Source organism: Ruegeria sp. AO1 (genome assembly GCF_056535985.1).
In genome coordinates this window covers 1,466,652-1,695,497 of sequence record NZ_JBQFJC010000001.1, presented here as the reverse complement: position 1 = coordinate 1,695,497, position 228,846 = coordinate 1,466,652, and the positions used below count along the sequence as shown (strand labels likewise).

Annotated in this window: 210 protein-coding genes, 6 tRNA genes and 1 pseudogene (2 of these 217 running past the window's edge); 103 read left to right on the top strand and 114 right to left on the bottom strand. The window is 58.4% G+C overall.

What is annotated here, in order from left to right; genetic code table 11:
- Both alaS and recA read right to left on the bottom strand, forming a co-directional pair.
- Positions 1-1,821, bottom strand: partial view of an alanine--tRNA ligase gene (alaS, locus tag ACR3FB_RS08320; protein ID WP_480564729.1) — the 5' portion only. 852 nt of this gene lie to the left of the window's left edge; the window shows 1,821 of its 2,673 coding nt (coding positions 1-1,821); the start codon lies at positions 1,819-1,821; its stop codon lies off the left edge, out of view.
- Between the two features lie 179 nt (positions 1,822-2,000).
- Positions 2,001-3,068 (bottom strand): recombinase RecA, encoded by a 1,068-nt coding sequence (gene recA / locus ACR3FB_RS08315; protein ID WP_480564731.1) that lies wholly within the window; start codon positions 3,066-3,068, stop codon positions 2,001-2,003.
- Positions 3,069-3,260: 192 nt separating this feature from the next.
- Between recA and ACR3FB_RS08310 the strand changes: the two genes are divergently transcribed.
- The gene (locus ACR3FB_RS08310; protein WP_170548800.1) at positions 3,261-3,854 is read left to right on the top strand and encodes a sulfotransferase family 2 domain-containing protein; all 594 of its coding nucleotides are present in this window, start codon (positions 3,261-3,263) and stop codon (positions 3,852-3,854) included.
- A 3-nt stretch (positions 3,855-3,857) separates the two neighbouring features.
- On the opposite strand, the gene ACR3FB_RS08305 is transcribed toward ACR3FB_RS08310, so the two are convergent.
- From ACR3FB_RS08305 to guaB, 3 genes are all read right to left on the bottom strand, one after another.
- A complete protein-coding gene (locus ACR3FB_RS08305; RefSeq protein ID WP_480564734.1) occupies positions 3,858-6,149 on the bottom strand; it encodes an ATP-binding protein in 2,292 nt (763 codons plus the stop codon).
- A 106-nt stretch (positions 6,150-6,255) separates the two neighbouring features.
- Positions 6,256-7,413 carry an RsmB/NOP family class I SAM-dependent RNA methyltransferase gene (locus tag ACR3FB_RS08300; protein WP_480564737.1) on the bottom strand — a complete coding sequence of 386 codons (1,158 nt, stop codon included), beginning with the start codon at positions 7,411-7,413 and terminating at the stop codon, positions 6,256-6,258.
- 75 nt (positions 7,414-7,488) lie between these two features.
- Positions 7,489-8,937 (bottom strand): IMP dehydrogenase, encoded by a 1,449-nt coding sequence (gene guaB, locus ACR3FB_RS08295; protein ID WP_170374314.1) that lies wholly within the window; start codon positions 8,935-8,937, stop codon positions 7,489-7,491.
- Between the two features lie 219 nt (positions 8,938-9,156).
- Here guaB and ACR3FB_RS08290 point away from each other — a divergent pair, with 219 nt between their 5' ends.
- A complete protein-coding gene (locus tag ACR3FB_RS08290) occupies positions 9,157-11,205 on the top strand; it encodes an ASKHA domain-containing protein (RefSeq protein ID WP_480564740.1) in 2,049 nt (682 codons plus the stop codon).
- Positions 11,206-11,419: 214 nt separating this feature from the next.
- Here ACR3FB_RS08290 and ACR3FB_RS08285 read toward each other — a convergent pair whose 3' ends face one another.
- The 7 genes from ACR3FB_RS08285 to ACR3FB_RS08255 form a co-directional block, all read right to left on the bottom strand.
- Positions 11,420-12,355 (bottom strand): glycosyltransferase, encoded by a 936-nt coding sequence (locus tag ACR3FB_RS08285; protein ID WP_425083196.1) that lies wholly within the window; start codon positions 12,353-12,355, stop codon positions 11,420-11,422.
- Between the two features lie 164 nt (positions 12,356-12,519).
- Positions 12,520-12,593, bottom strand: a tRNA-Gly gene (locus ACR3FB_RS08280).
- Positions 12,594-12,657: 64 nt separating this feature from the next.
- Complete coding sequence (locus ACR3FB_RS08275; protein WP_480564743.1) at positions 12,658-13,485, bottom strand: polyphosphate kinase 2 family protein; 828 nt, start codon at positions 13,483-13,485, stop codon at positions 12,658-12,660.
- Positions 13,486-13,611: 126 nt separating this feature from the next.
- A complete protein-coding gene (locus ACR3FB_RS08270; RefSeq protein ID WP_170638737.1) occupies positions 13,612-14,673 on the bottom strand; it encodes a methyltetrahydrofolate cobalamin methyltransferase in 1,062 nt (353 codons plus the stop codon).
- A gap of 9 nt (positions 14,674-14,682) precedes the next feature.
- Positions 14,683-15,609 carry a methylenetetrahydrofolate reductase gene (locus tag ACR3FB_RS08265; protein ID WP_480564746.1) on the bottom strand — a complete coding sequence of 309 codons (927 nt, stop codon included), beginning with the start codon at positions 15,607-15,609 and terminating at the stop codon, positions 14,683-14,685.
- 26 nt (positions 15,610-15,635) lie between these two features.
- The gene (locus ACR3FB_RS08260) at positions 15,636-15,932 is read right to left on the bottom strand and encodes a virulence factor (protein ID WP_170373668.1); all 297 of its coding nucleotides are present in this window, start codon (positions 15,930-15,932) and stop codon (positions 15,636-15,638) included.
- Positions 15,933-16,178: 246 nt separating this feature from the next.
- Positions 16,179-18,065, bottom strand: a complete 1,887-nt coding sequence (locus ACR3FB_RS08255; protein WP_480564749.1) for a PhoX family protein — start codon at positions 18,063-18,065, stop codon at positions 16,179-16,181.
- A 180-nt stretch (positions 18,066-18,245) separates the two neighbouring features.
- Here ACR3FB_RS08255 and ACR3FB_RS08250 point away from each other — a divergent pair, with 180 nt between their 5' ends.
- Positions 18,246-19,358 carry a Ppx/GppA phosphatase family protein gene (locus ACR3FB_RS08250; RefSeq protein WP_170373666.1) on the top strand — a complete coding sequence of 371 codons (1,113 nt, stop codon included), beginning with the start codon at positions 18,246-18,248 and terminating at the stop codon, positions 19,356-19,358.
- Positions 19,358-20,080, top strand: coding sequence for an RlmE family RNA methyltransferase (locus tag ACR3FB_RS08245; protein WP_480564752.1), 723 nt, complete (start codon positions 19,358-19,360; stop codon positions 20,078-20,080). Before ACR3FB_RS08250 ends, ACR3FB_RS08245 begins: the two co-directional genes overlap by 1 nt.
- Here ACR3FB_RS08245 and ACR3FB_RS08240 read toward each other — a convergent pair.
- The 3 genes from ACR3FB_RS08240 to ACR3FB_RS08230 form a co-directional block, all read right to left on the bottom strand.
- Positions 20,077-20,265 (bottom strand): hypothetical protein, encoded by a 189-nt coding sequence (locus tag ACR3FB_RS08240; RefSeq protein WP_480564755.1) that lies wholly within the window; start codon positions 20,263-20,265, stop codon positions 20,077-20,079. The two genes, ACR3FB_RS08245 and ACR3FB_RS08240, sit on opposite strands and share 4 nt — an antisense overlap.
- 101 nt (positions 20,266-20,366) lie before the next feature.
- Positions 20,367-22,256: a cytochrome c3 family protein gene (locus tag ACR3FB_RS08235; RefSeq protein WP_480564758.1), complete on the bottom strand. Its 1,890-nt coding sequence runs from the start codon at positions 22,254-22,256 to the stop codon at positions 20,367-20,369.
- Positions 22,253-23,119, bottom strand: coding sequence for a YihY/virulence factor BrkB family protein (locus ACR3FB_RS08230; RefSeq protein WP_480564761.1), 867 nt, complete (start codon positions 23,117-23,119; stop codon positions 22,253-22,255). Before ACR3FB_RS08230 ends, ACR3FB_RS08235 begins: the two co-directional genes overlap by 4 nt.
- A gap of 139 nt (positions 23,120-23,258) precedes the next feature.
- Here ACR3FB_RS08230 and ACR3FB_RS08225 point away from each other — a divergent pair, with 139 nt between their 5' ends.
- From ACR3FB_RS08225 to ACR3FB_RS08195, 7 genes are all read left to right on the top strand, one after another.
- The gene (locus ACR3FB_RS08225) at positions 23,259-24,344 is read left to right on the top strand and encodes an AI-2E family transporter (RefSeq protein WP_480564764.1); all 1,086 of its coding nucleotides are present in this window, start codon (positions 23,259-23,261) and stop codon (positions 24,342-24,344) included.
- Between the two features lie 166 nt (positions 24,345-24,510).
- Positions 24,511-25,488, top strand: a complete 978-nt coding sequence (locus ACR3FB_RS08220; RefSeq protein ID WP_480564767.1) for an AAA family ATPase — start codon at positions 24,511-24,513, stop codon at positions 25,486-25,488.
- A 20-nt stretch (positions 25,489-25,508) separates the two neighbouring features.
- Complete coding sequence (locus tag ACR3FB_RS08215) at positions 25,509-26,456, top strand: DUF58 domain-containing protein (RefSeq protein WP_480564770.1); 948 nt, start codon at positions 25,509-25,511, stop codon at positions 26,454-26,456.
- A complete protein-coding gene (locus ACR3FB_RS08210) occupies positions 26,453-26,926 on the top strand; it encodes a DUF4381 domain-containing protein (RefSeq protein ID WP_480564773.1) in 474 nt (157 codons plus the stop codon). The genes ACR3FB_RS08215 and ACR3FB_RS08210 overlap by 4 nt, the downstream gene beginning before the upstream one ends.
- A complete protein-coding gene (locus ACR3FB_RS08205; protein WP_480565553.1) occupies positions 26,923-27,909 on the top strand; it encodes a vWA domain-containing protein in 987 nt (328 codons plus the stop codon). Before ACR3FB_RS08210 ends, ACR3FB_RS08205 begins: the two co-directional genes overlap by 4 nt.
- 197 nt (positions 27,910-28,106) lie before the next feature.
- Complete coding sequence (locus tag ACR3FB_RS08200; RefSeq protein ID WP_480565551.1) at positions 28,107-29,408, top strand: VWA domain-containing protein; 1,302 nt, start codon at positions 28,107-28,109, stop codon at positions 29,406-29,408.
- Positions 29,405-30,628, top strand: a complete 1,224-nt coding sequence (locus tag ACR3FB_RS08195; RefSeq protein WP_480564782.1) for a hypothetical protein — start codon at positions 29,405-29,407, stop codon at positions 30,626-30,628. The genes ACR3FB_RS08200 and ACR3FB_RS08195 overlap by 4 nt, the downstream gene beginning before the upstream one ends.
- Before the next feature lies 1 nt (position 30,629).
- On the opposite strand, the gene ACR3FB_RS08190 is transcribed toward ACR3FB_RS08195, so the two are convergent.
- Positions 30,630-31,310: a Crp/Fnr family transcriptional regulator gene (locus tag ACR3FB_RS08190; RefSeq protein ID WP_170373655.1), complete on the bottom strand. Its 681-nt coding sequence runs from the start codon at positions 31,308-31,310 to the stop codon at positions 30,630-30,632.
- A gap of 198 nt (positions 31,311-31,508) precedes the next feature.
- On the opposite strand from ACR3FB_RS08190, the gene ACR3FB_RS08185 reads away from it, so the two are divergent.
- The 3 genes from ACR3FB_RS08185 to cls all read left to right on the top strand — a co-directional run bounded on the left by ACR3FB_RS08185 (position 31,509) and on the right by cls (position 35,603).
- The gene (locus ACR3FB_RS08185; protein ID WP_247748279.1) at positions 31,509-33,119 is read left to right on the top strand and encodes an arylsulfatase; all 1,611 of its coding nucleotides are present in this window, start codon (positions 31,509-31,511) and stop codon (positions 33,117-33,119) included.
- Positions 33,120-33,192: 73 nt separating this feature from the next.
- Complete coding sequence (locus ACR3FB_RS08180) at positions 33,193-34,167, top strand: HAD family hydrolase (protein ID WP_480564785.1); 975 nt, start codon at positions 33,193-33,195, stop codon at positions 34,165-34,167.
- A 23-nt stretch (positions 34,168-34,190) separates the two neighbouring features.
- Positions 34,191-35,603: a cardiolipin synthase gene (cls, locus tag ACR3FB_RS08175; RefSeq protein WP_170665166.1), complete on the top strand. Its 1,413-nt coding sequence runs from the start codon at positions 34,191-34,193 to the stop codon at positions 35,601-35,603.
- On the opposite strand, the gene ACR3FB_RS08170 is transcribed toward cls, so the two are convergent.
- On the bottom strand, positions 35,600-36,034 hold the full coding sequence (locus ACR3FB_RS08170) for a potassium channel family protein (RefSeq protein WP_170373652.1): 435 nt from the start codon (positions 36,032-36,034) through the stop codon (positions 35,600-35,602). The two genes, cls and ACR3FB_RS08170, sit on opposite strands and share 4 nt — an antisense overlap.
- A 159-nt stretch (positions 36,035-36,193) precedes the next feature.
- On the opposite strand from ACR3FB_RS08170, the gene ACR3FB_RS08165 reads away from it, so the two are divergent.
- Genes ACR3FB_RS08165 through ACR3FB_RS08155 form a run of 3 tightly spaced genes read left to right on the top strand, consistent with a single transcriptional unit; the run spans position 36,194 to position 40,273 of the window.
- Positions 36,194-36,841, top strand: coding sequence for an ABC transporter ATP-binding protein (locus ACR3FB_RS08165; protein ID WP_480564788.1), 648 nt, complete (start codon positions 36,194-36,196; stop codon positions 36,839-36,841).
- Positions 36,838-39,243, top strand: coding sequence for an FtsX-like permease family protein (locus ACR3FB_RS08160; RefSeq protein WP_480564791.1), 2,406 nt, complete (start codon positions 36,838-36,840; stop codon positions 39,241-39,243). Before ACR3FB_RS08165 ends, ACR3FB_RS08160 begins: the two co-directional genes overlap by 4 nt.
- Entirely contained in the window at positions 39,233-40,273 is a 1,041-nt protein-coding gene (locus ACR3FB_RS08155; RefSeq protein ID WP_480564794.1) for a lipocalin-like domain-containing protein, read from the top strand. Before ACR3FB_RS08160 ends, ACR3FB_RS08155 begins: the two co-directional genes overlap by 11 nt.
- Before the next feature lies 1 nt (position 40,274).
- Here ACR3FB_RS08155 and ACR3FB_RS08150 read toward each other — a convergent pair whose 3' ends face one another.
- From ACR3FB_RS08150 to ACR3FB_RS08135, 4 genes are all read right to left on the bottom strand, one after another.
- Complete coding sequence (locus tag ACR3FB_RS08150; RefSeq protein ID WP_170641507.1) at positions 40,275-40,706, bottom strand: universal stress protein; 432 nt, start codon at positions 40,704-40,706, stop codon at positions 40,275-40,277.
- On the bottom strand, positions 40,703-43,315 hold the full coding sequence (locus tag ACR3FB_RS08145; RefSeq protein ID WP_480564797.1) for a TRAP transporter permease: 2,613 nt from the start codon (positions 43,313-43,315) through the stop codon (positions 40,703-40,705). The genes ACR3FB_RS08150 and ACR3FB_RS08145 overlap by 4 nt, the downstream gene beginning before the upstream one ends.
- Positions 43,316-43,417: 102 nt before the next feature.
- Positions 43,418-44,386, bottom strand: a complete 969-nt coding sequence (locus tag ACR3FB_RS08140) for a TAXI family TRAP transporter solute-binding subunit (RefSeq protein ID WP_170467054.1) — start codon at positions 44,384-44,386, stop codon at positions 43,418-43,420.
- A 403-nt stretch (positions 44,387-44,789) separates the two neighbouring features.
- Positions 44,790-44,875 (bottom strand) — tRNA-Leu (locus tag ACR3FB_RS08135).
- 145 nt (positions 44,876-45,020) lie between these two features.
- Between ACR3FB_RS08135 and ACR3FB_RS08130 the strand changes: the two genes are divergently transcribed.
- Both ACR3FB_RS08130 and ACR3FB_RS08125 read left to right on the top strand, forming a co-directional pair.
- Entirely contained in the window at positions 45,021-45,599 is a 579-nt protein-coding gene (locus tag ACR3FB_RS08130; protein ID WP_170373645.1) for a YqaA family protein, read from the top strand.
- Entirely contained in the window at positions 45,596-46,090 is a 495-nt protein-coding gene (locus ACR3FB_RS08125; protein WP_480564800.1) for a disulfide bond formation protein B, read from the top strand. Before ACR3FB_RS08130 ends, ACR3FB_RS08125 begins: the two co-directional genes overlap by 4 nt.
- On the opposite strand, the gene ACR3FB_RS08120 is transcribed toward ACR3FB_RS08125, so the two are convergent.
- On the bottom strand, positions 46,060-46,647 hold the full coding sequence (locus ACR3FB_RS08120) for an HNH endonuclease (protein WP_170458136.1): 588 nt from the start codon (positions 46,645-46,647) through the stop codon (positions 46,060-46,062). The two genes, ACR3FB_RS08125 and ACR3FB_RS08120, sit on opposite strands and share 31 nt — an antisense overlap.
- A 213-nt stretch (positions 46,648-46,860) precedes the next feature.
- Here ACR3FB_RS08120 and ACR3FB_RS08115 point away from each other — a divergent pair, with 213 nt between their 5' ends.
- Both ACR3FB_RS08115 and ACR3FB_RS08110 read left to right on the top strand, forming a co-directional pair.
- Positions 46,861-47,466, top strand: a complete 606-nt coding sequence (locus tag ACR3FB_RS08115; protein WP_480564803.1) for an rRNA large subunit pseudouridine synthase E — start codon at positions 46,861-46,863, stop codon at positions 47,464-47,466.
- A gap of 32 nt (positions 47,467-47,498) precedes the next feature.
- Entirely contained in the window at positions 47,499-47,924 is a 426-nt protein-coding gene (locus tag ACR3FB_RS08110; protein WP_480564806.1) for a VOC family protein, read from the top strand.
- Positions 47,925-47,929: 5 nt separating this feature from the next.
- On the opposite strand, the gene ACR3FB_RS08105 is transcribed toward ACR3FB_RS08110, so the two are convergent.
- The 4 genes from ACR3FB_RS08105 to ACR3FB_RS08090 are packed head-to-tail and all read right to left on the bottom strand — an operon-like array spanning position 47,930 to position 50,026.
- Positions 47,930-48,232 carry a putative quinol monooxygenase gene (locus ACR3FB_RS08105; RefSeq protein WP_480564809.1) on the bottom strand — a complete coding sequence of 101 codons (303 nt, stop codon included), beginning with the start codon at positions 48,230-48,232 and terminating at the stop codon, positions 47,930-47,932.
- Positions 48,226-48,729 (bottom strand): N-acetyltransferase family protein, encoded by a 504-nt coding sequence (locus ACR3FB_RS08100; RefSeq protein WP_480564811.1) that lies wholly within the window; start codon positions 48,727-48,729, stop codon positions 48,226-48,228. The genes ACR3FB_RS08105 and ACR3FB_RS08100 overlap by 7 nt, the downstream gene beginning before the upstream one ends.
- Positions 48,730-48,731: 2 nt before the next feature.
- Positions 48,732-49,397 (bottom strand): alpha/beta hydrolase, encoded by a 666-nt coding sequence (locus tag ACR3FB_RS08095; RefSeq protein ID WP_480564814.1) that lies wholly within the window; start codon positions 49,395-49,397, stop codon positions 48,732-48,734.
- Entirely contained in the window at positions 49,394-50,026 is a 633-nt protein-coding gene (locus ACR3FB_RS08090) for a DNA-3-methyladenine glycosylase family protein (protein ID WP_480564817.1), read from the bottom strand. The genes ACR3FB_RS08095 and ACR3FB_RS08090 overlap by 4 nt, the downstream gene beginning before the upstream one ends.
- Positions 50,027-50,123: 97 nt before the next feature.
- Here ACR3FB_RS08090 and ACR3FB_RS08085 point away from each other — a divergent pair, with 97 nt between their 5' ends.
- Positions 50,124-51,350 carry an MFS transporter gene (locus ACR3FB_RS08085; protein WP_480564820.1) on the top strand — a complete coding sequence of 409 codons (1,227 nt, stop codon included), beginning with the start codon at positions 50,124-50,126 and terminating at the stop codon, positions 51,348-51,350.
- Here the strand turns inward: ACR3FB_RS08085 and ACR3FB_RS08080 are convergent, their stop codons facing one another.
- The 3 genes from ACR3FB_RS08080 to cysS are packed head-to-tail and all read right to left on the bottom strand — an operon-like array spanning position 51,351 to position 55,213.
- Positions 51,351-52,133, bottom strand: a complete 783-nt coding sequence (locus tag ACR3FB_RS08080) for a squalene/phytoene synthase family protein (protein ID WP_480564823.1) — start codon at positions 52,131-52,133, stop codon at positions 51,351-51,353.
- Positions 52,130-53,764 (bottom strand): citramalate synthase, encoded by a 1,635-nt coding sequence (cimA, locus tag ACR3FB_RS08075; protein ID WP_480564826.1) that lies wholly within the window; start codon positions 53,762-53,764, stop codon positions 52,130-52,132. Before cimA ends, ACR3FB_RS08080 begins: the two co-directional genes overlap by 4 nt.
- A gap of 57 nt (positions 53,765-53,821) precedes the next feature.
- Positions 53,822-55,213: a cysteine--tRNA ligase gene (gene cysS, locus ACR3FB_RS08070; RefSeq protein ID WP_480564829.1), complete on the bottom strand. Its 1,392-nt coding sequence runs from the start codon at positions 55,211-55,213 to the stop codon at positions 53,822-53,824.
- Positions 55,214-55,426: 213 nt separating this feature from the next.
- On the opposite strand from cysS, the gene ACR3FB_RS08065 reads away from it, so the two are divergent.
- Together ACR3FB_RS08065 and ACR3FB_RS08060 are read left to right on the top strand one after the other, a co-directional pair.
- Positions 55,427-55,771 (top strand): MmcQ/YjbR family DNA-binding protein, encoded by a 345-nt coding sequence (locus tag ACR3FB_RS08065; protein WP_480564832.1) that lies wholly within the window; start codon positions 55,427-55,429, stop codon positions 55,769-55,771.
- A 57-nt stretch (positions 55,772-55,828) separates the two neighbouring features.
- Positions 55,829-57,016: a pyridoxal phosphate-dependent aminotransferase gene (locus ACR3FB_RS08060; protein ID WP_480564835.1), complete on the top strand. Its 1,188-nt coding sequence runs from the start codon at positions 55,829-55,831 to the stop codon at positions 57,014-57,016.
- Positions 57,017-57,022: 6 nt separating this feature from the next.
- Here the strand turns inward: ACR3FB_RS08060 and ACR3FB_RS08055 are convergent, their stop codons facing one another.
- The 7 genes from ACR3FB_RS08055 to purC form a co-directional block, all read right to left on the bottom strand.
- The gene (locus ACR3FB_RS08055) at positions 57,023-57,541 is read right to left on the bottom strand and encodes an outer membrane protein (protein WP_480564838.1); all 519 of its coding nucleotides are present in this window, start codon (positions 57,539-57,541) and stop codon (positions 57,023-57,025) included.
- Between the two features lie 256 nt (positions 57,542-57,797).
- A complete protein-coding gene (locus ACR3FB_RS08050; protein WP_170373631.1) occupies positions 57,798-59,132 on the bottom strand; it encodes a sigma-54-dependent transcriptional regulator in 1,335 nt (444 codons plus the stop codon).
- A gap of 14 nt (positions 59,133-59,146) precedes the next feature.
- Complete coding sequence (locus ACR3FB_RS08045; RefSeq protein WP_170373630.1) at positions 59,147-60,889, bottom strand: sensor histidine kinase; 1,743 nt, start codon at positions 60,887-60,889, stop codon at positions 59,147-59,149.
- Positions 60,890-60,958: 69 nt separating this feature from the next.
- Entirely contained in the window at positions 60,959-61,627 is a 669-nt protein-coding gene (gene purQ / locus ACR3FB_RS08040; protein WP_170467079.1) for a phosphoribosylformylglycinamidine synthase subunit PurQ, read from the bottom strand.
- A gap of 11 nt (positions 61,628-61,638) precedes the next feature.
- Positions 61,639-62,682: a zinc-dependent alcohol dehydrogenase family protein gene (locus ACR3FB_RS08035; protein ID WP_480564842.1), complete on the bottom strand. Its 1,044-nt coding sequence runs from the start codon at positions 62,680-62,682 to the stop codon at positions 61,639-61,641.
- 4 nt (positions 62,683-62,686) lie between these two features.
- Positions 62,687-62,917, bottom strand: a complete 231-nt coding sequence (purS, locus tag ACR3FB_RS08030) for a phosphoribosylformylglycinamidine synthase subunit PurS (protein WP_170374301.1) — start codon at positions 62,915-62,917, stop codon at positions 62,687-62,689.
- Between the two features lie 235 nt (positions 62,918-63,152).
- The gene (gene purC, locus ACR3FB_RS08025) at positions 63,153-63,908 is read right to left on the bottom strand and encodes a phosphoribosylaminoimidazolesuccinocarboxamide synthase (protein WP_170374299.1); all 756 of its coding nucleotides are present in this window, start codon (positions 63,906-63,908) and stop codon (positions 63,153-63,155) included.
- Between the two features lie 275 nt (positions 63,909-64,183).
- On the opposite strand from purC, the gene ACR3FB_RS08020 reads away from it, so the two are divergent.
- Positions 64,184-64,501 carry a DUF1476 domain-containing protein gene (locus ACR3FB_RS08020; protein WP_170548922.1) on the top strand — a complete coding sequence of 106 codons (318 nt, stop codon included), beginning with the start codon at positions 64,184-64,186 and terminating at the stop codon, positions 64,499-64,501.
- A 121-nt stretch (positions 64,502-64,622) separates the two neighbouring features.
- Positions 64,623-65,636, top strand: coding sequence for a betaine--homocysteine S-methyltransferase (gene bmt, locus ACR3FB_RS08015; protein WP_480564845.1), 1,014 nt, complete (start codon positions 64,623-64,625; stop codon positions 65,634-65,636).
- Position 65,637: 1 nt separating this feature from the next.
- Here bmt and ACR3FB_RS08010 read toward each other — a convergent pair whose 3' ends face one another.
- From ACR3FB_RS08010 to ACR3FB_RS07965, 10 genes are all read right to left on the bottom strand, one after another.
- On the bottom strand, positions 65,638-66,414 hold the full coding sequence (locus ACR3FB_RS08010) for an enoyl-CoA hydratase-related protein (RefSeq protein ID WP_480564849.1): 777 nt from the start codon (positions 66,412-66,414) through the stop codon (positions 65,638-65,640).
- 74 nt (positions 66,415-66,488) lie between these two features.
- The gene (locus ACR3FB_RS08005; protein WP_170467085.1) at positions 66,489-66,944 is read right to left on the bottom strand and encodes a cytochrome c-type biogenesis protein; all 456 of its coding nucleotides are present in this window, start codon (positions 66,942-66,944) and stop codon (positions 66,489-66,491) included.
- On the bottom strand, positions 66,941-68,905 hold the full coding sequence (locus tag ACR3FB_RS08000) for a heme lyase CcmF/NrfE family subunit (protein ID WP_480564852.1): 1,965 nt from the start codon (positions 68,903-68,905) through the stop codon (positions 66,941-66,943). Before ACR3FB_RS08000 ends, ACR3FB_RS08005 begins: the two co-directional genes overlap by 4 nt.
- Before the next feature lie 75 nt (positions 68,906-68,980).
- Positions 68,981-69,556, bottom strand: coding sequence for a holin family protein (locus ACR3FB_RS07995; RefSeq protein ID WP_480564855.1), 576 nt, complete (start codon positions 69,554-69,556; stop codon positions 68,981-68,983).
- The gene (locus tag ACR3FB_RS07990; RefSeq protein ID WP_480564858.1) at positions 69,547-70,158 is read right to left on the bottom strand and encodes a holin-associated N-acetylmuramidase; all 612 of its coding nucleotides are present in this window, start codon (positions 70,156-70,158) and stop codon (positions 69,547-69,549) included. The genes ACR3FB_RS07995 and ACR3FB_RS07990 overlap by 10 nt, the downstream gene beginning before the upstream one ends.
- Before the next feature lie 152 nt (positions 70,159-70,310).
- Complete coding sequence (gene ccmE, locus ACR3FB_RS07985; protein ID WP_480564861.1) at positions 70,311-70,757, bottom strand: cytochrome c maturation protein CcmE; 447 nt, start codon at positions 70,755-70,757, stop codon at positions 70,311-70,313.
- A gap of 7 nt (positions 70,758-70,764) precedes the next feature.
- A complete protein-coding gene (gene argC / locus ACR3FB_RS07980) occupies positions 70,765-71,793 on the bottom strand; it encodes an N-acetyl-gamma-glutamyl-phosphate reductase (protein ID WP_480564864.1) in 1,029 nt (342 codons plus the stop codon).
- A gap of 94 nt (positions 71,794-71,887) precedes the next feature.
- Positions 71,888-72,697, bottom strand: coding sequence for a glutamate racemase (locus ACR3FB_RS07975; RefSeq protein WP_170373618.1), 810 nt, complete (start codon positions 72,695-72,697; stop codon positions 71,888-71,890).
- A 7-nt stretch (positions 72,698-72,704) separates the two neighbouring features.
- Positions 72,705-73,583 carry a lysophospholipid acyltransferase family protein gene (locus ACR3FB_RS07970; RefSeq protein ID WP_480564867.1) on the bottom strand — a complete coding sequence of 293 codons (879 nt, stop codon included), beginning with the start codon at positions 73,581-73,583 and terminating at the stop codon, positions 72,705-72,707.
- 80 nt (positions 73,584-73,663) lie between these two features.
- Positions 73,664-77,083 carry an indolepyruvate ferredoxin oxidoreductase family protein gene (locus ACR3FB_RS07965; protein ID WP_480564870.1) on the bottom strand — a complete coding sequence of 1,140 codons (3,420 nt, stop codon included), beginning with the start codon at positions 77,081-77,083 and terminating at the stop codon, positions 73,664-73,666.
- A 169-nt stretch (positions 77,084-77,252) separates the two neighbouring features.
- On the opposite strand from ACR3FB_RS07965, the gene ACR3FB_RS07960 reads away from it, so the two are divergent.
- From ACR3FB_RS07960 to grxD, 5 genes are all read left to right on the top strand, one after another.
- Entirely contained in the window at positions 77,253-78,161 is a 909-nt protein-coding gene (locus ACR3FB_RS07960; protein ID WP_170373615.1) for a LysR family transcriptional regulator, read from the top strand.
- A gap of 300 nt (positions 78,162-78,461) precedes the next feature.
- On the top strand, positions 78,462-80,723 hold the full coding sequence (locus ACR3FB_RS07955; RefSeq protein WP_480564873.1) for a mechanosensitive ion channel family protein: 2,262 nt from the start codon (positions 78,462-78,464) through the stop codon (positions 80,721-80,723).
- A 188-nt stretch (positions 80,724-80,911) separates the two neighbouring features.
- Positions 80,912-83,071, top strand: coding sequence for a phosphoribosylformylglycinamidine synthase subunit PurL (gene purL, locus ACR3FB_RS07950; RefSeq protein ID WP_480564876.1), 2,160 nt, complete (start codon positions 80,912-80,914; stop codon positions 83,069-83,071).
- 138 nt (positions 83,072-83,209) lie between these two features.
- Positions 83,210-83,446, top strand: a complete 237-nt coding sequence (locus ACR3FB_RS07945) for a BolA/IbaG family iron-sulfur metabolism protein (protein WP_170373612.1) — start codon at positions 83,210-83,212, stop codon at positions 83,444-83,446.
- A gap of 249 nt (positions 83,447-83,695) precedes the next feature.
- Complete coding sequence (gene grxD / locus ACR3FB_RS07940; RefSeq protein WP_170458109.1) at positions 83,696-84,058, top strand: Grx4 family monothiol glutaredoxin; 363 nt, start codon at positions 83,696-83,698, stop codon at positions 84,056-84,058.
- 7 nt (positions 84,059-84,065) lie between these two features.
- Here the strand turns inward: grxD and ACR3FB_RS07935 are convergent, their stop codons facing one another.
- The 3 genes from ACR3FB_RS07935 to ACR3FB_RS07925 are packed head-to-tail and all read right to left on the bottom strand — an operon-like array spanning position 84,066 to position 85,653.
- The gene (locus tag ACR3FB_RS07935) at positions 84,066-84,413 is read right to left on the bottom strand and encodes an MliC family protein (RefSeq protein WP_480564879.1); all 348 of its coding nucleotides are present in this window, start codon (positions 84,411-84,413) and stop codon (positions 84,066-84,068) included.
- Positions 84,410-84,802 carry a cell division protein ZapA gene (locus ACR3FB_RS07930; protein WP_425082715.1) on the bottom strand — a complete coding sequence of 131 codons (393 nt, stop codon included), beginning with the start codon at positions 84,800-84,802 and terminating at the stop codon, positions 84,410-84,412. Before ACR3FB_RS07930 ends, ACR3FB_RS07935 begins: the two co-directional genes overlap by 4 nt.
- Complete coding sequence (locus ACR3FB_RS07925) at positions 84,802-85,653, bottom strand: hypothetical protein (protein WP_480564882.1); 852 nt, start codon at positions 85,651-85,653, stop codon at positions 84,802-84,804. Before ACR3FB_RS07925 ends, ACR3FB_RS07930 begins: the two co-directional genes overlap by 1 nt.
- Before the next feature lie 236 nt (positions 85,654-85,889).
- Between ACR3FB_RS07925 and tkt the strand changes: the two genes are divergently transcribed.
- A complete protein-coding gene (gene tkt / locus ACR3FB_RS07920; RefSeq protein WP_480564884.1) occupies positions 85,890-87,911 on the top strand; it encodes a transketolase in 2,022 nt (673 codons plus the stop codon).
- Between the two features lie 50 nt (positions 87,912-87,961).
- Here the strand turns inward: tkt and ACR3FB_RS07915 are convergent, their stop codons facing one another.
- Entirely contained in the window at positions 87,962-88,762 is an 801-nt protein-coding gene (locus ACR3FB_RS07915) for an acyl-CoA thioesterase (RefSeq protein WP_480564886.1), read from the bottom strand.
- A gap of 77 nt (positions 88,763-88,839) precedes the next feature.
- Positions 88,840-89,811, bottom strand: coding sequence for a DUF808 domain-containing protein (locus ACR3FB_RS07910; protein ID WP_170373605.1), 972 nt, complete (start codon positions 89,809-89,811; stop codon positions 88,840-88,842).
- Positions 89,812-89,992: 181 nt separating this feature from the next.
- Here ACR3FB_RS07910 and gap (ACR3FB_RS07905) point away from each other — a divergent pair, with 181 nt between their 5' ends.
- From gap (ACR3FB_RS07905) to gap (ACR3FB_RS07895), 3 genes are all read left to right on the top strand, one after another.
- Positions 89,993-90,994 carry a type I glyceraldehyde-3-phosphate dehydrogenase gene (gap, locus tag ACR3FB_RS07905; protein WP_480564889.1) on the top strand — a complete coding sequence of 334 codons (1,002 nt, stop codon included), beginning with the start codon at positions 89,993-89,995 and terminating at the stop codon, positions 90,992-90,994.
- 71 nt (positions 90,995-91,065) lie between these two features.
- The gene (locus ACR3FB_RS07900; RefSeq protein WP_170458101.1) at positions 91,066-91,209 is read left to right on the top strand and encodes a hypothetical protein; all 144 of its coding nucleotides are present in this window, start codon (positions 91,066-91,068) and stop codon (positions 91,207-91,209) included.
- Positions 91,210-91,291: 82 nt separating this feature from the next.
- Positions 91,292-92,296 (top strand): type I glyceraldehyde-3-phosphate dehydrogenase, encoded by a 1,005-nt coding sequence (gene gap, locus ACR3FB_RS07895; RefSeq protein ID WP_170675977.1) that lies wholly within the window; start codon positions 91,292-91,294, stop codon positions 92,294-92,296.
- Here the strand turns inward: gap (ACR3FB_RS07895) and coaD are convergent.
- The 3 genes from coaD to ACR3FB_RS07880 form a co-directional block, all read right to left on the bottom strand.
- Positions 92,288-92,779, bottom strand: coding sequence for a pantetheine-phosphate adenylyltransferase (coaD, locus tag ACR3FB_RS07890; protein WP_480564892.1), 492 nt, complete (start codon positions 92,777-92,779; stop codon positions 92,288-92,290). The two genes, gap (ACR3FB_RS07895) and coaD, sit on opposite strands and share 9 nt — an antisense overlap.
- A gap of 83 nt (positions 92,780-92,862) precedes the next feature.
- Positions 92,863-93,300: a CBS domain-containing protein gene (locus tag ACR3FB_RS07885; protein ID WP_170659465.1), complete on the bottom strand. Its 438-nt coding sequence runs from the start codon at positions 93,298-93,300 to the stop codon at positions 92,863-92,865.
- 60 nt (positions 93,301-93,360) lie between these two features.
- Positions 93,361-94,263 (bottom strand): LysR family transcriptional regulator, encoded by a 903-nt coding sequence (locus ACR3FB_RS07880; protein ID WP_170373599.1) that lies wholly within the window; start codon positions 94,261-94,263, stop codon positions 93,361-93,363.
- Between the two features lie 103 nt (positions 94,264-94,366).
- On the opposite strand from ACR3FB_RS07880, the gene ACR3FB_RS07875 reads away from it, so the two are divergent.
- Together ACR3FB_RS07875 and ACR3FB_RS07870 are read left to right on the top strand one after the other, a co-directional pair.
- The gene (locus tag ACR3FB_RS07875; RefSeq protein ID WP_480564895.1) at positions 94,367-95,866 is read left to right on the top strand and encodes a CoA-acylating methylmalonate-semialdehyde dehydrogenase; all 1,500 of its coding nucleotides are present in this window, start codon (positions 94,367-94,369) and stop codon (positions 95,864-95,866) included.
- A gap of 202 nt (positions 95,867-96,068) precedes the next feature.
- Positions 96,069-96,653: a L,D-transpeptidase gene (locus ACR3FB_RS07870; RefSeq protein WP_170638791.1), complete on the top strand. Its 585-nt coding sequence runs from the start codon at positions 96,069-96,071 to the stop codon at positions 96,651-96,653.
- 71 nt (positions 96,654-96,724) lie between these two features.
- Here ACR3FB_RS07870 and ACR3FB_RS07865 read toward each other — a convergent pair whose 3' ends face one another.
- Both ACR3FB_RS07865 and ACR3FB_RS07860 read right to left on the bottom strand, forming a co-directional pair.
- The gene (locus ACR3FB_RS07865) at positions 96,725-97,201 is read right to left on the bottom strand and encodes a fasciclin domain-containing protein (RefSeq protein ID WP_170373597.1); all 477 of its coding nucleotides are present in this window, start codon (positions 97,199-97,201) and stop codon (positions 96,725-96,727) included.
- A gap of 71 nt (positions 97,202-97,272) precedes the next feature.
- Positions 97,273-98,124: a class I SAM-dependent methyltransferase gene (locus ACR3FB_RS07860; protein ID WP_480564898.1), complete on the bottom strand. Its 852-nt coding sequence runs from the start codon at positions 98,122-98,124 to the stop codon at positions 97,273-97,275.
- Between the two features lie 139 nt (positions 98,125-98,263).
- On the opposite strand from ACR3FB_RS07860, the gene ACR3FB_RS07855 reads away from it, so the two are divergent.
- The 4 genes from ACR3FB_RS07855 to mmsB all read left to right on the top strand — a co-directional run bounded on the left by ACR3FB_RS07855 (position 98,264) and on the right by mmsB (position 102,552).
- Entirely contained in the window at positions 98,264-99,379 is a 1,116-nt protein-coding gene (locus ACR3FB_RS07855) for a carboxylate-amine ligase (RefSeq protein WP_170675973.1), read from the top strand.
- A gap of 106 nt (positions 99,380-99,485) precedes the next feature.
- Positions 99,486-100,628, top strand: a complete 1,143-nt coding sequence (locus ACR3FB_RS07850; protein ID WP_480564901.1) for an acyl-CoA dehydrogenase family protein — start codon at positions 99,486-99,488, stop codon at positions 100,626-100,628.
- Between the two features lie 7 nt (positions 100,629-100,635).
- On the top strand, positions 100,636-101,676 hold the full coding sequence (locus ACR3FB_RS07845; RefSeq protein WP_480564904.1) for an enoyl-CoA hydratase/isomerase family protein: 1,041 nt from the start codon (positions 100,636-100,638) through the stop codon (positions 101,674-101,676).
- 3 nt (positions 101,677-101,679) lie between these two features.
- Positions 101,680-102,552 (top strand): 3-hydroxyisobutyrate dehydrogenase, encoded by an 873-nt coding sequence (gene mmsB / locus ACR3FB_RS07840; RefSeq protein WP_480564907.1) that lies wholly within the window; start codon positions 101,680-101,682, stop codon positions 102,550-102,552.
- Positions 102,553-102,631: 79 nt separating this feature from the next.
- Here the strand turns inward: mmsB and uvrA are convergent, their stop codons facing one another.
- From uvrA to ACR3FB_RS07825, 3 genes are all read right to left on the bottom strand, one after another.
- Positions 102,632-105,490, bottom strand: a complete 2,859-nt coding sequence (uvrA, locus tag ACR3FB_RS07835; protein WP_480564910.1) for an excinuclease ABC subunit UvrA — start codon at positions 105,488-105,490, stop codon at positions 102,632-102,634.
- Positions 105,491-105,665: 175 nt separating this feature from the next.
- Positions 105,666-105,742, bottom strand: a tRNA-Asp gene (locus ACR3FB_RS07830).
- Between the two features lie 45 nt (positions 105,743-105,787).
- A tRNA-Asp gene (locus ACR3FB_RS07825) sits at positions 105,788-105,864 on the bottom strand.
- Between the two features lie 289 nt (positions 105,865-106,153).
- Here ACR3FB_RS07825 and ACR3FB_RS07820 point away from each other — a divergent pair.
- From ACR3FB_RS07820 to ACR3FB_RS07810, 3 genes are all read left to right on the top strand, one after another.
- Positions 106,154-106,873: a porin gene (locus ACR3FB_RS07820; RefSeq protein ID WP_480564913.1), complete on the top strand. Its 720-nt coding sequence runs from the start codon at positions 106,154-106,156 to the stop codon at positions 106,871-106,873.
- A 91-nt stretch (positions 106,874-106,964) separates the two neighbouring features.
- Positions 106,965-107,039, top strand: a tRNA-Val gene (locus ACR3FB_RS07815).
- A gap of 90 nt (positions 107,040-107,129) precedes the next feature.
- Positions 107,130-108,716, top strand: coding sequence for an APC family permease (locus ACR3FB_RS07810; protein ID WP_480564916.1), 1,587 nt, complete (start codon positions 107,130-107,132; stop codon positions 108,714-108,716).
- Between the two features lie 39 nt (positions 108,717-108,755).
- On the opposite strand, the gene lon is transcribed toward ACR3FB_RS07810, so the two are convergent.
- The 3 genes from lon to ACR3FB_RS07795 form a co-directional block, all read right to left on the bottom strand.
- Positions 108,756-111,164: an endopeptidase La gene (gene lon, locus ACR3FB_RS07805; protein ID WP_480564919.1), complete on the bottom strand. Its 2,409-nt coding sequence runs from the start codon at positions 111,162-111,164 to the stop codon at positions 108,756-108,758.
- Between the two features lie 203 nt (positions 111,165-111,367).
- Positions 111,368-112,498: a tRNA guanosine(34) transglycosylase Tgt gene (gene tgt, locus ACR3FB_RS07800; protein WP_480564921.1), complete on the bottom strand. Its 1,131-nt coding sequence runs from the start codon at positions 112,496-112,498 to the stop codon at positions 111,368-111,370.
- Positions 112,499-112,561: 63 nt separating this feature from the next.
- Positions 112,562-113,473, bottom strand: a complete 912-nt coding sequence (locus ACR3FB_RS07795) for a nucleoside hydrolase (protein ID WP_480564924.1) — start codon at positions 113,471-113,473, stop codon at positions 112,562-112,564.
- Positions 113,474-113,648: 175 nt separating this feature from the next.
- Here ACR3FB_RS07795 and ACR3FB_RS07790 point away from each other — a divergent pair, with 175 nt between their 5' ends.
- The 3 genes from ACR3FB_RS07790 to ACR3FB_RS07780 all read left to right on the top strand — a co-directional run bounded on the left by ACR3FB_RS07790 (position 113,649) and on the right by ACR3FB_RS07780 (position 115,270).
- On the top strand, positions 113,649-114,539 hold the full coding sequence (locus ACR3FB_RS07790) for an SPFH domain-containing protein (RefSeq protein WP_170373587.1): 891 nt from the start codon (positions 113,649-113,651) through the stop codon (positions 114,537-114,539).
- Positions 114,539-114,817 carry an NfeD family protein gene (locus ACR3FB_RS07785; RefSeq protein ID WP_480564928.1) on the top strand — a complete coding sequence of 93 codons (279 nt, stop codon included), beginning with the start codon at positions 114,539-114,541 and terminating at the stop codon, positions 114,815-114,817. The genes ACR3FB_RS07790 and ACR3FB_RS07785 overlap by 1 nt, the downstream gene beginning before the upstream one ends.
- A 90-nt stretch (positions 114,818-114,907) precedes the next feature.
- Positions 114,908-115,270 carry an SUF system Fe-S cluster assembly protein gene (locus ACR3FB_RS07780; RefSeq protein WP_170458085.1) on the top strand — a complete coding sequence of 121 codons (363 nt, stop codon included), beginning with the start codon at positions 114,908-114,910 and terminating at the stop codon, positions 115,268-115,270.
- A gap of 212 nt (positions 115,271-115,482) precedes the next feature.
- Here ACR3FB_RS07780 and ACR3FB_RS07775 read toward each other — a convergent pair whose 3' ends face one another.
- A complete protein-coding gene (locus tag ACR3FB_RS07775) occupies positions 115,483-115,821 on the bottom strand; it encodes a hypothetical protein (protein WP_425082697.1) in 339 nt (112 codons plus the stop codon).
- 207 nt (positions 115,822-116,028) lie between these two features.
- On the opposite strand from ACR3FB_RS07775, the gene ACR3FB_RS07770 reads away from it, so the two are divergent.
- Complete coding sequence (locus ACR3FB_RS07770; RefSeq protein WP_170467154.1) at positions 116,029-116,394, top strand: HesB/IscA family protein; 366 nt, start codon at positions 116,029-116,031, stop codon at positions 116,392-116,394.
- On the opposite strand, the gene ACR3FB_RS07765 is transcribed toward ACR3FB_RS07770, so the two are convergent.
- On the bottom strand, positions 116,391-117,302 hold the full coding sequence (locus ACR3FB_RS07765; protein WP_480565011.1) for an isopenicillin N synthase family dioxygenase: 912 nt from the start codon (positions 117,300-117,302) through the stop codon (positions 116,391-116,393). The two genes, ACR3FB_RS07770 and ACR3FB_RS07765, sit on opposite strands and share 4 nt — an antisense overlap.
- Positions 117,303-117,429: 127 nt before the next feature.
- Here ACR3FB_RS07765 and tpiA point away from each other — a divergent pair, with 127 nt between their 5' ends.
- Entirely contained in the window at positions 117,430-118,179 is a 750-nt protein-coding gene (gene tpiA / locus ACR3FB_RS07760; RefSeq protein ID WP_480565014.1) for a triose-phosphate isomerase, read from the top strand.
- 6 nt (positions 118,180-118,185) lie between these two features.
- Here the strand turns inward: tpiA and ACR3FB_RS07755 are convergent, their stop codons facing one another.
- The 7 genes from ACR3FB_RS07755 to ACR3FB_RS07725 all read right to left on the bottom strand — a co-directional run bounded on the left by ACR3FB_RS07755 (position 118,186) and on the right by ACR3FB_RS07725 (position 125,882).
- On the bottom strand, positions 118,186-118,497 hold the full coding sequence (locus tag ACR3FB_RS07755) for a DMT family transporter (RefSeq protein WP_170373583.1): 312 nt from the start codon (positions 118,495-118,497) through the stop codon (positions 118,186-118,188).
- Positions 118,498-118,651: 154 nt separating this feature from the next.
- Positions 118,652-120,028, bottom strand: coding sequence for a TRAP transporter large permease (locus tag ACR3FB_RS07750; RefSeq protein ID WP_170549035.1), 1,377 nt, complete (start codon positions 120,026-120,028; stop codon positions 118,652-118,654).
- Positions 120,028-120,705, bottom strand: coding sequence for a TRAP transporter small permease (locus ACR3FB_RS07745; protein ID WP_170549038.1), 678 nt, complete (start codon positions 120,703-120,705; stop codon positions 120,028-120,030). The genes ACR3FB_RS07750 and ACR3FB_RS07745 overlap by 1 nt, the downstream gene beginning before the upstream one ends.
- Positions 120,706-120,820: 115 nt before the next feature.
- The gene (locus tag ACR3FB_RS07740; protein WP_170458080.1) at positions 120,821-121,822 is read right to left on the bottom strand and encodes a DctP family TRAP transporter solute-binding subunit; all 1,002 of its coding nucleotides are present in this window, start codon (positions 121,820-121,822) and stop codon (positions 120,821-120,823) included.
- 355 nt (positions 121,823-122,177) lie between these two features.
- Positions 122,178-123,407, bottom strand: coding sequence for a sigma-54-dependent transcriptional regulator (locus ACR3FB_RS07735; RefSeq protein WP_480564934.1), 1,230 nt, complete (start codon positions 123,405-123,407; stop codon positions 122,178-122,180).
- Positions 123,404-125,137, bottom strand: coding sequence for a sensor histidine kinase (locus ACR3FB_RS07730; RefSeq protein WP_480564937.1), 1,734 nt, complete (start codon positions 125,135-125,137; stop codon positions 123,404-123,406). The genes ACR3FB_RS07735 and ACR3FB_RS07730 overlap by 4 nt, the downstream gene beginning before the upstream one ends.
- Before the next feature lie 265 nt (positions 125,138-125,402).
- Complete coding sequence (locus tag ACR3FB_RS07725) at positions 125,403-125,882, bottom strand: Lrp/AsnC family transcriptional regulator (RefSeq protein WP_480564940.1); 480 nt, start codon at positions 125,880-125,882, stop codon at positions 125,403-125,405.
- Between the two features lie 171 nt (positions 125,883-126,053).
- Between ACR3FB_RS07725 and cobA the strand changes: the two are divergent.
- From cobA to infC, 7 genes and pseudogenes are all read left to right on the top strand, one after another.
- Positions 126,054-126,800 (top strand): annotated as a pseudogene (gene cobA, locus ACR3FB_RS07720) (uroporphyrinogen-III C-methyltransferase); the annotation flags it as partial.
- Positions 126,800-127,114 (top strand): DUF2849 domain-containing protein, encoded by a 315-nt coding sequence (locus ACR3FB_RS07715; protein ID WP_170373575.1) that lies wholly within the window; start codon positions 126,800-126,802, stop codon positions 127,112-127,114. The pseudogene cobA and the gene ACR3FB_RS07715, both read left to right, overlap by 1 nt.
- A gap of 65 nt (positions 127,115-127,179) precedes the next feature.
- On the top strand, positions 127,180-128,844 hold the full coding sequence (locus ACR3FB_RS07710) for a nitrite/sulfite reductase (protein WP_480564943.1): 1,665 nt from the start codon (positions 127,180-127,182) through the stop codon (positions 128,842-128,844).
- A complete protein-coding gene (locus ACR3FB_RS07705) occupies positions 128,834-129,595 on the top strand; it encodes a phosphoadenylyl-sulfate reductase (RefSeq protein ID WP_480564946.1) in 762 nt (253 codons plus the stop codon). The genes ACR3FB_RS07710 and ACR3FB_RS07705 overlap by 11 nt, the downstream gene beginning before the upstream one ends.
- The gene (locus ACR3FB_RS07700) at positions 129,592-129,999 is read left to right on the top strand and encodes a DUF934 domain-containing protein (protein WP_170373572.1); all 408 of its coding nucleotides are present in this window, start codon (positions 129,592-129,594) and stop codon (positions 129,997-129,999) included. The genes ACR3FB_RS07705 and ACR3FB_RS07700 overlap by 4 nt, the downstream gene beginning before the upstream one ends.
- A 105-nt stretch (positions 130,000-130,104) precedes the next feature.
- Positions 130,105-130,956, top strand: a complete 852-nt coding sequence (locus tag ACR3FB_RS07695) for a ferredoxin--NADP reductase (protein WP_480564949.1) — start codon at positions 130,105-130,107, stop codon at positions 130,954-130,956.
- Positions 130,957-131,072: 116 nt separating this feature from the next.
- Positions 131,073-131,663 carry a translation initiation factor IF-3 gene (infC, locus tag ACR3FB_RS07690; RefSeq protein WP_480554529.1) on the top strand — a complete coding sequence of 197 codons (591 nt, stop codon included), beginning with the start codon at positions 131,073-131,075 and terminating at the stop codon, positions 131,661-131,663.
- Between the two features lie 54 nt (positions 131,664-131,717).
- On the opposite strand, the gene ACR3FB_RS07685 is transcribed toward infC, so the two are convergent.
- From ACR3FB_RS07685 to ACR3FB_RS07675, 3 genes are all read right to left on the bottom strand, one after another.
- A complete protein-coding gene (locus ACR3FB_RS07685; protein ID WP_480564952.1) occupies positions 131,718-132,107 on the bottom strand; it encodes a hypothetical protein in 390 nt (129 codons plus the stop codon).
- Positions 132,108-132,179: 72 nt separating this feature from the next.
- Entirely contained in the window at positions 132,180-133,496 is a 1,317-nt protein-coding gene (locus ACR3FB_RS07680; protein ID WP_480564954.1) for an aspartate aminotransferase family protein, read from the bottom strand.
- Positions 133,493-134,245: a beta-keto acid cleavage family enzyme gene (locus tag ACR3FB_RS07675; RefSeq protein ID WP_480564957.1), complete on the bottom strand. Its 753-nt coding sequence runs from the start codon at positions 134,243-134,245 to the stop codon at positions 133,493-133,495. The genes ACR3FB_RS07680 and ACR3FB_RS07675 overlap by 4 nt, the downstream gene beginning before the upstream one ends.
- Before the next feature lie 89 nt (positions 134,246-134,334).
- Between ACR3FB_RS07675 and ACR3FB_RS07670 the strand changes: the two genes are divergently transcribed.
- Entirely contained in the window at positions 134,335-135,234 is a 900-nt protein-coding gene (locus ACR3FB_RS07670) for a MurR/RpiR family transcriptional regulator (protein WP_170638819.1), read from the top strand.
- Positions 135,235-135,284: 50 nt separating this feature from the next.
- Here ACR3FB_RS07670 and ACR3FB_RS07665 read toward each other — a convergent pair whose 3' ends face one another.
- The 5 genes from ACR3FB_RS07665 to ACR3FB_RS07645 form a co-directional block, all read right to left on the bottom strand.
- The gene (locus tag ACR3FB_RS07665; protein WP_480565533.1) at positions 135,285-136,076 is read right to left on the bottom strand and encodes an FAD binding domain-containing protein; all 792 of its coding nucleotides are present in this window, start codon (positions 136,074-136,076) and stop codon (positions 135,285-135,287) included.
- An 88-nt stretch (positions 136,077-136,164) separates the two neighbouring features.
- Positions 136,165-138,525, bottom strand: coding sequence for a xanthine dehydrogenase family protein molybdopterin-binding subunit (locus ACR3FB_RS07660; RefSeq protein WP_480565532.1), 2,361 nt, complete (start codon positions 138,523-138,525; stop codon positions 136,165-136,167).
- 25 nt (positions 138,526-138,550) lie between these two features.
- Positions 138,551-139,036, bottom strand: coding sequence for a (2Fe-2S)-binding protein (locus tag ACR3FB_RS07655; protein ID WP_480565530.1), 486 nt, complete (start codon positions 139,034-139,036; stop codon positions 138,551-138,553).
- Between the two features lie 148 nt (positions 139,037-139,184).
- Positions 139,185-140,186, bottom strand: a complete 1,002-nt coding sequence (locus ACR3FB_RS07650; RefSeq protein WP_480565528.1) for a molybdopterin-binding protein — start codon at positions 140,184-140,186, stop codon at positions 139,185-139,187.
- A complete protein-coding gene (locus ACR3FB_RS07645) occupies positions 140,183-141,151 on the bottom strand; it encodes an XdhC family protein (RefSeq protein ID WP_480565526.1) in 969 nt (322 codons plus the stop codon). The genes ACR3FB_RS07650 and ACR3FB_RS07645 overlap by 4 nt, the downstream gene beginning before the upstream one ends.
- Positions 141,152-141,376: 225 nt before the next feature.
- Here ACR3FB_RS07645 and ACR3FB_RS07640 point away from each other — a divergent pair, with 225 nt between their 5' ends.
- On the top strand, positions 141,377-141,877 hold the full coding sequence (locus ACR3FB_RS07640) for a hypothetical protein (RefSeq protein ID WP_480539830.1): 501 nt from the start codon (positions 141,377-141,379) through the stop codon (positions 141,875-141,877).
- A gap of 3 nt (positions 141,878-141,880) precedes the next feature.
- Here ACR3FB_RS07640 and ACR3FB_RS07635 read toward each other — a convergent pair whose 3' ends face one another.
- Positions 141,881-143,140, bottom strand: coding sequence for a vWA domain-containing protein (locus ACR3FB_RS07635; protein WP_170483863.1), 1,260 nt, complete (start codon positions 143,138-143,140; stop codon positions 141,881-141,883).
- Between the two features lie 58 nt (positions 143,141-143,198).
- Positions 143,199-144,107, bottom strand: coding sequence for an AAA family ATPase (locus ACR3FB_RS07630; protein ID WP_480565524.1), 909 nt, complete (start codon positions 144,105-144,107; stop codon positions 143,199-143,201).
- A 135-nt stretch (positions 144,108-144,242) separates the two neighbouring features.
- On the opposite strand from ACR3FB_RS07630, the gene pyrC reads away from it, so the two are divergent.
- Positions 144,243-145,280, top strand: coding sequence for a dihydroorotase (gene pyrC / locus ACR3FB_RS07625; RefSeq protein ID WP_425083216.1), 1,038 nt, complete (start codon positions 144,243-144,245; stop codon positions 145,278-145,280).
- On the opposite strand, the gene ACR3FB_RS07620 is transcribed toward pyrC, so the two are convergent.
- Positions 145,277-146,572, bottom strand: coding sequence for an MmgE/PrpD family protein (locus tag ACR3FB_RS07620; protein WP_480565522.1), 1,296 nt, complete (start codon positions 146,570-146,572; stop codon positions 145,277-145,279). The genes pyrC and ACR3FB_RS07620 overlap by 4 nt on opposite strands.
- A gap of 38 nt (positions 146,573-146,610) precedes the next feature.
- A complete protein-coding gene (locus ACR3FB_RS07615; protein ID WP_170376815.1) occupies positions 146,611-147,057 on the bottom strand; it encodes a type II toxin-antitoxin system RatA family toxin in 447 nt (148 codons plus the stop codon).
- 73 nt (positions 147,058-147,130) lie between these two features.
- Between ACR3FB_RS07615 and hpt the strand changes: the two genes are divergently transcribed.
- The gene (gene hpt / locus ACR3FB_RS07610; protein ID WP_480565520.1) at positions 147,131-147,667 is read left to right on the top strand and encodes a hypoxanthine phosphoribosyltransferase; all 537 of its coding nucleotides are present in this window, start codon (positions 147,131-147,133) and stop codon (positions 147,665-147,667) included.
- A gap of 8 nt (positions 147,668-147,675) precedes the next feature.
- On the opposite strand, the gene ACR3FB_RS07605 is transcribed toward hpt, so the two are convergent.
- Entirely contained in the window at positions 147,676-148,818 is a 1,143-nt protein-coding gene (locus tag ACR3FB_RS07605) for an amidohydrolase (RefSeq protein ID WP_480565518.1), read from the bottom strand.
- Positions 148,815-149,765 (bottom strand): lipoyl synthase, encoded by a 951-nt coding sequence (gene lipA, locus ACR3FB_RS07600; RefSeq protein ID WP_480565516.1) that lies wholly within the window; start codon positions 149,763-149,765, stop codon positions 148,815-148,817. Before lipA ends, ACR3FB_RS07605 begins: the two co-directional genes overlap by 4 nt.
- A 262-nt stretch (positions 149,766-150,027) precedes the next feature.
- Between lipA and ACR3FB_RS07595 the strand changes: the two genes are divergently transcribed.
- On the top strand, positions 150,028-150,576 hold the full coding sequence (locus ACR3FB_RS07595) for a peroxiredoxin (RefSeq protein WP_170718092.1): 549 nt from the start codon (positions 150,028-150,030) through the stop codon (positions 150,574-150,576).
- 47 nt (positions 150,577-150,623) lie between these two features.
- Here ACR3FB_RS07595 and ACR3FB_RS07590 read toward each other — a convergent pair whose 3' ends face one another.
- Both ACR3FB_RS07590 and ACR3FB_RS07585 read right to left on the bottom strand, forming a co-directional pair.
- Positions 150,624-151,547: a LysR substrate-binding domain-containing protein gene (locus ACR3FB_RS07590; RefSeq protein WP_480565514.1), complete on the bottom strand. Its 924-nt coding sequence runs from the start codon at positions 151,545-151,547 to the stop codon at positions 150,624-150,626.
- A 47-nt stretch (positions 151,548-151,594) separates the two neighbouring features.
- Positions 151,595-152,677: a DUF6456 domain-containing protein gene (locus tag ACR3FB_RS07585; protein WP_480565925.1), complete on the bottom strand. Its 1,083-nt coding sequence runs from the start codon at positions 152,675-152,677 to the stop codon at positions 151,595-151,597.
- Positions 152,678-152,918: 241 nt separating this feature from the next.
- Between ACR3FB_RS07585 and ACR3FB_RS07580 the strand changes: the two genes are divergently transcribed.
- Positions 152,919-153,218, top strand: coding sequence for a DUF6477 family protein (locus tag ACR3FB_RS07580; RefSeq protein ID WP_480565512.1), 300 nt, complete (start codon positions 152,919-152,921; stop codon positions 153,216-153,218).
- Here the strand turns inward: ACR3FB_RS07580 and ACR3FB_RS07575 are convergent, their stop codons facing one another.
- Positions 153,219-154,763 carry a trimethylamine methyltransferase family protein gene (locus ACR3FB_RS07575; protein ID WP_480565510.1) on the bottom strand — a complete coding sequence of 515 codons (1,545 nt, stop codon included), beginning with the start codon at positions 154,761-154,763 and terminating at the stop codon, positions 153,219-153,221.
- A 135-nt stretch (positions 154,764-154,898) separates the two neighbouring features.
- The gene (locus ACR3FB_RS07570) at positions 154,899-155,603 is read right to left on the bottom strand and encodes an MgtC/SapB family protein (RefSeq protein WP_480565508.1); all 705 of its coding nucleotides are present in this window, start codon (positions 155,601-155,603) and stop codon (positions 154,899-154,901) included.
- Between the two features lie 165 nt (positions 155,604-155,768).
- Here ACR3FB_RS07570 and guaA point away from each other — a divergent pair, with 165 nt between their 5' ends.
- The 11 genes from guaA to ACR3FB_RS07515 all read left to right on the top strand — a co-directional run bounded on the left by guaA (position 155,769) and on the right by ACR3FB_RS07515 (position 166,843).
- Entirely contained in the window at positions 155,769-157,328 is a 1,560-nt protein-coding gene (gene guaA / locus ACR3FB_RS07565) for a glutamine-hydrolyzing GMP synthase (protein ID WP_480565506.1), read from the top strand.
- A 6-nt stretch (positions 157,329-157,334) separates the two neighbouring features.
- A complete protein-coding gene (locus ACR3FB_RS07560; RefSeq protein WP_480565504.1) occupies positions 157,335-158,378 on the top strand; it encodes a hypothetical protein in 1,044 nt (347 codons plus the stop codon).
- Positions 158,379-158,444: 66 nt separating this feature from the next.
- Positions 158,445-159,140 carry an FkbM family methyltransferase gene (locus ACR3FB_RS07555; protein WP_480565502.1) on the top strand — a complete coding sequence of 232 codons (696 nt, stop codon included), beginning with the start codon at positions 158,445-158,447 and terminating at the stop codon, positions 159,138-159,140.
- A 64-nt stretch (positions 159,141-159,204) separates the two neighbouring features.
- Positions 159,205-160,110 (top strand): DMT family transporter, encoded by a 906-nt coding sequence (locus ACR3FB_RS07550; protein WP_480565500.1) that lies wholly within the window; start codon positions 159,205-159,207, stop codon positions 160,108-160,110.
- Positions 160,111-160,237: 127 nt separating this feature from the next.
- The gene (locus ACR3FB_RS07545; protein WP_170376791.1) at positions 160,238-161,374 is read left to right on the top strand and encodes a porin family protein; all 1,137 of its coding nucleotides are present in this window, start codon (positions 160,238-160,240) and stop codon (positions 161,372-161,374) included.
- 106 nt (positions 161,375-161,480) lie between these two features.
- The gene (locus tag ACR3FB_RS07540; RefSeq protein ID WP_170376790.1) at positions 161,481-162,377 is read left to right on the top strand and encodes a DMT family transporter; all 897 of its coding nucleotides are present in this window, start codon (positions 161,481-161,483) and stop codon (positions 162,375-162,377) included.
- 50 nt (positions 162,378-162,427) lie between these two features.
- Positions 162,428-163,300, top strand: a complete 873-nt coding sequence (locus tag ACR3FB_RS07535) for an ATPase (RefSeq protein ID WP_480565498.1) — start codon at positions 162,428-162,430, stop codon at positions 163,298-163,300.
- Positions 163,301-163,334: 34 nt separating this feature from the next.
- Positions 163,335-164,252: a homoserine O-acetyltransferase MetA gene (gene metA / locus ACR3FB_RS07530; protein ID WP_419739721.1), complete on the top strand. Its 918-nt coding sequence runs from the start codon at positions 163,335-163,337 to the stop codon at positions 164,250-164,252.
- Positions 164,242-165,195, top strand: a complete 954-nt coding sequence (locus tag ACR3FB_RS07525; protein WP_480565496.1) for an alpha/beta fold hydrolase — start codon at positions 164,242-164,244, stop codon at positions 165,193-165,195. Before metA ends, ACR3FB_RS07525 begins: the two co-directional genes overlap by 11 nt.
- A gap of 49 nt (positions 165,196-165,244) precedes the next feature.
- Positions 165,245-166,114, top strand: coding sequence for a polyphosphate kinase 2 (gene ppk2 / locus ACR3FB_RS07520; protein WP_480565494.1), 870 nt, complete (start codon positions 165,245-165,247; stop codon positions 166,112-166,114).
- Positions 166,115-166,225: 111 nt separating this feature from the next.
- Positions 166,226-166,843 (top strand): TetR/AcrR family transcriptional regulator, encoded by a 618-nt coding sequence (locus tag ACR3FB_RS07515; protein ID WP_170487400.1) that lies wholly within the window; start codon positions 166,226-166,228, stop codon positions 166,841-166,843.
- 3 nt (positions 166,844-166,846) lie between these two features.
- Here the strand turns inward: ACR3FB_RS07515 and ACR3FB_RS07510 are convergent, their stop codons facing one another.
- The 15 genes from ACR3FB_RS07510 to pyrH all read right to left on the bottom strand — a co-directional run bounded on the left by ACR3FB_RS07510 (position 166,847) and on the right by pyrH (position 182,048).
- On the bottom strand, positions 166,847-167,905 hold the full coding sequence (locus ACR3FB_RS07510; protein ID WP_480565492.1) for an adenylate/guanylate cyclase domain-containing protein: 1,059 nt from the start codon (positions 167,903-167,905) through the stop codon (positions 166,847-166,849).
- Complete coding sequence (locus tag ACR3FB_RS07505; RefSeq protein ID WP_480565490.1) at positions 167,902-168,270, bottom strand: group I truncated hemoglobin; 369 nt, start codon at positions 168,268-168,270, stop codon at positions 167,902-167,904. Before ACR3FB_RS07505 ends, ACR3FB_RS07510 begins: the two co-directional genes overlap by 4 nt.
- A gap of 124 nt (positions 168,271-168,394) precedes the next feature.
- Positions 168,395-169,234, bottom strand: coding sequence for a glycosyltransferase family 25 protein (locus ACR3FB_RS07500; protein WP_480565488.1), 840 nt, complete (start codon positions 169,232-169,234; stop codon positions 168,395-168,397).
- Between the two features lie 21 nt (positions 169,235-169,255).
- Positions 169,256-170,119 (bottom strand): urea carboxylase-associated family protein, encoded by an 864-nt coding sequence (locus tag ACR3FB_RS07495; RefSeq protein WP_480565486.1) that lies wholly within the window; start codon positions 170,117-170,119, stop codon positions 169,256-169,258.
- Positions 170,120-170,221: 102 nt separating this feature from the next.
- Positions 170,222-170,812 (bottom strand): YrbL family protein, encoded by a 591-nt coding sequence (locus tag ACR3FB_RS07490; protein WP_480565484.1) that lies wholly within the window; start codon positions 170,810-170,812, stop codon positions 170,222-170,224.
- 194 nt (positions 170,813-171,006) lie between these two features.
- Positions 171,007-171,714, bottom strand: a complete 708-nt coding sequence (locus ACR3FB_RS07485; protein ID WP_480565482.1) for an IS6 family transposase — start codon at positions 171,712-171,714, stop codon at positions 171,007-171,009.
- A gap of 245 nt (positions 171,715-171,959) precedes the next feature.
- Positions 171,960-172,049 (bottom strand) — tRNA-Ser (locus ACR3FB_RS07480).
- 108 nt (positions 172,050-172,157) lie between these two features.
- Entirely contained in the window at positions 172,158-174,572 is a 2,415-nt protein-coding gene (locus ACR3FB_RS07475) for a DUF3772 domain-containing protein (protein WP_480565480.1), read from the bottom strand.
- Complete coding sequence (locus ACR3FB_RS07470) at positions 174,572-175,606, bottom strand: cysteine synthase A (RefSeq protein ID WP_480565478.1); 1,035 nt, start codon at positions 175,604-175,606, stop codon at positions 174,572-174,574. Before ACR3FB_RS07470 ends, ACR3FB_RS07475 begins: the two co-directional genes overlap by 1 nt.
- Before the next feature lie 68 nt (positions 175,607-175,674).
- Positions 175,675-176,790 (bottom strand): NUDIX domain-containing protein, encoded by a 1,116-nt coding sequence (locus tag ACR3FB_RS07465; RefSeq protein WP_480565476.1) that lies wholly within the window; start codon positions 176,788-176,790, stop codon positions 175,675-175,677.
- 31 nt (positions 176,791-176,821) lie between these two features.
- Positions 176,822-177,262: a TrgA family protein gene (locus ACR3FB_RS07460; RefSeq protein WP_480565474.1), complete on the bottom strand. Its 441-nt coding sequence runs from the start codon at positions 177,260-177,262 to the stop codon at positions 176,822-176,824.
- A 16-nt stretch (positions 177,263-177,278) separates the two neighbouring features.
- The gene (locus tag ACR3FB_RS07455; protein ID WP_480565472.1) at positions 177,279-178,487 is read right to left on the bottom strand and encodes a class I SAM-dependent methyltransferase; all 1,209 of its coding nucleotides are present in this window, start codon (positions 178,485-178,487) and stop codon (positions 177,279-177,281) included.
- A 69-nt stretch (positions 178,488-178,556) separates the two neighbouring features.
- On the bottom strand, positions 178,557-179,981 hold the full coding sequence (locus tag ACR3FB_RS07450) for a cryptochrome/photolyase family protein (protein WP_480565470.1): 1,425 nt from the start codon (positions 179,979-179,981) through the stop codon (positions 178,557-178,559).
- 48 nt (positions 179,982-180,029) lie between these two features.
- On the bottom strand, positions 180,030-181,256 hold the full coding sequence (locus tag ACR3FB_RS07445; protein WP_480565468.1) for an aminotransferase class V-fold PLP-dependent enzyme: 1,227 nt from the start codon (positions 181,254-181,256) through the stop codon (positions 180,030-180,032).
- Positions 181,257-181,304: 48 nt separating this feature from the next.
- Entirely contained in the window at positions 181,305-182,048 is a 744-nt protein-coding gene (gene pyrH, locus ACR3FB_RS07440) for a UMP kinase (RefSeq protein ID WP_170469717.1), read from the bottom strand.
- An 85-nt stretch (positions 182,049-182,133) separates the two neighbouring features.
- Here pyrH and miaA point away from each other — a divergent pair, with 85 nt between their 5' ends.
- From miaA to ACR3FB_RS07415, 5 genes are all read left to right on the top strand, one after another.
- Positions 182,134-183,027, top strand: coding sequence for a tRNA (adenosine(37)-N6)-dimethylallyltransferase MiaA (miaA, locus tag ACR3FB_RS07435; RefSeq protein WP_480565466.1), 894 nt, complete (start codon positions 182,134-182,136; stop codon positions 183,025-183,027).
- Between the two features lie 351 nt (positions 183,028-183,378).
- The gene (locus tag ACR3FB_RS07430; protein ID WP_170638867.1) at positions 183,379-185,049 is read left to right on the top strand and encodes an ABC transporter substrate-binding protein; all 1,671 of its coding nucleotides are present in this window, start codon (positions 183,379-183,381) and stop codon (positions 185,047-185,049) included.
- Positions 185,050-185,170: 121 nt separating this feature from the next.
- Positions 185,171-186,217 carry an ABC transporter permease gene (locus ACR3FB_RS07425; RefSeq protein WP_170376750.1) on the top strand — a complete coding sequence of 349 codons (1,047 nt, stop codon included), beginning with the start codon at positions 185,171-185,173 and terminating at the stop codon, positions 186,215-186,217.
- A 14-nt stretch (positions 186,218-186,231) separates the two neighbouring features.
- Positions 186,232-187,695, top strand: coding sequence for an ABC transporter permease (locus ACR3FB_RS07420; RefSeq protein ID WP_480565464.1), 1,464 nt, complete (start codon positions 186,232-186,234; stop codon positions 187,693-187,695).
- A 92-nt stretch (positions 187,696-187,787) separates the two neighbouring features.
- Positions 187,788-189,875: a dipeptide ABC transporter ATP-binding protein gene (locus ACR3FB_RS07415; RefSeq protein WP_480565462.1), complete on the top strand. Its 2,088-nt coding sequence runs from the start codon at positions 187,788-187,790 to the stop codon at positions 189,873-189,875.
- Between the two features lie 81 nt (positions 189,876-189,956).
- Here the strand turns inward: ACR3FB_RS07415 and ACR3FB_RS07410 are convergent, their stop codons facing one another.
- Positions 189,957-190,535: a lytic transglycosylase domain-containing protein gene (locus tag ACR3FB_RS07410; protein ID WP_480565460.1), complete on the bottom strand. Its 579-nt coding sequence runs from the start codon at positions 190,533-190,535 to the stop codon at positions 189,957-189,959.
- A 203-nt stretch (positions 190,536-190,738) separates the two neighbouring features.
- Between ACR3FB_RS07410 and ssb the strand changes: the two genes are divergently transcribed.
- Together ssb and ACR3FB_RS07400 are read left to right on the top strand one after the other, a co-directional pair.
- A complete protein-coding gene (ssb, locus tag ACR3FB_RS07405; protein WP_170665265.1) occupies positions 190,739-191,245 on the top strand; it encodes a single-stranded DNA-binding protein in 507 nt (168 codons plus the stop codon).
- A gap of 18 nt (positions 191,246-191,263) precedes the next feature.
- The gene (locus ACR3FB_RS07400; protein WP_480565458.1) at positions 191,264-192,334 is read left to right on the top strand and encodes a site-2 protease family protein; all 1,071 of its coding nucleotides are present in this window, start codon (positions 191,264-191,266) and stop codon (positions 192,332-192,334) included.
- 9 nt (positions 192,335-192,343) lie between these two features.
- Here ACR3FB_RS07400 and aroB read toward each other — a convergent pair whose 3' ends face one another.
- Both aroB and ACR3FB_RS07390 read right to left on the bottom strand, forming a co-directional pair.
- The gene (gene aroB, locus ACR3FB_RS07395) at positions 192,344-193,456 is read right to left on the bottom strand and encodes a 3-dehydroquinate synthase (RefSeq protein ID WP_480565456.1); all 1,113 of its coding nucleotides are present in this window, start codon (positions 193,454-193,456) and stop codon (positions 192,344-192,346) included.
- Positions 193,457-194,044 carry a shikimate kinase gene (locus ACR3FB_RS07390; RefSeq protein ID WP_419739741.1) on the bottom strand — a complete coding sequence of 196 codons (588 nt, stop codon included), beginning with the start codon at positions 194,042-194,044 and terminating at the stop codon, positions 193,457-193,459. It abuts the gene before it with no gap.
- Between the two features lie 79 nt (positions 194,045-194,123).
- Here ACR3FB_RS07390 and ACR3FB_RS07385 point away from each other — a divergent pair, with 79 nt between their 5' ends.
- The 9 genes from ACR3FB_RS07385 (at position 194,124) to ACR3FB_RS07345 (ending at position 205,655) form a co-directional block, all read left to right on the top strand.
- Complete coding sequence (locus ACR3FB_RS07385) at positions 194,124-194,273, top strand: hypothetical protein (protein ID WP_170376734.1); 150 nt, start codon at positions 194,124-194,126, stop codon at positions 194,271-194,273.
- The gene (locus ACR3FB_RS07380) at positions 194,263-195,786 is read left to right on the top strand and encodes a hypothetical protein (RefSeq protein WP_480565454.1); all 1,524 of its coding nucleotides are present in this window, start codon (positions 194,263-194,265) and stop codon (positions 195,784-195,786) included. Before ACR3FB_RS07385 ends, ACR3FB_RS07380 begins: the two co-directional genes overlap by 11 nt.
- Positions 195,786-196,739: a tyrosine recombinase gene (locus tag ACR3FB_RS07375; RefSeq protein ID WP_170376730.1), complete on the top strand. Its 954-nt coding sequence runs from the start codon at positions 195,786-195,788 to the stop codon at positions 196,737-196,739. Before ACR3FB_RS07380 ends, ACR3FB_RS07375 begins: the two co-directional genes overlap by 1 nt.
- A 63-nt stretch (positions 196,740-196,802) precedes the next feature.
- Complete coding sequence (locus ACR3FB_RS07370; protein WP_170376728.1) at positions 196,803-198,110, top strand: HlyC/CorC family transporter; 1,308 nt, start codon at positions 196,803-196,805, stop codon at positions 198,108-198,110.
- Between the two features lie 92 nt (positions 198,111-198,202).
- Positions 198,203-200,620 (top strand): GcvT family protein, encoded by a 2,418-nt coding sequence (locus ACR3FB_RS07365; protein WP_480565452.1) that lies wholly within the window; start codon positions 198,203-198,205, stop codon positions 200,618-200,620.
- Between the two features lie 31 nt (positions 200,621-200,651).
- Entirely contained in the window at positions 200,652-201,251 is a 600-nt protein-coding gene (locus tag ACR3FB_RS07360) for a nucleotidyltransferase family protein (protein ID WP_170551230.1), read from the top strand.
- A 749-nt stretch (positions 201,252-202,000) separates the two neighbouring features.
- Positions 202,001-203,437 (top strand): Do family serine endopeptidase, encoded by a 1,437-nt coding sequence (locus ACR3FB_RS07355; protein ID WP_480565450.1) that lies wholly within the window; start codon positions 202,001-202,003, stop codon positions 203,435-203,437.
- A gap of 180 nt (positions 203,438-203,617) precedes the next feature.
- On the top strand, positions 203,618-204,298 hold the full coding sequence (locus ACR3FB_RS07350) for a response regulator transcription factor (protein WP_480565448.1): 681 nt from the start codon (positions 203,618-203,620) through the stop codon (positions 204,296-204,298).
- On the top strand, positions 204,291-205,655 hold the full coding sequence (locus ACR3FB_RS07345; protein ID WP_480565446.1) for a sensor histidine kinase: 1,365 nt from the start codon (positions 204,291-204,293) through the stop codon (positions 205,653-205,655). Before ACR3FB_RS07350 ends, ACR3FB_RS07345 begins: the two co-directional genes overlap by 8 nt.
- On the opposite strand, the gene ACR3FB_RS07340 is transcribed toward ACR3FB_RS07345, so the two are convergent.
- Genes ACR3FB_RS07340 through ACR3FB_RS07330 form a run of 3 tightly spaced genes read right to left on the bottom strand, consistent with a single transcriptional unit; the run spans position 205,652 to position 208,386 of the window.
- Positions 205,652-206,119: a CYTH domain-containing protein gene (locus tag ACR3FB_RS07340; RefSeq protein WP_480565444.1), complete on the bottom strand. Its 468-nt coding sequence runs from the start codon at positions 206,117-206,119 to the stop codon at positions 205,652-205,654. The genes ACR3FB_RS07345 and ACR3FB_RS07340 overlap by 4 nt on opposite strands.
- Positions 206,116-206,871: a ParA family protein gene (locus ACR3FB_RS07335; RefSeq protein ID WP_425083259.1), complete on the bottom strand. Its 756-nt coding sequence runs from the start codon at positions 206,869-206,871 to the stop codon at positions 206,116-206,118. The genes ACR3FB_RS07340 and ACR3FB_RS07335 overlap by 4 nt, the downstream gene beginning before the upstream one ends.
- A gap of 3 nt (positions 206,872-206,874) precedes the next feature.
- Positions 206,875-208,386 (bottom strand): CHAD domain-containing protein, encoded by a 1,512-nt coding sequence (locus tag ACR3FB_RS07330; RefSeq protein WP_480565442.1) that lies wholly within the window; start codon positions 208,384-208,386, stop codon positions 206,875-206,877.
- Positions 208,387-208,517: 131 nt separating this feature from the next.
- Between ACR3FB_RS07330 and ACR3FB_RS07325 the strand changes: the two genes are divergently transcribed.
- Entirely contained in the window at positions 208,518-208,865 is a 348-nt protein-coding gene (locus ACR3FB_RS07325; protein WP_480565440.1) for a TfoX/Sxy family protein, read from the top strand.
- A gap of 56 nt (positions 208,866-208,921) precedes the next feature.
- Here ACR3FB_RS07325 and ndk read toward each other — a convergent pair whose 3' ends face one another.
- Both ndk and ACR3FB_RS07315 read right to left on the bottom strand, forming a co-directional pair.
- Positions 208,922-209,344 carry a nucleoside-diphosphate kinase gene (gene ndk / locus ACR3FB_RS07320; protein WP_155143779.1) on the bottom strand — a complete coding sequence of 141 codons (423 nt, stop codon included), beginning with the start codon at positions 209,342-209,344 and terminating at the stop codon, positions 208,922-208,924.
- Positions 209,345-209,459: 115 nt separating this feature from the next.
- Positions 209,460-210,662, bottom strand: a complete 1,203-nt coding sequence (locus ACR3FB_RS07315) for a multidrug effflux MFS transporter (RefSeq protein WP_480565438.1) — start codon at positions 210,660-210,662, stop codon at positions 209,460-209,462.
- Positions 210,663-210,770: 108 nt separating this feature from the next.
- On the opposite strand from ACR3FB_RS07315, the gene ACR3FB_RS07310 reads away from it, so the two are divergent.
- The 6 genes from ACR3FB_RS07310 (at position 210,771) to ACR3FB_RS07285 (ending at position 216,480) form a co-directional block, all read left to right on the top strand.
- Positions 210,771-212,624: an ABC-F family ATP-binding cassette domain-containing protein gene (locus tag ACR3FB_RS07310; protein ID WP_480565436.1), complete on the top strand. Its 1,854-nt coding sequence runs from the start codon at positions 210,771-210,773 to the stop codon at positions 212,622-212,624.
- Positions 212,621-213,241, top strand: coding sequence for a MarC family protein (locus ACR3FB_RS07305; protein ID WP_170469775.1), 621 nt, complete (start codon positions 212,621-212,623; stop codon positions 213,239-213,241). Before ACR3FB_RS07310 ends, ACR3FB_RS07305 begins: the two co-directional genes overlap by 4 nt.
- Positions 213,242-213,280: 39 nt before the next feature.
- Positions 213,281-213,862 (top strand): retropepsin-like aspartic protease family protein, encoded by a 582-nt coding sequence (locus tag ACR3FB_RS07300; RefSeq protein ID WP_480565434.1) that lies wholly within the window; start codon positions 213,281-213,283, stop codon positions 213,860-213,862.
- Positions 213,863-213,910: 48 nt separating this feature from the next.
- Positions 213,911-214,522 (top strand): ImuA family protein, encoded by a 612-nt coding sequence (locus tag ACR3FB_RS07295; RefSeq protein WP_170665279.1) that lies wholly within the window; start codon positions 213,911-213,913, stop codon positions 214,520-214,522.
- Between the two features lie 60 nt (positions 214,523-214,582).
- On the top strand, positions 214,583-215,176 hold the full coding sequence (locus ACR3FB_RS07290) for a YceI family protein (protein WP_480565432.1): 594 nt from the start codon (positions 214,583-214,585) through the stop codon (positions 215,174-215,176).
- An 83-nt stretch (positions 215,177-215,259) separates the two neighbouring features.
- Positions 215,260-216,480 (top strand): MFS transporter, encoded by a 1,221-nt coding sequence (locus ACR3FB_RS07285; protein ID WP_170660363.1) that lies wholly within the window; start codon positions 215,260-215,262, stop codon positions 216,478-216,480.
- A 25-nt stretch (positions 216,481-216,505) separates the two neighbouring features.
- On the opposite strand, the gene ACR3FB_RS07280 is transcribed toward ACR3FB_RS07285, so the two are convergent.
- Positions 216,506-217,240, bottom strand: a complete 735-nt coding sequence (locus ACR3FB_RS07280; RefSeq protein ID WP_480565430.1) for an OB-fold-containig protein — start codon at positions 217,238-217,240, stop codon at positions 216,506-216,508.
- A gap of 255 nt (positions 217,241-217,495) precedes the next feature.
- Between ACR3FB_RS07280 and metG the strand changes: the two genes are divergently transcribed.
- From metG to ACR3FB_RS07265, 3 genes are all read left to right on the top strand, one after another.
- Entirely contained in the window at positions 217,496-219,214 is a 1,719-nt protein-coding gene (gene metG / locus ACR3FB_RS07275; protein ID WP_480565428.1) for a methionine--tRNA ligase, read from the top strand.
- A 247-nt stretch (positions 219,215-219,461) separates the two neighbouring features.
- Positions 219,462-220,640 (top strand): efflux RND transporter periplasmic adaptor subunit, encoded by a 1,179-nt coding sequence (locus ACR3FB_RS07270; RefSeq protein WP_480565426.1) that lies wholly within the window; start codon positions 219,462-219,464, stop codon positions 220,638-220,640.
- A gap of 3 nt (positions 220,641-220,643) precedes the next feature.
- Positions 220,644-223,781, top strand: a complete 3,138-nt coding sequence (locus ACR3FB_RS07265) for an efflux RND transporter permease subunit (RefSeq protein WP_480565424.1) — start codon at positions 220,644-220,646, stop codon at positions 223,779-223,781.
- 36 nt (positions 223,782-223,817) lie between these two features.
- Here ACR3FB_RS07265 and glpD read toward each other — a convergent pair whose 3' ends face one another.
- The gene (glpD, locus tag ACR3FB_RS07260) at positions 223,818-225,407 is read right to left on the bottom strand and encodes a glycerol-3-phosphate dehydrogenase (protein ID WP_480565422.1); all 1,590 of its coding nucleotides are present in this window, start codon (positions 225,405-225,407) and stop codon (positions 223,818-223,820) included.
- A gap of 179 nt (positions 225,408-225,586) precedes the next feature.
- Between glpD and ACR3FB_RS07255 the strand changes: the two genes are divergently transcribed.
- The 4 genes from ACR3FB_RS07255 to ACR3FB_RS07240 form a co-directional block, all read left to right on the top strand.
- On the top strand, positions 225,587-226,351 hold the full coding sequence (locus tag ACR3FB_RS07255; protein ID WP_480565420.1) for a DeoR/GlpR family DNA-binding transcription regulator: 765 nt from the start codon (positions 225,587-225,589) through the stop codon (positions 226,349-226,351).
- Positions 226,352-226,459: 108 nt separating this feature from the next.
- Positions 226,460-226,816: a DUF3302 domain-containing protein gene (locus tag ACR3FB_RS07250; RefSeq protein ID WP_170376673.1), complete on the top strand. Its 357-nt coding sequence runs from the start codon at positions 226,460-226,462 to the stop codon at positions 226,814-226,816.
- Positions 226,817-226,837: 21 nt separating this feature from the next.
- Complete coding sequence (locus ACR3FB_RS07245; RefSeq protein WP_170376670.1) at positions 226,838-227,983, top strand: HlyD family secretion protein; 1,146 nt, start codon at positions 226,838-226,840, stop codon at positions 227,981-227,983.
- Between the two features lie 11 nt (positions 227,984-227,994).
- A protein-coding gene (locus ACR3FB_RS07240) for an efflux transporter outer membrane subunit (protein WP_480524430.1) crosses the window boundary here: on the top strand, positions 227,995-228,846 show its 5' portion. 711 nt of this gene lie beyond the right edge of the window; 852 of the gene's 1,563 nt are visible here — the first part of the coding sequence; it begins with the start codon at positions 227,995-227,997; its stop codon lies beyond the right edge, outside the window.

Here is a 228,846-nt window from a genome sequence, read left to right as displayed (position 1 = left end):
CAGAGCCTTGGAATGGCTGAAATCGAACCGCAAACGATCCGAAGCATTCAACGAACCCCGCTGCGCAACGTGGTCGCCCAGAGTCTCACGAAGGGCTTCGTGTAAAAGGTGCGTGGCCGAGTGGTTAGCGCGAATGGCCGAACGTCGCGCATGATCCACCTCCAGCTCGACCGCGTCGCCCTTGGACAGCGTGCCATGGTCCACAGTCACCTTATGTGCATAGACCTTGCCGTCAGCGAATTTCTTGGTGTCTTCAACGCGGGAAATATCCTCACGCGCATCGAGGCGGCGCAGCTCACCACTGTCGCCGACCTGACCGCCGGCCTCGCCATAGAACGGGGTTTGGTTCACGACGACCCAGCCACTGCCACCCTGTTCGATCTTGTCGACCAGAGCGCCATCGACGATCAGCGCCGCGACCTGAGCCTCAGCCTTTTCGGTGTCATAGCCCAGGAAATCGGTCGCGCCAGCGCTGTCGGCCACGTCAAACCAAACAGCTTGATCCGCAGCCTCGCCCGACCCGGCCCATGCCGCTCGGGCCTTGGCTTTCTGCTCGGCCATTGCCGCATCGAACCCGTCGGTATCGACGGTCCGGCCTTTTTCCCGCAGGGCGTCCTGCGTCAGATCGAGTGGGAACCCATAGGTGTCATAGAGCTTGAACGCCGCATCACCAGGGAGGGCCGCGCCTTCGGGCAAGCCTGCGACCTCGTCATCCAGCAGTTTCAGGCCGCGATCCAGCGTTTGTTTGAACCGCGTTTCTTCCAGCAGCAGAGTCTCTTCGATCAAGGCCTGCGCCTGCCCCAGTTCTGAGTATTGCGCGCCCATCAGTTGCACGAGCGAAGGCACCAGCCGGTGCATCACCGGGTCCTTCGCACCCAGCAGATGCGCATGGCGCATGGCGCGGCGCATGATCCGGCGCAGCACATAGCCACGCCCGTCATTGCTGGGCATCACGCCATCAGCAATCAGGAATGAAGTAGACCGTAGGTGGTCTGCGATCACGCGGTGGTGGACGTTCTGATCGCCATAAGGATCAACGCCGGTCGCGTCCGCCGAGGCCTCTATTAGTGTTTTGAACAGGTCGGTGTCGTAGTTGTCATGGCTTCCCTGCAACAGCGCGCCGATCCGCTCCAGCCCCATGCCGGTGTCGATCGACTGCATGTCGAGTTCCACCATCGAGCCGTCCTCGAACTGCTCGTTCTGCATGAAAACGATATTCCAAATTTCGATGAACCGGTCGCCATCTTCATCGGCCGATCCCGGAGGGCCGCCCCAGATGTGATCGCCGTGGTCATAAAAAATTTCGGTACATGGCCCGCAGGGTCCGGTCGGCCCCATCTGCCAGAAATTGTCGCTGGTCGCGATGCGGATGATGCGATCTTCAGGAACGCCGACTTTCTTCCAGATTTCAAAGGCTTCGTCGTCGGTGTGATAGACCGTGGTCAGCAGACGGTTTTTGTCGATGCCGAATTCCTTGGTGATCAACTCCCACGCGAAGGGAATCGCGTCGTGCTTGAAATAGTCACCGAAGGAAAAGTTCCCCAGCATCTCAAAGAAGGTATGGTGGCGCGCGGTATAACCCACATTGTCGAGGTCATTGTGCTTGCCGCCTGCGCGCACGCATTTCTGCGCGGTGGTTGCGCGCTGGTAGTCGCGCGTTTCAACACCGGTGAACAGGTTCTTGAACTGTACCATGCCCGAATTCACGAACATCAAAGTCGGATCATTGCGCGGCACCAGAGGGCTAGACGCCACCACTTCGTGCCCCTGCTTGGCAAAGTAGTTCAGAAAGGTCGATCGGATGTCGTTCAACGTTGGCATGGGGCTCTCTCAGCGCGCAATCATAATGGTCTGCGCAGGTTTATCGCCGTGCCCGCAGAGTGTCCACAGCATTGACCTTCCAAACGAAATAAGGCGGCCCCGACGGACCGCCCTGTTTAAGTTATTCTCAACACTGTCGGAGCGCCGGGAGATTTCTGGTGTTCCCTCTCGCGCGTTCCTTAGGCCTCGAGGATATCGTCATCCTCGGCCGCTCCGGGCGGCATGTCGAAGTCCAGACCATGGGCCGCGCGGATCTTGTCCTCGATATCCAAAGCGATCCGAGAGTGATCGCGCAGATACTGCTTTGCATTCTCACGACCCTGCCCGATCCGCTCATCCCCGTAGCTGAACCACGAACCCGACTTCTCGACCACACCGGCTTTGACGCCCAGATCCAGCAGCTCACCCATTTTCGAGATGCCTTCGCCATACATGATGTCAAATTCCACCTGTTTGAACGGAGGGGCCACCTTGTTCTTAACGACTTTGACACGGGTCTGGTTACCGACCACTTCATCTCGATCTTTGATTGCGCCGATACGGCGGATGTCCAGACGAACCGAGCTGTAGAACTTCAGCGCGTTGCCACCGGTCGTGGTTTCCGGGCTGCCAAACATCACGCCGATCTTCATCCGAATCTGGTTGATGAAGATTACCATGCAGTTCGAACGGCTGATCGAGCCGGTCAGTTTGCGCATCGCCTGACTCATCAGACGGGCCTGAACGCCGACGTTGCTGTCGCCCATATCGCCTTCCAATTCGGATTTCGGCGTCAGCGCCGCCACCGAGTCGACCACGACCATGTTCACCGCACCAGACCGGACCAGCGTGTCGGTGATCTCAAGCGCCTGTTCGCCAGTGTCAGGCTGCGAGATCAGCAGTTCGTCCAGATCAACGCCCAGCTTGCGGGCATATTGCGGGTCCAGCGCATGTTCTGCGTCTACAAACGCACAGACACCGCCGCGTTTTTGCTGTTCGGCAATACAATGCAGAGTCAGCGTTGTTTTACCCGAGCTCTCAGGCCCGTAAATCTCAACAATCCGGCCCATCGGCAGACCGCCGATTCCCAGAGCGATATCCAGACCCAGTGACCCGGTCGAGCTTGCCTCGATATCCTGCTTGGCATCCTCGCCCAGCTTCATGATCGAGCCTTTGCCGAATTGCCGTTCGATCTGGGCCAGCGCGCTATCGAGCGCCTTTTGCTTGTCCGCGTCTTTCTTGTCGCTCATCGTCAGAAGATCCGCCATTGTCCTGTCGCCTTCCCTTTTGTCATACCCTTTGCCGGGCGGCAATCGCTGCTTTGTTCGCCTCTTGTTCCTTATGGGACCAAAAAGAGAACATTTCAACTAAAACTTACAGAACTTACTCTTGGCCAATTGTGTTAAAGATCCGTTTACGCCAATCTGTTATCCGAACTATCATCGACGTGGGAACACTAAATGCTTGTTTTCTATAAGGAACGCCTTGCGTTTTTATCTGTTCCCAAAACCGGCAGCACCGCATATCACTCCGCGTTGCGCGCCCGAGCCGATCTTGTGATCACCCACCCGCCCGAGCTAAAACACGCACCGGTGCGCCGATATGACCGTTTTATTCAGAACATGTTCCGCAAAATGTACGACACCGAGATGGAGATCATGGCCGTTGTCCGTGAACCCATTGATTGGCTGGGCAGCTGGTACAGGTTTCGTCGGCGCGAAGATCGCATAGGTCATCCGCATTCTACGCGCGATGTTAGCTTCGACGCCTTCGTGCAGGCCTATATGCAGACCCCTCAGCCCGAATTTGCCAATGTCGGCAGTCAGAGTCAGTTCTTCCGCCCCCGAAACAACGGCGTTGGGGCCAGTTATGTTTTCAAATACGACCATCAGGACAGAATCGTGGAATTCCTGCAAAGCCGATTGAACTACGACTTCACTTTGCAGCGCGAGAACGTCTCGCCACCCGCAGAGACAATTCTGTCTTCTGAAACCGAAGCGGCATACCGCAAGCATTCTAGGGCCGATTTTGCGGTCTATGACGCGGCGCAATAGGCGTCAGTTCATCTGCTGAAAAACGGCCTCAGTCAGTTGCGTCAAAGAGAATGGTTTGGGCAGAAAGGTCGAGTTCGGAACCTGGGGGCCCGAGTCGCCAAACGCGCCCTCGGTATAGCCCGAGACAAACACGACCCGGACATCGGGCCTTGTCTCCATGGCTTTGGCAACCCAGGTCGGGCCGTCCATTCCGGGCATGACCACATCCGTTACGAACACGTCGACATTCAGGTCGGAATCTTCCAGCAAGGTCAAAGCATCCTCGGCGGATTCCGCCTCGAGCACCGTATAGCCCTTCAGGCGCAACGCACGGGTCGCGAAGGCGCGTACCGGTGCTTCATCCTCGACCAGAAGCACGACGCCCTCACCCTGACGCGCGGTTTTGGAATCCGGCACATCTTCGGGCTGAACCGCGACGGGCTTCGCTTCGACGCAAACCGGCAGGAGCAGGGAAAACTCGGTGCCGCGACTGACAGCGCTATCTACGAATATAAAGCCTCCCGTCTGTTTGACGATCCCATAAACGGTGGAAAGGCCAAGCCCAGTCCCCTCGCCCGTGCGTTTGGTCGTGTAGAACGGCTCGAATACTTTTTGCAGTTTGTCGGCGGGAATACCGACCCCACTGTCGATCACCTTGACGGTCATGTAATCGCCGGGCGGAACCGTGGCCCGGTCTTGGCGTAAGGGCTCGGTCAGGCCCAGCAACTCGGTTTCGATGCGAATCTCACCGCCTTCAGGCATCGCATCGCGCGCATTAACGACGAGATTCATCAACACCTGCTCCAACTGCCGTTTATCAGCACGCACAGGCTTAAGGACAGGATCATGGCTGAGCGTCAATTGAACTTTCTCACCGACCAATCGATTCAATAGGTGGATGAGGTCCGAGATGGTGTCGCGCACGTCCAGAACCTCAGGCCGCAAGGTCTGTTTGCGCGAAAAGGCCAGAAGCTGGCTGACCAGAGCCGCCGCGCGATTGGCATTCTGATTGATTTGAACGAGGTCACCATAGTTGGGATCGTTTTGATCATGGCGCAGCAGCAGCAGATCGCAATGACCTGATATCGCGGTCAATAGATTGTTAAAATCATGCGCAACCCCACCGGCCAACTGGCCGACAGCCTGCATCTTCTGTCCCTGAACAAATTGCGCCTCGAGTGTTTTCAACTCGGTCGCGTCGTTCAGAACCGCGATGAGGTGGGTTTTCCCGTCGATCTGAACACGGTCCAGAGTGACCTGCACAAACAGTTCTTTGTCGTCGCGGGTCAGTCGCTGGAATTCGGATCGGGCGGAATCCTCGCCCGATGCCGTTTGCGCCAGCCACTCGAGAATTGGATGGTTCAGCCCCTGCAGGATCTGGTCAATATTGGTCTCGTTTAGGCAGAGATCACCCAAGAGAGCCAGCGCCATCTGGTTTGCCTGCAGTATGGTCCCCTCGGGCGTCATGCAAATGATCGGCACAGGCAGTTCGGCAAGTGAGGATCCATGCTCCGGATGAACAGGTTGAGAAACCGGCATCAAAACGAGGTGCCGTTCAGCCCCCGACGCCGATACGCCAGTGACTGCGACGCGCGTTTCACCCTCATAAGCAGGGACCGAGCAGATTTGACCATCATGTGGCAATCCGTTCGGAAAGATATTGTCAATCGAACCCGGTGCCGTGCCGAAAAAGGCCCTCGCGGCAGTATTAAGGTGTAAAAGGCGCCCACCCCGGCCGATGGTCAGTATGGGAAGGGCGATTTTGTCCCACTGCCCTTGGTGACCAAGTTTGAACCGCCAGCAGAACAGATGGTCTCCCAATCGAACAACCGAAACCGGGACATTCTCGCCAACTTTGATGATGTCCTCATCCGCTGAACCATTTGCTTGGGCCAGTGTCTGCAACCTCAGTAGAAGGCTCGACGGGTTGGCGAAGACCGAGCGCAGAACCTCGGGCAGCGTTGCCTCCGGGCTGGCTTTCAACTGTTCGCGCGCAATTGGATTGGCGACCAGAACAGTGCCCTCTCCATCGGCAATAACGCTTGCGCAATCGTCGTGATCTACAAAAGCAGCCAGCACATCAAGGGTTTGATGAGCAGCTTTGTCGGCAAAGAGGCCCCCGATCAGACTCCAGAGAGTCGCAAACAGGACCGAGACTCCTACGACGATCATGCCCTGCGTCCAGTCCGCAGGCACCCGGCCCGTATATGGCGCCACGTATAAAAGACCGGCCAGTCCAACCAGCGCCAAAACACGCGCCGCTGACGGCGTTCTACGCGAGCGGGAACCGAAGAACGGATATGTAGAATCGGACATGGACGACACTGGTAGCTTTTTTGAGAGCAATAACGATCCAAAATAGTTAATGCCCGCTTAACAGAGTTAAGAGGCTACGAAAACTACCTTAGGTTGTTTTGAGTGGCTACTTTGTCAGATGCGCAGTGAAAAACCCGTCAACGCCATCGGTGATGCGCCAATTCCGCTCTAGCGTCGCTATCCAATCGGGGTTCTCCGACACAAAGCTTTCGACAACCTGCGCGTTTTCGTCCTGAAGCATCGAACAGGTTGCATAGGCGAGAAGACCTTTGGGATGAACCAGTGCCGCGACCTCACCCAGAATCGCGCGTTGCAGCTTGGTCAATTCGATCAAACGCTCTTCGGTCAGAGCCCATTTCCCGGCCGGAGCGCGCCTCCACGAGCCGCTGCCGGAACAGGGCGCATCGACCAGTACGATGTCAAAGGGCGCGAAACCGGCTAGTTCCGCGGTCTCAACGCAGGTTACTCTTACGCCCGCGCGGTCAGCACGGTTCGGCAGGTCCTGCATGCGCCTCGGGTTGATGTCATGTGCAAACACCTCGACCCCACGATGGGCCGCGAGGGCCAGTGATTTCCCGCCACCGCCGGCACAATAGTCAAGAACGCGCAGACCGGGTTTGAGCGGTAAAGCCGCCACAACCGCCTGACTGGCTGCATCCTGTAGCTCGACCAGACCGTCCAGATAAGCCCAGCTTTGAGCAACCTTGCGTGCGCCCTCAATCACGGTCAGAGCCGTCTCGCAGGCGGGATGGAGGTCAGTTTGAACCCCGTCAGCCGCCAAAGCACGGGCCGCGCCTTCCACGTCTGTTTTGAGCAAATTGACCCGAAGATGCACCGGAGCTCGGCTTTGCAGCGCCGCCGCGGCTTCCGTGGCCGCATCGCCCAAAGACGCCGAAAATCGGGGCCAGAGCCAGTCAGGAATATCAAACTGCTCGGCCAGTGACACGAAACCGCGACCCTGCTCAGACGCTTCAATCGGCTCAGGCGCGTGGCGTTCGCCGGTGAAGAGAGTGTCAGGCGCCTGCTCCGCAGCACGCATCGCTCCGATCATCAGGCCGCGACCCGTCTCAGCCCCCCCAAGCGCCGCAAAGGACCGTTTGCAGCGCAAGGCCGTAAAAACGTGATCCCGCACCGCTGCGCGATCCTTGGAGCCTGCGAACCGGCTGCGCCGCGCCCACCCAGTCAGGGCTTTTTCAACGGGCGCGCCGTCCAGAATTTGGTCAAGGATCTCGATTGAGGCCTGAACACGGGCTGCCGGCGTCATCTTTCCCTCCGTCGGGTTTTCCAAGAACGCAAAACGGCGCCCGCGTCGGGGCGCCGCCTACAACAGATCACCAGATCACATAACCCGGTAGTTCGGGCTTTCGCGCGTGATCTGCACGTCATGCACGTGGCTTTCCTTCAGACCCGCCCCGGTGATTTTGACGAAATTGCAGTTCTTGCGCATCTCTTCGACTGTGGCACAGCCGGTATAGCCCATGGCCGCGCGCAAACCGCCGACCAGTTGGTGAACAACCGCTCCTGCAGAGCCTTTATAGGGCACCTGACCTTCGATCCCCTCCGGCACCAGCTTGTCATTGGCGGCATCCTTCTGAAAATAGCGATCCGCCGAACCGCGCGCCATTGCACCCAAGCTGCCCATGCCGCGATAGGATTTGAAAGAGCGGCCCTGATACAGGATCACCTCACCCGGGCTTTCATCCGTACCCGCGATCATCGAGCCGACCATGGCGCAGGACGCACCCGCCGCGATGGCCTTGGCGAAATCACCCGAGAACTTGATACCACCATCGGCAATCACCGGCACATCTCCGGCGGCTGAGGCGCAGTCCATGATCGCCGTCAGCTGAGGCACCCCGACACCGGCCACCATCCGCGTGGTACAGATCGAGCCCGGCCCGATGCCAACCTTGATCGCATCCGCGCCCGCATCAATCAGCGCTTTGGTAGCATCCGCGGTGGCGACGTTGCCCGCAATGATCTGAACTTCGTTCGACAGCGTTTTGGCGCGCTTGACCGCCTCCAGAACACCTTCGGAATGGCCGTGAGCGGTATCGACGACGATAATATCGACACCCGAGTCGACCAGCAGTTCTGAGCGCTCAAACCCTGCATCCCCGACCGAGGTCGCGGCGGCGACGCGCAGACGGCCCAGGTGGTCCTTGCAGGCCGTTGGGTTCAGAACGGCTTGTTCAGTGTCTTTCAGGGTAAGCAGACCGGTCAGCTTGCCTTCGCCATCAACGACCAGCAGTTTTTCTATCCGGCGGGCGCGCATCAGGGATTTGGCCTCTTCCAGATCGGCGGGCTCCTGCAACATCGCCAGATTGTCCGAGGTCATCATGGCCTTGATTGGCGTGTCGTCCGACGTGGCAAATCGCATGTCCCGGTTGGTCACGATGCCGACAACGCGGCCCTGCTCGTCCACAACCGGGAAACCCGTGAAGTTGTAGCGCTGAACCAACGCCTGCGCGTCTGCAAGCGTCTGATCGGCGCGCAGCGTCACTGGGTTGTAGACGATGCCCGATTCGAACCGCTTCACCCGGCGTACCTCGCGGGCCTGTTCCTCGACCGACAGGTTCTTGTGGATCACACCGATCCCACCGGCCTGCGCCATGGCGATGGCCATGCGCGCCTCGGTCACAGTATCCATGGCCGAGCTGAGCAGCGGGATGTTCATGGAAATCTGACGCGTCACGCGCGTCGTCGTATCCGCCGTTGCCGGCAGCACCGAAGATGCGCCCGGAACAAGAAGTACGTCGTCAAAGGTAAGTGCCTCACGAATCTGCATCATCAAACCCCATGCAAAAGCCCGTTTGGCGGTGACCCTATTGCATGGATTGACCCGAAGGAAAAGCCCCAGAACCCAAGTTGTTTGCCCTTGGGTGGGAATAGCACGTCACAAAACGACGCTCGTTGTACAAAACGTGCCGCTGTCAGGGCTTTCCCTTTGTGAATAAACTCATATCTTCCCCGGCATACGCGCGAACACAATTTAGGCAGGCCGACCATGACCACCGACCCCCTTGTCGTCTTTACCCCCTCGGGCAAACGCGGGCACTTTCCCGTTGGCACCCCGATTCTGACCGCCGCCCGACAGCTGGGCGTTGACCTGGATTCGGTTTGCGGAGGGCGCGGCATCTGCTCGAAATGTCAGATCACGCCTAGCTACGGCGAGTTCCCCAAGCACGGCGTGACGGTCTCGGAAGACGCGCTGAGCGAATGGAACGCGGTCGAGCAGCGCTATGACGACAAACGTGGCCTGAAACCCGGTCGTCGTTTGGGCTGTCAGGCCTCGGTTCAGGGTGATGTTGTGATCGACGTGCCGCCCGAAAGTCAGGTTCACCGCCAGGTTGTACGCAAGGCCGCAGCTGCGCGCGCCATCACCATGGACCCGGCCACGCGGCTCTATTTCGTCGTAGTCGAGGAACCCGATATGCACTCGCCCACCGGCGATCTGGAGCGTCTGGAACGTGCCCTGCGCGAGCAGTGGAAGATCGAGGCCGTCACCGCAGATCTGTCCCTGATGTCGAAGCTGCAACCGGTTCTGCGCAAAGGTAAATGGGAAGTCACTGTTGCCGTTCACAAAGGTCATAAGGACCCGGTGGCCCGCATCGTCGAAATCTGGCCCGGCCTGCACGAAGGGGGTCTCTTTGGTTTGGCCATCGACCTCGGCTCGACAACGGTTGCCGCGCATCTGACCGACCTGGAGACAGGTGAGGTCAAGGCATCCTCGGGCCTGATGAACCCCCAGATCCGCTTCGGCGAAGACCTCATGAGCCGCGTTTCCTACGCCATGATGAACCCCGGCGGCGATCAGGAGATGACCAAGGCCGTGCGCGAGGCGATCAATGACCTGACCACCTCGATCGCGGAAGAAGCGGGCATTGACGCAAGCCTGATCGTTGAGACGGTGTTTGTTTGTAACCCGGTCATGCACCACTTGCTGCTGGGTCTGGACCCGGTCGAACTGGGGCAAGCTCCGTTTGCGCTGGCGACTTCGGAAAGCATGTCCCTGCCCGCGCGTGAGATGGACCTGACCACAATGAACCCGCGCGCGCAGATCTACATCCTGCCCTGTATCGCCGGTCACGTGGGCGCCGACTGTGCCGCCGTTGCCCTGTCGGAAGAGCCCGGCAAGTCCGAAGACCTCGTGCTGATCGTGGACGTGGGCACCAATGCCGAAATCCTGCTCGGCAATACCAGCCGTGTTCTGGCTTGCTCGTCGCCTACAGGGCCAGCGTTCGAAGGCGCGCAGATAAGTTCTGGCCAACGCGCCGCCCCTGGTGCGATTGAGCGGATCGAGATCGACCCCGTCACCAAGGAACCCCGTTTCCGCGTGATCGGGTCCGAGAAATGGTCGAATGAGGACGGGTTCGATCAGGACATCGCCACCACCGGAATCACCGGCATCTGCGGGTCCGGGATTATCGAGGCCGTGGCCGAAATGCGCATCGCGGGTCTGCTGGACGAAAGTGGGTTGATCGGATCGGCGGAGCAAACCGGCACCCCTCGCTGTGTTCCTGAAGGGCGCACACACGCCTATCTGATCTATGATTCCAGCGCGGAAGGTGGCCCTCGGATCACCGTCACTCAAGGCGATATCCGGGCCATCCAGCTGGCGAAATCGGCACTTTATGCGGGTGCGCGCCTATTGATGGACGAGATGGAGGTCGACCGAGTGGATCGCGTGGTTCTGGCCGGGGCCTTTGGCGCGCATATCTCGACCAAGCACGCGATGGTTCTGGGCATGATCCCGGATGCACCGCTCGACAAGGTCTCCAGCGCGGGCAACGCGGCTGGCACCGGCGCCCGGATTGCACTGTGCAACATCGGCTCGCGCGCCGAGATCGAGCGCGTCGTGCGCGAGATCACCAAGATCGAGACCGCCATCGAGCCGAAGTTCCAAGACCACTTCGTCGCCGCCAATGCGATCCCGCACAAAACCGACCCATTCCCGGAACTCGCACAGGTCGTCACCCTTCCCGCACCGTCCTTTAACACCGGTGGTAGGGAAACCGAAGCCGGCGGAGGACGTCGTCGTCGCAGACGATCGTAAGTTGAGGTTTTAAAGCAGCGGAAGGCTCACATCAATTTGTGGGCCTTCACTTGAACGAAGAGCCGAATTCAGCGTTTTCGGGCCCACCGAACTACATTTCGAAGAACAGCAAAAAAGCAGAACGCAACTACGGCCAATATTCTTGTAAAACAACGGCAGACGACGGGAGTTTGCGTCAACCATTTCGCCAGAGATGAGAGGTGTGCGTCGTAGACTAGGCGGCACCAAACAGTCTCCGCGCTTGGCCGCGCAATCTCCGCCATTCACGAGCAAGCTTCTGCGTCTTAGTCAGTTTGGGGTCTTTGTATGCCCGCAAACGTTCCAGAGCCGTTCCATCTTCGGCGATAATATCGGGGAAATGCGGCGACCCATCGGTATTCAACGCTCGTTCTGGGCGATTTAGATCCTCGCCACAATGCACCCCGGATCCGTCGAGACCGATGTTTTCAGCGTAGCTTTCGTGGGGCGAAAGGCAAAGCCCGCGATTCCGGAAAATCGTGGCGTACCAGAAGATGGCCCATGTGTTGATTTCGCCTCGTGCGTTGTCCAACACTTGCACCCATAAATCTGCCGCGCCATCCAGATTGAACCTGAAAATCTCCTCGTCAGAGAAGCTTGAGATCAACTCTTCGGGATTCTTTTCGAAGTGCGACCAACGGTTTGCCCAAGTAGCCCAACCCCAGCAACTCATGAAACGCAGGAAGGACAAACCGCGCTGGGTGTCCTCTTTTGAGTATGGCTCACAGTAGGCTGAAATGTGCCAGACATTCGCATCAGTTTCATAACGTTGTAGTGCTTTATTCATGTAACTTAGGAAAGCTGGTGACGTAACGATGTCATCCTCCAGAACAATGACCCGACCATGCGTTTCAACAACATGCGAAACGCCTTCGATGATCGAGGTCGCTAGCCCAGCATTCGCTTCGCGTCGTGACAGATGGACCTTGGCAAACCCCTGCAAGTCAGAGAACAGTCCTGCAACCTCATCAACCAATGCGCGTTCATCCCCAGACCGGGGGCCGTCTATAAAGACGTAAACTTCAGTTTCTTTGGCCAAAGGCGAGGCCTTCAGAGTTTCGATCACCGAAAGGGTATGTTGTGGTCTGTTGAACGCAAAAAGGCACACAGGTGCCAATTTTTCAGAAGACATCGTGTTCGGCGACATATTCCATTACCTTTCAAACGGTATTGAACCCGCTTACGCCTTGTACCTTAGCGCGTGAGGCGCGACAAATTTTCGAGCCCGCCTAAGACGCACCTACTTCGATCATCGGTACATTTACATAACGCGATGCTTTCTAAAGTACATTGTTATGGAGCGGGTAGCGGGAATCGAACCCGCGCGTTCAGCTTGGGAAGCTGACAGGCTACCATTACATCATACCCGCCGCGAGGTTTGAGATACCATCGCCACCTGAAAAACTGCAAGCGCCTTTCGATTGGGCAATTGGATTACTCTGTCCGCGCCCGCAGGGAGTCGATCAATGATTGGTCAACATCCAATGCCTCGCACGCCGCGTCCAAAGTTCGTTTGTCCAAATGCTGTGGGTTTAGATCTATGTCCTTTGAGAACGCATCAACGATGGCTTGCATTGCTTTGATTCTCGCAGATTTTTTGTTGTTGGCCGGAATAACGTGCCACGGTGCAATCGCCGTTGACGTACGCGCCAGCATCTCATCGACGGCGATCCCGGCCTCGTCCCAACGCTCGCGATTGCGGAAATCCTCATAAGTCAGCTTCCAGCGCTTCAATGGGTTGCGCAGGCGTTCGGTGAAACGCGCCATCTGTTCGTCTTGTGAGATATGAAAGAACAGCTTTACGATCCGTGTGCCGTCATCAACAAGCATACGCTCGAAATCGTTGATCTCTCGATATCCCGCGCGCCACCGTTTCTCAGGTGTGAACTTCTCGATCCGTTCCACCAGAACACGCCCGTACCAACTGCGGTCAAAGGCCGAGATTGCACCTTCTGGCGGCAAACGTTCCCAAAACCGTAGCAGATAGTGGCGATTGAGATAGTAGTTGCGCGGCGCGCCGATCGGCCAGACTTTGAAACTGCGCGGATCAAGCGCCTGGCTGATACGGCGGATGGTGCCACCTTTGCCAGCGGCATCCCAACCTTCAAAGACGATTACGCCCTTGGTTCCATGGAATAGGAAAGCTTGCTGAATACGCGCCAGTTTCGCCTGCAGATCAATCAGCTTGTCGAAATAGTCCTTCTTGCCCAACTTCTCACTCAGGTCTGCGTCGGCCAGTTTTGGAGGGTGATGTTTGGACATGAAAGCACCTGATCGTTGCGGAAGGGACCGCCCCAGTCTCTACGATATCACGCTTGCTGCATTGATCAGGGTCAAACGAAAAAGGCCGGGCGTAATGCCCGGCCTTTGATCTGATAGCTCAAAAAATCAAGCGCGACGACGACGGCCACCGCCGCGACGACCGCCTGCTCCACCGGCCGCAGCCGCTTCCTCAGGCGATTTGTTGAACTTAATCCATGCGCCGCCATGCGGGTCGTTGTTGGTCAGCAGGTTGGCGGCACGGATGGCCTCCATCTCCTTACCGGCACGCGGCAGGGTCGAACCCAGACCGAACATCTGAACGAAGGCCTCATCATCCATGCCTTCGGGCAGGATGATACCAGCTGCGGCAACGGCCTCTTTCTTCTCGGCGATTTTCTTCTGTGTCGTGGGCAGAGCAACCGGGTTCATGATCGCGGACGTCATGCCAGCACCCATCGCCATCGGCAGGAAGGCGTTGTTGATGCCGTGACGGTTCGGCAGGCCAAATGAGATGTTGGACGCACCACAGGTGGTGTTCACGCCCAGCTCTTCGCGCAGACGACGGACCAGAGCGAAGACCTGCTGGCCAGCGGTTGCCATCGCACCGATCGGCATAACCAGCGGGTCAACCACGATGTCATGCGCCGGGATGCCGAAATCGGCAGCGCGCTCAACGATCTTCTTGGCCACGTCGAACCGCACATCGGGGTCTTCCGAGATGCCGGTGTCGTCGTTCGAGATCGCAACAACCGGAACGTTGTATTTCTTGACCAGCGGCAGAACCAGTTCCAGACGCTCTTCTTCGCCAGTAACCGAGTTCAGCAGCGGACGGCCCTCAGCCGCTTCAAGACCGGCCTCCAGCGCGCCGGGAACCGACGAGTCGATGCAGAGCGGGACGTCAACCAGACCCTGAACCAGCTCTACGATCTGGCGCATCAGCGGCGGCTCGGTCTCGTTCGGGTTGGGGTTCGAGTTGTAGACAACGCCTGCGTTGATATCCAGAACGGTCGCGCCTGCAGCGACCTGCGCCAGAGCATCTTTCTCAACGGTCGAAAAGTCGCCCGCCTCAAGCTCAGCGGCCAGTTTCTTGCGGCCCGTGGGGTTGATCCGCTCGCCAATCACGCAGAACGGTTCGTCAAAGCCCAGAACGGCGGTTTTTGTTTTTGATTCTACGACTGTACGGGTCATGTCCGTTCCTTAAGCGTTAACCGGCTTCGCCGAAGCGCCGCCGTTGTTGATGGCCCAGTTGGCGTTGGTCTTGATGCCGCCAAGGGGGAAGAAGTGTACGTTGGTGATGTTGAAATCCGGGTTCGCCGCTTTGTATTCGGCCAGTTCGGTGATCACATCATTCGGCTCATAAGGCAGCAGCAGCTTGGAGACATCCATCGCGCGCTTTTGCAAAACTTTCAGCGACGGGCCAACGCCACAGGCGATGGCGAACTTGATCAGGGTCTGCAGCTTGGCAGGGCCTGCGATACCGATATGAACCGGGATGTCGATCCCCGCCTCTTTCAGGCTGTTCGCCCATGCGATGATCGGCTTTGCGTCAAATGCAAACTGAGTGGCCAGCGCCATCTCGGCGTCGGTGGTTTCGCTGAATTTCTGTTTCCAGCGCAGCGCGTCGTCAACGTTCTTGGTCGAGCCGTCCGGGTCGATGTCCTTGTTGCCCTCGGGGTGACCGGCAACGTGCAGACGCTTGAAACCGGCTTTGTCGAACAGCCCGGACTCCATCAGCTGCATCGAGCTGTCGAAATCACCATGGGGCTTGGCCACACCACCGGCCAGCAGTAGCGCCTGATCAACGCCCGCTTCGCCTTGATACATCGAGATCCAGTTCTCCAGCGTCGCGGCATCCTTGATGATACGCGCCGGGAAGTGCGGCATGACCGGGTAACCCTCGGCGGCGATGCGCTTGGCGGTTTTCACCATGTCTTCGATCGGCGTGCCCTCGATATGGGCGATGTATACACGGGTGCCTTCGGGCAGCAGCGCGCGGAAATCTTCGACCTTTTCGGCGGTGCGCGGCATTACCTCGATCGAATAGCCCTGCAGAAAGGCTTCGACGGTCGGATTTACAGGGCCGTTTTCGGCGGCATCACGTTTCTTGAAGTTCAGCAAAGCCATTGCGGCCTCCCATATAGATTTCGGGCTCATGCCCAACCGTCATTCGCGATCAGTGCCTTGATGCGGTCCTGATCGTATTCCGTTTCCAGACGCACAGCCTGCGCTTCGGCAATCTCGGACGGGTCGCCCTCAACCGCGAAAGGCTCGGCCTTGCGCCATTCAGCCAGGTAGGCATCACTGTCCTTGGCGTTTACCTTCATGGCGGCGCGGTCGATGGCCTGTTCAAACCGTTCTTCCAACTGCCGCTTTGCGCCACGACGGCCTTTGCCGACGATGACCTGAGCGGGAATGTCGCGCCAGTACACGATGGTGACGTCAGGCATAGCTGTGATTCCTCCTAACCAATGGGGCGGTTCTAAACGTCTATATTGGGCTAAGGAGGTCGGTTTTCGACACCCAGCGCCTTCCAAGCGACCTTTTTGCCTATGACGGTGTACAGTGGTTTTAGCCGGGTTTCACAGAAAACCAGATATCAAAACTTTCAACGCTTGTATGAGGATGGCTCAACACAAGCAAAAACCCCGGGCGGCAACACCGTCCGGGGCTTGTTTTTAAGGGCGTTTTCGGCCTTAGCCGACCAAACCGCCATCGTCACGCGTGACCGCGATGATAGCCGAGCGTGGCACGGCATCGCCGCCTTCGGGCCAGTGGCTATTGCCGTCCTCACCCGGGTGCTGGACGCCTACGAACATGGTGCGGCGATCCGGCGACCAGCTGAGGCCGGTGATCTCGCACTCATTCGGGCCGACCAGGAAGCGGCGGATTTCACCGGTGACCGGGTCGCCTGCCAGCATCTGGTTGTTGCCCTGACCTTCGAAATCACCTTCGTTGCCATAGTTGCCGTCGGTCTGGATCCACAGCAGGCCGTTGCTGTCGAATTTCAGACCATCGGGTGAGTTGAACATGTTCTCGGCATTGACGTTATCCGACCCGCCATAGGCGTCCTGATGAACATTCGGGTTACCTGCCAGCACATACAGATCCCAGGCAAAGCCGGGCGCGGTATGATCGCCACCTTCGGGACGCCAGCGCACGATCTGGCCATAGTTGTTGGCCTCGCGCGGGTTCGGACCGTTGACCGAGGTGTCATCCCCACCGGCATTCGGCTTGACGCCCCGGTTCTTGTTGTTGGTCAGACAGCAGTAGACCTCGGCCACGTTCGGGTTGGCCGCTACCCATTCGGGGCGGTCCATGGTGGTCGCGCCCACAGCAGACGCGCCCTGACGGGTGTGGATGCTGATTTCAGCCTGCGAAGCCAAACCGGTTGTTTCAGGCGTCAGGTCCAGCCACTCACCAGTGCCGTCATCGTTGAACTTGGCAACCGACAGCGTGCCGTTTTCCAGAAGCGCGTTGGTGTCAACACCCGCCGCATAGACACCGTCCGAGACGAAACGGTACAGGAACTCGCCGCGCTCATCATCGCCCATGTAGACGACAACGCGACCATCGTTGTTGACCACAGATTCGGCGTTCTCGTGCTTGAAGCGGCCCAGAGCGGTCAGTTTGCGCGGTGTCGAGGTCGGGTCGGTCGGGTCGATCTCAACCACGTAACCGGCGCGGTTCGGTTCATTGGGGTTTTTCGAGACGTCAAAACGCTCGTCGATCTTGGCCCAGCCATAACCCCAGTCCTTGGACGAGACGCCATAGCGCTTCAGTTCGGCGCTGACTTCATGCGCTTCGTCTTCCGCCGAGAAGTAGCCGTTGAAGTTCTCTTCACAGGCCAGATAGGTGCCCCAAGGCGTCATGCCGTTGCCGCAGTTGTTCCAGGTGCCCTTGGAGGTCGTGCCGGTCGGATCAGCGGCGGTTTTCATCAGGTCGTGGCCCGCAGCCGGTCCGGTGATTGTCATGTCGGTCTGTGGCGTGATGCGGCGGTTATATGGGCTGTCCTTGACGATGCCCCATGTGCCGTCGGTATTGGCAATCTCGACCACCGTCACACCATGGGCCATCATGCCCTTGGCGACATCATCGTCCGAGGCCGCCTTGGCATCGGGATTGTTGCCCCACAGGATATCGCGGTTGGTGTATTCGTTGTTCACGACCAGCAGAACGTGACCGTCATGGAAGAAAACGTCCTGACCGTCGGTGTTGTCGCCAAAGGCGCGTTCCTGGCTGGCGGCGGTGCCACGGGTCGCAGGATCGAATTCAGGTGCGTCGGACCACAACGGATCGCCCCAGCGTACCATGACTTCGGCCTTGTAGCCTGCGGGCACGACCACCTCATCGGCAGTTGAGACCGGAATCGCCTCGAACGAGAACCGATCAGCTGACGCGCGCGCACCTGTGGGCAGAAGCGAGCCGCCGACTGCGGTAAAGCTGCCCATGGCCAGAACGCCCCCCAGAAAGCCACGTCGTGACAAGGCGCGCTCGACCACGCGGTCGAATTCACATTCCTCGGGGCGCGGATTTACGACTTCATCAAATTCATCGAAGGACAGGGTGCGCTCATCTTTCATGGCAGTCTCCGTATCTGGCTGTAAGCTTGTAGAGAATCCCGAAATAGGGATCGGCACGGGAATTGCATTTCAGTATGAACGCTGTGTGACACTCACGTTAAATTCAAAATTGAAATCACTTGCGCGTCGGCGAGACCCCGCCTAGGGTCAACGTAACTCGAAAATCGGAGGGCGTTACAAATGGCGCCCAAGCGTCCCAAAGGTGCGGGCGCGTTCCCGAAGGCGGTCGAAAGCCCCGCGCCGGCAAGACCCGATCCAGATGCACTCTATGCGGCGTTGGATCTGGGGACAAATAGCTGCCGCATGTTGATAGCCCAACCCAAGGGGAGCGGGTTCCATGTGGTCGATAGTTTCTCCAAATCCGTGCAGTTGGGCGCGGGTCTGGAACGCACGGGACGTTTGTCCCGGGCGTCGATGTCGCGAACCGTTCAGGCACTGCGAATCTGCCAGCAAAAGCTGAAGCGCAACAAGGTCAAACGGATGCGTCTGGTCGCAACCGAGGCCTGTCGGCGCGCCAAGAACTCACGCGATTTCATCCGGCAGGTGCGGCGTGAAACCGGCCTGAACCTTGAGATCATCCAGCCCGAGGAAGAGGCTCGTCTGGCCGTCATCTCCTGCGCGCCGCTGGTGTCGACCAAGACCGAGCAATTGCTGGTCGTGGATATTGGCGGCGGCTCTACAGAGCTGGTGTGGATCGACATCTCGTCCGTGCCGCGCCGCGATCGGCCAGCAGCGATCATGCGTCTGCACAACGGATTTCACACCGCCGACAGCCCCTTCCCGGCCGCCAAGGTCGTGGACTGGATTAGCGTCCCGCTGGGCGTCGCAACCCTGCGCGACCAGTTTCATGACGTTGAGGATGACTCGGCCCGGTTTGCGTTGATGAGCTGGTTTTTTGAAGAAAACCTTGCTGATTTCGCCCCTTACAAGGACGAACAGACCCGAGCGGGTTTTCAGATCGTCGGCACCAGCGGCACGGTGACAACCGTAGCCGCCTCGCATCTGGGCCTGAAGCGCTATGACCGGACCAAGGTGGACGGTTTGCGTATGACCAGCGATCAGATTGACAAAGTCATACGCGGGTATTTAGAACTCGGCCCTCACGGGCGACGCCGGGACCCTCGGATTGGGGATGACCGGCAGGCCCTGATCATGTCCGGCTCGGCCATTTTGCAGGCCCTTTTGCGTTGCTGGCCTACCGACCGCCTTTCCGTGGCGGACCGCGGGCTGCGTGAAGGGTTGCTTTATGCGCAGATGAGCGCGGACGGCGTATTGGAAGACGGACCGTTCTGATGGCGAAAACACCGAGTGGAAAAAACACCTCAGGCCGTGGACAGCGTGACCTGAAGGTTAAGGTGAAGACGGCGCGTGGGCGCAAGCTCAGCTCGACCCGGTGGCTCGAGCGGCAGTTGAACGACCCCTATGTCAAGCGCGCGAATGCCGAAGGCTATCGTGGGCGCGCTGCGTTCAAGATCCTCGAACTGGACGACAAATTCCGCTTTCTGGTTCCCGGTGCGCGCGTCGTTGATCTGGGCTGTGCGCCCGGTGGCTGGCTGCAGGTCGCCGTCAAGCGTGTGAATGCACTGGGTGAGAAAAGCGGTAAACGCATTGGCACCGTTCTGGGTGTTGACCTGCAAGAGGTTGAACCGGTTGCAGGCGCCACGGCCCACGTGCTGGATTTCATGGAAGATGACGCGGACCTCAAGGTCAAAGAGTTGCTGGGCGGCAAGGCTGACGTTGTGATGTCTGACATGGCCGCCGCGTCCTCGGGTCACAAGCAGACCGACCATTTGCGGATCATGGCCCTGTGCGAAACCGCCGCTTACTTTGCCTTTGATGTTTTGGAAGAGGGCGGCACTTTTGTGGCCAAGGTTCTTGCCGGCGGCGCCGAGGGCGATTTGCAACAGCTGCTCAAGCAGAAGTTCGAAAAAGTCGCAAACGTCAAACCGCCTGCATCGCGTTCGGACAGTTCCGAGAAGTTCGTGGTTGCAACAGGGTTCCGAGGCGGCGCCTAGTCCTCGAGCGCGATCTGACCGGCCAGCCGCTGTTCGCGTAACGACGCGGCTGCAATGCCTTGCAGCATCAGCCCCTCACCATGGTTCAGGTCAACCGGCTTGCGGTTCCGAAGTTCCGCGATCCGTTGATCCAATGAGACCTGCCTGCCCCGTGAGACAGGATGTTTCAAAACATGTTTCGACATGTGACACCTTTTACGACCTGTTGGCCTGACACCCTCAGACACAGGTCTACGTGTGAAATCTGCCGGGATGATGGCGCGAAACGGGCGCGCAAAGGCCGTTCTTATGGCCCGAGTTGCCGGGACAGCTCTTGAAGGTTCGGATCATTTGGAATGCGCTGTAGACCTTCCTGTACGATTTCACGCGCAGCTTGCGGCCCGCGATTGATCTGCGCCAGCTGCACCAGCATCGGCCAGGCTTCGACGCGTTGCGGGTCGAGGGTCACAACCTCACGAAAGGCACGCTCGGCTGCTGGAGCGTTGCGAAAGGTCAGCGCCATGCCGCCCAGCACCATATGGGTTTCTGGGAAATCCAGACGGTTGGAGATTGCCCCCTGCCATTCGGCGGTGGCCTGCCCTGCCAAGACCCGCTGTTCCTCGGTCATCGCCTCCGGCGGGATTGTCAGGACTTCTTTCGCAGCCGAAATCCGGACGTTGCGCAGCGGGTCCGAAAGCAATGGTTCCAATCGCTGAACCTGATCGCGGGGAGAGGCCTGGCGTTGCAACGTCACAGCGTTGGCCCTAACCAGCGGGTCGGCATCCGTCAGCAACTCAGCCGTGGCGTCGGCCACCTGACGCGAGCCGAAGGGCTGAAGGAGATACGCCGCTGTCGCGCGCACGATCCCGGCCTGAGACGGATCGTTGGCAATCGCCAGTAGCCCTTCCGGACTGTCCGCCTGCCCCGCCATTGCCGGAGCGAAGACCGAACCGAAATGCGGGCCTCGATGGGTTGAGTCTGGAAACCAGCCCTCGATTTGCGCCGCAGCCCATGGCTGGTCTTTGTCGGTGTGGCAATCGGTGCAGGCATCCTGCCCAAGCCTCAGATCAGGGCGCGGCACACGGAAACTGTGATCCCGCCGACCGTCGACGCCCATATAGACACGCTCGATCATGTGGCAGGTCTTGCATTGCGCACCTGCGCTGTCTTCGGGGTGGTGGTGATGATCAGGGGTGTCATAGTCCTTGCGGGCCAGAGTTGGGAAATCCGGATTGCCCGCCGGAGAATGGCATTGCGTGCAGACCCCATTGCCATCGGCCCTCAGCGTCGCGCTATGGGGTTCGTGGCAGTTCATGCAGCCCACGCCTTGCGCATACATTTTGGACTGCAGGAAGGACCCGTAAACATAGACCTCATCCAGAATCTGACCGTCGGGGTGATAGGCCCCCGGTCGCAGAAGCGCAAGATTGTAGGCGTCGTGATAGGGCGTTCCGGGCAAAGGGTTGCCCTGCTCATGCGCCTCGCGACGGGAATGGCACCCTGCGCATTGCTGAATTTGCGCCTCGGTCTGGCCTTTGCCCCATGACATCGCGAAGCCGGCCTCACCTACCCCTTCGGGCAATATACGGCCATTGACCCAGTCGATATGCGCCGAACCGGGGCCGTGGCAGGCCTCACACCCGACACCGATCTCAGCCTGGCGAGACTGGTAGCTGCGGGTTTGCGCGTCGTAGTTCTTTTCAAATCCCGTTGCGTGGCATTCGGCGCAGCGGGCGTTCCAGTTCTTGTAGGGCCCGGTCCAGTGCAGCCCGTCATCAGGGGGCAAATCCTGATCCGGATAGAGGTGGAACCAGCGTTTGTTTTCCGTGTCCCAGACCACATCAAAGCTCTGCAGTCGGCCGGGATCGGTTTCGAACAGGTATTGCTGCAAGGGTTCAATACCGACGACCGAGTGGACGTCATACTCGGTCATCACACCGTTTTTTTCAGTGACCTGAGCGGTTGGGACCTCGCCGCTATGGTCGAACAGGACCGACATACCGTCATGCTCAAAGCGGGTGCCATCAAAATCGGCAACCATCTTCCCTGCCCCGACCTCGGTCCAGGCCAGCGCGTGGTGAGAGTTGGCCCAGGCCTCGGCCTCCTCCACGTGACAGTCAGTGCATTGATCCGAACCGACATAGGACTGCGCGTTGGCGGCCCCGGCAAATGCAACAAAGAGCAAAACCCACCTCATGCCGAAGCGCTTTCTTGGTCGCGCTGCAAATCCATCAGGGCGCCGTTATACTCGGCACCCAGGATCAGGATCGCCGCGCAAAGGTATAGAAAAATCAACGCCGCCATGGCTCCTGCCAACCCGGCATAGGTGGCGCTGTAGCTGGCGAACTGGCCGATATAGATGGAAAACCCCCACCCTCCGGCCCCCAACAGAACAAGGGTCAGCACAACACCAGGCAGAATTTGCATCACCCGATGTCGACCGGTCGGCAGGATCAGATGTGCCAGCAGGATCGTGCCCGCCGGAACCGCAACCGTGAAGGTCCAGCGCAGCCGGTCCACCGACAACCAGTTCGAGACATCTACATCCGTATGCTCGGACACGAGCTGAGTATATACGGGCAAGACAACCTCGACCGCGGCGATGATCAGGATCGCAGCGCCACCCAGAATAACCAGGCCAATGCACAGCAGCCGCGTTTTCCAGAACGGCCAGCTGTCCCGATCGTGATAGGCCTGATTCATCGCCGCCCGAACCGCTGCCACCCCGTTCGACGCAAAATAAACCGCCAGCAGACCGCCGATGGTGATCACGCCCGAGCTGGAGCTCTGTAACACCGCGCGCAACTCAGACACGATCGGTGCAGCCACATCCTGTGGCCACGCGCCGAAAATCAGCTCGATCAATTCGTCATTCACATAGCCCTGAGACAAGGCGCCCGCCAGCGCCACGGTGAACAGAACAAAGGGAAAGAGCGCCATCATCATCGACATGGCGACATGGCTGCTCATGACAAAGCCGTTCTTCTCGCCAAAGCGCCGAACGGCCAGGAAAAGCGCCTTTATCAAACGGCTTGATATGGGATTCGCAGCACTGGACATACGGAACTCTAACCTGCGTACCCTACAGGTAGAAGCCACCCAAGCGGAAAATCAATCATATAAATAATTGAGCGCATTGCATAAACTCTTTGCCCTGTGCAGGATCGTGCTAAGCAACTTTTGCCAAACTGGTTTGCACATGCCTCTGGACCCGAACACAACCACGGACGTACCCCGCGCCACACTGCCTGTGGTGCGTGACACCTGTATTGTCGCAACCCTTGTGGTTTTGGGGTTATACGCCGGGGCCGCATTCCTGATCCCGTTGACCATGGCTCTGCTGGTCAACGTGCTGATCATCGCGCTGAGCGACTGGATCGCCGCTCTGACACGTGTCCCCGTCTGGCTCGCCAACATCGCAGGCGTCACCGTCGTTCTGGCTGGCCTGTTCATGATCATGTATATCCTCGGCAGTCAGGCCACCCAATTCGCCCGCACCGTCGGCACCTATGAGGAGCAATTCGACAATGCCGTGAACCGCGTCGCCGGATTGGTCGGCAGCGACGTGACGCGTTTTATCCGGGATAATCTGGTCAGCATCGACATGTCCTATGTCGCCCGCATCCTACTGGGCAGCGCGACATCGTTGCTGAACCAGTTCTTCCTGATCAGCCTCTATGTTGCGTTTCTGATGGCCGAGCGTCTGGCGTTTCGAAAGAAGATCCAGATGGCCGCCGGCAACCCTCAGACTGGTCGAGAATTCGCGGCCATGCTGGATGCGATCTCATTCAGTCTGCAGCGCTATGTCGGGGTCAAAACCCTGATCAGCCTGATCACTGCTGGCATCAGCTACAGCATTTTTCGCTTGCTGGGCCTTGAATATGCCGAGACATGGGCCGTGCTGACCTTTGCGCTGAACTTCATCCCCTCGATCGGGTCGATAATTGCCGTCATCTTCCCCGCGATGATCGCCCTGGTACAATTCGAAAGCATCGCTCCGTTTCTGGTGGTGGTTCTGGGTTGCGGCACCATCCAGTTCCTGATCGGCAATTTCCTCGATCCGGCGTTGCTGGGTCGGTCGCTGAACATGTCGACTTTTCTGGTCATCCTTGCCCTGATGTTCTGGACCACCGTATGGGGCCTGATCGGAGCCTTCTTGAGCGTCCCCCTGACCGTCTGTATCTTGATCGTCTTCAGCCACATTCCCGCGCTGAGGCCTGTTGCGATCCTGATGTCTCTGGATGGCAGGCTTGGAGATGAAAGCAACGGCGCGGTTTCCGGCTAGCTCTGCCACCGCGCGAAAACAATCAAATATAAGGAAGTTGGAATTCCTGTTGGTCTGCGTGGTATAGCGCTGATAACATGTTCTCATTACTTGAAAATCCCGAATCCGGGCCTTTGCGGGCACTAGTCTGCATGGTCTGCCTTTCGGGCCGTAACGGGGTATTTTTATGAGCGCACTCAATCAGATCATGGATCTCAGATCCCGCATGGCGCAGTCGATCATTGGACAGACCGAGGTGATTGATCGCCTTTTGATCGGTCTTCTGGCCAACGGCAACCTGCTGATCGAAGGGCTTCCGGGTCTGGCAAAAACGCGCGCGGTCAAGGCCATGGCCAAGAACATGGACGCTCAGTTCAGCCGCATTCAGTTTACGCCGGACCTGCTGCCCTCGGACGTGACCGGGACCGAGATTTATCAGCAGACGGACAAAGGCAGCGAATTCAAATTTGAACCCGGCCCCATCTTTGCCAACATCGTCCTCGCCGACGAGATCAACCGTGCGCCCGCCAAGGTTCAGGCCGCTCTGCTTGAGGCGATGGAAGAACGGCAGGTCACCGTGTCCGGCACCACCCACAAGATGGAGCCGCTGTTCATCGTCATGGCCACCCAGAACCCGATCGAGCAAGAGGGCACCTACCCTCTGCCCGAGGCGCAGATGGACCGGTTTCTGATGCATGTGCAGATCACCTACCCTCCGGTCGAGGATGAGGTTGAGGTCATCCGCCTCGTACGTGGCGAGGACATTGCCGCAGGCAAAGATGCCCCCAAAGAGCATCCGCCAGCGATCCCGCAAGACGCGGTCTTTGACGCACGATCTGAGATCGGACAGATTCACGTTTCGGATGCGATGGACCGCTACATGGCCGATATCGTGCAGGCCACCCGCACACCCGAAGCACTCAGCCCCGAACTGGCAAGTTGGATCGAGATCGGCGCCAGCCCCCGCGCCTCACTTGCGTTGGACAAATGCGGGCGCACACATGCGTGGATGAACGAACGCGACTATGTCGACCCCGCCGATATCCGCGCCATCGCCCATGATGTGCTGCGCCATCGCGTGACCCTCAGCTTCGAGGCGCAAGGATCCGGCAAATCCGCAGATGACGTGATCGCCGAGCTGTTGCGTTTGGTTGCATTGCCCTGACCCTTAAGGATACCGGCCGCATGAGTCAGACTGCGCCATATTCCAAAGACCCGCGCATTCATGTGGATGCCGACCAGCTTGTGCGTCTTGGCCCCCGCGCCCGAGCGCTCAGCCTGTTGCCCCGTCAACCTGCGCGGTCGATCCTGAACGGCCGCCATGCCTCGCGCCTGCGCGGACGTGGCCTGAATTTTGAAGAACTGCGCGGCTATCTGCCCGGTGACGACATCCGGACCATCGACTGGAAGGTTACCGCCCGCACCGGAGACCCTCATGTTAGGGTCTATACCGAAGAGCGCGACCGCCCGGCCCTATTGCTGGTCGATCAGCGTGTTTCGATGTTCTTTGGAACCGTCGCCTATATGAAATCCGTCATCGCCGCCGAGGCCGCAGCGATTGCAGCGCATCGCGTATTGGGCCAGGGAGACCGCGTAGGCGGCCTCGTCTTCAGCGACACCCGCGTGGCCGAACATCGCCCTCAGCGCCGCGCGACCGCCCTGACGCGATTGTTGTCTTCCATAGCGGCGGCCAACTCCGCGCTGCATGCGGGCCTGACGCCGAAACCGACAGTATCATTGAACGATATGCTGACCGAAGCAGCGCGCGTCTGCCAGACTAGCGGCTTGATCTGTTTATTCTCGGACTGCGACGGGCTGGATGACCGGTCGGAAGCCCTGCTCCGCCGTCTTGCAGCGTCGAACGATCTGATTGTGTTCAACATTGCCGATCCGACATCGCGCAGCTTGACGCCTGATCTCAAATTGACCGTCTCGGACGGGAATGCGCAGATTGAAATTGACAGCTCCGATCCCGAGCTTTCCGCGAAAATCCGCGCCTCCATGGAGGACCGCCTTTCGCAGCTCCACAAATGGTCGCGCCGATACGGGTTCCCTGTGGTTCCCCTGACAACCTCGGAACCGGCACTGGATCAGTTGCTGCGCTTGTTCGGACATGGCGGAGCACGGCTATGAGCATCGACACCACCGGGAAATCTCTGGTCGATTTACTGAACATGCTCGAACCCGCGCCCGAGCCTTCGCCCATTTCTATGACGCCCCAAACATGGGGTTGGGCTGCTTTGGCGATCTTGTTGCTGATCGTCTTGTTCGTCGCGGTCTCGGTCGTTCGTAAACATAGACGCGCAAACGCCTATCGACGGGCTGCTCTGGCAGAGCTGTCGGTGCCAGACATCCCTTCCGCAAAGATCGCCGAGGTGCTACGGCGGGCGGCTTTGGCCGCATACCCGAGGGACCAGGTCGCAGGTCTATATGGTGACGAGTGGATCAAGTTTCTAAACCAATCCTCTGATATGCCACATTTAAACCAAGCATTGAGCCATGCGCTGACCGAAGCGCCGTACAAGACAACACCCTCGAACGAAGACCTCAGGCAAATGGCCCGGCACTGGGTCAAGTCTCACAAACCGTATCGGAGCGCATGATGTTTTCCTTCGCCGCTCCTTGGATCTTTCTCCTGCTGCCGTTACCCGCAGCCGTGTTTTTCCTCGCTCCACCTCGGCGTGAGAAGACGGCTTCGGTTCGCATTCCCTTCTTTCGCCGCGTCGCGCAAGCCGCTGGTGTTGAGCCAAAATCCGGCTCCGTGATCCGCAACCGCGCCAGACTGCAAACAGCCAGTGTCATCGTTATTTGGGCGCTTTTAGTTCTGGCCCTCGCCAGGCCGGAGCGTTTGGGCGAGCCTATAGTGATCGAGAAGTCCGCCCGAGATGTTGTTCTTGCCTTAGACATCTCAGGCTCGATGGATCAGCGCGATTTTGAGACTGACACTGGCGCGCCGATGCAACGGCTGGACGCTGTCAAAGGCGTCTTGAAACAGTTCATTGCCGAACGCGATGGCGACCGGATGGCCCTGATCATCTTTGGCACTCGCGCATTCATTCAGGCCCCCTTCACCGAAGACCTCCATAGTTTGAATGGGTTCCTGGATCAAACTCAAGTCGGCATGGCCGGTCCAAACACGGCGCTCGGCGATGCGATTGGCCTTGGAATACGCACGTTCGAGTCCAGCGAAGTGGATCAGCGCCTGATGATCGTTCTCAGCGATGGGGCCGATACGTCAAGCCGCATGACGCCGGTAAACGCCTCAGCCATTGCTGCCGAGAAAAACGTGGTCATCTACACGATCGGGGTCGGAGATCCGAACGCCTCGGGCGAAGATCGCGTCGACCTGCAGGCCCTGCAAGACATAGCTGACCGAACGGGCGGAGAGTATTTCTTTGCCGACGACACAGCAGCTTTGGCGCAGACCTACGCCCGCATTGATGAGTTGAACCCGCGAACCGTTGAAACCCAAAGCTATCGCCCCCGTCAAAGCTTGTCCCATATTCCTTTGCTGCTGGCGCTGATGACCATTCTGATCAGCACAACCGGGTTCCATTTCTCCCACCGAAAGAAGGGAGTGAGCTGACAATGGACTTAACGGATTTCCATTTTATTCGAGTGTATTACCTAATACTCCTCATCCCTATGGCGTTCCTATGGTGGCGGATCAGACCCAAGCCCTCTCGTCAATCGGCTCATACTGCAGGGATCGCGCCACATCTTGCTGCCGCTCTGCAATTGGGCGCGGAGGAGAACCGTCGAATTCATCCCATAGACGTTGCCATGATCATCGCCACGCTCATCACCTTCGCGGCGGCGGGGCCGACGTGGTCGCGCGCACCCAATCCGCTGATCGCGGATACTGCGCCGCTGGTGATCGCTCTTAAAGTCAACGAAAGTATGGAGACCACCGATCTTGCGCCGTCGCGCCTGGACCGGGCCAAGTTCAAAATCGCCGACCTGATCACCGAACGCGCTGGAGCACGCACCGCCCTGATCGCCTATGCCGGTACCCCACACCGCGTCGCGCCTCTGACCGAAGACGCCAACATTCTGCGCCCGTTGCTTGAGGGGCTGACGCCAGCCGTGATGCCCAAACAAGGTGATGCCGCCGCTGATGCCCTGACGCTGGCGCAATCCATTTTGGACGAAAGCGAGAGCCCGGGGGCAGTTTTGTTCGTTCTGGACGATCTCGATCCATCTCAGGTTCCTGCTCTAAGCACCTCAACCCATGAACTTTTTTTCCTGGCCATGCTGCCCGACGGCGACCGGATTGCGCAGTTGGGAAATGTCCAAGATGCTTCGACTGTTGCGTTCACGGATGACGACCGGGATATCTCTCGGCTGCAACGCCAGATTCAGTCGGCCTATACCGCAGCCCTGGACGATGACGATCGGCTGGACTGGCAAGACAAGGGTTGGATGCTGGCCTGGCCCGCCGCGCTGCTGTCGCTTTTGTGGTTCCGCAAGGGTTGGGTGATCCGATGGGCGTTTTTGGCGCTGTTCGTCCTTCCGCCCTCTGGCGCGCGTGCCGAGGGATTGCATGATTGGTTCCTGACACCGGATCAGCAGGGGCAAATTGCGATGAACCAGAAGCGGTTTGGAGACGCGGCCCAACTGTTTGAGGACCCATATCACAAGGGCTATGCGTATCTAAAAGACGGTCAATATGAACAGGCCTCTGAGATTTTCACCGGTTTGAACACGGCCGAGGCCGCTTTTGCCGAAGGTATGGCCCGTATCCGAAATCGCGAATACCGCCCGGCAATTGCAGCGTTTGAAACCGCTCTGGAACGTCGCCCGGATTGGCCAGAGGCGCAACATAACCTTGAGGTCTCCAAGGCCATCTTGGACTATGTCGAAACGACCCGGGAACAGTCTGACACGGGCGAGGAAGCTGGCATCGGCGCAGACGATACGGTGTTCGACAATGACGACGCGCGCGGTAGCGAAACCACGGTTCAAGCACCCAAGGACGGACCGCAAACGCTGAATGCGGAGCAATGGATCAGCACCATTGATACCGACATGCAGGATTTTTTGCGCAACCGCTTTCTTTTGGAAAATCAGGTGCGAACGGAATGAGATACGCGCTCCTCTTCATTCTTCTCTTCCCCGTTTCCGTCTTCGCGCAAGGCAACGAAGAAACCGCTCCGCAGATCACGGTGGAGGCTCCGGAAGAGCCCGTCATCGTCGGCCAACCAGCGATTGTTCGGATCAAGGTTCTGGTGCCGACTTTCATGCCGCAACCGCCGGAATTTCCCTCTCTGGAACAACAGAACCTCTTGGTACGCCTTCCCGAACGGGCCTCGGGGCCGGTCAGTGAGACCGTGAACGGAGAGACTTGGTCGGGTGTTCAGCGTAGCTATAGGGTGTATCCGTTGATCGCCGGCGACATCACCTTCGATGCGCAAACGGTTGCGGTGACCTATGCCGATCCCAACACAAGTGCCCCGGTTCAAGCCACGGTCGACCTGCCTCCGGTCAAGATAACGGCCGAAATTCCGGCTGGCGCAGAAGGTCTTGATCCGTTGATCATCGCAACTGGGTTTACCCTTGAGCAGAAACTCGAAGGCCCGACCGACATGCAAGCCGGTGACGCCATCACGCGCGAATTGACTGCGCGTATCTCTGGCACAACGCCGCTGTTGATCCCGGTTCTGACACCGCGACAGCAAAGCCCGCTGTTGCGCGCCTATCCCAAAGAACCCCGGATTTCAGAATCCGAGGAACGTGGCGTGTTGTCCGGCCAACGTCAGGAAGAGGTCGTTTATATCGCGCAGCAAGAAGGTGAAGCGCAGTTGCCCGAGGTTTCCATCGACTGGTTCAACCTGCAGACCAACCAGATCGAAACAGCCTCAGTTCCCGCGACGGACTTGACGCTTGCGCCACCGAAATGGCAGCCGCCCAGTCTGGACGAAGTTCTGAAGTTCGCTGCGTTCGCCGCAATCACCCTTTTCGCGTTTGGTGCTTTGTGGCGTTTTCTTTCCCCAGGCATCCGCGATTTGAGAGAGGCACGCCGTGATCGCTATCTGGCGTCGCCGAGATTTGCGGTGGACGCCTTGAAGACCGCCGTTCAAGCGCATGATTTAAATGCCACTTATACCGCATTGGAGCTTTGGAGATCGCGTGGCGGCGACTCTAAGAATGCAGCCAAGCTAGAGGACTGCCTGACCCGTATCGGCGCTGCACGGTATTCGGAACGAGATCAAACGGAAGATTGGAGTTCCGCCTTGCAAAGCCTGACTTCGCTGCAAGACGCGGCAGCGCGCGACAAGGATGCTTTGCCTCCACTCAACCCCTAAATCAACTCTGGCAATTGGCAATCAGTTTGCTGCGGTCGATCAGGCGCAGTCGCCCATAGCCGAGCTCGACCAGTCCCAGATCCACCAGACGATGCAGATTGCGATGCAAGGTCGGCTGAGAAACCGCAACCATCGCGGCCAGCTCCTCTTGCGATACGATGATCCATCCGTCGGCTTTCGCGGCCCCTTCGTCCAGATGCAACAGACGCAAAACGAGGCGTTTCTCGGTGCCCGTTACGGCAAGATTGGCCATGATGCGCAGGGAGGTTTTCATGTTCTCGCGCGTCAAGGCGTAGAAATCGCGGATGTATTCCGGGTTGTCTTGAACCAGCCTCTCGACCCGTGAGGTGGGAAAGAACAAGGCCCGGGTTTTTTGGGTCGCCATCACACTGATCAGACGTCGCGCTTCGGCGAACAGCGCCAAATCACCAACCCAAAACCCGCGTCCATCGCGATGAACGACAAATTCCTGCCCGTCATCGGCCGGGGCGGTGATCTGAACAGCGCCGCTGAGAACCGCGTGAATTCCATTTGCTTCATCGCCGTAGAGATAAAGCGTTTCCCCCGCATCAAAGGTTTTTCGAACGGCGCAGGTCATAAGATCGCTTTGAAATTTGTGGCCGCGCGCGCCAAACCAATCTGACTGTGTCAGGGTGCGGATATCCTCATCGACATCAAACATTAGTATCTTTCAAAGCGATCATATGATAAGTTTTCGATACGTTTCATAGCCTAATCTAGTTCTGTTCGATTCTCGGACCAATAGATAGTTTTTTGTCCGACAATCAACACTTTGCTCGCGGTCTTTTCCTTAAGTCGGCCGCTGCCATTAACGATAAAATTACCGGGCCATTAATTCCCGTTTACTGAGGAGTACTACATGTCACCTCCACGAATGATTGCTAACAATTGGCGCAGTGCGGTGCGCAGGGTCGCTGTTGCCACCGTAGCCGTTGCCCTTGCTCTGCCGGCTTGGGCGCAGGATCAAAAGCCCAATATTCTTGTGATATGGGGCGATGACATTGGTCAGTCGAATATCTCGGCCTACACGATGGGCCTAATGGGATATCAGACACCCAATATCGACCGCGTCGCCAAAGAAGGCATGATCTTCACCGACTATTACGGTGAGCAGTCCTGCACCGCGGGCAGGTCCTCCTACATCATGGGTCAGTCCGTGTTCCGGACCGGTTTGTCCAAGGTTGGACTTCCCGGTGCTGATCTGGGAATGCAGGTCGAGGATCCGACCATTCCCGGCCTGCTCAAAGACCATGGCTATGTGACGGGTCAGTTCGGTAAGAACCATCTGGGTGACAAAGATGAACATCTGCCAACAAACCACGGATTTGATGAGTTTTTCGGGAATCTTTACCACCTGAATGCCGAGGAAGAACCGGAAAACGAAGACTATCCCGGTGATCGCGTGTTGGCCGATGGTCGCACCTTCCGCGAAGCGTATGGCCCACGTGGCGTGATCAAATCCAAATCCGATGGCACGATCGAGGACACCGGTCCTCTGACCCGCAAGCGCATGGAAACCGTGGATGATGAGACCGTGGCCGCCGCCATCGACTTCATCACTCGCGCGCACGAGCAGGGTCAGCCCTTCTATGTCTGGTGGAACGGTACTCGTATGCACTTCCGGACCCACGTCAAGGACGAGATGCGCACCAAGGCCAACGAAATCTCGGGTCGTGTGGCCGATGAGTACACCGCAGGCATGATTGAACATGACATGCATGTCGGGCAACTGCTCGATTTGCTGGACGAGCTTGGCATCGCCGACAACACGATCGTTCACTACTCCACCGACAACGGTCCTCACATGAACACGTGGCCAGATGCCGCCGCAACGCCATTCTGGGGTGAGAAGAATACCAACTGGGAAGGCGGATGGCGTGTGCCCTCGATGGTGCGCTGGCCGGGCCAGATTGAGGCCGGTTCTGTCACCAACGAGATCGTTCACCATATGGACTGGCTGCCCACCTACCTTGCAGTTGCCGGCGATCCGGACATAAAGGAAAAGCTGAAAGCGGGCTATAGCTCGTCTGGTATGGGCCGTGACTACAAGGTGCATCTGGATGGCTACAATATCCTGCCCTTGCTGACCGGTGAGTCCACCGAAAGCCCCCGGAAAGAGATCTTCTACTTCTCGGATGATGGCGACCTGACGGCGCTTCGTTTTGAGGACTGGAAGCTGATCTTCCTGGAGCAGAAAGCATGGGCAACCCTGCGCGCCTGGATCGAACCCTGGACCGAGCTGCGCATCCCGTTGATCATCAACCTGCGCCGCGACCCGTATGAGCGCGCATACCGGACCTCGAACACATACTATGACTGGCTGTTGGATCGGGCCTATTTCCTGGTTCCCGCCCAGCAGTATGTCGGTACGTTCCTGAGCACGTTTGAGGAATTCCCACCGCGCCAGAAAGCGGCAAGCTTCAACCTGGATCAGGTTATGGAGAAGCTGACAACGCCGACCAACAACTAAAACTGGCGTTCAAATATACCGGGCCGCCCGTCATGGGGCGGCCCTTTTCCATTCCAAAACCACCGAGAATTTCATGAAACACGCTGTTCTAGGCGCCCTTTTGTCCGTCGCCCCTTTTTCATTGTTGGCGGACCCTCTGCCCAGTTGGACGCAAAGTGAATCGAAGGCGGCGATTGTAGAGTTTGTCGAGGCCGTGACCGACCCTGACGGCCCGGATTATGTCACCCCTGCGGACCGGGTTGCGGTCTTTGACAATGACGGCACGCTTTGGGCAGAACAGCCTGTCTATTTCCAGTTCATCTTTGCTATGGATCGGCTGGCCGAGTTGGCTGAGCAGGACCCAGGCATCCTGGCCACTCCGACCTTGAAAGCTGCCGCAGAGGGTGATCTTGCTACCATCCTAGAAGGCGGTCACGACGCGTTGATCGAGGTCGTCAACGCCTCGCATTCCGGCGTCAGCGTCGAGGCGTTTCAGGCCGCGGTAGCCGATTGGCTGGACAATACGCAGCACCCCGATACCGGTTTACCCTTTGATCAGATGACCTACCAACCAATGGTCGAGTTGTTGCGCTATCTGCGTGATGAGGGGTTCACGACGTACATTGTCTCGGGCGGCGGTCTTCATTTCATGCGCGTCTTTGCCGAACAGGCCTATGGCATCCCGCCTGAACAGATCCTTGGCACTTATGGCACCACTAGCTATGCGCAGGTCGATGGCGTTCCGACCATCGTCAAGGAACCGGGGATCGCCTTTATCGACGACAAGGAGGGCAAGCCGATCAACATCGAACGCAACCTCGGCAAACGTCCCATTCTGGCCGGAGGGAACTCGGACGGCGATTTCGCCATGATGGAGTGGACCACGGCCGGTGATGGTCCGCGTCTGGGGGTCCTTGTCCACCACACGGATGCGGAACGGGAATGGGCTTACGATCGCGAAAGCCCGATTGGTCGCTTGGTCGATGGGCTGGATAAAGGCCCCGACATGGGTTGGGTCATTGTGGATATGGCGCAGGACTGGTCTCGCATCTACACTGGCGCTAACTAACCTGCGCCGGAGGCCCTAAGCCCATGTGGACATTGCTTGTTTCTGCCCTCGTTTTTTGTCTCTACGTGACAGCAGGCGTGTTCTCGCTACGCGCGGCGCAGACCGCGCGTACCCCTCAGGGGGCTGTGGGCTGGGTGGTCTTCCTTATCTCGGCCCCCTTCTTTGCGGTGCCAATGTATCTGTTTCTCGGCCACCACCGCTTTCGCGGCTACCGCATCGCGCGGCAGGAAAGCGAGCGCGTCGTCGAAGGCATCAAGACCTTTGCCGACTATTCGAAACCCGATCCCTCGACCATGACACTCAACCCGCGCCCGTTCGAGGTTCTGGCCCACCTGCCCGTCTCGCGTGGGAACGGGGCTGAGTTGCTGGTCGATGGGCAGGCCACGTTTGATGCGATTTTCAAGGCCATTGACGCCGCTAAAAACTACATCCTGATTCAGTTCTACATCGTCCGGGATGATACTCTTGGGCAAGAGCTGCAGAAAAAGCTGATCGCCGCGGCCAAGCGCGGGGTACACGTTCGGTTCATGACGGATGCCGTCGGCAGCTACGGCCTTCCTCCCACATATCTGGAAACGATGCGCGAGGCTGGGATAGATGTAGCCGACCCCAAAGAACAACGTGGCCCGAACTTCCGGTTTCAGCTGAACTATCGCAATCACCGCAAAACGGTAATCATTGATGGCGAAACCGGATTCATCGGCGGCCACAATGTAGGGGTCGAGTATCTGGGCCAAAGCGAGCGTTTCGGCCATTGGCGAGATACCCACCTGAAAATGACCGGCCACATCGTGCGGCAGCTACAGCTGATTTTCTGCGAAGACTGGCACTGGGCGCGCGATGAGGATCTGATTGACCACCTTGATTGGGCAGGAAGCGAGGCCGAGCAGGACATGAACGCCCTATTGGTGGCAACCGGGCCGGGAGATGACACCGAAACCGGTGCCATGCTGTTCTTTGCTGCGATCGCAGAGGCCAAGGAAAGGCTGTGGATCGCCTCGCCCTATTTCGTGCCGGACATCGATATCATGACCGCCCTGCAGCACGCGGCCATGCGCGGGGTCGACGTCCGTATTCTTTTACCAGACGTGATCGACCACCGCCTGCCCTGGCTGGCCGCCTTCGCCTATTTCGATGAAATCCGAGACTGCGGCGTGCGGGTGTTCCGCTACACTGACGGGTTCATGCATCAAAAAGCGTTTGTGGTCGACGATGCCCTGGCTGCGGTTGGAACGACAAATCTGGACAACCGCTCATTCCGGCTGAATTTTGAGGCGATGGCGCTGTTCTTCGACCCACGCGCGGCGGAAGCCGTCAGTGAGATGCTCTCAGCCGATTTCGAGAACTGCTATGAGCTAACGCGATCCATGCCCCAGCAACCAGCCCATATCCGTTTTGGTGCCCCTCTGGCGCGGCTCTTTGCCCCTATTCTTTAAGAGAAAATTCGGTCCTGAAATACGCGCGTCATCATGGCAACCATGTAAGCGGTCGACAGGCCAAAGGCCAACAGCCCCGCCACAGAAGCGAAAGACCCGAAAATCCGAAGTGCCTCACCCAGAACAATGTCGCCGTAGCCCAGGGTCGTGAAGGTCACCAAGGAAAAGTAAATCGCGGTGTTCCAATCCGGCAGAACGTCGAGCAACACCCAGACGATCGCCCAAATCCAAACCTGAATGGTGTGGATCGCGACAATGAAAACGAGAGCCACCGCAATCGGCATCGCCGTGCCCATAAACACGCCTCTCTTTTCCAGATTGGTTTCCATCTTCATGATCACCACGGTACACCATGTCAAAAGCAGGATTTCGACCAGAAAACAAAGGCCCAGAAACGTGCTTCCCCAGACAATCTGATGTAGCAAGGTCATGTTTTTACGTCCTGAATCAAGCTGCGGTAAGGTCGTCTCAGCATGACCTTTGCGGCCCGCAAGCACAAGGGCACAGGCCGATGTCAGATATCAAGACCCAGTCGGCACTGGACAGCGGGTCAAACAGTTGCACATCTAGGACGAAAAGCGAGGCGGATCATGCTGTTGTCGATTGAACATGTTCACAAGACCTATCCCGGTGGACGGCCTGTGCTGCAGGATGTTTCGCTGTCGCTGGACCACGGCCAAACCTTGGCGCTAACCGGTGAAAGCGGCAGTGGCAAATCCACCCTGCTGAACCTTTCGGCTGCGCTGGATCATTTTGATGCCGGAGAGATCACGCTGGACGGTATTGCTCTGTCACATCTGGATGATGCCGGGCGCGCCGGGCTACGACGGAAACACGTCTCGCTGGTATTTCAGCAGTTCAACCTGATCCCATCGCTGACGGTCGCCCAGAACCTGTCCTTCCACGCGCGGTTGGCTGAGTGCCACGACCCCGAATGGGAGGTTCATCTAGCTGATCGCCTCGGCCTAAGTGATCTTCTGTGCCGCTTCCCTGAGCGACTGTCCGGCGGTCAACAACAACGCGTCGCCATAGGGCGCGCGATGGCCGTCAGACCCAACTTACTGCTCGCGGATGAGCCAACGGGAAATCTGGATGAAACCGCCAGTGCGGCCGTTCTGGATCTGATGCTGTCCCTCGTGACTGAGTCAGGTGCCGCGCTGCTATTGGTGACGCATTCGCAAGATATCGCAGGCCAACTGGATCGCAGAGTTCATCTGGCAGGCGGGCGTATTCAATGACGGCTGCCATAATACAGGCGCTGTTATCTCATTGGCGAAGCCATTGGTTGCAGCTTGCAACGCTTCTAATTGGGATCGCGTTGGCAACCGGGCTTTGGTCGGCGGTTCAGGCGATCAATGCTGAGGCCCGCGCCAGCTACGCCCGTGCCAATGCGCAGCTTGCCCTCGGCCAGTTTGATGAGCTGCGCGATCCTTCGGGCGGGATCCCTTTGGCCCGCTATGCCGACCTGCGCCGCGCCGGTTGGCAGGTCGCAGCGGTGCTCGAGGGGCCCTATCGCATCCACGGCCGAACGCTGCGCGTGTTAGGCGTCGACATGGTCGCCTATCCGGCCCTCCCTGCGATCACCGAGGCTGAGGCCGAAACGGATCCCGCTGATATCCTGACGGCGCCAGGTCGCTTGCTGGCCTCGGCTGAGTTGGCCACCCTATTGCAGGCACAAGACGATCTGCCGCAGGTCCTGATCACAACCGAACTTCCACCCGATGTCATACTGACCGACATTGGAGTTGCCGAAACCTTGCTCGAGGCGCCCGGTCAGATCTCTCGCCTTGTCGTTCTACCGAACCAACCTCGCTCGGTCCCTCCACTGTCCGAAATCGCGCCAGAGTTGGAGCGGGTCAGCCCCGCCTCACAAGTCGATACCGCGCAGCTGACCGACAGTTTCCACCTGAACCTGACCGCGTTTGGAATGCTGTCCTTTGCCGTGGGGCTGTTCATCGTGAACGGCACGGTTGGTCTGGCCTTTGCACAGCGTCGCGGCATGATCCGAACGTTGCGGGCGCTTGGTGTCTCGATGCGGCGGCTGGTCTGGTTGATCCTGGCTGAGCTGACCCTGCTGGCCCTGATCGGAGGCATCATCGGCTTGATCCTAGGCTTCTTCCTCGCCGGAGCGCTTTTACCAGATGTGGCCGCCACATTGCGCGGCCTCTACGGCGCACCTGTGACCGGGCAATTGACCCTCCAACCCGCATGGGCGTTGGCCGGATTAGGAATGGCGCTCGGAGGCACTCTGATCGCGAGCGCACAAGCCCTTTGGCGCCTGTCACGAATGCCGTTATTGGCTGGCCCGGGCGTGCAGGCCTGGCGCGGAAGCGGGCAAGGCCAACGGCTAGCGGCCTACTGCGGCTTGGCGCTGCTTGTCTTCGGGGGCCTCGCTTACACCACGGTCGGAGGCCTCCTCGGCGGTTTCGCACTATTGGCGGGCCTGTTGACGGGGGCGGCCTTGCTGTTGCCGATTAGCCTGTCTGTAGCGCTAAACCTCTGCGCCCGTCGCGCCCACGGCCCGGTGGCGCAATGGGTCTGGGCAGACATGCGCGCGCAACTGCCCGGTCTGTCGCTCGCATTGATGGCCCTACTGCTGGCCCTCGCGGCGAATATCGGCGTGGGAACGATGGTCTCCAGCTTCCGCCTCACCTTTGTCGGCTGGCTGGATCAACGACTAACCTCCGAGCTTTACCTGACCGCCGAAAGCGACCAACAAGGGCGTGAGATCACCCAGTGGCTAGAGCCGCAAGTCACAGCTACCCTCCCCATCCGCAACGTGGAACTGGCGCATGAAACCGGGCCGTTGTTCCTGTATGGCGTGGTCGACGACCCGACCTACCGCCAGTATTGGCCATTGATCGCGCGCACAGATGATAGTTGGGATCGGGTCATGTCGGGTGATGCGGTTTTGATAAACGAACAGCTTGCACGACGCGCCGACCTTTGGCCCGGTGACGTGCTACGCCTTGGTCCGAACCACCAACTGCCAGTCGCAGGGGTTTACTCGGACTATGGCAACCCGACCGGGCAAGCGATTGTTTCGATGGCGCAACTGGACCAAATCGCACCGGGGCAAGAGGCGCGCCGGTTCGGCATTCGGCTCGACCCAAACCGCGCGACCGAGTTGGCGCAAACCCTGCGCGAGCGGTTCGATCTTGCGCCTCAGGCCGTCGTTCAACAGGCCGCGATGAAAGCCCAATCGCGCGCGATTTTTGAAAAGACCTTTGTAGTTACCTCGGCCCTCAATGTCCTAACGCTTGGAGTTGCCGGGTTTGCCATCCTCACCAGCCTCCTGACACTTTGGACGCAGCGTCTGCCCCAGATCGCCCCGGTTTGGGCGCTTGGACTAGACCGCGCGCAGTTGGCGCGGCTGGAGCTATCGCGCAGCGCCATTCTGGCCGCGATGACGGCTTGCCTTGCGCTTCCGCTTGGGCTGGTCCTCGCATGGGTGCTGCTGGCCGTAATCAATGTCGAGGCCTTCGGCTGGCGGCTGCCCATGTATGTCTTCCCATGGGACTGGCTGGTTCTCTTCCTGCTGACCCTCGTTGCCGCGCTGGCCGCGGCCGCCCTGCCCGCCCTGCGTCTGCTACGGCTGCCACCAGCCGACTTGCTGAGAGTATTTGCCAATGAACGCTAAGGCCATTTTTATAACCCTGTTGCTTCTTTTTCCCCTCGGTGCCTTGGCTCAGGGGTATGCAGGGCTTGGCGGTTCCGCCGAAGGATTCGAAGTCCCTCAGCGCGGCTACATGTTCGAATTCCCCGCAGATCATGGCCCTCATCCCGCGTATCGGATCGAATGGTGGTATTTGACGGCTAATCTGAAAGGCGACGACGGGAAGGACTATGGCATTCAATGGACCTTGTTCCGATCAGCCCTGAAACCCTTTGAAACCGAAGGCTGGCAGAGCCCTCAGATCTGGATGGGCCATGCGGCCGTCACCACGCCCGAACGCCATTTCTTTGCGGAACGCCTGTCGCGCGGTGGCGTAGGTCAAGCCGGTGTCATCGCCGAACCATTCGCGGCGTGGATTGACGAATGGCGGATGAGTGGACCTGACTTTGATACTCTGTCCCTGACGGCCAATGGCGCAGATTTTGGCTATGCCCTTGCGCTAAAAGCCCAAGGGCCGTTGGTCTTTCATGGGGACGATGGCTATTCGGTAAAATCCGCCGACGGACAGGCGAGCTACTACTACTCGCAACCGTTCTACACAGTCGAGGGCACATTACACCTGCCGGACCGGGACGTCACGGTCACCGGTCAGGCGTGGTTGGATCGTGAGTGGTCCTCGCAACCGCTGGCCGAGGACCAGAGTGGTTGGGATTGGTTCTCGCTCAGCTTCGACACCGGCGAGAAGCTGATGGGTTTTCGCCTGCGCGGCGATCGTCAGGACTATACGGCCGCCACCTGGATCAACGCGGATGGCAGCACGCGGGCGTTGCCCGACGGGTCCGCCTCCTTCACGCCGCTTGAAACCGCACCGGTTGCCGGGCGAGACGTGCCGATACGCTGGAACGTCTCACTGCCGGATTATGACTTGGATGTTGAGGTCGCGGCCCTGATCCCCGATGCGTGGATGGGAACGCGATTTGAGTACTGGGAAGGTCCGGTTACCGTCTCAGGCAGCCACGCCGGGCGCGGCTATTTGGAGATGACCGGATACTGATCTACCGCACAACGTAGACCGAGACGTTTGCGTGCCGCACCACACGGGCGGCATTCGGTCCCAGAAGATAGTCTTTCAGGTCCGGCTTGTGCGCACCGATAACGATCAGGTCCGACCCTGCACTTTCTGCTGTTTTCAGGATCTCTTGATAGGCTGTCCCGGTGGCGACGACATGTCGGACGGAGGCATTACGCTCAGCGCCCAAGGTCGCCACGCATAGCTCGGTCAACTCAACCTGTGCCTGCTCCAACGCTTTTTCGTGGTGGTCTGCCTCGAAGAACCCCGAGACCCAGCTTTCACCATAGTCCGGCAGGACGGTCACCACATCCAGTTGCGCGCCGTCCATATTCGCCAGTGCGGCCGCTTTCTGCAATACAGGGCTGTCCAGATCACCATTGCTGATATCTACTGCGCAGAGAACCGATTGTGTCATGCCGCCACCTCTTCTTGTCTAGCGGCCCGGCCGCGTTGCAGGAAGGCGATCAGGCCCAACAAGAGCATCGCCGGGATATAGATCAGCTGTTTTGGAGGCTGACCGGACGGCAGGCTGACCGAGCTCAGACGCACCGCGTCATCGCCGTAATAGTCGAAAATGCCCAACTCATCCGCGACGGGCGAACCGAAAAGCGGCTCTTCGAGTTTGACCAATCCGTCCTCTTCCAACAGCAGCAGACCCATGGCGTCAACACGCGCGGCTCCGCCCTCTTCGTCGCCGACAGTAACGACAACGGTAGTGTCGGTCATCTCGAGCGTGTCGAAGTCAGGACCGCTGACAACAACGCGGACCTCGGTGCCCGGAGGCGTTTCTCCGATGGTTTCCACGAAGGCGGCTGGCTCGACTGAGCTAAAGGGTGGTGAGATGCGGTCCATGAAGAAGTCTGGCCGGAACAGCGCAAAGGCTACCGCGATCAGGGCAACGCTTTCGTAAATGCGGTTATGGGTCAGGAAATAACCCATTGTGCCCGCTGTGAAGACCAAAATCGCAATCGTAGCGAATATGGCGACGGTGATCCCTTCGACCCATGTCACGTCGATCAGCAGCAGGTCTGTGTTGAAGATGAACACAAACGGCAGCGCTACGGTCCGCAGGCTGTAGAAGAAGGCCGTGAAGCCGGTTCGAATCGCGTCACCACCGGACACGGCGGCCGCCGCAAAGCTCGCCAACCCGACCGGAGGCGTCACGTCCGCCATGATCCCGAAGTAGAACACGAACAGGTGAACCGCGATCAGCGGAACGATCAGCCCGCTTTGCGCGCCCAGTTCGACCACAACGCCTGCCATCAGTGAGCTGACGACAATGTAGTTCGCCGTTGTCGGCAGGCCCATCCCCAGGATCAGGCTGAGGATACCGACCATGATCAACATCAGGATCAGGTTGCCGCCCGATAGGAACTCGACCAGATCGGCCATCACTTGGCCCACACCGGTCAGCGTCACGGTGCCCACGATCACGCCCGCAGTGGCCGTGGCCAGTGCGATCCCGATCATGTTGCGCGCGCCGTCGATCAGGCCTTGCCACAGATCTGCAACACCGTCGATGAAGCGGTTGTAGACCTCGCTCTCTCCCCGGAAAATCGCTTTGAGTGGCTTCTGCGTCAGCAGGATCACGAACAGCAGCGCCGTTGCCCAGAAGGCGGACAGACCGGGTGATTTCTGCTCGATCATCAGGAAGTAGACCAGCACGATGATCGGCAGCAGATAGTGCAGACCGGCCTTGTAGATGTCCGCGATGACGGGAAGTTCAACCTCTTTGGCGTTGGGATCATCCGGCTCAAGATCCGGGACCTGCGCAGCAAGATAAAGCAGCGCTACATAGACCGCACAGACGATCAGGCTCAGCACCATGCCAGCGGCCGTTGGCACCATGCTGGTGACCGCTTCGACCGGGTATTGCGAGCCGTAGCATAGGCCAGCAAAGACGATGAAAAAGGACAGCATTCCGACCACGGTCCGCGCGAGGTGAACCTCACGGTTGCCCAGCGTCGGCATGTTCCGCTTCACGGCTTCCAGATGTACGATATAGACCAGCGCAATGTAAGAGATCGCCGCCGGCAGGAAGGCATGGGTGATGACCTCAACATAGGAAATGCCCACATATTCCACCATCAGGAAGGCTGCGGCCCCCATGACAGGTGGCATGATCTGGCCGTTCACGGATGAGGCGACCTCGACCGAGCCGGCTTGTTCACTAGAGAAGCCGACGCGTTTCATCAGCGGAATGGTGAAAGTACCGGTGGTCACAACGTTTGCAATCGACGAGCCCGAGATCAGACCGGTCGCCGCCGAACCAACAACAGCCGCTTTGGCCGGACCACCGCGCAGGTGGCCGAGGGCGCCAAAGGCCATCTTGATAAAGTAATTCCCTGCCCCGGCTTTATCTAGCAACGCCCCGAATAGCACGAACAGGAAGACGAATTTCGTCGACACACCAAGCGCGATGCCGAACACGCCCTCAGACGTGATCCACATATGGCTCATTGCTTTCTTCAGGCTCGCGCCTTTCCAGCGGATCACCTCAGGCACCCATTCGGACGAGCCGAAGAAGACATAGGCAAGGAAGATCGTCGCGATGATCGCCATGGCCGGGCCAAGCGCACGACGTGCGGCCTCGAACAGCAACAGCAACCCACCCAGCGCGACCCATTTATCGGTGTCGTCCGCCAGACCGCCCGCGTTCACGATCTTGTCGTAGAAGAAATAGCCGTAAAGCGCCACAAACGCGCCCAGAAGGCCCATGATCCAGTCCTGCACGGGGATATAGTTCCGAGGGCTGGATTTCAGCGCCGGATAAGCCGCAAATGCCAAAAACATCGCAAAGGCCAGGTGGATCTGGCGCGAGTTGTTGACCACGCTGCCGGGCAAAACGACGTTTGATACTGGCGAGGCCAAAACGACCTGAAACACCGACCAAAGCGCGGCGACAATCGCCAGAAATATCCCGACACTACCGACCGGGTTACGACCGCCGGCATCGGAAGAGGCTACAAGCTCCTGCAGCTCTTCTTCGGATAGCGGTCGGTTGGATTGCGTGTCGGAACTCATATAAATGTCTCCCCGTCATGTGGCCTTTTTGGCCTTATTTTTGCCCGTTCGATCCGGGCTTGGGTTGCAGGGCGCCCTTGGGCACCCTGCTTCAGGTCTGGTTTACTGAACCCAGCCTTTTTCTTTGTAGTACTTTTCAGCACCCGGATGCAGCGGAGCCGACAGACCGTCCGCGATCATCTCTTCCGGCTTCAGGTTTGCAAATGCAGGGTGCAGCTTTTTGAAGTCGTCGAAGTTCTCGAAGACCGAGCTGACAACTGCATACACAGCATCTTCCGACACATCTGCCGACGTCACGAAGGTTGCGCCCACACCAAAGGTGGTGGTGTCACCGTCCGAGCCACGGTACATGCCACCCGGAATGGTCGCGGTACGGTAGTACGAGTTGCCATCGATCAGGCCGTCAATCGCGTCGCCAGTGACGTTCACCAGAACGGAGTCACATGCGGTGGTCGCTTCCTGGATCGAACCCGACGGGTGACCAACAGTGTAGATCATCGCGTCGATCTGGTTGTCGCACAGAGCCGCCGACTGCTCGGCCGCTTTCAGCTCGGATGCCAGTTCGAAGTCGTCCAGAGTCCAGCCCATGGCTTCCAGAACGACGTCCATGGTACCGCGCTGACCGGAACCTGGGTTACCGATGTTAACGCGCTTGCCTTTGAGGTCTTCAAAGCTGGCGATGCCGGAATCGGCACGGGCCACAACGGTGAAGGGCTCGGGGTGTACCGAGAATACGGCGCGCAGATTTTCGAAGGGGCCAGCCTCTTCGAATTTCGATGTGCCGTTAAATGCGTGGTACTGCCAGTCGGACTGGGCCACACCAAACTCCAGCTCACCCTCGCGGATGGTGTTGATGTTGTAGACCGAGCCGCCGGTCGATTCGACCGAGCAACGTACGCCATGTTCCTTGCGGCCTTTGTTGACCAGACGGCAGATCGCACCACCGGTAGGATAGTACACGCCGGTTACGCCACCAGTGCCGATGGTGATGAACTCTTCCGCATAGGCGGCAGGCGCCATCATTGCAGCGGTCACAAACGCGCCGAGGCTAAGCTTGCTGCTGTTTTTCATTTAAGAACTCCCATTATTATGACTTGGGCGGGAAAAGGCTGACGCTTCCCTTCCGGGACCCGCATTGGGGATTGTGCCGATAGGTCAGATCAATCCGCATTGCAACAGGGCCAGCTGTATAGATTTTCCGATATCTCCCAACAGGTCCGAGGTTTCATTCAGATACGCTGAAAGTCAAGGCCAGCCCTTCAACAGAACGCCTCTCGCATCAGATATGAGGTTGTTTTCAAATCTTTCCCCATCGAGCGGCGGCTTCTAAGCCATTTGACCCGCAGCGAGGTAAAACGCATTTTATTCAGAGGATCGCGGGTTAAATGCCCAATAAGGGTGCACATGCGTAGCAAGACATCACCTGAAAAAGAAAAAACAGAGAGCAGGTTCCCCTAACCCTCTGTTTTTACATTGGTACCCAAGGCCGGACTCGAACCGGCACGGTATCACTACCGGGGGATTTTGAATCCCCTGCGTCTACCATTCCGCCACTTGGGCCACGGACATTGGATTAGCGTCCCTGACTGGGAAGGTCCAGAGGCAAAAACACACTGCCCCGTCGATTGTTGGCCGCACGGCAGTTGACCCTTCCGCACGCCCGTGGTTTGCCTGTCACGACCTGAGACGCGACTGTGAGAGTGTGATGCTGCGATCCCTGTATGACTGGACCATTCGGCTGGCCGAGCACCCTCATGCCCTATGGGCGCTTGCTGTCGTGGCCTTTATCGAAAGCTCGTTCTTTCCGATTCCGCCTGATGTTCTGATGATCCCGATGATTCTGGCGCGCCCCTCGAAGGCGTGGCTGATTGCAGGCGTGGCCTTGGTGGCCTCGGTCCTGGGCGGCATGCTGGGCTATGCGATTGGCGCCTTTGCCTATGAAAGCATCGGACAACCCATTCTCGAGTCAATGGGCAAGGCCGACGCGATGGAAGAGTTCAACACCCGCTTCAACGATTTCGGCTTCTGGGCCGTGCTGGCGGCCGGTGTGACCCCCTTCCCCTACAAGGTGATCACCATCATGTCCGGCTGGACCGGCATGCCGCTTGGTACCTTCATTGCGACCTCGATTCTGGCGCGTGCGTTGCGGTTCTTCCTTGTGGCAGGCCTGCTGTGGAAGTTCGGAGAGCCAATCCGGGATTTCATCGAAAAGCGCCTCGGGCTTATGTTCACCTTGTTCATCATCCTGCTGTTTGGTGGGTTTCTGGCGGTTAAATATCTATGACAAAACGATCAACTTACGTGATCCTGGCAGCCGGAGGGTCGGCGGCCCTGTTGTTGGGCGCCTGGGGATTTCAGCATATTGGCGGTCTCGCGCCCTGCAAAATGTGCATCTGGCAACGCTATCCCCATGTTGCTGCAGTCGTGATCGGCGCTCTGGCCTTGGTGCTGCCAAAACTCAACCCGCTACCACTGATAGGAGCCTTGGCCGCGATGATCACAGCCGGAATTGGCTTCTTTCACGCGGGTGTTGAGCAAGGATGGTGGGAAGGCCCCTCAACCTGCACCTCCGGCGACATCGGAGGGTTGTCGGCAGAAGAGCTGATGAACCAGATCATGGCAGCCCCGCTGGTGCGATGCGATGAGATTCCGTGGGAAATGTTTGGTCTGTCCATGGCCGGATGGAACGCAGCCATATCTGCGGTTTTGGTATTGCTCTGGCTGGCCGCGTGGCGGGCGAAGGCTTATGCCTCGTCCAGTTCCGCGTCCCAATAGAGGAAGTCGATCCAGCTGTCATGCAGGTGGTTCGGCGGGAATTTCCGTCCGATATTGCGCAAGGCCTCGGCATCGGGCTGACGCGGTGGTTTGCGCAGGTTCATGCCCGCCTGACGCAACGACTTGGAGCCTTTCCGCAGGTTACACGGGCTGCACGCGGCAACCACGTTCTGCCAACTCGTTACCCCTCCAGCGGCGCGCGGCACCACGTGGTCAAAGGTCAGGTTGTCCCGGCTTCCGCAATACTGGCAGCGGAATTCATCCCTCAGAAATAAATTAAAGCGCGTGAAGGCCACGCGCTTTCTGGGTTTTACATAGTCTTTGAGGACAACCACCGACGGTATTCGTATCTCGGTACTCGGGCTGCGGACCACTTCGTCATATTCAGCCACGATGTCGACCCTGTCCAACCAGGCCGCTTTGACCGCCTCCTGCCACGGCCACAGAGACAAGGGGTAGTAGGATAAAGGGCGGTAATCGGCATTCAAAACCAAGGCCGGATGCTGTTTGAGCATACCCGGCTCTCTTACAAAATCGGTCCTGAAGTCTCCGTCCATCACAGAATCGCTCCTCGCTCTCAGCTGCCCGTTTGTGACACCAGAGCGGAGAGCACCCGCTCCGGCCTTAAGATAACTATATATCGTGTTAAAACTCTGACAAGCCCTGAGTTTCCACAATATGTCGCAGACTGGGTAAGCCGAATCCGTAACAGACAGATGACAGTTATCCACAGGTTGCACACAGCGTGTTTTGCAGGCTATGGCGGAGGTATGAGCTGGTTCATTCGATTCAACAAACCCTTTGACGTGCTGACGCAGTTCACCGACCGCGCAAACGCCGAGTCGCCGCGTAGTACCCTGTCGGACTTCATCGACCTGCCCGGCGTCTATCCCGCCGGTCGGTTGGACCTTGACAGCGAAGGGCTGATGTTGCTGACCGACAATGGCAAGCTGCAGGCGCAGATATCAGACCCCAAGCACAAGATGGCCAAAACCTATTGGGTACAGGTCGAGGGCGAGCCGGATATGGCGGCCCTCAAGGCCCTGCGCGATGGGGTCGAGTTGAAGGATGGCCTGACCCGCCCCGCCAAGGTGCGGGAAATTGATGAGCCCGAAGACCTCTGGCCCCGCACCCCTCCAATCCGCGAACGCAAGGCCGTGCCGGACAGTTGGATTGAGCTGACGATTCGGGAAGGCAAGAACAGACAGGTGCGCCGGATGACAGCGGCGGTTGGTCTGCCGACCCTGCGCCTGATCCGCTGTCGCATCGGAGACTGGACGCTTGAAGGGCTCAAGACGGGTCAGTGGGACAGCCTGCCGATGCCGCAGATACAGGCTACGGCACAGCGCAAACGGGATCGACGCCCCCGACGGTGACAGACCACGCGGGTCGGGTTAGACTAAATCGCATGAAGGTGACACCCGAGATACCGGCCCCCTCTGCCATCTTGGAAGCGGCGCTTTATGTCGACGATCTAGACGCTGCTGAGCGGTTCTATGGTGAGGTTCTGGGGCTGGAACAGATACAGCGCATTGAAGACCGCCACGTGTTTTATCGGGTCGGAGCCTCTGTTCTGCTGATATTCAATCCTGAAAAGACCCAGCAGCCGTCACTGAACCCAGACCTGCCTGTCCCTCCGCACGGCGCGCTTGGGCCGGGGCATGTGTGCCTAGTCCTGACAAGGGATGAGATGGCTGCAATGCGAAAGCATCTGCTGGATTGGAACATCCCCCTGGATGCCGAGTTCGATTGGCCAAACGGCGCGCGGTCCCTTTACGTGCGCGATCCTTCTGGCAACTCAGTCGAATTTGCCGAAGGGTACCTTTGGGCCTGAAATTGTCAGCGCAAAGGCTGCTTTTCCCCACCCACAACGCGATAGATCTCACTTGAGATCAAACCGACCTCAGCCAATGCGGCTTGGAACGCCGCCATATGCGGGGCGGCGAAATGCGCCTCCAGCGACGCCTGATCCTGCCATTCCTCATAAACCCGGAAGAGGTTCGCATGGCCCAGTACCTGGCTGAACTCATAGATCAGGCAGCCCGGCTCTTTCACCGTTTCTGCGACCATCACCTTTGCAGCCTCGGCCGCCTTTTCCACATGATCGGCCGAGACTTCGACGGTTCCAGTGACAATCAACATGCATTGCCCTTTCCAAGATCAAAGCGTTTCGAAATTCGATTGACCGGTGTGCCATTCCGCAGTGGGCGGCCATAATCCACAGAATAGTCTTGGAACCCCATTTTTCCGTAGTAGCCAAGGCCCGGCGAATTGTCCGCGCGTATGGTGGCGTTGATCGCCTTGAACCCCAAGGTCGCCGCTGTTTTCGAGGTTTCTTGAAACAACGCACGCCCTGCACCACGCAATGGAGGATCGCGCCGGGTAAAGGTGGCAATATCCGCACAATCCTCGGGCAAGGCATCATGAGTTCCCAACCACTGAAACCCGGCCACCATGCCTTGGTCGTCCAAAGCGACATGACAGCAGATCTTATCGGCCCCTGTCAGATAGCTCTCTACAAACAACGCCTCCGAGAACGGAATTTCATGTGCGGTTGTCCCACCCGCCGCGATGATATCGTTGAGGATGCGGCAGGCGCCAGCCACATCCTCGGGCATCATGGGGCGAACCGCGATCATGCCTACAGACTCAGCTTGTCGCGCATGAAGGCCAGCGCCACGCTCAGGCCGTCCGGCGCGATGCCGTGGCCGGTGCCTTTCATGACATGGGCGTATATCTCTTTGAAATCAGCCGCTTGCAGGGCTTCGGCCGCCTCGGGCAACGATTGCGGAGGCACCACGTCATCTGCATCACCGTGGACCAAAAGGATCGGCATCCGGCTGACCGTTTCGTCTGGCAATAAATCCGGCTCCAGCAGACGTCCCGAGAACGCGACAATCCCAGCCACGGGGTCCTCACGGCGTGGGGCGACGTGCAAGCTCATCATCGTGCCCTGGCTGAACCCGAACAGTACGACCTGCTCGGGCAGCACGTCTTCGTCCACCATCAGCGCGTCAAGGAAGGCGTTGAAGTCGTCGATTGCCATCTCCATGCCGCGGCGCGCCTCTTCCTCGGACGAGCCGTCGATCCACGGGATCGGGAACCACTGAAACCCGTTTGGCATTCCGGGGATTTGTTCCGGCGCATCGGGGGCTACGAACAGAGTGTCGGGCAAATGCTCGCCCAATGGGTCGGCAAGGCCCAACAGATCGGCCCCGTTCGCCCCGTAGCCGTGTACGAACACCACGACCGAGCGTGTGTCACCCGAAACCGGCTCTTTCCTGAGCGCGTTCAAAACCCGTGTCATCTGATCCCTTCTCTTTGCTTGGCCACCCGGTAATAGGCCCACAAAACCCGCGCCGCAACCGACCGCCACGGAGACCAGGCCTCGGCCATCTGCCTGAGTTCCTTGTCCGTCGGACGTTTGGGTAAGTCGTAGAGAACGCGCGCGGCCTCTTGCAGGGCCAGATCGCCCGGAGCGATCACATCGGCGCGGCCAAGCGAAAACATGGCGTAGATCTCGGCGGTCCAGACACCGATGCCGGATACTTCGGTCAGAATCGAGATGACCTCTGCATCAGGCGCGTCGCGTAACGCCCTGTAATCAATGCGCGCTTCGGCCAGAGCACGGGCATAGCGGATCTTCTGGCGACTTAGCCCAACGGCCCGCAAATCCTCATCAGTCGCCCAAATGATCTTGCGCGGGCCGGTCAATTTCGCGTCCTGCAGTCGCTTCCAGATCGCATTTGCCGAGGCCACGCTGACCTGCTGACTGACGATTGCGCTCAACAATTGCGCAAAACCATCCGGTTTACGACGCAGAGGCAGCGGCCCCGTCTGTTCCATCGCATAGGCCATACGCGGGCAGGATTGGGCCAGCCACTCGGCCCCTTCGGACACACAGGCGTTGGTTTCGATGATGCGTCCGACGGACATGTGCGCTCCGGTGTTCTTAGTCACTTGCACGTTAGGGCGCTTTGCCGCGTATGCAACCCGCTTGTGCAAGCCGCAGATCGCCGATACGCATGGCGTCATGACTGTGATTTCAGAGACTCCGAACGACTATCAGGCCAAGCGCAACGTTGCAGTCCTTGTGGCAGCGCAAGCTGTTCTGGGCGCGCAGATGCCGATGATGTTCATTGTCGGAGGGCTGGCCGGCCAATCGCTGGCCACAAACGCCTGCCTTGCGACGCTGCCAATATCGCTCATCGTTCTGGGGTCGATGCTGGCGGCCACGCCTATCTCTGCGATCATGCAACGCTGGGGCCGCCGCGCCGGGTTTCTGGTCGGTACAACCGCCGGTGCGCTTGGCGGTTTGATCGGAGCATATGGTCTGTACCTGGGCTCTTTCCCGGTCTTCCTGATAGGTAGCCTGTTGACCGGCATCTATATGAGCGCACACGGGTTCTACCGTTTTGCGGCGGCGGATACGGCATCAGACGCGTTTCGACCCAAGGCCATCTCTTACGTGATGGCGGGTGGACTAGCGGCTGCCATTATTGGCCCGCAGATAGTCAAGCTGACCTCAACGGCCTATGTCATTCCGTTCCTGGGCACCTATCTGGCCGTGATCGGCATCAATGTCATCGGCTCGGCGCTGTTCTTCTTTCTCGACATCCCCACGCCTCCGCGCGCGAGCGAAGACAGCCCCAAAGGCCGGTCGCGGATCGAGATGTTGAAGACCACTCGGATCGCCGTCGCCATTATTTGCGCCATGGTGTCCTACGCGCTGATGAACCTCGTGATGACCTCGACCCCTCTGGCTGTGGTTGGGTGCGGATATACAGCCAATGATGCAGCAGATGTAGTTACTGGCCACGTACTGGCTATGTATATCCCCAGCTTCTTTACCGGCCACTTGATCGCCCGTTTCGGCGTTGAAAAGATCGTTGCGCTTGGCCTTGCCATTCTCGGCGCCGCAGGCGTCGTCGCCCTCCAAGGGGTGGAGCTTGGCAACTTTTTCGTCGCGCTGATCCTGCTTGGGATCGGCTGGAACTTCGGCTTCATTGGCGCGACCTCAATGCTAGCCGATTCTCATGACGTGAGCGAGCGTGGCCGGATGCAGGGCATGAACGACCTTCTGGTGTTTGGCGGCGTGACCTTTGCCTCGCTGGCCTCGGGCGGATTGATGAACTGCTCGGGTGGGTCCCCGGTCGAGGGGTGGACGGCTGTGAACCTCGCTATGGTCCCCCTCCTTACGCTGGCCGGTGGCGCGCTGTTGTGGCTCGTCATGCGTCCGGCCGAGCCTGACACGGTCTGATCACCAAGGGCCCGTGCTGACCGTCCACATCAGAGATATTCTGCGCCCGAGTTCCCCCTGCGAAAGATCCCCGCGCGCGACTCGTGCGGGAGTGGCCAGAACCCTCCGCAGAACCCACTCGGCCTGCCACCCGGCATAGAGCGCCGGGCGAGCAGCGCGGGAAACCTCCGATCGCCTGCTGCGCGCCGATTTCAACCGCCTCAGCGCAGTGTCCCCCAACGCGCGTACTCCGTCCTCAGTGCCGTCAAGCAAGGGAATCCGCCCTCGGGCCTCCAGTTCCGGAATGGCCCGAAACCAGTTTGCGACACCGACTGCGTAGCCGAAATCGCGCAAAACGCCCTCATCCGCAGCCCCGAGGGATTGCGCAGCGACTACCATCAACGTTCCAGCGCTTTGGTCGATGTACTTCTCGAAATGCTCTGTATCCTCGAACGGATCTCGGTAGATATCCCACCGCCTGACAGCCACATATTCATCCAGCAAACCGGCCAGATGTGGCGACAACACACGGGACAGAGGGGTCACCACCTCATGCCGCCGCACCTGTTGCCCTTCGGCAATCTCCTGCAGCGCATCGCGCCACCATTGCAGGCGCATTTCGGCAATCATCGCCTCTTGTGTGACCCATGGTGCGCGCGCAATTTCGGCATTCAACGCATAGATCGGAAACAGAACTGCCCGCGCTTCGACGGGGGACGCCATGGTGGCAAGAAAACGGTCCGGATCGGCCTTTTGCACAAGGGCCGCACAAGCCTTTACGTCTTCGTCAAAGACGGCGGTCACTCGGCCGCCGCTTTCCGATGCCCACTATCGCGGACCAGTTTCCACTGGATCGCCTCCAGCAGCGCTTCGAACGAGGCGTCGACTATGTTGGCACTTACACCCACGGTCGACCAATGCCGCCCCTGCCCGTCTTCGCTGTCGATGATGACGCGGGTCACCGCCTCGGTTCCGCCTTGGGTGATCCGCACTTTGAAGTCCACCAGCCGCATATCCGACAGCACCTGCGAATACTGCCCCAGATCCTTTGCCAGCGCCCTGGAGAGCGCGTTCACCGGCCCTCGGTCGCTGCCTTGGTCATCCACCGATTCACTGACCGAGAGCTTCTTTTCACCGTCCACTTTCACCACAACAACGGCCTCGGACAGGCTGACCATCTTGTTGTACTTATTCTTGCGGCGTTCAACGGTGACCTTGTAGCGCTTGACCTCAAAGAACTCGGGCATCTGCCCCAGCTCATCACGCGCCAGCAGCTCAAAACTCGCCTGAGCGGTATCGTAGGAATACCCCTCAGCCTCGCGCTGTTTGATCCGATCGAGAATACGGCCAAGGGCGGGATCGCCCTTTTCAACCATCAGGCCAGCGTCGTTCAGCCGTTTGCGCAGATTCGACTGCCCGGCCTGGTTCGACATCGGAATGATCCGCGTGTTCCCCACCGTCGCTGGGTCGATGTGTTCGTAGGTTGACGGGTCCTTGAGGATCGCACTCGCATGAAGCCCCGCCTTGTGCGCAAAGGCCGAGGCCCCAACGTAAGCCGCTTGCTTGCTGGGCACCCGGTTCAGGATATCGTCCAACATCCGGCTCACCCGCGTCAGACCGGCCAGAGCCTTCGGATCGACACCGATCTCGAACCCCGAGGCATAGGGCTCCTTCAATAGCAAGGTCGGGATCAGAGCGGTCAGGTTGGCATTGCCACAGCGTTCTCCCAACCCGTTCAGAGTGCCTTGGATCTGGCGTGCGCCTGCGTCGACAGCCGCCAGTGAACACGCCACGGCGTTTTCCGTGTCGTTATGGGTGTGAATACCCAGCCGATCCCCAGGCAGACCTGCGGCAATCAACTCGGACACGATGCGCCCGATCTCGGATGGCAAAGCACCGCCATTCGTGTCACACAAAACCACCCAACGTGCGCCCGCGTCCAACGCGGCCCGGCAGACCTCGGTCGCATAGGCCGGGTTGTCCTTGTAACCGTCAAAGAAATGCTCGGCATCGAACAGCGCCTCACGCCCCTGCGCCACAAGATGCGCGACCGAGGCCCGGACGTTCTCGACATTCTCCTCCAGCGAAATACCAAGCGCATGGGTCACATGGTAGTCATGGGATTTACCCACCAAACAGACCGCCTGCGTCCCGGCATTCATAACGGCCGCCAGCACATCGTCATTCTCGGCAGACCGTCCGGAGCGCTTTGTCATCCCAAAAGCTGTCAGCAGGGCCGAAGTCTTCGGAGCAACCTCGAAAAACGCGCTGTCCGTGGGGTTCGCCCCGGGCCAACCACCTTCGATATAGTCCACCCCCAGCTCATCTAAAGCCTGCGCAATCTGCACTTTCTCCGCCGTCGAGAACTGCACACCCTGCGTCTGCTGCCCGTCACGCAGGGTCGTGTCATAGAGATAGAGGCGTTCCTTGGTCATGGCTTGCTCCCGCTGGCCCAGAGTAGTCGATCTTTCCACGTGGCGCGCGGATTTCCTTCAAACATCTTCCAGTTTCGACGCATCAAATCCCGCAGCCGGAACCAGTTCAACGCCTTCTTTGCTCATGCGCACTTCCAGACCTGCGGCGACAAAAGCGGATTTCAAACGGTCCACTTCTGAGAAGTCCTTGCTTTGCATCGCTTCGGCCCGTGCTTCAGCCAACCGGGCAGCGAAAGTGCTCAGATCCATCGCTTCGGCCCAAGCGCCCATATCATTGCCCAAAAGCCCGAGAACTTGTGCGCTGGCAAGCAGAGCCGCCGCATCTCCATCCGCAGCCAAACGGTGCAGTTCCGCGATGGCACCCGCCGTGTTCAGGTCGTCCGCCAGCGCCTCGATGACCGAGGGGGCCGCGCTGGCGGCGGGCTCGATGCCCGCTGTCAGCGCCCGCCACTTGCGCAAGGTGGCCTCGGCTTCACGCGCCTTTTTCTCAGTCCAGTCCATTGGCTTGCGATAGTGGGTCTGCAGGAAAACAAAGCGGATCACCTCACCCGGCACGCCCTGTTCCAGCAAGTCATGCACAGTGAAGAAGTTGCCCAGAGACTTGGACATCTTCTTGCCTTCGACCTGCAGCATCTCGTTGTGCAGCCAGACGCGCGCAAACTCACCCTTCGGATGAGCGCAGCAGCTTTGGGCGATTTCATTCTCATGATGTGGGAACATCAGATCATTGCCGCCGCCGTGAATGTCAAAACTCGCCCCCAGCAACTCATAGCTCATGGCCGAGCATTCGATATGCCACCCCGGACGGCCCCGACCCCAAGGCGAGTCCCACCCTGGCAGCTCATCGGTCGAGGGCTTCCACAGCACAAAATCCATCGGGTTCTTTTTGTAAGGCGCAACCTCAACCCGCGCACCGGCAATCATGTCATCGACCGAGCGACCGGAAAGCTTACCGTACCCCGATTTCCAGCTATCGACAGCAAACAGCACATGACCTTCAGCGGCATAGGCATGACCCTTCGCGATCAGCCCTTCGATCAATTCGATCATCTGCGCGATATACTCGGTCGCGCGCGGCATCGCGTTAGGCTCCAGCGCCCCAAGCGCACCCATGTCATGCAGATACCAGCCGATAGTCTCATCGGATCGTTCCTGCACCAACTGCTCCAACGACCCCTCGGCGCCAGCCTGTTTGCGGGCCAGAGCGGTGGCGTTGATCTTGTCATCCACGTCGGTGAAATTGCGCACATAGGTGACCTGATCCGCACCGTAGACATGGCGCAGCAACCGGTACAGGACATCGAAAACCACCACGGGCCGAGCATTTCCCAGATGGGCCCGGTCATAGACAGTGGGCCCGCAGACATACATCCGCACGTTGTCGGAATCGATCGGAACGAAGTCTTCCTTCGTCCGCGTCCGTGTATTGTGCAGCTTGATTGTCGTCATCACTCGGGCTCCTAAAGCTTGCGCGTTGGCGCGGGCTTAGCAACTTGTCTCAGGGATGAAAACGAAAGAAACCGGCCCGCTTGAGAATTCAGCAGGTAATGCAGCAAATAATGGTGCAGATCATCCGGTTCATTTGCTCGGCATATCATGCGTCATGCGTCATGCGCCAAGCCAAGGCTTGAGTTCGCGCGTCTTCTCCAGCACTCTGCGCGCATGAGCAGGGATTTCGTCAACTCAATCTGCCGCGACCTGCCGGGAGCCGAATGGTCGGACCCCTGGGGCGGCGGGCATGATGCGTGGAAGGTCGGCGATAAGATGTTCGCCTGTATCGGGACCGCAAATGATGGCGTTTCGGTCAAAACACCCGATATCGAAACCGCGCAGATGCTGATCGATGCAGGTGTCGGTGTGAAAGCCCCGTATTTCCACCGCAGCTGGGTTCGCCTGCCCTTTGACGCGGATGAGGAAGAAATGCGCTACCGCCTTGCCGCCTCTTACGATCTGGTGCGTGCATCGCTCACGAAAAAGGTTCAGGCCACCCTTCCTGCGCGAAGCTGATTGACAATTTCGGATCGCTCTGTCCCTGTCGCCACAAATACAAACCGAGGCAAGATCATGAAACTGTCAGATCGCATCACGCAGATCACCGGAGGCGGCAGCGACGGGTGGGATGTGTTCTATCGCGCGCGTCGCATGGTCGCCGAAGGCCACGCCGTGACGCAGCTGACAATCGGCGAACATGACATCGGCACCGATGCCTCGATCCTGGATGCGATGAACCGATCGGCCCGCGACGGCCATACCGGTTATGCCATGGTGCCGGGCACCGATCTACTGCGTGACACGGTCGCCGCGCGGGTTCAGACCCGGACCGGAGTATCAACCACCCGAAACAATGTCCTGATCACTCCAGGCGGACAGGCGGGGTTGTTTGCGGCTCATATGGCTGTGTGCAACCCCGGCGACGTCGGGCTGTTCCTTGACCCCTACTACGCCACCTACCCTGGAACCATTCGCGGAACCGGCGCTGTAGCGCGGTCGGTTCAGACCACAGCCGAAGATGCCTTTCAACCGCGTGCCGAACAGATCGAGGCCAAGGCCGATGGCGCTGTGTCGTTGCTGATCAACACGCCGAATAACCCAACCGGAGTGGTTTATTCACCCGAGACACTGAAGGACATCGCTGAACTGTGCCAGAGGCGCGACCTGTGGCTGATCTCGGATGAGGTCTACGACACGCAGATATGGAAGGGTACGCATCTGTCTCCGCGCGCCCTGCCCGGTATGGCCGACCGCACGCTGGTCGTCGGGTCCATGTCGAAATCCCACGCCATGACGGGATCACGTTGCGGCTGGATCATTGGCCCGGAAGAGGTCATCAGCCACCTCATCAATCTCGCCACCCACACCACCTATGGCGTTCCGGGCTTCATTCAGGATGCCGCGAGCTTTGCCCTAAGCGCGGGTACAACGCTCGAAGATGAAATTGCAGCCCCCTTCCGTCGTCGCCGGGCCCGCGCGCTAGAGGTGCTGGCCGAACAGAATACCATCGGCCTCGTCCCCGCGGATGGCGCGATGTACCTGATGTTGGATATCCGTGCGACCGGTCTGACCGGTGAGGGGTTTGCAAATGCCCTTCTCGATAAACACACGATTGCCGTCATGCCCGGAGAGAGCTTCGGTACAGCCGCTGCGGGACACGTCCGCGTTGCCATGACTGTCGATGACGATCGTTTCGAAACGGCTCTGAAGACGATCTGTACCTTCGCATCCGAAATGGCAGGTCAGCAAGCCGCCGAGTGAAGGCGCTTAGAACCGGAACGTTGTCCGCAGGTTGAAGATATTCGTGTCCAACCCACCGCCCGAGCGTGTGACATCGTCAAAATCCTGCCGCAACGCTTCGCCACTGATCACGAAGTTGTCGCCGATGGGATAGGCAATGCCGATTCCATAAACCGCCGCTGTGTCGTTCTCTTCCGAGGTTTCAACACGCGCAGCGCCGACCACAACATAACCCATTGCCGCGCCAAAATCATACCCGCCGCGAAACTTCAGCCGGGTGATACTGTCGACGCTGCCCTGATCCTGACCAAGGTTGAGGGACAGGCGGTTATACTCCAGCTCACCGCCCAGAACGAAGGCGCCGAAATCGCGGTCATACCCGACAAGAGGCCCGAAAACGGTATCGTTGCCACCTGCGCCACCAGACCCGTCCGCATCCGCGTAGCCAAAGCTGAACCCCGCATAGGCCCCCGTCCAGTCCTCGGCCGAGACCGAGCTGGTCATCGCCATCGTCGCAGCGACAATGAGGGCCGAGAGGGGCTTCATACACGTCTCCAAATCAGGCGCATCGCCGGTTTCTTTGCGGACCAAACACCCGCTTATTTGAGTGTTTAACCTAGTAACGCCACTGCTAAATTCAAATCTGCATCAACGATAAGTGAATGCAGTATAACAGATTTCCCCTATAACGGGTTAAAATCTCTTTAAGATACGTTCAAAAACCCAGAGCGGGCCTTTTCACCAAAAAAAAAGCCCCGACCACTTGCGTGATCGGAGCGTTGAATAAGCGCCTGCGTGGTTCTTAAAGATAGTCAGACCGCTGCAGACCGTATTTGGCCATCTTCTCGTTCAGCGTCCGGCGCGGCAGGCAAAGCTCATCCATCACCGACGCGATCGAGCCCTTGTGGCGACGCATGGTGTTGTCGATCAGCATCCGCTCGAACGCTTCAACATATTCCTTCAGTGGTTTGCCCTCGGTGGTCATGACCGGCTGCATTTCCTCATGATCGGACATCAGCAAGGATGCAATCGTACCGGAACCACGTCGCGATTGCAGCACCGCGCGCTCGGCGATGTTGATCAACTGCCGCACATTGCCCGGCCACGGGGCTTGCAACAGCTGCGCCGCTTCCTGCGCACTGACCTGCGGGGCATCACAGCCATATTCCTCGGCGAATTGCTCACTGAGGCGGGTGAAAAGGGTCAGGATATCCTCACCCCGCTGTCGCAGCGGCGGCATGGTGATCCGAAGGGCGGCCAAACGGTAGAACAGGTCCGGGCGCAGAACGTCTTCGGAGGTTTTGCCGGCCTCTTGCAAGTTCGAGATCGCGACAATCCGCGTTTCCGCAGGAGTGCCCTGCTCGTTCATCACGCTTAGCAAACGGGCCTGCAACGTGTCGCTCAACGCCTCAACATCTTCCAGAACCAGTGTCCCGCCACGCGCCTCTTCAATCGCGGGAAGCTGCGCATCCTCGGGCATCATCGGGCCAAACAGTCGTTTCGACAGCACTTCTTCTTCAAGCGCCGCGCAGGACACCAGAACGAATTTCTTGCCCGCTCGGCTGCCAACGGCGTGCAGAGCATGCGCGACAAGCGTCTTGCCGGTACCAGTCTCTCCGTCAATCAGAACATGGCCGTCCGCCTGCCCCAGATCGAGGATATCCTCGCGCAAACGCTCCATCACCGGGCTAGCACCGATCAGTTTGTTCATGATCTGCGTACCACCGGACAGCTCACGCCGCAGGGCCCGGTTGTCCAGCGTCAGCCGCCGTGCGTTGCTGGCGCGTTTGGCCAGTTCTGACATGCGGTCTGGGTTGAAGGGTTTTTCGAGGAAATCAAACGCGCCAACGCGCATCGCCTCAACCGCCATCGGCACATCGCCGTGGCCGGTGATCATGATAACGGGCAGCGTGCTATCCGCCCCCATCAGTTTTTTCAGCAATTGAATGCCGTCCATGCCCGGCATCTTGATGTCCGAGATCACGATCCCCGGATAATCCGGCCCGAGAACCTTGAGTGCATCTTCTGCGCTGGCAAAGGTTTCGGTGTCATATCCCGACAGCGCCAGCCATTGGCTGATCGACTGGCGCATGTCCTGTTCGTCATCGACAATGGCGATTTTCATGGCCTGTGCCATAGTATTCCCTCGTGTTATTCAGCGGCCTGGAGGCCGTCGCTTCCCAGTGGCAGTTGCATCTCGAAGACCGCGCCACCCTTCTGGCCGTTGCGTGCGGTTAGCCGTCCGCCATGGTCGTTCACGATCCCTGACGAGATAGCAAGCCCCAGCCCGACTCCGTCGCCGGGCTGCTTGGTGGTGTAGAAAGGCTCAAACAGGCTTTCGATATCCTTGATACCATACCCGTTGTCGCGCACGGTAAGCACCGCCATGTCGCCCGCCGCCAGGATGATCTCAACATCCGGCTCTGCTACAGATTTGGTGGCGTCCAGTGCGTTGCGCAAGAGGTTGACCATCACCTGCTCAATCCGCATCCGGTCGCCCATAACAATGACAGGGTCTTCGGGCAGGATCTGCGTGATCTTCACATGGCGCTGCCGCAGCTGAGGCTCCATCATCGACAGCGACGAGGCCAGCGCTTCGCCAAGGTTTACTGGCGAAAACGCATCCGCCCCCTTACGCGCGTAAGACTTTAGCTGCCGGGTAATCGCGCCCATCCGCTCGATCAGACCATCAATGCGACCAAAGCTAGCGAGGGCCTCTTCCGGTCGGTTTCTGCGCAGCAGCAGACGTGCCCCGGCAAGATAGGTTTTCATTGCAGCCAGAGGTTGATTAAGCTCGTGACTTACCGCCGCTGACATCTCGCCCAAGGCGGCCAGTTTCGAGCTTTGCGCTAGCGTCTGCTCCGCCAAATCCAACGTCTTTTCAACCCGTTCGCGCTCAGCGATTTCCCGCTGCAGCCTTGCGTTCAATGCGCGAAGCTCTGCCGACTCGCGTTGAAACAAAACCACACGCGACGCGGCGCGACGGCTAAGCAGATAGAACGCCGCCGCCAGAAGAATCGCAAAGCCCATGATTTCCAGCGCCAGTACGCTGTTCACCTTTTCGCGGATGGAGTCATAGGTGGTAAACGAGGCCATTTGCCAACCGCGGAACGGTATGCGGGTCTCAAGCCTTATGACGGCCTCACCTTCCAGATAGCCATCCGGCGGCAACGCAGACCAGTCGGCCGTTGCCCGCAGTGCGCGTTGGATCGCGCTTTCCGGCGTCTGCCGCAACATGGCCGAGCTTTCGTCCAGCCCCCGCCATTGCGGCTCGGTCGACAGGATGATGTTACCGGTGCTGTCCCGGACAAGCACGGCGTCGGAAATCCCGGCCCAGGCGCGTTCGAATTTCTGTAGGTCAACCTCAACCACGATCACGCCGAGGATCTCGGAATTCGCCTCAATCCTGCGGGAATAGATAAAGCTGTAGTCACCGGTTTCGCGCGGGCTGACCGTAAATATCGTCGCGTTCGAGCGGATTGCGTCCACAAAATAGGGCGCATTGCGATGCCCTTCGAGCAGGCGATTGCGGTCAGTAGCCGCCACCGTCACGCCATCCCCGTCCATAAGCATCAAGGATGCAGCTCCAATCTCTTCCACGAAAGAGATCAGGCGCTGGCTGGACAACAGGTAGTCGCTGGATTGCAGCGCCGAAATCAGCGTCGGGTCCCGAGACAGAAGCTGCGGCACAATCGCGTTGCGCCGCAATTCGCTGAGGAGGTTGCCGGAATACAGAGCAAGGCGCAGTTCGGCGCGGTTACGGGTCGATTCAGTGAAACGGTCGGTCAGCAACCGGTTCGTCACCCAGATCGTCGCAACAGCGGTCAAAAGGACGAGAATAACAGCCACACGCAGCCGCCACCCCAAAGGGGCGCCGCGAAATGGACGGGTCATTTTGTCCTTAATCGAGTGAAGGCCTGAACTCATTCCCGAAAGTTACGCGGGCTGAGCGGCGACCTCAAGTCACGCCGGGGCCAGAACGCCCGACAATGCGCGGAACAATGCCGTCCCGTCGGTGCCGCCATGTCCCTCATCCGCTGCGCGTTCGGGGTGCGGCATCATGCCAAGAACGCGGCGGTTTTCCGACAGGATGCCCGCGATATCCCCGACCGAGCCATTTGGATTCTCGGTATAGGTGAACGCGATCCGGTCCTGATCCTTCAGCGCGGACAAGGTGGCGTCATCGGCGAAATAGTTTCCGTCGTGATGCGCTATCGGAATGCCGATCACGTCTCCTGCATTGTAGCCTTGGGTAAAGGCGCTGTCGCTGGTTTCGACCTTCAGGCCAACCGTTTTGCAGATGTATTTCAGACCGGCATTGCGCAGCAGCGCGCCGGGCAGGATTCCGGTCTCCGTTAGGATCTGAAACCCGTTACAGATGCCAACCGCATAGCCGCCTCGCTCGGTATGATCGACCACGGCTTTACAAATCGGCGATTGCGCCGCGATGGCCCCGCAGCGCAGGTAGTCGCCATAAGAGAAGCCACCGGGAACGCCGACGATGTCGACCCCCTCGGGCAGCGCGGCATCCTTGTGCCAGACCATGTCAACGGCGAAGCCGGCCTGTTCAAAGGCCACGGCAAGGTCCCGGTCGCAGTTTGATCCGGGGAATACGATGACGGCTGCGCGCATGGCGGACCCTCCTAGCAAGTAAAATCAGTGACCACCGCCACACCGGGAGGTGCAGGAGCGTCGAAAGCGGCAAGTTCTTCACTCACCTGGTTCAAAGATACGTGTCGTGTCACGAGCGGGCTGAGATCAAGATCCGATCCCGTGATCAACGACAGAAGCGATGGATAGCGCCAACTGGGCATCCCTCGTGTTCCAAATACAGAAAGCTGACCGGAATAGAGAACATCCATCGGCAGCGTCATAGCTGCATGATCGCCCGCAGGCATGCCAATCTGAACCATCCGGCCCAGTTTGCGCAAGGACCGCATCGACGCTACGGTCGTGGCTTCAATCCCCAGCGCCTCGATCGCCACATGGGCACCGCCGCCAGTGATATCTTTTACCGCTTCGGGCGCGTCACATGTTGCCGCGTTCACAACTGCATCCGCGCCCAGAGATTTGGCGTAGCTCAGCTTGTCTTCCGAAATATCGACGACAACCACCCGTGCGCCAAGCGCCTTGCCCAACAACAGGGTTGAGACGCCTACTCCGCCCCCGCCGAATACGGCAAGCCATTCTCCGCCCTGCAGCTGAGCGCGTCCAACCAACGCCTGCCATGCTGTCGTGACCCGACATCCCAGCGCCGCCGCGATCTCGGGCGCGAGTGTCTCGGGCAGTTCTGTCAGATTGGCATCCGCATGCGCAACCGCGATGTACTCGGCGAACGCACCATCACAGGTAAACCCCGGCACGACCTGGTCGGCGCAGGTGGTTTGATTGCCTTGGGCGCAGTCCTGGCAATGACCACAGGCCAGAATGAAAGGCGCAATCACCCGATCACCGATTTTCCAGCGGTGGACGCGGCTGCCCACCGCAACCACCTCGCCGCAATATTCGTGGCCGGGTGTCATCGGGAGGATCACATCCGGGTCCGACCCCGACCACGCATGCCAATCTGACCGGCAGACGCCGCAGGCCAACACTCGGACGACAACGCCATCCTCGGCCGGTTCAGGGTCGGGAATGGTGGTCAGCTCCAGCGGCTGGCGATAGGTGATCAGACGCGCTGCCCGCATCCAATCAGACCAGTTCGATCTCGTAGCGTTCGATGACGGTGTTGGCCAACAGCTTTTCGCACATCTCGGTCACGTCCGCCTCAGTCGCGCCTTCGGCCAACTCCAGATCAATGACCTTGCCCTGGCGCACACCTTCGACCTGATCAAAGCCCATGGCACCCAATGCGTGGCGGACCGCCTCACCCTGAGGGTCCAGCACCCCGTTCTTGAGCATCACATGCACCCGTGCCTTCATCTTCGCAACTCCACCTGAGGGCCACGATCGCAGGCCCATTTCGTTGCGCGGGGGATAGCGCGGTTGTGCCTTTGGGACAACCCTGTTTGCGGCGAAGATTGAAAAGCTATGAAAGGGCGTGACCCAAAACGGACCGGACGGGTGATGCGGGTCGAACGGCATACCCTGCGCTCGCACGAAAAACGCCGCCCAGATCGGGGCGGCGCTTTGCAAATCTTTTAGATGGAGGCCGAGATCAGTTGATCAGCGTCGGCTTGGTCACATTGCTTTGCGGCAGAACACCCAAGCGGCGCGCGACCTCGGAATAAGCGTCGGTCAGGTTGCCCAGATCGCGGCGGAAGACATCCTTATCCAGCTTCTGGCCGGTTTCGATATCCCACAAGCGGCAGCTGTCGGGGCTGATCTCATCAGCGACAATCAGACGCTGGTAGTCACCGTCGAATACGCGGCCGATCTCGATTTTGAAATCTACCAGTCGGATGCCCACGGCCAGCATGACACCGCTCATGAAGTCGTTCACGCGCAGTGCGAGGCTGAGGATATCGTCCATGTCCTGCTGGCTGGCCCAGCCAAAGGCCGCGATATGCTCTTCGGTGACCAGCGGATCACCCAGCGCATCGTCCTTGTAGCAGTATTCGACAATCGGACGCGGCAACTGCGTGCCCTCGGCAATGCCCAGACGTTTGGACATCGTACCGGCCGCATAGTTGCGCACGATCACTTCGAGGGGGACAATCTCACAATTCCGCACCAACTGCTCGCGCATGTTCAGGCGGCGGATGAAGTGGTTCGGCACACCGATCTGGGTCAGACCATTCATGAAGAACTCGGACAGGCGGTTGTTCAGAACGCCTTTGCCGTCGATCACGTCTTTCTTTTCCGCGTTGAACGCGGTTGCGTCATCCTTGAAGTACTGCACGATTGTGCCCGGCTCGGGGCCTTCATACAGAATCTTGGCTTTGCCTTCGTAGATTTTCTTGCGACGCGCCATCGGGGCCCCTTCCATATCGGCAATACGCGCAGATCGCGCGGCTGCGGCCCTCATAGAACAGCCCGCCCCAACCCGCAAGTTGTCTGGTTGCTTTCCATCAGAGCATCCGCTTTCGAAAGGTTCCTCATAGGTATTGCGCACCCTTAAGACCTGCCAACGAAGCCTGCGTGCAGCAACACAGCGCATTTGGTCGCGCAAGGCCCATTTTCGCTATACATTCCGAAATTCGTTTCTTATCTAGATTAGGAATGTCCACGCTATGAGGTCCCAATAAAATGACCACGTTCGACGAACGCGAAAACGCCTTTGAAGCCAAGTTCGCCCATGACGAAGAAATGCAGTTCAAGGCCCAGGCCCGCTGCAACAAACTGCTGGGCCTTTGGGCGGCGGCAAAGCTGGGGAAAACCGGCTCTGAAGCGGACGACTACGCCAAAACCGTCGTGATCGCCGATATGGAAGAGGCAGGTCACGAAGACGTCGTGCGCAAGGTCTCTGCCGATCTGGGCGGTCTATCCTCAGATGACGAAATCCGCGCCAAAATGGCCGAGCTTCTGCCCGAAGCCAAAGCTCAGGTCATGAGCGAGACGGACTAAGCCACCGGCCACCTCATGATCTTCATGAGTAATATGAATTTGATTTGACGCCCCGGTCATGAGACACGGGGCGTCTCATATTCATACGGGCGCTTTGCGCCTAATACGTCGGACCAAGCCCATGACAAACACCTTGACCCAGCTTCTCGAGACCAAAGAGGCCATTCTGGCCGATGGTGCGACCGGAACCAATCTGTTCAACATGGGTCTGCAATCCGGCGACGCACCCGAGCTGTGGAATGTGGATGCGCCGGACAAGATCCGCGCGCTGTATCAGGGCTCGGTCGATGCGGGCAGCGATCTGTTCCTGACCAACACCTTCGGCGGCACCTCGGCTCGGCTCAAGCTGCATGACGCGCAAAACCGCGTGGGTGAGCTGAACCGCATTGGCGCTGAACTCGGGCGTGAGGTCGCGGACAAATCCGGACGCACCATCGTGGTTGCCGGCTCGGTCGGTCCCACCGGGGAGATCATGGAGCCAGTCGGAAGCTTGTCGCATTCCGAAGCGGTCGAGATGTTCCACGAACAGGCTGAGGCCCTCAAAGAAGGCGGCGTCGATGTTTTGTGGGTCGAAACGATCAGCGCCCCCGAAGAGTTTCGCGCCGCGGCCGAGGCCTTCGCTCTGGCCGATATGCCCTGGTGTGGCACCATGAGCTTTGACACTGCCGGGCGCACCATGATGGGTGTCACTTCGGCGGATCTGGCCCTTCTGGTCGAAACGCTGCCCAACCCTCCGATAGCGTTTGGCGCGAATTGCGGTACCGGAGCGTCGGATATCCTGCGCACTGTACTTGGGTTCACCGCACAAGGAACCGAACGGCCCTTGATCTCGAAAGGCAATGCCGGAATTCCGAAATATGTCGACGGCCACATCCACTATGACGGCACGCCTGATCTGATGGCCAACTATGCCGTGATGGCTCGTGACGCAGGTGCAAAGATCATCGGTGGTTGCTGTGGCACCATGCCCGCTCATCTTGAGAAAATGCGCGCCGCTCTGGACAGCACAGAACGTGGAGCACGCCCGACGCTCGATCAGATCACGGATGCGCTTGGACCGTTCTCATCCGCCTCGGATGGGACCGGCGACGATGCCGCGCCCGAGCGGCGCACCCGCCGCCGCCGCCGCGCCTGAGTTAGCGCCCCTCGAATTTCGGGGGGCGTTTTTCCATGAAGGCCACCACGCCTTCGGCAAAGTCGCGTGAGCGTCCACATTCACCTTGCAAATGCGCCTCGGTCGCCAATTGCTGCGGCAAGGTTTTTTCGTAAGTACCGCGGAGCGCCTGTTTGATCGCGCCATAGGCCGCCGTCGGACCTTGGGCTAGATGCGCGGCCCGGCTGCGCCAATGGGCTTCAAACGCATCATCGGCGACTGCTTCCCAGATCAGACCCCAATCATCGGCCTGACGCGCGGTGATCTTGTCAGCAAACAACGCGGCTCCCATGGCCTTGGCCAGCCCCATCTGACGCGGCATGAACCACGTACCGCCAGCGTCCGGCAGCAAGCCGATGCGGGAAAAGGCCTGCAGGAAATAGGCGCTCTCGGTCGCGATCACCACATCGGCACAGAGCGCAAGGTTGGCCCCCGCCCCGGCTGCCGGTCCGTTGACGGCGGCAATTGTGGGCACCGGGCTGTTATGGATGGTCTCGAGCATCGGCTCGTATTCATCGCGCAGCGAGCGTTCCAGATCGATCTTTCCGGTCGAGGACGCATCGCCCAGATCCTGCCCGGAACAAAAGGCTGGTCCGGCCCCGGTCAACACGATGCATCGCGCATTTCGGGCTGCGTGTTTCATCGCGTGGGTGATCTCGGCCCGCATCTGCGTGGTCAGCGCGTTCATCTTGTCAGGGCGGTTCAGCGTCAGCACTGCCAGCCCATCCGTAATGTCCAGCAGGATCGTTTCGTAGTCCATTAAAGCTCTCCCTCGCGCCTCTGCGTGAACGGACACTGCCGCATTCACAGGCCGAGGAAAAGCGGAACCACGCGTCAGTCTTTCAGAATTTGGCGCAGGCGCTCTTTTTCGGCGTCGCTCAGCCCGTCGCTTTCACCCAGCGCTTGCGCCTTGGCCCGGTTGCGCAAAAAGACCAAGCCGACACCGGCGGCAATCAGCAACATGATCGGCCCGGCCAACCACAGCATCAGGTTCGAGCCCGTAACCGTCGGCTTCAGCAGCACATATTCACCATAGCGGTCGACGATGAAGGCAATCGCTTCTTCATCCGTATCCCCGGCCACCAGCCTTTCGCGTACCAGCAAGCGCAGGTCGCGCGCCAGATCGGCATTGCTTTCGTCGATGCTCTCGTTTCGGCACACCAGACAGCGCAACCCGGTACTGAGGTCGCGGGCGCGTTGCTCCAGCACTGGATCGTCAAGCACTTCATCCGGTTGCACAGCAAATCCCGGAGCCGCCAAAAGCATGAGGATCAGGATCAGACGTTTCATTCTGCGGGTACTCCGGCAGAGGGGGCTTTGCGTGCGCCAGCCGCCACCCGGAACCGACGATCGCAGAGGCTGAGGACGCCCCCCAATGCCATCATGAGGCATCCGGCCCAGATCCAGTTGGCGAAGGGTTTGATATAGGTCCGCAAGACCCAGCCCCCATCCGCCTGCTGATCCCCGATCACCACATAGAGATCGCGCATGACCCGGTAGTCAATCGCCGCCTCGGTGGTGGGCATTCGCGCAACCGGATAGTCACGTTTTTCGGGATGCAGCGTCCCGATCATGCGCCCGTTGGTTTCCACCTTCACATCCGCCATGGTCGAAAAGTAATTCGGCCCTTGCACGCGATTGACATCCTCGAGCGTCAAGGTGAATTGGCCAACCTCGAAGGGCTCACCCGGTTGGGCGACGCGGATATCCTCAACCTCCCACGCGGTCAGACCGGCGATGGCGAAGATGGTCACACCCAGACCCGTGTGGGCAACCGCCTTGCCCCAATCGGCCCCTGGCAGGCGGAACAGGCGTTTCAGACTACCGTTGCGTCCCGTCCGGCTCCATAAATCAAGAACGGCGCCGAAGGTGATCCATGCACCCAGAAACAGACCCACAGGTCCTAAAGCGCTACGCCCTGTCTGCATGGCCCAGACCAGCACGCCAAGAGCAACGGCCAGCACAAACGCATAGCGCAGCGACCAAGCTGTCTTGCCCAGTTTGCCGCGCTTCCACGGCAACATCGAGCCAACCGGCAGGACCAGCCCTAACAGCACCATGAATGGCGTGAAGGCCGCGTTAAAGAACGGAGGTCCGACCGAGAGTTTCCGGTCAAACATCATCTCGGCCACCATCGGCCACATGGTGCCTACGAACACCACGAAACAGCTGACGGCCAACAGCACGTTGTTCACGACCAGCGCGCTTTCCCGGCTGACCATGCCAAAGACGCCCTTCGCCTCCATCGCCTGCGCCCGCGCCGCGAACAGCGTCAGCGCACCGCCGATAAAGAACACAAGGATCAACAGAATGAACACGCCCCGCTCTGGATCTGTCGCGAAGGCATGTACCGAGGTCAGAAGCCCCGAGCGCACGATAAATGTCCCAATCAGCGAGAACCCGAAGGCGATGATCGCCAGCAGGATTGTCCAGCTCTTCAGCGCCTCGCGTTTTTCCACGACAATGGCCGAGTGCAAAAGCGCCGCCGCCAGCAGCCATGGCATGAAAGAGGCATTCTCGACCGGATCCCAGAACCAGAAACCGCCCCAGCCCAACTCATAATAGGCCCACCACGACCCCAGAGCGATCCCAATGGTCAGAAACACCCAGGCGGCCAGCGTCCACGGCCGTACCCACCGGCCCCAGGCGGCATCGATACGGCCCTCGATCAACGCGGCCACGGCAAAGCTGAACGCCATGCTCAGGCCGACATAGCCTAGATACAGAAACGGCGGGTGGAACGCCAAGCCCGGGTCTTGCAACAGCGGGTTCAGGTCTCGCCCATCGAACGGCGCAATCGCCAGCCGGTCGAACGGGTTCGAGGTAAACAGGATGAAGGCGAAGAACGCCACGGCAACAGCCGACTGCACAGCCAACACGCGCGCTTTCAACGTTGGCGGAAGGCCAGCGCCAAAAAACGCAGCCATTGCGCCGAACAGGGTCACAATCAACACCCACAACAGCATCGAGCCTTCGTGGTTCCCCCATGTCCCACTGATCTTATAGATCATCGGCTTCGCCGAATGGCTGTTCTCAACCACGATCCGCAGCGAGAAATCAGACGTGGTGAACGCCCAAACCAGCGCTCCGAAGGAGAAAGCCGTCAGTAGGAATTGTGAGATTGCCGCCGGTTCCGCAAACGCCATCCATCCAGCCCAGCGTTTCGATGCCCCGATCAGGGGCACCACGCTTTGCACGATAGCGACGAAAAAGGCGAGGATTAGCGCGAAGTGACCTAGCTCTGTAACCATAGGGCAGGATATATGCCGGAGGCACGGTAATCGCCAACCACTTTCGTTTGATTTCGGGGCACATAGTGTCGCAACTCAGCCCCGTTCGCGTCGCCAATCCTCTAACGCTGGGTTCGCATCAGCCAGCAGGCTCTCTTGCGCCAAGCGCGCATCCGACCCCGTATCTGCCACACCGGCTCGGTCGCTGCGCATATTTCCAAGCGCATCAAGGTTGGCCAAAACTGTCGGAGTCCGCTCCATCACGGCCGAGATCTCGCGCTGCAAATCCTGCGATTTCGCCTGATGCCGCGCGCCGAAATAGAACGAGACAATAACGCCCAGCAACCACCACAACGGTTCGGGCACGAGCGCAATCCCCTGCATTCGCGCCGAAAACCAGATCGGATCGATCATGGCGGCAACAAACAAGCCCAACGTTCCCAGCGCCAAAGCCGGACGCGGAAGCCGGTTCAACCCGTCCATGAACCGGTCGAACATGCCTTTGGGCGGCCTTTGAAACTCGGCTCCGAACTGCGTCATGGCCTGAGTTTGCGCCACCATTCGGCGCTGGGCACCCGCATCGGCGTTTTCCCGAAAGACCTCTACGGTTTCGCGCACCACGTTGCGCCCGCCACCGAACAAGAACCCCAATACGCCCGAGATCAATCCCATTCCGCAACCCTCCTCTGAAACGCCTCATCGCTCAGGTGATAGCGATCAGACAGGAACTCTTCCGCCCGTCTGATCCAACCTCCTTTTCCGCCCGCACGGGTACGCGCATACTTTCGCGACGCGGGACGCCGATCTGCGAGCCGAAAGTAATAGTTCCGCCGCGCCACCCCATAAGCGTCCCGCAACTGAACCGGGTTCGGGTGCGCCGCGTCCTGACTGGCGCCTACGGTCTGCGGGCCGATGACCCCGTCCACCACAACAGCAAAAGCCATCTTCACCAACAGCGATTGCAAAATGCGCACCGCCTGCGCGCCCGCATTCACATACATGTCGAACGCACTGGCCTGAAGCGCCTCGGGCAAAGCGGCGATCCCCGGTTTCTCAAAATAATGCTGCACAAAGATATCAACCGCCTGCGCGCGGCTGAGGGCCCGTACATCCGCGGCGTCAACCACCCCGTCCCGCGTCAAATCCAGCCCCAAACGTCGCATCGTGTGAATGGTCACGCCGAAATTGGTGGCTCCTCCTGGATCATCCGGGTCATCCACAAACCCGCCTTCCCGACGCACAATCTCTTCGGCAATTTGTCGAACCGTCTGCATCACGACCCCCACCTGCATCAGTCGATGGGAACGATCCTGCAAACTCCTTAACAACCCCAAATGAAACCGAGCGCCACCTGCCACCCGCACGCAACGCCCCTGCTTCTTCTGTTCAAAAATACCTCCGACGGAGGCACGCAGCGCAGCTGCGTTCAGCTTTCGCCAGGATCTTTGTAAACGCCCTGTTCTTTCAAAGCGTCCATGACCTCTTTCGGCATATAGGTCTCATCATGTTTAGCAAGGATTTCAGTCGCTTCAAACACACCGTTCACATAGCGACCCGTCCCGACCATTCCTTCGTTTTCCGAGAAGAGATCCGGCAGAACCCCGGTAAAAGCCACGGGAACGCTCTCTCCGCCATCGGTGACCACAAAGCGCACCGTTTCACCCTGCCCTCGGACAATCGAGCCCTCTTCGACCAGACCACCAATCCGAAATACCTCGGTCGGCGCGGGCGGCTCGGCGATCACCTGACTGGGCGAGCGGAAAAAGTTGATGCCATCGCGCATCGCATACCCAATCAACGCCGTCGACACCACCAGCGCCGCTACGGCCACCAGAATGATCTGAACTCGACGACGTTTCTTGAGCGTTTTCATACCGTCCTCACGGGAACAAGGGGGCCATCATCAGCCCTCGGGTTTCATCCTCACCTAACATCAGGTTGGCATTCTGCAAGGCCTGCCCACTGCTACCTTTTGTCAGGTTATCCAAAGCGGCGACCACAATCGCGCGCCGTTCAATCCGGTCCGCAACAACACCTATGTGGCAGAAATTCGATCCCCGCACATGGTGGGTCGAGGGCGCCTCGCCCATCGGCAAAACCTCAATGAAAGGCTCGTCAGCATAGGCTTTTGCCAGCGTTTCGTACACGCTCTGCGGGTCGCCCTTCACGTAGGAGGTTGCCAGAATACCCCGGTTCGCTGGGATCAGGTGCGGCGTGAATTGGATATGCACCGTGCGCCCGGCCAGTTTTGAAAACTCCTGATCGAACTCTCCTAAATGGCGATGCGTACCACCTATGGCATAGGCATTCGCGCCTTCGCTCAGCTCGGCATGCAGCAGGTTTTCTTTCAACGACCGGCCAGCGCCCGACACGGCGCATTTCAGATCGAGGATGATGTCGTCCAGATCAATAACCCCAGCCGAAATCAGCGGCCGCAGCACATATTGTCCGGTCGCCGCGTTGCAGCCCGTACCCGCCACCAGTCGTGCGGTCCGGATGTCGTCACGATAGAACTCGGTCAGGCCATAAACGGCCTCTTCCTGTTGCTCCAACGCGCTATGCGGATTGCCGTACCACTTTTCGTACTCATCGGCGTCCTGCAGCCGGAAATCGGCAGAAAGGTCGATGATTTTCAGGGTCTTCGGCAGGTCCCGGATCACTTCCTGACTGGTTTTATGCGGCAAGGCGCAGAAACACAGGTCGATCCGGGAAAAGTCGATCTCAGAAATCTTGCACAGATCGGGCAAGTCCATATGGCGTAAATGCGGGAAGACCTGAGCCATCGACAGACCCGCCTTACGTTCCGCCGCCAGCGCAACGATCTCCATGTTCGGGTGCTCGGCGATCAGCCGCACCAGTTCAGCGCCAGTATAGCCTGAGGCGCCCAGAATTGCGATTTTATGGGTCATGTCAGACCTCTTCTTTGCATGTGTCACATATCATGACCGCCACTGTGACGGTCTTGGATTTAGAAAATCGGAGGGGTGGCGTCCTTGACCTAAATCAGGCCGCCTCAAACGAGATTTGTCGTCGGAGGAACTGCGTCGCCCGATCACTGACAAAACCGGGCTTGCCGGTGGTCAGATAGCCACCTTCCCCTTCACCCAGCATGGTCGGGTGGCGTTGAAGATAATCGGCGAGGCTTTCAGCCACCAGATCGCCTTGGCTGAACACCTGAACATCCGCACCCAGAGCGGCCTGAAACGTCTCGGCCATCAAGGGGTAGTGCGTGCATCCCAAGATGGCCGCCTGAGGTTCGGGCATCTTGCGCTTCAACGCATCCACATGGCTGCGCACAAGGGCTTCGGCCAGAATCAAATCGCCGTCTTCAATGGCATCGACCACGCCGCCGCAGGCCTGCGCCTCGACATCCACACCAATCGCGCGGAACGCCAGTTCCCGCTGGAAGGCGCGGCTGGAGACAGTTGCGGGCGTTGCAAACAAGGCCACATGCTTGACCGCCACTTCTCGCGGAGGCGAGTTGTCACCCCATTGCCGCTCGGTCAGCGCCTCGATCAGAGGGACAAAGACGCCCAGAACCCGTTTGCCTTCCGGCACGCCTTCCTCCTGCATCCGACGCAGGGCAGCCGCGCTGGCGGTATTGCAGGCCAGAATCACCAGATTGCAGCCGCGATCCCACAGGTCGTAAACCGCCTTGCGGGTTAGCTGATAGATATCCTCGGCATCGCGCACGCCATACGGCGCATGCGCACTGTCCGCGTAATACAGGAAATCCACGTCGGGCAGCCGTTGCTGCGCGGCGTTCAGGACGGTCAATCCGCCCAAACCGGAATCAAAGATACCTACTGCCATTAGCCCTTCAGGCGCGATGCCGTTCCTCAAATTCATAGCCGTAGTCAAAAGACTTCAGCGGTGTCGGAGACAGCTCATACGTGGCTTTGCGCAGGAAATCCATCATCTTGCGCGTATCCTTGCTGAGTGGGTCCAGAACATCACGGCCAATCGGCTCGCCGATCACAACTCTCACAGGTGTATCGACGCGTTTCTTGAACTCCTTGATCAGCAAACCCATCCGCAGAGTATTGTGCAAATGGCTAGCGATCTGGAATAGACGAGAAGTGTGGCCGTCGAAGAAAACCGGCACCACGGTCGCGTTCGATTTGGCGACCATCCGAGCGGTAAAGCCCCGCCAGCCGGGGTCCATCGGGTGGTCGAACGGCGTAAGGGCCGTGCTGACGGTACCACCTGGAAAAATCCCGATCGCCCCACCGTCGCCGAGATAGTTCAAGGCTGTCTTGCGGGTTTCAAGGTTCAGCTTCATTGCCTCTTTCGTCTCATCAAAAGAGATCGGCAGGATGATGCGGTTCAGATCTTCTGCCTTGCGGAACACGCGATGGGCCAGAATCCGGAAATCGCCACGAGTTTCAGACAGGATATGCCCCATCATCAAACCGTCCAGAATGCCGTAAGGGTGATTGGCAATCAGGATCAGAGGGCCGTCCTTCGGGATATTCGACAGCGCCCCGCCCACAACATCTAGCGTCAAACCGTAGCGTTCGACCATGACATCCCAGAAATCGCGCCCCTTGGCGACGTCTTGTTCGTACCCGTCCGCACGCTTGATCAGGCGCATGCGGCCTGTGGTGTTTTCCATCAGCTTGATGACCATCCGACCGCCCTTGGTTTCGGCGGAATGGGCATAAGAAATGTCTCGAACGACTTGACGGCGCGAGGGCATCTGAGGACTCCGGAACTAACTGCCTGCATTATACGTTAAGCGGAGATTTTGCCTAGCGAAGGTGACAGGTTTGTGACGCCTCATTCCGCCGCAGCACGCATCTCGGGACCACCGCTGCGGATCGTCGCCAGCAGCTCCTCGCGACGCTTGGCAGCTTTGGCTTCGTTTTGCATCAAAACTGGGCCGAAACCGCGGATATCCAGTGGCAAACGGGCCAATGCAACAATCGCCTCCTGCGTGTCTTCCGTTGCCAGAGGCAGTACCTCTTTCATGTCCTGTTCGTACTGTTTGATCAGCGCGCGTTCCATCCGCCGCTCGGCTGAGTAGCCGAAGATATCCAAAGGCGTGCCGCGCAAACTCTTCAACTTGGCCAACAGCTTTAAAGGCCCAAGCATCCATTCCCCAAAGGCGCGCTTTCGCGGTCTGCCATTGCTGCCCTCCCCACCAAAAATCGGCGGGGCCAGGTGGAAGGTCATGTTGAAATCACCGTCGAACTCGGCTGCGGCCTTGTCCCGGCTGGTCAGTAAAAGGCGCGCGACTTCGTATTCATCCTTGTAGGACAACAGCTTGTGATAGCCTTTTGCTACAGCCTCGCGCAGCGTTTCATCTGCTATACCGCCCACCAGCTTGCGGTAGCGTTTCGCCAATCGGGCCGACTGGTAGTCGGTCAGGTGCTGCGCCCGGAAGTCGATCATTTGGTCCAGGGTCTTGGGCAATTCCGAGACGGAAGGTGCCAGTATCGCCTGTGCCTCCTCCGGGTGTAGAACAGCCCAGCGACCCACGTCAAAAGCCCGTTTGTTGCGTTCCACGGCGGTTCCGTTCAGCTCAATCGCGGTCATGATCGCCTCATGACTAACAGGCAGAGTACCGCGCTGCCATGCCGCGCCGAAGACCATCATGTTGGAGTAGATCGAATCGCCCATCACGATCTTGGCCAGATCGGTCGCATCGAACAGGCTCACCCCGTACTTCAGCCGCGCTTGCAGCGCCAGCTCCAACTGGTCGCCCGGAATACGGAATTCTGTATCGCGGGTAAAATCGCCGGTCACCGTGTTGTGGTTGTTGACCACCGCGCCGGTCTGTCCGGCCCGTGTCAGGCCCAGAGTTTTTGCCCCGGCCGAGACCACGAGGTCGCCGCCGATCAGCGCATGCGCCTCGCCGGTTGCGACGCGAATGGCGCTAATATCTTCCGGTCTGTTCGCCAGACGGCAATGGATGTGCACCGCGCCGCCTTTTTGGGCGAGGCCGGCCATCTCCATCATACCCGCGCCTTTGCCGTCAATCTGTGCCGCTTGCGCCAGAATCGCCCCGAGGGTCACAACACCTGTGCCACCAATTCCGGTGATAACCACATTATGCGTACCCTTGATTTGCGGCAGATCAGGCATCGGCAGATCAGGCAGATCAAGCTGTTTGGTCGCCTCTTTCCGGATCTTTGCCCCTTCCAAGGAAACAAAGGACGGACAGAACCCGTTCAGGCACGAGAAATCCTTGTTGCAGCTGGATTGATCAATCGCGCGTTTACGGCCCAGTTCGGTCTCCTTGGGCACGATCGAGACGCAGTTCGACTGCACACCGCAATCGCCGCAGCCTTCACAAATATCGGTATTGATGAAGACGCGCTTGTCCGGGTCCGGGAACTCACCACGCTTGCGGCGACGGCGTTTCTCAGCCGCGCAGGTCTGGACATAGACGATGACCGAGACGCCTTCGATCTCGCGGAACCGATCCTGCACTTTCATCAACTCGGCGCGCTCAAAGCTCTCTACACCCGAAGGCAGAGCCCCAAGGTTCACGTCTTCCTTCTCATCATAGACCAGCGCCACATGCTGCACGCCCATGGCCTTCACCTCGGCCACGATCCGTTCAGCCGTCAAATCACCTTCGTTCCCTTGCCCACCGGTCATCGCAACAGCGTCGTTGTAAAGGATTTTGAAGGTGATGTTTGTGCCCGCCGAAAGCGCCGCCCGGATCGCTTGCACGCCCGAGTGGTTATACGTCCCGTCGCCCAGGTTCTGGAACACGTGATTTGTGGTCGAGAACGGAGCCTCACCAATCCAGTTCGCGCCCTCACCGCCCATTTGGGTGAAGCCAGTGGTCTCACGGTCCATCCACTGCACCATGTAGTGGCACCCGATACCCGCATAGGCACGGCTGCCCTCGGGCACTTTGGTTGAGCTGTTATGCGGACAGCCCGAACAGAAATACGGCAAACGCGTTGCGATTTCTTGTGCGTTGTCAGCCCGTCGCGCCTCGGACAGTTTGGCGAGGCCTGCGCGGACGCCATCCGTATCGCGCCCCTCTTCGATCAGGATGTCACCCAGCTTTTCGGCAATCATGATAGGGTCCAATGCGCCGCGTGTGGGGAACAACTCCTCACGATGCAGCGTTCCGGCGCCGCCCTTGTACCAGCCATAAACGCGGCGACCCCGGCGGTCGTCAAAAATTGCCTCTTTGACCTGCACCTCGATCAGCTTGCGTTTTTCTTCAACGATCACAATCAGGTCCAGACCTTCGGCCCAATCGTGGAACCCGGCCATATCCAGCGGAAAGGTTTGCCCGATCTTGTAAGTTGTGATGCCCAGACGTTCTGCTTCGGCCTCATCAATGTTCAGCAAAGAGAGCGCGTGGGTCAGGTCCAGCCAGTTTTTACCCGCCGCAACGAACCCGATCTTGGCCCCCGGCTTGCCCCAAACACGTTTGTCCAGCTTGTTGACATGCGAGAACGTCTCGGCCGCGAAACGCTTGTAGTCGATTACGCGGGCCTCTTGCAGATGCGGCGTATCACCAAGGCGGATGTTCAACCCACCCTTGGGCATGTCGAACTCGGGAATCACGACGCCCATCCGGTCCGGCCTGCCATCGACGACCGATGTCACCTCAATCGTGTCCTTCATCGTTTTCAGACCAACCCAGACACCCGCGAACCGGCTAAGCGCAAAGCCGTAAATGCCATAGTCCAGAACCTCCTGCACGCCTGCAGGGCTGACCACGGGCATATACATATCGACCAAAGACCATTCCGATTGGTGCAACACGGTCGAGCTTTCGCCTGTGTGGTCATCCCCCATCGCCATCAGCACACCGCCATATTGCGCGGTGCCCGCCATATTGGCGTGACGCATCACATCACCCGACCGGTCAACCCCCGGCCCCTTGCCGTACCAAAGGCCAAACACGCCGTCATACCGGCCATCGCCGCGCAGGCCCGCCTGCTGGCTGCCCCAAAGCGCAGTGGCGGCCAGATCCTCGTTCAAGCCGTATTGAAAGGTCACATCGCTTTCGGTCAGATAGCGCTGGGCGCGCATCATCTGCTGATCCACCGCACCCAGAGGTGAGCCACGATAGCCGGTCACCAGTCCGGCGGTGTTCAACCCGGCCCGTTGATCGCGGGCCTTCTGCATCAGCATCAGACGCACAAGCGCCTGCGTTCCGTTCAAAAGAACGGGTGATTTCTCAAGATCGAAGCGGTCGTTCAGCGTTATGTGTGGCTGACTCATCAGACGTCTCCCCTCGTCAGATCAGTGTGCTTTATATTCACGCATTTTAGGTCATAATTATTGACCTGTATAGCCACTATCCCCTGAATTCCAAGGATTTCATGGTTTGATTGTGGAACTTGTTACCTATTTCATATAGGGCTTCACGAGGATAACGAAAGTTGCGGCGATGGATTGGGACAAGCTTAGAATATTTCACGCGGTGGCCGATGCCGGTAGCCTGACCCATGCGGGGGACAGGCTCAATTTATCTCAATCCGCCGTGAGTCGTCAGATCCGCGCGCTGGAAGAATCGCTCGATGCAACCCTGTTTCACCGCCACGCACGCGGTCTGATTCTAACCGAACAGGGTGAGTTGCTGTTTGATGCAACCTCGGCCATGTCCAAACGTTTGGACGCCGCCGCCGCCCGCATCCGCGACAGCGAAGAGGAAGTGTTCGGCGTCCTGCGCGTGACCACCACATTCGGCTTCGGCACCCTGTGGCTCGCCCCACGCCTGCCTAAGCTCTACGAACAGTACCCCGATTTGAACATCGACCTGATGCTCGAGGAACGTGTTCTGGATCTGCCCATGCGTGAGGCCGATGTCGCCATCCGCATGAAGGAGCCCAGCCAGGCCGATCTGATCCGTAAACGCCTGATGACCGTTCAGATGAAGCTCTATGCCACGCAGGAGTATCTGGAATCCCATGGCGGGATGCTGAAATCGCTCGAAGAGATCAAGGAACACCGTCTGATCAGCCAGACCCCTTCTGCCCCGCAAGTGGGCGCAAGTGCGGCGATGGTGCGTCATCTGATGACCTTCAATCCGGGGTCCCTGCTGACAGTGAACAATTATTTCGGCGTGCTTCAGGGCGTATTGCACAACCTGGGAATTGGCGTCCTGCCCGACTACGTGACGCAGGACTTCCCGCACCTCGTTCCGATCTTGTCGGAAATTGAAAACGCGGACGTTCCCGTATACCTCGCTTATCCGGAAGAATTGCGCCATTCCAAGCGGGTCGGAGCGTTCCGCGACTTCGTTCAGGACGAGATCATCGCGCAACGCAAACAACTGAAAATGATGGGTAAACTCTAGCTATGCACTCGCAGCATAGCAGCAATGCTGAACGATCAGATTAAAACTTCTTGAACGTTCACAAACCGACCCCTAAATGAGCACTCGAAGGCGGTGATGCTGAAACGCTCATCATCTTCATACCTCCCTGTTGGACTATGGCCGAGCTTAGTGCTCGGCCTTTTTTTTTGGGCTTCTCCCGGATTCATTTTTTAGTTTTGCCCAAACTCACCGTCCAGAGCGATGAAATTTCTGGGAAAATCTCCGACACCTGCCTATGATCTGAAAAAAAGTTCAAAATTCGTGTTCGAGGACAGAACCATGATAAGCCCCCTCCGCCTTCTGGCGGCGATTTGTTCACTATTTTTACTGGTCGGACCCCTGCATGCCCAAGTTGCAGGCACGTCGACCTCCAGCGCGCCTGCCACCGTCGATATCCCCGAGGACCTCACGCCCGAACAAGTGGACGATCTGGTCGCCCGTATGTCGGATGATCAGGTCCGCTCAATCCTGTTAGAGCGTCTGGACGCAGTGGCCGAGAAAAACGCAGCCGCTGCAGAGGATCGCGAGGATCCGATTACCGAGTTGAATGAAGTCTGGAGCGAAATGGTCGCCTCGTGGACGCATGTCATAACGACCGTCCCCAATCTCTTCAGCGCGCAAGCCACCGCCATCAAGAACTTTGCGACCACGTTCACTTCATATGGTGCGTTGGTTCTGATGGGGCTGGTTGCAAGTGTTCTGGTTGTGGGCTTCATCGCGGAAAAACTGTTCGAGATTCTGACCCGCCGCTGGCATGTCCAGACCGAGGCCGAAGCCGAAGGCGATCTCTGGGGCGCTGCCCGCTATCTTTTCGGTCGTTTCTGTCGGGAAATCGCGGGGCTTGTAGTTTTTTACGTGGTCATCCGCGCGGTTGGGCGTGGCCTGCTGACGCCCGAGCAAATCACCTATGCCGGGCCGTTTGTGTTCTACCTGATCTGGGTGCCACGGCTGGGTGCCGCCGCCTCGCGCTTTGTGCTGGCGCCGAACAAACCCCATTACCGTCTGGTCAATATCGACGATCACTGGGCCAAATACCTTCATCGCAACCTGATCGGGTTGCTGATCCTGATCGGTTTCACCCTTTTCCTGCTACACTTCAACAGCCTGAACGGCATCACGGGTGATGATACGCGTATCGGCTTCTGGCTGAACGCAGGCATTCACATTTATATCGGCCTGATCGCGTGGAAAGCGCGCGAAGGTCTGTCGCAGATGATGCTGGGAACTGACCCGGACCACACCAAGTTCGACGAGGAAGTGGCACATTATTACCCCTACTTCGCCATCGCGGTCTCGGCAGCGACTTGGCTGCTGGTCGAGTTCCTGGTGGCTCAGCGCAACCCGGCATCGCTGGCTCTGCTGGTTCAGGGCGCGCATTTCACGACCATGTTCTGGCTGTTGATCGCCCCGGCGCTCGACACACTGATCCGAGGGCTTGTCCGGCATCTGCAACCGCCGATGCAGGGCGAAGGTTCGGTGGCTGAACGCGCCTATAAGTCAACCAAGCGCAGCTACATCCGTATCGGTCGGGTTCTGGCGGGCATTCTTGTCATCTTGATGATCGCCAATGCCTGGGATCTCGATCTGCAGGAAATCGCTGGTGGAGACGCGGATTCAGGCAGCAAACTGGTGCAGTTCTTCATCATCATCGCCGTCGGCTACATCCTCAATGAGGTCGTCTCGCTCTGGATCAACCGCCGACTGGCGAAAGAGATGACCGCCGCGCAAAGCCCGGACGAAGAAGCTGGCGAAGGCGGCGGTGCTGGTGGCTCGCGTCTGGCAACGGTTCTACCGCTGCTGCGCGTAACGGCTCAGGTGGCGATTGCCGTGATCTTCGTTTTGCTGGCACTCGGCGCCCTTGGGCTGGATATCACACCGCTTCTGGCTGGTGCCGGTATCCTGGGTCTGGCCATCGGTTTCGGTGCGCAAAAACTGGTGTCTGACATCGTTGGCGGCATTTTCTTCCTGATCGACGATGCCTTCCGCGTGGGTGAGTATGTCGATGTGGGTGGCACCACCGGCACGGTCGAGAAGATCTCGATCCGCTCTATGCAGCTGCGCCACCATCGCGGTCCGGTTCACACTATCCCCTATGGTGAGATTCAGAAGCTGACCAATTACAGCCGCGACTGGGTCATCATGAAGCTAAAATTCACCGTGCCTTTCGACACCGATCCCAACAAGGTGAAGAAGATCTTCAAGAAGATCGGTGCCGAGATGATGGAGGACGAGACCCACAAGGATGGCTTCCTGCAGCCGTTCAAATCTCAGGGCGTGTTCGACTTTGACGATGTTGGCATGATCATCCGGGGCAAGTTCATGGCCAAACCCGGCAAACAGTTCACGCTGCGCAAAGAGATCTTCAACCGGGTCAAGGCGGCCTTCAAGGAGAACGGCATCGACTTCGCCCGCCGCGAAGTGCGCGTTGCCATACCCGGTCTGGATGACGCTGAACACCTGAGTGAAGACCAGAAAGCAGCCGTTGGCGCCGCCGCTGGAGCGGTCGCGCAGCAAGCGCAGCAACAAGACCAACAGAAGTAAACTCACCCGGCACGCGGCTGTCTCTGTCGCGTGCCGGTACCTCATTTGAGGCTCTGTACGATCCGCACAATTTGCACCTTTGTCCGGTTTGCAACAGGACAGCGCGCGGAAAGTGCCTTTTCTCTTCCCCCCGGCGGTCCCTTCCCCTAAAAGGCGCCAAACATTGCCATCTCGGGGACCGAAACAGGATGCAAGAGCCAGCCATCACACCTGATCTGATTGCCGCCCACGGGTTGAAGCCCGAGGAATACGACATGATCCTCGAGATCATCGGGCGTGAGCCGAGTTTCACCGAGCTTGGCATTTTTTCGGCCATGTGGAACGAGCATTGCTCTTATAAATCCTCCAAGAAATGGCTGCGCACCCTGCCTACATCCGGACCTCAGGTGATCTGCGGCCCGGGTGAGAATGCGGGCGTGGTCGATATCGGCGACGGGCAAGCCGTTGTTTTCAAGATGGAAAGCCACAACCACCCGTCTTACATCGAACCCTATCAGGGTGCGGCAACCGGCGTTGGCGGCATTCTGCGCGACGTCTTCACCATGGGCGCGCGCCCGATCGCCTCGATGAACGCCCTGTCCTTTGGTGAGCCCGGCCACCACAAGACCCGCCAGTTGGTCAACGGCGTGGTCGAAGGTATCGGCGGCTACGGCAACTGCTTCGGCGTGCCCTGCGTCGGTGGCGAGGTCCGCTTCCACCCGGCCTATAACGGCAACTGCCTTGTGAACGCCTTTGCCGCAGGTTTGGCGGACAGCGACAAAATCTTCTACTCGGCGGCCTCTGGCGTCGGCATGCCCGTCGTTTACCTCGGTGCCAAAACAGGACGTGACGGCGTGGGCGGTGCGACCATGGCCTCGGCCGAATTCGACGATACCATCGAAGAGAAACGCCCCACCGTTCAGGTCGGCGACCCCTTCACCGAAAAGCGCCTAATGGAGGCCACGCTGGAGCTGATGAAAACCGGCGCCGTGATTTCGATCCAGGACATGGGCGCGGCAGGCCTTACCTGCTCAGCCGTTGAGATGGGCGACAAAGGTGGTCTGGGTGTCCGTCTGGACCTTGAAAACGTACCGCAGCGCGAAGAGAATATGACAGCCTACGAGATGATGCTGTCTGAGTCTCAGGAACGCATGCTGATGGTTCTGAAGCCCGAGCTTGAGGCCGAAGCCCGCGCCGTATTTGAAAAGTGGGATCTCGACTTTGCCATCGTCGGCGAAACCATCGCCGAAGACCGTTTCCTGATTATGCACAATGGTGAGGTGAAGGCTGATCTGGTCCTGTCGAAACTCTCGTCGACCGCGCCGGAATATGACCGCCCATGGGTTGCGACGCCCGAGGCTGCGGAATTGGCCGACGTGCCGCAGATCGACCCGATTGACGGTCTGCGCGCCCTGCTCTCTTCGCCCAACTATGCGGGCAAGCAGTGGGTTTATGAGCAGTATGATACCATGGTCATGGCTGACAGCGCCCGTACGCCGGGTCTGGGTGCCGGTATGGTGCGTGTTCACGGCACCGATAAGGTACTTGCCTTCACTTCAGACGTGACACCGCGCTATGTCCGCGCCAACCCGATCGAAGGCGGCAAGCAAGCGGTGGCCGAGGCTTATCGTAACCTGACCGCTGTCGGGGCCAAGCCGCTGGCCACAACCGACAACTTGAATTTCGGCAACCCCGAAAAGCCCGAGATCATGGGCCAGTTCGTCGGCGCAATCCAAGGCATCGGAGCCGCCGTTGGCGCGCTGGATGTGCCCATCGTGTCCGGCAACGTCTCGCTCTATAACGAGACCGACGGTCAGGCGATCCTGCCCACCCCGACCATTGGCGCTGTTGGCCTGCTCAACCACACTGATGAGATCATCGGAAACGAGGTGCGCGAAGGCCACGTGGCCCTTGTGATCGGTGAAACCAAAGGCCATCTGGGCCAATCCGCCCTTCTGGCAGAGGTGTTCAACCGTGAAGAAGGCGACGCACCCCATGTGGATCTTGAGGCCGAGAAACGTAACGGCGACTTCATCCGCGCCAACCGCGAGATGATCAAGGCCTGTACCGACCTAAGCGACGGCGGCCTGGCGCTTGCCGCGTTTGAACTGGCCGAAGCAGCGGGCGTCGGCGTTCACCTCGACGATGCCTCGACCGAGGTTCTGTTCGGCGAAGATCAGGCCCGATATCTGGTCGCCTGCAACTTTGATCAGGCCGAAGCACTGATGATTGCCGCAGGTCAGGCCGGCGTCCCATTGACCTCGGTTGGCCGTTTCACCGGCGATAGCGTGAAGATTGGCAATTCCGAGGCCCCTCTGGCCGAATTGACTGAGGTTTTCCGCCAGAGCTTTGCCACCGCGGTCGCCTGACCTCGCTTCTGGTTCTGCAAAGGAATAGTCCCGCGCCCTGATCGGTGCGGGATTTGCATATCTGAAAGACCTTCCACATCTTGCACGCGCCTTCCCATCGCTCTACATCTTGGGAAAGACCTTCAGGAGTAAGCCTAGATGCCAATGAGCGCCCACGAGATTGAAACCCTGCTGCGCGAGAGCTTTCCCAACGCGGAAATTCAGGTTGGCGGCAGCGATGGCGTTCACATGTCCGCCATGGTCGTGGACGAGAGCTTTCGCGGCAAGAACCGCGTCCAGCAACAGCGCGCTGTTTATGCGGCCCTGAAAGGCAAAATGGACGGCCCGGACGGTGACCTGCACGCGCTGGCGCTGACCACCAAAGTGCCGGAGTAGGATGGAACATGCGATTGTAATCTCAATTGCGGTTTCCGTCTTTGTTCTGCTCATCACTCTGTTGGCGCGGAACAAATCAAAGACTGGGCGCAAGACGAGGCGTGGATCGCCGCCCGGACAGGGATAACACCTCCTATATTCCTCCTATCAATCACATGACGCTACAATTAGCTCGGCAGAGACCCATATCCCCAAGGATACGCAAGATTACGCCAAAGCTATGATGCCGAAGAGCAAAGGAAACGCGAAATGACCGACGTGAAGACCCAGATCGACGAAACCGTCAAAGCCAATGACGTGGTGCTGTATATGAAAGGCACCAAAGAGATGCCTCAGTGCGGTTTCTCATCCCGTGTGGCAGGTGTGCTGAACTACATGGGCGTGGACTATGCCGATGTGAATGTTCTGGCCGACGAAGCAGTCCGTCAGGGTATCAAGGACTATTCGGACTGGCCGACAGTGCCGCAGCTTTATGTCAAAGGCGAATTTGTCGGTGGTTGCGATATCATCACTGAAATGACCCTGTCGGGTGAATTGGACACGTTGTTTGACGAAAATGGTGTCGGCTACAACAAGGACGCAGCCGACAAAATCCGTGAGGCCAACGCCTGATCCGGCCTTAACGGCTGGAACAATCCTGAAAAATGACCTGCTCACTGGCGGCGTTTGTCGCCAGGAAGCTTACTGTGGCATTCCACCCTTTTGACCGCAGGATATAGGTTCCGTTCGTATCCACCGATTCGTACCGAATGCCCGAGCCGCCCTCGACCTGACGCATCGCTACCAAAGAATTGTCGACCATCGTTGCCGCGGCGCCCGAGCCGTCCGATGCGTTGAAATAGGTCACTGGCAACGGAATACCGTTCTCGCAGTTGAACGTCACCGTCAGTATGTCGATCTCGGCAATTGCCTTGGATGCACATACAAGGGCCACGGCCCCGCAGATCAAGCCGCATGCTCGTTTCATTTTGCTTTGTCCTCGATATCTGATGCCAGGGCTTCTGCCCGTGCGGCCAGTTCGGCCAGTGTATCCGTGACCGAAGGCGGCACGACAGCGACTTCGATCCGTTCGGGTTCAGGTGCCGGCGCGCTGCGTAGCGTTTGAAGCTCGGCCTCGGTTTCGGCCAGCTTCGCCTCAAGCGCTTTGACTTTGTCATCAGTCGCGGCTGTTTTATCCGCCAACATTAGACCGGCCATCAACAACATGCGGGATTCGGGCATACGCCCAATCTGATCCGAAAGCACCTGCGCTTCGTCATCCAGCATTTTCGCGGCGGCCTGCAGAAAACTTTCTTCCCCGTCCTGACAAGACACGTCAAACCCGCGCCCGCCGATATGAATGGTCACTTCGGGCATTACTCAACCTCACCTTCTGCCAGTTTCGCCTGCGATAGCAGAGGCTCAAGGCGCGCTAGAACGGCCCGAGCCTCGGCCGCATCGGTCGCTTGGGCCGCTCGCGTTGCTTCCAACTCCGCCACAGTCGCCTGATTCAATAGCTCTGCATCCTGAACCCCCTCTTGCGCCGCAGCGCGCAGGGCATCAACCGAGTTGCGGAGTTGTTCATTTGCCTGCCGCATTCTCTGCAGGTCGTCATCAAGACGTGACATGGCAGCCCCGTGGCTTGCACGCTCAGCCCTCAGCATCTCCAGCTCCGCGTTCAGCTCGGCCACCCTTTCGCTATCGGCCAATTCGGCCCGCAAACGGCTATTTTCGGCCTCGATGTCTCCAGCCCGCAAAATAGCAGCCCTCATCTCTTCAATCTCGGCCCGCAGCGCGGCCGGGTCTTCGTGACCTTCCAGATCGGCACGCAATTGCGCGTTTTCGGCTTTCAGAGCGTCCAGTTCTTCTGTGTTTTCCAGTGCCGCCTTCGCCTCAGCCAGTTCCGCCCGCGCAGCCTCGACCGCTGAAAGCTTGGTCGCAGCTTCGGCCAACTCAGCCCGCAGCGCGTCGACATCGGCCGTAGGCTCTGGAGCAGCACGCAGCGCCTCCATATCGGCGCGCATACCGTCAACTTCCTGCTCGTGGCGTTCCTTTAACGAAGTCAGGCGCTCTTGCAGCTGTGCGTTGGCAACACGTTCATCGTCCAGCGCCGCTTGCAACCCTTCATCTGCATCGCCCGCTGGCGCGTTTTGCAGTGCGGTCACGCCTGTGCCAATACGCTCCATCGCGGCGAGAATGCGTTGCTGTAACTCTTCAATCTGGCTCATGCCCCTGTCACCTCTTAACCAAGGTTCATTCTGTTGCCGAACCGTCCGAATCAAGAATCGGTCCCGCTTGGCCCCAGTCTAACGGAATGTGACGGAAAATACCCACTGTTTGGTTTCAAAGGCTTGGACAGCTCTCTTCAACCGGTGCGACCTTGTTTCGCCCGGTTCTGCTTGCACTTTGAGGGCTGAATGCTATTGAGCGCGCAATCTGCTTCAAACCCAAAGGAACAACGCCCGTGGACCTGACTGCGCTGCGCAATGCAAACCCCGAACACTGGGACAAAGCTGCGGCCATCCGCACCCTGACCCTTGACGCCGTCGCTGCCGCCAATTCCGGCCATTCCGGTATGCCAATGGGCATGGCCGATGTTGCGACCGTCCTGTTCGAAAAGCACCTGAAATTCGACGCCTCGGCCCCGAACTGGCCCGACCGCGACCGGTTCATTTTGTCGGCGGGCCACGGCTCGATGCTGATCTATTCGCTGCTTTATCTCACCGGCCACGCGGATGTGACGCTGGACGAGATCAAGAGCTTCCGTCAACTGGGCGCGAAAACTGCGGGTCACCCGGAGAACTTCCTGGTCGACGGAATTGAAACAACAACTGGTCCTCTGGGTCAGGGCATCTCAAACGCTGTGGGCTTTGCCATGGCCGAGGAGATCCAGCGCGCGCATTACGGCAAGAAGATCGTTGATCACTACACCTACGTGATCGCAGGCGACGGCTGCCTGATGGAAGGCGTCAGCCAAGAAGCGATCACTCTGGCCGGTCGTCATGAGCTGGGCAAGCTGATCGTCTTCTGGGACGATAACAACATCACCATCGACGGAACTGTGGACATTGCCGATCGCACTGACCAGGTGCGCCGTTTTGCCGCCTCTGGCTGGCATGTTATCGAGATCGACGGCCATGATCCGCAAGCCATCGACGCGGCGATCACGCAGGCGAAAAAGTCGAAAAAGCCTTCGATGATTGCCTGCAAAAGCCACATCGCTCTGGGTCACGCCGCACAAGACACCTCGAAAGGTCATGGCGCGCTGACAGATCAGGAGCAGCTGAAAGCCGCCAAAGAAGGCTATGGCTGGCCGCATGACGCGTTCGAAATCCCTGCCAACGTGAAATCCGCTTGGGAAGCCATCGGTGCCCGTGGCGCCGCCGAGCGCGCGGAATGGGAAGAGCGTTTCGCGCAAATTTCGGAGCGTAAACAGGCCGAGTTCAACCGCGCCTATGCGTTTGAAGCGCCAAAGAAACTGGCCGGTGCGATCCGTTCATTCAAGAAACAGATGTCGGAAGATCAGCCCAAGCTGGCCACCCGCGCCTCTTCCGAAAAGGTTCTGAACGTTGTGAACCCGATCATGACAGAGACCGTTGGCGGCTCGGCCGACTTGACCGGTTCGAACAATACCAAATCGGCTGATATGGGTGTGTTCCTGCCGGAAAACCGCAAGGGTCGCTACATCCACTATGGTATCCGCGAACACGGCATGGCCGCGGCGATGAACGGCATGGCGCTGCACGGTGGCATCCGTCCCTATGGTGGCACCTTCATGGCCTTCACCGACTATGCGCGCCCGTCCATGCGTCTGGCGGCGCTGATGAAAATCCCGTCGGTTTTCGTGATGACCCATGACTCGATCGGTCTGGGTGAAGACGGCCCGACCCACCAGCCGGTCGAGCATCTTGCGATCAGCCGCGCGACTCCGAACACCTATGTGTTCCGCCCCGCTGACACCGTTGAAACCGCCGAAGCCTGGGAACTGGCGCTGACCTTCAAGGACAGCCCCTCGGTCCTGTCGCTGACCCGTCAGGGCGTACCGACCGTTCGTAAGGATCACAAAGCCAAGAACCTGACCGCTCAGGGCGCCTACGTTCTGGCGGAAGCCGAGAGCAAGCGTCAGGCGATCCTGATCGCCACGGGCTCTGAGGTTTCGCTGGCGATGGAAGCTAAAGCGATGCTTGAAGCCGAAGGCATCGGCACCCGCGTCGTCTCCATGCCGTGCATGGAACTGTTCGCCGAACAAGACGAAGCCTACCGCAAACGCGTTCTGCCCGCCGGTGCTGTCCGCATAGGAATCGAAGCGGCCGTGCGCGCCGGTGGTTGGGATCGCTGGTTGCTGGGTGAGCGTGGTCGTGAAGCCAAGGCAGGTTTCATCGGCATGTCGAGCTTTGGTGCCTCTGCCCCGGCTGGCGAGCTGTACAAGCATTTCGGCATCACCGCCGAGGCCACCGTTGCCAAGGTCAAAGAATTGCTGGGCTAAAACATCCTGCCACAAAATGAAAAGCCCCGGTCCACACCGGGGCTTTTTTCTTAGACAAAGATGATCACAGACTGCATTCCCTCCACGATCAAATCGCCTTCTGTGTTCCAAACGCGCATGACCTGCGAACTATAGCCATCGCGGCCTGCAGTCAGTTGATGCTCCAGTAAAAACCAACCGTCGCGTGTTTGAAAATCCTCGGACAACACGTTGAAAATCCAGTTCATTGACGAATTTGGCCCGGGTTTCTTTAGCGTGGGGTAGATAGCTGGCGGTGGCAGGTCAGCGATTGAAATCAACCCCTCCGTCCTATTCCACATCCGAGGATCGTTGTGTCGGGCCCAAAGGCGCAGATACCCGCGATCTGCCCCCATGAAAGGCAATTCACCCTCGACCTTTCTGACGTCAAAGTTTGTAAGGAAAGGTATCGGCGGTCGTGGCAAATCTGGAGAGAAATAATACTCCGTCATCTCGGGCGAATCTGCGGGCTTGGCCGGGCAGTCGAACGCGACATGGCTGTCTTGCGCGCGGCCAAAGGAAAATGTCGCTTGCGCCGCAACACTGCCACCGATTTCGGCAAGAGCGTTGATGGTCGTTACATTGCGCCCCTCGCGCAAGATTTCCGTTCTGACTTGCGGCGGATCGCTAATCGGCGCCGTGAAATTGACCAGCGCCGATCTAAGGGGCGGTAGATCGGCGTGCCGATTGTAAACCGTTGACAACATTAAGGCTGACGAAAACCCACCGAATGTTGTGCGGCCTTGCTTCCAGTTCTGCGGTATTGGGTAGCTGAGGCAATCGTCTTGCGCCTTAGCGGCGCTGAGGACATCGAACAGGGATGGCTCGGACATGGGAATTCCACTTAACTATTGTCATGTCGAGGATAATCTGACCGCAGAGAGAAGCCAGTAGGACCTGACGTCATCGCCTAGTGTTCTTTGGAAGAACCTGAAAATGCTCCCATCACGGGCCCAATGACTTTGGTTGCCAGGGGGATCAAGACCATCCCCCAGGCCAGACCAAAGATGCCGTCCATCGTCGCCTTGGCGATCCACTCCGCCGCGGCCTCCCATTGCGCCGAGACCGAATGACCAACCGCATAAGCCCAGTCATGGATATGATGCCCAAGCCAGCCAAAGCCCAGAACCTCCATCCCGTGGATGACGATGGACCCGCCCACCCACAGCATGGCCGCCGTTCCGACGATCGACAGGGTTTTCATCACCGTGGGCATGGCCTTGACCAATCCGCGCCCCAGACCTCGGCCCACCGGCGTCGGAGCGTTTCCGGCCAGATACAGCCCGACATCGTCCATCTTCACGATCAAGGCGACCGAGCCATAAACGGCCACAGTCACCCCAAGCCCGACAACGGCCAAAGTCGCCGCTTGCATCCACACATTCGGGGCCTCAATCGCGGCCAGCGCAATGGTCATGATCTCAGCCGACAGGATGAAATCCGTCTTGATTGCGCCCTTGACCTTCTGTTCTTCAAGATGGCCCGGATCACGCACATCCATGTCCTTTTCGATGGCGTGGCTACCATGCGGGAACAGAACATGGAAAATTTTCTCGGCCCCTTCAAAACACAGATATGACCCACCCAGCATCAGCAAAGGTGTGATCAGCCACGGCGCAAAATTCGCAAGCAACAAGGCGACTGGTAGTAGCAGAATGAGTTTGTTGAAAACCGACCCACGGGCAATGCGCCAAATGATCGGCAACTCACGCGCGGGCGCGAAGCCCTGTACGTATTTCGGCGTAACCGCAGCGTCGTCGATAATCACCCCGGCCGTTTTGGCCCCCGCCTTGCCTGCGGCTGCCACTACATCATCCACCGAGGCCGCAGCCACCTTGGCAATCCCCGCCACATCATCCAAAAGGGCCAACAGTCCGCTCATCGCGTGTCCTTTCCTGTCACCTGCCGCAACCGGACCCTACCCGATCCAACAGCTAGCGCAAGCGTTAGCGCAATCTGTCCAGGTTTGCGCTAACACCTTAAAAATATACCGCTTTTGCCCTTTTGAGATTCCAGTTTCAAGGCTATATGGCCTCAAACGCAAGCGCATTTGGAGACGTCACATGACCATCAAGGTCGGTATCAATGGTTTTGGCCGCATTGGCCGCTGTACCCTGTCGCACATTGCCGCCTCGGGCCGCAACGACATCGAAGTGATCAAAGTCAACGCCACCGGCCCGCTCGAAACATCGGCGCATCTGCTGAAGTATGACAGCATTCACGGCCGTTTCCCGCGCGAAGTATCGATTGAAGGCGACACCATGGATCTGGGCCGAGGCCCGATGCAGATGTTCTCGACCTACGACATGAACGAACTGGATTGGGAAGGCTGCGACGTCGTTTTGGAATGCACCGGCAAGTTCAACGACGGCACCAAGGCAAAAACCCACTTGGATCGCGGCGCGCGAAAGGTTCTGCTGTCGGCCCCCGGCAAGAATGTCGACAAGACCATCGTGTTCGGCGTGAACCACAACACCCTGACCGCGAATGACAACATGGTCTCGAACGGCTCCTGCACCACCAACTGCCTTGCTCCGCTTGCCAAGGTTCTGGACGAAGGTGTTGGCATCGAACACGGTATCATGACCACCATCCACGCCTATACCGGCGACCAGCCAACACTGGACCGTCGCCACAGCGACCTGTACCGCGCTCGCGCGGCGGCGATGTCAATGATCCCGACCTCGACCGGTGCAGCTGCTGCCTTGGGCGAGGTTCTGCCCAACTTGAAAGGCCGTCTGGACGGCTCGGCGATCCGCGTCCCTACTCCGAATGTTTCGGCCGTAGACCTGAGCTTCCGCGCTTCGCGCGATGTGACCGTCGAAGAGGTCAACGCAATCGTTGAAGAGGCCGCAAAAGGCCCGATGCAGCGCGTCCTGGGCTATGAGCTCGCGCCGCTGGTCTCGACCGATTTCAACCATACCGAGGAAAGCTCGATCTTTGCTCCTGACCAGACCCGCGTGGTCGACAACCGCATGGTCCGCGTTTTGGCGTGGTATGACAACGAATGGGGCTTCTCGGTTCGTATGGCCGATGTCGCCGTTGCCATGGGGCGCCTTAACTGATTTCCCCATGATCGCTTGAACAGCTTCGCCCGCTCAGGTTATCTGAGCGGGCGTTTTTGTTCGGGGCCCTCATGACAAATCAAATCGCCATCTGGCTGGCGCTGCTGATCCTTGGCGCAATCATGCTGGACTATGCCCTGTTTGGGACCGAGCATTTTCTGTTCCTCGGCAAGAAACTTTACGACTTTCTCGACTGGCTCGCCTTCTGGCGCTGAGCAAGGTTTTACTTGACTTTCTCGTCGATCTCGCTTTGTTAGCGCTAACTCATTTCGAGCAGAGACTCTGACGGAGCAGGACATGACACTTAAACTGGCCATTAACGGATTTGGACGTATCGGACGCGGCGTTTTGCGCGCGGTTATGGAGTCGGGACGGACCGACGTAGAAATCGTTGCGATCAACGATCTAGCCAAGCCGGAAATGAACGCCCACCTGTTCGAATTTGACAGCGTTCATGGCCGCTACTCCAAACCTGTCACACTGTCCGAGGCCGGTCTCGACGTCGGTGCGGGTCCGATCCGACTGACGAGCGAACGCGATCCCGAAGCGTTGGACTGGTCGGATGTCGATGTCGTGCTAGAATGCACTGGCGTATTCCGGACCCGGGAAGCGGCTGAGCGTCACCTGAAGAACGGCTCCAAGAAGGTTCTGATCTCGGCCCCGGCCCGTGGAGACGGCGGCGTCAAGACGATCGTGTTTGGCGTGAACGATTCCGAACTGACCGCCGAGGACACGATCGTGTCTAACGCCTCATGCACAACCAACTGCCTGTCGCCTGTTGCTGCGGCGCTGGATGCCGGGTTGGGGATCGTGCATGGAAACATGACCACCGTTCACGCCTATACCGCAAGCCAGCCGGTGCATGACACCGCAGGTAAAGACCCCTACTTGTCGCGCGCGGCAGCTCTGTCGATGATTCCGACAACCACTGGTGCTGCTGCAGCCGTGGGGCTGGTTCTTCCTCAGCTGGCGGGCAAACTGACCGGTCAGGCGATCCGCGTGCCGACCCCAAATGTTTCGGTGGTTGATCTGGTGGCCGAGGTGTCGCGCCCGACGACCGAGGAGGAGGTCAACGCCCTGTTTGTTGAGGCCGCCGCCAAAATCCCTGGCGTGCTGGCCGCAGAAAATCGACCGCTGATCTCGATCGATTTCAACCACGATGCCCATAGCTCGACCGTGTCGCTGGCGGAGACCAAGGTCACAGATGGCACGCTGGTGCGCGTGCTGGCATGGTATGACAACGAATGGGGTTTCTCGAACCGGATGCTGGACACAGCAGCCGCGATGGGCGCGTTATCCTAACCGCTCTTTAAGGGCCACATTCACGCGGGGCGTGACGAATTTCGACACGTCCCCGCCTAATCGCGCGATCTCTTTCACCAGTTTCGAAGCAATGGCCTGATGCCGCGCTTCGGCCATCAGGAACACGGTCTCGATGGAATCGTCCAGAGCCCGGTTCATGCCAACCATCTGGAATTCATACTCAAAATCCGCGACGGCCCGCAGCCCACGCACGATAACCTGCGCGCCCACATCCCGCGCGCAGTCGATCAGCAGGTTCTCGAACGGATGCGCCACGATCTGGGTTCCGGTCTGTTCCGACAGATGCGCGCATTCCACCTCAATCATGGCAACGCGTTCTTCCAGTGAAAACAGAGGCCCCTTGTCACGGTTGATGGCCACGCCGATCACCAGTTTGTCTACCAGCGCCGAGGCCCGACGGATGATGTCGATATGCCCCAAGGTGATCGGGTCAAAAGTTCCGGGATAAAGGCCAACCCGCATCACGCTCTCCTGCGTTCAAAAAAACTCGGCGACAGCAAACACAATCATGCTGCAGGCGCAAGAGGGCGTTTTGCCCTGCCCCCTCAATGCCCCATGATCATGCCCTGCAGGGCGTCTTTTTCCATCGCAAGCTCGGTCAGTTGCGCCTTGACCACGTCCCCGAGGGTGACGATGCCGACCAGCTTGCCATCCTCGACAATCGGCATGTGGCGGAACCGGCCTTCGGTCATGCGGGCCAGGATATCTTCGACCGATTCCTGACGTGTCGCCGTGATCAGGTCCTTGGTCATATAGCTATCGACCGATTGGTTAAGGCACCCGCTGCCGCTGGCCGCCAGTTCTCGGACGATGTCGCGTTCGGACAGGATACCGACGGCCGTGCTGCCTCCGTCCTCTGAGACAACAACTGTACCGATGCGTCTTTCCGCCAGTATCTTCGCCGCCTCGGACACAGTCGCGGATGGAGCGACGGTCACCACCTCATCAGTGGCTTTGGATGTCAGAATGGCTTGAACGAGCATAAAAAAACCTCCGGCAATAACGTACTGTTTTCCAAAGCGTTGCCGGAATGGTCATGTGTGTCAAGTTCCGGCTTCCGCCTCAAGCCGTGCAACTTCGTCGCGAATCCCACGGGTCAATGCCTGCGCAAAGCGGTTGAGGCGTTCGTTTCGCTGATCGCCTTGATGCCGAACCAAATGAAAACTGCGGGTCAGACTGACCTGATCGGTCAACAACCTGCGCAGGTTCGGATGAAACGGAAGCGTGAAGTCATGCGCAACGCAGATCCCCGCCCCAAGCGCCGCCTGACGCAACTGAACAGGTACCGAGTTCGATGCAAGCGCCACCCGGTCGATCCCCAGATCGTTGAGGTAGTCCAACTCGCGATCGAAGATCATATCCGGGATATAGCCGATCAAACGGTGGGCTTTCAGGTCCTCGACTGTCTGGATCGGGGCGTGCCGGTCCAGATAGTCCTGCGCTGCAACCAGATGCAGTTTATAGTCGCTGACCTTTTGCACCAGCAGTTTGCCTGCGGTCGGAGAGCTGACCGTGACAGCCATATCCGCCTCACGCCGCGACAAGTTAATGATCCTCGGCAGCGCCAGGATCTGAATATCCAAATCTGGATTGGCATCGCTGATCTTCGCGCAGACCTGAGGCAACAGGTAGTTCGCTGAGCCGTCCGGAGCACCGATCCGAATCTGACCACTCAGCGACTCGGTCGACCCAACCACTGCGCCAGCGGCAGCGCGCATCGCCTCTTCGGCTTGCAGGCCGTGATCCAGCAGGCGTTCCCCGGCGGTTGTCAGAATGTAGCCTTGTTGCGACTTGGTGAAAAGCTGCGCGTCCAAGCTGCCCTCTAACCGTGCGATCCTCCGGCCAACGGTAGCGGGGTCGATCTTGAGGATCCGCCCCGCCGACGACAGGCTTTCCTCACGCGCGACGGCGAGAAAAACGCGCATATCATCCCAATTTGGCGTCATCCCACCCCTCTTGCATTTTTGCAAAGCTCTTTTGAGACATTGCCTCTGTTCAGGTTATTTCTGCAAGCCTATTCTGCGCGCAAACATATCGGAGGAGTTTGCAATGCAAGATCTGACTCATTTCATCAATGGCGAGAACGTGGCCGGAACCTCGGGCCGTTTTGATGACGTTTTCAATCCGGCAACGGGTGAAGTTCAGTACAAATGCCCAATGGCAAGTGCGGCCGAAACCACCGCCGCGATCGAGGCCGCCGCAGCCGCACAACCCGCATGGGGCGCGACCAACCCGCAGAAGCGCGCGCGCGTCATGATGGCCATGGTCGGCCTGATGAACCGCGACATGGACAAGCTGGCCGAAGCGCTGAGCCGTGAGCATGGCAAGACCATCCCTGACGCCAAGGGCGACCTGCAACGTGGTCTGGAGGTGATCGAATATTGCATCGGCGCACCACAAATGCTGAAGGGTGAATTCACCGACAGCGCAGGTCCCGGTATCGACATGTACTCGATGCGTCAGCCTCTGGGCGTTGTCGGTTCGATCATGCCGTTCAACTTCCCGGCGATGATGCCGCTGTGGCATGTTGGTCCGGCACTGGCCTGCGGCAACGCCGTAGTTCTGAAACCTTCCGAGCGTGACCCCTCGGTTCCGTTGATGCTGGCCGAACTGTTCATGGAGGCCGGTCTGCCCAAGGGCGTCTTCCAGGTCGTCAATGGCGACAAAGAGGCCGTGGACACAATCCTCGACAGCGAAATCATTCAGGGCGTCAGCTTTGTCGGCTCGACCCCGATTGCGCAATACATCTACAGCCGCGCGACGGCCAATGGGAAACGTGCGCAGTGTTTCGGTGGTGCCAAGAACCACATGATCGTCATGCCCGACGCGGATCTGGACCAAGCCGCAGACGCGCTGGTCGGCGCAGGCTTCGGCGCGGCGGGCGAACGCTGCATGGCGATCTCGGTTGCCGTTCCTGTGGGCGAAGAAACAGCGGACCGTTTGATCGAGAAGCTGATCCCGCGCGTCGAAAAGCTGAAAGTCGGCCCTTACACTGCCGGAGACGACGTAGACATGGGCCCCGTTGTGACCGGTGCTGCGAAAGAGCGCATCCTCGGCCTGATCAACTCGGGCGTTGAGCAAGGCGCGAAGCTGGTCGTCGACAACCGCGATTTCAGCCTGCAGGGCTATGAAGACGGTTTCTTCGTCGGCCCGCACCTGTTCGACCACGTGACGCCTGACATGGATATCTACAAGCAGGAAATCTTCGGCCCGGTTCTGTCGACCGTTCGCGCGGGCTCCTACGAAGAGGCAATCGGTCTGGCGATGGACCATGAATACGGCAACGGCACCGCGATCTTCACGCGCGATGGCGACACTGCACGTGACTTCGCGAGCCGGATCAACATCGGCATGGTTGGCATCAACGTCCCGATCCCGGTTCCGCTGGCCTACCACACCTTTGGCGGCTGGAAGAAATCCATGTTCGGTGACCTGAACCAGCATGGCCCGGACAGCTTCAAGTTCTACACCCGCACCAAGACTGTCACGGCCCGCTGGCCGTCGGGCATCAAGGAAGGTGGCGAGTTCAACTTCAAAGCGATGGACTGATCCAAAGTCAAATCTGTTCAAACCCGGCCGCTCTGGCCGGGTTTTTCATTGGCAGGGTTCCGCCAAAAGCCTCCAAAACCCGGATTCTCACGATAAATTCAAGCCGTATGGGCTAGCCATTGGCGAGGCTGGCAAATATTTTCGGCGCAACTATATATTCGAGCAGATTGAACCTCCGGAGGTCGCCTTGCCCAAATTCAACATGACTCGCCGTTCGGCCCTTTTGGGGGCTGCATCCGTTCTGGCCACCCCTGCCCTTGTCCGCGCGCAAAGCTCCGATGCGTTCCCGCAAAGCGAAGACGCTATCAGCACGCAACTGCCGGTACGCCGAAATGTCTCGTCGTTCTCGCAGCAGAACTGGCAAGACCATTTTGATCAGTTGGGTGCGGGCTGCCTGTTGGCCGACATCACCAGCCGCGCGGTTCACTATTGGGGACCGGACGGGACGTATAAACTGTATCCCAGCTCGGTTCCGATGAGTGAAGAGCTGACCAGGCGCGGTTACACCAAGGTCGTCCGCAAGGCCGAAAACCCGACATGGACACCGACCGCCTCAATGCGGGAACGCGATCCGTCTCTGCCCGTGCGGATGGAGGGTGGTGACCCCGGCAACCCGCTAGGCACGCGCGCGATGTATCTGGGCTGGCCAGCTTATCTGGTCCATGGAACCCACGACACCCGCAAGATCGGACGGCAGAGTTCCTCCGGCTGTATAGGCCTTTACAACCAACATGTGGAAGAGCTGTACCCGCTGGTCCAAATCGGTACGCAGGTACGTTTGGTCTGAGGTTCAAAACCCAGGAACAGCAAAGCCCCGGCCATCAGGACCGGGGCTTTTTGTTTAGCGGGGCGCCAAGGTTATTCGGGCAGAATAACCTCATCGACCACATGGATAACGCCATTGCTGGCTTCGATGTCGGCCTGCACCACATCAGCGCCATTCACGCGGACGCCATTTTTAGCGTTGACGCTCAGGCGATCGCCCTGAACGGTCAGAACCTTCGCGCGCTTGCCCGCGATATCACCCGACATCACTTTGGCAGGTACAACGTGGTAGGTCAGAATCTCAACCAGTTTGTCCTTGTTTTCCGGCAGCAGCAGGCTTTCCACCGTGCCTTCGGGCAGAGCAGCAAACGCCTCATCTGTCGGTGCAAAAACGGTGAACGGGCCGTTGCCCTTCAGAGTGTCGACCAGACCGGCAGCCTGAACGGCTGCGACCAGTGTGGTGAACGATCCCGCAGATACGGCGGTGTCAACGATGTCAGCAGCCTGAGCCTTGATCGGCATGGCAAGTGCAACGGCGGCGGCAGCGCCCATCAATGTGCGACGAAACATGGCTGTCTTCTCCTCTCCAGCTTGTTATGGAAAGGGGTACGGCGCATGCTTCGCGCCGGATCACTTTGGGATTACCGGTTTTTGATCTGCACCCAGATACTCTGCGCCCGGCCATCGTTCAGAAACGGCAGCGCTGCGCAGGCATCGGGGCGGTCCTGTTGCAGGTAGTAGCCCGGCCAAAGCATTGAAAACGCGTCGGATTGCAGCAAAGCGTGCAGCATGTACTGCTCACCCCAACCGGGGCAATCATAGAAGAACCGCTTTGGATATTCGTAGGGCAAAAAAACGTCATGCACGTGGATGACAACGCCCGGTTTCAGCGTCGGGATGATGCGGCAGAACAGATGCGCGACGTCATTGCTCATCCTGACAACATGGCTGGAGTCGATGAACAGAACGTCCCCGGCCTCAAGCTGTTCGAACAGAGCCGGATCGACCTCCTCAAGCCGTTTTTGCTCGAACGTATCGACCACATGGGCGATATCCGCCCGCGGAAACGGGTCGATGGCTGTGATCTGCGTGTCCAACCCTCCGTCAAGGATGGCTTGCCGCGTCACGCGAGTTGAGTTGCCGCAACCGACCTCGATCACGCGTTTCGGTTTGAACCTGCGGATCATCAGATACAGAGCGTCGGCATCGGGGCTGTCATAATAGCCGTTGCCCAGCCGGTAACCGGTCTGGTTCCGGGCCGGGTCCTTGAGGGCCTCCAGCGCATCCTTGTGTTGGCCGTATTCGGCGACCAGTTCTGCGATGTCGACACCTTCCATACCCGGTGACAGCGCGTAAGCGGGGCGCTCCAGCCCGCCTGCCCGCTCGAAGGCCTCAAGCCGGGCACGTTCGTCCTGTTCGGTCACCTTGTCGACCAGCTTCACCCCCAGCTCATCAAGGGCTGCGTTGATCTGTGGGAATTTTCTGGGTTTCACGAGGCCAGCTCCGTTATCGCATTGCTGTCCGTTCCTTAGCGCTGCTTGTGGTCGCTCTGCAAGCCGCCCCACGGCAAACCCTTGGCAAAACGTTGATTTAAGTATTCACTGATTGCATTGAAAAACGGCAGGTAGGCCCATGCAACAAGATTTCACGATCGGCATTGAAGAAGAATACCTGCTGGTCGACCGCGACAGCCTGCATCTGGCTGAGGCCCCGGCCGCGTTGATGGAGGCCTGCCAGGCGGATTTTGAAGGACAGGTCAGCCCCGAGTTTCTGCAATGCCAGATCGAGGTCGGCACCCGCCCCCACACGACGGTCAAAAGCGCGCGCGAAGATCTCAGGCGTCTGCGGTCCTGTGTGTCAAAGCGGGCCGCCGAGTATAACCTCAGCCCGATCGCTGTGTCCTGCCACCCCTTCGCCGATTGGAAAAAACAGCACCACACGAGGAAAGAGCGTTACGATGCGCTGCAACACGCTTTGGGCGGCGTTGCACGGCGGATGCTGATTTGCGGGATGCATGTGCACGTAGGGGTCGAAGACCCTGCCCTGCGGGCGGACCTGATGCCGCAGCTTAGCTATTTCCTGCCGCATCTCCTGGCACTTTCGGCATCCTCCCCATTCTGGAATGGGGAGGATACAGGGCTTTCCTCCTACCGCCTAACCGTGTTCGACAACCTACCGCGCACGGGATTGCCGCCGGTCTACAACAGTTGGAGCGAGTACGAACGCACAACCGGCGTGTTGGTTGAGCTGGGCGTGATCGAAGACACCTCGAAAATCTGGTGGGATCTGCGCCCCTCTCATCGGTTCCCGACGCTGGAAACGCGCATCATGGACGTCCAGCCGCGGCTTGAGCACACCTTATCTCTGGCCGCTCTCGTGCAGGCCCTGACCCGTATGCTGTGTCGCCTGAAGGCCCGCAATCTGCGCTGGCGGCAATATGACCGCTTCCTGATCGGTGAAAACCGCTGGCGTGCGCAACGCTATGGGGTCGGCGAAGGGCTGATTGATTTTGGGGATCGGTCGATCAAACCCATGGCCGAGCTGATCGGCGAACTCATGGGAATGTTGGCTGAAGATGCTGAGGCGTTGGGGACCATGACCGAACTCGCCCGCCTGCGTCAGATCGCCGAGACAGGCACCTCGGCCACCCGCCAACGGCGCGTCCATGCCGAAGCTGTCGCGAAGGGCGAAGACCCAGGCCAAGCCGTTGTCCGTCATCTGATCGAAGAGTTTCACGCGGACCTTTAGCGAACTCTACACTCAAACAGCTCTCAGGATTGCTCATCCTGAAATAGTTCTGTAACGATTGCGAAATAAACAATCGTTCAATTCTTTGCCTGTGGGAGGGTGCGCAATGGATTTCGGGCTGACCGAGGAACAAACGGCCATTTTCGATATGGCCTATGGATTTGGGCAGGACAACATCGCCCCATTCGCCCACCAGTGGGAGGCCGAAGGCACAATCCCCAAAGAGCTTTGGCCCCGTATCGGAGAGCTTGGCTTTGGCGCGCTCTACGTCTCGGAAGACAGCGGCGGAGCCGATCTCAGCCGTCTCGACGCAACCCTCGTGTTCGAGGCGCTGTCCATGGCCTGCCCCTCGGTCGCGGCGTTCCTGTCGATCCACAATATGTGCGCCAAGATGCTGGACAGTTTCGCCAGTGATGAGCTGAAATCACGGGTCATGCCCGATGTACTGAGCCTGAATACAGTGCTGAGCTATTGCCTGACCGAACCCGGCTCCGGCTCGGACGCCGCCGCGTTGAAGACGCGGGCTGAGCGCACGAACGAGGGCTACACTCTGAACGGTACCAAGGCCTTCATCTCTGGTGGCGGATACTCGGATGCCTATGTCTGCATGGTCCGCACGGGCGCGGAAGGTCCAAAAGGAATCTCGACCGTCTATGTCGAAGACGGCACGCCGGGTCTGAGCTTTGGAGCGCTGGAACAGAAGATGGGCTGGAAAAGCCAACCCACCGCGCAGGTCCAGTTCGACGATTGCAACATCTCCGCGGGCAATTTGGTCGGTTCCGAAGGCGACGGCTTCAAATACGCCATGATGGGCCTTGATGGAGGGCGTCTGAACATCGCCTCCTGCTCGCTTGGGGCTGCGCAGGCCGGGTTGGACATGACCCTGCAATACATGTCCGAGCGTAAGGCGTTTGGGCAATCCATCGACCAATTTCAAGCCTTGCAATTCCGCCTTGCCGATATGGAGATCGAATTGCAGGCCGCGCGCACCTTCCTGAGGCAGGCTGCCTGGAAACTGGATCAAGGCGCGCCGGATGCGTCGAAATTCTGCGCAATGGCGAAGAAATTCGTAACCGAGACCGGCTCAAATGTCGTGGATCAATGCCTGCAGCTTCATGGCGGCTACGGATATCTTGCCGACTATGGCATCGAAAAGCTTGTGCGCGACCTACGGGTGCATCAGATACTCGAAGGCACAAACGAAATCATGCGCGTGATCGTGGCGCGCCACCTGCTGGCCGGAACCTGAGGGGATCATGCCTGACATCGACATTCGCACGACCGGTCGCGCCGGGCGCATCACCCTGACCCGCCCAAAGGCTTTGAACGCCCTGAGCTATGAGATGTGCATGGCCATCGACACCGCCCTGCGCAACTGGCGCGAAGACGACGAGGTCGACCTGATCATCATCGACGCCGAGGGCGACAAAGCCTTTTGCGCAGGCGGCGACATTGCCAAACTCTATGAAACCGGACTCGCAGGGGATTTCTCACACGGGCAAACCTTCTGGCGCGATGAATACCGCCTGAATGCGCTGATCTTCGCGTACCCCAAACCCGTCATCAGCTTTCTACAGGGTTTCACAATGGGCGGCGGAGTCGGCATCGGCTGCCACGGAACCCATCGCGTGGTCGGAGAGACGTCGAAAATCTCGATGCCGGAATGCGCGATAGGGCTGGTTCCGGATGTCGGTGGCTCGTTGATGTTGGCCCTGGCAACTGGGCGGCTTGGCGAATATCTAGGCCTCACAGCATTCCGGATGGGACCAGCGGATGCCATTTACGCCGGTTTCGCCGATCACTTCATCCCTCAGGCCACGTGGCCGGACCTGATCGAACTGCTAGAGGCGTCGGGCAATGCCGAGCTTGTCACCGATCACGCCCAACCCGCACCCGACGGGAAACTGCAGCAGATGCAACCCGAAGTCGACCAGTATTTTGCAGGCGAGACACTCGAGGATATCCTCATAACCCTTCGCTCAGAGAATACTGATTTTACGTCGAAAAATTTGGACATGATGGGTAAACATTCCCCGCTTTCCATGGCCTGCACGGTTGAGATGATCCACCGCCTGCGCGGCCCCTCCCTGACCATGCATCGCGCATTGGATATGGAGTATCGCTTCACCTATCGCGCGCAGGAACACGGAGATCTCATAGAAGGTATTCGCGCGCTGATCGTAGATAGGGATCGCAGCCCCAGCTGGCAGTACCCGGACATGAAAGTACCCACTGTCGCGGTCTCGAAAATGCTGCAACCGCTTGGCGCAAACGCACTGACTTTTCAGGAGGATTAAGAGATGCAAATCGGTTTTATTGGCTTGGGCAATATGGGCGCGCCGATGGCGGCCAACCTTGCGAAAGCCGGGCATCAGGTGACAGGTTTTGACACGGCGGGTTTAAGCGTTGATGGCGTGACGCAAGCGCAATCCGCGACAGAGGCCGTCTCAGGCGCCGATGCCGTCATCACCATGCTGCCGAACGGCGACATCCTGCGCGCAGTCGCCAACCAGATCATCCCGACGATGCAACAAGGCGCGGTGTTAATAGACTGTTCGACCGTCGACGTGGACAGCGCCCGAGCCGTGGCAGAACAAGCCATCGCAGCCCAGCTTCTGTCCGTGGACGCGCCAGTCTCCGGTGGGATCGGAGGGGCCTCGGCCGGTACCCTAACCTTTATGGCTGGCGGATCATCCGACGCCTTTGCCAAAGCCGCCCCTCTGTTCGACATTATGGGTCAAAAAGCCGTGCATTGCGGTGAGGCAGGTGCCGGACAAGCGGCAAAAATCTGCAACAACATGATCCTCGGCGTCACCATGATCGCAACCTGCGAAGCCTTCGCCTTGGCCGACAAATTGGGCTTGGATCGGCAAAAGATGTTCGACGTGGTCAGCACATCCTCCGGCTATAGCTGGACCATGAACGCCTATTGCCCCGCTCCCGGAGTCGGCCCCACCAGCCCTGCGGATAATGACTATCAGCCAGGCTTCGCCGCCGAATTGATGTTGAAAGACCTGCGCCTCAGCCAACAAGCTGCCGAAAGCGCCGATGCCGACACCCCGATGGGCCAAGCCGCAACTGCGCTCTATCAGCAGTTCGTTGAAGCCGAAGGTGGTTTGGGCCAGGACTTCTCAGCCATGCTGCCCAGATTTGAAAAACGCAGCCGAGAATAAGGCACAAGGATCCTTCATTCATCTGGCTAATAATATCCCGGAGCGCGAGGCAGAGCCTCGCAAAAAACCGTGTCGCAGCCTATTCAGCCGCGACACGGGTGCCTGAAAGCATCGGTTTGAGGTAGCGCCCCGTGTGGCTCCGCTCGACCTCAGCCACTTCTTCCGGTGTTCCGGTGGCAACAATCTCACCACCGCCATCGCCACCTTCCGGGCCGATATCAATGATGTGGTCCGCGGTTTTCACAACGTCCAGATTGTGTTCGATCACGACAACCGTGTTCCCCTGGTCGACCAGTTCATGCAGAACTTCCAACAACTTACGTACGTCTTCGAAATGCAGTCCCGTGGTCGGCTCGTCCAGAATATACAGCGTCCGCCCGGTTGAGCGCTTCGACAACTCCTTCGACAGTTTGACCCGTTGCGCCTCACCTCCGGACAGCGTAGTCGCCTGCTGACCGACCTTAATATAGCCAAGCCCAACACGCGCCAGAGCATCCATCTTGTCGCGGATCGACGGCACGGCCTTGAAGAACTCCTGCGCGTCTTCGACCGTCATATCGAGCACATCCGCGATGGACTTGCCTTTGAATTTGATCTCCAGCGTTTCTCGATTGTACCGCGCGCCCTTGCAGGTCTCACAAGTGACGTAGACATCCGGCAGAAAGTGCATCTCGATCTTGATGACACCGTCGCCTTGACACGCCTCACATCGACCGCCCTTAACGTTGAAACTGAACCGCCCAGGCTTGTAGCCGCGCGCCTTGGCCTCGGGCAATCCTGCGAACCAGTCACGGATCGGCGTGAACGCCCCGGTGTAAGTCGCTGGATTCGAACGCGGAGTCCGCCCGATGGGGCGTTGGTCGATGTCGATGACCTTGTCCAGATGCTCCAACCCTTTGATCGTTTCGCAGGGCGCAGGCGTCTGGCGCGCACCGTTCAACCGCATCGAGGCCGTTTTGAACAGCGTCTCAATGGTCAGCGTCGACTTGCCCCCACCCGACACGCCGGTCACACAGACGAATTTCCCCAGAGGGAACTCGGCGGTCACGTTCTTTAGATTGTTACCGGTCGCTTTCACTACGGTCAGCTTTTTCTTATTGCCCTTGCGCCGTTCGGCAGGCACTGCAATTTCTCGCGTACCAGCCAGATATTGCCCCGTGACCGAGGCCGCATCGGCTGTTATTTCGGCTGGCGTTCCCTTGCTGACGACCTGCCCACCGTGGACACCCGCTCCGGGCCCGATGTCGAACACATAGTCGGCCTCACGAATGGCTTCTTCATCGTGTTCGACGACGATTACCGTATTGCCCTGATCTCGCAGGTTTTTCAGAGTGCCTAGCAGGCGATCGTTGTCCCGTTGGTGTAGGCCGATTGACGGCTCGTCCAGAACATAGAGAACGCCAGTCAGGCCCGATCCGATCTGGCTGGCAAGCCGGATACGCTGGCTTTCACCACCAGAAAGAGTACCACTTGAACGTGACAGCGTAAGGTATTCCAAACCCACGTTATTCAGGAATCCGAGGCGTTCGCGAATTTCTTTCAGAATCGCCCGCGCGATCTCGTTTTTTTGAACGCTTAGATGGTTCGGCGCGTCTTCGACCCAAGCCAGAGCCTCACGGATCGACATCTCGACCACCTGCCCCACATGCAGGCCGGCGATCTTCACGGCTAAGGCTTCGGCGCGCAGACGGTAGCCTTCGCAGGTGCCGCACGGACGGTTGTTCTGGTAGCGCTCAAACTCTTCCCGAATCCAGGCGCTGTCAGTCTCGCGGTAGCGGCGCTCCATATTCGGAATGACGCCCTCAAAATTGCGCGTCACCTGATAGACACGCCCACCCTCATCATAGCGGAACTGGATTTCCTCATCCCCAGAGCCGCGCAGAAACACCTGTTGCACCTTCTTGGGCAGGTCTTTCCACGGCGTGTTCTTGTCGAACTCATAGTGGCGCGCGATGGCTTCGATGGTTTGCAGGAAATACGGAGATTTCCCCTTTCGCCACGGCGCCAAGGCCCCGTCATACAGCTTCAGTGTCTGATCCGGCACCACAAGGCGTTCGTCAAAGAACAGCTCAACCCCCAGACCGTCGCAATCCGGGCAGGCCCCGAACGGGGCGTTGAACGAAAAAAGGCGCGGTTCGATTTCGGGAATCGTAAAGCCGCTGACCGGGCAGGCAAAGTTCTCGCTGAAAGTAATCCGCTCAGGATCCCCTTCGCGCGGCGCGGTTTCCAGAATCGCTATCCCATCAGCCAGATCCAGAGCGGTGCGCAGGCTGTCTGCCAGCCTTGTCTCCATCCCTTCGCGAACGACGAGGCGATCAACTACCACGTCGATATCGTGACGGAATTTCTTGTCCAGCGTCGGCGGTTCATCCAGTTCGAAGAACTCACCATCCACCTTGACGCGCTGGAAGCCCTGCTTGCGCAGTTCAAGAAACTCTTTCTTATATTCGCCCTTCCGGTCGCGCACGATGGGGGCCAGCAGGTAACCGCGCGTCCCCTCTTCCATCGTCATAATCCGGTCGACCATGTCCTGCACTTGCTGTGCTTCGATCGGCAGACCAGTCGCGGGGCTGTAAGGTGTTCCCGCGCGAGCAAACAGCAGGCGCAGGTAGTCATAAATCTCGGTCACCGTTCCAACGGTCGAGCGAGGGTTCTTTGACGTGGTTTTCTGTTCGATCGAAATCGCCGGAGATAGACCGCTGATATGATCCACATCTGGCTTTTCCATCATATCTAGGAATTGCCGCGCATAGGCCGAGAGGCTTTCGACATAGCGGCGCTGACCTTCGGCATAGATCGTGTCGAAAGCCAACGAGGATTTGCCCGAGCCAGACAACCCGGTGATCACCACCAGCTGGTCGCGCGGGATATCCACGTCAATGCTCTTGAGGTTATGCTCGCGCGCGCCGCGCACCTCGATATTCTTCAGCTCAGCCATTCTGGCCCCCAACAAACACGTCCCTCAGAGATAGGCGAGCAGCGCTGAGTCTCCAACAGAAAAGTTAGAACAAACTGTGAACGAACCAAATATTGCCGACACATACTGACATCAGCCCGAAACAACGGCAGCCTAGCGCCAAGAACCTATGATTTACGGAATTTTCAAGAGAAAATGGCGCGGTTGACGGGGCTCGAACCCGCGACCCCCGGCGTGACAGGCCGGTACTCTAACCAACTGAGCTACAACCGCGCATCTATTTTCGTGGCCTTTTAACTGGACCAAGTCTGACAGCGATGGCGCGGTTGACGGGGCTCGAACCCGCGACCCCCGGCGTGACAGGCCGGTACTCTAACCAACTGAGCTACAACCGCCCGCTGCCCGTTCGTTGCTGAACGTTGAGGTGTATTATGGCTACGCTCGGGCATCGTCAAGCGGCGTTTTGAAGTTTTTTGCCTGAAGCCTGATTTTTGTTTGCAGCCGCTCCTCGGCCATCCTTCGAGGCGCGGCGCGTGTGACCGCGCATTTGTGCCCCACCTGCAACAGCATATTGAAATCGCGCCGACCCCCTACTCATCCTTAACGATAAAAACTAACCAGACATTCATGCGTTTAAGTCTCATTTTGACCCGCGCCAACAAAAACACAAATCGGAGCAGCAACATGAAAAAAACCATTGCTACCAGTGCATTGACCAGCCTTCTACTGACCGGTGCAGCATATGCCGTCGAGGTAACCGGCGGATATGTGGACCTGGGCTATTCCACCTTCACAGACAGCGATCTTGGCGACGTCTACAACCTAAACGGCGCAGGCGAGCTAGCGTTTTCCCGTGCGTTTAGCCTGCAACTGGATGCGGGCGGCTACCGGTTCGAGGACGAGGACTATAACGGCACAAACGTCACCCTGCACGCCAACCTGCACACGCAAACCGCCTCGTTCGGCGCTTTCTACGGGCAGGACCATATCGAAGACGAGACGTTCCAATTCTACGGCGTTGAGGCCGGTTTCGGCGCAGGCCCCGCGCAGATCGAAGGGTACCTGGGCTTTCAAGATCTGAAAGAATTCTCTGACGCAGATGGCGTGATCCTGGGCTTTTCGGCCGGAGGAGCCGTCACCGAGAAATGGACTGTGATCGGCAAATACGACTACGTAAACGATATTGAAGGTGCTTTGGACGTCAGCGCATTTTCGATTGGCGCGACCTATAATGTTGGCACCAATGCACAGGTTTACGGCGAATTCGGCGCAGCCCACCTGTCCATCGGCAGCGGCAGCAGCACCGAACCCTTCCTTGGCGCAGGTGTCCGTATCAATCTGGGCAACGAGCGCGGAACAACCTTCGGACGCCGTGGCGTTCTGGACAAACTGCCCGGCCTCTAAAGAACATCAGACCCCGGCTTGCATACTGGCCGGGGTCCCGCCCCTATAAGTCTTGCAGCCGGGCATGAGCTGCGATAAGACGCCGAGCAATGGGTGATTAGCTCAGTGGTAGAGCGCTTCGTTCACATCGAAGATGTCAGGAGTTCAAATCTCTTATCACCCACCACCTCCAATTTTTCACACCTCCAGACAACGCTTGTCAGGCCAGAATCCACCAGCGTATCTTTGACATACGCAGTGCAAAGGGTTGACGCAGATGGCCAAATTGAAGCGTGACATTGGCCTACTGGGTCTGACCTTCATCTCCGTTGGCGGCATTATAGGCTCTGGATGGCTGTTCGGGCCGCTCTTGGCTGTGCAACATGCAGGACCAGCTGCGGTTCTATCCTGGATCATTGGCGCGGTGGCCATGTTTATTCTGGCCATCACCTTCGCCGAAATCTCGGCCATGCTGCCTATCCCGGGCGGTATCGCTCGGGTTCCCCAATTCTCTCATGGCAACATCGTCGCGATGGCAATGGGTTGGACGGCCTGGATCGGCTACAACACCACTGCGCCCATCGAGGTTGAGGCGATGTTGAAGTACTTAGCCCCCTACGCACTGTGGCTGCACACTGCCGAGAGCGGAGATCTGACGAGCGCAGGTGTGCTGGTTGCTCTGTCCTTCATGCTGCTATTCGTTGTCGTCAATGCCTTAGGCGTCAAATTCTTCACACGTGTTAACGCCACCCTAACCTGGGCGAAGATAGCGATCCCGGTCATTCTCTCAGCACTCTTGATCGCAAGCAGGTTTGAGGTTCAGAACTTCAACCAACCCGACGGGTTCGCCCCATACGGTCTGCAAGGCATCATGGCTGCGGTGTCGACCGGGGGCGTGATCTTCTCCTTCATCGGATTTCGTCACATCGTCGATATGGCGGGTGAGGTCCGCAACCCGAAATTCGCAATCCCAGCCGCACTGGTCCTCTCGATCGTAATGTGTGCGGCCATCTATCTAGCCCTACAGATCGCATTCATCGGCGCCCTTGACCCAACTTCGCTTGCACAAGGATGGTCCAGTCTCAGCTTCGGCGGAGAAGGACCGCTGGATGCGGTGATAATGTCTGTCGGCATTGCCTGGTTCTTAAACGTATTGAATGTTGGCTCCGTCATCGGACCGTTCGGCAATGGGCTTGTTGCAACGGGTTCGAATGCCCGGATTGCTATGGCTCTTTCGAAGAACGGATTTCTTCCTCATCGCATTATGCAGTTGTCCTCGTTCGGAGTACCCCTCTGGGCGCTTGCATTGAATTTCGGGATCGGAGTTTTGTTCCTGCTTACAGTCCCGTTTACCACGGTCATCGCATTGAACGGGGCAGCCATTGTCTTGTCCTTCGCGGTAGGGCCGATCGCTGTCGTATGCCTCAGAAAGCTGATGCCAGATCACCCACGCTCGATCCGAATCCCCGCTGTCCGTTTCGTAGGCGCTCTGGCCTTCGCCATCGCTACACTGATCGTTTATTGGAGCGGATGGGACACCGTCTGGCGTCTGGGTATCGCGTTGATCATCGGAATGATCTTGTTGCTGATCCGCTTTCACAATCGCCTGGATGAAATGGATGTGGCCGAAGCGCGTTGGCTGATGCCCTATTTCGCCGGAATCGGTGTAATCTCAGTATTTGGCCAGTTCGGAGAAGGTGCTCTGAAGCTCATCCCGTTCGGCTGGGATATTCTGGTCTGCATTCTGTTCTCGACGGCAATCTTCATCATAGCTGTCCGGTCGTCCTTGGCAAACGAAAAGTTTCAGAAATACATCGAAGAAGAGGAAATTTTGGACCCGAAACAACCTGTTATCGGGCTATAGAAAAAAGGCGGGGACCTGCCCCGCCTTTTTCGGTTTGTCTTAGTGCGCCGTTGCAGACGGCCCAGAGCTTTCAGCCGCTTTCGCTGCCGTAGCCGCGGACTCTTCAGCGGCTTCGTCCCATTCGATGGGCTCAGGCTCTTCTACCAATGCCTGTTTCAGCACTTCCGAGACGTGTTTGACCGGGATGATCTCCAACCCTTCTTTCACGTTGTCCGGAATGTCGGCCAGATCCTTTTCATTCTCTTCCGGGATCAGAACCGTCTTGATGCCACCGCGAAGGGCTGCCAGCAGTTTTTCCTTGAGCCCGCCAATCGGCATCGCATTCCCGCGCAGTGAGACCTCACCCGTCATGGCGATGTCCTTGCGCACCGGAATGCCGGTCAGCACAGACACAATCGAAGTCACCATCGCCAAACCAGCCGACGGGCCATCCTTAGGCGTCGCGCCATCCGGCACGTGCACGTGGATATCGATCTTGTCGAACTGAGGCGGCTTCACCCCAATTTGAGGCGAAATCGAGCGCACATAGGATGAGGCTGCGTCGATGGATTCCTTCATCACATCACCCAGTTTACCGGTGGTCTTCATCCGCCCCTTGCCGGGCAGTTTCAGCGCCTCGATATGAAGCAGATCACCGCCCACGGACGTCCACGCGAGACCAGTCACCACACCAACCTGATCGTCCTGTTCGGCCAGACCATAGCGGAACTTCGGCACCCCAAGGAAGTCATCTAGATTCTCAGGCGTCACGGTAACCGAGTCAGCCTCTTTCTTGATGATCTTGGTCAGCGACTTCCGCGCCACTTTGGCGATTTCACGTTCGAGGTTCCGCACGCCCGCCTCACGGGTGTAGGTGCGGATGATCGACTGCAGAGCCTCATCGGTCAGTTCAAACTCCTTGGCCTTCAGGCCATGGTTTTTGACCTGCTTGCTGATCAGGTGCTGCTTAGCGATCTCGGATTTTTCCTCTTCGGTGTAACCGGCCAGCGGAATGATCTCCATCCGGTCCAGCAGAGGCCCTGGCATGTTATAGCTGTTCGAGGTAGTCAGGAACATCACGTTGGACAGGTCATATTCGACCTCAAGATAGTGATCCATGAACGTGCTGTTTTGTTCCGGGTCCAATACTTCCAACATTGCCGAGGCCGGATCACCACGGAAATCCTGCCCCATCTTGTCGATTTCATCCAACAAGATCAGCGGGTTCGTGGTTTTCGCCTTTTTCAGCGCCTGAATGATCTTACCGGGCATCGAGCCAATGTAAGTCCGGCGGTGACCCCGAATTTCAGATTCGTCGCGCACACCACCCAGCGAGATGCGAATGAACTCGCGCCCCGTGGCCTTGGCAACGGACTTACCCAGCGAGGTTTTACCCACGCCCGGAGGGCCAACAAGGCACAGGATCGGGCCTTTCAGCTTTTTCGAACGCTGCTGAACCGCCAGATACTCAACAATCCGCTCTTTGACCTTCTCAAGCCCATAATGATCGGCGTCCAGAATGTCCTGCGCGCGGCCCAGGTCCTTTTTGACGCGGGACTTGGTACCCCATGGCAGCGACAGGATCCAGTCCAGATAGTTGCGCACGACGGTGGCCTCAGCCGACATCGGGCTCATGTTGCGCAGCTTCTTCAGCTCGCCTTCAGCCTTTTCACGCGCCTCTTTCGACAGCTTGGTCTCGTTGATCTTTTCTTCCAGCTCGGCGACTTCGTTCGAGCCGTCCTCGCCATCGCCAAGCTCTTTCTGAATGGCCTTCATCTGCTCATTCAGATAATACTCGCGCTGGGTCTTCTCCATCTGGGATTTGACACGGGTCTTGATCTTTTTCTCGACCTGCAGAACCGACATTTCGCCCTGCATCAGGCCATAGACCTTCTCAAGCCGCTCACTGACCGAGAGCGTCTCAAGCAGTTCCTGCTTTTGCTCAACCTCAATGCCCAGATGACCCGACACGAGGTCAGCCAGCTTGGCAGGCTCGGTGGTCTCACCCACGGCAGCCAAAGCCTCTTCGGGGATGTTCTTGCGAACTTTCGCGTAGCGCTCAAACTCGTCCGCGACAGTGCGCAGCAGCGCTTCGGTCGTGGTGACGTCGCCGGGGATTTCGGTCAGGTACTCGGCACGGGCCTCGAAAAACTGATCGTTTTCAAGGAATTCCGTGATCTGCACACGCGCCTGCCCTTCGACCAGCACCTTGACGGTGCCGTCGGGCAACTTCAGCAGCTGCAGGACATTGGCCAGAACGCCGGCCTGATAGATACCATCCACATCCGGATCATCGACACTCGGGTCGATCTGGCTAGACAACAGAATTTGCTTATCATCCTGCATCACCTCTTCCAGCGCGCGGACCGATTTGTCTCGGCCCACGAAGAGCGGCACGATCATGTGTGGGAACACCACAATATCGCGCAGCGGCAGGACGGGGTATGAGGAATTCAGAGGCTCTTGCATGCTCTATCCTTATCATTGGCAAGACGGCTCTGGTCCCTGCTTGAGGCAACCGCTGGCCGTCTCCTGTCTTGGATGGCTTAAGGTGGGGCTGTTACCGCCCTATTTCAACCTCACCACCGTGTCTCAATTCGCAGCATGACCAAAGGTTCTGCGGACCGCAAGGCGCGCCGGGAAGATATCCACGGAAATTGTGACCGTGCCTGCTAAATCGGCTCAATATCGCCCTGCGCGCGCTGCGCATGGAAATTGGCCTGCCAAGCCTCAAACGTTCCTGCCGCAATCGCGTCGCGCATGCCCTGCATGATTTCTTGGAAGTAATGCAGGTTGTGCCAGGTCAACAGCATGCCTGATATCATCTCGTTCGAACGGAAGACATGGTGCAGGTAGGCGCGCGAGTAGTTCGAACAGGCAGGGCATGTACACTCTTCATCCAACGGACGTGGATCATCGGCATGGCGCGCATTCTTGATGTTCACGACGCCGTGTCGCGTGAAAACCTGACCGGTGCGTCCGGACCGGGACGGCAAAACGCAATCCATCATATCCACTCCGCGCGCCACGGCGCCCACGATATCATCCGGTTTCCCCACGCCCATCAGGTAGCGCGGCTTATCGGCAGGCAGGAAATCGGGTGCAAAATCGAGGCAGTCAAACATCGCCTCTTGCCCCTCACCGACGGCCAGACCACCGATAGCGTAGCCCTCAAAGCCGATCGCTTTCAACGCCTCGGCGCTTTCTTCGCGCAGGTCCTGTTCCAGCCCACCTTGCATAATCCCGAACAGCGCGTGACCCGGACGATCCCCGAACGCATCGCGCGACCGCTGTGCCCATCGCATCGACAGCTGCATCGACTTGGCAATGCGCTTCCGGTCCGCAGGCAGTGAGGGGCATTCATCGAAACACATCACGATGTCCGACCCCAGCAGGCGCTGAATTTCCATCGACCGTTCCGGCGTCAGCTCATGCTTGGAGCCGTCGATATGAGATTTGAAGGTCACGCCCTTTTCGGTCAGTTTGCGCAGACCTGCCAGCGACATGACCTGAAAACCGCCTGAGTCAGTCAGGATAGGACGTTCCCAATTCATGAACTTGTGCAGCCCGCCCAAACGGTCGATCCGCTCAGCTGTGGGACGCAACATCAAATGGTAGGTGTTGCCCAGCAGGATATCGGCTCCGGTCGCACGTACACTTTCGGGCATCATCGCCTTGACCGTCGCTGCAGTGCCAACCGGCATGAAGGCAGGTGTGCGAACCTCGCCGCGTGGCGTGTTGATCACGCCTGTGCGGGCTTTGCCGTCGGTTGCTTTTAGGTCAAAGGAAAACTGTTGGGTCATGTCATCATCTCGGATCGCGGAACCGGGCAGGATTTGCCCGATCCGCCGGGTCTTTGCAACCCGTCAGGGCAGAGAGGCCACGCGAGACGTAAACAGATCAACGACCCCTGCCCCGTCAACGTCCCGGCAGACCCAAACCGGGGGCCGCGCCTCATCCGGGATTGTGGCTCCGATTGCCTCGCCTTCGGTTGCCACCTTCAATCCTGTTTGAACGACCTCAAACATATGATCATGCGTGCAGGCGATGACGGCGGTCGAGTCGTGCAGGCCGCAGCCCTCCAACCCTCCGATCTCTTTGTAGAATTTCAGATAGAACCGAGAGATATCGCGCAGAAATGCCCCCATATCAGGCGATCTCAGGGCCAAATCCTCGAAATCCGCGCTCCTGTAGAGTGTTTTCAGCGTCACATCCAAACCGACAAGAACAGTCTCAGGCGGTGCAGAAAACACCGCATCGGCTGCTTTGGCATCGTGGTAGATATTTGCTTCGGCATGTTCCGTGATGTTGCCGGGGCAATAGACTGCGCCGCCCATAATCACCAAGCGCTTGAGGTTCGTTGCAAACTCCGGATCCAATGCCATAGCATCCGCGATATTGGTCAACGGGCCGACCGCGCACACGACAAGCTCTCCGGGATGTTGGCGTGCCATATCGACCAGAAAAGCGGCCGCGCTCAGGTCATGGTTCTGCCCAATCTCAGGGATTTCGGTCAGATCACCAAAGCCTTCCGGCCCATGCACATGCTCGGATGGGCGATGGTCGTCCTCGCCATGAGCAAAGGGGGCACCCTGCGCCACGGGGACAGCTAGTCCAAGTTTATCAACCAGATAGCGCGCGTTGCGGCTGGATTGATGAACATGAGTGTTTCCGAAAACGGTGGTCAGCCCGATCAAGTCAATCTCGGGCGCGGCCGCAGCGTAGGCGATCGCCATTGCATCGTCGATGCCGGGGTCTGTGTCGATTATCAGTTTCATCCTCACCCGATAGCGCAAGCATTCACAGATGCAAAGCGGCCACTGTCTTTAGGTTCAGCCGTAAATTTCGGGTATTCTGGATTTGCAACAACCCCGGTTCCCGCCATACCAGAGTTGAAATCGGGCGACTCAATCCCCAAATGTATACTATAGTACACAATAAAAGAGGACAGTTATGACAGAAGAGCAGATCATCGGATTGCTTTCGTCGAATATCATTTACCTGTTGGCCGCCATTCTGGTGGTGGTCGTCATCTTCAAAGGTATCAAAATCGTTCCCCAATCCGAGAAATACGTGGTGGAGCGGTTCGGACGCCTGCACTCGGTCCTTGGGCCGGGGATTAACTTTATCGTTCCGTTTCTCGATGTTGCACGTCACAAAATATCCATTCTTGAGCGTCAGCTGCCCAATGCGACACAGGACGCGATTACCAAGGATAACGTGCTGGTGCAGATCGACACCTCGGTCTTCTACCGCATTCTGGAGCCGGAAAAGACCGTCTACCGTATCCGCGATGTAGACGGTGCGATTGCGACCACAGTCGCAGGTATCGTGCGGGCTGAAATTGGTAAAATGGACCTGGATGAGGTTCAATCGAACCGCGCGCAGTTGATTGCGCAAATTCAGGCCAGCGTCGAAACGGCGGTCGATGACTGGGGTATCGAAGTGACCCGGGCCGAGATTCTGGACGTGAACCTCGATCAGGCCACCCGCGATGCAATGCTGCAGCAGTTGAACGCCGAACGCGCGCGCCGCGCTCAGGTCACTGAGGCAGAAGGTCAGAAACGCGCGGTCGAGCTGCAGGCGGACGCCGAACTCTACGCGGCCGAGCAAACCGCGAAGGCCCGACGCATTGAAGCCGAAGCCGAAGCCTACGCTACCGGCGTTGTTGCCAAGGCCATTCAGGACAACGGCATCGAGGCCGCTCAGTACCAGGTCGCTCTGAAACAGGTGGAATCTCTGAACGCTCTGGGCAATGGTACTGGTAAGCAAACTATTGTCGTGCCGGCCAATGCGCTCGAAGCGTTTGGCGATGCGTTCAAAATGCTCAAAGGGGTTAAATGATGGCAGACCCGTTTTGGATGACGTGGTGGATCTGGATGGCGGGCGCTTTGGCGCTCGGCATTCTGGAGATCGTCCTGCCCGGGTTCATCTTTCTCGGATTCGCCATCGGGGCGGCGGGCACTGGCCTGCTGCTTCTGATCCCAGGTCTTGCGCCCTCTCTGCCGGTTCTGATGCTGATCTTCGCGGTTTTGTCCCTGATCGCATGGCTGGCCCTGCGTAAAACCTTCGCGCACCCGCATGGGCAGGTGAAAACGTTTGAGCGAGATATCAACGACTAATTACAGGCAGCGCCCAAGAGTCATTGCACGACTGGACGCTGCCAGACCTGTTCCCTATATAAACACTCAGGCAACTGACCCGAGGCAAAGATGACTCACCCGAGTGAACAGTTAGAAGGCACACCCTTGATTGCGCCATCGAGCATAGAACACCCCCTGTATGACCAGGTGGTCGAAGCGTGCCGGACGGTCTTTGACCCGGAAATTCCGGTCAATATCTACGACCTGGGCCTGATCTATACGATCGACATCAAGGACGACAACGCCGTCAAGGTGATCATGACTCTGACCGCCCCGGGCTGCCCCGTCGCCGGAGATATGCCCGGCTGGATCATGGAAGCCATCGAACCCGTTGCTGGCGTGAAAGAAGTCGACGTCGAACTGACCTGGGAACCGCCCTGGGGCATGGAGATGATGTCAGACGAAGCGCGGCTTGAGCTAGGCTTTATGTAGCATCAGCACCTAGCTAAGCCTTTGTCACAAAAGGTTAACCCTTCTGTTACCAAAATGTAGAGGTACTGTCACAGTTCTGCGGGACATATGCGGCGCAAGTGTTTGCATTCCCAAACGCTGTTGCAAATGGGCCAGACTGGAAGACACCGCCCCCCATGATACCGGCCCCGAAATTGGACCGCCCTTGCCCGAGGGCGGTCATTTTTTTGACCCTAGCTAACCCCGCACTTGGCTTTGATTTCATCCGATCGCGCGTCAAGCTGCTTAATGTAGTCACCGGACAGCATCTGCAACCGCTTGCCCTCGGTCCCGGTCACCAAACCCAGCAAAGCGCCTGCAGGAGTGATAGCGGCAACGCTTTCCAATTGCTTGTCCTCAGCATGTTTCTTCTCAGCTGCAATCGCACGCAGATCGCCTTCGGCGGTTGCGCAGTTGATAGGATGTCGTTTCAGAGTTTCATCGGCAGTAGCTGGGACCGACAGGGCCACAAGACTCCCACCAACCAAAAAAGCCCTTAAACACACCTTCACTTTACCTTCTAACCTATTCATTTTAATATATTCTCCCCAAATAAGATCTCTGACCTCAAGCGCGTGGCTGCGATCACCCAGAAACAGGCTATGCCTATCCTCAATGCGAAAGCAACACTGACTCGGCTGTGCTTTCAGTATCAAATTTCAATTTCTAGGGGCGCTCTGACTTGAGCCTACTGAAAGACGACCCTAAGTTACGTCTATCGCGCGACGACGGAGACTCAGATGTTCGGCATCCCCGGCAAACAAGCCGTGACCATGACGCCCAAAGCGGCAGAGCAGATCACCCGCCTGATGAAGTCTGGCGGACATGCCGGTCTGCGCATCGGCGTGAAAAAAGGTGGCTGCGCGGGCATGGAATATACCATGGACTACGTCGATGAAGCTGATCCCCATGACGAGGTCGTGGAGCAAGACGGCGCGCGCGTGATGATTGCTCCAATGGCGCAGATGTTCCTGTTCGGCACCGAAATCGACTACGAGGTCTCGCTGCTGGAATCTGGGTTCAAGTTCAAGAACCCCAACGTGGTAGACGCATGCGGATGCGGCGAATCCATCAAATTTGACGAAACCCTCGCCCAGCAATCCTAACTTGCATTCAAGTGAACGTAGGTCTCGTTGTAACGCCGTGTCAAATGCTCTCCGGCAGTGATCACTTGATCTGACGTCGGAGGGGCCACATTCGTGTGGTAGGACGGGTTGAAGAAGAGCGGGACCGAGATCCTCTCATTCGTGCCGCCAACCACACGATGCTCGGTCGCCTTGACGCGACCAGCAGTCCAGAACTCCAACATCTCACCAAAGTTGATGATGAACACGCCCGGCTCGGCCTCGACCTTTTCCCAGCTACCATCGGGCATCCGCACCTCAAGCCCCGCAGTGCCATCTGTCGCCAGAAGAGTTACGCAGCCATAGTCAGTATGCGCGCCGATGCCGAAATCCTTCTCCCCAGCCCAATCCGGACGCTGAGGGTAATAGTTGCCACGCAGCAACGCCATGGGCGTGTCAAAAGCGTCGTCGAAACTGTCCGAGCCGCGCCCCAGAGCAACCGCAATTGCGCGCAGAACGCGCATCGCTACATCGCAGGCGTCTGTGTAGTAGGACTGAATAGCTTCTCGGAACCCCTCGGGCTTCGCAGGCCAAAGGTTGGGCGCATAAACGCTAAGATTTTCGGCGCGATATCGGTTTTCGGGCGGCAGCTCAAAACCGCAATCGAACACTTCCTTGAAATCAGGGTTCGCGTTTGGATCGACCTGTTCGGATTTCGGCGCGCCCCAACCCCGGTTCGAGCCAGTTGACGCCATATCGACCGACTTCTTCGCCTGCACAGGCAAATGGAAAAAGGCGCGATAGGCCTCGATGACGTCCTGAACCCGCTCAGCGCCAAGCCCGGTGTTGCCGACGGTCAGAAACCCCACCTGCCCGACGGCCCGCAGCAATCTGGCAAGCTCATCGATGTCCTGATTATCCAATTTTTCAAGGTTGAGTTTGTCGATCATGGCGCCCTCGGAATCGCTGCGCGGACCCTGCCTCTCCAGTATCGGAACTGCAACCGGAATTGTAAGGCCGGACCAAGGGTGATATCGCATGGAAAAACCTCAAGATAGCGACAAGGGAGACGCGGAGATGCGGCGCAAACTGGCGGCTGGAAACTGGAAAATGAACGGAACCAGCGCGGCGCTGAGCGAGTTGGACGCATTGGCCGCGAAACACCCCTCGCCCAGCGTTGATGTGCTGATTTGTCCACCCGCCACGCTGTTGCACCGGGCCGCCGAGCGCACCGAAGGCACAGGCGTCGCCGTCGGTGGACAGGATTGCCACGCCGCACCTTCGGGTGCGCATACCGGCGATACCAGCGCCGAGATGCTGAAAGACGCCGGAGCCACTGCCGTGATTCTGGGGCATTCCGAACGGCGCGAGGACCATGGCGAACAGAACGAAGATGTGCGCTCCAAGGCCAACGCCGTGATGGAGGCTGGCCTCCAGGCGATCATCTGCGTCGGCGAAAGCCTTGAGCAGCGCGAGGCCGCCAATACGCTGGCCATCATCGGAGGTCAGATGTCGGGGTCGATCCCGGACCGCTCCACCGGTGAGAACCTGATTGTCGCCTATGAGCCGATCTGGGCCATCGGTACCGGCAAGGTTCCGACATTGGACGAGATCGGAGAGGTCCATGACTTCATCCGCGCCCGACTGGAACGCCGTTTTGGCGAAGGCGTCGGGCGCTCGGTGCGTCTGCTCTATGGTGGTTCAGTCAAACCGTCCAACGCAGCCGAGATTTTTGGCGTGTCCAATGTGGATGGCGCGTTGGTCGGTGGGGCCAGCCTGAAAGCAGCCGATTTCTCGGGCATCGTTGAAGCGCTGGAAACGGCCTAAGGACCCTCAGGCCAGTTTCATCGTGATCAGGCCCGCAACAATCAAAACTGCTGCGCAGATACGCGTGGCGGTGACGGCCTCGCCCAGAAACATGATGCCAACCAGAAACGCGCCTACCGCGCCAATACCTGTCCAGATTACATAGGCCGTCCCCAGTGGCAGGGTTCGCATCGCAAGCGCTAGCAACGCGAAGGACCCGATCATTGAAACGCCCATCACAGCCGTGGGCCACAGCCGCGTGAAACCGGCCGATTGCTTCATGGCAACGGCCCAAACAATTTCCAGCAGGCCGGCAAGTAGAAGAAAAATCCAGGACATCGAGGACCCTTTTTAGATTTTCGGGTCGTCCCAAATGATCACCCTTTGTGGGGAGGTCGTCCTCTGACACTCTAGTTAGGTACTCTGCACCCTTCTTCAAGGCACGAAAAAACCGGGCGAGAAAACTCGCCCGGTTCGCACTCGATAGCCATTTCTAGTTCGTTATGATTTCCGGCCCCATGAAGGTGTTGGGCAGGAAGGTCGATATCCACGGGATATACGTCACCATGATCAGGAAGACGAACAGCACAGCCAGGAACGGCAGCGCGGCCTTCACAACGCCCATCATCGGCATCCCGGCTACGCCCGAGGTCACGAACAGGTTCAGCCCGACCGGAGGTGTGATCATCCCGATCTCCATGTTGACGACCATGATGATGCCCAGATGGATCGGATCGATGCCCAACTCGATCGCAATTGGGAACACCAGAGGCGCCACGATCACCAGCAGGCCCGAAGGCTCCATGAACTGACCGCCGATCAGCAAAATCACGTTCACCACGATCAGGAAGGTCACCGGACCCAGCCCTGCGGACAGCATGGCGCTGGCGATATGTTGCGGCACTTGCTCATCCGTCAGCACGTGCTTGAGGATCAGCGCGTTGGCGATCACGAACAACAGCGTGACGGTCAGCTTGCCGGCCTCGAACAGCGTGTGCTTGGTATCAGGGTGGAAGAAAGCCGTGAGCAACGCATAGGGCTTTTTCAGCAGCGACAGGTTCTGCGTGCCTTCCTCGGTGCTGAGCGGCCCCATATCCTTGTAGACAAAGCTCGCGATAAAGAAGGCATAGACAGCCGCCACTGCAGCAGCCTCCGTCGGGGTGAAGATGCCCCCATAGATACCACCGAGGATGATCACGATCAGGAACAGGCCCCAACCGGCTTCACGGGCGGAGACAAAGATCTCACCCCAGCCCTTCCAATCGCCCTTGGGCAGGTTCTTGACCTTGGCCATGACGTAAATGGTGATCATCAACATCAAACCAGCCATCAGGCCAGGGATGACCCCCGCAAGGAACATACGCCCGACCGAGACCTCAACGGCGGCCGCATAGACAACCATCACAATCGACGGCGGGATCAGGATACCCAGCGTACCGGCGTTACAGATCACACCAGCGGCGAATTCCTTTGAGTAGCCCACTTGACGCATCCCTGCGATGACAATTGAGCCGATGGCCACAACAGTCGCAGGGGACGACCCTGAAAGCGCTGCGAACAACATACAAGCGAAGACGCCCGCAATCGCCAGGCCGCCCGGAAGGTGTCCCACACAGGCAATCGAGAAACGGATGATCCGCCGCGCGACACCTCCGGTCGTCATGAAGGACGACGCGAGGATGAAGAACGGGATCGCCAGGAGTGTAAAGTGCCCCTCGAACGCCTCGAACAATGTGCCCGCAACCGATGCTAGTGAGCTGTCGGAATAGATCAGCAGGAACAGGGTCGAGCTGAGGCCAAGTGCCACCGCAATCGGAACCCCGATCAGTAGCAGGCCGATGACCATGGAAAAAAGAAGTACAACGTCCATTAGTCATGCTCTCCTTGCTGCGCACGAACCTCTTCGATCTCATCTTCAACCTCGTGGCTCGCGACCAGACGGTCCGCCTCACCACGCCATATCTGCACCGCGACCTGCGCAAAGCGGATCACCAGCAGCAACATCGACAGCGGAAGTATGAAATATGGAACAACCTTGGGCAGCTTCTCGTAATATTCGCCGTAGTTGATCAAGTCCTCGAGAAAGCGGAACGGCGCGATCATTGGGATATCGTCAACTTCGTAAAAGCTCTGACTGCGCGCGTCGAAGTTCAGACCCGTGGGAAACCAGCGTCCCGAGGTTGGCGGCAGATCCGCGAAGACAGCCCAATAGTCATATGACCCCTTCAGCAGCAGCAGCGAAAACGCCAGACAACAGGCCACCGAGATCAGCGCCAGAATTCGTCGCGGCGCAGGGGCCAGCATGTTCAGGATCGCATCAACGCCCAGATGAGCGTGTTTCTTGACGGCATAGGACGCTCCCAAAAGCACCAGCCATCCAAACAGGAAGACCGTAAGCTCAAGCGCCCACAGGATATTCGAGTTGAAGAAGAACCGCGCGATCACGTTGGCAAAGGTCACGGCCGTCATCAGGCCAAGCAGCACCGCGATCAGGGTTTCTTCGATATGGTCGACCAGCCCAGTCGGGCCGGATTTCGCACCAGACATCTATCTGTCCCCACATTTTTTGTGATGATGAGAGTGTTGGGGCGGGCCTTTGTTTGGCCCGCCCGGCCTGCGCGCAGATTACTCCCCAGTCCCCAGCGCGCGGCCTGAACCGGGATCAGAACCCAGCGTTAATGGCCTGAGCGGCGTCGATCTTGTCCTGACCTACGTCATCCGCGAACTGGTCCCAAACCGGCTTCATTGTGTCGACCCAGGCCTGACGCTGTTCGGGCGTCAGCTGACGAATGATGCCACCCGCTTCGGTGATCGAGGCTTTGGCAGCTTCGTTCACGGCAAAGGCCTCTTTGTTACGGGTCTCGGTGACCTCAGCCAGAATGGTCAGGAATTGATCACGCACTTCGGGGTCGAGGCTGTCCAGCCAGTCCACCGAGGTCACGACCAGATAGTCGATGATGCCATGGTTAGTCTCGGTGATGCCGTCCTGCACCTCAAAGAACTTCTTGCCGTAGATGTTGGACCAGGTGTTCTCCTGCCCGTCGACAACACCCTGTTGCAGAGCGCCGTACACTTCCGAGAACGCCATCTTTTGCGGGCTGCCTCCAATAGCTTCCATTTGCGCAACCAGCACGTCCGAGGACTGCACGCGGAACTTCAGACCATCTGCATCAGCCGGTGTTTCCAGCGGCTTGTTCGCCGACATCTGCTTCATGCCATTGTGCCAGAACGCCAGCCCCTGCAGACCGCGGCGCTGCATGCTGTCCTTCATTGCCTGACCGGCATCCGAGGCCTGGAAGGCATCCACTGCGTCAATGTTCTTGAACATGAACGGCAGGTCGAACAGGCGGAACTGCTTGGTGAACTTTTCGAATTTGGACAGCGACGGTGCGGCCAGTTGCACATCGCCCTGCAGCATTGCCTCAAGAACCTTGTCATCATTGTAGAGCGTCGAGTTCGGATAGACCTCTACACACATGACGCCCTGCATCTCGTCATTGACGCGCTGCTCCAGCAGCGAGGCCGCGATGCCCTTGGGGTGCTTGTCGGTGTTCGTCACATGCGCGAACTTTACAACGATCTCACCGTCGTCACACGCAGCCATGCCCGCCGTCGCCGTTACCGTCAAAGCCAGCGCTGTGGCTGCTGTTGTTAGGAATTTCATCTGTTTTCCTCCCAGACTTCCTCGAATTGTCTCATCGGCCCCATCTCGGCACCGTATAGACGGCAGTGAACCGACTGCTTCACGGTGAAACAACAATTTGTAGCGGGCTTTGGGGTGTCAGAATTAATCCCGTTAAAACAGATAATTAAAACCTAACTCTAAAACACGAAATTAGGCCAGCGTCGCCAATGTGCGAAATCCCGCACATCTCTCGACGACGCTGTGCGGAATTCCGCACAATTTTTCGAATCACCCCCGAATCGCTCTGACACCATCCGCAGCCCGCCTAGGCGAACTGCTTGGCCCAACAGCTTTAACCGCATGCAAATGCGGGCAAAGCTGGCGGTAGGACACCCTATCGCCGGTAATCCTCAGGCCGAATCTGATAGCGCGCCAGTTTGTCGTAGAACGTCTTGCGCGGCAGCTTCAGCGCCTTCGCCGCGTCTGAGGCCTTTCCGTTGTGCCGCCCCAACGCAGCGATCAGCAACGAACGTTCCACCCGTGCCATCTGCTCGTTCAAGCCCAGATCCGTCGCCTCTGCCACCTCTTCGGGCATCCCCAAAACAAAACGCATGGCCGACGACATCAAAGAGCGGGCATTACCCGGCCAATCGCTGGCCATCAACGCCGCAAGATGCTCAGGTGATACTTCCGGTTCAGCAATCCCCGCCTGCTCGGCGGCCTGGGCGACATAGTGACGAAAGAGCGTCGGGATATCCTCGGGGCGCTCCGCCAGAGATGGAATGCGCACGCGCATCACATCCAGACGGTAGTAGAGATCGGCGTTGAATCGGCCCTCGGCAGAGATCACAGACAGGTCCGAGGTCGTGCCTGCAATGATCCGCGACCCCGCGCCGCGCTCGATCACATCCAGCGCTTCATACTGAGTCGCTTGCGGCATGGCGGATATCTCGTCTAGAAACAGGGATCCGCCCTTGGCATCTTCGCAGGCTTGGGTGAATTCCTGAACGCTCAATCCGGCCGCCGCGCGTTTGACAAACGGTCCCTGCCCAACGGGCGACATCAGATGCACAACCTCAGCGACTTTGGAAATCCCGCTGCCCGCCGGGCCGGTGACCAGAACCTCGGCTCCAGTCGGAGCAACACTGCGCACCCGCTCACGCAAGGCCTCGGCTTGAGGGGAAAGGCCAAACAAAAGTCGCGCTGCGGGGTCTCCGCGTTCCAGCTCTGATTTTAACGCGCGTTGTTGGATGATATGCGCGCGGGCGTCAAAAGCCCGGTCGAGCACCGCCAGAAGGTCCGCCGCGGCGCAGGGTTTCTCCAGAAAGTCAAAGGCCCCCTGCCCCATGGCCTGAACCGCCATCGGAATGTCACCCTCACCCGTCAGCAAAACCACCGGCAACTCCGGGTCGATTTCTTGCGCGTAGCTAAGCAGATGAAACCCATCCCTCCCGGGCATACGGATATCGGAAAGGATGACACCTGGAAAATCAGCCCGAATGTGGTCTTTGGCAGCGACAAAAGACCCCGCCGCAATCGGCTGGTACTCCGCCAGTTCGAGGGTCTGGGCCAATGCCTCACGCACAGCAGCGTCGTCATCCACCAATAGAACGACCCGAGTCATGCTGCCTGTTCCTTCTCACAGGATTCAAGCTCGACCGTGAACTCCGCCCCTTCTTTCGTATTGATCCCACGGATATTGCCCCCGAAGCTCTGGACCAGACCGTAAGAGATCGAAAGCCCAAGCCCCATCCCTTCGGAAGAGCCGACGGCCTTGGTCGAATAAAATGGCTCAAACAGCTTTTCCGTGTTCTCGATCCCCGGCCCGATATCCCGCACAGTAACCGAGAGCCTTTCACCCGGATGAATCGCGATCTGAATGCGGCGGTCTTCTTGTTGGCTCATTGCATCGGCTGCGTTGTTGATCAGGTTCACAAAAACCTGCACCAACCGGACCTCGCCCCCCCAGGCAAAGACAGGATGTTCGGGCGCGGTCCAATCCAGAGAGACATTTTCGGAACGCAGCCGAGCTTCGGTCAATTCGACCGCAGCGCTTAGAACCTGCACCAGATCCACGCGCCCCATTGGTTCGCTTTCATTGCGGGCAAATGCGCGCAGGTTCTTGATGATCCGTGCCATGCGCGCCGCCATCTGGGAAATTCGACCCAGATTTTCCGCAGCTTTCTCGGATTTCCCTCTCTCCATGAAGGCTGAGCCATTGTCGGCAAATTGCTGGATCGCCATCAAAGGCTGGTTCAATTCATGGCTGATCCCGGCGGACATCTGCCCCAGAGCGCTAAGCTTACCAGCCTGAACAAGATCGGCCTGCGCGCGCTTCAGGGCGGCTTCGGCCTCCTGTCGCTCTGTGATCTCGCGGCGCAGCGCGGCGTTTGCTTTCGTCAGATCTTTGGTGCGTTTTGCCACACGGGTTTCCAGGACGGCATTCGCCTCTGTCAGCGTGCGCCTACGCTCGGTCGCCAGAAACAACAACGCGCCGAAAGCCAAACAGAGGGCTGCAACTGTCGCGGCCTGCAAGCCGGCCAATCGCCGGGCCGGAGCGACATCCATCAAGACCTCGCCGGTCATGCCGATCACTGGCAATTCCTTGACAAGATGCAAAGCCCGTCGCGGCAGATATGGGCTCCAATCCAGTGTCCAGAGTTCATATGGCCCCAAGCGCCGCGCCTGAAAAGAAACCGTCTGGCCATCCGGAGGGGTCAAGCCAACCTCCTCACCCACGCGTTGCCACATCAGCAATTCCAACCGGTTTGAAATGAAAACCAGACCGGAGTGGTCTACAAAGAACACCGCTTCGGTGCTGCCGCGCCAAGTTTGTTCGATATCCTCAACGTCGGCAATCACGATCAAAGCCCCGATCACCGCTCCGCTGATATCGAAATCGGGCGCAGCATAGGTGAAAATCCGATTGCCGGGCCCCGGCAGAATACCATGCGCGCTCCCTAGCGCGCCTTGCATGGCGCGTGTGAAAGCTGGATTGTCTTGGACCGAGCCAGCGACACTTTCATGCGCAGACGCCAGAACCGCCCCGGACCGGTCGGCATAAAGAACCTCGACCGCCGCCGTTTTATCCGCGACCTCCAACAGCAACGCCTGCGCGGTGGCGCGTCCGGATAGTGTATCCAGATCCTCAAGCACGGGGTGGCTCGCCATCAGCACCGCCAGTTCCTGATAAACCTGCAACTGCGTGGTCAACCGATCCGCAGCTAGATCCAGATCAGCCTCAGCCTTTTCGCTGAGTTGAAACACAGCCTGCCGGTAGCCATAGGACCATACAACCGAAGACAAAACTCCGACCATCAATAGAAATCCGGCTATGATCAAAATGCGCTGCATGTCCTACGGTCTTGCATTGGCGGCGCCTTATGGCAAGTCTGCACAACTTCCAAAAAGCTTCGTGCCAGACTGCATCCCGCCGCAAAGACGAAATAAATCAGCCTCCGGGCGGGTGAAAATTCTGCAAAACCGCGCTAGCGCGCGATGCCTCCGGCGGGGATATTTAGGGCCAGATGAAGCATCGGATCCTTTAATCATCTGGCTAAAAATATCTCGGGGGAGTCGCCGCTTCAGGGGCGGCGGGGGCAGCGCCCCCAATCTATTGCTAGCTCTCCACCAAAGCGTTGAGAGGCAGTATCGTGGTCGACTTGATCTCTTCCATCGACAAGAGAGCGGTTACGTTATGAACACGCACCTCTGAGATCAGCTGCTGGTAGAACTGATCATAGGCGCGGGCATTCTTGACCCTCACTTTCAGGATATAGTCGATGTCCCCTGCTAGCCGATGTGCCTCTTGGACTTCAGGTTGATCACGCAGGGCCTTCAGGAACTTGCGCTGCCATTCGGCCTCATGCTCTGAGGTCCGGATCAAGACGAAGAACGTGGCCTCGAAACCAAGCGCTTCGGCATCAAGCAAAACGGTCTGTTGACCTATGATACCGGCCCCCTTCAACTTGCGGATTCGATTCCAAACAGGCGTCTTGGAACTGCCGACCTGCGCCGCTATTTCGTCCAGAGATTGGCTGGCATCGCGCTGCAGCTCAGCCAGAATTTTCCGATCTGTGTCGTCTATTCGCACCGACATTCTAATTTTCCTTACGTTTCGAAACCAGCGTTCCGAATTCTAAACTCACAAGAACGTATGTTCTTATTTGGCGCAACATATGGCGCGATACCGGGAATATTTCCTATATATCAGGACAAGTCAAACCAACTGGAACAGAAGATGACGCAGTCGGAGTCACAAAAAAACTTAGGGCACGTCGATTTTGTCGGCGCAGGACCCGGTGATCCGGATTTGCTCACGCTCAAGGCGCTCAAAGCCTTTGAGCGGGCGGATGTCGTGCTGCATGATCGCCTCATCAGCGCAGAGGTTCTGAAACTTGTTGGTCAGTCGGCCGTTCTGGTCGATGTGGGCAAGGTAGGTTTTGGTCCTTCATGGAAACAGGAAGACATCGACGCGCTGCTGGTCTCCTACGCCATCAACGGCCAACGTGTTGTGCGTTTAAAATCGGGCGACCCGACCGTCTTCGGACGTCTGGATGAAGAGATTGAGGCTGTCGCGGCCGCGGGTATCTCGTGGCAGATCGTGCCGGGTATCACCGCTGCCTCTGCCGCCGTGGCCGGGATCGGTCAAAGCCTGACGCGCCGTGGTCGCAACTCCTCGGTTCGGTTCCTGACCGGCCACGACATGAAAGGGTTCGCGGATCACGATTGGGCGGCCCTTGCGCTCGAGGGATCAGTTGCGGCGGTCTATATGGGTAAGAAATCAGCACGCTTCATTCAGGGCCGCCTGATCATGCACGGCGCCGACCGACAGACGCCTGTGACGCTGATCGAGAACGCCTCGCGCCCCGACCAACGCATTCTGGAAACCAATCTGGACCGTCTGCCAAAAGATCTGGCTACTGCCGAGATGGACGGCCCTGCCCTCATGTTTTATGGCCTCGCCCCGCGCCAAGCGGCCCTGGCCCTGACCGAATTCAAAAAGGAGCATGCCTGATGGCCCGCGCTTTTACCCCCAAAGTCGTCACCGCCAACGATCTGCTCGAAGGTGACGTGATATATCAGACCGAAGATGACCGCTGGTCGCGTGAACTGTCCGAGGCCGAGCTGATCACCGACGAGGCCCATGCGCAGGTCCGTTTGCTGGACGCCGCGCGTCAGGCGAACAAGATCGTCGGCGCATATCTGGCCGATGCAGTCGCCGGTGAAAACGGCCCCGAACCCACCCATTTCCGAGAGGAGTTCCGCCGCACCGGACCCTCGAACTATGCCCATGGCAAGCAGGAAACACAGTCGCAGCCCCGGGCCTGACCTCCGGCCCCTTTCTCCCCATTAAGGCCCCAAGGTTTCGGGGCTGCATTTAAGGACAGCTACACATGTATCGCTACTCCGAGTTTGACACAGCATTCCTGGCCGAGCGCAACCGTCAGTTCCGCGCACAGGTCGAACGCCGCATCGACGGCTCGCTGACCGAGGATGAATTCAAGCCGCTGCGCCTGATGAACGGCCTGTATCTGCAGCTGCACGCCTATATGTTGCGGGTTGCCATTCCCTACGGCACGCTCTCCAGCGCACAGATGCGCCAACTGGCACTTCTGGCCGAGAAATGGGACAAGGGCTATGGCCATTTCACCACCCGTCAGAACATCCAGTACAACTGGCCGAAACTGAAAGACGTGCCGGATATGCTGGACGCGCTGGCCGAAGTTGGCATGCACGCCATTCAGACCTCGGGCAACACGATCCGTAACGTGACAGCCGACCACTTTGCCGGTGCTGCCGCGGATGAAATCGCTGACCCACGCCCATATGCCGAACTGCTGCGCCAGTGGTCGACTGACCACCCGGAATTCCAGTTCATGCCGCGTAAGTTCAAGATCGCCATCACGGGCTCGGAAAACGACCGCGCCGTGATCAAAGCGCACGATATCGGCCTTCAACTGGTTGAGCGTGACGGCGTTCTGGGCGCTCGCGTGATCGTAGGTGGCGGTCTGGGCCGTACACCCATGATCGGTAAGGAACTGTCTGAGTTCGTCGCCTTTGACGACCTGCTGGCCTATCTTGAGGCTTCCGTTTCCGTGTGGAACCAGATCGGTCGCCGTGACAACAAATACAAAGCACGGATCAAGATCACCGTGCACGAGCATGGCATCGACGCCATCCGCGCCAAAGTCAACGAGCGCTTCTTGCAGGTACGCCCGCAGTTCAAAGGCGCCGACATGGCGCTGCTGGAAGAGATCAAGGGTCATTTTGCAGCGCCAGACTTCCGCGAAGCTTCGGTTGCGTCGTTTGAGTCCGCCTACACCAACGATCCGGTCTTCCGGTCGTGGGTCGACACCAACATCGCGCCGCACAAGAACGCGGACCACGCGATCGTCACGATCTCGATCAAGAAGCACGGGAAAACGCCGGGCGATGCAACCGCCGAGCAGATGCGTGTGATGGCCGATCTGGCCGAAGAGTTCGCCTATGACGAACTGCGCATCAGCCATGAGCAGAACGTGATCCTGCCGCATGTCCACAAATCGGACCTGCGCGCGATCCACGCCAAGTTGAAAGAGCACGAGCTGGCCACAGCCAATATCGGCCTGATCAGCGACATCATCGCCTGCCCCGGCATGGATTATTGTGCGCTGGCGACAGCCCGCTCGATCCCGGTTGCAGAACAGATCGCGACCCGTTTTGATGAGTTGAAGCTGGAGCATGATATCGGCCACCTGAAGATCAAGATCTCGGGCTGCATCAACGCCTGTGGTCACCACCATGTCGGCCATATCGGCATTCTGGGTCTGGATCGCGCTGGCGTCGAGAACTACCAGATTACGCTGGGTGGCGACGGTACCGAGACCGCGGCCATCGGCGACCGCACAGGTCCCGGCTTTGCTTATGATGAGATCGTTCCGGCCGTCGAGCGCATCGTCGACACTTATCTGAACCAGCGGGAGAGCGCTGAAGAAACCTTCCTGGAAACCTACCGCCGTGTCGGTATGGCGCCCTTCAAGGCTGCACTCTACCCCGAGGCACAGGCCAATGCCGCTTGATCTGATCCAGACGGAACTGGGTAAAGATCGCGCTGAACTGACCGAAAAGGTCAACGCGCTGAACGCCCGGTTCCGCCATCACTCGGCGCATGATGTCATGCACGGGGCGATTGAGGAAATCGACGATCTGGCTCTGGTCTCAAGCTTTGGGGCCGAGTCGGTTGTTCTGTTGCACATGGCTGCCGTTGTCGACCAGATGACGCCGGTTCTGTTTGTCGACACCATGATGCTGTTTGCGGAAACGCTTGAATATCAGCAGGATGTCAGCGAACGCCTTGGCCTGAAGAACATTAAAATCATCCGCGCCGAGAATGAGGACATTCAGCGTGAAGACCCCTATGGCGCGCTGCGTCTGCGGGATACGGATGCGTGCTGCAACCTGCGCAAGACCTTCCCGCTGCAACAAGCCCTTGCCGGCTATTGCGGCTGGATCACCGGTCGCAAGCGGTTTCAGGCCGGCACCCGCGCCACGCTCGAGTTCTTTGAGGTCGAGGACGGCACTGGCCGGATCAAGGTCAACCCGCTGGCCCATTGGGCGCCCGAAGACGTGCGCGCCTATATGGATGAAAACAACCTGCCCCGCCATCCGCTGGTGGCCAAAGGCTATCCCTCCATCGGTTGTGCGCCCTGCACCTCGCCGGTCAAGGAAGGCGAAGACCCCCGCGCCGGACGTTGGCGCGACCAGAACAAAGAAGAATGCGGCATCCATTTCGTCGATGGCAAAATGGTGCGCGCCGGAGAGAAAACATGAACGTAATTGTATCGGATGAGGGGTTCTCCCCCGATGATTGGACAGACGGCTTTGTCACGCTTGAGGACGCGGCCAATGATGTTGTGGCGCTTGATGTAGCCTCGGACACCGACCCCGATGAGCTAGTCGAGCGTCTTGGCAACGCCCAGATGGTGCGGGTGGATTTCCCGTCCTCGGCGGATGGTCGCGGTTTCACTATTGCCCGCGTGCTACGCCTGAAAGGCTATACGGGCCGTTTGCGCGCCAAAGGGCACGTTCTGGCTGATCAATACGCCATGGCCCGCCGCAGCGGCTTTGACGAGGTCGAGATCGACGACGCCCTCGCCTCTCGCCAGCCCGAAGATCAGTGGTTGGCTCGCGCCAACTGGGAAGAAAACAACTATCAGGCTCGCCTGCGGGGCTGACCCCACATCGCCAGCTTGTGACGCTTAAGGGGCATTTCGCCCCTTTTCCTGACTTGGATCAAAGATTAAACGGAGATGTCGGTTTAGCAGACCGATAGCGAAACGATGACAGAGATGAAGCCCGTGAGTGAAGCAACCGCCGTAAAGGCCCCCGTTCTGCCGGATGCCCAGACCGTGACCGAGGTCAAACACTGGACCGACAGCCTGTTCTCGTTCCGGGTGTCGCGCCCTGCGACGCTGCGCTTCCGCTCGGGTGAGTTCGTGATGATCGGCCTGATGGGCGATCCTGATACCAAAACCGGTCGGCAGAAACCGCTGTTGCGCGCCTATTCGATTGCATCTCCGTCCTGGGACGAAGAACTGGAGTTCTATTCGATCAAGGTACAGGATGGCCCGCTGACCTCGAAGCTGCAGCACATCCAGCCCGGCGATCAAATCATCCTGCGACCCAAGCCCGTGGGCACGCTGGTGCATGACGCCCTGCTGCCCGGCAAACGCCTGTGGTTCTTCGCCACCGGCACCGGCTTTGCCCCCTTCGCCTCGCTGCTGCGCGAGCCACAGACTTATGAGGACTATGACGAGGTGATCATCACCCATACCTGCCGCGAAGTGGCTGAGCTGGAATATGGTCGCCAACTGATCGAGAACATCCGTCAGGACGAAATGCTGGCCGAGCTGATGGGTGAAGGCTTTGCCGACAAGATTCGTTACTACCCAACAACGACTCGGGAAGAGAGCCCAAAGATGGGCCGCATCACCAACCTGCTGAAAGACGGCACCGTGTTTTCCGATCTGGGGATCGAAGGTGGTATCAAGCCGGAAACCGACCGTGCGATGGTCTGCGGTTCGCTGGCCTTCAACCTGGACATCAAGGAAATCCTCGAGGAATTCGGCCTGCGTGAAGGTGCAAACTCCGAGCCTAAAGAGTTCGTGATCGAAAAAGCATTTGTCGGCTGATTGGCCTGTTTGACCGGGTCCATCAGGTCCCGGCCAGCTGTTTCCTGTGTTCAATCGTGGCAATTTCCAGTCTTTAAGCCTTTATGCTGCTTGAAAGACTGCGCGCACCCGTCTAAATTCCCACCTCGAAATTCTGCAATCATCAAAGGAATGAACCCATAGCTCGCAGACCCCACAACGCGCCGCCGCAGAGAGACACTGGCCCGCGCGTCAATGAAAAGATACGTGCCCCCGAAATCCGCCTGATTGGTGCCGAAGGTGAAAATGTCGGGGTGGTTCATCCCGCCAAAGCCATGCAACTTGCCGCCGATGCCGGCCTCGACCTGGTCGAGATCTCGCCCAACGCGAACCCGCCGGTCTGCAAGATCATGGACTTTGGCAAGTTCAAGTACGAACAGCAGAAACGCGAAAGCGAAGCCCGCAAGAAACAAAAGATCATCGAGGTGAAAGAGGTCAAATTCCGACCCAACACCGACACGCATGACTATGAAGTCAAAATGAAGAACGTCTATAAGTTTTTGGAAAAGGGCGACAAAGTCAAAGTCACCCTGCGCTTCCGTGGCCGTGAGATGGCGCACCAGAACCTGGGCCGAGAACTGCTGGAGCGCGTCGCCGAAGACATCAAGGAACTGGGCAAGGTCGAAAACATGCCCAAGATGGAAGGCCGTCAGATGATCATGATGATCGGCCCGCTGCCGCAGAAGTAACTCGGCCTATCACCGCAAATTCCCAAGCCCCTTCGATCTCCGAAGGGGCTTTTTTCATCCCGCTTTCCGGTCGCGCATCCAATGGGCTGCATCTCGCACGTCGAATACCAACGAGATGACATCGACAATCAACAGCAGCCACAGGAACCGAAAATAGGCCGGGTTGAGCGTTTCTGCTGCGCTCAGCATCCCCGCAACCACAATGACCAGCGGAACCCAGCACAGGAGATGCGGAAGGGCCATCGCCCCGCTCATCCCGCGCGCGGCAATCATGATCGGCAAGTTCAACGCCATTCCCATGATCGCTAGAGCGGCAATCACCCCCCCCTGCGGCTGGTCCAGAAAGAACAGCGGCAAAAGGTTGACCGGAACCAAAATCACGGCGACCCAGATTTGCACCCAGAGGGGTAACCCTCGGAAACTCTGCCAAATATCCTGCACCATGACCGCACCCCTACTAAGTTCGCGTCAAACCTAGCGAATTTGCGTGGGGCGGAAAGGGCTGTCACGGGATTGTCAGATCACGGCGGCCATTGCCCGGCCAAGCTTGGCGACAAGCTCGTCGATCTCCTCCTCTTCGATGATGAAGGGCGGAGCAAGAAGGATGTGATCTCCGGCCTTGCCGTCGCGAGTCCCTGACATCGGATAGCAGATCAACCCCTCGGCCATCGCAGCCTTTTTGATCTTTGCAGCCACACCCAGTGCCGGATCGAACGGAGTTTTTCTTTCGCGATCCGCGACCAGTTCAATCCCGCGAAACAGGCCGCGCCCCCGGATATCGCCCACATTGGCGTGCTGCCCAAAAGCCGCTTCCAGCGCTGACTGAAGTTTGGCCCCCATCACACCGGCCCGGTCGGGCAGGTCTCGGCTGGTCAACTCACGAACCACCGCCAAGGCCGCAGCCGTCGCCACCGGATGGCCAATATAGGTATGACCATGCTGGAAAAAGCCCGAGCCATGTTGGATCGCATCATAGATTTTATCCGTGCAGAGCATGGCTCCAATCGGTTGATAACCGGCCCCCAACCCTTTGGCGATGCACAGAATATCCGGTGAGACGCCATCGTGATCGCAAGCAAACAGATGCCCGGTTCGACCCATCCCGCACATCACTTCATCAAGGATCAGCAGAACCCCGTATTGGTCACAAATCTCGCGAATACGCTTGAAATAGCCCTCTACCGCCGGAACAGCACCGAGGGTCGCCCCGACAACCGGTTCCGCCATGAACGCCATGACGGTCTCCGGTCCAAGACGTAGGATCTCCTGTTCCAACTCATTCGCGACGCGTTGACCGTAGTCAAAGCTGCTCTCATCCTCAGGCTTTTCCGCGTATTCATAACATGACGCGATGTGGGTCATCTCGATCAACATCGGCGCGAACTGTGCCCGCCGCCAAACATTGCCGCCTGCAGACAGCGCACCCAGAGTATTGCCGTGATAGCTTTGACGACGCGCTATCACATGGCGACGCTCAGGCTGACCGATCTCAAGGAAATACTGGCGCGCCAGCTTGATCGCCGCCTCGGTCGCCTCGGAGCCGCCGGACACGAAATACACCCGCTCCAAATCGCCCGGAGCATGCTGGATCAGCAGATCGGCCAGCTCTTCCGCCGGTTCCGAGGTCATGAAACCGCTATGGGCAAAGGCGATCTGTTCAACCTGTTGCTGCACCGCTTCGATCACCGCGCGGTTGGAATGGCCCAAACAAGACACGGCCGCATCGCCACAATCCAGATAGCGTTTGCCGTCGGCATCAATCAGGTAACACCCGTCGCCGCCTGCGGCGATAGGCAACTCGGCTTTGGTATGGCGCGGAAACACATGGCTCATTCTTGTTCTCCTTTGATCAACGACACGAGTGCTGCAACCGATGCCGCGTTATTCCCCCAGGTTTGACCCGAGGAATCCGTCAGGCTGTTCTCAAACCCGACGCGCACATCTCCGCCCTGCCGCGCGGCCTTCAGCAAACACGCGTGTTCCTGGGTGCCAAACGCGCAGAGCATCCACTGACCGCCCTCTAGCGGAAACTGATCCAAATCTTCGGGCTCGGATTCTTGCCCCGCCGCATATCGCCCCAAAACAAACAGGCGATCCACCTGCCCGGCCCTGACAACACCTTCTGCCTGTAGTCGCGCCAACAAAGCCGCGTCCTCCGCATCATAGAGGATATGTTGAACGCGCGTCCCTTGATCATGGCACAGGCCGTAGACCCGATCCGCCATCTCCGCGACTTCGCGCACGGCGATCGACGCCCAAGTAGGTCGCACCTGCCGCAAACATTCGAATTGAGCCCCTGCGTCATAGACCCCCGCGGCCTCGGTTGTGATCTGAACCTCTAGACCGGGCAACCGCTGGCGTAATTCGCCCAGGGCTTCGCGATACAAACCCGCATCCAAAGAGTGCCGCCCCTCCGAATCCCGGACATGCAGATGCAGCCCGTCCGCTCCGGCTGCGTGGCAGTCATGCGCGGTTTGAAGGGTTTCCTGCAAGCTCACCGGTAGCTGAGGATGATCCGCATGCCCACGCCGCGCCCCATTGGGGGCAACAAGGACATATGGCTTTGGGGCGGTGGACGTCATTGAACTCTCCGTTCTGTATGGGTTCGATCTACGCTCATCCAGATCGTTTTCAATTGGCAATTTTCAAAACATATGTTTTCTTCTGTTTTATGACCGATGCGCTCAGCCCTCTGATCTCTGCTCTCCGGCAATCAATCGACCAAATGCCGCCGCAACTACAGGCGGCAGCCAAATATGTGATAGACCATCCGGGCGACTTTGGCCTCGACCCGATCCGCACGACCGCGACGAAGATCGGTGTTAGCTCAAACGTTCTTGTCCGCCTCGCCCAGCGGATGGGCTTTGATAGCTACAACGCCTTGCGCAAACCCTTTCGACATGCCCTGGTCACAGATGGTGAGACCCGCTTGGATCGGGATTGGTTGAACGAGGTGCGAACAGATGCTTCGTTCGACACCGCTCAGGCAGGGTTTGCGCGAAATGAAATGAACGTCGTGGCAAGATCCCTACGTTTGATGGATCCGGAGAAAACAAGCGCCGTGATCCAGCTTATCTTAAACGCTAACCGCTGCTTCATAACAGCAACGCGCGCAAGTTATGCGCTCGCTCATTACTTCCACTATGCAGGCCGCATGGCCCATCCGGGTTTACAACTGATCCCGCGTCACATGGGGTCCGCAACCGACGATCTGCTGGATGCGGGGCCGAATGATTGTCTGCTGGCCATAACCGTTCGACCCTATTCGTCCGAGACGATCCGAACCATGCGCTTCGCCGCGGACCGAGGTTTGAAGATCATCCTTATCTCGGACAGCGACATGATCGCACCCGGTATTCGCCCGGACCTGAGCCTGCAGATCAGCACGCGGTCGATGCACCACTTCTCTAGCTTCTCCGGAGCGATGGCCGTTCTGGAATGCCTGCTCAGCCACCTATTCGCAGTTGGCGGAGAAAACGCCCTGCGCCGCGTGGAAGCCTATGAGAAAACACGCGAAGACACCGGGGCCTATTGGCAACCTGCAAAGCTACCGAAGATTAGAAAACCATAGCAAAAGCCCCGGGGTTTTGCCCGGGGCTTTGGAGTTTATCGCCTATGCGGTTACGAGCAGTCTTGGACGGCGCGTTTCGTCATCACCCCAACCAGATGCGCGCGGTAGTCTTTACTGCCATGCAGGTCGGCGATCATGTTCATCGGGTTGACGCTCAGCCCCATCAGTGCCTCGGCTCTGAAGGATTTGTTCAAGGCCTCTTCGGCCTCTGCCCACCGGAACACGCCGTCTTCGCTGGCGCCGGTCACGGCCACGCGGACACCATCCGCGAACCGCGACACGTAGACACCGACCAATGCAAACCGGGACGCGGGCTGCAGGAACTTCTGATAGCTCGCCGCCTGCGGCACAGGGAACCGGACCGAGGTGATGATCTCACCCTCATCCAGCGCGGTGGCAAACATGCCCTGAAAGAAGTCGTCCGCCGCGATCTGCCGCGCGTTGGTCACGATGGTCGCGCCTGAGCCCAGCACGCCCGCCGGATAACAGGCCGCCGGATCATTGTTGGCCACCGACCCGCCAATGGTGCCGCGATTGCGCACCGCCGGATCACCGATCTGACCCGCCAAGGCCGCCAGCGCCGGATACGACCCCGCCGCTTCACGCGCCACCGTGGCATGGGGCGTCGCCCCGCCAATGACGACCGAGCCGTCATCCTCGACACAGACACCTTGCATCTCGGCAATCCCACCCATGCTGACCAGCACCGATGGCGCCGCCAGGCGCTGCTTCAGCGTCGGGATCAGCGTCTGCCCCCCGCCCAATGGCTGCGCATCCTCGGCCCCCAACGCGGCAACCGCGTCGGCAATGCTCGAGGGCTTCTCAAACTCGAAACTGTACATTCCGCTTTTCCTTTCCGAAGAGCGCAGATCCGCTCTTCATCTGGCTAAAAATACCTCGGGGTCCGGGGCTGGCCCCCACCCTCTCAACTCAGCTGTTCATCGCCGCCCAAACGCGCGACGGGCTTACTGGCATGTCGATGTGATCCACCGCCTTGCCGCCCGAATTCATCGCATCCAGAACCGCATTGACCACAGCCGGCGGAGAGCCAATCGCCCCGGCCTCACCACAGCCCTTCACACCCAGCGGGTTATGCGTACAGGGCGTCTGGCTGGAATGATCGACGCCGTAGAAGGGCACATCATCGGCGCGCGGCATGGCGTAATCCATGAAGGACGCGCTCAGCAGCTGGCCATTCTCGTCATAGGCGCAGTTCTCAAGCAGAGCCTGGCCGATACCCTGGCCAATACCGCCATGCACCTGACCATCCACGATCATCGGATTGACTATGTTGCCAAAGTCATCCGCCGCGGTGAAGGCCTCGATGCTGACCTGACCAGTCTCGGGGTCCAGCTCGACCTCGCATGCATAAGCGCCCGAGGGGAAGGTGAAGTTGGCCGGGTCGTAGAACGCGGTCTCCTCCAGCCCCGGTTCCACCTCCAGCGGGAAGTTATGCGGCACATAGGCTGTCAGGGTCACGTCGCCCCAGGCCACCGACTTGTCGGTGCCCGCGACGCTGAACTGACCGTCCTTCAGCTCAATATCGGCCTCAGACGCCTCCAGCAGGTGGGCGGCAATCTTCTTGGCCTTGTCGATCACCTTCTCAGTGGCCTTCACCATGGCCGAGCCACAGACCGCCAGCGAGCGCGAGCCATAGGTGCCCATGCCGAACGGGATCTTCGAAGTGTCGCCATGCACGATCTCGACCATCGATTCATCAATGCCGATCATGTCGGCCACAACCTGCGGGAAGGCAGTCTCATGCCCCTGCCCGTGGCTGTGCGCGCCTACCATGACGCTGATCGAGCCGGTGGCATTCACCCGCACGGTCGCCGCGTCATAGAGACCCGCCCGGGCCCCCAGCATGCCAACGATGTTCGAAGGCGCAATGCCGCAGGCTTCGATATAGCAGTTGATGCCCAGTCCCCGCAGCTTGCCCTTTGCCTCGCTTGCCGCACGGCGTGCGGCAAAACCTGCCAGATCGGCTGCGGCCTCAAGCTTGTCCATAGTCCCGTTGTAATCCCCGGTGTCATAGGTCAGCGCCACCGGCGTGTCATAGGGGAACTGGGTGATGAAGTTCTGACGGCGCAGGGCAATCGGATCGACCCCCAGCTCGCGCGCGGCCTTGTCCACCACGCGTTCCAACTGGAACGTCGCCTCGGGCCGGCCCGCGCCGCGATAGGCATCCACCGGCACCGTATTGGTAAACATCGCCTTCACGTTCACCTGAATGACCGGCGTCTTATAATTGCCTGCCATCAGTGTGCCGTGCAGCCATGTGGGCACGGAACTGGAGAAGGTCGACAGATACGCCCCAAGGTTCGCATAGGTGTTGGTCCGCAACCCGATGAAGTTGTTGTCTGCATCCAGCGCCAGTTCGATTTTGCTGACATGATCCCGACCATGGGCGTCCGACATGAACGCCTCGGACCGGCTGGAGGTCCACTTCACAGGCCGGTTGCAGGCCTTGGCGGCGAAGGTACAGAACGCCTCTTCCGCATAGTGGAAAATCTTGGTGCCAAAGCCGCCCCCCACATCCGGGGCCACAACGCGGACCTTATGCTCGGGCAGGCCCAGCACAAAGGCGCACATCAGCAGGCGGATCACATGCGGGTTCTGCGAGGTGGTATAGAGCGTGTACTCATCCGTCCCGCGCTTGTACTCACCCACCGCCACGCGCGGTTCCATCGGGTTGGCAACCAGGCGGTTGTTCACCAGATCCAGCGTGGTCACATGGGCCGCATTGGCGAAGACCTCATTGACCTTGGCGTCATCCGCTTCACCCAGCTGCCAGTCATAGCAGATGTTGTTCTTCAGATCGTCATGGACCAGCGTCGCGCCCTCTTGGGCTGCGGCCTTCATGTCGATCACGGCGGGCAGTTCCTCGATGTCCACCTCGATCGCCTCGGCCGCATCGCGCGCCTGTTCCAGGCTGTCGGCCACAACGGCGGCAATGGGATCGCCCACATGGCGCACCTTGCCCTGGGCCAGAATGGGATGCGCAGGCTCCTGCATGGGTGCGCCGTGCTTGTCCGTCACCTCCCAGCCGCAGGGCATGCCGCCCACGCCTTCGAAATCCTTGCCGGTGAACACCTTGACCACGCCCGGCATGGCCTCGGCCGCCGAGGTATCAAGGCTGGTGATCCGGCCATGCGCGATATCCGAGCGCAGGAAATGAACATAGGCCTGTCCGGCCACGTTGATGTCGTCGGTATAATTGCCTGCTCCGGTCAGAAAGCGCACGTCCTCGCGCCGCTTGGAACTGGCTCCGATGCCACTGTCTTTGGGCATTGCTTGTTCTCCTCCCTCGGGCCGCTTATTCGGCGGCGATGCTGCTGACGTCCTGGCCCGAAGCGGCCATGATCGCCTTGACGATGTTGTGATAGCCCGTGCAACGGCACAGGTTGCCTTCCAGATACTTGCGGATCTCGGCCTCGGTCGGGCGCGGATTGTCCTTCAGGAGCGCCGCCGCGCTCATCACCATGCCTGGCGTGCAGAAGCCGCATTGCAGCCCGTGATGATCCTGAAACGCCTGCTGGATCGCATTGAGCGTCCCATCCTCGGACGCCTGACCCTCAATAGTGCCGACCTCGGCCCCGTCGGCCTCAACCGCCAGCATGTTGCACGACTTGACGGCCTCGCCGTTCACATGCACCACACAGGCCCCACATTGCGCCGTATCACAGCCAACATGCGTCCCCGTCAAAGACAAATGATCCCGCAAAAAACCAGACAATAACGTCCGACCCTCAACATCACCGCTCACAGACATGCCATTCACAGTCAGCGATATATTTGGCATAAGACCTCCCCTTCTTTAGCTCATTCGCTTGGGGCGAGTTAAACACGGGAGGTCTGGCTTGAGAACAGGAATTTGTCGCTTTTTGACACCAGAGGGACGCAAAAGGCCGATGCCATAAAATCATCGGCGCCGCCTGTAGGCCTCTGACCTACTTCTTCCGTTGCGCGCGAGGTTGCGGCCGGGTCGGGATTTCCTTGAGCAGACCACCCACACCCATCGCAGCAATATCGGCACCAGTGGTCTCGACCCCACAGGCCACGCGGGACAAAACCCAATCGGCGCCGTTCAAAGCCGGAGAGCGCGCGCATCCCGGCAGGCCGATCACAGGGCGCGTGTTCAACGCCCCCAGAAACAGCAAATTGCCCGGATCCACCGGCATGCCGAACCGATCAACATCCCCGCCTGCGGCGCGCACGGCAGACGGGGCCACGTCGTTCACATCCGACGTCGCCGAGGCCGTCAGGATCATCAGCACATCGCCGTCGGCCCGATTAATGGCCGATGCAAGTTGGTCGGTTTCATGCGGGACGATCTGCACATCGCACAGGTCCATGCCCAGAGCCTCGACACGTCCGCGCATGGCTGCGATACCCTTCTCATTGGGCGGCCCTCCGGCGATGTCCGTTACGATCAATCCCGCGCTGCGATAGACCGGCGCGACTAGGCGGACCGAGGCCTGCGCCAAACCCGCCGCGCGTTCAACATCGGCTTTGGGAACAGCGTAAGAGATCACCTTGATCGTGGCGACCATACCGCCCGCTGTCATCTGCTGATGCTGCGGGACCGTTGCGACGGTGATCATTGGATTGATGCGGTTGAACTGCTCGAGTGCGGCCACATCCAGCACCACCACGCCCGGCCCCTCGGCCAGAAGGTTCACGCGGCCGGTAAACGCCTCGGTCAAGCGCAGGTTGGCGTCGGTGGGATCGGGGACTAGAGCACGGGCCAGCACTTCGGCAGCTTCGTCCTCATGACTATCGCCGGGTTCCAGACGAGCGACGATGACCTCGTCAAACCCCGCGCTGGACAATTGCGAGACATGCTCGGCGGTCAGCATAAGCCCCTTGCGCAGCTTTTGGTCCGAGACTTTGACGGAATGCGCCAGAATGGCTCCGGCGGCTGCGGTCACGGGCACGGGGCCGAATTTCATGCCTTACCTCGCAGAACCGCCGTCATCTGAGCCAGAATGGCCACGGCAATCTCGGAGGGGCCTGCGGCACCGATATCAAGGCCAATCGGCCCGTGAATGCGCGCGATCTGAGCCAGCGTGAATCCCGCCTCGGTCATCCGCTCAACCCTTTTGGCATGGGTGCGGGTCGACCCGAGTGCGCCAATATAGAACACATCCGCATCCAGCGCGGCCTGCAAAGCCGGATCATCCAGTTTCGGATCATGGGTCAACAGGACAATGGCCGTGCGCGGATCCAAACCCAGCTTGGCAACCGCCTCATCCGGCCAATCGGTCAACAAGGTCTCTCCGGGGAAGCGGCTGTCTGAGGCAAATGCCTCGCGCGGGTCGATGATGGCCGGGTCGTATCCCGCAATCCGCGCCATCGGCACCAAGGCCTGCGCGATGTGAACCGCACCGACGATGATCAACCGCAAAGGCGGGTTGTGAACGGCGACGAAGGTCTTGCCATCCTCTTCGAACCCAGACCGATCCATGCGCAACCGATCCGCATAAGCATTGCGGCGCAAGGCCCTGTGTCCGCTGTCTGTATTCACTTCATAAGCAAGCGGTTCGCGGCGCGCACGGGCGGCTACCAACTCGGCCAGCATCGGCTCAGGCAGGACAGAACCGACCGGCTCGACTAAAACCCGGATGGTGCCACCACAGGCCAGACCGACGGCAAACGCATCTTCGTCGCTGACACCGAATTCAAGCAGGCGCGCCTCGCCCTCATCAATGGCTTCAATGGCTTCGACGATAACAGCGCCTTCGACGCAACCGCCCGAGACGGACCCTTCGATCCGCCCGTCCCCGCCGATAACCAGTTGAGACCCCACACGACGCGGTGCGCTGCCCCAGGTTTCGACAACAGTGGCCAGCGCGGCACCGCGGCCGCTGCGGTGCCATTCCAAAGCGCGTTCCGGGCTGCTGTCGAATCGATCCATCGAATCCTCCTGGCTTGTTGCAAACCAACATAGGCAGCCTTGGACCAATGAAAAGCGAACGTTAGTCGGAGACGGCAGTCAATTCGCGATTATGTGGGCAGTAAAAGGCCGATTTGATATTCACACTCTCAAAGGATTGATTACGAATACCCCACGTCTTAAGTTGAAACCGCGCCTGAATTTGGATTGGGCGCTCTCAATAAATTTCTCAACGGAGACGAAGAGTTGAAACGCATTCTTACACTGGGAACGGCGCTCGGCCTGTTGGCCTCGACCGCTGTATGGGCTGATACATTCGAACGCTACGGTGAGGTTGAAGGCTGGAAAGTCTTCATCGACAACGAAAAGAAATCCTGTCTGATTGAGGCCGTGGATGACGCGGAAAACGTTGTTCAGATGGGCCTGACCGAGGATCGCGGTGTGGGTTACGTTGGTGTTTTCACCAAGGCGGAAACCAATATCAAACGCGGTGAGAAAGAAGCCGTGGCAATCCTGCTGGGTGATAACCTTTATGTGGGTGAGGCCACTGGCATGAAGGGCAATATCACCAAGGGTTATTCCGGCGGTTATGTCCTGTCCGACGACCCACAATTTGCGGATGATTTGGCCAAGAAACAGGTCATGATCGTCTTCCCCGAAAAGGAATTTGCGTTCACCGTAGATCTGACCGGCACTTACAAGGCCATGGAGATGGCGCGTGAGTGCAACGAAAAACAGCTGGGCTAAACCCTAGCCAGAAAGCGCGGACATGAGCCGCGCTTTCTCTCCGACATCGTCCTGGGCTGAGATGACCGTGGCGAGGTCTTCGAGCGACGCGATCGAATGACCCGCGCGGAAGCTGTCGACATGGGGCAGCATGGCGGCCACGCCCTGCGCTTTGGGGGCGAACCCATCCCAGCGCAGCAGAGGGTTCAGCCAGATCAGACGCCGGGCCGAAAGATGCAGGCGCTCGGTCTCTTTCGCCAAAGCTTCGGGCGCACCGCGATCCAACCCGTCCGAGATCAGCAGAACCACCGCGCCCTGCCCCATCACGCGCCGCGACCAGTCTCGGTTGAAGGCGTGCAAGCAGTCTCCGATCCGCGTACCCCCTTCCCAATCCTGCGCCTCGGCCCCGGCGGCAGCGAGGGCCGCATCTACGTCACGCTGATGTAGATGACGGGTGATATTGGTAAGTTGCGTGCCGAAGGTAAAGGCATGGACCTTGGCCCAGCCGGCCCCCTTGGCGTTCGAGACCGTGTGCAGAAAATGCAGGATCAGGCGGCTATATTGGCTCATCGAACCAGAGATGTCGCAGAGCACGACCAGATTGGGCCAGCGTGGCCGGGGTTTTTGTTTCGCGATATCGTGCAGCTCTCCGCCCTGACGCATGGCGGCGCGCAGGGTTCTCGCCCGGTCGATCCGGTGGCCGATATGGCTGGCCTGGCTGCGGCGGCTTTCGATTGGCTTGACCGGCAGGCTGAGGCGCGACAGGAGGCGCTTGGCCTGAGCGATCTCATCGGTACTCATCTGTTCGAAATCCAGACTGCGCAGACGTTCCTCGGATGAGGCGGTTTGCGAGGCGTCGATCTCGAGCTCCGTCTCGCCCTCTTGCTCCTCGGAGGTTTCAGGCTGATCGCGCTCCACCCCGTCAAGCAGCGCCTCAGCCGCGCGTTTTTCCCCGGCGTCCGCTTTACGTTCTTCCTGCACGCCACGAATGGCGGGCAGCATCATGGACATCATGTGTTCTAGATACCTTGGGTCGCGCCAATAGAGGCGAAAGACCTGCGCGAAGACGGTGCGATGTTCGGGGCGGTTCACGAAACAGGCATGTAAGGTCCAGTAAAAATCCTGCTTTTCAGTGAAGCCTGCGGCCTCAACGGCCCGAATGGCATCCACCACACGACCGGTGCCGATCGGCAGCCCGGCTTTTCGAAGGGCGCGGGCGAAATGTGTGATGTTCTGCGCCAGCTTCGGGTTTTCGGGAATGTCGAGCGGGATCTGTTCGGCCATCAGCGCTCATGGGGGCTCTGCCCCCATATCCCCGAGGTATTTTCAAGCAGAAGAAACATCAGGCCGGTTCTAAATCGGCCTTGGCTTCGTCAAGAATGCGTTTGGCCTCGGACCCTTGCAGTTTCTGGATGTCGTCCTGGTATTTGAGAATCGCGCCGAGGGTATCTCCGATCACTTCGGGGCTGAGGTTGATGACGTCCAGCGCCAGCAGGCATTTGGCCCAGTCGATGGTTTCGGCCACGCCGGGTTTCTTGAACAGGTCTTCGGTGCGCAAACGCTGCACGAAGGCTACGACCTCACGACTGAGGGACTGGGCCGCTTCGGGCGCGCGGGCGTTCAGGATTTCAATCTCCCGGTCGAAATCCGGGTAGTCGACCCAGTGGTAAAGGCAGCGGCGTTTGAGGGCGTCATGCACCTCGCGCGTACGGTTTGAGGTGACGATCACGACCGGCGGTTCAGGGGCTTTAACGGTGCCGAGTTCCGGGATCGTGACCTGAAAATCGCTGAGCGCTTCCAACAGGAAGGCCTCAAAGGGTTCATCCGTACGGTCCAACTCGTCGATCAGCAGCACCGGTGCGCCGTTTTCATCCGACCTCATGGCTTGTAGCAATGGGCGTTCAACGAGGTAGTCATCCGAGAACAGCTCGGTCTGCAGGGTTGAGCGGTCTGCGCCGCCCGCAGCTTCGGCGGTTCGGATGGCGACCATCTGCGCAGGAAAGTTCCACTCATAGACGGCAGAGGACGCATCCAGCCCTTCGTAGCATTGCAGACGGATCAGGCGGCGACCAAGCCCTGCGGCCAGTGACTTGGCGATCTCGGTCTTGCCGACACCAGCCTCGCCTTCCAGAAACAGCGGCCGGCCAAGTTTCAGCGACAGGAAGACGACCGTTGCCAGCGCACGGCCGCAAACATAGCCCTGTGCGCCCAGCATGGTTTGAACCGCGTCTATGGAATCTGGCTGTGTCATGTGCTGAATTCTCCCTTGCCACAAAAGGTCATGGCCGCGCCTGTGCGTCAAGGCCATGACCCGTTTCTGAGCTACGACGTTCGAACGAGTTGACAAGGGCTTTTACGGCGGCGGCCTCTGTGCTAGCGGAGGCGCATGACCGATAGCATCACGATCCGCCGCCCCGACGATTGGCATCTGCACCTGCGCGATGGCGCGATGTTGCAGGCCGTCCTTCCCGAAACCGCACGCCATTTTGGCCGTGCGATCATCATGCCCAATCTGGTTCCCCCGGTGGTAACCGGCGCGCACGCCGCCGCCTATCGCGAGCGTATCATGGCGGCGCTACCTGAAGGGATGACGTTCGAGCCGCTGATGACCCTGTATCTGACCGAAGATACGGATCCAGAAGACCTCGCCGCTGCGCATGCAAGCGGGTTGGTGAAGGCGGTCAAGCTCTACCCGGCGGGTGCGACGACCAATTCGCATTCGGGTGTTCGGAATTTCGACAATGTGCGCCCGGTGCTGGAGAAGATGGCCGAGATCGGCCTGCCACTCTGTGTTCATGGCGAAGTCACCGATGCCGAGATCGACATCTTCGATCGTGAGGCTGTGTTCATCGACCGCGTTCTGGATCCGATCCGCCAAGCCACTCCGGGCCTGCGCGTTGTCATGGAGCATATTACGACTCGCGACGGGGTTCAGTATGTTGCCGCCGACGAGACCGATCTGGGCGCAACGATCACGGCGCATCACCTGATCATCAACCGCAACCACATTCTGGTGGGCGGGATCAAACCCCACTACTACTGCCTGCCAGTCGCTAAGCGTGAAGAACATCGGTTGGAGCTGCTGAAGGCCGCGACCTCGGGCGATGCGCGGTATTTTCTGGGCACGGACAGCGCGCCGCATACGGATGACAACAAGGAAATGGCCTGTGGCTGTGCGGGCTGTTTCACGGCGACCAACACCATGTCCTTGGTGGCCGAGATGTTCGACCGCGAAAGTGCCTTGGACAAGCTGGAAGGGTTCGTGTCGCTGAATGGTCCGGGTTTCTATGGCCTACCGGTGAACGAAAGCTCGATCACGCTGACCAAAGGTGACCCGGTCGAATACCCGTCGAAGATCGAAAGCGGCGACGGACCCGTCACCGTATTCGACCCCGGCTTCCCCCTGCACTGGCGCGTGGTTTAACCCGCCAGTTTTGCAGCCAGATCGCGGGCGCGACCTCCGGTGCGCAGCATCGACCATATCGCGTCCGCCTCGTCCCCTCCAATCAGTTTCGACGCTTTGGCCCGGACACGGTCTTCCCGATCCGCCAGAGACATCGGAGCCATCAGATCTTGGGTGACCTCGCGTCGCACGCCGTCGCGCCGCAGAAGCTCTAGGCGGGCCTGGGTCTCGGTGAGGGTTTCATCCGCCTCGACCGTGATGCGGTCTCGCAAAGAGCGAATGCGAGGATCAGCGCAGACCTTTTCGGTGTAACTGCTTGGCAAAGCGGTGTCGTAGCCGAGCGCCTGCATGGCGATCACCGTACGATAGGAAAACTTCGCCCCCAGCCCTGTGGTCGGAGACATCTGGTTGCAGACACTCATCCAGCGCGGATGGGTTTTGACCTTGATTTCAGCCACTTCAGGTTCGGCAATATCAAGACGCAGAGCAGCCTCAAGCGCGGCGTGCAAACCGTGGCAGCACGCGTGGAACTTGTGGCTGACCGATTCGAACAGCCACTCCTCCCCCAACCCGTCCAGCGCTGCTGATGTATCCGCCGCGCCCTGGTGGGTTGCACCAAAGCCGTACTGGCCTTCTAGCGCACTCGCATTGGGCTCAAAGCCCCGTTTAATCAGCAAGACGACCTCGATCCCGGCTGATGCGGCCAATCCTGCATTGTAGGGTTTGCCCATGGTGCCGAACTGAGCTTTCAGGCCGGCCGAGCGCGTGGATGTCAGGCCCAGAACTTGCTGAATCTGGTTCGCATCAAACCCAAGAACCCGACCCGCTGCAACCGCCGCCCCAAAGGCCCCCGCAGTCGCCGTTTGGTGGAACCCAGCCTGATAGTGGTCTCGACCGAGCCAGAGGCCGATACGGATCGAAACCTCCATCCCGATCAGGGCAGCTTCCAAGAGATCAACTAGAATACGGTCATCCCATTCTGAAACCGCCAAGGCCGCAGGTAGGATTGCAACCGACGGATGGCCGATATGGGCGAAATGGGTGTCGTCATAGTCCAGCGCGTGAGACACCGTTCCATTGACCAGCGCCGCCGCGCGCAAGGGCGCTGCCCCGCCGCCGAAAAGATGGGCCTGCGCTGCTCCGCCCTCCTCCTGCACCATGTCCCGAACGGCGACCGACACGGGCTCGGACACACCGGCACGGCCCACGGCGATCCAGTCGAGAACGGACAGAGACGTAATGGCCCGCGCCTGCGCGGTTGTGTTGACGGGGCTGGCGGCAAAACTCGCAAGCGTTGAGGTGAATCCAGACATAGCGCGCAGTCTAGCGAGCACTGGTCGTTGGTAAAGCCTTAGCTGTAAAGCTCAGCGGCACGGGCCTCGAACGCGCGTACGATGCGCTGCATGGCCTCGTTGAAGACGACACCAATGATCCCCTGCAGGATGGCGTTCTTGAATTCGAAATCCACGTGGAATGAGACATTGCACCCACCTTCAGGTGCGTCTTCAAACTGCCAGTCCGATTTCATGTATTTGAACGGGCCGTCCAGATATTCAGTGTCGATCTTCTTTTGACCGGCAAACAAGGTCACCCGACTTCCGAACCGTTCGCGAAACACCTTGAACGAGATCACCAAATCCGCCTCCATCACCTCGGCTTCGCCAGCCGCATAGGTCTTGCGGATACGCGCGGCGGCACACCAGGGCAGGAACTTAGGATAGCTCGCCACGTCAGCAACAAGATCATACATCTGCTGGGCCGTATAAGGCAGGTGACGGGTTTCCGAGTGGATAGGCATGGCAATCCGGCATTAGAAGGTGACAATGGCGCGTCATGTCGTATGTTGCGCGCCAAAGATCAAGGGGGCTGCGATGACTGACCGCGCTTATGTGATAGATGAGATGATCTCGGCCAAGGCAATTGCAGCCAGAATCGAAGAGCTTTGCCGCGAAATTACCGAAGAATTCGGCAATACTGACAAGCTGGTGGTCGTCGGCCTGCTGCGCGGCTCTTTCGTGTTCATCGCTGATCTTGTGCGCGAGTTGGACCTTCCGATCGAGGTGGATTTTCTTGAGGCTTCCTCTTACGGTGACGCGATGGAGAGCAGCCGAGAAGTTCGTATTCTCAAAGACTTGCGCGGCGCAATTGAGGGTCGCGATGTGCTGGTCGTCGAAGATATCGTCGACACAGGCCACACGCTGAACCACGTCACCAACCTGCTACGCAGTCGCAAGCCGAAGCGGCTGAAGTCCATTGCCCTATTGGACAAACCCAGCCGGCGTGAGGTTGATTTTCGTTCAGATTGGATCGGGTTCGAGATCCCTGACGAATTCGTCGTGGGCTACGGAATCGACTACGCGCAGCGCAATCGCAACCTGCCGTTCATCGGTAAGGTTCGGTTTAGCTGAACGCGACCTCAGCCCAGCACCTGCCGGATCGCCGCCAGAAAGACGTCTGTGCCAATTGGGATCAGCGTGTCGGGGAAATCATAGTCGGGATTGTGCAACTGGGGGTGATCTCGCCCTGCTCCCAACCAGAACATCGCCGATTTTGCGCCTTTGCCGAACTGGCCAAAATCTTCCGAAAACCTTTGCGGCTCATTGCTCAACTTGCACGCAACAGAATGATCCGCGCAGGCCTCGGCCAGAACAGTCACCGCCTCAGCGTCGTTGATGCAGGCCTCGAAGACATCCTCATAGGTGATCTCGGCACTCAGGTTCTCGGACTTGGCGACCTGCTGAACCAAGGCTTCAGCATCGGCAACGAGCTTTGCCATACGGTAGTCTGACACGGTGCGCAATGTCACCCACAGCTCAGCTTGACCGGGGGCCACGCCAAAGGTCCGCTCTCCGAGGCTGGCATGCGTGATCGTGGTCAGCGCATAGTCGGCGTTCAGGGCGCCTGCCGTGCCGAGCCGGGTTAGTTCCGGGATCATTGCGGATAAAGCGCCCGCCGGAGAAACCCCGTCCTGCGGCGCAGCGGCATGAGAGGTCTTTCCGGTCAATGCAATCCGCATACCGCGAGAGGCGCAGTTGGTTGGCCCCTGACACAGCTCAACCTCGCCCAGTTCCAGCCCCGGCAAGTTATGGAGAGAAAACACGTAATCCGGCGCAAGCTTAGCGAACTCAGGATCGTCTCGGAACGCCCTGGCCCCGTGCCCGGTTTCTTCAGCAGGCTGGAAAATCAGAACCACCCGTCCGCGAGTCGGGCGCTGTTCCTGCAACGCAAGCGCAACGCCGAGAACCATCGACATATGGCCGTCATGCCCGCAAAGATGCCCTTTACCCGGCAAGGTCGAGACATACGGCAGCTCCGAGAGTTCCTTGATCGGCAAGCCATCCAGTTCACACCGAATTGCGACGGTAGGACCAGTCGCACCGCTGTCGAAGACCGCGGCAACTCCGTGCCCGCCGAGGTCAGTCACTACGGTATCCGCCCCCGCACGACGCAGCTCATCGGCCATGCGCGCGGCGGTTTCACGTTCTTGCCCAGAAAGTTCGGGGTGTTGATGCAAACTGTGGCGCAGCGCTGTCAGCCGCGCCAATCTTTCAGGCGTCACGCTTGACCCAGCTTCGCCTGCCGCGCCGCGCGCAAACGCGCGAAATCGTCGCCCGCGTGGTAGGAGGAGCGTGTCAGAGGTGTAGCTGAGACCATCAGGAAGCCCTTGCCATAAGCCGCTTTTTCATAGGAGGCGAACTCTTCGGGCGTCACGAAACGGTCCACCGCGTGGTGCTTTGGCGTTGGCTGCAGATACTGACCAATGGTCAGGAAATCTATGACGGCGGCGCGCATGTCATCCATAACCTGACCGACTTGCTGTTTATCCTCGCCCAGACCGACCATGATGCCGGATTTGGTGAAGATCGACGGGTCCAATTCCTTCACTCGCTGCAACAGGCGAAGCGAATGGAAATACCGCGCGCCGGGGCGCACCTCAGGGTAGAGGCCCGGGACGGTTTCGAGATTGTGGTTGAACACATCCGGCTTGGCCTCGACCACGGTCTCAAGCACTTCGGGCTCACATTTTAGGAAGTCCGGCGTAAGAATCTCGATCGTCGTCTTCGGCGAGCGGTGACGGACGGCGCGAATGGTCTGCGCGAAATGATCTGCCCCGCCGTCTTTCAAATCGTCCCGGTCTACCGAGGTGATGACCACGTGGTTCAGGCCCAATTTCTGAACCGCATGCGCCACACGACCCGGCTCAAACGCGTCCAGCGAGTCCGGACGTCCCGTGGCGATGTTGCAGAAGGTACAACCGCGGGTACAAATCTCGCCCATGATCATCATGGTGGCGTGACCCTGGCTCCAGCATTCACCCACGTTGGGGCACCCGGCCTCTTCGCACACCGTCACCAGATTGTTTTCGCGCATGATCTTATGCGTCTCGGCATAGCCCTTGCCGCCGGGCGCCTTGACCCTGATCCATTTCGGCTTTTTAGGCTGGGCGTTGTCCGGGCGATGCGCCTTTTCGGGGTGACGTTGTTCTGGGATTTTCAGATCGCGCACGGGTAGTTTTCCTAACTTTGGGTCAACTTTGTGTACCCATAACATAAAACACTCACGCCTGTTACACCAGCGACGCATAGCCGCTATGCACATATCTCGCGAGCGTCAAATTAGTTTAACCTTAAACTATATTTTTCGCACGCAAAATCAATAGACAAGCCAATCAAACCTATCTTGCAAATACAGTATTTCATGGATTGCAGGCGATTTAGAACTGATTTAAATCGCCAGAAAGTCACAACTGAATCACAGGAACTTGAACATGAAGACCGGAGCAAAACTGCCCGATGTGACCTTCCACACGCGCGTCCGCGACGAGGCCGTCGAAGGCCCCAACCCGTTCCGCTGGGAAGACAAGACAACCGCCGACTATTTCGCTGGCAAACGAGTGATCCTGTTCTCGCTGCCCGGCGCTTTCACCCCCACATGTTCGACCTACCAGCTGCCCGGATTTGAAAACGGTTACGCCGATTTCACCGCCAAGGGTATCGACGAGATCTACTGCATGTCCGTCAATGACAGCTTTGTCATGAACAAATGGGCACAGGATCAAGGCCTGAAGAACGTTAAGGTCATCCCTGACGGTTCGGGTGAGTTCACCCGCAAGATGGGCATGCTGGTCGACAAGGACAACCTGGGCTTTGGCATGCGCTCGTGGCGCTATGCGGCCATCATCAATGACGGTGTTGTCGAAGCATGGTTCGAAGAGCCCGGCCTGATGGACAACTGCCCCGAAGACCCTTATGGCGTGTCCTCGCCCGAGACTCTGATCCAGCATCTGGAAGCTGCCGCCGAACCCGCGTTGGCGTAAATCTGGTGCTTAAACGCTGAATACAGGCCCGCTTCTGGCGGGCCTTTTCATATCCGCGTGGCCGAAACGATTTGCTCCCCCACATCCCGGATTACCTGGGCCAAACGATCCACCCAACCGTCATCCGTTGTTGATGCACGCCGGACAAGCCCCACCGTGCGCGCCGGTTGCGGGGCGCCAAACCGCAAAAGCTTCAAGCCCGGAACCGCCTCTGATTCTGATTTCGCGGCCAGCTCGGGCATCAGGGTCAGGCCGAACCCCTCGGCAACCAGCCGGGAAAGCGTCGCAAGCGAAGAGGCCCCCATGTTGATCTGCCCACTGCCCCGGTCCTGCCCGCAGACCTCCAGCGCTTGATCCGTCAGGCAATGGCCATCCTCCAACAACATCAACTGCGCCGATTGCAGATCCAGAGGGCGCAGCATCTCGGGGCTGGTGTTCACACGTTGCAGCCGCGCGGCGCTGCCTGCCAGCAGGAAGTGATCCTGGAACAGAGGCGTTTCGCGGAATTCTGAGCCACCCGCTGGCAGGGCCAGGACCGCAGCGTCGATCTCACCTTCGCGGAGCAATGATAGCAACCGTTCGGTCCTCGCCTCCCGAATCTGCACGCGCAGCGAAACATCTGCGGCGCGTAGACCACCCAGAACGCCGGGCAGAAGGTACGGTGCAATCGTCGGGATGATCCCGATCGACAGCGATCGATGGCCGCCAGAATGATCCCGCGCGAACTGGTCCAGCCGCACAGCTGCCCCCAGCACCTGACGTGCATGTTCCAGAACGTCTCGCCCCAGTGGCGTCAGCAGGATGTCCCGCGCCTGACGCTCGAACAGCACACCGCCCAGTGTTTCTTCAAGCGATTTGATCTGAACGGACAGCGCAGGTTGCGAAACGTTGCAGACCTGCGCAGCGCGGCCGAAATTGCGTTGCTCGGCCACGGCTTGAAAGTACTGCAACTGTTTGAGTGTGAAATTCATAGCCCGTGATTATCACCAAGGGCAAAAACCACAAGGGAGACTTATACCTAGCCTATCATACGATCTTGACCCGAGAGATCCTCATAGTGTCGTTTCAAGCGCTGTAACGCGATGCGCAGAACGATCTTGCCTGAGCGCGCGGACCAGCCCATGCGTTTTTCGGCCAGTTCCAGCCCCTCAAGATAGCAACAACAGCGCAGCGCTACATCACTGAGGCCCGGCCCAAGGTCCGACAACGCGCGCGCCACGCGGTCTTTCGCGTCCGAGGCCCCTCGCCCGCCGTGAGATTCACTTTCGAAATTTCCGCGCCCTCCTCCTGTCAGAAAGCGATCCCAGTTCTGCGCAACCTGCGGGCCGATCTGAGCCAACTCAAAGTCTTCGCGCAGTCTTTCCCCGGCACGGACAAGCGTTTCATCGAGAAAGGGTTTGCCGTCTCGGTCCCGCCGCCGCGCCAAGGCGATCAACGGGCTTTCCGCAGCACTGTATCGCATGCGTCGGGCGCGTTCCGGGGCGTCTCCGTTCGACTTCGGCTGAAACGCTGCCTGTGCTTCGGCCATGCCGAATTCATTGCGCGACCGGGCCTTGTTTTCCGCCTCGGCGACCAACCTGTTGAGCGCCGCGCGCCCCGATGTAGAGATCCGGTACCGGGAAATACGGCCCGGATTATCGCAGGTAATCCAGTCCTGCAAGGCAAGCGCCTGTGCGATCTTGCAATCAACAACGGCCGTCCTTGTAGTCCCGGCCTCACCGGTGTCACGAACGACCACGGCCTTGTCCATATCCTCAGCCACCGCCAAAACCGATCCCGTCTCACATAGGCGTCTCAGAACACGCAGCGCTTCGCCCTCGAATGAGTCGTCTTCCTGGTTGTCCTGTCCGCTTGCGTCAAAGTGGCGAGTCCGATCAGAGACCGAGAAATGTGTCTCGGCCAGCGATTGCAGAGCCGCATCGACCAAGGGATCATCGCGGCGCATTTCGACCCGTCGGATTTGTCTGAGAATGGTAGAGGCATGGCACCCGGCCGATCTTGCGATATCCCGGATCGACTGACCGGTTTCCGTGTGCGCAAGGTAACGCTGTGCCCCCTCGGGAACCCATGCCGGAATAGAGAATACCACGTTGTTTTCCATATTCATTTGCCCTCGTCGACAAAACAGACTGCCACTTTTGCCCCCCGAAATTATTGTTAACCAAATCTAACTAGAGGTGGTTTCGTTACTCGTTAGTTAACCCCGAAGCGCAGCAACCAGATTTGATTCAAAAAGATAAACAGTCGTGAAACCAACGTTCGGGGCGATCTTGATGAGCGCAACACCCTCCTAGGTTGTGTGACAAACAGGGCGTCAATTATCCGAACAAGAGGCATCTGAAATGCAAGACCTGATGACCATGATCACGACCCTGCGCCGCCCTCGTCTATTGGCGCGCGCTGCAAAATTAGGGGCGCAGGACTACAACCGTGACCGGCATCTTCAGCGCATCCTAGGCTATGGACGACTGCCCGGAAACGGGGCCGCTCTGATGCGGCTTATGGATATGGAGAGAGAACAAAATACGCTGCGAAAAGAAGAGGATGCCGCCTATTCTCTGGTCAGACACCTTGATCTTCTGATTGCGCTTTTGGGTGAGGCGCAGCTGTACCAAGCAAGCCGCGCCGCACAGTTAGAGTGATCAGGTAAACGCGTCCGGCATCGAGGCTTTCTTGTCGGCAATATAAGCCTCGAGCGCCTCTTTGGTTGCCGGGTCCATCTGCGGCTGCTGGTAGTTGGCCAGCAGATGCTCGACCCGGGCCGAGGCCAGCTGACGCGTATCGCGTGAACCTTCATCCTGCCAGGTCTCGAACGGTTTGTAGTCCAGCACCTCGGTTTTCCAGAAGGCTTCCTTGAAGTTGGCCTGCGTGTGCTCGCAGCCAAGATAGTGACCGCCCGGTCCCACTTCGCGGATCGCACCCATCGCCTGTGCGTTCTCGTCATAGGCGACACCTTTGGCCAGACCGTGCAGAACACCAAGTTGATCGGCATCCATCACGAACTTCTCAAAGTCTGCAACCAGACCGCCTTCGAGCCAGCCGCACGAGTGCAGCATGAAGTTCACGCCCGACATCAGACCCATGTTCAGAGAGTTCGCGGTCTCATATGCCGCCTGCGCGTCCGGCAGTTTCGAACCACAGAACGACCCCGCGGAGCGGTAAGGCAGGTTCAGCCGACGTGCCAGCTGACCCGCACCATAGGTGATATGCGCGGCCTCGGGTGTACCAAAGGTCGGCGCGCCCGAGTTCATGTCAATCGAAGTCACAAACGCACCAAAGATCACGGGTGCACCTGGACGGATGATTTGGCTATAGGCGATACCCGCCAGAACCTCGGCCAGAACCTGCGTCAGCGTCCCTGCAACCGACACCGGCGCCATCGCACCACCGACAATGAAGGGCGAGACGATACAAGCCTGATTGTTCTTCGCGTAAACCTCTAGCGACCCCATCATCACATCGTCAAAGGTCATCGGTGAGTTGATGTTGGTCAGCGAGGTCATCACGGTGTTGTTCTGAACGAAGTCCTTGCCGAACAGAATCTCGCACATCTCGACCGAATCCTGCGCGCGGCTGGGGTCGGTCACGGATCCCATGAAGGGTTTGTCCGAAAGGCTCATGTGCGCCATCAGCATATCGAGGTGGCGTTTGTTCACCGGAATATCGGTCGGTTCGCAAACGGTACCGCCCGAGTGGTGCAGCCACTTGGACATATAGGCCAGTTTCACGAACTTGTTGAAGTCATCCATGGTCGCATAACGACGACCGCCCTGCGCATCACGCACGAACGGAGGGCCGTAGACAGGCGCCAGAACCATGTTGCGGCCACCGATCTCAACCGATTTCTCTGGGTTGCGGGCGTGCTGAGTGAACTGGCTTGGGGCCGTTTTGATCAGCTGCCGCGCCAGACCACGCGGGATGCGCACGCGTTCGCCATCAACATCCGCACCCGCATTGCGCCAACGCTCCAGCGCGGCGGGATTGTCGACAAAGTTGACGCCAACCTCTTCCAGAATCGTTTCCGCGTTGTACTCGATGATCTCCAACGCTTCTTCGTTGAGGACCTCAAAGTTCGGAATGTTCCGCTCAATGTACTTTGCGGTGTCGATCCGAACCGCAGTGCGTTCTGCCCGGCGGGCGGCTCCGCCACCGCCGCGACCTCGACGACGTGCTGATGCTTCAGCCATTTTTCCTCACCATACTTTGGATGTGTTGATTGGGGTTCTATCTAGCCCGCCAACACTCGCTACTATTGGAAGATAACGGCTATTGGCACATAAAAGCGACATCAAGCCGCGACGAGACCCTTTAAAACAACGGTTTCAGGTCTCGTTCGCATCTTCCCACTCAACACTCAGAATCCCCGGCTCAAGAATAAGGGGCGCTGCGATTTTGTGTTGCACGTTTTCGGGATGATCTTCGGTGGAAACGAGAATTTCCAGTGTTTGCAAACCGTTGTCGTCTGCATCTCCCTTTTGAAACCCGACAATGCGCACCCCGTTTTGCGCCAAAGCCTGTAGTGCCGCCGCGCGGACCTCTGCCTGCGCATCCGCCGCGCATTGCACGAGGATGCGGAACTCCTGCGTCAAGGGAACCCCGGCACGTGTCGTTTTTTTCAACCACTTCACCAGCGGCCGTAGCCCCAGATTCACAAAAATGACGAAACCCGTCATCATGATCGCAAAGATCCAGGCCCCACTTCCGGCCATCATCCCCACAGCCGCCGAACACCACAAAGTCGCCGCCGTGTTCAGGCCGTGAATGGTGAACCCGTGCCGAAAGATGATGCCCGCCCCAAGAAACCCGATCCCTGACACGACCTGAGCAGCCACACGAGTCGGACTTACCTCATCCGGATAAAGCGCCGAGAACACCACAAAAGCTGCAGCGCTCAGGGCCACCAGCGCATTGGTGCGCAAACCTGCCATACGTTGGCGCACCTGACGCTCGGACCCGATCAAAGCCCCGCAGAACATGGCCAAAGCCAGATTCAAAGCGGCAAGTTCAACAGCTATGGGCAAACGCATCTCTCCTGTTCTGGGTGTCTGCATGACGCAGACGGAAAGATCGTCATATTTTTGTTACAAAACTTTTACAATAACCGAAGCGCAGTTTCCCAAAATGTAGTGTCCTGCCCCCTACCAAAGACCTTATCTCTTGCGAATTCGTTACGCTTGGCCTATGGCCCGCACATGAGTGATACATCCCACGACCGCCTTCTGATCATCGACTTCGGCAGCCAGGTAACGCAGCTGATTGCACGCCGTCTGCGCGAGCTGAATGTCTATTGCGAAATCCACCCCTACCAGAACGTCACCATGGAATTTGTGCGCGAAATGGCGCCCAAAGCGATGATTTTTTCGGGTGGGCCGGACAGTGTCACGCGTGAGGGTTCTCCGCGCGCGCCGCAAGAGATTTTCGACTATGGCGTTCCGATCCTGGGCATCTGTTATGGCCAGCAGGTGATGATGCACCAACTGGGCGGCAAGGTCGAAAGCGGCCATGGCACCGCCGAGTTTGGCCGCGCCTTTGTCACTCCGAAAGGTCAGTTGGATATCCTGAAAGACTGGTTCGCGGATGGTGATGAACAGGTCTGGATGAGCCACGGCGACCATGTCAGCGAAATCGCTCCGGGGTTTGAAGTTTTCGGCACCTCGCCCAACGCACCGTTTGCCATCACGGCAGACAGCAAGCGCCATTTCTACGCTGTGCAGTTCCACCCCGAGGTGCATCACACGCCCAAGGGCGCGAAACTGTATGAAAATTTTGTGAAGCTCGCCGGGTTCAGCGGCGACTGGACGATGGGTGCCTATCGTGAACAGATGATAGAGAAGATCCGCGAGCAGGTTGGTGATAAGAAAGTCATCTGCGGCCTGTCCGGCGGCGTCGACAGCTCGGTGGCCGCGATCCTGATCCACGAGGCGATCGGTGATCAACTCACCTGCGTCTTTGTTGACCACGGGCTGCTTCGCAAAAACGAGGCGCAGGAAGTCGTCGGCATGTTTCGCGACAACTACAACATTCAGCTGATCCATGCGGACGAAAGCGATCTGTTCCTGGGCGAGTTGGACGGTCAAAGCGACCCGGAGACCAAACGCAAGATCATTGGCAAACTGTTCATCGACGTGTTCCAGAAGCACGCCGACACTATCGACGGGGCGGAGTTCCTGGCCCAAGGCACACTCTACCCGGACGTCATCGAGTCCGTCTCTTTCAGCGGTGGCCCTTCTGTCACGATCAAATCGCACCACAATGTCGGTGGCCTGCCCGAGAAGATGGGCCTGAAGCTGGTCGAACCCCTGCGTGAGCTGTTCAAGGATGAGGTCCGCGCGCTGGGTCGCGAACTGGGCCTGCCTGACAGCTTCATCGGCCGCCACCCCTTCCCCGGACCGGGCCTCGCCATTCGCTGCCCAGGTGAGATCACCCGTGAGAAGCTGGAAATCCTGCGCGAAGCGGATGCAGTCTACATCGACCAGATTCGCAAACATGGCCTCTATGATGAAATCTGGCAGGCTTTCGTGGCGATTCTCCCCGTCCGAACCGTCGGAGTCATGGGCGATGACCGCACATACGACTACGCCTGCGCACTGCGTGCCGTAACGTCAGTTGATGGCATGACCGCCGACTATTACCCCTTCAGCCACGAGTTCCTGGGCGAAACCGCCACTCGGATCATTAACGAGGTAAAGGGTATCAACCGATGCACCTACGATATCACTTCGAAACCTCCGGGAACGATTGAGTGGGAGTAGTTCAAAATGGGATTCAGGCAATCTGCATCGCATAGACTAAAAAAAGCCTTGCGAAAACTGAATAGTAATTGGAATTCAACTTATAATTCCAACCGGTTAAAGACCGACTATTCGATTGATGAACATCGCGGAACTGATGGGCAGAGTATTGTCGGCCTTTCCGTCGAAGAGTATGGCAGGATGGGGAATAGTTTTCTTCAATCAAGCAATGCTCTATTTTTAGCCCGCTCCCTGAGACTCCCCTTTATTCAGTTGCCAAAGACCGAATTGATCAAGATAGATAGCCCTACTGAGGTATCAGGACTAACGTTTCTTCCCCACGATTATGACACAAGCTCTCTCGGTCTTTTTTTGAAAGGCACATTTTACACTGGCCCGCGAATGGAGCGGCTTGGCATACGAATGCCTTTGCGTAGACAGGTATTGCAAAAATATCTTGTTCCAGCGGCTCACATCCCATTACCAGAACCAGAACCCCGAGGTTGCCTCACAATACACATTCGATCGGGCGATGCATTCGACGCGAGACCACACCCGGACTTTTCGCAGCCACCCTTGGCGTTCTACAAAAAAATGATTGAACAAGCACGCAAAGAGCTTGGTATCAACCGCGTTCGCTTGGTTTTCGAAGATCGGCGAAACCCGTGCGTCGGCGCATTGGAAACTTATATAGAAAACTCAGAACTAACACTGTTATTACAAAGTGGTTCTCTCAAGGAGGACTTGGATGTATTGCTGGCCGCGCGACATTTGACCTTTGGCTACGGTAGTTTTGGGGTGGGCATCTGTCTTCTCAGCATTGCTGCTGAGACAGTTTATGTATTTGGAGCCAGCGGGCACGCATACAATCAGTTTGATCACCTCAATAAGGTAGACGCGTGGGATGATGTATCCGGACGTTACCCTGATATTGGCGAATGGAAAGCTTCACAAGAACAACTTGCACTGATGCTCAATTTGCCAGGTTGTGCAATAGGAAAGCTAGAACAACGAGGCTTCAATTATACCAAGAGGCCAGATTGGTGGATTCATCCAGATGAAGAGCTATGAATCTTACTGAAGTTCAGCGAAAACAGTCCCTTCCCCTCAAGAAAACAAAATAGGCAATTCATAGCCATGAGATTTTCCGACCTGATTGGCCGCAAGCGAAAAAAGAAACCCGAATCCAAGTATTTTGGCCTCAATAGCCTCGATCAAAAACTTGAACCCTACGTTGATTTTGACAACGGGTTCTATGTCGAACTTGGCGCCAACGACGGGGTGAACCAATCCAATACACTTTACTTCGAGAAGGAACGGAACTGGCGCGGGGTGCTGATCGAGCCATCTCCACACAATTTCCTAAAATGCCTGAAACGTCGCGGCGAAAACAACCAAGTTCATTGTAACGCCTGCGTGGAGTTCGGCTTCCCTGACAAATTTGTTGAAATGGCCTATGCGAATTTGATGACTGTTCCCATTGGAATGGAGTTAGACCTGCCTGATCCAAACGCGCATCTCCTCGCGGCCCAACAACATATGAGTGAAGCGGAACGCACCTTTACCTTTGGCGCCGCAGCCAAACCTCTCAACGACATTTTGGTTGATTCCAATGCTCCGCCTCGTATCAACTTTCTTTCACTCGATGTTGAAGGAGCGGAGCTCAGTGTATTGAAAGGTCTGGATCATAACCAGTTTAGGTTTGACTTCATGCTAGTGGAGTGCAGGGACTATAACCGCGTGGCCAGCTATCTTGAATCCGTAGGGTACAAATTTGAAGCCTTACTTTCTCAGCACGACTATCTCTTTAAAGATGAACGGAAAAACACCTGATTGTGCCTCGGGAAGAAGTTCTGCTGCATCAAAGAGTTACTGTTGAGGGATTTTCCATCGTAAAATGAAACAAGGCGCAGGCTCTTCACTTTCTGCCGCTCTGTGGATGACCGGCGCTATTGCCTCGTTCTCCTCAATGGCCGTCGCCGGTCGAGAGTTGAGCCTGCATCACGATACGTTTGAGATCATGATGTATCGCAGTTTTGTCGGCGTGATCATCGCAGCGCTAGTATTGACGGCGACCCGCAAATGGCATCAGGTCACAACCGAGCGTCTTGGTTTGCACGCCCTACGCAACACGTTCCATTTCACCGGCCAAAACCTTTGGTTCTACGCCGTCGGAGTGGCCCCTCTGGCGCAGGTTTTCGCGCTTGAATTCACCCAACCGATCTGGGTTATCCTGCTTTCTCCGCTTCTTTTGAAAGAGCGCCTGACCGCGATCCGCATGACCTCGGCATTGATTGCGTTTGTCGGTGTTCTGATGGTGACAAGACCCGGCACCTCTAGCCTGTCGCCGGGTATCCTTATGGCTGCCGGAAGCGCGATTTTCTTCGCGTTTACAACGATCACGACGAAACAGCTCACACGACACGCCAGTATCGGATGTATCGTGTTCTGGCTGACTGTGATGCAGGCTGTTCTTGGCACGATCGCCGCTGGGATAGATCAGCAAATCGCCTTGCCAACGCTGCAGACGGCACCTTTTTTGTTGTTGGTTGGTCTGGCCGGTCTTTTGGCGCATTTCTGTATCACAAACGCGCTTGCAATCGCCCCCGCAACCGTAGTGGTACCGTTCGACTTTGCCCGCCTGCCGACAATCGCGGTCGTCGGCATGCTTCTTTACCACGAACCACTGGATCATTGGACGCTGCTTGGCGCAGCCGTGATCTTTTCAGGTATCTTTCTGAATGTTTGGTCCGAAAATCGTAACAGTTTAGCAACAGTTCGTGCCGACACTCATAAGAAGTAACGCACGGTCACTAGTTGACGATAAAATAGACACCGAGACAGTATCGGGCATTCAAATCGAGCGGGTCGGCATCCGTACACTCACACGATGCCATACAGGCCTTCAAGGGACAGTAAGGGAGGAATACATGAGAAAGGCGCTACTATCAGCGTGCGCGCTTTGCGTGGGGGCAACGGCTGGCCACGCTGGCGGCCTGGATCGAAGCGGTCAGGGCATCAATCTGATTTTCGAAGAAGGGTCGGTTGTGCAGTTCCGCCTCGGGTATACAGATCCGAGCGTCAGCGGTACGTTACTTGATGCGAACCCCGCCAGCCCCACAAACGGGCAGGTTATTAACTCTGGAAACGTCTCCAACGACTTCTTCACGCCACATCTTGGCTACAAGACGTCTTTGACTGAAAAGATCGACTTTGCGATCATGTATGACCAGCCCTATGGCGCTGACATCGCATATGCTTCCAACTACCCACTTTCGATCAATCCGGCATCGCCCACAACCACCGGCTCTTTGCGCGCAACGGCTGATACCGATGCAATCACCGCCTTGTTCCGCTACAAGTTCGATAACGGGTTCAGTGCTCTTGGCGGCGTTCGCGCCCAACGCGTGAAAGCCAGCGTAGATGTGCCGGCCGCATTGGGGTATTCAGTTGAAACGGATGCTGATACGGCCTTTGGCTACGTGCTTGGTGTTGCGTGGGAAAAACCAGAAATTGCCGCTCGCGTCTCGCTGACATACAACTCGAAGATCTCGCACGATCTGTCGCAAACAGAGAGCGGCACTCTATTTGGATCGGTCGATACCAGCAGCGAAATCGAAACGCCGCAGTCGGTGAACTTGGATTTCCAAACCGGCGTAGCACCGAAAACGCTGCTATTCGGCTCGATCAGATGGGTTGATTGGCCGCAATTGGAGTACGATCCGCCAAACTATCCGCCGACCACTGCACTGGTTAGCTATGGCAATGCCACCTACACTTACACTCTGGGTTTGGGATACCAGTTCTCTGAAGAGTTTTCGGGCGCTGTGACGTTAGGCTATGAAACCGACGAAGGAGAACCGGTGACCAACCTGGGTCCCACAGACGGTTTCTGGAGCATCGGTCTTGGCGGCACCTACTCTCTGGAAAAAGCCAAAATCTCGGCGGGCGTTCGCTACACCGATATTGGTGACGCAACGGCTGACGGTGGGTTTGGTCAAACAGCTGACTTCTCAGGCAATAGCGCTTGGAGTGTCGGCTTCCAGATCACCTACGCTCTGGACTAATCGCCCCCACATAAAAACCAATCAGACCCCGCCGTTTTTGGTGGGGTCTTTTTGTTTCCGCATCTTTCGGGTCGCCGCATGAACTCAAAGCTGCCACAACCTGTTCATGGAACAGCAAAAACACCTATCCCCCCGCGCATGGGCTGAGCTTTCGCTGCTGGGTATCATCTGGGGCGCGTCATTTGTTTCGATCCGCATTGCGCTGGACACGATACCTGTGATGACCTCGGTCCTGCATCGAACATTCTGGGCAATGCTGGCCTTGTGGTTGGTGGTTTGGATCAGGGGTCTAAGCGTCCCGAGTTCACCTCGCCTCTGGTTGGGTTTTCTGGTCATGGGACTGCTCAACAACGTGATTCCGTTCTCGCTGATGGCGTGGGGGCAGTTGTATATTGACTCCGGCCTCACGGCGATTCTGAACGCGGCGACGGCTATCTTTGGCGTTCTCGTTGCTGCACTCTTCTTTTCCGACGAGAGGTTGACACCACCGCGCCTTCTCGGCGCTGGACTGGGCTTTTTTGGCGTCTCAATCGCGATCGGGGTCGGCAACCTAACGGACTTCAGTCTGCAAAGCACTGCTCAACTTGCCATCCTCGCGGGCACTATCTCCTACGCTTTTGCCGGCGTTTGGGCGCGCAAACACCTAAGCTCTCTGCCCCCAATCGTCGCCGCCGCCGGGATGCTGACCGGCTCGACCCTCTTCATGATCCCGATTGCCCTTATGACTGACGGCATCCCAAGTCTCAGCCTACCTGCGGTCACATGGGCGGCAATCGCTTATTATTCCCTGATCGCGACGGCGGGTGCCTATCTTCTCTACTACCGGGTCCTTGCAATGGCTGGCAGTGGCAATTTGTTACTCGTGACCCTCATCATCCCACCTGTCGCGATCGTTTTGGGCGCCTTGCTGCGCGACGAGGCACTGGATCCACGCGCCTATGTCGGCTTTGCCGTGCTGGCCGCGGGACTATTGATCCTCAACCGAGCCGTCCCACGCGATTGACGTCGCCGCCTGCCCGAATTAGCAAAGGCAAAAACAAGGGACAGCACAAGATGATCTACAGCTCGGCAAGAGATTGGCGTGTGGCTGCACGTAAGAAGGTGCTGTTTTTCGGCATGTCGGGGCTGGGCAAGACCTATGTATCCAACATCCTGCGAGACAGCGGTGGCTGGTTTCACTACTCGGTCGACTACCGGATCGGCACCCGCTACATGGGCGAATACATCGCCGATAACGCCAAGGCTGAGGCGATGAAAGTCCCATTCCTGAGGGACCTTCTGCTGTCGGATTCGATATATATCGGCTCGAACATCTCGTTCGAGAACCTGACCCCTGTCGCATCCTATCTTGGCAAACCCGGTAATCCGGCGCTTGGCGGGTTGGAGATGTCCGAGTACCGCCGCCGACAAGAGCAATTCAGACTAGCCGAAATTCACGCCCTTCTGGACACCGAATACTTCGTGGATCGGGCAGAGCGTCTCTACGGCTATCCGCATTTCATCTGCGACACGGGCGGGTCGATTTGCGAGTGGGTCGACCCGAACGACCCAGCGGATCAACTGATGTCCGAGCTGTCAAAACAGGCGCTGATGATCTGGCTGAAGGGTGACGACGACCACACGGCCGAGCTGGTCCGACGCTTTGACAAGGCCCCAAAGCCGATGTCCTATCAGGCTGAATTCCTGACCCGAGTCTGGACGGAATATCTGGATCAAAACGGCTGCTCCGAAGCCGACGTAGACCCCGACGCGTTCATCCGGTGGACCTACGCTCAGGCGCTTGCCCATCGTCAGCCCAGGTACGAAGCGATGGCGAATAACTGGGGCGTTACGATAACGGCCAAAGACATCGGAAAAGTGCGTGATGCGGCTGATTTCGATGAGTTGATCGAACGCACCCTTGAGACCGGGCGCGATCGCGCCTAACTACCTCCTTCTAACTATTCAAAAGTCTGACCCGATGCCGATCAAAATCCCATCCGAATTGCCCGCCTTTGACGTCCTGACCCAGGAAGGCGTCATGGTTATGGCTGCGGATCAGGCAATGCGTCAGGATATTCGCCCCCTGCGGATCGGGCTGCTGAATCTGATGCCCAAGAAAATCCAGACCGAGAACCAGTTCGCGCGTCTGATCGGGGCCACTCCGCTGCAGATTGACCTGTCTCTGATCCGCATGACCGAGCATCGGACCAAGAACACCGCCGCGGCGCATATGGCCGAATTCTATCAGCCGTTCAAAGACGTGAAGGATCATAAGTTCGATGGCCTGATCATCACCGGTGCGCCGATCGAACATCTGGAATTCGATGATGTCACCTATTGGGAAGAACTCCGCGAGGTGTTTGAGTGGACTCAGACCAATGTCCATTCCACATTCGGGGTCTGCTGGGGCGGTATGGCGATGATCAACCATTTCCACGGTGTGAAAAAACACATGCTGGACGCCAAGGCCTTTGGCTGTTTCCGGCATCGGAACCTCCTCCCGTCCTCGCCGTTTTTGCGGGGCTTTTCGGATGATTGCGTTATTCCCGTCAGCCGCTGGACCGAGATGAAACAGGCCGAGATCGACGCCGCGAACGGCCTCGTCACCTTGCTTGGCAGCGATGAAGCAGGTCCTTGCCTTGTCGAGGACCCGGCACATCGTGCGCTCTATATCTTCAACCATTTCGAATATGACAGCGATACGTTGAAGCAGGAATATGATCGGGACATCGCCAATGGCACACCGATCAACGTGCCGATGAACTACTATCCGGATGATGATCCGACGCAGGCGCCGCAGAACCGGTGGCGCAGCCATGCGCATCTGCTCTATGGTAACTGGATCAATGAAATATATCAGTCCACACCATTCGATATGAGTGAAATTGGCCGTTAAAATCTGGATACTTCTGACGCTGGGCCTGATCGGCTTTGCAGCGTTTACCCTGTGGCGCGCTGCCCAGAGCGAGGCCCGCGCCGCGCAGGCGTTTCCGCCCGAAGGCCAGATACTCGACGTGGATGGAATTGCCGTTCATGCAGTTGTCATGGGGGATGGCCCTGATGTGGTCTTGATCCATGGCTCCAGCGGCAATACCCGTGACATGACCTTCGCTTTGGCCCCTATTCTGGCCGAAAACTACCGCGTGATCGTGTTTGACCGTCCCGGCCTTGGCTATTCGGACAGTTTCAATCCCGAAGGCGAGACCATTCAGGAGCAGGCGGATATCCTGCAACGCGCCGCTGCCAAACTTGGCGCAGAGAAACCCATCGTCGCCGGGCAGAGCCTTGGAGGGTCGGTGGCGTTGGCGTGGGCGGTGACCCGTCCCAACAATCTCTCGGGCCTCGTGCTGATCGCCCCGGCCGCCATCCCGTGGGAGACGCCGCTGGACAATTTCAACCGATTGGCAGCGACCAACCTAGGAAGCGCGCTTGCCCTGCCCCTCATCACCTCTTACGTGCCGGAATCTTATGTCGAAACGGCCCTCGACAAAGTGTTTGCTCCGCAAACTGCACCCGAAGGCTATGCCGAGCATTTCGGCCCCGCCCTGACGATGCGCCGCGCCTCAATGCATGCGAACGCAAAACAACGGGTCCGGCTGCTGGACGAGGTTGAGCGTCTACAACCCCGATACGGTGAAATCTCTGTGCCTACCGAAATCATTCACGGCACGGCGGACACGACGGTCAAGCTGGATTGGCACTCGACCCGCTTGATCGAACAAATCCCCGGTGCCGAGCTGATCGAGCTGCCGGGCATCGGCCATATGCCTCAGGTCGTCGCAGCCGATGAGGTCGCCGCCGCCATAGACCGCGCCGCACAACGGGCGGGTTTGCGTTAGGCCAGCACCTAATCCATAGTAAGATATGGATTTTATCGCGAGGTAGCTCATGGCCCGGTCAGAAAAAGGTGCAATCGAGAAGTATTACCGCAAGAAAGCGCCCGGTGACGTGCGCAAAATGATCGAAAAGGCTAACAAGGGCGACATCCTGAATCCAAGCTATCCTTACGCCGAAAAAATGAAGACCAAGGACTACGAGCAGCAGATCGAGGCGCTGCAAATCGAACTGGTTAAAATGCAATCCTGGGTCAAAGAAACCGGCCAACGGGTCGCGATCATCTTTGAAGGCAGAGATGCGGCGGGAAAAGGCGGCACCATCAAGCGGTTCCGCGAGAACCTGAACCCACGCGGGGCGCGGAATGTTGCGCTCAGCAAGCCCTCGGATTCCGAGCGCAGCCAATGGTATTTTCAACGCTATATCCAGCACCTGCCCTCGGCCGGTGAGATCGTTTTTTTCGACCGCAGCTGGTACAACCGAGGTGTCGTTGAAAACGTCTTTGGGTTCTGCAATCAGGAGGAGCGCGAACGGTTCTTCCGTCAGGTCTTGCCGCTCGAAACCGGGTTCGTGAACGACGGGATCAGCCTGTTCAAGTTCTGGCTGAACGTCGGCCGTGCTGAACAGCTGAACCGCTTTTTGGCGCGTGAAACGGATCCGCTGAAACAGTGGAAACTCAGCCCGATTGATATCGCCGGTTTGGAAAAATGGGATGAATACAGTCAGTCGATCTCTGAAACTCTGACCCGATCACATTCGGAAAACTGCCCATGGACGATCGTGCGATCAGACGACAAAAAACGTGCGCGCCTTGCTGCCATCCGAACGGTGCTGCTGGCTTTAGACTACGATGAAAAAGACGAAAAAGCCATCGGCGAGAATGATCCGAAAATCTGCGGCGGGCCGGATGTCTGGGAGTCCTGACGTAAATAAAGGTCTGGTCAATAATTAATCGCGTGCGCGTTGGACCATTGGCTGAAATTGGACTATCTCTTGGCACCCGAACACGTGAAAAACCAATAACCTGAGGCCGGAATGACGAAGCGCGGGTATCACCACGGAAACCTGAAGCAGGCCTTGATTGAGGCCGCGCTCTCGTTGATCGAAGAAAAAGGCCCCACCGGGTTCACCCTTTCCGAGGCCGCCAAGACCGCCGGGGTCACTCCTGCTGCCGTCTACCGGCACTATCACGGGCGTGAGGACCTGATTGCCGAAGCTGCCCGGCAAGGGTTCGAGATGTTCGCCGACCTGATGCAATATGCCTATGACGAGGGCCAGCCATCCGCGCTGGCCGCGTTTGAGGCCACCGGGCGCGCCTATCTGGCCTTTGCTCGCAAGCATCCCGGCCATTACATCGCCATGTTCGAAAGCGGGATTTCCCCAAACCGCACGCCTGAGCTGTCGTTAGCGTCAAACCGAGCCAAAACAGTTCTTGAGAAGGCCGCTGCGGACCTGTCTCAACATATCCCGCCTGAAAAGCGGCCTCCCGCGTCCATGTTCTCGGCCCACATCTGGGCGATGAGTCACGGTGTGGTCGAACTCTATGCGCGTAACGCGACCGGTGCGACCTCGCCCTTTTCGCCCGAGGACCTTCTGGAAAGCGGGATTGGGATTTACCTGCGTGGGCTGGGTTTAGTGCCGCAGGACGACTGATCCTCAGAACAATCGGCTTCCCTGATTGGCGCTGAGGCCTGACGAGACGTTGATCAAATCCATCTCTCCCATCCCTTTGATCTCGACCCGCCCCAGGTCTGAGACCTGAAACTCATCGATCAACGCGTATTTCATCGCCTCTGGCGCGACGATATTCATTGGGTTTGCGAAGACCTGCAGGCGCGCAGCGATGTTCACGGCTGGGCCAAACACGTCATAGACATATTTCTGAATGCCCACGACCGACCCGACAGCTGGCCCCATACCCAGACCGATCCGGGCCTGCCATTTATGCGGATGGCTTTCGTTTCGACGCTCGAGATACCGCAAGAAACGCACCGCGCAATGGGCGACAGCCGTGGCATGGTCGGGCGTCGCATCCGGCATACCAGAGACGGCCAGATAGGCGTCCCCAATCGTTTTGATCCGCTCGCAACCGTATTGCTCGACGATCCGGTCGAAGGCCGTGAAGATATCGTTCAACTCGCTCAACGTGACCGTCGGGTCGGTTTTGGCAGCAAAATCTGTGAACCCGACGAAATCCAACATCACCACCGAGACTTGATCGAACAACTGAGGGGTCACGACGCCAAAAGTCTTGAACTCTTCATACACAGCGCGGGGCATCACGTTCAGCAAGAGGCGTTCAACCCTCTCCTTCTCGCGCTCCAATTCACGCGTGTTGCGCTCGACCATTGTCGAGTAGCTGTCGATCATGCTCTCCAGCTCGCGAATGCGAGTGATGTTCTGGCATTCCACGATCAGCACCTGTTCCGACAACCCACTGGCCAGTGAGACAGTGACCGCAAAGATCAGAGTCCGGCGCTTGGGTTTGATCTGAAGCTCGACCGAATACCGCAGGCCGGATTGTTTGACGTCCTCCAGCTCCTTGATGTCTAGATCAGGTAGGATATCCAACAGAGATTGCTTTTTCTCGGGCTTGCCAAACCATTCGGCGAAAGGACTGTTGTGAAAAACGAATTGGAGATCAGAGGCCCGCACAACCGCAACCCCAACGCCGATGGCACGCAGAAGCTGTTCATTGATGGCAAGGATGCTCATGCCGCGTCACGGCTGACGATGATCGAGCGTTTGCCTTCAATCGCGCCAAGGGCCGTTTTGATATCGCGCTCGGACATGCCATGCATCTCAAGCGCCTCGCCGAACAAGTCTGCCATGACATCGAAGTGGTCATGTGAAATATCAAGGTGCCGATGAACGGCTTCGATCCTGTCGTCGCTGAACGCTGCAGGACCACCAACCAGGGACGAGACGAACTTGGTCTGATGGTCAATCAGGCGCGGCATGTCTATATCTTCGAAGAAATGCCCGATTTCGTCGGACTCCAGCGCTATTTCGTAGAAACTCATCACCACACGGCTGATGGTTTTGAAGCCGCCGTATTTCTCGTAAAGCGTTTGTGACACCCCAACACCCAGTCAATAACTAGAAATAACGTCACAAGCTTATATCAAATTGGTATTTTTGTTAATGCTTTTGAAAACTTGAAGTCTGAGGCGTCGGTTTGCCTCTGCGCCGGTGAGACAGGCCTCAGACCCGAAGGTCTGTATCAACCGGAATGAACCCAACAAACCCACCTTGATCGAGCAGTTTTTTCTGCCCTCCAAAGCGCCAACCAAGCTTGCGTTTTGCCGCGAATAGCTCGCGCCGAGCCCGGAACCAGAACGGGCCTTTATCCAAGCCGGTATTGGTGGATTGATCACCTTCCCGCTCGCTTGTCTTGACCAGTTCGAGATCTTGCTGCTGCTTCGACCAGATCATCTGCACACCCACGGCCGGGAAAACCTGGTACATCCGCCAATCTGGCCGGGGGATCGATACGAAATCATCGAGATGGTCGGAATACTGCTGAGACCAGGCCAGCAGTTTGCGACACCCCTCCTGCGACAGAACATAGGCCGCGGCACTCGGGGCCATTTCCAGCAGAGGGCGAACTGTGGCGCCGCCTATCTCCGTCTCGGCCCCAAAACGCAGGCTGCGCGGCGAGTAGTCCATCTTTGCGAAATCGAACCTGTCCGCGTTCTCGACGAGGCTGTCGATCACCTCCCCCAGTCGGGACGACATCTCGACATCATCCTCGAAAATCGCAGCCGCCTTCAGGTTTTGATCCACTGCTTGCTGCCAGACGGCGCGATGGCTTTCAAAACAGGCGATCTCGCTTTGCTTCAAACCCCAGCGAGAGCCAACGCCCGGCACATACCCATTCCCCTCCAGAGCATCCGCCTGACGTGCATCAACTGCGCTAAAACGGATCGGGTCGGTCACGCCAGCTTTTGCGAACTGCGCCTCCATGAACGCGCGGCGTTCGGGAACCCGGTCAAGGTTTATGTAGAACACAGCCGTACTAAGCTGTTTGTCCGCTTGCGTCACGCGTTGTCCTTTCGCTGCCTTTTATGCGCCATGCGACCGGTCATAGGCCGAGACACTGGGCTGAACATGCGACTGCCGCGCGACTTCACCCGGATCAAACACCTCGATCAGCAACGGATAGCACGCGGCGGTATCCGAGGAATGCTCGGAGGAGCAGTCCCCACCCGGACAGGCTGAAAGGCCGACAATCAGGTCGATCTCGGCGTGGAATTCAAGGTAATCACCCGGACGCACCGGGCTGGCCTTCATAAAATACTGGCCGGTATCGCGCGTGAAACCGGTACACATGAAGACGTTTAGAACGTCATGCACATGAGTCTCCGCCTCGTGCAGGGGCAGATCGCAATGCTGCGCCAAGGCCCGGGTCAGGTTCGAATGACAGCAATAGTGGTAGTCATCCCCCGACAGCAACCGCCCGGTATACGGGTCGCAGCGGGTGCCGATCACGTCATGAACGGAGCCTCCAAAGGCGTCAAAGCCGTACCAGTCCAGCGTATCAGCCGTGATCGTCGCCATCGGCCGCATATTTGGGAAACTCGACCACATGCGGTCTCCGGTCGAAAGATGCGTTCCGTGCAGGGCGCGGGTTTTACCAGAATAGAAACGTTCTGTCAGATCGTGTTTGTTCCACAGGTTCAGATCGCCGACTTGAGCGCCCTCGACGGATGTGATGCGGAAAAAAGCACCGGCTGGCACGTCGATACAGGCGGCGTCTCGCGGCGCAGCGATGACCTCGGCAGATTTCACGGACGTGCCCCGCAAGCGGGTCAACCGATCCAGATCAGGACTGGGCAGAGTCTCTGGCGGATAGCAGATTACTGGGCGGATGGCCTTGCGGTCCTCGGCATCAGTTGGGGCCGGGAAATTTGGGGTTGAGAGTTTCACTTAGCACCTCCGCCAATTTGGGCTGTTTTGCACTTAACATCGCCAGACATAAAGCAAATACAGGACAGCGGCCAATGCTCAAATCGGTCCATTCTACCGCAACTAGCCCGCCATGCGCGCACGCCGCCGCGCCATGGATTTGCGAAACGCCCAATCGCTGAACAGTGTCAGAGGCAACAGGACCCTCTCACCCAACCCGTCAATGACGACAAGTCTGCCACCGCGCTCCTGCGCGCGAACGATGTTTCCGATCCCCATGTCACCAACGATGATGCGTCCGCGCTCCAGATCGTCCAGCAACTCCAGCAAGTCGGCCCGCAGCTTCTGAGCCACTTCCGGGTCACCATTTGCAGCCATCATCTCAGCATGCAAGGACGGGGCGAGATCCCCATCCGGTCCGGTCATCTTTTCCACCACGATTGAAGGCCCGCGAGAGGTTGGTGCATAGCCCATGAACTTCGCCAGACGCTCAATCTCGGGGCAGCCACGGTGCAGCGCGGCAAGGTATTCGTTTGCCTCGCGGTTCCATTGTCGCAAATTGCCGTAACGCCATTCCGCATAGCGCGGTATGAGGTGGTTTCGCTTCGGCTCATCCACGCGGACTTTCAACAGGGCGCCATCCATTTCGGGATGCTGGAAAATCTCATAATTCTGGCTTGTACGCAGAGGCACCTGCCCGGTCAGGTCAATCATGTTCGTCCGTCTGTCCTGTGCAGAAAATTCGCGTCGACCGGCACTATATGGCTGTCATGGAACTGATACAATGCAACCGGATCTCGCCACATTGAACGCTCGTATCTAGGTGCGGCATAAACTGGTCAGGGGGATTGTGGCGGTGCTGTCAGACGAATTCGAACCAGTCTTAGTTTGCCGCAGAAACCACGAACCTATCCAGAACAAAGCTGACGCCACTCACTAAGAGCGGCGCTGCGTGTTAACTTGAAGGTGTCTCGGCTGGCTAGCGATCTTTCCTGATTGAAGTGGTTGTAGACGGACGAGTGGACGGAGGCGAATTTCTGCAAACTTCGCATGCGCCTGAAACGCTGCATCGCGCGCTCGCGTCGTCGAAATGGGAGGTGCGAATTCTCGACGCGGTTGTTGAGCCACCTACCCGTCCTTTGTTTTTCGATTGCGCCAAGCTCTCTTAGAGCGGCCCGATACGATGCGAAGCAATCCGTGACAACGGCTTCCGCCTTACCGTGTCGCTTCATTAATTTCTTGAGGAATTTCAGTGCTGCAGCTTTGTTTCGGCGTTTGGTGACAACGGCTTCCAGTACCTCGCCTTCGTGATCAACGGCCCGCCAAAAATAATGCCGCTTGCCATTCACCTTCACGAAAACCTCGTCCACGTGCCACTTCCATTTGCAGTATGCTCTCAATTGCTGAACACGCTTTCTTCGGATTTCGGCAGCAAACACTGGGCCAAACCTGTTCCACCAATAACGTACAGTTTCGTGACTCACTTCGATGCCTCGCTCGTGCAGCAGATCTTCGACATTTCGAAGCGAAAGCGGGAAGCGGATGTACAACATCACCGCAAGGCGGATGATCTCGCGGCTGGTTTTGAAGTATTTGAAAGAGGCAGGTCTGGTCATTCCTTAATGCTATGCACCCGCCCTGCCCCGCTCAAGCAAAGTTCTTCTGACAAGACCAATTGCTGCTTATCAGGGAAAACCAGCCCAAAGCGACCCCGCCAAAATTCGGCACTGAGACTGCCGCCGGAGTTGCGTTCTGAGTGTACGATCTGCTCCGTCTCTGATTGAAAGCGCACGCGCCAACGCACGGGAAATGCGGCGAAATTCCGGGTCAGAAAACACAACTGAAGTGAGACAGGTATGAGTGGCGGAGAGACAGGGATTCGAACCCTGGAGACGGTTTCCCGCCTACACACTTTCCAGGCGTGCGCCTTCGACCACTCGGCCACCTCTCCGTGAGCGCGATATGTGACGCAATGTAAAAGGATTTGCAAGGCCCCAATTCCGTGAATTCACACCCGTTTGCACATTAGTTTGCGGACCATTCCCAACGCGAGCAATGGTCAGACTTCGTCCCCTCCGTCGCCGTCCAGATCTCCCTCGGTCATGGCTGCGGGTTCGGTGCTGGGTGCTCGTTGCTCCGGGGCTGGCGAGGTTGGGTCTTGTGATTCAGTGCGCAGGGCTTCGGGGTTGCGAAGCCAAACGTCGCGTTGTGCGAATGGAATCTCGATCCCTTCTTCCACGAACCGGCGATTGATTTCGTGGTTCATGTCGGATTTGACCGACAGAACCCAATTCACGTCCCGCAGAATACCCCTGATTTCAAAGTCCAGCGAATCCGCGCCGAACCCCTGAAACACCACGCTGGGGGCTGGGTTCGCCAACACCATAGGATGAGAATTCGCGATCTCGCCCAGAATGGTCTCGACCTTGCGCGTGTCGGTTCCGTAGGCCACACCCACCGGCACGATCACCCGGCCAATCGTGTTGCCACGCGTATAGTTGGTGACCACGCCACTGATCAGATCCGAATTCGGAACAATAACATCCGTCCGGTCAAACGTCTCAATCCGCGTGGATCGGACCGAGATATCGCGGACGTAGCCCATCATGCCGTTCACATCGATCCAATCCCCTTTCGAGATGGGACGCTCGACCAGAAGAATGATGCCAGAAACGAAGTTCGAAACGATGGTCTGAAGACCAAAACCAATACCGACAGACAGTGCACCGGCTACAATCGCGAGTGATGAGAGATCAAACCCAGCCACCGTGATTGCAACCAGTGAGGCGAGGAAAATGCCGACGTAACCAGTGCCCGATACGATCGCATTTTGCCCGCCCGGATCAATACTTGTCTTGGGCAGCAGCGAATTGCGCAAGCCTCCCTGTAGCAGTCGTGTCAGGCCATATCCGATGGCAAACACGGCGACAAAAGTCAGGAAATTGGACGGAGAGATCGTAACCCCGCCCAAGCTGAACCCTTGCAGGATCTGCGACCAGATCTCGCTAAGATCCGCTTCGCGCGCGCCCCAGAAAAGGGCCAGGATAGGGATCGAAATCAAGGCCAGGAAGAAACCCACCAGAACCGCGAATAGAGAATCGCGGGCGTTATCCCCCTGCCCCGTAAACCAGCCGTATAGCGAGCTGATAAAGCGCTGTACGATCACAAGAATGGCTATCAGGATCAGCGTATTGACTGCAGGAAACACAATCGCTTCGGCCGCATTTGTGTAGCCCAACAAGGCCAGAACAGGCGCGCTGACACCAAGCAAGAGCACGATGCGTCGGACAACCTCAACAACCTGTGAAAACCCGCTGACGCGTTGGACCTCGCCGCCCTCGGTTGCTGGATCTGACCGTCGGATCTGACGAATGCGCAGCAGAAGAAGTGAGGTGACGACAATGACCGGAAAGACCACAACAGCGCGGGTGGACTCCGCTATGTTCTCAATCCTCTCGAACAGACCGATCAAGTCATGCAGGATCAGCATCACTGCCAGAATATCGACGTAGATACGAATCTCGGTGATTTGCCCCGCCGAGAATCTTCGGAAATTCTGTGCCGCGGCCATCAAGTAGACTTGCCGTCCCACCCAGTCGAAGACAAGCACGATCGCCGCCCAATACGGCACCTGCTGCAGTAAAAGCGTGCCGCGCAGACCAAGTACTCCGGTCAGGTCAATCGCAGCTGTTAGAGCCACCACGCCAATCCAGGGAAGGATGATACGCAGCAAGGAAATCACAAAGGTCCACGCACCGGTTCCGCGCCCACCGAAACGACGCAGATAGTCGCCTCCGCGTTCAGACCAACGGCGCCCGTAAACCAGTAGGATGACGGCCAGCGCCACCAAGGCCAGTATCGCGGGGGCCTGATTTTGCACGCGCTCTTTAGTGACGTCCGATGTCAGATTGGCCGACGTCTCGTTGAACAATCCGAACAGAGCCTCGCGGATATCTGACCATGCGGCGGGCCATGTCGACAGGTTCAGCGGCGATGGACCACGTTCCAGAAACTGCTTTCTCTGACGTTCTCGCAGGATACGATCAATTTCGCTGACCAGACCGTTGGCGCGGCTAAAGGCCTCTTCGGAGATAATCCGCGGCACCCGCAAGGCGTTGAGCTGTTCGTCCAGATGCTCGCGAAGTTGTGCGATATCCTCCGGCTCCGTGACCCCTTCTTCAGGCTTGGGACCCAGCGCCTTGACCTGGCTTTCCAGCGTCTGGATGCGGTCGGCGTTTGCGTTGCGAGCCGAATTGAACGTGTTGCGATAACCGTCGATCTCGGTTCGCAACTGCTCCATCGCGGCGTCCGACGCCCTGTCGGCTTCAACTACACTTTCGGCACGGTCCGCAGTGCTGAGCCAGCCCTTATAGAACTCGCTCTGTCGATCAGTCAGTTGCGCCGAGGCTACCCCCGCCAACCCGACTAAGATAAGCGCAGCAATTGTCAGAAACAGGCGGACCTGTCGCAGCATCAGACGTCCTCGAACACGCCCGGTATCTTTCGCGGGGCGTCTGTCATCCAATTGGGCACCGGCAGTTCTTTTTCACGCAGGAACTCGGGATTGAACAGTTTGGACTGATAGCGTGTGCCATAGTCACACAGGATGGTCACAATCGTATGCCCCGGCCCAAGTTCTTTGGCCAAACGCACCGCACCAGCCATGTTGATCGCGGTCGAACCGCCCATGACCAGACCTTCTTCGCGCAGCAGATCAAAGATGTACGGCAGGGCCTCATTGTCGGTCGCCTGATAGGTGTAGTCCGGCTTAAACCCTTCGAGGTTCTTGGTGATCCGCACCTGTCCGATACCTTCTGCGATCGAGCCGCCCTCCATCGCGATTTCGCCAGTTGTGTAATAGGAATACAGCCCCGCGCCCATCGGATCGACCAGGCCTATCTTCACGCCTTTGGGCTGCAGCGCATCGGCCACGCCCGCCAGCGTTCCGCCCGAGCCGACCGCGCAGACAAAACCATCCACCTTGCCGCCGGTTTGTTCCCAGATTTCGGGGCCAGTGGTTTCCACATGGGCCTGACGGTTGGCAACATTGTCGAACTGGTTAGCCCAGATCGCGCCATTGGGTTCGGTTTGCGCCAGTTCCTCGGCCAGACGGCGCGAGTAGTGAACGAAGTTGTTAGGGTTACGATACGGTGCCGCCGGAACCTGAACTAACTGCGCACCCGCAAGCCGCAGCATGTCTTTCTTTTCTTCGGACTGGGTTTCCGGGATCACGATCACCGTCTTGAACCCCATCGACGCGCCGACCAGAGCCAGACCGATACCGGTATTGCCTGCGGTGCCTTCTACAATCGTGCCACCGGGCTTCAACTCACCCCGCGCAACTGCGTCGCGGATGATGTAGAGAGCAGCACGGTCCTTGACCGACTGACCGGGGTTCATGAATTCAGCCTTGCCGAGGATCTCGCACCCGGTTTCTTCACTGATGCGCTTCAACCGGATCAGCGGCGTTTTTCCGACTGCGTCGGCAAGATCTCGTGCAATGCGCATGGCACCCTCATTTCATTTTGTAACACTGCAGATTTACAGCCGCTATGCGCCAACCACAAGCACGATAGTCACCCACGCAGGCGGTCGCGATGGCGCGCCAGCCAATGGGCCAGAGTCAACAGCGGTAAGTCTTTGAATTCACCGCGATCCACCATGGCGATAAACGTCTCAAACGGTAGAACACGAGAGCGTATATCCTCTCCTTCGGAGGTCAGCCCTGCGGTTATTGCAGGATCTGTCAAATCTCCAAGCCCGACATAGAGATAGACGTACTCGGTCGACGACCCGCTGGAGGAATAACCTCCGCCTGCGCTATGCAGAGCATCGAAAGCGATGCCGGCCTCCTCCATCCCTTCACGATGTGCGGCCTGCTCTGGCGTTTCGCCAGGGTCGATCATGCCTGCAACCGGCTCCCACATCCAAGGTTCGGGATCATCGATCAGATAGATTGGGGCGCGGAACTGCTCGACAAGCAACACGGTATCTCGCACCGGATCATAGGGCAGAACGATTACTGCACTGCCTTGCAACAGCGCGCTTCGGTTCAGCGTCGGCCCCATGGCTCCATCGTATTGACGATGTTGCAGGTCGATCTCTTCCATCGCGAAGTAATTGACATAGGCCCGATGATGGCGATGCACGATCAGGTCCTTTGACACATCGCGCGCATCCCCTGTTCGGCGCTGCCGCGCGAAGAGTTTCGCCCAGGCCCGTGTCTGAATCGCCGGCATGCTGCGCGCCATATCTGCCGACGCAACCCGCCCGAAATAGCCCATCTCCTCTTCGGCGGCGAGCGCGGTGACGTCACCGAGGCGTTCAACCCACGCGTCCAGAGACCAAGGGCCATCCGGCACCCACGCCGCAGGTTCGGGAAAAAACACCTGAGCCTGCGTTTGGGTTCCATCTTCCAGTTTCACTGCCAACGGCCTGAGATCATAGTCGAACCCGCCCTCATAAAAGGCCAGTCGATCCAGATCCGATCGCGACAGGCCTTGCACAAACAGTCCCGCGGACTGCTCACCATCTGCCTGTTGGATCATCGGGAAATCCTGCCCCTGAACCGCAGAAACAACGTGGTCTGGCAAGGTGGCTGGCGTTAGCGACAACTTTGACGACGAGCGCCCCAGAACGGCCTCCAACAGCGGCACATGCCGCAGGGTTCCATAGAAGAACAAATCGGACACGAGAGGACAGGCTTTCGTTAAGTGTTTACATTCAGCGCCAGCGACGGCTTGCTATTTCCGTCAGCAAACCGGTTGCAACGGCCCCAACACCCAAGGTGATCAGAATTTCTGGCGCGAGCAACTGCTCACCGAATTCGACTCCAATCTTGAAGATTGCAATAAGCGCCTCGAAAGGGCCATCATAGCGGTGGCGCATGGCCAGCCGGAACATTTCATAAGTGCCCTGAACGAAAAGGCCCCAAAACACCAGTGAAGCCACGCCGGTCAGGCCGTTATTAACCCCGGCCGTCCAGCCTCGGCCAGCGCGCTTGCCCATGATTTTCCAACCGCAAATCCAACCCAAGGCGATGTTGACCACGGTAAAATACCCGTAGTCCTTCCCCTCTTCTCCGTTTGCGATAACCATGCTGGACACGATGAACGCCAACACCACAAGACAAGCGGCGGCGACAAGGCGACTGGCGGTGGGCATGTATGAATTCCGTTCGTTAACTAGGCTTTGATATGGTGATCTGTGTCACATCGCAATTGCCCGTGTCAAAGGCTGCGCCGCAGGCCGTCAAATAATAATTCCACATGCGGCGGAAACGCTCATCAAATCCCATGTCTGAGATCTGGTCCCACTTGTCGTTGAATGTATCAAACCATCGCCGCAAGGTCAGGTCATAACTCTTGCCGAACTCCTTCGAGCGCACGACATCCAGACCCGCCTGAGCAATCTGCTGTCGCAAGATGGTCGGCGGTGGCAGCATACCCCCAGGGAAGATGTATTTTTGAATGAAATCAACGCCGTTCTTGTAGTAATCCCAGCGATGATCACCCACGGTGATGATCTGCAACGTGGCTTGCGCCCCCGGCTTCAACCGATCCCGCACGGTATCGAAATAGACCGGCCAGTATTTCTGACCCACGGCTTCAAACATCTCGATCGAAGCAATGCCGTCGTATTGCCCTTGTTCGTCGCGATAGTCTTGAAGCTTCAGATCAACCAGATCCGATATACCAGCCTTCTCAATGCGTTGTTGCGCGAACTTCAGCTGCTCTTGGCTGATGGTCAGACCCGTTACGCGCAGGCCCCGCTCTTTCGCGGCATATTCGGCGAAGCCGCCCCAGCCACAGCCGATCTCAAGCACATGATCGCCTGGTTTGACTCCCATCTCATCGACCATGCTGGCGTATTTGGCGGTCTGCGCCTTCTCGAGGCTTTCCTGTCCTGTCTCGAAAATGGCGCTGGAATAAGTCATCGTATCGTCAAGCCAGAGCGCATAAAAATCGTTTCCCAAATCGTAGTGATACGAGATATTTTTCTTGGCCTGTTTGCGATTGTTCCGATGCAACCAAAACCGCAGACGCTCATAGGCCTGCACGAGAAACTTGCCAGTGAACCCATCGTAGGCCGTTTCACTGCCCATATGGACCAAATCCATAAAGGCGCGCAAATCAGGCGTGCTCCAATGGCCCTCAAGATACGCGTCGGAAAAGCCAAGCTCACCTTCCCGGATCAGGCGGGCGAACACGTCGGGATCGTGAATTTCGACCTCGGCAACCGGTCCTGGCTTTGAGCCCTCAACACGGAAGGTCCGTCCGTCGGACAAAGTAATATCCAAGCGCCCGGCTTCCATTTTGCTCAGCATCTTGAAAACCTGCGCGAAATATCTGGGCAGACTTTTTTGGCCTTCGGTCGTTGTCAAGATCATCCGCTCTCCCCTCTGCGGTGGTTGATGCAGGCTAGGACGCAATTGTGTTTGTGGCAAGTTTTCAGTTCCTTACTGGTTTTTTCGGCGTTCATACGCGGCCAGCGCGCGGGCGCGCCCTGTTGGCAGTTCGACCACCGGTGGTGGGTAATCTGCCTTGGGGTTCAAACCCCAGGAACGGGGCGTGGCTTCAAAGTAGGACAAGGCCGTCTCAGACGGGTTTGGCCTGCCCTCGGCAACCCACTGTTTCAAGTAGGCAGCCTTGGGGTCGAATTTTTCCTGCTGTGTAACGGGATTGAAAATGCGGAAGAACGGAGACGCATCCGGTCCGGACCCCGCGACCCATTGCCAGCCCATCGCATTGCAGGCCGGATCCCAATCGATCAGGCACTCCTCGAACCACTTCATACCGATTTTCCAATGGGTCATCAGATGCTTGGTCAAGTAACTTGCCACAATCATCCGGGCGCGGTTGTGCATCCGCCCGGTCACATACATCTGCCGCAGACCCGCATCCACAACCGGGATGCCGGTTCTGGCCTGCAGCCAAGCCTGCACCTCGGGCGAATCTTGGACCTCGTTCCACGGAAAAGCGTCCCATTCGGGCTTCCAGTTGCCCGAAACTAGCTGAGGCGTGTGGTACATCAAGTGATAGGCGAACTCGCGCCAGACAAGCTGTCGCAGAAATGAGCCCGTGCCTTTGGTCCCTTCGAAAGCTGCGCGTTGGACGCGATGCCAAGCGGTACGCGGACCGATTTCACCCAATGAGAGGTATTCGGACAGGTTCGAGGTCCCGTCCAGATCCAGCCTGTCACGGTCAGCGCCGTAATTCGCGATCCGGTTCAGGAACCCCTCCAGATGATCAAGCGCCGCTTGTTCGCCCGGTTGCACATAGGGTTTGACGATCTTCGCCCCTCGGTTCATCGCTGCGCCAAGGTGCCAGGTCGCCAGATCGTCCGAGGCGGGCCAGTACGCGGGGGCGATTAGCCGGGTCGGCGCGGCCTCGGGCGGAGGGACCTCACGCCCCTGCACTGCGCGCCACATCGGGGTGAAGACGCGAAACGGTTGACCGGCTTTGGTTGCAACCGTCCAGGGTTCGAACAGAAGATGACCGGCAAAGGATTTGGCCTCGATCCCCTGCTCTTTCAGCGCCGATTTGACCTTTGTGTCCCGCGCAATCGAGGCCGGATCGTAAGCGCGCGACCAATACACGTCCGTCGCGCCGGTTTCCGCTATCAGCCGCTGCAACTGTGCCAACGCATCGCCCTGTCGCAGGATCAGACAGCTGCCTATGGCGTCCAGCGAGCGTCCAAAGACCTCAAGCCCCAGCCCAAGCCGCCATTTCGGGGCCGCGCCAAGGGTTTGCACCAGATCATCGCACAGGAATACCGGCACCACAGGGCGACCTGTCGCAGCCGCAGTAGCAAGCGCCGGATGATCGCTTAGCCGAAGGTCACGTCTGAACCACAAAATGATCGGAGGTTGCCCGTCTTCCATATTCGCCCCGCCGTTTTCTTTCCACTACGGAGCATATCGAAAACTGGATCACAAAACCCGGTCAAGTGCATTCAATAACTGATCAATTTCCTGTTGGGACGTGTAGTGCGTAAAGCTGACCCGCAACACGCCTTGATCCGGATCGACCCCCATCGCCTGCAACGCGCGTACAGCATAGAAGTCACCACCGCCTGCCATGACGCCATGCTCCGCCAGCTCAGCCGCCACAGCAGCGGCCGGTCGCCCCAAAGCCAAGGCGACGGTTGGCGCGCGTCGAGTGGCATCAGACGGGCCAAGCAGTCGAACTGCGTTTCGGTTTTTGACGGTATCAAGCACCGGTTGCAGCAGCGCGACCTCGTGATTGCGCATCAGGTCATGGGCGAAAACGCCTTGCGCGGCGGCACCCTCAGTTGGGCCGCCATGGTGGGTGCTGAGCAGCGAGATGTAATCCGCCATCCCCGCGCTGGCCGCTATTTGTGCATGGTCCGGCCCTGCGGGGGTGAACCGTTTATACAGATTATCGCCGTTGAAATAATGCGCCTGATTGGGCAGCAACTCACCCAGAGCACGCCGGATGACCATGCAGCCTTGATGCGGGCCGTAGGTTTTGTAGGCTGAAAACAGATAGATATCCGGCCCCAGATCCCCCACATTCGGAAACCCGTGCGGCGCGTAGGACACGCCATCCACGCACACAAAAGCACCGGCGGCGTGGGCAATGGCGGTGATCTCGGTCACCGGGTTGATCTCACCCACCACGTTCGAGCAATGCGGGAAGCAAACCAGCCGAACTTTCTCATCCAGCAGGTTCTCCAGATCCTGCGGGTTCAGAGATCCCGTTTCGGGATCAATCTTCCACTCACGAACGTCGATCCCGGCCTCGACAAGGCGTCTCCACGGGCCAGAATTGGCCTCATGATCCTGATTGGTAACGATAATTGCTTCACCGGGGCTCATCCATTGCCGGAAGGCCTGTGCCAGAACGTAGGTGTTCTGGGTGGTCGAGGGACCAAAACTCAGTTCGTCAGTCTCAACCCCCAGAATTGCGGCCATCCGGGCGCGGGCTTCATCCATCTCGGCACCCGCAAGGCGGCTGGCCTCGTAGGGCGCGTAAGGCTGAACTTTGCGTTGAGTGTAGAACCGCGTCAGCCGGTCGATCACTTGCTGGCAGGTGTAGGAGCCACCTGCATTCTCGAAGAAGGCCTGCCCCTCAAGGCTGGGTTCGGCAAAGGCCGGAAACTGAGCCCGAACGAAATCAATATCCAACGCTGACATGGACAGACCTTTCGATGAGTGGAGAACGATATTGGCTGAGTGCGCGTCTCAGCCTTCAACCTTGGTATAGGTCCCCTCACCGGCCAGAATGCCCCGGAAACCGCCCGGCTCATCCAAACCGAATACGATCAGCGGCAAGTTGTTGTCACGTGCCAGAGCAATGGCCGAGGCATCCATGACCCGCAGCCGCTTGGCCAGTACGTCGTCGTAGGAAACCGTGTCATAGCGCTTTGCGTCGGCATGTTCTTTCGGGTCCTTGTCATACACCCCGTCCACGCCGTTTTTGCCCATGAAGATCGCCTGACAGGCCATCTCATTCGCGCGCAGGGTCGCGGCCGTATCGGTGGTGAAATACGGGTTGCCCGTACCAGCGGCAAAGATACAAACCCGTTTCTTTTCAAGGTGGCGCACGGCGCGGCGGCGGATATACGGCTCGCAGACCTCATCCATACGGATGGCCGAGATCACGCGGGTAAATACCCCGATCTCTTCCAACGCCGACTGCATCCCGAGCGCGTTCATCACGGTCGCCAGCATCCCCATATAGTCGGCCGTGGTCCGCTCCATCCCCTGGGCCGAGCCGCTGAGGCCGCGGAAGATATTGCCGCCTCCAATCACCATGCAAATCTCGACGCCCAGATCATGGACCGATTTCACCTCCTGCGCTATGCGCTGGACGGTCGGCGGGTGCAGGCCGAATCCCTGATCACCCATCAACGCCTCGCCGGAAATCTTCAGCATCACGCGATCATACTTGGGTTTTTGGGTGTTGGGGGACGAGGTCAGGCTCATATTGCGCTCCGGGCTGGCACGGGTTTATTTTCCGGCGCAAAATGAAGCAAAACGACCGCAGGTTCAATGCGGATACTGAGGGACCATGACCAATCACCCCACCGCATCGATTTGGGACCAGCTCCCCGAGATACCGGATGACAAGCCGGTTCTGATCGCTGGCCCGACAGCCTCGGGCAAGTCCGAGCTGGCGCTGCGCATTGCCGAAAGGTTCGGAGGGGTGATCGTCAACGCCGATGCAAGTCAGGTTTACGACTGCTGGCAGGTGATCTCGGCGCGCCCTTCGCCGGACGAGGAAGCGCGCGCGCCGCATCTCCTCTATGGTCACGTCGCGTTTGATCAGGAGTATTCCACTGGCCACTGGCTGCGTGAGGTCACACCACTGCTGACGGGCAGCCAGCGCCCGATCATTGTCGGCGGCACCGGGCTGTATTTCACCGCTTTGACGGAAGGAATGGCCGAGATACCGCCAACACCCCCGCATGTGCGCCAGGATGCCGATCAGATGGACTTGGCCCGGCTGATGTCGGGCGTGGACGCTGAAACCCTGACCCGGCTGGACACCAACAACCGCGCACGCGTTCAGCGCGCGTGGGAGGTTCAGCAGGCAACCGGACGCAGCCTTGCATCCTGGCAAGACGACACTCCGCCGCCTGTGCTGGCCTTGCAGGACACAGTGCCCATTGTCTTTGACGTCGACAAATCATGGCTGCTGGACCGCATCACCCGTCGGTTCGATCACATGTTAGAGAGCGGTGCTTTGGACGAAGTTGCGGCCATGCGCGACCACTATGATCCGTCGCTACCCGCCTGCAAGGCCATCGGCGTGCCGGAACTCATGGCCTATCTTGATGGCTCAATGACATTGGAGCAAGCACGCGAACGAGCCACGATCTCGACCCGTCAGTTTGCGAAACGCCAGCGCACATGGTTCCGGGCGCGTATGAAGGCGTGGAATCACCTCGATTTATCAAACTGATACGAAACGCAGTTGATTCCCTGTATCCAATCTGGCCGCCCGTCGAAATGACCCAATATTTCCAGTACTTACGGCGCTTGGCTTCCATGAGTTGGCGTCGCGCCCCGCGTCGAGAATAGGTAAGAAACACTGGGCAAGTGACGCGCAACAACTGCCCATACATGTCGTTTTTTTGCTCTTCATGCCGCATTCGAACATTGACGTCCTTCGGATTCTGTTGCCGAATACCGACATGGGGAATTCCAACGTTCAAAAAACCGAACCCTTCGACCTTCGCCTTGGCCTGAAAAACGCCGGCTAGGTTCGCTCATTCCATGCAAAAAAACAAATATGTCACAGGGAGAGACATTCATGACTAACCATACAACAAAGGGAACGTCGGTGCACTGGGCCGCAGAGATGCACGCCCAGGAATACCGCGACGGCAATCTGAGCCGCCGCGAGTTTATGGCCCGCGTCACCGCACTGGGCGTTGCCGCTCCGGTCGCGTACGGCATGATCGGTCTGCAATCACCTGCAGCTGCAGCTGAGCCGCAACAAGGTGGTACCATCCGCTATCAGATGGAAGTCCGCGCTCTTAAAGACCCGCGCACCTATGACTGGACGCAGATTGCGACCTTCACCGCGGGCTGGCTGGAGTATCTCGTCGAGTATAACAACGACGGTACGTTCAAGCCCATGCTGCTGGAAAGCTGGGAGGCCAATGATGACGCCACCGAATACACGCTGAACGTCCGCAAAGGCGTCAAGTGGAACAACGGTGACGACTTCACGGCCGAAGACGTGGCACGCAACATCGAAGGCTGGTGCGATGCATCGCTGGAAGGCAACTCGATGGCCTCGCGCATGGCGTCGCTGGTCGATGAGAGCACTCAGAAAGCCGCTGATGGCGCCATTACCGTGGTCGATTCGCACACCGTGAAACTGAAGTGCAACGCGCCGGACATCACCATCATCCCCGGCATGGCGGACTATCCGGGCGCCATCGTCCACAGCAGCTTTGACGCAAATGACATGCTGTCGAACCCGGTTGGCACAGGCTTCATGATCCCCGAAAGCCACGAGGTTGGCGTGAAGGGCGTTCTGGTCCGCAACGAGGGCTTCGACTGGTGGGGCTATGAAGCGGGCAAAGGCGGTTATATCGACCGTATCGAATTCATCGATTATGGCACCGACCCTGCCGCTTTCCTGGCCGCTTATGAGGCCGAAGAGATCGACATGAACTGGGAGTCGGTCGGTGAATTCGTCGACATCTTCGACGGCATCGGTCTTGTCCGCTCGGAAATCCCGTCGGGCTTTACCATCGTCATCCGCCCGAACCAGCTGGCTGAAGATGCGGACGGCAACAAGATCTACGGTGACAAGCGAGTCCGCCAGGCCCTCGCCATGGCGGTGGACAACGAGGTTTGTCTTGAACTCGGCATGTCCGGTTACGGCATCCCTGCCGAGAACTGCCATGTGGGCCCGATGCACCCCGAGTTTGACTCTGCTGTTACCCGCATACCATATGATCCGGCAGGCGCGAAAGCGCTGATGGACGAAGCAGGCATGGGTGATTTCGAGCACGAAGTGCAGTCCATCGACGATGACTGGCGCCGGAATACCACTGCGGCGGTTGTCGCTCAGCTGAACGACGCGGGCATCAAGGCCAAGCACACGGTTCTGCCGGGCTCGACCTTCTGGAATGACTGGACCAAGTACCCGTATTCCTCGACCAACTGGAACCACCGCCCGCTGGGCACTCAGGTTCTGGCGCTGGCTTACAAGTCGGGTGTTGCGTGGAACGAATCCGGTTTTGCCAACGAAGAGTTCGACAAGCTACTGGCCGAGGCAAACTCGCTCGCTGATGTCGACATGCGCCGCGAGGTAATGGCGAAACTGCAGGCGATCATGATCGATGAAGGTGTTGTCATTCAGCCTTATTGGCGGACTGCAATGCGCCACCATCGCGACAACATGGTCGGTGTCGAAAAGCACATCGCGGACCTCCCGCAGCTTTACAAGTTCGGCCTGACCTCCTGACCCAAAACAAACAAGGGCCGCGCCACATTGGCGCGGCCCTTCGTCCTCAATACGGCGATCATAAGAATAGCAACGCGTGAGGCGGAATGCCGTCCACGCCAGCCGACCAGCAGGGGCTAACATGGGACTTTTCATTTTAAGGCGTGTTGGGATTATGCTGTTGACAGCATTGTGCCTGACATTCCTGGTTTTTTTCCTCACCAATCTCTACCCGAACCTGGAAAAGCTTGCGAAAACGCAGGGCAATTTCCGGATGTCGGATGAGCAGGTCGAGAGCTTTTTGGAAAAAGGCGGATACCTTCAGTCGACGCCCATAAAATACGGTGAATGGCTGGGCGTTCTGCCCTCATACCGGCACACGAATGAAGACGGCACTGTTCAGGGCCGATGCATTCTACCGGGCAAAACCGCCGAAGAGTCTCCTAATTTCTGCGGCATCCTTCAGGGCTACTGGGGGTACTCGACGGTCTTCAAAGAAGAAGTCGGGACTGTTGTTGGCACTCGGCTGGCTTTGACAGGTCGGCTGATGTTCTGGGTAATGTTGCTGATGGTCCCCTCGGCCCTGATCCTTGGCATTTTGGCTGGGATGAAAGAGGGGTCGGCCACGGACCGGACCCTGTCTACCTTTGCTATTACAACTACCGCTACACCGGAATACGTCTCTGGTGTGATCTTCATCGCGATCTTCACGTCATCCGCTGTGGGCCTGAAATGGTTCAAGGGCACGGCGACGCAAGCGATGGAGAACCCAACGTTCGAGAACTTCTTCTTACCGGTACTGACCATTGCGCTTTATGGGATGGGCTATATCGCCCGCATGACCCGTGCCTCGATGACCGAGGTGATGACGGCGCAATATATCCGCACCGCGCGCCTGAAGGGTGTCTCGTTCCCGAACATCGTCATGAAACACGCGCTGCGGAACGCTCTGATCGCGCCGTTCACCGTCATCATGTTGCAGTTCCCATGGCTGCTGAATGGCGTGGTGATCGTCGAGACCCTGTTCAACTACAAGGGCTTTGGCTGGGCGCTGGTGCAGGCGGCGGGGAACAATGACATCCAGTTGTTGCTGGCGATCTCGGTCGTGTCGGTCTTCGTGGTGCTGGTGACGCAGCTGATCTCGGATATCGGCTATGTCTACCTCAACCCGCGCATTCGCATTTCTTAAGGGAGGGTCAGATCATGGAACCACTTACCTGGACCGGCTCTATCGCCTTCCTCAACCCGCTACTCGCGCTGGCACTGGGTGTCATGGCCCTGTCCATCGTCGTCTGGATGCTGGCCAGCATTGTGCTGCCCGAGGATCAGATGACGGTGAACCCAGATGGTACGTTGACCTCAAGCTCGGGCCTGCGGAACATGATACAGGCCGCGCTGCGCTATAGCTTTATGGCCAGCGTGGCGATCGCTGTCGCCTATGTCGTGCTGGGCATCCTGATAGGTACCAGCGCCGGGATCATTGGTGCGATTTCGCAGCAGTTCCTGCCCGTCTGGCTGTCACTGATCATCCTGTATGCGATGTCAATCGCGTTCAAACGCAAGCTGGGCCTTTACGGCAAGCTTTTCGACAGCCCCATCGGCATGATCGGTTTTGGCCTTGTGATGTTCTGGGTCTTTACCGGCATCTTTGGCGCACTTGATCTGATCGTGACCCATGACCCGCTTGCGCAGGTCTCGGGCATGAAGAACAAGGTACCCGGTACGCCGCTGCCAAATCTGGAGGACGGCCAATACGCCTGGTACCTTCTGGGCGGAGACAATCTGGCCCGCGACGTATTCAGCCGTATGGTCAAGGGCGCGTGGATCGTAGTGCAAATTGCGCCGCTGGCCACGATGTTTGCCTTTATGGTTGGGATCACTCTGGGCCTGCCCGCCGGGTACTATGGTGGTCGCCTGGATACGCTGTTGTCGTTCCTGGCAAACCTGATCCTCGCCTTCCCTGTGATCCTGCTGTTCTACCTGTTGGTGACACCCGAGATCGTGGCGACCGGTGTGCCAAACTATATGGCAGCCATCCTGTTTGTCTTCCCGATCATCTTCCTCGGTGTCCTGCTAAACTCACGCTACTACACGCGTCCGAATTTCCGAACACCTCTGCTCATCGGGGTTCTGGGCGTGGCGCTGTGGTTCTACCTGTCGCTGATTTCGACCGGAGGCTACATCATCAGCACCGACAGCTACCGCGTCTGGGGTCTGCCGACCTATCTGGACTTGTTCGACATTCCGGGCGGCATTCTGGTCGTGTTCGTCTCGGTGGTGTTCGTGAACTCTCCCACGGTGTTCCGCATCGTGCGCGGGTTGGCGCTGGATATCAAAACCCGTGACTACGTGGCTGCGGCTCAGACGCGTGGTGAGGGTCCGTGGTACATCATGCTGTGGGAGATCCTGCCCAACGCACGTGGTCCGCTGATCGTCGATTTTTGTCTGCGGATTGGCTACACCACCATCCTTCTGGGGACCTTGGGTTTCTTCGGGCTGGGCTTGCCGCCCGAAAGCCCGGACTGGGGCTCAACGATCAACGAAGGGCGCAAGCTGCTCTCGATCTATCTGCACCCTGCCCTTCCGCCTGCTTTGGCCTTGTTGTCACTGGTTCTGGGTTTGAACCTGCTGGCGGACGGTCTGCGCGAAGAAAGTCTGAAGGACTGATGTGATCAAGGCCGGGGGCTCTGCCCCCGGACCCCCGAGATATTTTTAGCCAGATGAAGGGGATCCCCCGGACTCTCGCGAGGAGTAACAAGATGAACAAACTGGCGGACTATGACGGGCCTATTCTGGAGATCGACAAGCTTTCGATTTCGTTTTTCACCCGGCTGAGGGAAATTCCCGCCGTTATGGATTTCTCGGTCAGTGTGCAGCCGGGTGAGGCTGTCGGGCTGGTGGGTGAATCCGGCTGCGGCAAGTCTACGGTGGCGCTGGGCGTCATGCAGGATCTGGGCAAGAACGGGCGCATCGTTGGCGGCTCGATCAAGTTCAAGGGGCGTGATCTCGGTGAGATGACTACCGAGGAATTGCGCGACATTCGTGGCAATGAGATCGCAATGATCTATCAGGAGCCGATGGCCTCGCTGAACCCGGCAATGAAGATCGGCAAACAGTTGATGGAAGTGCCGATGATCCATGAGGGCGTCGGTCAAGAAGAAGCTTATGCGCGTGCTTTGGAGGTCGTCACAGACGTCCGCCTGCCCGACCCTGAACGGATGCTGAACTCATTCCCGCACCAGCTATCAGGCGGTCAGCAGCAACGGATCGTCATCGCGATGGCGTTGATGTCGAAGCCTGCCCTGTTGATTTTGGACGAACCCACAACAGCGCTGGACGTGACCGTTGAGGCCGCAGTGGTCGAACTGGTCAAGGATCTTGGCAAGAAATACGGCACCTCGATGCTGTTCATCTCGCACAATCTTGGGCTGGTTCTGGAGACCTGCGACCGGCTGTGCGTGATGTATTCGGGCGAAGCGGTCGAGCGCGGCTCGATCCACGATGTGTTCGACGAGATGCAGCACCCTTATACACAGGCGCTGTTCCGGTCGATCCCCCTGCCCGGTGCAGACAAGAACGCGCGCCCGCTGGTGGCCATTCCGGGGAACTTCCCTCTGCCACATGAACGCCCGCCGGGATGTAACTTTGGCCCGCGTTGCGACTATTTCGAAGAAGGCCGTTGCGACGCCCAGAACATCCTGATGGAGGCTGTGCCGGGCAATGACCGCCACCACACGCGCTGTCTGAAGTTCCAGGAGATCGATTGGAACGCGCCGATCACAGTCGGTGAGCAAAAGGAAAAAGGAGAGATCGGGCGTACTGTCCTAAAGATGGACAACCTCAAGAAATATTATGAGGTGGCGGCCAACGCCCTGTTCGGAGGCGGTACGACCAAAGTGGTCAAAGCCAACGAAACCCTGACTTTTGAGGCGCACGAATCCGAGACCCTGGCCATCGTGGGCGAATCTGGTTGCGGTAAATCCACCTTCGCCAAGGTTCTGATGGGGCTTGAAACGGCGACCGATGGGCAAATCCTGCTGGACAACCGCAATATCGAGGCCGTTCCGATCGAGGAACGCGACGCCAAGACCGTGGGTGAAGTGCAGATGGTGTTCCAGAACCCGTTTGACACTCTGAACCCTTCAATGACCGTCGGGCGTCAGATCATCCGTGCACTTGAAATCTTCGGGGTTGGCAATTCCGAGGCCGAGCGCAAGAAGCGCATGCTGGAACTGCTGGATCTGGTCAAACTGCCACGCGCCTTCGCGGACCGGATGCCGCGACAGCTCTCGGGTGGTCAGAAACAGCGTGTTGGTATCGCGCGGGCCTTTGCGGGTGATGCACGGATCGTGGTGGCGGATGAGCCGGTCTCGGCCTTGGATGTATCCGTTCAGGCGGCCGTGACCGATCTGCTGATGGAGATCCAGCGCGAACACAAGACCACGCTGCTATTCATCAGCCATGATCTGTCGATCGTGCGCTATCTGAGCGACCGGGTGATGGTGATGTATCTCGGCCACGTGGTCGAACTGGGCACGACCGATCAGGTCTTCTCGCCTCCGTATCACCCCTACACCGAAGCGCTGCTGAGCGCGGTTCCGATTGCCGATACCTCAATCGAGAAGCAGCATATCGTGCTGGAGGGAGATATTCCGTCGGCTATGAACCCACCGCCGGGTTGCCCATTCCAGACGCGCTGCCGTTGGAAATCCGAGGTGCCGGACGGACGTTGTGAATCAGATGTCCCGCCTGTGAAGACTCTGGCCGATGGCCATCAGGTCAAATGTCACCTCGCCGAGGATGTCCTGGCCCGCATGGAGCCTGTGATCAAAATCGCCGCAGAATAGACGCTTGTAGGAACTTGAAAGGCCGGTCAATGAACGGTCTTTTTCGTTGAATACTACTGACAAATTGCGCTGTTCTGCGCCTTAACCGCCCCAAATCACCTTCACGTAATTCTGGGTTTCCGCGTAGGGCGGGATGCCGCCGTGTTTCTCAACGGCTTTTGGACCAGCATTGTAAGCCGCAAGCGCCAAGGGCCACGACTTGAACTTGCGGTATTGCCATGACAGGTACCGCGCGCCCCCTTCCAGGTTCTGCTTGGGATCATGTGGGTTAACGCCCAAAAGCTGGGCCGTCTGCGGCATTAGCTGCGCCAGACCAAGGGCCCCTTTGTGAGATTTCGCTGTTGGGTTCCAGCCACTTTCCTGCTGTACCAGGCGCAAAAACAGCTCTTCCGGGATGTTGTGCTGGCGGGCTGCTTGACGGGCAAGCTTCAGGTATTCTCCTCGATACTTCCCAGTATAGCGCTTGTCGAAACGCCCCTGCACCACTTTCGGCTTTAGACGCTCGGACCCGCGATATTGCGTCGCCGCGCGCGAATCCAACACTTTGGATTGCTTGAGGAAAATGTCTTTTCTATTCTTGGTAGACAGTGTCTGAGCCTGCACCGGGGCCGTGGTCAGCAGCAGACACACACCGACAAAACCTAAAACCAAAGACCGCATAAATGCCTATCCTGCCCGATCCGAAAACAAGCGGAGTATATGGTCCCGCCGCCTGAATTAAAAGCGTGCAGAACAGGGCAAGCAGATTCTTGTCCGACACTGTGTCATCAACGTGTTTTCACCCTGATGCAGGCCGTATAGGGTCTCTGGCATATTCAGCGCCAGATTCGGCGCATTCAAGTGAGAACAAAGCGGGGAACTACATGGCGGGTTCAGTCAACAAGGTCATTCTGGTCGGAAATCTCGGCCGAGATCCCGAGGTTCGGTCGTTTCAGAACGGCGGTAAAGTGTGCAACCTACGGATTGCAACGTCAGAGAACTGGAAAGACCGCAACACGGGCGAACGCCGGGAGCGGACCGAGTGGCACTCGGTCGCAATCTTCTCGGAACCTTTGGCCCGCATTGCCGAGCAATACCTGCGCAAAGGCAGCAAGGTCTACATCGAAGGCCAGTTGGAAACTCGCAAGTGGCAGGACCAGTCCGGCCAGGATCGCTATTCGACCGAGGTTGTTTTGCGCCCTTATCGCGGTGAACTGACCCTGCTGGACAGCCGTGGCGAAGGTGGCGGCGGCGGCGGATACGGCGGTGGCCAATCGGGCGGCTACAGCGGCGGACAGGCCGGCGGCGGATACGGCGATCCTTATGGCGCACCGTCCGGCTCACCTGCCCCGGCATCCGGCGGAATCGACGATGACGAGATTCCGTTCTAAACGAAACGGAGACACAACATGGCATGGTCCTTCGCTCTCGGCCGACTTCTCGGGTCCGAACTGAGGGTCCATGTCACCTTTTTCCTGTTGTTGGCCTGGGTCGGATTTGCAGCCTATTCCAGCGGAGGTTGGCCCGCCGCGATCGAGAACCTGATTTTCGTGCTGGCCCTGTTCGCCTGTGTCGTGGCGCATGAGTTCGGCCACGCCCTTATGGCGCGTCGCTTCGGCATCAAAACCCCTGACATCACCCTGTTGCCCATCGGCGGTCTGGCCCGGTTGGAGCGTATGCCAGAAAAACCGATGCAAGAGGTCTGGGTGGCCCTCGCCGGTCCGGCTGTGAATGTCGCGATCTGGTTGATTCTGGTGGGGTTTGGCGCCGAGATGCCCTTTGAGACGATCAGCCAGATAGAATCCGCAAATATCGGGATGCTGGACCGTCTCGCCTACATCAATCTTCTGCTGGCGGCGTTCAACATGATCCCTGCCTTCCCGATGGATGGAGGTCGCGTTTTCCGGGCCCTCCTCTGCCTTCGTCTGGACCGCGTCACAGCCACGCGCATCGCGGCGCTAAGCGGTCAGATGCTTGCCGTTGGGCTCGGGTTCTATGGGCTCAGCTCGGGCAACCCGATCCTCGTCGTGATTGCTGTTTTCGTGTTCTTCGCAGCCAATGCAGAAAGTCAGGATGTGGCGCTGCGCTCGGCCACGCGGCACGTTTTAGCACGCGATGCGATGATTACAGAATTTCACGCGCTGTCACCTCAGGACACGTTGAATACTGCCGCGCAGGCCGTGATCCATACAACGCAACATGAGTTTCCGGTTCTGGACGACAAAGGCCACCTTCAGGGCTTCGTAACCCGAGATCATCTGTTCAAGGCGCTGGCCGGCGACCACCCACGCTCTGACCCCGCCATTTCGATCATGGAGCGTAACATCCCGCAGGTCGGCTTGACCGCGGGATTGGCAAAGGTTTTGGACGGGTTGCACAAAGGCGCGCCGGCGGTCGCCGTGATCAATCGCACCGGGCTAATGATCGGCTATATTACCCGCGAAAACATCGGTGAGCTGATGGTGATCCGAGGACGCTGACCGCCCTCGTCAGACTGATGCCAACGCATCCTCTAGCACCGACAGGACGGCCTCACGCGGGACATCCGTAGTCACAAAAGCCTGACCGATCCCTCGCGCCAGAATGAAACGTAACTGACCGTCGATCACCTTTTTGTCCTGCGCCATCAGGTCCACTAGGGCCTCGGCCCCGGGAAGATCACCTGGAATATCAGCCAGATCGGTTTTCATCCCCATAGCCTTCAGATGCGCCCGCACTCGGCTTGGGTCTTCCTGCGAACACAGGCCCAGTCGTGCCGACAATTCAAAGGCCAGCGCGCAGCCGATGGCAACGCCTTCGCCATGCAGCAGCCGGTCGGAATACCCCGTCGCGGCCTCCAACGCGTGGCAGAATGTGTGCCCGAGGTTCAGAAGCGCGCGATCGCCCTGCTCGGTCTCGTCACGTGCGACAATGTCAGCTTTCATCTGAACCGAGCGAGTCACGGCACGCACCCGCGCGGCCATATCGCCTGAGGAGACCTTGGTCCCATTCCCTTCAAGCCATTCGAAGAAATCGGCGTCGCCCAGCAGCCCGTATTTGACCACCTCTCCGTAGCCCGAAAGGAAATCGCGCTGGGTCATGGTGCCCAGAACCGAGGTATCGGCCAGCACCAAGGAGGGTTGATGAAACGCTCCGATCAGGTTTTTGCCCTGCGGCGCGTTGATCCCGGTTTTGCCACCAACCGAGCTGTCGACCTGCGCCAGCAACGAGGTCGGGATCTGAACGAAACGCACGCCACGGCGCAGCACAGCGGCAGCGAAACCTGCGAGGTCCCCGATCACTCCTCCACCAAGGGCAATGACGATGTCCCGCCGTTCGACCTTTTCGGCCAGAAGCCATTCAACCGCGCGCTCAAAATGCGGCCAGCTTTTGGTCGCCTCACCTGCGGGCAAGGCGAGTGAGGACATCTCGATCCCCGCGGTCGCAAGCCCGTCGCGCAGGGCCTCTAGATGAAGGGCGGCGACGTTCTCGTCAGTCAGAACCGCAACTTTCGGACGGTGCAGCAAAGGCGCGATCCGCGCACCGGATTGCGCCAGCAGGTCCGGGCCAATCTCGACATCATACGAGCGTTCGCCCAATTCCACATGTACGGTCTGATGCATCTAATTTCGTTCCAAAACATCGGGTCGCGCCAGAAGGGCGTCGACCACGCGGTCTACCATATTGTCGATCGAGGTCTCACCATCCGAGGCCACCGTCAGATCGGCCTCGGCATAGATCGGGACACGCGCCTCGTACAGCGCCTTCAATGTCGCATAAGGGTCATCAGTCCTCAGTAACGGGCGCGTATCCTTATGCCGCACCCGGTTCCACAACACATCCAGATCCGCCCGCAACCAGACCGAGGCACCCCGTTCGGTGATCATGTCGCGGTTTCCCTCCGACAGAAACGCGCCACCGCCCGTCGACAGGATACCTTTCTGCTCATCCAGCAAGCGACCGATAACCTGGGTTTCCTTGGCGCGGAAAAACGGCTCTCCGTCGCGCTGGAAAATCTCGGGGATGGTCATATTGGCGGCTGATTCGATCTCGGCGTCGCTATCGAGGAAAGGAACACCCAGCCGCGCCGCTAGTGCGCGGCCCACAGCGGTCTTTCCGGCCCCCATCATGCCCACAAGAACAACGGTTTTGTGCAGATCAAACCCGCCCTGTGTGCCTGCCGCGTGTGTGTTATGCTTAATTTCGCTCATTTAACCGTGAATGACGTGATCTTAAGAAAAATGCCAGTTATAACTTGGTCAAAACCAAAAATTGAGGCAGCGTGGCGCCATGGGCCGTCTGATCAAGTTCCTGATATATATTGTTTGCCTGGCCTTCATCGGGCTGGTGGCCTACGCCTATGTGGGTCCTTATTTCGGTGCCGATTTCTCGGCCCCGCAAAGCGAAATCCGTGAACCGGTTACGTTGGATGTCGATTAAGCATGTGTTGGTTGCGCTGTCTCTGGCCGGAGCAGCGCAGGCGCAGCAGCCGCTGACCGCCATCGATTGGCTGAACGACCCACCCGAGAACCTGCCGGGCACGGTGCTGCTGGAGCCTCCGGTCGCGCAGAACGGAGGCCAGCCCGCGGTTGAAGTCACGCCACTTGACGCGCTGTCGCAGCCGATCGGTCTGGTGTCGTCGAGTGTCACCGGGCTACCCATCGACCTCTGGCATGGCAGCGACCCCGAGCGGATTTCAGAACTGATCGCCCGTATCCCGGTCAAGCATAACCCCGCGATGCAGCGGTTGCTATTCACGCTTCTGCTGTCCGAGGCCCGCGCGCCGGGCGGCGTGTCTGGGGAAGAGACGCTGTTGCTGGCGCGCCTGGATCGGTTGATGCAGCTCGGCGCGGCGGACCCGGCGCAGTCACTGGTGCAACTGGCCGGTCCCACGGACACGCAGGCCTGGTTCGAACGCTGGTTTGATGCAACGCTTCTGACCGGTGACGAGGATCGCAGCTGCACGGCGCTTATTGCCCAGCCCAACCTATCAAAGGACTATGCGGCCCAGATCTTCTGCAAGGCCCGCCGGGGGGATTGGCCCTCTGCTGCTTTGACGCTTGAGGCCGCCCACGCGCTAGAGCTGTTGCCGCCTGAGGAACTGGACCTCCTCGACCGTTTCCTGAACCCCGACATTTTTGAGGACGCGCCTTACCTGCCCCAGCCCGAGGACCCGGATCCGCTGAGCTTCAGGTTGTTTGAGGCCATTGGGGAGCGTTTGCCCTCAGCTCCTCTGCCGCGGGCCTTCGCCAATGCCGACCTGCGCGATGTGGCAGGCTGGAAGGCGCAGATCGAAGCCGCTGAACGCCTGACCCGCATTGGCGCGCTGACTCCGAACCAGTTGCTTGGACTTTACACCGAGCGTTCTCCGGCAGCATCAGGTGCCGTTTGGGATCGGGTGGCCGCTGTGCAGCAGTTCGAGACCGCCCTTGAAACCGGCAATGTCGAGGCGATCAGCAAGACCCTCCCCCTCGTCTGGAAACAGATGCGTAGTGTCGGGCTTGAAGTGCCCTTTGCCGATCTCTTCGCCGAACGCCTCTATGGGGTCGAATTGCAGGGGGCCGAAGTGGAAGCCTTGCGCTGGCGTATCCTGATGCTCTCGGACTTCTATGAACGCGCCGCGATGCAAGCGCCGGACACAGCGGTTGAAACGCAGTTCCTGGCAGCTTTGGCGCAGGGTGATCCGGGCCGCGCTGTTTCGCCGTCGCCCTTGGCTGATGCGGTCGCGCAAGGGTTCGCCTGGGCCGCGCCGGTGCCGTCGGACATCGAGGCCCTGCTGGACAATGGCCAACTCGGTGAGGCGATTTTGGAGGCAATGCAGCTGTTTGCCCACGGTGCCCGCGGCAATCTGGTGGACATGACCGCCGCTATCGCCGCCTTCCGCCGTGTCGGGCTCGAGGAAACCGCCCGCCGCGCCGCGCTGAACCTGCTGATCCTGAACGAGCGCGGATAATGAGCGGCCCGGCATCAGATGAGCTGTGGATTTCGACCTTTCTGCAGGCGCAGGCCGCCGAATTGGGCGCGGCCACTAACACTCTCTTGGCCTATGGTCGCGACCTGAAGGATTTCGCCACGTGGCTAGAGCATCGAAAAACAAGTTTCGAGCAAGCGGATCGTGATAGGATCGAAGCCTATCTGATCGATTGCGATGCGCAGGGTCTGTCCCGCGCGACCCGCGCCCGGCGGTTGTCGGCGATCAAACAACTCTACCGGTTCGCGTTCGAAGAAGGCTGGCGCGAGGCCAACCCGGCCATTCAGATCAAAGGCCCGGGCCGCAAGAAGCAGCTGCCCAAAACGCTAGACGTCCCCGAGGTCGACCGTCTGCTCGAGGCCGCCCGCCAGACCGGGCGCAGCCCGGCCGACCGTATCCGCAACACCTGCCTGATGGAGCTTCTCTACGCGACCGGTATGCGGGTGACGGAGCTAGTCTCCCTGCCCGTCTCGTCGGCGCGCGGCGATCCCCGCATGTTGCTGGTGCTGGGCAAGGGCGGCAAAGAGAGGATGGTTCCCTTGTCTCCTCCGGCCCGCGATGCACTGGCCGTTTGGCTTGAAGAACGGGACAAGGCCGAGGATGCAAGTGTTGAAAAAGGCGGCACCCGATCAAAATTCCTGTTCCCATCGCGAGGCAAATCCGGGCACCTGACCCGGCACAGGTTTTTTTTGCTGGTCAAGGAACTTGCGGTTCAGGGCGGTGTTTCGCCCGAAAAGGTCACGCCGCATACGCTGCGCCACGCCTTTGCCACCCATCTGCTGGCCAACGGGGCCGACCTGCGCTCAATCCAGACCCTACTGGGTCACGCAGACATCGCGACGACCGAGATCTACACCCATGTGCTGGATGAACGGCTGTCGGAACTGGTGCTGGAACATCACCCGCTGGCGAAAGACAAGGGTAGCAAGGGCTAACCCCTTGATTGCAAGGGTCCGCATCCCCATAACGGGTGCAGAAACACGAACAACCAAGGACCGATGGAACCCACATCCTCTCTGATCGACGGCGCATTCTGGTTTACCACTGGCGCTATCCTGCTTTTGCTTGTCCTTTCGGGCTTTTTCTCAGGCTCAGAAACAGCGCTGACCGCATCGTCCCGAGGAAAGCTGAGGGCACAGGCCGACAAAGGCTCTCGCGGGGCGCAAAAGGCGCTCGATATCACCGATGACAATGAGAGGCTGATCGGCTCGGTCCTGCTAGGCAACAACCTGGTTAACATCCTCGCGGCCTCGTTGGCGACGGCCCTGTTCACCCGACTGTTCGGCGAAAGCGGCGTGGCGTTGGCGACGCTAGTCATGACCCTACTGGTTCTGATCTTTGCCGAAGTTCTGCCCAAGACCTATGCCATCACCAATTCGGAAAAAGCCGCCTCTGCCGTGGCCCCGATCATCAGCGTCGTCGTCACCGTGTTCTCGCCCATCGTGGCTGCGGTACGCCTGTTGGTCCGCGGCGTCTTGCGCATTTTCGGTGTCCAGATCGACCCCGATAGCAACATCCTCGCCGTGCGCGAGGAAATCGCCGGCGCGTTGCAGCTGGGCCATTCCGAAGGCGTGGTCGAGAAAGAAGACCGCGACCGAATTCTAGGCGCGCTTGATCTGGGCGACCGTGCGGTTGAAGAGATCATGCTCCACCGCTCGAACATCGAGATGATCGATGCCGATGCAGAGCCAGATGCCATTCTGGAGCAATGCCTGCAAAGCCGCCACACCCGCCTGCCCGTCTTCCGTGACGAGCCCGAGAACATCATTGGCGTGGTTCACGCCAAAGATCTGTTCCGCGCGATGTATGCGCAGGTCGGCGGATCCGAGAGTAACTCGGACCGTTTGGCCGGGTTCGACATCACCAAAGTCGCCAACGATCCTTATTTCGTGCCGGAAACCACCACTCTGGACGACCAGATGCGAGAGTTCCTGCGCATTCGCAGCCACTTTGCCCTAGTGGTCGACGAATACGGATCGCTGCGCGGCCTGATCACTCTCGAGGACATTCTGGAAGAAATCGTTGGTGAAATCGCCGACGAGTTCGACATCGAGGAAGAGGTTCCCGTCACCCGCACCGAGGATGGCCAGTTTCTGGTCGAAGGCGCCATGACCATCCGCGACGTCAACCGCGCCCTCGACTGGTCCCTGCCAGATGAAGAGGCGAACACCGTCGCTGGCCTTGTGATACATGAGGCTCAGATGATCCCCGTGGTCGGTCAGGTGTTTTCCTTCCATGGGTTCCGGTTCGAGGTCACCGCGCGCGAGGGCAACCGGGTGACGGAGCTGAAGATCAGACCTCTCTAAGCGCGGGGCGACGTGCACGACATTTTTTGTCGTTTTTATACTTGCGCCCCCGGAGCCTCCGGTCAGACTTCCAGAAAATCTGGGAGTCTTTCATGAAACTGCAAACCCGCGTGGCGGTCATTGGGGGCGGCGTTGTTGGCTGCTCGGTTCTGTATCACCTGACCAAACTGGGGTGGTTCGACGTCATGCTTCTGGAACGGTCCGAGCTGACCTCGGGCTCGACCTGGCACGCTGCGGGCGGGTTTCACACGCTGAACGGTGACACCAACATGGCGGCGCTGCAGGGCTATACGATCCGTCTGTATAAAGAGCTGGAAGAGATCACCGGAATGTCCTGCGGCTTGCACCATGTTGGCGGGGTGACGCTGGCCGACAATCAGGATCGGTTCGACATGTTGCTGGCCGAGCGCGCCAAGCATCGCTTCATGGGGCTTGAAACAGAAATCGTCGGCCCGGATGAGATCACGAAGATCGCACCGATCACCAATACCGACGGCATCATCGGTGCGCTTTACGACCCGCTGGATGGGCATCTGGACCCATCGGGCACGACCCATGCCTATGCCAAGGCCGCTCGGATGGGTGGGGCCACGATCGAGACGCATTGTATGGTGCGCGAAACCAACCAGCGGGCGGATGGCACCTGGGATGTGGTAACCGACAAGGGCACGATCCACGCCGAACATATCGTCAATGCAGGCGGCCTCTGGGCGCGTGAGGTCGGTGCAATGGCGGGCATCTATTTCCCTCTGCACCCGATGGAGCATCAATATCTGGTCACCGACTCGATCCCTCAGATCGAGGCCATCATCGACGCAGGCGGAGAGCATCCGCATGTGATGGACCCTGCTGGCGAAAGCTATCTGCGGCAGGAGGGTCGCGGGTTGTGCATTGGGTTCTACGAACAACCCTGCAAGCCCTGGGCCGTGGACGGAACGCCGTGGGAGTTCGGTCATGAACTGCTGCCCGACGACTACGACAAGATCACCGACAGTATTGAGTTTGCCTATCGCCGCTTCCCGGTTCTGGCCGAGGCCGGGGTGAAATCGGTGATCCATGGCCCGTTCACATTTGCGCCGGACGGGAACCCTCTGGTCGGGCCGGTGCCCGGGATGCGCAACTATTGGTCTGCTTGCGGTGTCATGGCCGGGTTCAGCCAGGGTGGCGGCGTTGGCCTGACGCTGGCGCAATGGATGATCGAAGGCGAGCCGGAGCGCGACGTCTTCGCCATGGACGTGGCCCGGTTCGGCGACTGGATCAGCCCGGGCTATACCCGCCCCAAGGTGATCGAGAACTATCAGAAACGGTTCAGCGTCGCCTACCCGAACGAGGAACTGCCCGCCGCGCGCCCCAATCGCACCACGCCAATGTATGACATCTTCAGCGATCTGGGCGCGGTGTGGGGTCAGCAATATGGGCTGGAGGTGCCGAATTATTTCGCGCAAGGTGATGAGCCGGGTTATGAGACGCCCTCGTTCCGGCGCTCGGACGCGTTTGACGCCACGGGGCGCGAAGTCCGCGCTGTCCGCGAAGGCGTAGGAATCAACGAGGTCCACAATTTCGGTAAGTATCGCATATCGGGCCCGAATGCCCGCGCGTGGCTGGATCGGATCATGGCGGGGCGCATCCCTCAGCCGGGCCGCGTCTCCCTGACCCCGATGCTGTCGTCCAAAGGTAAGCTGATCGGTGATTTTACCGTGTCTTGCCTGAGTGAGACTGACTTCCGCCTGACTGCCTCATACGGCAGCCAAGCCTACCACATGCGTTGGTTCCAGCAGAACGCAGCCGAGGGCGTCTCAGTCAGCAATATCAGCGACCAGCTGAATGGCTTCCAAATCGCTGGCCCTAAAGCAACTGAGGTTCTGGCCGCTTGCACGCGCGAAGATGTCTCGACCCTCCGGTTCCTCGACGTGCGCCCGATGACGATCGGTATGACGGATTGCCTCGTGCAGCGGGTCAGTTACACCGGCGATCTGGGCTATGAGATCTATTGCGATCCGATGGCGCAACGACAGCTCTGGTGGACCTTGTGGGAGGCCGGACAGCCCCACGGGATAGTGCCTTTCGGAATGCGCGCCATGATGTCCTTGCGTCTGGACAAGTTCTTTGGCTCATGGATGCGGGAGTTCTCACCAGACTACACAGCCGCAGAAACAGGGCTTGACCGTTTCATTTCATTCTCCAAAAACACCGACTTCATTGGTCGAGCAACGGCCGAGGCAGAGCGGCATAGTGGTACGGCGCGCAAAATGGTCGCCTTCGACGTCGAGGCTGAAGATGCGGATGTGAACGCTTACGAGCCGATCTGGCTAGACAGAGAGGTCGTCGGTTTTTGCACTTCGGGCGGCTATTCCCACTATACCCAAACCTCCGTCGCGATGGGGTTCCTTCCGACGGACCGTATCAAGGACGGGCTGGAGGTTCAGATCGAAATTCTCGGCCAGATGCGGACCGCACGGGTGATCTCGACCCCCCTGTTTGATCCTGAGGGAGACCGAATGAGGGGCTGACAACGCTGCAACCGGACGGCATGTTGCCCCTATGACAGACATACCCATCATACTGCTTGCGGCAGGGCAATCTCGGCGCATGCGCGGTGCAGATAAGCTGCTACAGGCGGTCGACGGCATACCCCTTTTGCGACGATCTGCCATGACAGCCTTAGGAGTCGGACCGGTGATCGTTGCGCTCCCTCCCCGCCCGCATGCGCGCTACGACGCGCTGGACGGTTTGGATGTGCAGAAGGTCCCAATTGCGGACGCGGCAGAAGGCATGAACGCCAGCTTGCGCGGCGCGTTGGCCCGGGTGGATGCCGCTTCGCAGGCTGTCATGGTGCTGCTGGCGGATTTGCCTGAGCTGACCGCGAACGACCTAAGAGCTGTGAAGAACGCGAGACGCGCCAATCCCGATAATCTGATCTGGCGCGGGGCCACGTCGGCTGGCAAACCCGGTCATCCAGTGATTTTTGATCGCCAGCTTTTTCCTGAGCTTCTGAAACTGACCGGAGATCAAGGTGCCCAATCCGTCATTCGCGCGCACAAGGACAAGACACACCTGACACGTCTTCCCGGTGAAAATGCCCTGCTTGACCTCGACACCCCCGAGGCATGGGCGGACTGGCTCAGAAAACGAGGGTCGTAAATGAACACGACCCGGTCGTTAAAGACCGGGTCGTGTGCCCAAAACAGGACTACCACTTTCAGCAATCAATAAAGCTAAACCAAATCACCTATACAGGTGGTTAGGCGTACAGCAGCTAAAACCTAAACAAGACCCCCTCGTTAACATGCCACCAGCGCTTTAAGACTGAGCAAGCCACGGGCACCCCCTAGTGCCTTTGGCTCCCCCTCACTTGGGCATGTTTATATTTGCTGATCCGATCCTTCGAAACAACGTAAAATTGGAAGAAACGGTTAACTAGGGACGTCTCAGTTTGGTTTTTAGGCAACATCCCGTCGCGTCAAGATCAACCCTAAGGGGATTTCCGTTAGCAGAAGCTCCGACAACGGCCCCATTAAACGTGGTCTTATTCAATAATAACCATGTAATTGCAGTAATATAGTTTACATCGTTAGAATATCTTTGGGCCACCTTCTACTTTAAGTAGAGTACATAAAAACACCGCCAAACGGCCCGCCGTTTGTTCATGTTCAATATTCAATTCAACCTAATTCAAAGTTTGACAGCCAGTTCAGCAACAATCCTCCGATTCGCAGTGTGTCAGCAGGCCTGAATCCGCGAATCCCAACAGCGCTCCGCCGACACGGAACATGTGCTTTGTGGCAAAATTAAGTTTTCTTAATTCATCAATCAGGAAAGACACAGATTGAAGGTTCATTTGCTGTTTCAACGCGCGCCTCAATTCGCGCGACGTGAACAGGAGACAAAAAATGAGCATCCGTAAATCCTCACTACTTTTTCCGCGCAAATCCAGCTGGGTCGGCGCCAGTGCCTTGGGCGCAGCCCTTCTGGCCACAACGGCCCTGCCCTCGATGGCTGATGAAGCGCTGGCCGATCTGGTCGAGACGGTCTCGCCTTCGGTCGTGACCATTATTGCCGAACAGGACGCGGTCGCGACGCCCGCTCGGGGTCAGGACTTTGATCTGGAAAACCACCCCTTTGGTGAGTTCTTCAAAAGGTTCGGTGCGCCCGAAGGCTTCGACATGCCGCAGCGCGGTCCGGCCCAGGGTTTGGGCTCCGGCTTTGTACTGGATGCCGAGGGCTACATCGTCACCAATCATCACGTGGTCGACAATGCCTCGACCATCACAGTCCGTCTGAGCGACGACCGCACTTATGACGCCGAGGTCGTCGGCGCCGACCCGTTGACCGATATCGCCGTCCTGAAGATCGAGCCTGAGGCTGAGCTGCAAGCGGTGACTCTGGGTGACAGCGACGTGATCCGCGTCGGTGAAGACGTCGTGGCCATCGGCAACCCCTTCGGTCTGAGTTCCACCGTCACCACCGGCATCGTGTCCGCCAAAGGGCGCAATATTTCGCAAGGACCATACGCCGAATTCATCCAAACCGATGCCGCCATCAACAAAGGCAATTCGGGTGGCCCACTGTTCAACATGGAGGGCGAGGTTATCGGCGTGAATTCAGCCATTTACTCGCCAAGCGGCGGTTCGGTCGGGTTGGGTTTCGCCGTCACATCCAACATCGTGGATCACATCACGACCGATCTGCGCGATGATGGAGAGATCAGCCGCGGATGGCTGGGTGTTTCGATCCAGAATGTCAGCCCTGAATTGGCAGCTGCGTTGGGCATCGACGCTTCAGCCGGCGCGCTGGTGTCCGATGTCGTGACCGACAGCCCGGCGGATGGTGTGTTGCAGCAAGGCGATGTGATCCTGAGCTTCAACAATGAGCCCGTGGACAACAGCAGCGACCTGCCGATCCTTGTGGGCACCACCAAAGTGGGCACTGACAGCGTTCTGACCGTCCTTCGGAATGGCACCGAGCAGCAGATGGAGCTGACCATCGGCCAACACCAGACTGCATCTGCTCAGAACGACGCGCCCGTCGAGGCCGAGGTCTCGGGTACATCGCTCGGTGTCACCGTTGCCCCTCTGACCGAGGCCGCACGTGCCGAAATGGGTGTTGGCGAAGGGATCGATGGGGTTGTCGTGACCGATCTGAAGCCCGACAGCCCTGCCGCGAAGGCCGGTTTGCAGCGCGGCGATGTGATCGTCAAGCTGGGCAGTCAGGAGACCGCATCGCCGGATGCCCTCAAGGCGGCTTTGGACAGCGAGAAGACCGACCCTGCCCTCGTGCTGATCAACCGCGGTGGCAACCAGATCTTCGTGGCGGTTGAAATCGTCTGACCTCAGGCCCGCGCGCGCCACATGATGGGGAGATCTGGTGCGCGCCTCCTGGCGGATTGGTTTGTCCGCAATTCGCCGGGCGTGCCGGGTGCGCAAGGACGCACCCGGCTCGTGTTTTCCTCAGGCCATGTGCTTTGGCCAAAAATTGTGTTTAAATTCGAATAGAAAGGAGCCTCCATCATGAGCAGACGCCTGCTGATCGTCGAAGATGACGCAGATACACGGGACTTCATCGCGAAAGGATTCAGCGAAGAAGGCTATGTGGTCGAGGTTGCCGCAGATGGCCGCGAAGGCCTGTATCACGCCACTGACGGAGGATTTGACGCTATTGTACTGGATCGGATGCTGCCCGGATTGGATGGCCTGTCCCTGATCAAATCTATGCGCGCGGCCGGGCTGAAAACGCCTGTGCTGATGCTGACCGCCATGAGCGCCGTTGATGAACGCGTCAAAGGGCTACGTTCGGGCGCGGATGATTATCTGGTCAAGCCGTTTTCGTTCCAGGAACTTCATGCACGGATCGAGGCGCTGCTGCGCCGTCCGCAGGACGCAGAAGAAACGCCAACCCTGACCTGCAAGGACCTTGAGATGGATTTGCTGACCCGAAAGGTCACGCGTGACGGGCAGGAAATCTCATTGACCCCGCGCGAGTTCCAAATCCTTGAATTCTTCCTGCGTCGTAAGAACCGAGTTGTGTCGCGCACCATGCTGCTTGAGGGCGTTTGGGACTATCACTTCGACCCGAACACAAACGTCGTGGACGTCCACATCTCGAAACTGCGGCGTCAACTGGACGGAGGCGGAGATGTACCGCTGATTGAAACCGTCCGGGGCGCGGGTTACATGATGTCTGATGGATAACCTTCGGCTTTCGGTAAATAATTCCAGAACAAGACTTGTCGTCGCCAGCATGGTTCTCAGCACCATTCTGACGGCGACGGTTCTGGCTTTGGTCTATGTGACAGCCAATCGCAGCATCGAATCCGAGACACGCTCGGTCGTCTCGGCGGAACTGACCGGACTTGCAGATGAATATGAGAGGCGCGGTCTCATTGGCCTTATCACCGCCATCGAACGCCGCCTGCCCAGTGCCTCGGAACGCGACGCGCTTTATCTTTTGACCGACCGGTTCGGCAACAAACTGGCGGGCAATCTCAAGCAATGGCCCGAGGACATCACCGCGGGCAGTGGCTGGGTCGATCTCGAGGTCCGCCGCGCCGACAATGACGAGCTGGTGCCCGTTTCTGCCGCCTCGATCCGCCTGCCCGGTGGCGAGCGCCTTATCGTCGGGCGTGATGCCGTTGCCCGTCAGCAGTTCGACCGGGTTCTGCTGCGGTCAGTCGCACTGGCACTTGGGATTGCCCTGCTCCTCAGCCTGTTGACCGGATGGCTGTTCACCAGGCTGGTGTTTTCGCGCCTGTCCGACATCGCCAGCACGGCGGAGAATATCGTCTCGGGCGATCTGTCTCGCCGGATGCCTATACGCGGCACCGGTGATGAGTTCGATCAGGTCGCCGGGACCTTGAACACCATGCTCGACCGGATAGAAGAGCTGATCAGCAACCTGCGCACAACCTCAAACTCGATTGCGCATGACCTGCGATCGCCCCTTTCCCGTTTGAAACAACGGGTTGAAGCGCTGTCCGACCCGGACAAAAGCGATCTGGACCGCGAGATCGACATCGCCCGGGCCACCACCGAGGTGGATCATGTCTTGCGCGTGCTGGGGCAACTGACCGAAATCTCACGCGCTGAGGCCGGGCTGGGGCGCGAACAGTTTGAGGATGTCGATCTGCACCAACTGGTTGAGGATGTCGTAGACCTCTATGAGCCTGTTGCGGCGGATCAGAATGTCCGACTTGAGGTGACAGGACAGGCCAAGCCCATTCAGGGCCACCGCCCTCTTCTGTCGCAAGCCTTGTCCAACCTGCTGGACAACGCGTTGCGCTATGCGCCAGAGAACTCGACCATCACCGTATCTCTTGCAGAGGACACCGCCTGCACCCGCCTCAGCGTGCGCGATGAAGGGCCCGGCGTTCCGGAACAGGACCTTCCTCGCTTGCAACAGCCTTTCGTAACGCTGGACCCCGCGCGGACTGAGCGCAATGCCGGGCTGGGCCTTGCCTTGGTGGCCGCAATCTCACGGATGCATGGCGGCTCGTTTGAGGCGCGCAACTGCGATCCCGGCCTCGAAACTACGCTGAAACTGGCGCGCTAACTCGGGCGTCCGTTGATCGCCATGCTCTTGTTTTTATAGCGCTTATCCTCGGTCACATCAGCACCGAACCACGCAGGTGGCGTGTAGTCTTTCGCATCTTGCTCTGAGGTGAATTCGACCTCAACCAGACACAGCGGCGCCAGATCACCTTCAAACACGTCCAGTTCAAACACATGCCCATCCGGCAGCGTGCCTGTATATCGCACCTTCTCAACCCGCCGCCCCTCGGTCTCGGGCCAGAAGGTTTCGAACTGATCGGCTGAAATCTCAGCCTCCCGTTCGACCCGAACCAGTCCGCCCGCGCCCTTGAGGGTTAGGAAATAACTGTCATTCTTTTGCCGCAACCGCATCTCCACTGTGTCCTCAGTGGCCGTAAGATACCCCTGCCGCACCACGGCCTTTTTGGTTCCACTCATATCGGGCAGTTCAGCGACCAGAAATTTGCGTTCGATTTCGATGCTCATTTCGATGCAACCACCCCGTTTTCCAATTCATCATAGAGCGCCTGATAGGCTTCACTGGCCGCACTGCGTGCAGCATAGGTGCTGACCGGAGCGCGGTGCTGGCCCATTTTCTCGATATCCGCGGTGAAGGGAATCGAGGTCTGCAGAAACCTTTTGCGGTATAGCCCCCGCATCTTCTCCATCGTCTCCTGATGCAAAATCTTGCGCTTCTGCACCATCGAAAAAAACGCCCTCAGCTTCTTTTTCCGCAGCTTGTGTTCTTCGAAAAAGCTAACCAGCTGATCGAATGTGCGTTCCGAAAGCGTCGTCGGGATCACCGGCACGACAATCTCATCAGCGGCGCGGAAGATGTTCTCGGACAGGGTAGAGAAGTTCGGCGGGCAATCCAGAATGATCACGTCATAGTCGCTGCCTGCCGCGACCAGAGCCTTCTTTAAACGCGAGCGTTTGTTGCGCATCCGGGACAGGAACACGTCGAAGTCACGGAATGTCAGGTTGGCGGGCAACACATCCAAACCTTCGAAGTCACTGGCCCGGATGGCCTTGGTAAACCGTTCAACATCCTCAAAAAACCGCGCGTCTGTCAGTTTTTTCGACGGCTTGACCCGGAAGTAAAACCCCGAGGCCCCCTGCGGATCAAGATCGCATAAGAGCACCTGCTGACCCGCCTGCGCGTAGGCATAGGCAAGGTTCACCGAGGTCGCGGTCTTCCCGACCCCGCCCTTGTTACTGTAGCAGGCAATGATCTTCATTCCTCACTCCTTTGTGTGGTGAAACAGGCTGCGGAAAAGATGCCGAATCTCCGGGCTGTCGAAATGCTGAAAGTTTGAGATCACACGCGCACGTTCGGCCTTCTGGCGCTGATCCAGCACGGCGATCAGCCCTCCTGCGGCTAAACCAAGCTGCGCATCCACGCGGCCTTGGGCGGTGCTTTGGTCGGCAACAAACGCCAGCAACGCCTCTTGCTGGACCGAGTAATCGTTGAACAGGCCCAGGTTATCTTGCAGCTTTTTCAGAGGCTTGAGGATCGTTTTGAAGTCCTTCGCATCGAACAGAGGCCCGAAGAACTCCATCAGATAGCGCAGTTTCTTGCAGTCGATCCGCAGTTCGTGGACGGTTTGATCCGGCGTCTCTTCACTGATGCTTCGGGCGAGTTTGCAGGTCTTGCGATAGCGTTTCCAGATCAGCGCGCAGGCATAGCTATAGGCACCGCGATCCGCACTTGGGCCGGGCATCAGGGTGTCAGGGCTTGAGAATTTCTGCGCCAGATCGGTCATCGCAGTTTCATAGGTCGCGCTGCGTAAATGACGGGACAGACGGGACAATTCCATGGCACGCTCTTGTTCGAACCGGTCGAACATGGCCTGCACACCAGCATGAAGATTTTCCGGTACAAGGCTGAGATACATATCTTTTTCCAAAAGATAGACATCCAGATCCCGTAAGCGACCGGTTGGGGCCATCAGGTCCGAAAAGACCCGTTTCAACTCTGCCGTCTGCTGGTCTGAAAACACCCCTTTGAACAAGCTCACAACTGAGCGGATGCGCCGCAAAGACACTCGGTAGTCATGCAGAAATTCGGTATCAATATCCGCCACTATGCCAGTTTCGTTCTGACGCGCGACGCTGAGATAGGTCCGGATCAGGTCGGTCGCGACCTCCAAGGACGGTTCTTGCGTGCCAAGCGCAATCTCCGGCTTGGCACGGTAACGCGCCATGTCCGGAAACAAAGCGTCGAACAAGTCGTCAATACCGCCCGAACTCATCCTCTCAAGACTGTCACAGGCCGCGGCAAAAGCGCGACCATAACCGCGCAGTTTTTGCAGCCAGACAAACGCCACCTGCCCGCGATCCGTGCGCAACGTCAGGATATCCCCCCGAACCTGCGTCTTTTGCAGATCGTCGAGAATCGCAAGCGCGCCTTCCTCAACTTCACCCGTGCCAATCGGCGTCAGGGCGCGTAGCGTGGGAAAGCTGCTCAGCGCCGCCTTCACCGGACCTTCAGGCAGGTTCTGAACGAATTGCCCCTTGCCCTTGGCCTGCTGCTCGGAGACCTGCCCCTGCATGGAGACAAGCCGCAGCCCCCCTCTGCTCTCAAGCAGGACCCGGCCAGAGCTGCGCAGCGATTGATCGTGACAATCGAGCATAAGGACAGGCGCGGCGGTGCCTATCTGAATATCGACTGAGTGATTGGGCAAAGCGTGTTCTAATGCGGCCAGATCAAGCCCGCCGGGGAGGATGAAGAACCCGTTTGTTCCCTGCGACACGTCTTTCCCCTGCCCGATCCTTCTACATATCGTCATGAGACCGTGAATCGCGCCCTGCATCAAGAACAAGATCAACCAAACCGGGGATTTGTGCGGGTGACAGGTCAAAACCGTCCGGCTAAAACCAAGACATGTCTGATCCGATCTCCTCCATCCGAAACCTCGGCCCCGCCTTCGAACAGGCCTGCACCCGCGCGGGCATCCATTCGGCGCAGGAGCTGCGCGAACTGGGCGCCGATGCCGCCTATGCCAAGCTGTTGGCAGCAGGCACAAGACCGCATTTCATCGGCTACTATGTGCTGGTGATGGGGCTGCAGGGTCGCCCTTGGAACGACTGCAAGGGCGAGGAAAAAAAGGCATTAAGACAACGGTTTGACACGATCAAATCCGGCACTAAGGCGGCCCCGGAAAGCCAAATGGTCTCGGACCTGGATGCCATCGGAGTGCGGGTTGCAGCCCACGATCTGAAGCAGATCTGAAACGAAAAAGGCCGCCCCAATCAGGAGCGGCCCAATCTGTTCACCAAAGCGGCGGCTTAGCCGACCAGTTCGATGCCCGAGAAGAAGTAGGCAATCTCAACCGCGGCGGTTTCCGGAGCGTCCGAACCGTGGACCGAGTTTTCGCCAACCGATTCCGCGAACTCGGCGCGGATTGTGCCGGCCGCTGCGTCTGCAGGGTTGGTTGCGCCCATGACTTCACGGTTCTTTGCAATGGCGCCTTCGCCTTCCAGAACCTGAACAACGACCGGAGCCGACGACATGAATTCGCACAGTTCGTCATAGAACGGACGCTCGGCGTGGACTTCGTAGAACTTGCCGGCTTGTTCTTTGGTCATGTGGATGCGCTTTTGCGCAACGATGCGCAGGCCAGCTTCTTCGAACTTGGCGTTGATTTTGCCAGTCAGGTTGCGGCGGGTTGCATCGGGTTTGATGATCGAGAATGTGCGTTCCAGTGCCATATCGGCCTCTCCTTACAATGTGGCGCGGGGTGTGCGCCGAAATCCATCGCGCGCCGCCTAACATGGTCTGTGGCTCATGGAAAGTCTTATGATGCCTTGCCCCGCGCTTTGCGGTTCAGATTGTGTCAGGCAAAGGCTCTAGACGGTCGACACGGCGGACATAGAGCACCGCAAGCAGGCCGATGAAACTGCTGCCACTCATCATGCCCAGAACCAGATACGGGCCGTTTTCGGCGTTGACGAATGCTCCGGTCATAGACGTCAGAACTGCCCCCAACGCCACGATCATCGCGCCCGAAAGACCTGCGGCGCTACCCGCCAGTTTGGGACGCACTGACATAACGCCAGCCGAGGCGTTGGCGTTGGTCAAGCCGTTGCCAAACCCTACGCATATAGCCGAGCCGAAGAATACCCAAACCGAGCCCAACTGGCCCAAAAACAATAGCAACCCAAGGAAGGGGCCAGTCGAGGCTACGATCCGCCCAATCAGGATCATCGTGGTCAGCCGGGTCCGTGCAGCAATGCGCCCGGTGATGAAATTGCCCACCATGAAGCCGCCGGTGATGATGCCAATGCCTAGACCCAGCATCGCGGGGCTCAGATCGAACCACGCTGCAGCCACTAAGGGCGCACCGGTGATAAAGCTGTAGAACCCCCCAATTGAGAACGCCGCGCAAAGGGCATAGCCCCAGAACCTGCGGGCGCGGAACAAGTGCGGGTATTCTCTCAGCTGTGCAGCAAAAGTTGAGGAACGATTGATGTTGGTCTCGCCCATGTCGAACCAAAGCAAAGTCAACAGTCCAGCCCCCAACAGCGAATACAAAACGAAGCCTGCCCGCCACCCGAAAAGCATATCGAGCGCCCCGCCCAGCATCGGCCCGAGCATCGGCGCCAAGGCCATCGCCATAGCGACATAGCCAAGTTTGCTGGCGGCCTCATTCGGCGGATATCGATCCCGGATCGACGCGCTGGACAAGACTGAGCCCGCTACTACAGCGGCTTGCAACAGGCGGAAGCCAAGGAATAGCCAGATCGACTCGGCGAGGACGCAACCGATTGAAGCGCAAACAAAGATCGTCATGCAGATCAACAGCACAGGTCTGCGTCCATAACGGTCCGACAGCGGCCCCATGATCAACTGAAGTATGGCTGAAACCGCCAGATATCCCGCGACGGACAGGTTCACGAGGCCATAGTCGACCGCGAAATCCTCGCTCATATGCGCCAGCGAAGGCAGGAACATATTCAGCGAAAGAACCGACAGCGCCGTAGCAAAGATCAGCGTGATCAAAGTTGGAGGCGTCTGGGCGGCGCGCATGGTCAAAACCGTTTCAAATTGGCAAACGAGAAAGCGCTAACACATCGCTGGTCAGTTGAACATGCTTAGCCGCTGGCGGCGGCAACACGGCTCTGCTAATAGCGCGTCATGTTACGGATCGAAGACATCACTTACGCCGTTGAAGGCCGTCCCCTGTTCGACGGGGCCAGCGCAACCATCCCTGATGGCCACAAAGTTGGCCTTGTGGGCCGCAATGGCACCGGTAAGACCACCCTCTTCCGCCTGATCCGGGGGGAGCTGGCGTTGGAATCGGGCAATATCGCGGTCCCGAAACGCGCCCGGATTGGCGGTGTTGCGCAAGAGGTGCCCTCGTCCGACGTGTCGCTGATCAATACCGTTCTGGCCGCCGATACCGAGCGCAGCGCTCTGATGGCTGAGGCTGAAAGCGCCGAAGACCCCGCTCGCATTGCCGAGATCCAGACCCGATTGGCTGACATCGACGCCTGGTCGGCCGAAGCGCGTGCGGCCTCGATCCTCAAAGGTCTGGGCTTTGATGACGACGACCAACTGCGCCCCTGCTCGGATTTCTCGGGCGGTTGGCGGATGCGCGTGGCGCTGGCGGCGGTACTGTTTTCGCAGCCCGACCTGCTGCTGTTGGATGAACCGACCAACTATCTCGACCTCGAAGGCGCGCTGTGGCTGGAGAGCTATCTGGCGAAATATCCGCATACGGTCATCATCATCAGCCACGATCGCGGGCTGTTGAACCGGGCCGTAGGTTCGATCCTGCATCTGGAAGATCGCAAGCTCACCTATTACGCGGTTCCTTATGACAAGTTCGCCGAACGCCGAGCGGAACGTCTGGCGCAGGCGGAGTCCGAGAACGCCAAAGCCAAAGCTCGTATAGCTCATCTCCAAAGCTTTGTGGACCGCTTCCGCTACAAAGCGTCCAAAGCTGTTCAGGCCCAATCCCGCCTGAAAATGATTGAACGCATCCAACTGGTCTCTACCCCGCAAGAGGCAGCTTTGCGCGCGTTTTCCTTCCCCGAGCCCGAGGAACTGTCGCCGCCCATCATCCAGATTGAAGGTGGTGTAACCGGCTATGGCGAGACCGAGGTTTTGCGACGATTAAACCTGCGCATTGATCAGGACGACCGGATCGCGCTGCTGGGTAAGAATGGTCAGGGTAAATCGACCCTGTCCAAGCTGCTGTCCGATCGCCTGCCCCTGATGGCCGGCAAAATGGCCCGCAGCAACAAGCTGCGGATCGGTTACTTCGCACAGCATCAGGTCGATGAGCTTTATGTGGACGAGACCCCTCTGGACCACCTGCGCCGCCTGCGCCCGGAAGAAGCGCCGGGCAAATGGCGCGCGCGACTGGCCGGGTTTGGCCTGAACGCCGATCAGGCCGAGACAGAGGTTGGGCGCTTGTCCGGTGGGCAAAAAGCCCGCCTGTCGCTGCTGCTCGCTACGATTGACGCGCCGCATATGCTGATCCTCGACGAACCGACCAACCACCTCGATATCGAAAGCCGCGAGGCGCTGGTTGAGGCGCTGACCGCCTATTCCGGTGCGGTTGTGCTGGTCAGCCACGACATGCACCTGCTGTCTCTGGTAGCAGATCGATTGTGGCTGGTCTCGGACGGGACGGTCAAGCCGTTCGACGACGACCTCGAGGCCTATCGCGCGATGCTGCTTGCCCGGGACAAACCGGTGAAAGCAAAGCCGCAGGTTACGAAGCCTAAGCGCCCCTCACGCGAGGCGATGCTGGCCCTGCGCGCCGATCTGCGCAAATGCGAGGACCGGATCGAAAAGCTGACGGATATGCATGAGAAACTCTCGGCCAAGCTGGCGGATCCGGCGCTGTACGAGGATGACAGGATCAACGATCTTGAGACCTGGAACCGCAAATTCGCCGAGGTCTCGGAAGCCATGAAAAAAGCCGAAGCCCTATGGGTGGCCGCAGCGGAACGCCTTGAACAAGCCGAGAATGCCGCATGATGGATCTGGCCTTTTTCATTACCGCTTTCACCACCTTGTTCGTGGTGATCGACCCGTTTGGCACCACGCCGATTTTCGTAGCACTGACGCAGGACATGGATGCGAAGACTCGGCGCAAAACTGCCTTTCGTAGCTGCCTAACCGCCGTCTTCATCCTGATCGCCTTTGCCGCTTTTGGCGAGGCGCTGCTGGGTTTTGTCGGGATCTCGATGGCCGCCTTCCGCGTCGCAGGCGGAGCTTTGCTGTTTCTGACCGCGCTGGACATGCTGTTCGACCGCCGCACCAAACGCCGCGAAGACCGGGCCGAGGAAGAGGAACATCCCGACCCGTCCGTGTTCCCTCTGGCCATTCCGCTGATCGCGGGGCCGGGTTCGATCGCGACGATCATCCTGCTGGCCGGTCAGCATCCCGGCGTGCTGGGCATTGTCGAGGCTTGCATCGTCATGCTGGCGGTGATGTCTGTTGTCCTGATCTTCTTTCTGGCTGGCGGGTTGATCGGCCGCATTCTGGGCAAGACCGGGCTGAACGTCCTGACCCGGCTGCTGGGTATGTTGCTGGCGGCTTTGTCGGTTCAGTTCATTCTGGATGGCCTCAAGGCCTTTGGATTTGCGTCCTGACCCCCCATATACTGCTGTGTAGCGAGTAAGGAATTGGGCATGGACACCGACAATGTAGTGCGTTTGGTCTACCTCAGCGTGCTGGGCACAGCCGTTGTGTTCTGGTTCCTGGCGCAGAACCGCCAATCGCTGAACAAAACCCTGCAGCAGGTCATGGCCTGGGTGTTCATCTTTGTAGGCGTTGTGGCCGTGGTTGGCCTGTGGGAGGATATCCGCACAACGGTCGGCCCCGCTCCGCAGATGACGGTGACAGGTGAGTCTATCCAGGTGCCCCGCTCGGCGGACGGGCACTACTATCTGCCGGTTCAAGTGAACGGAGAACCAATCACCTTTCTGGTCGATACCGGAGCAAGCCAGATTGTTCTCAGTGACAAAGACGCCAGACGCGCGGGGATCGACCCGAACCAGTTGAACTACTTTGGCCGTGCCCTTACCGCCAATGGCGAGGTTCGGACCGCTCCGGTGCGGCTGGACACGCTGACGGTGGGGCCAATCACCGACCAGAATGTCTCGGCCTGGATCAACGAAGGTGAGTTGCACAAGTCGCTTCTGGGCATGGACTACCTGCATCGTTTTTCGAATATCCAGTTCACCGATGGACGTATGATCCTGTCGCGCTAGGCATGTGTAGTGCTTGAGAACAAAATAAGAACATGATATGAGTTACTCATGTCTGTTCAGCTTCTTGGTCAAAAGCCCGCGCGCGCCGCGCCGGGGGTAACTCTACAGGATGGGATCACCCTGCAACTGGGGCGCGTGCATGAAGGCTGCGGCCCCGCGCGGCGCAGCTTTGCAATGTGGCTGGCCGGTCAGATGCAAGGGCCGGTCCTATGGATTTCCCCAGCGTGGGAGCCCGGGCAGTTGAACCCCGACGGGATAATGCCCTTTGCTGATCCCGCCCGATTCATCTTTGTCCGTCCCACCCGCGCCGAGGACCTGCTGTGGTGCATGGAAGAAGCGCTGCGCAGCGGAGCCATCCCGTTAATCGTTGGTGATCTGCCCGGCGCGCCGGGGCTGACGCCCGTACGCCGGATGCATCTGGCCGCCGAACAGGGCGGCACCATGGGACGGGCCCCGCTGGGCCTGCTGCTAACGCCCGGAGATGGAGGTGCGCAAGGGATCGAAACCCGCTGGCACATGGCCGCCGCGCATCAGGGCGAGGCGCGCCGCTGGACCCTGACCCGCCGCCGCGCCCGCGCCCTACCTCCGGTCAGTTGGACGGCCACGCAGATCAAACCGCGCGCCGGGTTGCAGCTTGACCAGATCGCTGCCGTGGACTGAGCGCAGCTGATCACGCATTTTTTTGTTGGTCCAAGGGGCCGCGCGCCCTAGCGTCCGGTCATGAGAGATTTGAACCGACGTGCCATTCTTGCAGGGCTGGCGACCCTACCCTTCGCCCAAACGCTGCATGCAGCGCTCAGCCCCTATGCCCTGTCGGAAAGCGATACGAAGGTTGGTTTCAGCTTCGATCTGTCCGGCGTCGCGCAAAGCGGTACCATGCCGATCCGGACAGCGGATGTTCAAGTGGATACGACCCGCCTGCAAAACAGCCGGGTGCAGGTGGCATTGGACGTGAGCAAAGCCAAGACCCGACTGCCCTTCGCGCGCGCGCCGATGCTCAGCCCCAGTGTTCTGGACGCCGAAAGCCATCCGACCATCACCTTCGTCTCAACCGGGATCGAGCTTGGGCAGGATGGGCGCATCTCGGGCGGGGCCCGTATCACCGGGGACCTGGCAGTTCGGGGAGTGACGCGTCCGATCACTTTGCAAGCCAGCCTCTACCGGCCGCCAGGCACAGCGGCGGGTGATCTGGATCGCCTGTCGATTAGCCTAAAGGGAGCACTGAACCGGCACGACTTTGGAGCCTCGGGCTATCCTGATCTGGTGAATGACACCGTCACACTGGACATTCGAGCCGAGATCAGCCGCCTCTGACCAAAGGCGAAAGTTCAAAAACGACTCCTTGACGTCGAATAGCTGCGCGCATTGTCTGAAAGCCTCGCCAAGGTGGACCCATCATGCGCACGATCATTTCCTTTGCCGCCCTATTCCTTTCTGTCATTCTGCTGCAACTGTCGACCGGCGGCGTTGGGCCGCTCGATGCCATTTCCGGCATCACCCTGAACTTCACCACCGAACAAATCGGTCTGTTGGGCTCGGCGCATTTCATCGGTTTCTTTGTTGGTTGCTGGTGGGCACCGCGCCTGATGGGCAGCGTCGGGCATTCCCGCGCCTTTGCCGTCTGCACCGCACTGGGCGCGATGGGCCTGATTGGCCATACACTGACCGAAAACCCCTATGTCTGGGCGTTCCTGAGGATCGCGTCTGGCACCTGTGTCGCCGGGTGCTACACGGTGATCGAGGCCTGGCTGAACGCAAAGGTCACGAATGAGACCAGGGGGCGTGCCATGGGCACCTATCGCATCGCCGATATGGGTGCATCGCTGTGCGCGCAGTTGATCATCGCGGTCCTGCCGCCTGCCTCTTACGTCTCGTACAATCTGCTGGCGATCCTGTGCTGCGCTTCCTTGCTGCCGCTGACCCTGACACGCGCCAGCCAGCCTGCAACCCCGGACGCGCCGCGCCTGCGCCCCAAACTGGCCTGGCGCAGCTCTCCTCTGGCGGTTGCTGGGGTGATCGTTGCGGCGCTCAGTTCTGCCTCGTTCCGCATGGTCGGCCCCGTCTACGGGCAAGAGGTTGGGCTGGGCATAGATCAGATCGCCTTCTTCCTCGCCTCGTTTGTTCTGGGTGGCGCGATGGCGCAATACCCGATGGGATGGCTTGCGGACAAATACGACCGGCGCTGGGTATTGATCTGGTTGTCTGCCGCTGCGGTGCTGAGTTGTGGAATAACCATGATGGCCAGCAACACTGGGACGCTCGGGGTGATGCTGGCGGCATGGGTGTTCGGTTTCACCACCTTCCCGATCTTCTCAGTCTCCTCGGCTCATGCCAACGACTTTGCCACCACTGAACAACGGGTCGAGCTGTCTGCGGCACTGATGTTCTGGTACGCGCTGGGCGCGATTGCCTCGCCCTACATCTCCTCCACTCTGATCGAGAAATTCGGCCCGGGCGCCCTGTTTGCCTTTGTCGCTGTTGGTCATTTGGGTCTGATCGCCTTTGGTCTGGCCCGGATGCGTTCACGCCCCACCCCAGAGGAGCGGACGAACTATGTCTATGCCCCCAGAACATCCTTCACGATTGGGCGTTTGTTGAAACGCTCGCGCGAGGAATAGTAGCAGCGCCAAGACACCCTTGGCGCTATGGTTCAACGGATTGGAAATCTGTTTTATCGGACAGTCTGACCAACACAAACCGGTCAAGAAGCTTGTCCCGCAGAACAAGAACGTCCGTCCCTTGCTCAAGCGTGTCCCGGTCCTGCAACGGCTCTGCTTGTACGTAATGCGCATTACCGAACCGATCCATGACGCGCACCTCAGCCGGTCGTCCGCGCGAGGCGGTGCCTTGCGTCACCACCCCCCTGCGCCGCGCCAGCACGCGTTCAGGCATTCCGTCCGTTTTGGTTTTTGTCAACAAACGAGTGAAAACCGGGCCGAAACCGCGCGCAAACCAAAGGCTAAAAATACCCGCCGGGATGGTGGCCAATCCAACAGGCCAATCAGAGCCCAACAGATCCTCGACGATCAGTTGAACGCCAATCCCAGACATCGCAAAACCGCCCAACAAGACCACCAGCCAGATCATGACCGGCACATCGCCAATCCCCAACCGCGTCAGAGTTCCTGTTGCAGAGGCCGCCGGAGCCTCGCCCTCGATCTCGGCCAGTTCCAACGCACTCAGATCAACGCCAGCTTCGATATCGAGATCGAAATCCGCAACACTCAGACCGGGGGCCTTTAGTTCGACCAGACCTTCGCTTGCCAGAAGACTTCCACCAAAAAGCGCGGCGATGACCTCGCCTCCCAACAGGCCAAACAGCAGTACAAGCGCCATCGTAAAGGGCGTGAATGCGATTTGGAGAACAAAATCGAACATAAAACAAACACCATGAAATCTAAACTCTTTCGCATGAAAAAGGCGCAGAACATCGCGCAATAAAATCAAAAGGCCGGAAATCTATTGGCCAACTGAATGGTAGCGCCTACCCTTGCCCGTATACAATCGACAATTTGGTCGTGGAGCTTTTTCCACTGCAACCATGGTTTTCGTGCCATCCATGTCAAACCCGGGCTTTTGCTGAGCGGTGACATAAGGTAGACGGGCGCGCAGACAGTTACGTGGACACGCAAAATGGCTCGGATTCTCATCACTTCGGCGATCCCCTACATCAACGGGATCAAGCACCTCGGCAACCTGATCGGCTCGCAATTGCCTGCCGACCTGTACGCACGTTACCAGCGTGGCCGGGGGAGCGAGGTCATGTTCCTCTGCGCCACTGACGAACACGGCACCCCGGCCGAACTGGCCGCGGCCAAGGCGGGCAAGCCCGTAGCGGAGTACTGCGCCGATATGTACGCGGTTCAGGCCGATATCGCCAAACGATTTGGCCTGAGCTTCGATCACTTTGGTCGTTCCTCCAGTGAACAGAACCGCCACCTGACGCAGCACTTCGCTGGCAAGCTTGATGAGGCCGGTCTGATCCGTGAGGTCAGCGAAAAGCAGGTCTACTCAAACGCCGATGGCCGGTTCCTGCCGGATCGTTATATTGAGGGCACCTGCCCCAATTGCGGCTATGACCGCGCGCGGGGTGACCAGTGCGAGAACTGCACCAAGCAGTTGGATCCGACAGACCTGATCGAGCCGCGAAGCGCGATCAGCGGCTCGACCGATCTTGAGGTGCGCGAAACCAAGCACCTGTATCTGCGCCAGTCCGCGATGAAGGATCAGCTGGATGCCTGGATCGACAGCAAGACCGATTGGCCGATTCTGACCACATCCATTGCCAAGAAATGGCTGCACGACGGAGATGGCCTGCAGGATCGCGGCATCACCCGCGATCTGGACTGGGGTGTTCCGGTCAAGAAAGGAGATCAGGACTGGCCGGGTATGGAGGGCAAAGTCTTCTATGTCTGGTTCGACGCACCGATCGAATACATCGCCTGCGCCAAGGAATGGGCCGACGCGAATGGCAAGACGGATGCGTATTGGGAACGCTGGTGGCGCACCGACAAAGGCGCGGAAGACGTGCGCTACGTGCAGTTCATGGGCAAGGACAATGTCCCCTTCCACACGCTCAGCTTCCCGGCCACCATTTTGGGTTCAGGCGAGCCGTGGAAGATGGTCGACCACCTGAAATCCTTCAACTATCTGAACTATGACGGTGGTCAGTTCTCGACCTCTCAGGGCCGAGGCGTGTTCATGGATCAGGCTCTGGCCATTCTGCCCGCCGACTATTGGCGCTGGTGGCTGCTGAGTCATGCGCCGGAAAGCAGCGACAGTGAGTTCACCTGGGAGAATTTCCAGCAATCGGTGAACAAAGACCTTGCGGATGTTCTGGGCAACTTCGTCAGCAGGATCACCAAGTTCTGCCGCTCGAAATTTGGCGAAGCCGTGCCCGAAGGCGGCACCTTTGGCGCGCGTGAACAAGAACTGATCGCCGACATCACCCGCCGCGTCCGCGCATACGAAGGCCACATGGAGGCCATGGAAGTCCGCAAATCCGCGCAAGAGCTTCGGGCGATCTGGGTGGCCGGTAACGAATATCTGCAATCCGCAGCCCCGTGGTCGACCTTTAAGGAAGACCCCGAACAGGCGGCAGCGCAAGTTCGCCTTGGCCTCAACCTGATCCGCCTCTACGCGGTTCTGAGCGCGCCCTTTATTCCCGACGCTTCAGCCAAGATGCTGACTGCAATGAATACGCTGGATACAAGCTGGCCCGAAGATGTCGAGGCTGCGCTGAACGCCCTGCCCGCAGGTCATGCGTTCTCGGTACCTGATGTCCTGTTCGCCAAGATCGCCGACGAGGACCGTGAAGAGTGGCAGGAGAAATTTGCGGGTACGGGCGACTGACACAAGCTGCATGAAGTTCTGAAACGGGGGCCTCGACGGCCCCCTTTCTTTTGGGCCCTTCAAACAGCACGCACTCCGTAAACCGGTCTGGTTGCACGGGATTTTCGCAACCCACCAACCATCCCAACTCTTCAATCACCTTGAGATATGTTTGCAAAACGGCCATCCTGCCCTCAAGTTCTGCCGACTCGTCGCTCTTTAAGGCTGCGTATAGGCTCAGTTTTTTGAAATGTATGAGGCTTTTGACATGTCCGTCGCTCTGAAGCAGCCCCGCAACCGGTCTCGTGGTGCTGTCACCGCACTGTGCCGCCCTCTAGTCATTTTGTCATGCATCGGTTTTGGCTATCCGGCACTTGCGCAAGACGAAAGTGAAGCGCCCGCCGCAAAAGTGTCGATCGCCGCAGCCTACACCGAAGAGATCACCGACGAGGCAAGCTTTATCGGCCGTGCAGAAGCCATCAATAAGGTCGACATCGTCGCGCGCGTCAGCGGATTTCTTGATAGTCAGGAGGTCGAAGATGGCGCCCTGGTGACCGAGGGCGATCTGCTGTTCAAGATCGAACCGGACCTCTATGAGGCGACGCTTGAGGCGCGGAAAGCAGATCTTGACCGCGCCGAAGCCAATTTGGAGCTGGCCAAGGTCGATCTCGCGCGGAAAGAGGAACTCTTTAGACGCGACGCAACCCCAGAGTCAGAACGTGACATCGCGCGTGCCAACGAACTGGTCGCCGAGGCCGAGGTCAAAGCCGCAAACGCCGCTATTCAACAAGCTGAGCTGGACCTCAGCTATACCGAGATCCACGCGCCCTTTACCGGTCGCCTAGGCCGGGTCACCACGAGTGTAGGCGATGTGGTTGGCCCCACGAACCCACCGCTGGTTAACTTGGTCAGCGAAGCGCCGATATATGTAAACTTTTCCTTGAATGAGAAACAGTTTACCTCGGTTCTTCAACAGGTTGGTGAAAGTGCTGCCTCTCTGGCGGAAAGCAACAAAAGCCCCAATGTGCATGTCATTCTGCCGAACGGAACCGAGCTGGATGAAACCGGTGAGATCGTCTTTGTCGACAACCGCATCGATCCGCTGACCGGCGCCATTACGGTGCGGGCCGAGTTTGACAATACAGATCGCCTGATCATCGATGGTGCCTTCGTGAATGTGCAGATCGAGGCACTGGAGCCGACCCTGCAGGTCCTGATCCCTCAGGCCGCATTGCAGCGGGACCAGCGCGGCGAGTTCGTATTAGTCGTCAATGACCAGCAGATGGTCGAGCAGCGCTATATCACGACCGGCGACGCTGTAGGCACGGCCATCATCGTCGCGGATGGTTTGCGCGAAGGCGAAAGCGTGATTGTCGAGGGCCTGCAACGCGTGCGTCCAGGTGTGGCGGTCGACGCGGTGGTCGCGTCCGAGCAGCCGGGAGAATAAGGCATGTTCTCAGCCCTGTTCATCAGCCGGCCGAAGCTGGCGCTTGTCATTTCACTCGTCCTTACGATCATGGGCGGCATCGGCTATATGGTTCTGCCAGTCGCCCAGTTTCCGGACATTACCCCTCCGGTCGTCAGCGTCACGACCACCTATACCGGTGCCAACGCCGAGACCGTTGAAAACACCGTAGCCGCGCCCATCGAGGCGCAGGTAAACGGCGTAGACGACATGATATACATGACGTCAACCTCGTCCGACAACGGCTCGTATTCGTTGAACATTACGTTTGAGGTCGGCACCGACCCGGATATCGCGTCGGTCAACGTGCAGAACCGCGTGGCGCAGGCCATGTCGTCGCTTCCGTCCGAGGTGACATCCTCCGGCGTGGTGACGCAGAAGGCGTCGACCAACATGCTGTTGCTGGTCACGCTGACCTCGCCCAATGGCACGTATGACAGTGTGTTTCTGTCCAATTATGCCTCGATCAACCTTAAAGACGCCTTGGCGCGGGTTCAGGGTGTGGGTAAGGCGGATGTTCTGACCAATCTGGAATACGCCATGCGGATCTGGATGGATCCCGACAAGATGGCTGCTCTGTCGATTACGCCCGGCGATGTGATCAATGCCATACGTGAGCAGAATATCGAAGTCTCTGCAGGCTCGATCGGCTCGCCTCCTGTGCCGGATGGGCAGACCTTTCAATACACGATCAAAACCAAAGGTCGCCTGACATCGGCCGCCGAGTTCGGCGACATCGTCATTCGCACCGGCGAGGCCGGGTCCATAGTGCGCGTTCGAGATATTGCACGAGTCGAACTGGGCGCGCAGTTCTATTCGGCTTCCGGCTATTTCGATGCGGTACCCGCGACCGTGATCGGCATTTACCAGGCCCCCGGCGCCAACGCGCTTGCTGTGTCCGAGCGGGTGCAGGCGGAGCTTGATCGCCTGTCCCGGTCCTTCCCCACAGACGTCGAATACAGTGTCCCCTTCAACACCACCGACTTTGTCGAAGCCTCGCTGAACGATGTGGTTTCGACGCTGATCCTGACCTTCATTCTGGTGATCTCCGTCGTGTTCGTTTTCCTGGGCAGTTGGCGAGCGACGATCATTCCAGCGGTGGCGATCCCGGTCTCGTTGATCGGGACATTCGCCTTCCTACTGGCCTTCGGAATGTCACTGAACACGATTTCGCTTTTCGCCTTGGTTCTGGCCATCGGGATCGTGGTGGATGACGCCATCGTGGTTGTAGAAAACGTCGAGCGGATCATCGCGGATGAGGGGCTGCCCCCGGCCGAAGCGACCCGAAAGGCGATGGGCCAGATCACCGGCCCCGTCATCGCAACAACGCTGGTTCTGCTGGCCGTGTTCGTGCCGGTGACCTTCATGCCCGGCATCTCTGGCAGGCTGTATTCGCAGTTTGCCGTGACGATTTCGACGGCTGTTGTGATCTCATCCATCAACGCTCTGACCTTGTCGCCTGCCCTGTGTGGCCTGGTTCTACGCGCACGCTCCGGTCCGCCCAAAGGACTGCTGGCGCTGTTCGAAGGTCTGATCGGAACCGTCCGAAACGGCTATGTCGCCATCGTACGCAAATTGCTGATCCTGCCTATTGTCGCGCTGGGTGTGATAGTCGCCTTGGGGATGGGAACCGGGACGATCATGTCCAACACCTCCAGCGGGTTTATCCCACTTGAGGACAATGGCTATCTGTTCGTGGATATCCAACTGCCCGATGCGGCGACGCTGGAACGGACCGAGACGATCTCGGCCCGTGTGGACGACCAGATCCGCGAAATTCCGGGCGTTGCCAGCACCGTTCTGATCAACGGCTTCTCGCTGCTGAACGGCACCACGACCAACGGCGCGGCGATCTTCGTCAACCTCGAAAACTGGGCCGACCGGCAGGAAGAAGACCTGAGTGCCGACGCCATCCTTGCCAAGGTGCTTGCGATTGCGAACGGGGAATCCGCGGCTTCTATCGTGGCCTTCAACCCGCCGCCCATTCAGGGCCTCGGCATGTCGGCCGGTGTGGAGATGGAGGTGCAGCAGACCGGTGGTGGCACACCTCAGGATCTGGCTTCGGCTGTTGGCTCCTTCGTTTACGCGGCAAACCAACGACCCGAGATCGGCCAGTCCTACACAACCTTCCGCGCCAACGTTCCACAGCTTTTTGTTGATCTGGATCGGGAAAAGGCCAAAACCCTACAGGTCTCGGTCGCCGAGATTTTCCAAACGATGCAGGCGCAGTTGGGGTCTTACTACGTGAACGACTTCAACCTGTTCGGTCGTGTCTACCGCGTGATGATTCAGGCTGATGGTACCTATCGCGACAATGTCGAGGATATCTCAAACCTCTATGTCCGCTCGCAACAGGGTGAGATGGTTCCGCTGGGCACTTTGATTGACGTGGAAAACGTGTTGGGACCCGTCTTGCTGAAACGGCACAACCTGTTCCGATCGGCAACGGTGACGGCGGTGCCCGCGCCGGGCCTGTCCACGGGTGACGCGATCACTGTCATGACCGAGGAATCGGCCACCGCTCTGCCCCCCGGCTACGCGTTCGAATGGACCGGTACGGCGCAGCAGCAGCTGGCCTCGGGCGGTCTGGTCATCGTGATCCTTGGGCTGGCGATCCTGTTTGGGTACCTGTTCCTGGTGGGCCAATATGAAAGCTGGACCTTGCCAGTGTCGATCCTGCTGTCGGTGATTGTCGCCCTGTTTGGTGCGGTCGCGGCCGTGGCGATCGTGGGCAGCGACATCAACCTATACACGCAGATCGGCATGATCATGCTGGTGGGGCTTGCCTCAAAGAACGGCATTCTGATCGTTGAGTTCGCGATGGAGCAACGCGCCAAAGGCCTGTCGATCAAGGACGCGGCCGCCGAGGCCGCATATCAGCGTTTCCGGGCCGTTATGATGACGGCGCTGTCCTTCCTATTGGGGGTTGTCCCGCTGTTGGCCGCCAATGGCGCGGGGGCGGCGAGCCAGAAGGCCATCGGTGTCGCCGTGTTCGGCGGCATGCTGGCCGCCACATTGGTCGGCGTGATCCTTGTGCCAGTCCTCTACGCCCTGATGCAGGGGTTGCGAGAATGGATCAAGGGTAGCAAGAATGATCCCGGCCCGTCCGAGGAAACCGCCTAAGAAAAAGCCCCGCCAAATCGGCGGGGCTTTTTGTTTTCAAGCTGCGTCGTCCGTTTTGAACCGCTCTGACATCCACTGGTCAATGCGCGCGATCTGGTCAGCACTCAATCGCAGCCCCAGCTTGTTGCGACGCCAAACCACGTCCTCGGCGCTGCGGGCGTATTCTTTGTCCATCAGCCATTCGAGCTCACGCGCGGTGAGGGTCGCGCCGAAGTCTTCACCCAAATCAGCGACGTTTTGTACATCCCCCAACACGGCACGCGCCTCGGTCCCATATGCGCGGATCAGACGGGCGGCCCATTTTTCAGTGAGGAACGGATAGTCCTGGATCAACACCTGCTTGAGGTCCTGCACGCCATCGACGGGAAAGTCTCCACCTGGCAAAGACACGCCCGCTGTCCAGGTTCCGGGCAGGTTCGGGAAATGCTCGGCGACTTTCTCAAGCGCGCTTTCCGCCAGACGACGGTAGGTCGTGATCTTGCCTCCGAACACGTTCAAAACAGGCGCCCCGCCCTGCGCATCGACCTTCAAGGTATAGTCCCGCGTCGCCGCCGTCGCGCTGCTGGCCCCATCATCATAGAGCGGCCGTACGCCGGAATAGGTCCAGACGATATCGTCCTGCGTCACCGGTTTCTTGAAGTACTTTGTTGCGAACTCGCACAGGTAGGTCTGTTCGGCCTCGGTGCAGACCGGAGGCTCAGAGGGATCCGAATGGTCCTGATCCGTCGTACCGATCAGAGTAAAATCCTGCTCATAGGGAATGGCAAAGATGATACGGCCATCTTCGCCTTGGAAGAAGTAACACTTGTCGTGATCGTACAGCTTCTTTGTCACGATATGACTGCCGCGCACCAGACGAACCCCCTCGCGTGAGTTCACCCGGATCTTGGTCTGGATGATATCCCCTACCCACGGACCGCCTGCATTGATCAGCATTCTCGCCCGGATCAGTTGGCTTTCCCCGGTCGCCCGGTCGCGGATGGTGACATGCCACAACTCGTCGGCACGTTCGGCCGAGACAACTTCGGTCCGCACCATGATCCGCGCGCCACGGGATTCGGCGTCGCGCGCGTTGAGAACCACCAGCCGCGCGTCTTCGATCCAGCAATCGGAGTATTCATAGGCTGTTTCGAATTTGCCCTGCAAAGGGCCGCCTTCTGGAGCGCTGCGCAGGTCCAGAGACTGCGTACCTGGCAGAATTTTGCGCCCCCCAAGGTTGTCGTACATGAACAGACCCAGACGGATCAGCCACGCGGGGCGACGCCCGCGCATCCAGGGCATGACAGTGCTGAGCAGCTTCGATGTCGGCGTCTCGGAATCAAAGCGCATGTCTTTGTAATAGGGCAGCACAAAGCGCATCGGCCAACTGATATGAGGCATGGCGCGCAGCAGTGTCTCACGCTCGATCAGCGCCTCGCGCACCAAGCGGATCTCAAAATACTCCAGATAGCGCAGCCCACCATGAAACAGTTTGGTCGAGGCCGACGACGTCGCTGAGGCGAGATCATTCATCTCGGCCAAGGTGACAGACAGACCCCGGCCCGCCGCATCCCGCGCGATGCCGCATCCGTTGATCCCGCCACCGATGATGAACAGGTCGCTGATCCGATCGTCTGTCGCTTGCATGGCTTGTGATTCCCTATCCATTCTGGTTGCGCGTATTAATCAGCACTGCATTCGCACAATCAATCTTTATGTTCGTTTATTTTCGTTTTGCAACACAACTATGAAAATTCTACATGGCAGCTTGCTAATCTTGTTCAAAAGAAGAAAAACGAAAGCAACTTACCTGAATGGGATCCAACATGTTGCTCTCTTTCCGCCAAACCGACATTCTTGAGATCGCCAGCACCGAGGGCCGCGTTACTGTTGACGGTTTGGCCGAGCGGTTTGGCGTGACGGTCCAGACAATCCGCCGGGACCTGTCCGAGCTGGCCGATGCCGGGAAGCTGGATCGCGTCCATGGCGGGGCTGTCCTACGTTCCGGCGTCTCCAACATCGGGTATGAGGATCGCCGTACCCTGAATGCAGACGCGAAGACCCGAATGGCGAAGGCCTGCGCCAATAACATTCCGGACGGCGCGTCGGTCTTCATGAATATCGGCACCTCAACCGAGGCCGTGGCGCGGCAGATGCTGAACCACAAGGACCTGATGGTGGTAACGAACAACACGAACGTCGCCAATATCCTCGTCGAAAACCCCGATTGCGAGATTGTGGTGGCCGGTGGTGTCCTGCGCCGCTCTGACGGAGGACTGGTGGGCAATCTTACCGTCTCGACCATCCGTCAGTTCAAGTTTGACTATGCGGTGATCGGATGCTCCGCACTGGACCCCGATGGTGATCTGCTGGATTTCGACTTTCAGGAAGTCCATGTCAGCCAGACGATCATCGCGCAGGCCCGACGCACGCTGCTAGTAGCCGATCACTCAAAATTTCAGCGGCTTGCCCCTGCCCGCATCACCTCGCTGGCCGAGATTGATGGCTTCTACACCGATCAGCCGCTCACGCCCGACCTCGCGGCGAAATGTGCCGAATGGGGCACGGGGCTGATTGTCTGCCCTGACTGATCCACACTGCCTCGGGTTCGGAAACGCTAGGTCCCAACACAAAGTCATTGACGAGACAGGGGCCTACGTCTGAGGATGAGACAACCTTCCCGACAGGAGGCATCGAGCATGGGACTTTTGGGGCAGCCACTAGGCTACTACGACTATCTGACATTCGTGGCATTGATCCTGCTTCTGGCAGCGGTGATGGCGCTGTTTCTTTTCCTTATGGGGCTGCCCGGACGGATCGCGATCAAACGCAATCATCCACATGCCGAAGCGGTCAAGATCATGGGATGGATGGGTTTTTTGGCCGTTGTGCCATGGGTTCATGCCTTCATGTGGGCATTCCACGATGGCGTGACGGTCGACATGCGACGCGGTCCGGACGAGGAGAAAGACGCCATCCGCAAGGATATCGAACGCCTTGGCGGTACGGTTAAAGAAGAATACCAGGCTGCGCCTGACGAGACGCAGAAAAGCTAAGGCCAAAGGAAGCACTCAGTCATGTTCGTCGCCCTCGGCATTACGCTGTTCTACATCATTTTCGTCTGGTTCATCTTCTTCAAGATGGAGTGGCTCAAGTTCAACATCGCCTGGGGGATTGTGTCATTCTGGGTCGGTGCACATTTGCTGCTGATCTTCCTCGTCGCGCTGCGCTTCTTTCAGCCCTTCTCGGTCGACAGCCATGTGGTCCGGTCCACGATTCAGATCGTGCCGAAGCTGACTCAGCCGACGATTCTGACGGAAGTCTTAGTCGAGCCGAACACGCAGATCACCAAGGGCGACCCGCTCTATCGTTTTGACGATACCGTGTTTTCGCTGGCCGTCGACAATGCCAAGGCGCAACTGGTCGCCGCCGAACAGAACGCCAAGATTCTAGAACAGGACGTTGTGGCCTCAACCGAAGCTGTGGAACGCGCCAACGCACAGCTTGCCTACGCGCTCACCCAGCAGGCCCGGTATGAGAACCTGGTACCCGCAGGCGGGGCGCGTCAGGATGAGCTGGATCGCTGGAACGAACAGGTGACCGAGGATACCGCCTCGGTCAAACAGGCCGAGGCCAATCTTGAGAAAGCAAAGCTGGCGCAGGCGTCACAGATTGACGGCGTAAACACAGGCATCTTGCAAGCACAGGCGCAGCTGTCCGAGGCCCAGTATTTTCTGGACAACACCACGATCTACGCCCCCGAGAATGGCATGATCGTCTCACAACAGGCCCGCCCGGGTTTGGTAGTGGGTGACATTCGTTTGGGAGCGATAGCCAGTTTCGTCACCGAAGACAGCCCCTATCTTTTGGCAACCTTCCGCCAGCAGAACCTGAAATTTGTTGAAGTAGGCCAAGAGGTTGAAGTCGCCTTGGACCTCTATCCCGGTGAAATCCTAACCGGCAAGGTCGAGGCGATCTGGTGGGCCACCCGTCAGGGTCAGTACCTGCCCTCAGGCCGCCTGCCCGGTTTTGAGCTGCCCAAGCTACCCGGTCGAATTGCTGTACAGATCACCGTCGATCTGCCGGAAGAGCACATCCTGCCCGCTGGCGGTCATGCCGCCGTGGCGATCTACACCGGTCAGGGCAAAAGCTTCGAGTTTCTGCGGCGCATCAACATCCGCCTGTATTCCTTCGCCAATTTCATTCGACCGCTAGACATTTGAGGACGCGCATCATGACACGGGCCACCCCCTTTCGACACTTGATGGGAACAGCCCTGTGCGCCGCGTTTCTGGTAGCCTGCGCACCGGTTGGTCCTGATTTCGTGCGTCCGAACTCTCCGGTCGTGAAACAATGGATCGAAGTCAACAGCCCCAGCACCGGGCAAAGCGGCCTTACCTCACGCAGCGCGCCGGTCGTGAAATGGTGGGAGACGTTCAATGACCCCACTCTCAACAAACTGATCGCCGAGGCCTATGCCCAGAACCTGTCACTACAGGTCGCTGGCGCGCGGGTCCTGCAGGCGCGGGCACAGTTGGGCATCGCCTTTGGCGAGTTGTATCCGCAATCGCAGGTCCTCGGGGCCTCAACAGAGCGGCGACAGATCAGCGACAATCTCGGGCCCATCGCCGATATTAACCGGATCATTCCTCTGGATACCGAGTTCTCGACCTCTCAGGCCGGGTTTGATGCGCAGTGGGAATTGGACGTCTGGGGTGCGCAAAGGCGCGGTGTTCAGGCGGCGCGGTCGAACTTGGCGTTGCAGGTGGCGAACTATGACGACGCGCTGGTGACGCTGACGGGTGATGTCGCAGCGCTCTACGTCAACATCCGCGCCTTGCAAGAGTCGCTGGGCGTCGCGCGTGAGAACATCAAACTACAACAGGAGTCGGCAGACCTGACCCAGTTGCGGTTCAACAACGGGATCACCACCGAGTTGGACGTGCAAGAATCCACTGCTCTGCTAAACAACACCAAAGCCCTGGTGCCCGAGCTTGAGAGCGATCTCCAGCAAACCAAGAACGCTCTGGCCGTATTGCTGGGAACCACGCCCTCGCGCATGTCCAGCCTTCTGGGGAATTCCGGT

Excerpts from the sequence above, each read along its gene's own strand:
- ACR3FB_RS08265 (WP_480564746.1), bottom strand. The coding sequence starts at position 15,609 with ATGGCTTTGCTGAACTTCAAGAAACGTGATGCCGCCGAAAACGGCCCT.
- ACR3FB_RS07515 (WP_170487400.1), top strand. The coding sequence starts at position 166,226 with ATGACGAAGCGCGGGTATCACCACGGAAACCTGAAGCAGGCCTTGATT.
- ACR3FB_RS07615 (WP_170376815.1), bottom strand. The coding sequence starts at position 147,057 with ATGCCTATCCACTCGGAAACCCGTCACCTGCCTTATACGGCCCAGCAG.
- ACR3FB_RS08145 (WP_480564797.1), bottom strand. The coding sequence starts at position 43,315 with ATGAGTTCCGACACGCAATCCAACCGACCGCTATCCGAAGAAGAGCTG.
- ACR3FB_RS07880 (WP_170373599.1), bottom strand. The coding sequence starts at position 94,263 with ATGACGCCAAATTGGGATGATATGCGCGTTTTTCTCGCCGTCGCGCGT.
- ACR3FB_RS08005 (WP_170467085.1), bottom strand. The coding sequence starts at position 66,944 with ATGAAACGTCTGATCCTGATCCTCATGCTTTTGGCGGCTCCGGGATTT.
- ACR3FB_RS07765 (WP_480565011.1), bottom strand. The coding sequence starts at position 117,302 with ATGATCGACAAACTCAACCTTGAAAAATTGGATAATCAGGACATCGAT.
- ACR3FB_RS08195 (WP_480564782.1), top strand. The coding sequence starts at position 29,405 with ATGAGATACGCGCTCCTCTTCATTCTTCTCTTCCCCGTTTCCGTCTTC.
- ACR3FB_RS07715 (WP_170373575.1), top strand. The coding sequence starts at position 126,800 with ATGGCCCGCGCTTTTACCCCCAAAGTCGTCACCGCCAACGATCTGCTC.
- pyrH (WP_170469717.1), bottom strand. The coding sequence starts at position 182,048 with ATGAGCCTGACCTCGTCCCCCAACACCCAAAAACCCAAGTATGATCGC.
- ACR3FB_RS07560 (WP_480565504.1), top strand. The coding sequence starts at position 157,335 with ATGGGATTCAGGCAATCTGCATCGCATAGACTAAAAAAAGCCTTGCGA.
- ACR3FB_RS07740 (WP_170458080.1), bottom strand. The coding sequence starts at position 121,822 with ATGAAATTCCTAACAACAGCAGCCACAGCGCTGGCTTTGACGGTAACG.
- ACR3FB_RS07245 (WP_170376670.1), top strand. The coding sequence starts at position 226,838 with ATGTTCGTCGCCCTCGGCATTACGCTGTTCTACATCATTTTCGTCTGG.
- ACR3FB_RS08310 (WP_170548800.1), top strand. The coding sequence starts at position 3,261 with ATGCTTGTTTTCTATAAGGAACGCCTTGCGTTTTTATCTGTTCCCAAA.
- ACR3FB_RS07400 (WP_480565458.1), top strand. The coding sequence starts at position 191,264 with ATGGCATGGTCCTTCGCTCTCGGCCGACTTCTCGGGTCCGAACTGAGG.
- guaB (WP_170374314.1), bottom strand. The coding sequence starts at position 8,937 with ATGCAGATTCGTGAGGCACTTACCTTTGACGACGTACTTCTTGTTCCG.
- ACR3FB_RS07810 (WP_480564916.1), top strand. The coding sequence starts at position 107,130 with ATGGCCAAATTGAAGCGTGACATTGGCCTACTGGGTCTGACCTTCATC.
- ACR3FB_RS08170 (WP_170373652.1), bottom strand. The coding sequence starts at position 36,034 with ATGACCTTGCTACATCAGATTGTCTGGGGAAGCACGTTTCTGGGCCTT.
- ACR3FB_RS08085 (WP_480564820.1), top strand. The coding sequence starts at position 50,124 with ATGACTGTGATTTCAGAGACTCCGAACGACTATCAGGCCAAGCGCAAC.
- ACR3FB_RS08000 (WP_480564852.1), bottom strand. The coding sequence starts at position 68,905 with ATGGTTACAGAGCTAGGTCACTTCGCGCTAATCCTCGCCTTTTTCGTC.
- ACR3FB_RS07360 (WP_170551230.1), top strand. The coding sequence starts at position 200,652 with ATGACAGACATACCCATCATACTGCTTGCGGCAGGGCAATCTCGGCGC.
- purS (WP_170374301.1), bottom strand. The coding sequence starts at position 62,917 with ATGAAGGCACGGGTGCATGTGATGCTCAAGAACGGGGTGCTGGACCCT.
- ssb (WP_170665265.1), top strand. The coding sequence starts at position 190,739 with ATGGCGGGTTCAGTCAACAAGGTCATTCTGGTCGGAAATCTCGGCCGA.
- ACR3FB_RS07350 (WP_480565448.1), top strand. The coding sequence starts at position 203,618 with ATGAGCAGACGCCTGCTGATCGTCGAAGATGACGCAGATACACGGGAC.
- ACR3FB_RS08055 (WP_480564838.1), bottom strand. The coding sequence starts at position 57,541 with ATGAAGCCCCTCTCGGCCCTCATTGTCGCTGCGACGATGGCGATGACC.
- ACR3FB_RS07550 (WP_480565500.1), top strand. The coding sequence starts at position 159,205 with ATGAAACAAGGCGCAGGCTCTTCACTTTCTGCCGCTCTGTGGATGACC.
- ACR3FB_RS07455 (WP_480565472.1), bottom strand. The coding sequence starts at position 178,487 with ATGATCTTGACAACGACCGAAGGCCAAAAAAGTCTGCCCAGATATTTC.
- ACR3FB_RS08240 (WP_480564755.1), bottom strand. The coding sequence starts at position 20,265 with ATGTCGAAACATGTTTTGAAACATCCTGTCTCACGGGGCAGGCAGGTC.
- ACR3FB_RS07380 (WP_480565454.1), top strand. The coding sequence starts at position 194,263 with ATGTCGATTAAGCATGTGTTGGTTGCGCTGTCTCTGGCCGGAGCAGCG.
- ACR3FB_RS08120 (WP_170458136.1), bottom strand. The coding sequence starts at position 46,647 with ATGGACGGAGACTTCAGGACCGATTTTGTAAGAGAGCCGGGTATGCTC.
- metG (WP_480565428.1), top strand. The coding sequence starts at position 217,496 with ATGGCTCGGATTCTCATCACTTCGGCGATCCCCTACATCAACGGGATC.
- ACR3FB_RS07340 (WP_480565444.1), bottom strand. The coding sequence starts at position 206,119 with ATGAGCATCGAAATCGAACGCAAATTTCTGGTCGCTGAACTGCCCGAT.
- ACR3FB_RS08220 (WP_480564767.1), top strand. The coding sequence starts at position 24,511 with ATGAGCGCACTCAATCAGATCATGGATCTCAGATCCCGCATGGCGCAG.
- ACR3FB_RS07430 (WP_170638867.1), top strand. The coding sequence starts at position 183,379 with ATGACTAACCATACAACAAAGGGAACGTCGGTGCACTGGGCCGCAGAG.
- ACR3FB_RS07655 (WP_480565530.1), bottom strand. The coding sequence starts at position 139,036 with ATGCCAAATATATCGCTGACTGTGAATGGCATGTCTGTGAGCGGTGAT.
- cysS (WP_480564829.1), bottom strand. The coding sequence starts at position 55,213 with ATGACGACAATCAAGCTGCACAATACACGGACGCGGACGAAGGAAGAC.
- ACR3FB_RS07580 (WP_480565512.1), top strand. The coding sequence starts at position 152,919 with ATGCAAGACCTGATGACCATGATCACGACCCTGCGCCGCCCTCGTCTA.
- ACR3FB_RS07650 (WP_480565528.1), bottom strand. The coding sequence starts at position 140,186 with ATGAAATTCGGCCCCGTGCCCGTGACCGCAGCCGCCGGAGCCATTCTG.
- miaA (WP_480565466.1), top strand. The coding sequence starts at position 182,134 with ATGACCAATCACCCCACCGCATCGATTTGGGACCAGCTCCCCGAGATA.
- ACR3FB_RS07390 (WP_419739741.1), bottom strand. The coding sequence starts at position 194,044 with ATGAGCGAAATTAAGCATAACACACACGCGGCAGGCACACAGGGCGGG.
- ACR3FB_RS07795 (WP_480564924.1), bottom strand. The coding sequence starts at position 113,473 with ATGAAACTGATAATCGACACAGACCCCGGCATCGACGATGCAATGGCG.
- ACR3FB_RS07475 (WP_480565480.1), bottom strand. The coding sequence starts at position 174,572 with ATGCTGCGACAGGTCCGCCTGTTTCTGACAATTGCTGCGCTTATCTTA.
- ACR3FB_RS07660 (WP_480565532.1), bottom strand. The coding sequence starts at position 138,525 with ATGCCCAAAGACAGTGGCATCGGAGCCAGTTCCAAGCGGCGCGAGGAC.
- purC (WP_170374299.1), bottom strand. The coding sequence starts at position 63,908 with ATGGCGCGTCGCAAGAAAATCTACGAAGGCAAAGCCAAGATTCTGTAT.
- ACR3FB_RS08300 (WP_480564737.1), bottom strand. The coding sequence starts at position 7,413 with ATGACGCCGGCAGCCCGTGTTCAGGCCTCAATCGAGATCCTTGACCAA.
- ACR3FB_RS08185 (WP_247748279.1), top strand. The coding sequence starts at position 31,509 with ATGTCACCTCCACGAATGATTGCTAACAATTGGCGCAGTGCGGTGCGC.
- ACR3FB_RS07995 (WP_480564855.1), bottom strand. The coding sequence starts at position 69,556 with ATGGGATTGATCTCGGGCGTATTGGGGTTCTTGTTCGGTGGCGGGCGC.
- ACR3FB_RS07745 (WP_170549038.1), bottom strand. The coding sequence starts at position 120,705 with ATGTCTGGTGCGAAATCCGGCCCGACTGGGCTGGTCGACCATATCGAA.
- ndk (WP_155143779.1), bottom strand. The coding sequence starts at position 209,344 with ATGGCACTGGAACGCACATTCTCGATCATCAAACCCGATGCAACCCGC.
- ACR3FB_RS07990 (WP_480564858.1), bottom strand. The coding sequence starts at position 70,158 with ATGCAGACGGTTCGACAAATTGCCGAAGAGATTGTGCGTCGGGAAGGC.
- ACR3FB_RS08130 (WP_170373645.1), top strand. The coding sequence starts at position 45,021 with ATGCTGCGATCCCTGTATGACTGGACCATTCGGCTGGCCGAGCACCCT.
- ACR3FB_RS07770 (WP_170467154.1), top strand. The coding sequence starts at position 116,029 with ATGTTCGGCATCCCCGGCAAACAAGCCGTGACCATGACGCCCAAAGCG.
- ACR3FB_RS08150 (WP_170641507.1), bottom strand. The coding sequence starts at position 40,706 with ATGACACAATCGGTTCTCTGCGCAGTAGATATCAGCAATGGTGATCTG.
- ACR3FB_RS07845 (WP_480564904.1), top strand. The coding sequence starts at position 100,636 with ATGCCTGACATCGACATTCGCACGACCGGTCGCGCCGGGCGCATCACC.
- ACR3FB_RS07255 (WP_480565420.1), top strand. The coding sequence starts at position 225,587 with ATGTTGCTCTCTTTCCGCCAAACCGACATTCTTGAGATCGCCAGCACC.
- ACR3FB_RS08205 (WP_480565553.1), top strand. The coding sequence starts at position 26,923 with ATGATGTTTTCCTTCGCCGCTCCTTGGATCTTTCTCCTGCTGCCGTTA.
- bmt (WP_480564845.1), top strand. The coding sequence starts at position 64,623 with ATGACAAACACCTTGACCCAGCTTCTCGAGACCAAAGAGGCCATTCTG.
- guaA (WP_480565506.1), top strand. The coding sequence starts at position 155,769 with ATGAGTGATACATCCCACGACCGCCTTCTGATCATCGACTTCGGCAGC.
- ACR3FB_RS07280 (WP_480565430.1), bottom strand. The coding sequence starts at position 217,240 with ATGTTCGATTTTGTTCTCCAAATCGCATTCACGCCCTTTACGATGGCG.
- argC (WP_480564864.1), bottom strand. The coding sequence starts at position 71,793 with ATGACCCATAAAATCGCAATTCTGGGCGCCTCAGGCTATACTGGCGCT.
- ACR3FB_RS07775 (WP_425082697.1), bottom strand. The coding sequence starts at position 115,821 with ATGAATAGGTTAGAAGGTAAAGTGAAGGTGTGTTTAAGGGCTTTTTTG.
- ACR3FB_RS08060 (WP_480564835.1), top strand. The coding sequence starts at position 55,829 with ATGAAACTGTCAGATCGCATCACGCAGATCACCGGAGGCGGCAGCGAC.
- ACR3FB_RS07345 (WP_480565446.1), top strand. The coding sequence starts at position 204,291 with ATGGATAACCTTCGGCTTTCGGTAAATAATTCCAGAACAAGACTTGTC.
- ACR3FB_RS07850 (WP_480564901.1), top strand. The coding sequence starts at position 99,486 with ATGGATTTCGGGCTGACCGAGGAACAAACGGCCATTTTCGATATGGCC.
- ACR3FB_RS07965 (WP_480564870.1), bottom strand. The coding sequence starts at position 77,083 with ATGAGTCAGCCACACATAACGCTGAACGACCGCTTCGATCTTGAGAAA.
- recA (WP_480564731.1), bottom strand. The coding sequence starts at position 3,068 with ATGGCGGATCTTCTGACGATGAGCGACAAGAAAGACGCGGACAAGCAA.
- ppk2 (WP_480565494.1), top strand. The coding sequence starts at position 165,245 with ATGGCCCGGTCAGAAAAAGGTGCAATCGAGAAGTATTACCGCAAGAAA.
- ACR3FB_RS07315 (WP_480565438.1), bottom strand. The coding sequence starts at position 210,662 with ATGCGCGCCGCCCAGACGCCTCCAACTTTGATCACGCTGATCTTTGCT.
- ACR3FB_RS07470 (WP_480565478.1), bottom strand. The coding sequence starts at position 175,606 with ATGCGCATTGCACGAGATCTTGCCGACGCAGTCGGAAAAACGCCGCTG.
- ACR3FB_RS08285 (WP_425083196.1), bottom strand. The coding sequence starts at position 12,355 with ATGTCTTCTGAAAAATTGGCACCTGTGTGCCTTTTTGCGTTCAACAGA.
- ACR3FB_RS07945 (WP_170373612.1), top strand. The coding sequence starts at position 83,210 with ATGCCAATGAGCGCCCACGAGATTGAAACCCTGCTGCGCGAGAGCTTT.
- ACR3FB_RS07675 (WP_480564957.1), bottom strand. The coding sequence starts at position 134,245 with ATGACGTCCACCGCCCCAAAGCCATATGTCCTTGTTGCCCCCAATGGG.
- ACR3FB_RS07730 (WP_480564937.1), bottom strand. The coding sequence starts at position 125,137 with ATGCAGCGCATTTTGATCATAGCCGGATTTCTATTGATGGTCGGAGTT.
- ACR3FB_RS07490 (WP_480565484.1), bottom strand. The coding sequence starts at position 170,812 with ATGATTGACCTGACCGGGCAGGTGCCTCTGCGTACAAGCCAGAATTAT.
- ACR3FB_RS07555 (WP_480565502.1), top strand. The coding sequence starts at position 158,445 with ATGAGATTTTCCGACCTGATTGGCCGCAAGCGAAAAAAGAAACCCGAA.
- ACR3FB_RS07665 (WP_480565533.1), bottom strand. The coding sequence starts at position 136,076 with ATGTACAGTTTCGAGTTTGAGAAGCCCTCGAGCATTGCCGACGCGGTT.
- ACR3FB_RS08115 (WP_480564803.1), top strand. The coding sequence starts at position 46,861 with ATGAGCTGGTTCATTCGATTCAACAAACCCTTTGACGTGCTGACGCAG.
- ACR3FB_RS07325 (WP_480565440.1), top strand. The coding sequence starts at position 208,518 with ATGTCTGATCCGATCTCCTCCATCCGAAACCTCGGCCCCGCCTTCGAA.
- ACR3FB_RS08255 (WP_480564749.1), bottom strand. The coding sequence starts at position 18,065 with ATGAAAGATGAGCGCACCCTGTCCTTCGATGAATTTGATGAAGTCGTA.
- ACR3FB_RS08020 (WP_170548922.1), top strand. The coding sequence starts at position 64,184 with ATGACCACGTTCGACGAACGCGAAAACGCCTTTGAAGCCAAGTTCGCC.
- ACR3FB_RS08110 (WP_480564806.1), top strand. The coding sequence starts at position 47,499 with ATGAAGGTGACACCCGAGATACCGGCCCCCTCTGCCATCTTGGAAGCG.
- ACR3FB_RS07975 (WP_170373618.1), bottom strand. The coding sequence starts at position 72,697 with ATGGCAGTAGGTATCTTTGATTCCGGTTTGGGCGGATTGACCGTCCTG.
- ACR3FB_RS08210 (WP_480564773.1), top strand. The coding sequence starts at position 26,453 with ATGAGCATCGACACCACCGGGAAATCTCTGGTCGATTTACTGAACATG.
- ACR3FB_RS08035 (WP_480564842.1), bottom strand. The coding sequence starts at position 62,682 with ATGCGGGCAGCGCGTCTGATCACCTATCGCCAGCCGCTGGAGCTGACC.
- ACR3FB_RS08160 (WP_480564791.1), top strand. The coding sequence starts at position 36,838 with ATGACGGCTGCCATAATACAGGCGCTGTTATCTCATTGGCGAAGCCAT.
- glpD (WP_480565422.1), bottom strand. The coding sequence starts at position 225,407 with ATGCAAGCGACAGACGATCGGATCAGCGACCTGTTCATCATCGGTGGC.
- ACR3FB_RS08275 (WP_480564743.1), bottom strand. The coding sequence starts at position 13,485 with ATGTCCAAACATCACCCTCCAAAACTGGCCGACGCAGACCTGAGTGAG.
- ACR3FB_RS07620 (WP_480565522.1), bottom strand. The coding sequence starts at position 146,572 with ATGTCTGGATTCACCTCAACGCTTGCGAGTTTTGCCGCCAGCCCCGTC.
- ACR3FB_RS07780 (WP_170458085.1), top strand. The coding sequence starts at position 114,908 with ATGACTCACCCGAGTGAACAGTTAGAAGGCACACCCTTGATTGCGCCA.
- ACR3FB_RS07310 (WP_480565436.1), top strand. The coding sequence starts at position 210,771 with ATGTTACGGATCGAAGACATCACTTACGCCGTTGAAGGCCGTCCCCTG.
- ACR3FB_RS08090 (WP_480564817.1), bottom strand. The coding sequence starts at position 50,026 with ATGTCCGTCGGACGCATCATCGAAACCAACGCCTGTGTGTCCGAAGGG.
- ACR3FB_RS07685 (WP_480564952.1), bottom strand. The coding sequence starts at position 132,107 with ATGGTGCAGGATATTTGGCAGAGTTTCCGAGGGTTACCCCTCTGGGTG.
- coaD (WP_480564892.1), bottom strand. The coding sequence starts at position 92,779 with ATGCGGGTTGGCCTTTATCCCGGAACTTTTGACCCGATCACCTTGGGG.
- ACR3FB_RS07705 (WP_480564946.1), top strand. The coding sequence starts at position 128,834 with ATGCCGCTTGATCTGATCCAGACGGAACTGGGTAAAGATCGCGCTGAA.
- ACR3FB_RS08180 (WP_480564785.1), top strand. The coding sequence starts at position 33,193 with ATGAAACACGCTGTTCTAGGCGCCCTTTTGTCCGTCGCCCCTTTTTCA.
- ACR3FB_RS07370 (WP_170376728.1), top strand. The coding sequence starts at position 196,803 with ATGGAACCCACATCCTCTCTGATCGACGGCGCATTCTGGTTTACCACT.
- ACR3FB_RS07710 (WP_480564943.1), top strand. The coding sequence starts at position 127,180 with ATGTATCGCTACTCCGAGTTTGACACAGCATTCCTGGCCGAGCGCAAC.
- ACR3FB_RS07635 (WP_170483863.1), bottom strand. The coding sequence starts at position 143,140 with ATGGCCGAACAGATCCCGCTCGACATTCCCGAAAACCCGAAGCTGGCG.
- purQ (WP_170467079.1), bottom strand. The coding sequence starts at position 61,627 with ATGCGCGCAGCCGTCATCGTATTCCCCGGATCAAACTGCGACCGGGAC.
- ACR3FB_RS07355 (WP_480565450.1), top strand. The coding sequence starts at position 202,001 with ATGAGCATCCGTAAATCCTCACTACTTTTTCCGCGCAAATCCAGCTGG.
- ACR3FB_RS07415 (WP_480565462.1), top strand. The coding sequence starts at position 187,788 with ATGAACAAACTGGCGGACTATGACGGGCCTATTCTGGAGATCGACAAG.
- ACR3FB_RS07265 (WP_480565424.1), top strand. The coding sequence starts at position 220,644 with ATGTTCTCAGCCCTGTTCATCAGCCGGCCGAAGCTGGCGCTTGTCATT.
- ACR3FB_RS07755 (WP_170373583.1), bottom strand. The coding sequence starts at position 118,497 with ATGTCCTGGATTTTTCTTCTACTTGCCGGCCTGCTGGAAATTGTTTGG.
- ACR3FB_RS07700 (WP_170373572.1), top strand. The coding sequence starts at position 129,592 with ATGAACGTAATTGTATCGGATGAGGGGTTCTCCCCCGATGATTGGACA.
- ccmE (WP_480564861.1), bottom strand. The coding sequence starts at position 70,757 with ATGAAAACGCTCAAGAAACGTCGTCGAGTTCAGATCATTCTGGTGGCC.
- ACR3FB_RS08155 (WP_480564794.1), top strand. The coding sequence starts at position 39,233 with ATGAACGCTAAGGCCATTTTTATAACCCTGTTGCTTCTTTTTCCCCTC.
- ACR3FB_RS08010 (WP_480564849.1), bottom strand. The coding sequence starts at position 66,414 with ATGGACTACGAAACGATCCTGCTGGACATTACGGATGGGCTGGCAGTG.
- ACR3FB_RS07590 (WP_480565514.1), bottom strand. The coding sequence starts at position 151,547 with ATGAATTTCACACTCAAACAGTTGCAGTACTTTCAAGCCGTGGCCGAG.
- gap (WP_170675977.1), top strand. The coding sequence starts at position 91,292 with ATGACACTTAAACTGGCCATTAACGGATTTGGACGTATCGGACGCGGC.
- ACR3FB_RS07485 (WP_480565482.1), bottom strand. The coding sequence starts at position 171,714 with ATGACCAGACCTGCCTCTTTCAAATACTTCAAAACCAGCCGCGAGATC.
- ACR3FB_RS07785 (WP_480564928.1), top strand. The coding sequence starts at position 114,539 with ATGGCAGACCCGTTTTGGATGACGTGGTGGATCTGGATGGCGGGCGCT.
- ACR3FB_RS07820 (WP_480564913.1), top strand. The coding sequence starts at position 106,154 with ATGAAAAAAACCATTGCTACCAGTGCATTGACCAGCCTTCTACTGACC.
- ACR3FB_RS07930 (WP_425082715.1), bottom strand. The coding sequence starts at position 84,802 with ATGCCCGAAGTGACCATTCATATCGGCGGGCGCGGGTTTGACGTGTCT.
- tpiA (WP_480565014.1), top strand. The coding sequence starts at position 117,430 with ATGCGGCGCAAACTGGCGGCTGGAAACTGGAAAATGAACGGAACCAGC.
- ACR3FB_RS08290 (WP_480564740.1), top strand. The coding sequence starts at position 9,157 with ATGACCACCGACCCCCTTGTCGTCTTTACCCCCTCGGGCAAACGCGGG.
- ACR3FB_RS07290 (WP_480565432.1), top strand. The coding sequence starts at position 214,583 with ATGAGAGATTTGAACCGACGTGCCATTCTTGCAGGGCTGGCGACCCTA.
- ACR3FB_RS08260 (WP_170373668.1), bottom strand. The coding sequence starts at position 15,932 with ATGCCTGACGTCACCATCGTGTACTGGCGCGACATTCCCGCTCAGGTC.
- ACR3FB_RS07450 (WP_480565470.1), bottom strand. The coding sequence starts at position 179,981 with ATGGAAGACGGGCAACCTCCGATCATTTTGTGGTTCAGACGTGACCTT.
- pyrC (WP_425083216.1), top strand. The coding sequence starts at position 144,243 with ATGACCGATAGCATCACGATCCGCCGCCCCGACGATTGGCATCTGCAC.
- ACR3FB_RS08215 (WP_480564770.1), top strand. The coding sequence starts at position 25,509 with ATGAGTCAGACTGCGCCATATTCCAAAGACCCGCGCATTCATGTGGAT.
- ACR3FB_RS07335 (WP_425083259.1), bottom strand. The coding sequence starts at position 206,871 with ATGAAGATCATTGCCTGCTACAGTAACAAGGGCGGGGTCGGGAAGACC.
- ACR3FB_RS07750 (WP_170549035.1), bottom strand. The coding sequence starts at position 120,028 with ATGGACGTTGTACTTCTTTTTTCCATGGTCATCGGCCTGCTACTGATC.
- ACR3FB_RS08165 (WP_480564788.1), top strand. The coding sequence starts at position 36,194 with ATGCTGTTGTCGATTGAACATGTTCACAAGACCTATCCCGGTGGACGG.
- ACR3FB_RS07375 (WP_170376730.1), top strand. The coding sequence starts at position 195,786 with ATGAGCGGCCCGGCATCAGATGAGCTGTGGATTTCGACCTTTCTGCAG.
- ACR3FB_RS07935 (WP_480564879.1), bottom strand. The coding sequence starts at position 84,413 with ATGAAACGAGCATGCGGCTTGATCTGCGGGGCCGTGGCCCTTGTATGT.
- grxD (WP_170458109.1), top strand. The coding sequence starts at position 83,696 with ATGACCGACGTGAAGACCCAGATCGACGAAACCGTCAAAGCCAATGAC.
- ACR3FB_RS08235 (WP_480564758.1), bottom strand. The coding sequence starts at position 22,256 with ATGAGGTGGGTTTTGCTCTTTGTTGCATTTGCCGGGGCCGCCAACGCG.
- ACR3FB_RS07250 (WP_170376673.1), top strand. The coding sequence starts at position 226,460 with ATGGGACTTTTGGGGCAGCCACTAGGCTACTACGACTATCTGACATTC.
- ACR3FB_RS07865 (WP_170373597.1), bottom strand. The coding sequence starts at position 97,201 with ATGTTTCGTCGCACATTGATGGGCGCTGCCGCCGCCGTTGCACTTGCC.
- ACR3FB_RS07870 (WP_170638791.1), top strand. The coding sequence starts at position 96,069 with ATGACTCGCCGTTCGGCCCTTTTGGGGGCTGCATCCGTTCTGGCCACC.
- ACR3FB_RS07385 (WP_170376734.1), top strand. The coding sequence starts at position 194,124 with ATGGGCCGTCTGATCAAGTTCCTGATATATATTGTTTGCCTGGCCTTC.
- ACR3FB_RS07460 (WP_480565474.1), bottom strand. The coding sequence starts at position 177,262 with ATGCCCACCGCCAGTCGCCTTGTCGCCGCCGCTTGTCTTGTGGTGTTG.
- ACR3FB_RS08245 (WP_480564752.1), top strand. The coding sequence starts at position 19,358 with ATGGCGAAAACACCGAGTGGAAAAAACACCTCAGGCCGTGGACAGCGT.
- ACR3FB_RS07900 (WP_170458101.1), top strand. The coding sequence starts at position 91,066 with ATGACAAATCAAATCGCCATCTGGCTGGCGCTGCTGATCCTTGGCGCA.
- ACR3FB_RS07295 (WP_170665279.1), top strand. The coding sequence starts at position 213,911 with ATGTCTGTTCAGCTTCTTGGTCAAAAGCCCGCGCGCGCCGCGCCGGGG.
- ACR3FB_RS08050 (WP_170373631.1), bottom strand. The coding sequence starts at position 59,132 with ATGGCACAGGCCATGAAAATCGCCATTGTCGATGACGAACAGGACATG.
- ACR3FB_RS07540 (WP_170376790.1), top strand. The coding sequence starts at position 161,481 with ATGGAACAGCAAAAACACCTATCCCCCCGCGCATGGGCTGAGCTTTCG.
- ACR3FB_RS07585 (WP_480565925.1), bottom strand. The coding sequence starts at position 152,677 with ATGGAAAACAACGTGGTATTCTCTATTCCGGCATGGGTTCCCGAGGGG.
- cimA (WP_480564826.1), bottom strand. The coding sequence starts at position 53,764 with ATGACCAAGGAACGCCTCTATCTCTATGACACGACCCTGCGTGACGGG.
- ACR3FB_RS07725 (WP_480564940.1), bottom strand. The coding sequence starts at position 125,882 with ATGTCGGTGCGAATAGACGACACAGATCGGAAAATTCTGGCTGAGCTG.
- ACR3FB_RS07420 (WP_480565464.1), top strand. The coding sequence starts at position 186,232 with ATGGAACCACTTACCTGGACCGGCTCTATCGCCTTCCTCAACCCGCTA.
- ACR3FB_RS08230 (WP_480564761.1), bottom strand. The coding sequence starts at position 23,119 with ATGTCCAGTGCTGCGAATCCCATATCAAGCCGTTTGATAAAGGCGCTT.
- ACR3FB_RS07300 (WP_480565434.1), top strand. The coding sequence starts at position 213,281 with ATGGACACCGACAATGTAGTGCGTTTGGTCTACCTCAGCGTGCTGGGC.
- ACR3FB_RS08045 (WP_170373630.1), bottom strand. The coding sequence starts at position 60,889 with ATGACCCGTCCATTTCGCGGCGCCCCTTTGGGGTGGCGGCTGCGTGTG.
- ACR3FB_RS07545 (WP_170376791.1), top strand. The coding sequence starts at position 160,238 with ATGAGAAAGGCGCTACTATCAGCGTGCGCGCTTTGCGTGGGGGCAACG.
- hpt (WP_480565520.1), top strand. The coding sequence starts at position 147,131 with ATGACTGACCGCGCTTATGTGATAGATGAGATGATCTCGGCCAAGGCA.
- cls (WP_170665166.1), top strand. The coding sequence starts at position 34,191 with ATGTGGACATTGCTTGTTTCTGCCCTCGTTTTTTGTCTCTACGTGACA.
- ACR3FB_RS08270 (WP_170638737.1), bottom strand. The coding sequence starts at position 14,673 with ATGACCCGTACAGTCGTAGAATCAAAAACAAAAACCGCCGTTCTGGGC.
- ACR3FB_RS07970 (WP_480564867.1), bottom strand. The coding sequence starts at position 73,583 with ATGCCCTCGCGCCGTCAAGTCGTTCGAGACATTTCTTATGCCCATTCC.
- ACR3FB_RS07960 (WP_170373615.1), top strand. The coding sequence starts at position 77,253 with ATGGATTGGGACAAGCTTAGAATATTTCACGCGGTGGCCGATGCCGGT.
- ACR3FB_RS07630 (WP_480565524.1), bottom strand. The coding sequence starts at position 144,107 with ATGACACAGCCAGATTCCATAGACGCGGTTCAAACCATGCTGGGCGCA.
- ACR3FB_RS08140 (WP_170467054.1), bottom strand. The coding sequence starts at position 44,386 with ATGAAAAACAGCAGCAAGCTTAGCCTCGGCGCGTTTGTGACCGCTGCA.
- ACR3FB_RS07570 (WP_480565508.1), bottom strand. The coding sequence starts at position 155,603 with ATGCGTTTGCCCATAGCTGTTGAACTTGCCGCTTTGAATCTGGCTTTG.
- ACR3FB_RS07425 (WP_170376750.1), top strand. The coding sequence starts at position 185,171 with ATGGGACTTTTCATTTTAAGGCGTGTTGGGATTATGCTGTTGACAGCA.
- ACR3FB_RS07575 (WP_480565510.1), bottom strand. The coding sequence starts at position 154,763 with ATGGCTGAAGCATCAGCACGTCGTCGAGGTCGCGGCGGTGGCGGAGCC.
- ACR3FB_RS07680 (WP_480564954.1), bottom strand. The coding sequence starts at position 133,496 with ATGAGCCATGTGTTTCCGCGCCATACCAAAGCCGAGTTGCCTATCGCC.
- mmsB (WP_480564907.1), top strand. The coding sequence starts at position 101,680 with ATGCAAATCGGTTTTATTGGCTTGGGCAATATGGGCGCGCCGATGGCG.
- ACR3FB_RS08065 (WP_480564832.1), top strand. The coding sequence starts at position 55,427 with ATGAGCAGGGATTTCGTCAACTCAATCTGCCGCGACCTGCCGGGAGCC.
- ACR3FB_RS07670 (WP_170638819.1), top strand. The coding sequence starts at position 134,335 with ATGACCGATGCGCTCAGCCCTCTGATCTCTGCTCTCCGGCAATCAATC.
- ACR3FB_RS07910 (WP_170373605.1), bottom strand. The coding sequence starts at position 89,811 with ATGAGCGGACTGTTGGCCCTTTTGGATGATGTGGCGGGGATTGCCAAG.
- ACR3FB_RS08105 (WP_480564809.1), bottom strand. The coding sequence starts at position 48,232 with ATGTTGATTGTCACTGGAACCGTCGAAGTCTCGGCCGATCATGTGGAA.
- aroB (WP_480565456.1), bottom strand. The coding sequence starts at position 193,456 with ATGCATCAGACCGTACATGTGGAATTGGGCGAACGCTCGTATGATGTC.
- ACR3FB_RS07735 (WP_480564934.1), bottom strand. The coding sequence starts at position 123,407 with ATGACTCGGGTCGTTCTATTGGTGGATGACGACGCTGCTGTGCGTGAG.
- ACR3FB_RS07445 (WP_480565468.1), bottom strand. The coding sequence starts at position 181,256 with ATGTCAGCGTTGGATATTGATTTCGTTCGGGCTCAGTTTCCGGCCTTT.
- gap (WP_480564889.1), top strand. The coding sequence starts at position 89,993 with ATGACCATCAAGGTCGGTATCAATGGTTTTGGCCGCATTGGCCGCTGT.
- ACR3FB_RS08200 (WP_480565551.1), top strand. The coding sequence starts at position 28,107 with ATGATCATCGCCACGCTCATCACCTTCGCGGCGGCGGGGCCGACGTGG.
- ACR3FB_RS07365 (WP_480565452.1), top strand. The coding sequence starts at position 198,203 with ATGAAACTGCAAACCCGCGTGGCGGTCATTGGGGGCGGCGTTGTTGGC.
- ACR3FB_RS08305 (WP_480564734.1), bottom strand. The coding sequence starts at position 6,149 with ATGTCCGATTCTACATATCCGTTCTTCGGTTCCCGCTCGCGTAGAACG.
- ACR3FB_RS07535 (WP_480565498.1), top strand. The coding sequence starts at position 162,428 with ATGATCTACAGCTCGGCAAGAGATTGGCGTGTGGCTGCACGTAAGAAG.
- ACR3FB_RS07305 (WP_170469775.1), top strand. The coding sequence starts at position 212,621 with ATGATGGATCTGGCCTTTTTCATTACCGCTTTCACCACCTTGTTCGTG.
- ACR3FB_RS07955 (WP_480564873.1), top strand. The coding sequence starts at position 78,462 with ATGATAAGCCCCCTCCGCCTTCTGGCGGCGATTTGTTCACTATTTTTA.
- metA (WP_419739721.1), top strand. The coding sequence starts at position 163,335 with ATGCCGATCAAAATCCCATCCGAATTGCCCGCCTTTGACGTCCTGACC.
- lon (WP_480564919.1), bottom strand. The coding sequence starts at position 111,164 with ATGCAAGAGCCTCTGAATTCCTCATACCCCGTCCTGCCGCTGCGCGAT.
- ACR3FB_RS07695 (WP_480564949.1), top strand. The coding sequence starts at position 130,105 with ATGACAGAGATGAAGCCCGTGAGTGAAGCAACCGCCGTAAAGGCCCCC.
- ACR3FB_RS07915 (WP_480564886.1), bottom strand. The coding sequence starts at position 88,762 with ATGTCCGAGCCATCCCTGTTCGATGTCCTCAGCGCCGCTAAGGCGCAA.
- ACR3FB_RS07510 (WP_480565492.1), bottom strand. The coding sequence starts at position 167,905 with ATGAGCATCCTTGCCATCAATGAACAGCTTCTGCGTGCCATCGGCGTT.
- ACR3FB_RS07875 (WP_480564895.1), top strand. The coding sequence starts at position 94,367 with ATGCAAGATCTGACTCATTTCATCAATGGCGAGAACGTGGCCGGAACC.
- ACR3FB_RS08225 (WP_480564764.1), top strand. The coding sequence starts at position 23,259 with ATGCCTCTGGACCCGAACACAACCACGGACGTACCCCGCGCCACACTG.
- uvrA (WP_480564910.1), bottom strand. The coding sequence starts at position 105,490 with ATGGCTGAGCTGAAGAATATCGAGGTGCGCGGCGCGCGCGAGCATAAC.
- ACR3FB_RS08190 (WP_170373655.1), bottom strand. The coding sequence starts at position 31,310 with ATGTTTGATGTCGATGAGGATATCCGCACCCTGACACAGTCAGATTGG.
- ACR3FB_RS08100 (WP_480564811.1), bottom strand. The coding sequence starts at position 48,729 with ATGATCGCGGTTCGCCCCATGATGCCCGAGGATGTGGCTGGCGCCTGC.
- ACR3FB_RS08125 (WP_480564800.1), top strand. The coding sequence starts at position 45,596 with ATGACAAAACGATCAACTTACGTGATCCTGGCAGCCGGAGGGTCGGCG.
- ACR3FB_RS07790 (WP_170373587.1), top strand. The coding sequence starts at position 113,649 with ATGACAGAAGAGCAGATCATCGGATTGCTTTCGTCGAATATCATTTAC.
- purL (WP_480564876.1), top strand. The coding sequence starts at position 80,912 with ATGCAAGAGCCAGCCATCACACCTGATCTGATTGCCGCCCACGGGTTG.
- ACR3FB_RS07925 (WP_480564882.1), bottom strand. The coding sequence starts at position 85,653 with ATGAGCCAGATTGAAGAGTTACAGCAACGCATTCTCGCCGCGATGGAG.
- ACR3FB_RS07410 (WP_480565460.1), bottom strand. The coding sequence starts at position 190,535 with ATGCGGTCTTTGGTTTTAGGTTTTGTCGGTGTGTGTCTGCTGCTGACC.
- ACR3FB_RS07855 (WP_170675973.1), top strand. The coding sequence starts at position 98,264 with ATGCAACAAGATTTCACGATCGGCATTGAAGAAGAATACCTGCTGGTC.
- ACR3FB_RS08250 (WP_170373666.1), top strand. The coding sequence starts at position 18,246 with ATGGCGCCCAAGCGTCCCAAAGGTGCGGGCGCGTTCCCGAAGGCGGTC.
- ACR3FB_RS07285 (WP_170660363.1), top strand. The coding sequence starts at position 215,260 with ATGCGCACGATCATTTCCTTTGCCGCCCTATTCCTTTCTGTCATTCTG.
- ACR3FB_RS07270 (WP_480565426.1), top strand. The coding sequence starts at position 219,462 with ATGTCCGTCGCTCTGAAGCAGCCCCGCAACCGGTCTCGTGGTGCTGTC.
- ACR3FB_RS08095 (WP_480564814.1), bottom strand. The coding sequence starts at position 49,397 with ATGACACGGGTTTTGAACGCGCTCAGGAAAGAGCCGGTTTCGGGTGAC.
- ACR3FB_RS07595 (WP_170718092.1), top strand. The coding sequence starts at position 150,028 with ATGAAGACCGGAGCAAAACTGCCCGATGTGACCTTCCACACGCGCGTC.
- tgt (WP_480564921.1), bottom strand. The coding sequence starts at position 112,498 with ATGACCCAACAGTTTTCCTTTGACCTAAAAGCAACCGACGGCAAAGCC.
- ACR3FB_RS07645 (WP_480565526.1), bottom strand. The coding sequence starts at position 141,151 with ATGGATCGATTCGACAGCAGCCCGGAACGCGCTTTGGAATGGCACCGC.
- ACR3FB_RS07885 (WP_170659465.1), bottom strand. The coding sequence starts at position 93,300 with ATGCTCGTTCAAGCCATTCTGACATCCAAAGCCACTGATGAGGTGGTG.